This is a genomic window from Rhizobium sp. C1 (assembly GCF_021026335.1).
Taxonomy (GTDB): domain Bacteria; phylum Pseudomonadota; class Alphaproteobacteria; order Rhizobiales; family Rhizobiaceae; genus Ensifer_A.
In genome coordinates this window covers 278559-506916 of record NZ_JAJNCY010000001.1, presented here as the reverse complement: position 1 = coordinate 506916, position 228358 = coordinate 278559, and the positions used below count along the sequence as shown (strand labels likewise).

Below are 228358 nucleotides of genomic sequence, written 5' to 3'. Positions count from 1 at the left end.
GGAGCGACCATGTCTGACGATGAAATCATTCTTTCCGAGCTTTCCGACGAAGAACTCGTGCAGCAGATGCATGACGACCTTTACGACGGTCTGAAGGAGGAAATCGAGGAAGCCACCCGCATCCTGCTGGATCGCGGCTGGGCGCCCTATGACGTTCTGACCCAGGCGCTCGTCGAGGGCATGCGCATCGTCGGCATCGACTTCCGTGACGGCATTCTCTTCGTGCCGGAAGTTCTCCTCTCGGCCAACGCGATGAAGGCCGGCATGAATATCCTGCGCCCGCTGCTTGCGGCCACCGACGCCCCGAAGCAGGGCAAGATGGTCATCGGCACCGTCAAGGGCGACATCCACGACATCGGCAAGAACCTCGTCGGCATGATGATGGAAGGCGCCGGCTTCGACGTCGTCGACCTCGGCATCAACAACGCGGTGGAAGCCTATCTGGAAGCCATTGAAAAGGAACAGCCGGACATTCTCGGCATGTCCGCGCTTCTGACGACGACCATGCCCTACATGAAGGTTGTCATCGATACACTGAAAGAAAAGGGCATTCGCGACGATCTCGTCGTTCTCGTCGGCGGCGCGCCGCTCAACGAGGAATTCGGCAAGGCGATCGGCGCCGACGCCTATTGTCGCGATGCGGCCGTGGCAGTGGAAACCGCCAAGGACTTCATCAAGCGCAAGCACAACAGCCTGAACGCCTGACAAACAAAAACGGTCGCTCTCTTGCGGGAGCGACCGTTTCACATTCGCTAGCGAACTTACTTCTTGGCAGCGCGTTCGACGCTGTGAGCAGCGCTCTGGGTCGCGTTCACCGCACCGGCAGTATCCTTGCCGACGCCCTTGATCGTGTTGGCGCAGGAGGCAAGAGCCAGAAGCGCGGTTGCGGTTGCGATGATGGAAACGGTCGAACGGAATTTCGACATGGTGTCACCCCTGATGTAAAAAATGTTGACCCGGCTGCTCCCGCCGGTGTCATCATAATGCATGACTCGTGCGGAAGTTCCCGAGGATTACGAATGAAATCCGCTGAAAGCAAGGTTCGGGTCATCGCATGCGGAGCTCTCGCGCGCGAAATCCTCGCGATATGCGAGGCGAACAAGCTCGCGCATGTCGATCTGACATGCCTGCCCGCCATATGGCATGTCTACCCCGACAGGATCGCCCCCGCCCTTCGCGAAAAGATTGCCGAAGCCCGCGCCGAAGGGATCGAACGCATCTTCATCGGCTACGCGGAATGCGGTACGCGGGGCGAAATCGACCGCATCTGCGCCGAGGAAGGCATCGAGCGGATCGCCGGTCCCCATTGCTATGCCTTCTACACCGGCGTCGACAAATTCCTCACCGAATGTGGCGATGAAATCACGGCCTTCTATCTGACCGACCTCATCGCGCGGCAGTTCGAAGCCTTCGTCATCGAACCGCTGAAGCTCGACAAGCATCCCGAACTGATCCCGATGGTTTTCGGAAATTACGAGAAGATCGTCTATCTGGCGCAGACCGAAGATAAAGACCTTCAGGCCAAGGCGAAATGGGCGGCCGATTATCTCGGCCTTGCCTACGAATATCGGTTTACCGGCTATGGCGACCTGACGCCCGCGCTCGAAAGCGCTGCGGATCTTGCGACCTGATATGCTGTTTTCGGCTTATCGGGCCGCCAGACGCACACCTTCTGAGCGGCCTGACAGACGCTCGGAATAATAGGCCCGCTTCTCCTCGAACATCATCGCGTCGGCGCGGCGGATGACGGATTCCACCGTCTCGCCCGCTTCGCTCGTTGCAAAGCCGATAGACATCGAGATGGGCGCATCCGAGTAAAATTGATTGTTGATCTTCAAAAGCTCTCGCACCGTGTCTGCCATCGCGGCGGCGGCGCGCGCATCGGAGCCAGGCAACAGAAGAGCAAACTCGTCGCCACCGATGCGTGAGGCCGTCACCGGAGCCGAGGCGACACCGTTCAGCACCTCCCCGAAACGGCGCAGCAGCGCATCGCCGGCCTCGTGACCAAGCTGATCATTGGCCTCCTTGAGTCCGTTGAGGTCGATGATGATCGCCGAGATCGGCCGTAAGGGCTTGCGTTCCAGCCGGTTGAGTTCATCGGTATAGAAGGCGCGATTGTGCAGCCGGGTCAGCACGTCGTGCTTGCCGAGATATTCAAGATAGGCTTCGGCCTTCTTGCGCGCGGTGATGTCGGTCAACGCCACCTGCACCAGCGACCAGTCGCTTTCATGACCCGGCAGAACCGAGAAGTTCATCAGAAGATGACGCTCGTTGCCATCCAGCGCATAATTGACCACCTCGCGATGCTGGTGGAGCTTGCCGTCCCAAAGCTCGATCAATTGCTCCTTGAACGGCTTTTCCATCGCGTCGCGGAAGACATGCGACAAGCGCTTGAACAGCGTTTCGCGGTCCGGCGCCGCAAAAAGTTCGACTGTCGCCTTGTTGACGTCGAGAACCCGGATTTCGGACATGCATTGCTGGATGAATTCGGGATGGACATCGAGAAACACCCGAAAATCCACGATGCCGTTCGAACGAACCCGCTCCAGAAGCTGACGGATGGCACTGAAATCCTCCATCCACAGAGAAACCGGCGAATTCGCAAAAATGCCTTCCGCGTGGCGGCGATGCCGCTCTTCGGCGCGCCGCGCCTCTTCTCGCGCCGTGACATCCTCTGTGGTCATCAGCAGGCAATCGAGCGTGTCTTCATGTCCCGGCAGAACGGAGCCACGAAGCTGGATATCGAGCCGGCGGCCGGAAAGCGAGTAATTCACGGCGCTGCTGGAAAAGGCAGTCCTGCCCTCCCAGAGTTCGACCAGTTCGTTGATATGGCTTTCCAGCATGTCGTCGCGGAAAACCTGATCGAGATTGTCCTTCAGGTGATCGAAATCGCGCGCCTCGAAAAGCTCCAGCGTCTTCGCATTCACCCGCGTGATCCCGATACGGCTGGAGCAAAGCGAAACCCGCGACAGATCCGCCTGAAGAAAGGCACGCAGATCCTCAACGCCCTCGACGCGCCATGCCTGAAACAGGGCGCGCACCGCACTGAAATCCTCGATCCACATCGCAACGGGTGCGAGCTCGAAAATATCCATATCCGGGGCGTTTTCCATGAAGAACCTATCGGTAGAATCGCCCGACGTTACAACCCGGCGGGCGTAAAGTCTCGGCTTTTTGAGCAACCGTTGAAACACTGTGGCTCTGCACGACTGCAACTGCGTTCACGGTAGAGACAAATGGTAAATCGGAAATTTAAGAATTCGTGAAAAATATCGCCCATTCGCGTCATCCGAGAAAATCCCGCTGTCGCTTTTGAGCAATCCCGACGTCGCGGCAAGTGGCGTCCGCCTGTGAACGCAGGTGCATTCTCCTTGCATTTGCAGGCCTTGCAGGCGAGGCTCTTGCGATCTGGGGAGAGGCGGAACAATCAACATGGCAGACCTTATCGTCGTCTATTGGCGTGACATTCCGGCGCAGGTGATCGTGAAGAAGGGCCGCACATCGGCCAAGCGCGAATTGTCGCTGCGCTTCACTGAAGCCATCGACATGTGCGCCATGCGCTCGGGCGCAGCCGAGACCGACGACTATCTCGCCGAATGGCGCAAGGCTGACCCCATTCCCGTATCCGACGATCTTGACACCGAGGCAGACAAGGCCGCCGCCGATCTCGAAGCGGCCTACACCAAGGAACGCCTTGTGGCTCTGGTCCACGCCGGAGGCCGCGACAATGGCTGAGGCCGCCAAGAAGCCCACCGGCACGGCCTACCAGCCCTCCGGCGTTTCACCCTCGCGCCGCGCCGGGCGCAGCTACTCGATCAGGCTCTGGTCGGTGCGCCACTCTCGCTTTCTCGAAGTGATCTACAATCTCTTCGCCGACTTTTTTCTCAAGCTTCACCCCTTCTGGAAAGCCATAGGCTACAGCCGCGCCGAAAAGCCGGTGAAGTTCATCGAGCGCAATGTGAAGGGCCTGCTCTTCGACTGTCGCATGTGCGGCCAGTGCGCGCTGTCCTCCACCGGCATGAGCTGCCCGATGAACTGTCCCAAGCAGCTCCGCAACGGTCCCTGCGGCGGCGTCCGCGCCAACGGCCATTGCGAGGTCGAGCCGGACATGCCCTGCGTCTGGGTTCAGGCCTGGAAGGGCTCGCAGAACATGGCCAAGGGTGACGCGATCCTGAACGTTCAGAAGCCGGTCGATCAGTCACTGCGCGAGACGTCCGCATGGCTGCGCGTTACGGCATTGGCCGCGAAGGCAAAGGAAGCCCCCGCGCAGGATCAGGGAGCGGTGAAATGATGAACGACACCCATCCGCACGATCCCGGCCTGCCGCTGGAGCCCCTGCCCGGCCATTCTTCGCGCGGCCGCCTGGAGCGCATCCTGCGCCGCGGCGAATTCGCCGTCACCGCCGAACTCAATCCGCCGGACAGCGCCAATCCGGAAGACGTCTACGAGCGCGCCGCGATCTTCGAAGGCTGGGTGGACGGCATCAATGCGGTGGACGCCTCGGGCGCCAACTGCCACATGTCCTCCGTCGGCATCTGCGCGCTGTTGACGCGCATGGGCTATGCGCCGATCATGCAGATTTCGGCCCGCGACCGCAACCGCATCGCGATCCAGGGAGACGTTCTCGGCGCCTCCGCCATGGGCGTGCAGAACATTCTCTGCCTCACCGGCGACGGCGTGCAGACGGGCGACCAGCCGGGCGCGAAGCCGGTCTTCGACCTCGACTGCATGTCCATGCTCGAAACCATTCGCACCATGCGCGACGAAGGCAAGTTCCTCTCCGGCCGCAAGCTGACGACGCCGCCGGGTGTCTTTCTCGGCGCCGCGATCAACCCCTTTGCCCCGCCCTACGACTTCCGCCCCTATCGACTCGGCAAGAAGATCGCGGCGGGCGCGCAATTCGTGCAGAGCCAATATGTCTTCGATATTCCCATGTTCAAGGAATACATGAAGAAGGTGGTCGATCTCGGTTACGCCGAAAAATGCTTCATCCTCGCCGGCGTCGGCCCGATGGCCTCGGCCAAGACCGCGAAATGGATCCGGACCAATGTGCCGGGCATCCATATTCCCGACAATATCATCAAGCGGCTCGAAGGCGCGGAAAACCAGAAGCAGGAAGGCAAGCAGATCTGCATCGACATGATCAACGAGGTCAAGGAGATCGAAGGCGTTTCCGGCATCCATGTCATGGCCTACCGGCAGGAAGAATATGTCGCCGAAATCGTCCATGAATCCGGCGTGCTGAAGGGCCGCCAGCCGTGGAAGCGCGAAGTCTCCCGCAGCGAGGCCATTGCCGCCGCCCATGCGACAGAAGTTCAAGAAGGCCAGTTGCAGAACCAGCAGGACATGGTCAAAGCTGCCGCCACGCATCAATCCTGAGGCGGCGACGCCGCTTCATCCACAATGATCAGTTAAACCGTTCTCCGCCTGAAGGACCGAACACAATGACCCGCACCATCGTCGCCTCCGCCACCCGCGAAATCGTCATCGGCTTCGACCAGCCCTTCTGCGTGATCGGCGAACGCATCAACCCAACCGGCCGCAAAAAGCTCGCCGCCGAAATGCAGGTCGGCAATTTCGAAACCGTCATCAAGGACGCGCTGGAACAGGTCGCCGCCGGCGCCACCATGCTCGACGTCAATGCGGGCGTCACCTCCGTCAACCCCAACGAGACCGAGCCGGGCCTGCTCGTCCAGACGCTGGAAATCGTGCAGGGTCTCGTCGACGTTCCGCTCTCCATCGACAGCTCCGTGACGGCCGCCATCGAAGCAGCTCTCAAGGTCGCCAAGGGCCGCCCGCTGGTGAACTCCGTCACCGGCGAGGAAGAAAAGCTGGAAGCCATCCTGCCGCTCTGCAAGAAGTATGACGTGCCGGTCGTGGCCATCTCCAACGATGAGACCGGCATTTCCATGGACCCGGACGTCCGCTTTGCCGTCGCCAAGAAGATCGTCGAGCGCGCCGCCGACTACGGCATCAAGCCGGAGGATATCGTTGTCGACCCACTCGTCATGCCGATCGGCGCGCTGGGCGATGCAGGCCGCCAGGTCTTCCAGCTGCTCTATCGCCTGCGCAACGAGCTGAAGGTCAACACGACCTGCGGCCTCTCCAACATCTCCTTCGGCCTGCCGCATCGCCATGGCATCAATGCCGGCTTCATCCCCATGGTCATCGGCGCCGGCATGACGTCCGCCATCATGAACCCCTGCCGCCCGCAGGAAATGGAAGCCGTCCGCGCCGCCAATGTGCTGAACGGCACCGACCCCAACTGCTCCAACTGGATCATGACCTATCGCGATTACAAGCCGGCCGAAGGCGGCGCAGCTGCCCAAAGCCCCGCCCCGGCCGCCAGCGGCGATCGTCCGGCCCGGCGTGGTGGGCGTGCCGCACGCGTTGGCGGGGGTGGCGCGAGCGAGTGAGTCCATACCGTGACCGATATCAAGCCCGGCCCCCTGAACTTTGATAATGCGAAAAAGTTCTCTGACTTTATTGGCATGATCGTCAGGATGGCGTTTTGTCTCGGAATCTCGGCAACGCTTTGGAACAGGGTTCCAACTCAGTTCATGGAAGCTGTCGGCAAGCTTCCGGTTTACCTCTCATCGGGCACATTCTTCCTATTCAGTATCTATTTAGGTGCATGTATAGGCAGCATCACGGCTGACTATATCTATGCAAAGGCGGAGGAACTGAAGCAGCCGTTCCTTCGCAACCTCGTCGTAGGGATTTCTTGGTTTCTTGCGGCTTGGTTGTGGTTGTCGTCCGTGATAGTTGCGTTAGCCCTCACCGCTAGGAGCTGAAACTTGTCTCTGGTTGAAGAAGGAAAACTACAAAGTGATCCCCTTTGGCAAAACCGTTGAAATGGGGGCGGAGCTTGCCGAAGCCAAGGCCCATTGGCAGGCCGAGCGTTCCGGACGCTCCATTCCCGTCGAGGTTTGCTATGACGACAAAACGGGCCGCATCGTTGTAGACTTTGAAAACGGTGCAACTTTCATGGTCCCCGCCAGAGCCCTCGAAGGCCTTGCCAATGCATCGGAAGACGAACTCGCCGAAGTGGAACTTCTCGGAGAAACTGGTCTCCATTGGGAAACGCTGGATGTCGATTACACGATCACCGGCCTCATGAATGGCATCTTCGGCAGCCGCAGCTTCATGGACGCCCAACGCCCCGGCGGCCTCTCCCGCTCCCCCGCCAAGGTAGAAGCCAGCCGCCGCAATGGCAGCAAGGGCGGCCGTCCGCGCAAGGTCCAGAAGACCACCGCAATCGAATGAAAGCAGACAATGACTGAAGAAACGCATCTCGTCCTTTTCATGCCCTCGGGCAAGCGCGGCCGTTTTGCCTCGGGCACGCCGGTCATAGAGGCCGCGCGCGAGCTTGGCGTCTATGTCGAAAGCGTCTGCGGCGGGCGGGCGACGTGTGGGCGCTGTCAGGTTTCGGTGCAGGAAGGCCAGTTTGCCAAGCATGGCATCACCTCCTCCAACGATCACATTTCCCCCATCGGCCCGAAGGAAGAGCGCTATGACCGCGTGCGCGGGCTGCCCGAAGGCCGCCGCCTCTCCTGCTCGGCGACCATTGAAGGCGATCTCGTCATCGACATTCCGCAGGACACGGTCGTCAACGCTCAGGTCGTGCGCAAGGAGAGCGATGGCCGCGTGATCGAGCGCGATCCGGCGATCCACATGTGCTATGTCGAGGTCGAGGAACCCGACATGGAAAAACCGCTCGGCGATCTCGACCGGCTGCTCGTGGCGCTCGAAAAGGACTGGAAGCTCAAGCGCATCGATGTCGATTTCCATCTCCTGCCGCGCGTCCAGCAAATCCTGCGCAAAGGCGAATGGAAGGTCACGGCGGCCATCCACAAGGATGAGGCCGACGACCGCCCTCGCCTCATCGCGCTCTATCCGGGTCTGAAGAACGAGGCCTATGGCATTGCCTGCGACATCGGATCGACGACGATTGCCATGCATCTCTCCTCGCTGCTGTCGGGCCGGACGCTCGCCTCCTCCGGCACGTCAAACCCGCAGATCCGCTTCGGCGAAGACCTGATGAGCCGCGTCTCCTATGTCATGATGAACCCGGACGGCCGCGAGGCGATGACCAACGCCGTGCGCGAGGCGATCAACGGTCTCGTCGACAAGGTGGCGGAACAGGGCGGCATCGACCGCGCGGACATCCTCGACGCCGTCTTCGTCGGCAATCCGGTCATGCACCACCTCTTCCTCGGCATCGACCCGACCGAACTCGGCGGCGCGCCCTTCGCGCTCGCGGCCTCTGGTGCGCAGCATCTGAAGGCCGAAGAGATCGGCATTCATATCAACAAGGGCGCGCGCGTCTACATGCTCCCCTGCATCGCGGGCCATGTCGGCGCGGATGCAGCCGCCGCCACGCTGACCGAAGGGCCGCACCGGCAGGACGAGCAGATGCTGTTGGTCGATATCGGCACCAATGCCGAAATCGTGCTCGGCAACTCCGCCCGCACGGTCGCTGCCTCCTCGCCCACAGGCCCGGCCTTCGAGGGCGCGGAAATCTCCTCCGGCCAGCGCGCCGCCCCCGGCGCCATCGAGCGCGTCCGCATCGACCGCGACACGCTGGAGCCACGCTTCCGCGTCATCGGCGTCGAACAGTGGTCGGATGAACCGGGCTTTGCCGAAGCGGCGGAAAAGACCGGCATCACCGGCATCTGCGGCTCGGCCATCATCGAAGTCGTCGCAGAAATGTTCCTCGCCGGCATCATCTCGGAAGATGGCGTCGTCGATGGTGCCATGGCCGCCAGAAGCTCCCGCATCCTCGAAAACGGCCGCACCTTCTCCTATCTGCTGCATAACGGCGCACAGAAGATCACCGTGACGCAGAACGACGTCCGCGCCATCCAGCTCGCCAAGGCCGCACTTTATGCCGGCGTGAAGCTGCTGATGGACAAGCTCGGCATCGATCACGTCGACCGCATCGGCCTCGCCGGCGCCTTCGGCACCTTCATCGACCCGAAATACGCCATGGTCCTCGGCCTCATCCCCGATTGCGACCTGGACAAGGTCAAGGCCGTCGGCAACGCCGCCGGCACCGGTGCGCGCATGTGCCTGCTCAACCGTGGCTATCGCCGCGAGATCGAGGAGACGGTGCGCAAGATCGAAAAGATCGAAACCGCGCTGGAACCCAAGTTCCAGGAACATTTCGTCTACGCCATGGCCATGCCCAACAAGGTGGACCACTTCCCGAACCTGGAAAAGGTGATCGCGCTGCCGGAGAAAAAGGTGTTGGCGGATGCGGGTGGAGACGGCGGGAGACGGCGAAGAAGGAGCCGGGAGTGAGTGTCGCGAAGGCCTAGGCTTCGCCAACACAAGCTCGCTTTAGCCCTTGAGTCGCTCCGCCAATCGCGCCATCAAATCCATGCGTTCGTGCAAAATCGCGACGATCAAGGCTGGTGCATTGTCTTGCGGTAGGCAGAAAACATAATGGTGTCCGACATGTGCCACACGCATGTGCGGATACAGCGAACCAACGTCTCGCCAGGAACCTTGTGCCAGCGCCAAGCGAGCAATGCCCAGTTCGAGGTCTTCGACGTATCTCCGAACCTGCGGATCGCTCCATTCGCGGCGCGTGTAACGGATGATGGCGCGGAGGTCGGCTTCCGCGGCTTCGGTCAGGATATAGGATGCTTTCACGCACCCCTTTCCTGCGAAAGCTCCTCATCAAGGATGTCACCAATACTTCTGGTCGAAACCTTGCCGGAAAGCCCCTCCTGAACCCGCTCCTCAAGCAGCGTCTTCAGTTCCTCCAAGGCCTGATCTTCTCCTGCATCGACGGGAAAGAGCCGCTCAAGGGCATATTGCTTGATCGTCTTCCCCTGCAAGGCTGCAAGTGCCTTGAGGCTCTGGTGCTGCTGGTCTGTCATGTCGATGGACAGTCGGCTCATTGCTTTATCCTTTTCGCGCGCCACATTAGCACAAATGTGGGTATCACGCGAGATATGTTCACAGATTTGCCTGACACCCCCGACAAGCCATGCCATATTCCCCAACTTCCCCGCATTTCCCGGTCGCGCTCTCTGTCATCATGCGCTATAGGGGCCTGATCAGCGCCACCCTGAGCCAGACGGACGCCCATGACCATTTCGAACAGCCAGCCGATCACCCCGGAACTCATTGCCGCTCACGGCCTGAAGCCGGATGAGTACCAGCGCATTCTGGACCTGATCGGTCGCGAGCCGACCTTCACCGAGCTCGGCATCTTCTCCGCCATGTGGAACGAGCACTGCTCCTACAAGTCCTCGAAGAAGTGGCTGCGCACGCTGCCCACCAAGGGCCCGCGCGTCATCCAGGGGCCGGGCGAAAATGCCGGCGTGGTCGATATCGATGACGGCGAATGCGTCGTCTTCAAGATGGAGAGCCACAACCACCCTTCCTATATCGAGCCCTATCAGGGCGCTGCGACCGGCGTCGGCGGCATTCTCCGCGATGTCTTCACCATGGGCGCGCGGCCGATTGCGGCAATGAACGCGCTGCGCTTTGGCGAGCCGGATCATCCGAAGACGAAGCATCTCGTTTCCGGCGTCGTCGCCGGCGTCGGCGGCTATGGCAATTCCTTCGGCGTGCCGACCGTCGGCGGCGAAGTCGAGTTCGACGCCCGCTATAACGGCAACATCCTCGTCAACGCCTTTGCCGCCGGCCTTGCCCGCGCGGACGGCATCTTCCTGTCCGAAGCCAAGGGCGTCGGCCTGCCCGTGGTCTATCTCGGCGCCAAGACCGGCCGCGACGGCGTCGGCGGCGCGACGATGGCCTCGGCCGAATTCGACGAAAGCATTGAGGAAAAGCGCCCGACCGTGCAGGTCGGCGACCCCTTCACCGAAAAGTGCCTGCTCGAAGCCTGCCTTGAACTCATGCAGACCGGCGCCGTCATCGCCATCCAGGACATGGGTGCTGCCGGCCTCACCTGCTCGGCGGTCGAAATGGGTGCCAAGGGCGATCTCGGCATCGAGCTGCAGCTCGACAAGGTGCCGGTGCGCGAAGAGCGCATGACGGCTTATGAAATGATGCTCTCGGAAAGCCAGGAGCGCATGCTCATGGTGCTCGAACCCTCCAAGGAAGAGGTCGCCAAGGCGATCTTCGTCAAGTGGGGCCTTGACTTCGCCATCGTCGGCAAGACGACCGACGACTTGCGCTTCCGTGTCATCCATCAGGGCGAGGAAGTCGCAAACCTCCCCATCAAGGATCTCGGCGACCAGGCCCCGGAATATGACCGCCCGTGGAAGGAGCCCGGCAAGTTCCCGGCGCTCCCCGCCAGCGCTGTTGCCGCACCGTCCGACTACAAGGCGACGCTCCTGTCGCTCGTCGGTTCGCCCAACCAGTCCTCGCGCCGTTGGGTCTACGAACAGTATGACACGCTGATCCAGGGCAATTCGCTGCAGCTTCCAGGCGGCGATGCCGGCGTCGTGCGCGTCGACACGCATCCGACCAAGGCGCTCGCCTTCTCCTCCGACGTCACGCCGCGCTATGTCGAGGCCGATCCGTTCGAAGGTGGCAAGCAGGCCGTTGCCGAATGCTGGCGCAACATTACCGCCACGGGCGCCGAACCGCTCGCCGCCACCGACAACCTGAATTTCGGCAACCCGGAAAAGCCGGAAATCATGGGCCAGTTCGTCATGGCGATCAAAGGCATCGGCGAAGCCTGCCGCGCGCTCGATTTCCCGATCGTCTCCGGCAACGTCTCGCTCTACAACGAGACGAACGGCGTCGCGATCCTGCCGACCCCGACCATTGCCGGCGTCGGCCTGTTGCCCGACTGGTCCAAGATGGTCCGCATCGGCTCGATGAAGGACGGCGACGCGATCCTCATGATCGGCACGGATGGCAGCCATCTCGGCCAGTCGATCTACATGCGCGACGTGCTCGGCATCAAGGAAGGCCCGGCTCCGGAAGTCGATCTCGCCGCAGAGCGCCGCAACGGCGACTTCATCCGCAACGCGATCCGCAACGGCGAAGTCACCGCCTGCCACGACATCTCGTCCGGCGGCCTGGTCCTCGCGCTGGCTGAAATGGTGATGGCTTCAGCCAAGGGCATGAAGCTCTCGCTTGCCGAAAGCCACGGCCCGGCGCATGCGCTTCTCTTCGGTGAAGATCAGGCGCGCTATGTGATTGCCGTTCCGGCCGATCTTGCCGATTTCGTCTGCGCCAATGCAGAAGATGCGGGCGTTCCGTTCCGCCGTCTCGGCACGGTCGAGGGCGCAAACCTCGTTGTCGATGAACTTCTCAATGTTTCGGTTGACGAATTGCGCGGCGCCCATGAATCATGGTTCCCTGAATTCATGGACGGCGGCAAGGCGCTTCGCCCGGCCGCCGAGTAAGCGGAGAAGTACCAGACATGGCAATGAAAGCAGGCGACATCGAAGATCTGATCAAGGCGGGCATTCCGGGCGCGAAGGTGAAAATTCGCGACCTCGCCGGCGATGGCGATCATTTTGCCGCCGAAGTCGTCGCGGAAGCCTTCCGCGGCAAGACGCGCGTGCAGCAGCACCAGATGGTCTACGATGCCCTTCAGGGCAATATGGGCGGCGTGCTCCACGCGCTCGCCCTGCAGACCAGCGTTCCGGAATGAAGACAGGCTGAGGCCGTTAAATCCGGCCTCACCTCTTTTATTCCCGCAACGCCATGCTATTTATCGCATAGAATTTTCAAGTCGGATTGGGCCGGGCCTTGAACCCGTGCAGGAAAGGACAGATCCATGAGCGCAGTTCACGAATTCATCGACAACGAAGTCAAGTCGAACGACGTCGTCCTCTTCATGAAGGGCACGCCGCAGTTTCCGCAGTGTGGCTTCTCCGGCCAGGTCGTGCAGATCCTCGACTATCTCGGCGTCGACTACAAGGGCATCAACGTGCTCGCCGATGGCGATATCCGCCAGGGCATCAAGGATTATTCCAACTGGCCGACAATCCCGCAGCTTTACGTCAAGGGTGAGTTCCTCGGCGGCTGCGACATCGTCCGCGAAATGTTCCAGGCCGGCGAGCTGCAGGACCACCTGCAGGCGCAGGGTGTCGCCGTCAAGGGCGCAGCCTGACCCATACCGCTCGCGGCTCGAGGCCGCGGACGACGAAACCGGAATGGCGAAGGCGCTGTCCAACCAGCGCCTTCTTGCTTTTTGGAGTACAGGAAGAATGACCGGAACGAATGCAACGCAGCCCACCCTGCTCGGCAGGATGGGCAGGACGCAGTTCATCGCGCTTTGCGCCGCGCTCATGGCACTCAACGCACTCGCCGTCGATATCATGCTGCCCGGCCTGCAGCAGATCGGCGCTTCGCTGAATGTGGAAGACGAAAATAGCCGCCAATTCATCGTCACGGCCTATCTCATCGGCTTCGGCATAGCCCAGCTCTTCTTCGGTCCGGTCTCCGACCGCTTCGGCCGCCGCAAGCCTCTCTTCTTCGGCTTCGTGATCTATATCCTCTCGGCCTTCGCCATTGTCTTCGCTCCCAGTTTCGGCGTTTTGCTCGCACTGCGCTTCGTGCAGGGCATCGGTTCGGCAGCAACCCGCGTCGTCACCGTTTCGATCATCCGCGACATTTACGGTGGACGTCAGATGGCGGAAGTGATGTCGCTCATCATGATGGTCTTCATGGTCGTGCCGGTCATTGCACCCGGCACAGGACAGATCATCCTGCTCTTCGGCGAATGGCACCTGATCTTCCTGTTCATCGGTATTGTCGGGACCATTGTCGCGTTCTGGACATGGCGCAACCTGCCGGAAACGCTGCATCCGGAAGACGTGCGTCCCTTTACCGTCGCGGGCATCCTCGGCGGCTTCCGCATCGTGCTGACCAACCGCTCGGCGTTGTTCTACACGCTCTCCAGCGCCGTGATCCTGGGAGCCCTGTTCGGCTTCATCAACTCGGCCAACCAGATCTATATCGAGGTCTACAAGCTGGGGAACTGGTTCCCGCTCGCCTTTGCCGGTGTCGCGCTCTTCATGGCGCTCTCGTCCTTCATCAATTCGCGGCTGGTCGGACGCTTTGGCATGCGGCGTCTGTCGCACGGCGCGCTTCTCGCCTTCATTGCTGTCAACGCCATCTGGCTGGCGGCGGAGATCTTCGGACCAGAACCGCTGCCCTTCCCCATCTTCATCGCGCTCTTCGCGATCTCGATGTTTCTCTTCGGCTGGATCAGCTCGAATTTCAATTCGCTCGCCATGGAGCCGCTGGGTCATGTCGCCGGCACGGCATCGTCTGTGCTCGGCTTCACGACCACGATCGGTGGCGCCGCACTTGGCGCCGTGATCGGCCAAGCCTACAATGGCACCGCTCTGCCGCTCGTCATGGGCTATTGCGCGCTGTCGATTGTCGGCCTTGGCTTCGTGCTGATCGCTGAAAAGGGTCAGCTCTTCCGGCCACACAATCCGCCGGTCAAGTAAGGCGATCAATCAAATAGGGCCGCCTGTCAGGCGGCCGGCTTGATCCCGGGGAAAAGCGTGTCGCGCAGCGCATGCCAGCTATCGCGATCGCTTGCGACCAGAAGTCCGCCGTCTGTGTGGCTCGGCAGATAGACCGAACCGTCGAAACGTGCAGCATACCCCCCGGCCTCCTGCGTCAACAGCGCACCGGCCAGGTGATCCCACGGCATAAGCTTGTTGTAGAGCGCGAACTGCATACCGCCCTTGGCGAGCAGACGGTATTCATGCGCGGCACAGCGATAGCTGAAGAAGGAGCGGACCTTGGCAAGGTTGGCCACCAGCGCCACGCGCTCCTCGCCATACATGTAGCCGGTCGACGCCGCGCCAAGCATCTCCTCGACGGGGAGCCCGGCCCCCAGCGTCAAGCGTTTGCGCTCGCCATCCAGCGGAACCGCCCAGGCACCGGCGCCCTTTTCTGCCACATGACAATCACCGGCAAAGGGATCGAGGATCAGCCCGGCGACCGTCTCGCCACCCTTGACCACCGACATCATGACGCCGAAGAGCGGAACGCCGTTGGCGAAGTTGAACGTGCCGTCGACCGGATCGACGACGATAGCGAGATCGGCCGCACCCAGCTTCCCCAGCAGCGCCGGATCGGCCGCCACCGACTCTTCGCCAACGAAGAGCGCGTTCGGCATCAGCGACGCGATTTCGCGCGCGATCAGCCGCTCGGCAGCCTCGTCCGCCTCTGTCACCAGATCGATCGCCTCGCTCTTCTCGCGGATGTCGTCATCGCCGAGCTTGCCGAAGCGCGGCATGATTTCGGCTTCCGCCGCCTGCCAGAGGATATCGATGAGCTTGTCGGTCGGAATGGTGAAGGTCATGGATGCATCTCTTGTAGAAGGAGAGGAAGGAAGGCGGTCACGCCCGGACGATTTCGGCGAGAATGAGGTTCCAGCTTTCCGCATCGGGCGCCGACAGGATGCCACCATTCACCTCGCCCGGACGATAGGGGCTGCCATCGAATTTGGCCGTGACACCGCCCGCCTCCTCGTGGATCAGCACGCCGGCAAGATGGTCCCACGGCATCAGCTTGTAATGGCCGATGAAGTGGACCTTGCCCGTCGCCACCAGCCAATATTCGTAAGCCGAGCAATTATAGGCGAAGGCCATTCTGGTCTTGGCGAGATTGCCGGCAATGCGCACGCGGCTCTCGCGGTCGAGATCGTTGATGGAGATCGTACCCACCATTTCGGACATCGCCGCGGGTGTACGCACCCGGCAGACCTGTTCCTCGCCGCTGGCGCGCACCAGACGCGTACCGCCCCCCTTCACCGCCATCAGCGTATCGCCCATAACCGGATCATGAATCAGACCGGCGACCGTTTCGCCATTCTGCACGACGGCAAGATTGATGCCGAAGACCGGCAGGCCGGCCTGGAAATTGAACGTGCCATCGACCGGATCGATGACGAAGGCGAGTTCGGCACCCTTCAGCGCCGGGATAAGTCCCGGATCGACCTCGCAAGCCTCCTCGCCCACAATCAGCGCGTTCGGAAACCGGGTCTTGAGCGTTTCGGAAATATACTTCTCCGAGAGAAGATCGGCCTCCGTCACGAGGTCGATGGAGGACTTCTTTTCGGCAATACTCCCGGCAGGAAGCCCACGAAAACGCGGCATGATTTCGCTTCTGCCCGCCTCTACCAGAATCTGGCGGAGGAAAGGCATTTGATGGTCGTCAAACTGATTCATTACTGTTCCGATGGAGATGGGATAAGGCTGGAGAAATCGAAGAGCTTTCTATCGAGCATGTGCGACGGATTGATGTTGGTCAGGGCCTTCATCATCACATCCTTTCGGCCAGGCATCTTCGCCTCGATCCCCGCGAGCATGTCCTTCATCGCATTGCGCTGCAAACCATCCTGCGAACCGCAGAGATCGCAGGGAATGATCGGAAACTGCATGGCGGCGGCGAATTTCGCCATATCCTCTTCCGCGCAATAGGCCAGCGGGCGAACCACCATCAGGTCGCCATCGTCATTGAGGAGCTTGGGCGGCATGGTGGCGAGCTTCGCGCCATGGAAGAGATTGAGGAAGAAGGTCTCCAGAATGTCCTCGCGGTGATGGCCGAGCACGAGCGCGTCGCAGCCCTCCTCCTTGGCGATCCGGTAGAGATTGCCGCGCCTCAGCCGCGAACAGAGCGCGCAATAGGTCGCCCCCTCCGGCACCTTCTCCTTCACGATGGAATAGGTGTCGCGATATTCGATCCGGTGCGGAATGCCCAGCGAGGTGAGATAGTCCGGCAGGACATGTTTCGGAAAGTTCGGCTGTCCCTGATCAATATTGCAGGCGACCAGCTCCACCGGCAGCAGGCCGCGCCACTTCAGTTCCATCAGGATCGCCAGCAGACCGTAACTGTCCTTGCCGCCCGACAAGGCCACCAGCCAGCGCTTCTGGCCTTTCAGCATGGCAAAATCGTCAATCGCCTGACGGACGTTTCGCAGCAGTCGCTTGCGAAGCTTGTTGAAATTGGACGATTGCGGCGCAAGGGCATAGAGCGCCGTCATCGCCGGATCGCCGGCAAAGCTCTCCGTGGCCTGCTCGGTGTGCTCGTCAGGCGTCAGCGCGATATTCATGACGCCCTCTGCCGCAGACTGGATTCGATCCGCATCAGCGTCGGGTCGAGATTGCTCAGCACCGAATATTCGACATCGCGCGCCTCAATCAGCCCGTCGCGCTGGCGCAGAACCTTGTCGACGAAGCCGGGATGGCACATGAAGACGCCGTAATTGCCGCGTTCGATGAGACCCCGCAGCATGGGCTCGAATTCCTCCGGGCGCGTCCAGTCATAGAAGCCGAGCAGCGGGCCACGGATGCTGTAGCCGTATTTCCGCATGGCGCTTTCGAAACCTGTTGCCACCACCGCAACCAGCGCCGTCTTCGCCTTGATCTTCACGCCCGACGCAGCCATGACCGAAGGCGCGCCCCGCAACCAGGGCAGCTTGCCGTATTCGGCGAAAAGCGCAGCACGCTTGGCGAGCCAGCCGCGCACAGCAGGCAGGAAGTGCACATGCTGATGACCGTCGATATAGGCAGGCAGTCCGCCCATGGCCTCGACATAGGCCGCAAACTGGGCATCCAGCTCGCCTTCGACCGCAGCCACATTCACCTTGCCCTGAAAACTGGCCTTGATCAGCGCATCCACCTTCGGCATGCGTCGGTTCTGCCCGAAGGCGTTGAGGCCGCTCATCGGATTGAAATCCGTCAGCGTCAGATGCAGGCCTGCTTCCGCGTAACCCTGCTCGCACAGCGCATGCAAACCGGCCGCCTCGACGCGCCAGTCCGCAAACAGCGTCATGCAGCCCGTGCCGTCGATCTTGCCGGCGGAAATCAGTTTGCGAATGGCGCGGTTGACGCCCGGCGCCAGACCGTAGTCATCGGCGATAAGGGTCAGGCTGTCGCGTCTGGAACTGCCGCCCGTCTTCATCATGAGGGATCGCCCGAGCGATGCACCTTGCGCACGATGTAAAGCGGCCTGTCCTTCACCTCGGCGATCGTCACCCAGATATATTCGCCCAGCAGCCCGAGCAGCGCCAGATTGAATCCTCCGAGAACGGAGATGGCTGACATCAGGCTCGGGTAACCGGGAACATCCGTGCCGAAGAACAGCGAACTCAAGATGATGTGGGTGCCGTAGACAATCCCCGCGAGACCGGTCAGCACACCGACCATCGACATGATGCGCAGAGGCAGCGCCGAGAAGGACACGATGCCCTCGACCGACAGGGCGATCAGCCCGAGCCGGGACCACTTGGTGACACCCGAAAGGCGCGGGTCGGGCCGGTAATAGATCCCCTTCTGGCGGAAACCCGCCCAGGCGTAAAGCCCTTTGTTAAAGCGTCGCTTGTCGCGCACACGCAGGAGCGCATCAACCGCCGCCCGGTTCATCACACGGAAGTCGCCGGCGTTTTCCGGGACCTCATAACGCTGGCGGAAGTTGATCATCCAGTAGAAGAAGCGTCCGGCCAGCGCCTTTTTGAGCGACTCCTCATTCCGGTCGTCACGGATCGTATAGACGACGTCGAGCTTGGGATCAGCCAGCAGTTCATCGATCATCTGCAGGCAGACGTCGTAAGGATGCTGCAAATCCGCGTCGATCATCATGACGTAATCGCCGCGCGTTTCGGCAAGACCGGCATAAAGCGCGATTTCCTTGCCAAAGTTACGGCTGAGTTCGAGGATACGCCAGTTTCCCTTCAGATGCTCGCGGTAGCGGTCGATACTGTCATCCGTGCTGCCATCATCGACCAGCACCACCTCCAGATCGAAGCCGTAGCGGCTCACGATCTCCTTAGCGAGCCGGTCCGCAAACGCAGCAAAGCGTTCGGCAGATTCCTGCTCATTCAGAAACGGTGCAACGATTGAAAACAAAGGCATTCCGGAACCAGACAGACAATTATGGGTTGGAAGGGCACATTCCCTTTGGAAGCAGAACAGTTAATGGCGCAAATCGCCCCTGTCCACCGCGCCCGTTCCGCCAATCGAAATTTTCCTGCGCTGCGACGCAAAGACCATGCGCTTCGGCAAATCCGGACGGAACCTCTTCGGTGGAAAGCAGGCCCTGCTTGCGCAGAAGCGCATCCGTGATCCAGGGCGAAAAGCCCTGATTGAAGTGCTCGAACCAGGCCGGACGACCGGGTGTGACATTGGCGACACCCGCCCCGGCCGGTCCCCCGGCAACAATCGTCAGCGGCATGTCGGGCTTGCCCGCCCGTGTGACGGCCTCGCGCCACAGCGCCTGACCGGCCTTCGCCATTGCCTCTGCCGGCATGAGCGGCGCCCACAACACCGGCTTCCCGTTCGCCCGCAGGTAATGCAGCTCCCGCTCGGCGGGATAGGCAAATGCCAGGATGGCAAGCGCAACGACATAGAAGATGGCGGCGCTCTTGCGCCAGCTGACCTCCACACCCGCAGGCACGACCAGCAGCACGATCAGCGCCGGCGCGGCGAGAAGATAGGCAATCAGCCACTGGTCCTTGATCAAACCGCCGCCCAGCGCGCCGATAAAGGCCGAAATTGCGATCGGCCCGATCACGACGAAGCCGAGATAGACCTTCAGGCTCCGATCGACGCGCGTTTCCACACGCTCGCCGACAGCGCTCTTCTCGAGACCGCGCACCGCGATCAGTGTCGTGGGGATCAACACCCCGACAGCTCCGAGAACGACGAGGATCGGACTGATCAGGTGGCCCAGCGTCGTCCCCTCGGCTCGCTCGGCGCTCATCCTTAAATAGTCGACCGTGTTCACCGGCGCCGTGAAGAACCACCAGACATGCGGCAGGAAGACCGCCACGGCGACCAGAAAAGCGAGGAAGATATGCAGCACCTTTACCCGCGAACGCGCGAGCGGGTCAGCGAGCAGCCCGGCTGCGGCAAAAAGGATGATCAGCCCGAAGGAATACTTGCCAAGAAGACCGCCGCCCGCAGCAGCCCCTGCCAGCAGCGTCCACCCCAGAGAACGCGTCATCACACCGCGATAGGCGGCATAGAGAAACAGTCCGACAAAGGGCAGCTGAGCGATATTCGCGTTCCACTGCGGCAGTTGCGGTCCAAAAAAATAGACGAGCGGCGTCGTCAGAACAGCGAGCCCCGCCTGTGAAAGAGGCCGCGAGATGCGCAGCAGCAGATAGATGAAGATGAGGCCGACAGAAAGCGCGACGCCGGACGCAACATAGGGGCTGCCGATCCAGCCGCCCATGGCCCGCCAGAAAATCCCCACCAGCCAGATCATCATCGGTGGATGGCGATAGATACCCAGTAACCATTCACGCGACCAGGCCACCTCCTCGATCGTATCGACGGGAAGCCCGGCATTGGAGAAATAAGGAATGATAGTCCAGCAAACCGTGTAGATTGCCAGGAAGACCAGAATTCCCGGGAAGGATCGGATGAGCCAATCAAGACCCATCTGAAGTTTATTTCTATCGTTCAAATTCGCCTGCCCGCCGCTCGGCTGAAACGCAATAACAGAAATAGAACATGACCTTCTGCGGAGGCAAAATAAAGAAGCCGGCGATAGATATCGCCGGCTTTCCAAGGATATATTCCGGTTTCGGCTGAAATATCAGCGCGAATAGAATTCGACGACCAGGTTCGGTTCCATGATGACCGGGTACGGAACGTCGGACAGCGAAGGAACGCGAACGAAGGTTGCGACCATCTTGTTGTGATCGGCTTCGATATAGTCCGGAACATCGCGTTCAGCGAGCGAAACGGCTTCGAGAACCGTGACGAGCTGCTTGGACTTTTCGCGAACTTCGATCACGTCGCCAGCCTTGCAGACATACGAGCCGATGTTCACGCGAACGCCGTTGACCTTGACGTGGCCATGGTTGACGAACTGACGGGCAGCGAAGACCGTCGGAACGAACTTGGCGCGGTAAACGATGGCGTCGAGGCGCGATTCGAGCAGGCCGATCAGGTTTTCGCCCGTGTCGCCCTTGCGGCGGTCAGCTTCGGCGAAGATCGCGCGGAACTGCTTTTCGCGCAGGTCGCCGTAATAGCCCTTGAGCTTCTGCTTGGCACGCAGCTGCACGCCGAAGTCGGAAAGCTTGCCCTTGCGGCGCTGGCCGTGCTGGCCCGGGCCGTATTCGCGGCGGTTGACCGGGGACTTCGGACGGCCCCAGATATTTTCGCCCATGCGGCGATCGATTTTGTACTTGGCAGCGGTGCGCTTGGTCATCGCATTTCCTTTTTGTTCGTTGTTGTTAGACCGATCTGTTACCAAACCGGTTCAAGGAAACACGCCCTCCTCTGAACGGTTTTTGCCGCTCTGACAGGCTTCTCACGGTTAAGCGTCCGGAGAATCCACGGGACATGTCAATATAAAACACCGGAAACGTGAGCCTCCGGTGCTGGCGCGGTCTCTAGGGGATCGTCATGGAATTGTCAACACGCACAACCCAATCGAAGCGCGCATCCTGGGCCTTTCCGGGTGGAAACTGACCAATTTCCAGAAATTTTGCCCGTTCGACCTTGAAGCCGCCACCTCAGACCCCATTTCGACACCAGCACCGGGCCCCTCTGACGTGTACGCCGCCGGATCGACCGTGATGTCGGTGCTTTGAATTTCAACCTGATCCGGCATGGACGATGTCATGGATTTTTTCCTGGTTGAATTTCAGGGGGCCGCCGTGTGGATGTGGCTCCTCTTTATCGCCATCGTGATCGCGCTTCTGGTGCTGGATCTCGGTGTTCTCCACAAGAAGAGCAGGGAAATCGGCATTCGCGAAAGCCTGCTGATGTCGGGCTTCTATGTCACGCTCGGTCTTCTCTTCGCAGGCTTCGTCTGGAGCCAGTTCGGAGAGCAGGCGAGCCTCCAGTACCTGACCGGCTTCGTCATCGAGAAGAGCCTGGCGATGGACAACATCTTCGTCATTGCCATGATCTTCGGCTACTTCTCCATTCCGCGCGAATATCAGCACCGCGTGCTTCTGTTCGGCATTTTGGGCGTGATCGTGCTGCGCGGAATCATGATTGCAGCGGGTGCTGCCGTCGTCGAAAACTACGGCTGGGTTCTCTACCTCTTCGCCGCCTTCCTGATCATCACGGGCATCAAGATGCTGTTTTCCAGCAGCGAGCCCTATGATGTCGAAAACAATCCGGTCCTGAAGTTCCTGCGCAAGCGCCTGCCCGTCACCGAGCGCCTGCACGGCCAGAAGTTCCTCGTACGCGAGAACGACCCCGCGACCGGCAAGCTGAAGACCTATGTAACGCCGCTCCTGCTGGCGCTCATCATGATCGAATTCGCCGACCTCGTCTTTGCGGTCGACTCGATCCCGGCCATTTTCGCCATCACCACCGACCCGTTCATCGTCTACACGTCGAACATCTTCGCGATCCTGGGTCTGCGTGCGCTCTACTTCGCTCTCGCCGCCCTCATCCACCGCTTCGCCTATCTCAAGTACGCGCTTTCGGTGGTCCTGATCTTCATCGGCTCCAAGATCTTCGTCGCCGACATGCTGGGCCTGGCGAAGATCCCGCCACTGATCTCGCTCGGCGTAACCCTCGCCATCCTCGCCTCCGGCATCATCGGCTCGCTCTGGGCGACCCGCAACGACGACAAGGCCCTGCCGGAAAAACCGGCTGCTTGATCGGCAGAAGAAGACAACACAACACAAAAGGCCGCGCCGTTTCCCCGGCGCGGCTTTTCCCGTTGACGCACGGGATTTGCGTATGGCGTTCATCGGTCTAAGGTTGGTCAAAGCTCAGCCCAGAATCGGATGGCCCTCATGACACTTTCCAACGACACCGTGCTCTCCCGCTTCCTGCGCTATGTCGTGGTCGATACACAGTCAGACCCAGCCTCGTCAGCCCAGCCCTCGACGGAGAAGCAGACGGATCTGGCCCGCATCCTCGTCTCCGAACTCCTCGATATGGGCCTGAGCGATGCGCATATGGACGAGCACGGCAATGTCTATGCGACGCTTCCATCGAATACGGAAAAGGACGTTCCCGTCATCTGCTTCTGCTCGCATGTCGACACCGCCCCGGACTTCACAGGAACGGGCGTCAAGCCGCAGGTGGTGAAAAACTATGACGGCGGCGACATCGCGCTGCCGGGCGACAGGGAGCGCGTCATCCGCCCCTCCGAACATCCCGAACTCCTGAACCTCATCGGCAACGACATCGTGACGTCGGACGGCACCACGCTTCTGGGTGCGGACGACAAGGCGGGCGTTGCGGAAATCATGACGGCCGCCGCCTGGTTCATGGCCCACCCGGAGGTCAAGCACGGCACGGTGAAGCTTCTCTTTACCACCGACGAGGAAATCGGCCGTGGTGCCGACAAGGTGAACCTGGAAAAGCTCGGCGCGCGGTTTGCCTACACGATGGACGGCTCGACCGCCGGCGACATCGAGAACGAGACCTTCTCCGCCGATGGCGTGGAGATCGAAATTGCCGGCGTTGCCATGCATCCGGGTTTTGCCAAGGACCGTATGGAAAACGCCATCAAGATCGCCTCGGAAATCGTCGCCCGCCTGCCCAAGTCTTTATCACCCGAACGCACCGAAGGCCGTCAGGGCTTCATGCATCCGGTCTCGCTGGAAGGATCGATGGAAAAGGCCACGATCGGCCTCATCATTCGGGATTTCGCCGATGAGGGGCTGAAGGAAAAGGAAACGCTGCTGGAGGGGATCGTGGGGACCGTGATGGCCGATTATCCCGGTTCGACGTACACGTTCAAGGTCCGCCAGCAGTACCGCAACATGAAGGTCGTACTCGACCGTACGCCGGAAGTGGTGCACTACGCGGTAGAAGCCGTGCGCCGGGCCGGCATGGCGCCGAAACTCGGCAGCATTCGCGGCGGCACCGATGGTGCGCGCCTGTCCTTCATGGGCCTGCCCTGCCCCAACATCTTCACCGGCGGCCATGCCTATCACTCGCCACTCGAATGGGTGAGCGTTCAGGACATGGAAAAAGCCGTGAAGACGATCCTCGAACTGGTAAAAATCTGGGAAGAGCGCCAGGCCTGATTAATGCCCACTGACCGGAAATCGCGGTCAAGAAACCTTCAGCGGTCGCGGCCGCCCGTTGCGCCCGCTGCAGGTGCGGCAACATTGCTCGACGCTGCCATCGAAACGGCCGTGTTGTCGTTACGCTTCAGCCACTGCTCGAACGACTTGCTCCAGGTGATGCTCGCCGTTCCCGGACGTCCCATGGCAAAGCCGTGGCCGCCCGTCGGCAGGCGGACGAAATCCACCGGCACCTTGGCGCGCTTGCATGCCGCTTCCATAATCTCGCTATGCCCGATATTGGCGATCGGGTCGTCCACGGCATGAACCAGAAATACTGGCGGCATACGTGTGTTGACGCCCGTCTGCACGGACCACTGCGCTTCCGTCGCCAACGTGCCACGCCCGACCATCTGGCGATGCGTCGAGGTCTTGGTGAAAGGCGGCTCCAGCGAAATGACGGGATAGATCAGCGCCACCCAGTCCGGACGGTCGGACAGCGTGTCGACCTTGTCGATCGGCTGATAGAAACTCTCGGCAAAGCGCGTGGCGACGAGGCCCGCAAGATGACCGCCGGCCGAAAAACCGAGAACGCCGACGCGGTTCTTGTCGATCCCATAGGAGGCTGCATCGGCGCGGATGAGCCGCAGCGCGCGCTGCGCATCCTCAATAGCCACCTTGGGGCCATCACCCCATCCCTCGCCGGGCAGACGATAGGTGAGCACGAAGGCCGTATAGCCCCGCTCGTTCAGCCACTTGGCCGAAGAATAGCCCTCGCCCTGCACGGAGATCGACCGATAACCGCCGCCCGGAATGATCAGAACGGCGCCGCCATTGGGCTTCTGCGGCCTGAAAACGCTGAGATCCGGTGTCGAAATCTCGCTCACCGATCCCCATGTGGTCGACTTCATCTGGCCCTGCGGACCGCCCCCGCCGGGTGCTGTCTCGGGCCAAAGCAGGACATGTTCTGGAGCTAATGCTTGCATGACGTCTCGCGCCTCGACTGAGGCTCCAGTCAAAGCCAGAATTGCAGCAGCAATGAGATATCTGCGGAGGATCATCCAGTCTCCGATAACACCAAGGCTTCCGTGCAGCCCGAACCTCATCCGGCTTCGGCTGCGACTACAAACGGTGTTTAGAACGCCCCTGACGCTCTCATTGAGCAAGCTTGCAGACAAATGCAAGCGAATTGTTCGAATCAAATGATTTATGCTTCGTTAATGCGCCAGCATATGGCGTTTCAAGCGCATTTCGGCTAACCCGAGCCGGCATAAACTCCCCCAGCCGAACATCAGGTATCCCATATGTCCTTGCGTCTCTCCCCCGGCCTCGTCCGCGCAGCGCTCAGCGCGTCTCTTTTCTTTTCCGCCCAGGCGGCGCTGGCCGACCGCGCGCATCTGATTCTCGACGCCCAGTCAGGTGCCGTGCTGGAAGCCAAGAACCCCGACGAGTTGAACTTCCCCGCCTCGCTGACGAAGATGATGACGCTCTATCTGACCTTCGAAGCGCTGCAGAAGGGCACGTTGAAGTGGGACGACAAGCTGGTTCTGTCGGCCAATGCCGAGAGCAAGGACCCCTTCAAATACGCGCTCGGCCCCGGCAAGACGATCACGGTGAAGGAAGCCGTGCTCGGCATGATCGTGCTCTCCGCCAATGACGCGGCCGTTGCCGTTGCCGAACATTTCTCGGGCTCGGAGGCGGATTTCGGCAAGGTCATGACGGCCAAAGCCCATGCGCTCGGCATGACGAACACGGTCTTCACCAACCCGGCCGGCCTGCCCGACCCGGCACAGGTCTCCACCGCCAAGGATATGGGCACACTCGGGCTGGCGCTGATGCGCGACTTCCCCGAAGAGTTCAAGCTCTTCTCGACGCGCAAGTTCGTCTTCCGCGGCATGAAACTGCATGGCCATAACCGCATGATGGCCAGCTACAAGGGCGTCGACGGCATCAAGACAGGCTACACGAAAGCCGCCGGCTACAATCTAGTCACTTCGGCCTCGAAAGACGGCAAGCGCGTGATCGGCGTGGTCATCGGCGCCAAATCGGCGACCGAACGCGACCAGCAGATGACCGACCTGCTCAACACCTATCTCGGCGGAGAGACCAAAGCCGCCAAGCGCTGAAGGGCGCGAGCGGGAAGCCGGAAAGCAGACATGAAAACGGGTTTCCATCCGGAAACGCGGGAACAGGAACATCGAGGACGAACGACATGCCATCCGTGACAGTCACTTATGCCGTCCTGGTTGCCGCCATCTTTTTCGAGGTGATCGGCACGACGCTTCTCAAGCAGGCGGAACAATTCACCCGCCTGTGGCCCACCGTGTTTTCGCTCGCCGCCTATGGCGTCGCCTTCTATCTGCTCTCGATCGTGCTGAAGACCATGCCGGTCGGTATCGCCTATGCGATCTGGAGCGGACTGGGCATCGTCTTCGTCTCGATCATCGGCGTCGTCGTCTTCCGCCAGAGCCTCGATTGGCCCGCCATTGCCGGGCTTTTGCTCATCGTGATCGGCATCGTGATCGTCAATCTGTTCTCGTCGTCCGTCGGACATTAGGTGCCCGCTGCCGACATCAAGACAGAAGCGTTCAGGAAAAACGGTTGCGTTTTCAGCCGATTCCTTTATGAAAAGAGCATCGAACTTTGCTAGCGACTTCTGGTCGGCGCTTAACCGGCCTCTGTTTTCCCTTCAAAATCGATCCACCGGTGAGGGCTTTCCCTCGCCAAGTCCACTCAACGATTTGAAAGGAAATCGTCATGGCATCAGGCACTGTAAAGTGGTTCAACAGCACCAAGGGCTTCGGCTTCATCCAGCCGGACGACGGCTCCACGGACGTTTTCGTACACATCTCCGCCGTTGAGCGCGCCGGCATGGGCTCGCTCACCGAAGGCCAGAAGATCCGTTACGAAGTCCTCCAGGACCGCCGTTCGGGCAAGAGCGCCGCAGGCAACCTGCAGGCTGGCTGATAAGCCGCTCTTCTGAACTGAATAACGAAAAGGCCGGGCGATTGTCCGGCCTTTTTTTACGGGCGGGTCGATCGAACCCTGATTGCTTCGCTTGCTGCCAACAATACGCATCGGTGAAACACCCCGCAGTCGTTCGGCTCGACTCTTACTGACGTCGCGACAACTTGGCCATCAACTCCAGCTGCCTTATGCCATATCGGCGCGTCTCGCGCTGCGCGGTAAACCCTAGTTTGGCATAGACCGCCTGCGCTGAAGCATTGACGCTCGCGACATTGAGGCCAGCCACTCTCTCCGAACCTATATCCGCGCTTTTCAACGCATGATACGCAAGCGCCTGTCCGAGCCCTCGACCTTGATCACTGGGACGGATAGCGATCTGCTCGAGCCAGACGAACGTCGTCTCCAGCTCCAGTCTGCAGCAGCCGAGAATGTCGCGATCGGTCCGAACGAGCCAGAGTTCCTGGCCTTCTAGTGCGAGTATGGTTGCAATCTCCGCTTCAGCATAACGGCGAAACGCAACATCCGCGGCAAAGGCGGCATTGAGTAAGTTGGCAACCTCGGCGGCCATGAGAACCGGTGACGGACACCGTTCCACGAAAACGCCCGTAGGCAAAGCAGGCGAAAGCTCGGCAAGCGCCTTGCACCGCATGCCGATCTCGGATTCGATATGTGTGAACCCGCGTGCCTCGAGAAACGCAATTCCGTCAAGCCAGTCGCCAGATGCGAGCGTTTGAAAGTTGAGATTTGGAGCCGGTGCGTCTAGCGCGAGAACCTGCTCCAGAAGCAAGGTTCCGAGCCCCTGCCGCCGCACCGGCGGTTCAACCACAAGCTTGAAGAAGCGAACGAATTGGTCCCCTTGGTCCCGCAGCGACGATTCCGCCAGACCGACAAGTTGCCCGCCGCGAAGGGCGACCCGGAAATCGCAGCCACCCCGATTGTGCGGACGCTGGACGAAGTCGACCCATTGGGCGGTTGTGATGGGCCCGATATTCGGGTCTCTCGCCGATGCTTTGTTGTAGAGGGCGACAATAGCCTCGGTGTCAGCGGTTTCCAGAGGCCGGATATGGAAGTTTTCAATCAAGTCTGGCGTCTCCACGAGGCCAATCAAAGGCCTGATACGCAGCTTCTTTAGAGACTCAATGCGTCAACCAAATAATGTTGGGCTCCGCGCAACATTCAAGACCGCGCCGGTCAGCATTCGCCGTAAAATTACTCGGCCGCCTGCGCCAGATCCGCCGCATCCGGATTGCCCGGCGCAGTCTCGCAATTGAGATCAGGAAACGCCGCGATGCGACCGCCGCCATGAGCGGTGTGCACCACGATCAGCCCCTGCTCCTCGAAATAGCTTAAGAAACGCCGCGCACGCCGCGCGGAATGCGTCCCGTAGACGCGCGCAATCGAGGCATCCGGCGGGCAGGCCTCGCCCCGGATCGCGGCTTTTGCCAGCAGCAGGAATACACCCTGCAGATCGTCGGTGACACGGCGCGCCAGTTCCAGCGCATTCGCCCACTGTTCCGACGCTGCCGTCTCCTCATCCACACCGGAGCGCACAATCGCGAGCCTTCGCCGGAAATCGGCGAGCGGCAGCGGCGGCCCCTGGATGCGGCGGATGCGGGCGCGCACGAGAAAGTCCTGGTAAAGCTCGGCATCCGGACGGAAGGTCGCGCCGGGCTGCGAAAGCACTTCCGACAGCGCCAGATCGAGCTTGTCTTCCCTCTCGGACGGATCGAGATCGAGCGAAGCCTGCCGCGGCTGGGGCTCGGAGGCAGCGGGCTCGGCGCGGGCAAGTTCGGCGAGAATATCGGTCGCGGGCTTCGGCGTTGGCGGCGCGCGGCGCACGACCGGGCGCGTTAGCTCCTCCTCCGTCGGCGTCAGAATCAGATCCTCGACATCCACCTCAGACGACTGCCCCGGCAGCGGCATGAGCTTCGGGCTCGATGAACGCGCAGACGTCTCGACATGCCCGATCGTCACATTGAGCGGCCGCCGTGACAGCGCCGGCCCGAGCGCCACGAAGGAACCGCGCGACAGATCGCGGAACATTTCCGCCTGCCGCCGCTCCATGCCGAGCAGATCGGCCGCGCGCGCCATGTCGATATCGAGAAAGGTGCGGCCCATGAGGAAGTTGGAGGCTTCCGCCGCGACATTCTTGGCAAGTTTGGCAAGACGCTGCGTCGCAATCACGCCCGCCAGCCCGCGCTTGCGGCCGCGGCACATCAGGTTCGTCATCGCGCCGAGCGAGAGCTTGCGCGCCTCGTCCGACACCTCGCCGCCGACAGCCGGCGCAAACATCTGCGCCTCGTCCACCACGACCAGCACTGGATACCAGTAGTCCCGATCTGCATCGAAAAGCCCGTTGAGGAACCAGCCGGCCGCGCGCATCTGGTTCTCGACATCCAGCCCTTCCAGCGACAACACGCAGGAGACGCGATGCTGGCGCACCCGCGTCGCGATCCCCACCAGCTCGCCCTCGGTGCGCTCGCCATCGACGACGACATGGCCATACTTGTCCGCCAGCGTCACGAAGTCACCCTCGGGGTCGATGATGACCTGCTGAACCCATTGCGAGGACTGTTCGAGAAGGCGGCGCAGCAGATGCGACTTGCCGGAGCCGGAATTGCCCTGCACGAGAAGACGTGTCGCCAGCAGTTCCTCGATATCGAGCATGGCTTTCTGCCCGCCCAAAACCGTCCCCATATCGATGCCGACTTTCAAACGCGCGTATCCCGATCTGATTGGAAGCTGCCACCAGACTCAAGCGAGCCTGCCACGACCTCGCCTTTTAGCAAAGACGCGGGCGCTTGGGGACGGAGATTGGCGAAAACCACAGATGATTGCGGCGCATGCCATCCTGCCATAATCTGTCAGGACACCATGCCAGAAAACCCATTCGAGGGAACCCATGTCACGCTCTGCCAGATTGCTCGATCTCATCCAGATCCTGCGCCGCCACCGCCAGCCGGTGAGCGGGGAAAATCTCGCGCGCGAACTCGGCATTTCCATCCGAACGCTCTATCGCGACATCGCGACCTTGCAAGCCCAGGGCGCGGATATCACCGGCGAACCCGGCATCGGCTATATCCTGAAGCCCGGCTTCATGCTGCCACCGCTGATGTTTTCGGAGGATGAACTGGAAGCGCTGGTGCTCGGCTCCCGCTGGGTATCCCGGCGCGCCGGCGGGCCACTCGGCAAGGCGGCGGAAAATGCGCTGGCCAAGATCGCCAGCGTTCTGCCGAAGGACCTGCGCGAGCAACTGGATGCGACCAACCTTCTCGTCGGCCCCGGCGATCAGGTTATCGCCGGCGACACACATCTCTCCGCCATTCGTCTCGCCATCCGCAAGGAACGCAAGCTTGCGATTGCCTATGAGGATGAAAGCGGTCGCTCCAGCGAGCGGACCATCTGGCCCTTCGCGCTCGGCTTTTTCGACCGCGCCCGCGTCGTCATCACATGGTGCGAGCTGCGCAACGATTTCCGCCATTTCCGCGCCGATCGCATCACGCGGCTGCACGAAACCGACATCCGATACCCGCGCCGCAAGGCGGTTCTCCTAAAGGAATGGCGTGAACTGGATCACGGCAAGCCCAAAAACTGATACTGCCATTTTTTGTCAGTATTGGATTCTATAACGCTCCTGTCCTCAACAACGACTGACAGGAGATCACCATGAAGCCTTCCAATTTCGTCCTCTTTTATGTGAAGAGCCCCGCCGCAAGTGCCGCCTTCTACGAAAAGCTCCTTGGCTACAAGCCCGTCGAGCAGTCGCCCGGCTTTGCCATGTTCGTCATGCCCGGCGGCTTCAAGCTCGGCCTCTGGCTCGACAGCGAGATCGATCCACCGGCGAATGGCAGGATTGGCGGCGCGGAAATCATGTTCGATTGCGACGATGACGCAGCGGTCGACGCAACGCATGCAGATTGGGCGGCCAAGGGCGCCGAGATCCTGCAGACGCCGAGGCAGATGGATTTCGGCTACACCTTTACCGCTGCAGACCCGGATGGCCATCGCCTGCGCGTCTATCGCCGCGCCGAAGAACCGGTCTGAGGACATCGTCATGTCGAGACACTGGATCGGCATAGCCTCGGCGGACCATGTCCGTCGAGGTGCGGGCGAAGGATTCATGCAGGTCTGCCACGGCAAGGGCGGCCCGCTGAAGCGCACTGCCCCCGGCGATTTCATCGCCTATTATTCGCCTAGCCGCATCATGGGCGTGAAGGACGGCCTCCAGTCCTTCACCGCCTGCGGGGTCATCTGCGACCGTGCGCCCTACCAATTCGACGTGGGCGGCGGCTTCGTGCCCTTCCGCCGCGATGTCGACTGGATCGCCACCGGTGAAGCCAAGATCGTCCCCATGCTGCAGATGCTGAGCTTCACCGCTGGCAAGTCAAACTGGGGCCAGCCCTTCCGCTACGGCCTGTTTGCGATCCCGGCCTTGGACTATGCACTGATCGAACAGGCGATCCGCCAATCGGCGACGCAGGCAGCAGCTTGAAATCGGCGCATGCGGTGTTACCTTGATAACATTCAAGCGGAACATTGCATGCGTCATCTCGCCCGCCTTTTCCTGATCGTCTTCCTGCTCGCCGGCCTCGCAGCCGCACCCGCAGCGTCCTTTGCCGCGCCGCAGGGACACGAGATGCATCCGGCCGTGATGGCGCAGATGGATGCGTCCATGCATGCCCATCACATGATGATGCAGACCGAAAAGGCCCAGCCCAAAGGGCCGGCCCATCATGGCGATCATGCCGCCGCCTGTGCCGCCTGGTGCGCCGGCGCGTTCCTCACGACCCTCCCATCGACCCCGGCATGGAACAACGCCTCGCCCTCACCGCAGATTGAGCCAGCCCGCGCCGAACCGCTCGCTGGCCTCATTCCCGCGCCCCCGCTCCAGCCGCCAAAACGCCAGCTCTCCTGATGTCACCGCTCCGCGACATGTCGGAGCAAACGACCCACATCACGAAAGCAAACACCATGAACAGAAGAGAGTTTCTGAAAACGGCAGGCCTTGCCGCAGGCGGCCTTGCGGCCAGCCAGTTCGTTCCCCGCTTCGGCCTTGCCACCCCAGGCCCGCGCCAACTCACCATCGACACACGCACGCTGGAGGTCAAAGGCAAGGCGGCGACCGTCTACGGCCTCACCGAAAACGGCAAGCCCGGGCTCACCTTTGCGCCCGGCGAAAGCTTCTCGGTGGCACTCAGCAACCGCTTGAAGGAAGACACGATTATCCACTGGCACGGCCTCACGCCGCCCTGGGAGCAGGATGGCGTCGCGGACAATCCGCTCCCCATGCTCAAGCCCGGCGAAACCCGGCCTTACGATTTCGCGCTGGAAGACGCCGGCACATTCTGGATGCATGCCCATACGCTGCAGGAACAGAACTTGCTGGCCGCGCCCCTGATCGTGCGTTCGAAGGAAGATCTGAGCGCCGACCGGCAGGAGGTCGTCATCCTCCTGCATGACTTTTCCTTCAAGCCGGCGGAAGAGCTTCTATCCAATCTCACCGGCGGCAAGGGCGGGCACATGATGCATGGCGGGCACGCGATGGATCATGGCAGCATGGGCAAGATGCCGATGCTGCATGACATGAAATCGATGGGTGCCGGGCACGACATGTCAGCCATGGGCGGCATGGGTGCGATGGACCTCAACGACATCGAATACGATGCCTATCTCGCCAATGATCGAACGTTGGATGATCCGGAAGTCATCAAGGTCGAAAAAGGCGGCCGGGTGCGTCTGCGCATCATCAACGGTGCGGCCTCCACCGCCTTCCATCTGACGACGGGAAAGCTCTCAGCCAAACTCGTCGCAGTAGACGGACGCGAGGTCGCGCCCATGTCGGGCGACACCTTCCCGATGAGCATGGCCCAGCGCATCGATCTCGACATCGACATCCCGAAGGATGGCGGCGCGTTCCCGATCCTGGCGCTACGGGAAGGCACCGGCGACCGCGCCGGCATCGTGCTGACCACCGCCGGAGCCAGAATCGAGCGCCTTCCGGCCAGGACCGAAACCAAGGCCCCGCCCCTCGATCTGACGCTGGAAGCCGCGCTCCGCTCCACAGCGCCGCTCGTCAACCGCCGCGCAGACAAATCCGTGATGGCGCATCTAACGGGTGACATGGCGAGCTATCAATGGGCGCTGGAAGGCCTTGAAGACCTGAAGCTGAAGAGCGGCGAGCGAGTCGAGATCGCCATGATGAACATGTCGATGATGGCGCATCCGATGCATCTGCACGGCCATGCCTTTCAGGTCATCGACATAGACGGCAGGCGCTTTGCGGGCGCAACGCGCGACACCGTCCTCGTGCCTCCGATGAAAACCGTCACCATCGCCTTCGATGCCGGCAAGCCTGGCCACTGGCCCTTCCATTGCCACCACCTCTACCACATGGTGACCGGCATGATGACGCATATCGAAGTGGCATGATGATGCAGGCGGAAGCGGATTTGCGATCCGCTTCCGCCAAGGTCGTCAAAGCCGGTCATCCCAGCGGCGAAACGGCCAGAAGATATGAGGTTCCACCTCAATTTCCGGCAGACCGATATCCCGGCGAGTCCGGTTGTCGAGAAACGCCAGTTCGCGCATGTTGCGGCGGCGCTGCATCTCGGTCGCCAGAAGCGCCCGGAACGTCGTCCAGAAACCGAATTTCCGATGGATGACATCTAAAGCAAGAGAAAGCTCCCTTGCGTCCTTGAGTTGCAATTCAAACATGATGATCCGCCCCGGCGCTCGATGAGCCGCCAGGTCCTTTCGCGATTGCGACGGACAGATTCCGGGTGCGCATGGAAAACCCCACAGGCGCGGAAAGTCCGTCAGATACCAGTGATAATAAAGGGAGTTAAGCGTCTGCAGATAAAGGGAATTCAGACGCCATCAATGATGATGGCGAAAACCCACCGTGCCTGAAAGCACGCTCATCGGATTGAAAACCCACGACAGACGCGGTTCGGGATATGTCGAATTCATCTCGCGCCTCCAAGGTTCGCATTGCAGATATTGAGACGATACACGAACTTTTCTGCTCGGCAACCCCGCAATTGAAGATTGCATAAATCAGAATGGGACGTTGCAGATTTGCAACAGCTCGACACCCAAGACCTCAGGATGCATCCTCAAAGGCGTCACGTCCTGCCCCAGTGTTGAGGCTCGCTCCCATATCGTCGCCTTGTTCATCGCCCACCCTGAAAGCGAATTCGCGAGCAAAACCCGTCTCCCCTGCCCTGGTGATCAAAAGCGCCCGGCTTCCGGGCATGCGTCTAAGCCAGCCAAGCGCAACGAACCGGTCGAGCAGGCCGCTGCCAAGTCGTCCACCAAGATGAAAACGGCGCTCGCTCCAGTCGAGACAGGCCCGACAGAGGTCCCGGCGGCAGTAGGCCGGGTTTTCAAGATCGACGCCGAAATCGCAGACATAGCGCCGCCCCTCTTTACTGAGGACAGCCGTCCCGTCTGACAGTGAGATGAAGCCGCGAACCTCCATGTTTTCGGCAACGCGCACGGCAAGATGACCGGCCAGATGATCGTAGCATGTTCGTGCCAGACGCATGGCCCGGTCCTTCGGCCCCGTCGGTCGATATCGCAGTGGCCCGGCGGCAATGAGGGCAGAAACCCCTTCGATGAGTTCCGCAACATCGCCTGAACTCAGCCGGAAATAGCGATGCCGGCCCTGTTGATGGACTGTGACAAGTCCCGCCTCGGTGAGCTTCGCCAGATGACCGCTCGCCGTCTGCGGCGTCACACCGCTTTCCGCAGCAAGCTCTCCGGCAGAAAAGGCCCGCCCATCCATCAACGTCATGAGGATCGTGGCGCGTGTGACGTCACCGATCACGGCCCCGATTTCAGCAATACGGTTTGCGGAGACAAAATTGGTCATGGGCCAAGGATAGCCCGCCGCGGGCATCAGGTCATCACCAAATGCTTCGGTCACGACCGAAGCATCGTCACCCGCAGCAAGCCATATTCGCACCATCCAAGGAGATGATGCGATGGCTCTGTTCGACATTTTGAAGCTGCTTCTGGTCGATTGGCCGGACCGCAAGCACGGGCGGGAGGCTCTGGCCGAGATGACGGAGGACAGGCTTCGCGATATCGGCGTGTCAAGAAAGGCCGCGCTGGCCGAGAGCAGCAAGCCCTTCTGGGTCTCGCAGCGAAAGCGCGGTGCGCCGGCTAAACCACCAAACCAAAGCCCTGCAGCAACCGCCGTGTCGCAAAATCCGGCTGCCCGGAGGTAAAATGGGCGATATCGGCTTCGCCATCGGATTTCAGGTGATCCGTCATCGGCACCAGCCGCCGCGCCTGTCTCGCGATCGCTTCCGCCGGATCGAGCCAGTCGACCGGCCAGGGCGCGAGCTTGCGGAAGATGTTGGCGAGGAAGGGGTAATGCGTGCAGGCCAGTACAACGATGTCCGTCTTCTTGCCGTCCTTCTCAACGAAGCAACTGGAAATCTCCGCAAGTACCGCCGCATCCTCGAGTTTCCCGCCACGGATATAGCCTTCCGCCATGCGGGCGAGGTTTTCAGAACCGACAAGCCGGACATGACACTGGCTGGCAAAGGACTGGATGAGTTCGCGCGTGTAGGCGCGCTTGACCGTCCCCGGTGTCGCCAGAACCGACACGAGACCGGAGCGGGTCCGCTCGGCCGCTGGCTTGATCGCGGGCACAGTGCCGACGAAGGTCATGTTCGGATAGGTTTCGCGCAACTCCGAGCCGGCAAGCGTGAAGGCAGTATTGCAAGCAATGACGCAGACGACCGGCTTGTAGCGCGAAATCAGCTCGCCGAAGAGTGCGAGGAGCCGCTCGGTCAGCGCAGCCTCTTCCCAATTTCCATACGGAAATGCCGCATCGTCGGCGACATAGACGAAATTGCGCTCGGGCATCAGCACGCGCGCCTCGCGCAGCACGGTGAGCCCGCCGATACCGCTGTCGAACACGAGAACCGGCTGCATCTCCATCGCCTTAGTCTTCCGTTGTTTCGCTATGCTTCACCCGCTCGGCGCGCGGCTTCACCTTCGGCTTGCGTGCGCGGTTCGCATCGGCAGAACCGCGCGGGTTGTCGCGCGTGAACTTGTCGAGACAGGAAATGACGCCGCGAATGACCTGGATTTCCGATGCCGTGAAGCCGGGCCGGGTGAGAACGGTGCGCAGGTTCTCCACCAATTTCGGCTTTTTGGCGGCTGGCCGGAAATAGCCGCGCCCGTCCAGCGCCTCCTCGACATGATCGAACAGCCCCTGCAGATCGGATTTCGTCGCGGGCGGCATGGGCTTCGCCTGAAACGGCGTGTCTTCCGCAGAAGCCAGCCCCGTCTTCAGCCATTCATAGGACATGAGCAGAACCGCCTGCGCGAGGTTCAGCGACGCAAAGGCCGGGTTGACCGGAAAGGTCACGATCTCGTCCGCCAGCGCCACTTCCTCATTCGTCAGCCCCGTGCGCTCGCGGCCGAACATGATGCCGACCTTCTGGCCCTCACGGAACCGCGTGCGCAGCGTTGCGGCAGCAACTTCCGGCCCGCGCACCGGCTTGAAGCCATCACGGTCCCTTGCCGTGGTCGCATAGACGAAGTTGATGTCTGCCAGCGCCTCTTCCAGCGAGGAGAAAATCTGCGCCCCATCGATAACATGATCGGCCCGCGAGGCCGCCGAGCGCGCGCTTTCGGACGGCCATCCATCGCGCGGATTGACGATGCGAAGCTCGGCCAACCCGAAATTCGCCATGGCGCGGGCCACCATCCCGATATTCTCGCCCAATTGCGGGCTCACCAGAATGATCGCCGGCCCCTCCGCCAGAAGCGGTCTTTCGCTATTCGTGCCTGCCATGCCACCCAATTCCTTAAAAGACCGGGCTTCCATAGTTCAGCGTGGGCCAAAAATCAAAAGCTGCAGGCGATAAAAACTATTACTGCGCAGTGAAATAGCCATTCATCGTGTCGCGGAGCGAAACCGGGTCACCATCGGGAATGATGTTGACGATATCGTCTATCTTCGCGACGCCGTTTTCCATCACGACCTTGAAATGTGTCTCGCTGAAACGGTTGTCGGCATTGTCGAAGCAATAGAAGGCGTGGAACTTCGCCACGATATCAAACACGCCGTCCTTCGGCCCCGCATTCGTGATCGTCAGGTCCTTCGGCGCGCAACCGTCCTGCCCACCGAGAACCGGATCGTAGTCGATGAACGGTTCGTTGTTCGCCTGCGCCTTGGCAAAGCCCTTTTTGGCGATCGTCACGAAAGCGGAGCTGAACAGCTGCGGCATCCACTTGTCGGAGAAGTAATCGTCCTGGTTCGAATCGTCGCCGCTAAGATTGCTCTGGCTGATCTGCATGATCTTCTGCACCGGCGCGGTCGGGTCGGCATCGTCGGCTAGCGCCGGAAAGGCGAATGCGAGAAATGCGAGGAAAGTGGCATGAGCGCGCATCTGCGGTTCTCCGGCGCGAAACTGATTCGCGCAATGGTGTATTGTTGGCATGAACTGGATTCGAACTAAACGGCCATTTCAACCAGAAAATGGCGGAGCGAACCTGTCCGCGCGAAACGAAGCGTCCTCCTAAAATTGACGAACTCGCCTCGCATCTGCCTTTGCGTTCGCCTTTCCCGGTGCTATAGCGCACGGGATATTTTCCGAAAGGCGAGTTCCCCGTTCGCCGCAATCCGAGAAAGAGGCTGATATATGAGCAAGATCAAGGTAGCCAACCCCGTCGTGGATCTCGACGGCGACGAGATGACCCGCATCATCTGGCAGTTCATCAAGGACAAGCTGATCCTGCCCTATCTCGATCTCGACATCGAATATTACGATCTCTCGGTCGAAAACCGCGACGCCACCAACGACCAAGTCACTGTTGATGCCGCCAACGCCATCAAGAAGCACGGCGTCGGCATCAAGTGCGCCACGATCACGCCGGACGAAGCCCGCGTGAAGGAATTCAACCTCAAGGAAATGTGGAAGTCGCCGAACGGTACGATCCGCAACATCCTCGGCGGCGTGATCTTCCGCGAGCCGATCATCTGCAAGAACGTTCCGCGCCTCGTTCCCGGCTGGACGCAGCCGATCGTCGTCGGCCGTCACGCCTTCGGCGACCAATACAAGGCCACCGACTTCAAGTTCCCCGGCAAGGGCACGATCACCATCAAGTTCGTCGGTGAAGACGGTCAGGTGATCGAGAAGGAAGTCTTCAAGGCTCCGGGCGCTGGCGTCACGATGGCCATGTACAACCTCGACGACTCGATCCGCGACTTCGCCCGCGCCTCGATGAACTACGGCCTGATGCGCAAGTGGCCGGTCTACCTCTCCACGAAGAACACGATCCTCAAGGCCTATGACGGCCGCTTCAAGGACATCTTCGAAGAAGTCTACCAGAACGAGTTCAAGGCCGAGTTCGACAAGGCCGGCATCATCTACGAACACCGCCTGATCGACGACATGGTCGCTTCCGCGCTGAAGTGGTCCGGCGGTTATGTGTGGGCCTGCAAGAACTATGACGGCGACGTCCAGTCGGATACGGTTGCTCAGGGCTTCGGCTCGCTCGGCCTGATGACCTCCGTTCTCCTCTCCCCCGATGGCCGCACGGTCGAAGCCGAAGCTGCTCACGGCACGGTGACGCGTCACTACCGCCAGCACCAGAAGGGTCAGGAAACCTCGACCAACTCGATCGCCTCGATCTTCGCCTGGACGCGTGGCCTCGCCCACCGCGCCAAGCTCGACGACAATGCCGAGCTCGCCAAGTTCGCCGACACGCTGGAAAAGGTCTGCGTCGCCACCGTCGAAAGCGGCTACATGACGAAGGACCTCGCCCTTCTCATCGGCCCCGATCAGCCGTGGCTCTCCACCACCGGCTTCCTCGACAAGGTCGACGAAAACCTCAAGAAGGCCATGGCTGCCTGATCGGCGCCGCGCTCTGGATCTCGAAGAACCCGGTCGCAAGGCCGGGTTTTTTGTTGGCCGGGACACATAGAGAAAACCAAAGTTTAACTCTCGGACGTCATTATTCGCACAACCACGGAATGAACGAATGACGCCGCAAACGCCCCGCTACAAACACTATGATCTTGGCAAACAGCCTGCCGGAACGGTGGTGGAGGTCGTGCTGTCGTCGATTAATAATATTCGCTTGATGGACGAGCGGAATTACCGGCTTTATGCATCGTCACAGCCCTACAAGTTTCTGGGCGGCCTGGCCGTGAAGTCGCCGACCAAGCTCACAGTCCCCGGGCTCGGCCAGTGGCATGTGGTCGTCGATCGCGAAGGCCTCGCGAAACTCGCGAACTCCAATGTTCGCACGATCCAGCCGGGTTCCAGACAGGCCCGTGTGCAGGAGCCCGAGGCTATCGATCCGAAGAATGTTGAGGCGAATGGCGCCACATCCGCAGATCCCGCCCCGCACACCGGCGGCGGCAATCGCAGCCCTCAGGTCATGGGCGAAATTCTGAAGGAACTGAACCAGTACAAGAAGATCGCCAACACCGACGCTTTGACCGGGCTTGCCAACCGACGCGCCTTCGATGAAAAGCTGGCATCGGTTTTCGCGGCTGGAAACGAGCGCCCGGCAGCGCTCATCATATCCGACGTCGACCATTTCAAGGCGTTCAATGATACTCACGGCCATCTCGTCGGCGACAAGGTGCTCACGATCGTCGCCGCGATCCTGCGCAAATGTTCATCCGAACAGATTTTCATCGCCCGCACCGGCGGCGAGGAATTTGCCGTGATCGTGGAGGGCAGCCAGGCCACCGAGGTGCAGCAAATCGCCGAGAGCCTGCGCATGATCCTCGAACAGACACCCTGCCGGGATGACGAGGCCGGCGTGGATTACGGCCGCATCACCATGTCGATGGGCATCTGCATGAAAGCTGACGCGACCGATGCGAAAGATATCTACGCCAAGGCCGACAGCGCGCTCTATGCCTCCAAGAAGACCGGCCGCAATCGCTCGACACTGTTTACCGCGAGCCTTCAGGCGGTCGGCTGAGCGCGCTCCGACCTTCCGCAGATTACGCCTTGCGACGTCCGATCTCATTGGCGAACTCTGAAGCGAACAGCTCCAGCGCGGCCCAGTCCGTGAACTCGCGATCGCCCTTCGCCTCACCTGCCGGCGCGTTGCGCGAGAGCCGCCGCACCATCCAGCGCTTGAAGAAATCATATTCCGCAAGCCGGAGAGCCCCGCCCGCGTGATGAATGGCGAGCGGCTGCCAGCCGGTCTCGGCAAGCAATCCGGTTGGATAATCCTCCCCCTCCTGCCGTTCCTCCGCATTGTCGCTGACGATGGACAGCGAAACGGAGACAAAGGCGGACGGAACGGAATTCAGCCATTCGGCCTCCTGCCGAACGAAATGCGTGAAGGTCGTCGGATAGCGGCCCGCGTGAACCGGCGCGAGCAGGATAGCCGCATCCGGACGGTTGAGAATGAATTCCATCATGCCGGCGGTATTCTGCAACGCGACCTGCCAACCGCGGTTCTCGAAGATTTCGGCAAGCTGCGCAGCAATCTTCCGTGTCTGCCCCTCGACGGTGGCATAGGCGATCAGAATGTTCATGGGTCCGCTCCCGTTCAATGTTGAACGGATCATGGGCGGGAACGAGTTTGCGCGCTTTGAGGAAGATCAAGTAGAGAGAAGAGACTTGGCAAAGGACCGAATTCGCGTCCGCAATTGCGTAAAACAAACAAATAGACAATTTCCGCGTTCAGTCGAACGCGGAAATTGTCTCATCCGATCTCACGCAACCGCGAGATCGGCCGCCCTCATTCCCGCCGCTTCATGCGTCGCATTCAGCCGGCGCGCCACGATATCGTGGTTCAGCCACAGGACTGGGCCCGACGGCTTGGAGGTTTCGCCGAAGATCAGCTTGCCCGTTGCCTGCACAACCAGCGCGCTCAGGTGATCGCTGATCAGCGCCTTGCCGTCCCGGTGCATCTGGTTGATTTCGTTGGACGTGCCGATCGTCAGATCCGCCTGTTCCTGGCTATTGGCCTTCGGCCATGCCGAGAAGTCATAGAAGGGCTCCATGACCGGGCTCGCCTGCATGTCGGCGATCTTCCCGAAGACATCCTTCAGGCTGTAGCCATCGGCCAGAAGCGCTTCGCAGGTCTGCCACTGTTCATCGGCCCACTGACCGCCATTTTCCTTTTTCAGCGCCAGCAGCAGCGGGATCAGCGGCAGTTCGATGCCGGCGAAAACGTCGGAGGAATTGGTGCGGATTTCGGGGCAATTGTAGACGGTGGCCTTGACGCCCTTTTCCCATGCCGCCTGCGCGACATTTTCCAACAGCATCTTGGCATAGCCTTGCGTGTAATTGGTGTAGGTCTGCCAACGATAGCTGTCGTCGATCAGGACTGCCGAGCCATGATAGCCATAGGCCGTGTAGCGCACCTCGCCGCCCGCGGCGGTAATGCGTTCACGGATCGCCGCGCTGTAGTCGATGAGATGCTTGAACGTATTGGCTGTGACCTCGTCGAAATTCTGCAGGATCAGCTTGCCCATATCGCTGTCGAGCAGGGCCTGCGACGAGAGGTGACGGTTGCCGCGCCCCTTGTAGATCCGGTTCGCCAGCGCCAGGAAAACCTTGGCCTTCGGGATACCGCCGGCCATCGTATGCGCGAAGAAAACATTGCGCCCGTCAGCGATCATCCCGTCGAGAACGGCCATGACCTCGCTGAGCGTCCGGGTGAAGCGCTCGGTGCCGATCCGGCGGCATTGCGCGATGTGGTCCCAGTCGAGCGTCTCGGTCTGCCAGCCTTCGAGCGTCAGCTTTGCCAGCATGTCCGTCGGCGTCGGGGTGCCTTCCGGCGCATCGAGATCGAAGCCCGCCATCAGCGGCAGATTGATGATCCGCCCGCCAAGACGGCCTTCCGCCTCCGCAAGCTCGTCCGCATTCAACGGACGCAGCCCATTGTTCTCGTCGCGCCGGCCGACCGTGATGCCGACAATCTCCATACCCACACGCCGGGCTTCGTCCAGCAGGCCGGTGGCATAGCCGCGACCGAATAATTCACCGAAGAGGACGAACACGTCACCCTTGCGAAACAGCGTGTTTTCCGCGATGCGATTCAACGAGACCGGATTTTCCATGCTTTGCACTCTTTTGATTTATGTCAGGTCCAGTGACAGTCATAATATGCGTCAGATGTGACATGGCCTGATGGGAGCGGAAAGTGAAGTCATTTTAAATAAACGTTTATTTCACAACGTGAACGACGGCCTGCACGATCCGGGCCGAGACACCGCTGAAGGCACCGGTTTTCACTCTTTCCCCGATCGCTCCGCCCTCAGCTTCGCCCACCAGTCCAGCCGTTTTCGAATATCACGCTCGAAGCCGCGCTCGGGCGGGTCATAAAACGTCTTGCGGCCCATCTTCTCGGGAAAATAATCCTGCCCTGAAAAGGCATCCGGCTCGTCGTGATCGTAGCGATAGCCCTCATTGTACCCCTCTGCCTTCATCAGCTTCGTGGGTGCATTGAGGATATGCTTGGGCGGCAGCAGCGAGCCGTGCTCCTTGGCCGCCCGCATGGACGCCTTGTAGGCGGTGTAGACCGCATTCGATTTCGGCGCGGTGGCGAGATAGACGCAGGCTTGCGCCAGCGCGAGCTCCCCTTCCGGCGAGCCGAGGAAATCATAGGCGTCCTTGGCAGCATTGGCGATCACCAGCGCCTGTGGATCGGCAAGACCGATATCCTCGACCGCCATGCGCACCAGGCGACGTCCAAGAAACAGCGGGTCCTCGCCCGCGTCGAACATGCGCGCCAGATAATAGAGCGCCGCATCGGGGTCCGAGCCACGCACGGATTTATGCAGCGCCGAGATCAGATTGTAATGCCCGTCCTGCCCCTTGTCATAGACGGGAGCACGGCGCTGCACGACGCGCATCAGGCCGGCAATGTCGAAGCGCTCGCCCGCGCGCGCCGCGCGCCACACCTCTTCGGCCAGTGTCAGCGCAGCCCGCCCGTCGCCGTCAGCCATGCGGATCAGGCTCGCACGCGCATCTTCGTCAAGCGGGAGCGCCCTGCCTTCTTCCTCTTCGGCCCGCTTGAGAAGCGCCTCCAGGCTCTCCTCGTCGTGGGGCCGGAAGGTCAGCACCCGCGCCCGCGACAGAAGTGCGGCGTTGAGTTCGAAGGAGGGATTTTCCGTCGTCGCGCCGACAAGCACGATCGTCCCGTCTTCCATGACCGGCAGAAAACTGTCCTGTTGCGCCCTGTTGAAACGATGGATCTCATCGACGAAAAGCAGCGTCTGCCGGCCCGACATCCGCCGCGCCCGCGCCGCCTCGAAGACCTTCTTCAGGTCGGCGACGCCGGAGAAGATCGCCGATATCTGCTCGAAGGCCAGACCCGTCTCGCCCGAAAGAAGCCGCGCCACCGTCGTCTTGCCGGTCCCCGGCGGGCCCCAGAAAATCATCGAACCGAGGGAGCCCGCCTCGATCATGCGCGTCAGCGCGCCATCCGGTCCGGTGAGATGTCCCTGGCCTGAGACTTCCGCCAGCGACTTCGGGCGAAGCCGTTCCGCCAGCGGACGCTTGGCAGAAAATCCGTCCGGTTCGTGCGCAGCGAAAAGGTCGCTCATCGGAAGACTTGCCGGATGCGCTGGCCGCCGCGATTGATCTCGACGCGCCAGATATTCGGATCGCTATTGGCCATCTGGGACAATGTCTTCGTGTCTTCGATCGCGGTGCCGTTGACGGAGAGAATGATATCGCCCCTGGCGAAACCGAGCTGGTCGGCCGGCGAGCCCTGCTCCACCTTGCGGATGGCAACGCCGGTATTTTCGCCGGGCATCTGCAGCTCTTCCGCCATACGCGGCGAGAGGTTCACCGCAACAATACCGGCAAACGGATTGCGGCCATCGATCCGTCGCTCGTCGCGCGGCGGAATTTCCGGCGCACGGTCAAGCTTGATCGAGACTTCTCGTTCCTTGCCGTCACGGTAGACGGTGAGCTTCGCCTCGCCGCCGAGCCCGGCGGTGACCATGCGATAGCTCAGCGCATCCGGATGCTGGATCGGATAGCCGTTCATCGCGATGATCGTGTCGCCCTTCACAAGCCCCGCCTGCTCCGCCGGGCCGCCCTTGGCGACCTTGGTGACAAAGGCACCGCCGGCGCGCTTCAGTCCGATGGCCTCGGCGACATCGGCCGAGACAGTCTCGAACGAAGCCCCGAGATAAGGCCGCTCGAACGCCTTGTCGCCCCGCTCGGCCGCCGCAATGAAAACCTTGACCAGATTGGCCGGAATGGCGAAGCCGATGCCGTTCGAGCCGCCGCCCTTGGAGAAGATGGCCGAGTTGATGCCGATCAGCTGTCCTTTCATGTCGACAAGTGCGCCGCCGGAATTGCCGGGATTGATCGACGCGTCCGTCTGGATGAAGAAGCCGAAGTCGGACACGCCGATATTGCCGCGCGCGAGACCCGACACGATGCCGCTCGTCACCGTCTGGCCGACGCCGAAGGGATCACCGATTGCCAGAACCAGATCACCCACCTCCAGCTTGTCAGAATCGCCGAGCGGCAGTGGCGGCAGCTTTTCCTTCGTATCGATCTTCAGTACCGCGAGATCGATCTTGTCGTCCTTGAGCACAACCTTGCTCTTGAATTCCCGCCCGTCGGAAAGCGCGACCTTGATCTCGTCTGCCCCCTCGATCACATGGTTGTTCGTGATCACCGTGCCGTTTTCGCCAACAATCACACCCGAGCCGAGCGAGCTTTCCGTCTGCCGCCGGCCCTGCCCGCCGCCGAAGAACTGGCGGAAGAAGGGATCGTTGTCAAAGATCGTGCTACGCACCACCGTGCGCTCCGCATAGACGTTGACGACCGACGGCGCGGTCTGCTTGACGAGCGGCGCGTAAGAAAGCTGCACCTCACCCTGGCCCTGCGGCAACCGGCGCACATCCTCGGAAAACGCCGTGAAGGCAACGCCGCCTGCGACAAGCGCGGCGGCTGCGAAAAGTGCAGGCAATTTCAAATTCATGGATCAACCTCGGCACCAGAGTTTGTCAGGGAAAATGGCCTCCGGCTTTCCCGAAAAGACAAACAAGAACAAAGTAACTGACGGCCTGCCTCGTTCAATGAAGCCTAAGCGGACCGACGGTCGCCGGAGGCGGCAACCGACACATCCCGAAACTGGCCCAAAATCCCGGCCATTTCAAACCCTTCCGGAAGGGAACTCACCGGAAAAAGCGCAACATGTCCCGCCTCGCAGCCCAAAATATATGGAGGGCAACCGGTCGGATTGAAAGGTTTCCACCGGGGGCTTTTTGTGAGCCGGTTATGGCCACAGCTGGAAGACAGCAGGCAAGCGCTTCAGGCCGCCATCTCCACCGACTTGCCGATAGACGCAACCGCCGCACGGATATAGTCCGCCAGAGCATCCACCGGTGCCGGTGCGCCGGTTCGCATCGCCATTCCGACATCATAATAGCCGATATCCGGCAGACCGTGCGCCTCACCCAATTCGACCATATCGTCGGCAATCAGGAAGCGGGCCAACGGCGCGATGGCAATATCGGCACGAATGGCCGCGCGCTGGCCCATGTGATGAGCGCTCAGATAGGCGATCCGATAGGGATGGCCGGACTTTTCCAGCGCGTCCAGTGCCTTCGAACGCCAGATGCACCCTGCTTCCCAGACCGAAACGGGGACGGGCGAGCGGGCATAGGCGCTGCCGCACTTCTTGCCGGCCCAGACGAGCTTTTCGCGATAGAGCAATTCGCCCTCGCCGCTGAAATTGCCCGCCGTGCAATTGAAAAGCGCGATGTCGAGCTTGCCTTCGGAAACCTGCCGGCGCAGCGCCTCGCTGCCCTCAATGCGCACATCCACCGCCACCAGCGGGTAGGCTTCAGCAAAGCGGCGCAGAACCTCAGGCAGCACGACATCGCCGATATCGTCCGGCGCACCGAGATTGACAACACCATTCATATGCGGCCGCACGAAACGACCGACGATCTCGTTGTTCATCGCCAGGATGCGGCGCGCCGAGGTCAGAAGCACTTCGCCATGATGCGTCAGGGTCACCGTACGCGCATCGCGCCGAAACAGAGTCGCCCCCAGCATTTCCTCCAGCTTCTTGATCTGCATGGAAACCGCGGATGGCGTTCTGAGCACCGCTTCCGCGGCCGTGGTGAAATTGCCTGTATCGGCGATGGCAACGAAAGTCCGCAGGATATCAAGTTCCAGTAGCGGCAGATTTTCACGGCGCGGCTCGTCCATCGCCCACACACCTTTCAATTTTTCTGAACCTTAAACCAACTGCAATTCGTTTCATTGAACTTCGATCTGGTGCGATAGTCAAGATGCAAGCTTGGCCAAGCAAAACAGTCGTAAGAAAACATAACGAATTCGAATGTCAGAAATTCAATCAATTCGTTGGATTGATGGATTGTCTGGCCATACCATCCCTTGCAAATCAGGTCGCAAACGCGACCGGGAAAGGAGATTCAGTCATGACATCGTATTTTTGGGAAGTACCTCTTGTAGCTCCTCGCCGCAAAGGCGTCCTTGTCGCTGCCGCGACTGCCCTGCCCCGTGTCGCAATCGCGCCAGTGATCGCAATTTGGCGGCTCTGGAGCCGATACCGGACCGAGCGGCTTCTGGAAAGCCTGCCGATGGATATCCGGAAGGATATCGGCTATCGAACACCCCACGATATGGAATTCAAGTAACTGGTTTAAAATATTTTTCTTGAACGGAACACCGCGTTTCCGAAGCCGCTGGCACCCACCCGGGCGCCGGCGGCTTAAGCGTCGGGATAGACAAAAAGCACGACGACTCTCCCTGTCCTCTTCACGACAAAGGTCTTTTATGCGAATGTCGCAATCAGGAAAGCAGACGCCGCCAGCCGGTCTAGGCTGACATATGTCAATTTCATTGATTTTCAGGATCTCGTTCGGGGAATGTCGCAATGAGCACACAACAGACGACCAAGCGCTGTCTCGTCTTCTTCCTCGTGAACGACTTCACGATCCTGCCGTTCACGGCAGCCATCGAAGCCTTGCGAATCGCCAACCGGATGCTGGGCTATCAGGCCTATAAGTGGCGCCTCGCCTCAGCCGATGGTGAGAAGGTATCTTCCTCCAGTGGCATCGAGATTGCCGTGCAGACATCACTTGCCCAGGAGCGCCGCATGCTTTCGGGCGCGGACCGCCCGTCGATGGCGATCATCTGTTCCGGCATTGATGTCGAGACCTTCAGCAACAAGGCCGTGTTTGCCTGGCTCCGCGAAGCCTATAACCGCAACGTCCACATCGGCAGCCTCTGTACGGGCGCCCATATCCTGGCGCAGGCCGGGCTGCTGAATGGCAAGCGCTGCGCCATTCACTGGGAAAACCTGCCCGGTTTCTCTGAAGCCTTCCCCGAGGTCGAGGTCTATGCCGACCTTTATGAAGTGGACGGCAATATCCATACCTGCGCCGGAGGCACCGCATCGCTGGACATGATGCTGAACCTCATCGGCCAGGACTTCGACGACAATCTCGTCAACCGGATCTGCGAGCAGGCGCTGACCGACCGGGTTCGCGAACAGTCCGACCGCCAGCGCCTTCCCTTGCGCGCCCGCCTCGGGGTCCAGAATTCCAAGGTCCTTTCGATCATCGAAGTGATGGAAAAGAACCTCGCCGAACCGCTGTCGCTTCTGGAAATCGCCGACGATGCCGGCCTGTCGCGCCGGCAGATAGAGCGTCTGTTCCGGCAGGAAATGGGCCGCTCACCCGCCCGCTACTATCTGGAAATCCGGTTGGAGCGCGCGCGTCACCTGCTCGTCCAGTCGACGCTTCCCGTGGTCGAGGTGGCCGTCGCCTGCGGCTTCGTCTCCGCCTCGCATTTTTCCAAGTGTTATCGCGAAATCTACAATCGCTCGCCACAGCAAGAGCGCGCCGAACGTCGCCTGCGGCAGGCGGCATGACGGGCGTGTTCAACCGGCTTTTTGCCGCTCGGCGAAAAGCCGGGTGATCGAATAGTCGGAAAAGACGCAGTTGCGGCCGGAGTTCTTGGCCATGTAGAGATATTGATCGGCAGCGTTGAGGTAATTGTCGAAATTTTCCTCGACCGCAACCAGCGCCACACCGATCGAGACGCGCACGGACAATTCCTCGTCCTCGAAAATGACGGTCGTTCTGGCAATTTCCTCGCGCAGAAGATTGCAATACTCCGTCGCCTCGCGAACATCCATATTGCGAAGCAGGATCGCGAATTCCTCGCCGCCGAGCCGCGCGATCAGATGCACCTCGCCATCGATCATCTGCCTCAGTTTGCGCGCCACCGATTTCAGCACGAGATCGCCGGTTTCATGCCCATAGGTGTCGTTGAATTTCTTGAAATGATCGATATCGAGCACCACGGCGCAACAGGGCTCCTGCCGCGCAAGGCAATGCTGAACCAGAACGGGCCCCCGCTCGAAAAAATAGCGGCGATTGTAGGTGTCGGTGAGGAAGTCACGCGAGGCTATGGCCTGGAGCTTCTTGATCTGTGCCAGCGTATCGATACTTTGCGCGACGCGGCACTGAAACTCTTCCTGGATGAACGGACGATACAGAAAATCCGTCGCACCTGCCTTCAGGAAAGCGGCGCAGATCAGCGGATTTTCGCGCGTAGAAAAACCGATGATCCGCAGGTCCTCGGTGGAAAAATCGCGCCGGATCAGTTTTGCCAATTCGATACCGTCCGCGCCCGGCAAGGCGTGATCGATCAGGATCAATTCAATGTCGCGATGCCGGGAAAGCTTCTCCATGGCATCCTGAACGCTCACGGCATGGACCACGAGAAACTGCTGCGCCTGCAACATCTGCACAGCCTCGCTGTTCTCAGCCATCAGCCCATCGGCGACCAGAACCCTGATATTGCGGTTCTGCAGCACACGGCGAACTGCATTCACCAGAGAGTCGATCGCACAGCGGTTGTCCTTGATGACGTAATCAAGGACGTTCTTCCTGAGAATGCTTTCGCGCATGTGGAAATCGAACGTGCCGGTAAAGACGATGGTCGGCAGATCCGCCGCAAGCGAATAGTCCAACACCTCACCCTTGGGCGAGTCCGCCAGGTTCAGATCGACAACCCCAAGCATGAACCGCCCGCGCCCTTCGGCAAGCGCCTGACGCATTTCCCTCAGCGTGTTGCATGTAACAACGGAAACACCGAGCTCCGTTTCGAAACGATGCGCCAACAGCGTCGTGAATGCGCGGCTGTCCTCGACCAGCAGAACAGACGGCCGGCCGCCGGTAAGCGCGTCGCCCCTGGTCCTGATCTGCGCTGTCCTCAGATTGCTGTGCAACACGCATCCCCTCTCCGGACCCACACGCACGCTATGCAATTCAGTGACACAATTCGGGCCACAAACCGGCGCCGATGCCGCTGATAGTCTTGAAACCCAGGCATTCAACCCAGGATTGCTCGAGCAAAGCCCGTAGCATCCAGAAATACGCCTGCTGAGCCGACATGTGGTTCAGCAGGCGAATCCAATCAGACGAATCTTACTTAACCCAGAGTAGATTGAGCAACCATTAATTCAAGTCAAAGATTGTTAGCACGCACAACAATATGAAGCCGGCCTGCGGAAGGATGCCTTCCGCAGCGCCTCGCGTCATGACGCAGAAGTCCGTTTTTTTTCTGACGGCAGCGCCTCAGGCGCGCGCCTTCATCCGCTCCTGCGCAGACTTGATCTGCACCAGCGTATCGAGGTTCTGGTTGACGCGGCAATAGAACTCTTCATCGATGAAGGGCCGCATCATGAAGTCGTTGCCGCCGGCCTTCAGGAAGCGGGCTGACAACAGCCGGTCGTTGGACGATGAGACGCCGATGACGCGCAACTGATGCGAGCCGCGCACGTGACGGATACGCCGCGTCAGCTCGAAGCCGTCGATATCGGGCATGTTGTAATCGGTAATCACGAGACTGATATCCGGATTCTTCTTCAGGATCTCGATGGCCGCGGAACCGCTCTCGGCAGAACTGACGCGGAAATTATAGCGCTTCAGACGGCTCGTCAGCAAAGCACGGGCTGTTGCACTGTCATCGACGATCAGCACGTGATGGCGCTGATTGGTGAGGAAGCGGCAAACCGATTCCGCCAGCATGTCGATGGCAAAGACGCTGTCCTTGATGATGTAGTCGACCACTTCCTTGGCCAGCAATCCTTCGCGGATACTGTCCTGAAAGGTTGCCGTGAAGACAATGGTCGGCACACTGAGATCGACGAGATAATTCAGCGCCTCGCCGTTTTCGGCGCCCGGAAGGTTGATGTTGGAAATCGCGAGCGTGATGGGCTCGGGGTTGAGTTCGTAGGCCTGTTGCAGATCTTCAAAGGTGCGGCAAATTTCCACATCGATGCTGAAAAGTTCTTTCAGCTTCTGCCGGATCATGGATGTGAAGACGTTGGAGTCTTCGCCGACAATGATTCTGTATTTTTCCAGCGTTTCGCCGGAATATTGCATGCCTGAAATACCCAGAAAGTTCATGTCCCGCCCACTTGTACAACCAAATTTACTCAAGTCTTACGCAGGCGTTCTTGAATTTTCGTTAAGCGCATTTCCCGAAGAATCGGGGAAACGGGGCGAGCAAGGGCGAAGCGCGCGACCTCTGTCGCTTCCCCGTCGCGCTGTTCAATGATTATGTCGTAGACAGGATTTGGTCGCGTCGTTTTGCGATCTAAGATGGCGCCAAAATACCAACCGGGGCATATTCCATGGCAGAGTTTCCGACCAAGGCAAAAGTGGTCATCATCGGGCTGGGCGGCATCGTCGGCGCCTCCATCGCCCATCATCTGATCGAACGTGGCTGGGACGACATTGTCGGCATCGACAAGTCGGGCATTCCGACCGATATCGGCTCGACCGCACACGCCTCCGACTTCTGTTACACGACCAGCCACGATTATCTCTCGGTCTGGACGACGCAGTACTCGATCGATTTCTACGAGAAGATGGGCCATTACGCGCGCATCGGCGGTCTCGAAGTCGCCCGCACCGGCGACGACGCCTGGATGGAAGAAATCAAGCGGAAGCTTTCTTCAGCCCGCGCCTTCGGCACCCGCGCCCATTATGTCTCGCCCGCCGAGATCAAGGAAAAGTTCCCGCTGATCGAGGAAGACCAGGTTCAGGGCGGTCTCTTCGACCCCGACGCCGGCCTCGTCATCCCGCGCTCGCAGACTGTCGCCGGCAAGCTGGTCGATGCCGCCGAGAAGTCCGGCAAGCTGCAGATGTTCGGCAACACGCCGGCCAAGTCGCTGATCGTCGAGAACGGCCGCATCAAGGGTGTCGTCACCCATCGCGGCACGATCATGGCGGATCACGTCATCGTCTGCGCAGGCCTCTGGGGCCGCCTGATCGCCGAGATGGTCGGCGAAGACCTGCCCGTCATGCCTGTCGATCACCCGCTGACCTTCTTCGGTCCCTATAACGAATTCGAAGGCACCGGCAAGGAAATCGGCTTCCCGCTGCTGCGCGACCAGGGCAACTCCGCCTACATGCGCGACACCGGCGACCCGAAGACGACCGAGGGCGGCCAGATCGAGTGGGGCTATTACGAGACCACGAACCCGCGCATGTGCCACCCGCGCGAACTCCTCGAAAAGCATGAGGCGCGCCTGTCGCCCTCGCAGCGCGACCTCGACATGGAGCAGATCATCGAGCCGCTCGAAAAGGCGATGGAACTGACGCCGATCCTCGGCGAGCTCGGCTACAATGAAAGTCACTCCTTCAACGGCCTGCTTCAGGTCTCCGCCGCCGGCGGTCCGTCCTGCGGCGAGAGCCAGAAGGTGCGCGGCCTGTGGTATTGCGTCGCCATCTGGGTCAAGGACGGCCCAGGCTACGGCAAGCTGATTGCCGACTGGATGACGGACGGACGGACCGAGATCGACCACAACTCGATCGACTACGCGCGCTTCTATCCGCACCAGCTGACCGAAGAGTTCATCGAAGGCCGCTGCTATGAAGCCGCACAGAAGATTTATTTCCCCGCCGTCCATCCGCGCGAACCCTATGTCAGCGGGCGCGGCGCCAAGCGCTCGCCCTTCTATGAGCGCGAAGTTGAACTCGGCGGCTATTTCATGGAACTCGGCGGCTGGGAACGCGCGCATGGCTACAAGGCCAACGAGCATCTCCTGGAGAAGTATGGCGACAAGGTTCCGGTTCGCGAAAACGAATGGGACAGCCGCCATTTCTGGCGCGTGTCGAATGCCGAACATCTGGCGATGAGCGAGGATTGCGGCATCGTAAACCTGAGCCATTTCCATATGGTCGACATCGAAGGCCCTGACCATGTGGAACTGCTGGAATGGCTCGCAGCGGCCAAGATTGGCGGCGACGGCAATATCGGCAAGGGTATCTATACCCACTTCCTCGATGACGAGGGCATGGTGCGCGCCGACTTCACCATTTTCCGCATGGCCGACCGCATCCGTCTCGTCAACGGCGCCGACGCCGGCCCGCGCGACTTCCATTACATGAAGCGCGTGGCCGCAGATCGTGGCCTCGACGTCACCATCACCGACGTGTCGGAGAAGTTCGTCACCATCGGCATATGGGGCCCGAATGCGCGGACCACGCTGAAGAAGGTCGTGGCCGACCCCGCCGGTCTCGATCCCGAAAACTTCCCCTTCGCGGCCATCAAGCCGATCGAGATCGCCGGCAAGACCGTTACCGCCTTCCGCATTTCCTATGTCGGCGAACAGGGCTGGGAACTGCACATGAAATACGAAGACGGCCTCACTGTGTGGGATGCGCTGCGCTCCACCGGCGTCATGGCCTTCGGCGTCGAGACCTATGCAAACTCGCGCCGCATGGAAAAGAGCCTGCGCCTCCAGAACGCAGACCTGCTCACGCAGTATAACCTCATCGAAGCCGACCTTGCCCGTCCGAAAGTCAAGGAAGCCGACTTCCGCGGCAAGGAAAAGCATCTGGAATACAAGGCGCGCGACAAGCAGCCGGCCATGCTCTGCACGCTGATCATGACCGAAAACACCGATGCGAATGGCGTCAAGCGCTATCCCGTCGGCTCGCTGCCGGTCGTCGATCCGGCCACCGGCGAAGTCCTCGTCGACTCACTCGGCCGCCGCTCCTACACGACCTCCATCGCCTACGGCCCGACGGTCGGCAAGAACATCGCGCTGGCCTACCTGCCCGCCGAATATTGCGAAGTGGGCCGCAAGCTGAACGTCGAGTACTTCACCGAAACCTACCCCGTCGAAGTCTTCGGCGTCGGCTACAAGCCGATCTACGACCCGGAAAACCTGAAGCCGCGCAGCTAAGGTAGCGTAACGGTTACGGATGACGAGGGGCCCGCGCAGCAATGCGCGGGCCTTTTATCTTCGCGGCGTCACTTTGGGCACCGCGCGCGTCCCAACACGCTCCGTCATGCCGGACCTGATCCGGCATCCAGCCAGCGCGCGTCCGCGCGCTGAGAGGACTCTTCTCCACGCGAAAAGAGTCTCTCGCGCGATGGACATCGCGCACTGGATCCCGGATCAAGTCCGGGATGACGGAAGAGAGGGCTGTGCTCTCAATGACCGAAGCAACCAAAGGCATCCGACGGCCACTCCAATTGTCCCCGCGACAAGACAGCAGTTGTCGCAAAAGCCATTTCATGCAAGGCCTACAACACGAGCCCAAACCGCCAAGGCGCACCACAGAAGACAGAGCATACGCATGACCCTCACCCCGGCCCTCACCCGTCACCTGAGCAACCCTGACCTCTTCGGCGATCTGACCTCCATGCGCTCGCTCGCAAAGCCGCTGGGAAAGGAGACCTTCCAGGTCTTCAACCCATCGACCGGCGAACTGCTGGCGGAACTGCCGGACATGGGCGTGGCGGAAACGAAGGAGGCGATCGACAAGGCTTATGTGGCGCAGGCCGAATGGGCGGCGATGACGGCACGCGCCCGCAGCGACGTGCTCTGGCGCTGGCACCAGCTGATCGTCGATCACACCGACGATCTCGGCGCGATCCTGACGGCCGAAATGGGCAAGCCGCTGGCCGAGGCGAAATCGGAGGTCAGCCACGCAGCCGCCTATCTGCAATGGTATGCCGAAGAGGCGAACCGCATCTATGGCGAGACGATTTCCGCCCCCTCGACCGACCGCCGCATGCTCGTCATTAAGCAGCCGATCGGCGTCGTCGGCACGATCACGCCGTGGAACTTCCCGGCCTCCATGGTCGCCCGCAAGATCTCTCCGGCGCTCGCCGCCGGCTGCGCCATTGTGCTGAAGCCCGCCGAGCAGACCCCGCTGGTCGCAGGCGCCATGTTCGCGCTCGCCGAAAAGGCGGGCTTCCCGGACGGCGTGCTGAACCTCATCTACTCTGCCGAAGGCGATGCCGTCGGCCACGAGCTTTGCACCAATGCCAAGGTCCGCAAGATCAGCTTCACCGGCTCGACTGAAGTCGGCCGCCTGCTGATGCGCCAATGCGCAGACCAGATCAAGAAGGTGAGCCTCGAACTCGGCGGCAACGCCCCCTTCATCGTCTTCGACGACGCCGATATCGACGCCGCCGTCGATGGCGCGATCCAGGCGAAGTTCCGCAATGGCGGCCAGACCTGCGTCTCGGCCAACCGGCTCTATGTACAGGCCGGCGTGCACGACGAATTCGCCGAGAGATTCGCCGCCCGTGTCGCCACGCTCAGCGTCGGCGACGGCTTCGCCCCCGATGTCGCCATCGGCCCGCTGATCGACACCCGCGCCCGCGCCAAGATCGAGGCCCATATCGCCGACGCACTCGAAAAAGGCGGTACGATCCGCTGCGGCGGAAAGCGCATCACCAGCGACGGCACCTTCTTCCAGCCCACCGTGCTCACCGACATCTCGTCCGCCATGCGCGTCGCCCAGGAAGAAACCTTCGGGCCCCTTGCCCCCATCATCCGCTTCGAGGATGCCGATCAGGTCGTCCGCGAAGCCAATGACACGATCTATGGCCTGGCCGCCTATTTCTACGCCTCCAACCTCAAACGCGTCTGGCGCGTCGCCGAAGCGCTCGAATACGGCATGGTTGGCATCAACACCGGCCGCATGTCTTCAGAGGCCGCCCCCTTCGGCGGCATGAAACAATCCGGCATTGGCCGCGAAGGTTCACGGCACGGGCTGGAGGACTATCTGGAGATGAAATATTTGTGCATGGGGGGGATTTGAAGGAGTGGCGCAATCCGATGCCTCGGAGCGCACCTTTAGTTGTCCTCGCGGTCGATTTCATCCATTCGAGCTTCGAAGCGTTTCCAGGCATCCTCAAGTGAACTAGCGCGATCGGGACTTGCCTTATGGGCGTCGTAGGCAGGCGCAACGTCCCATCGCAGCCAGCTTTCCAGCGCAGTTTCACCATCTTGAGAATTACGTAAGTTGTCGCGCTCCATGCTCACCCCTCATACCCCCTAATCACCGCCAGAAACGCCTCCCCATACCGCTCCAGCTTCGCCTGCCCCACGCCCGAAATGCTGAGCAGCGCCTCCTCCGTCATCGGCCGTTCCACGGCCATCTGCGTTAGCGTCGTATCCGGAAACACCACATAAGGCGGCACGGAGAGGGATTTGGCGATGGTCATGCGGGTGGCGCGCAGTTGCTCGAAGAGACCCATATCCGCCTCAGGCAGAGCGGCTTTGGCCTTGGCGGCGGAGGCTGACGAGCCTTTCGCGGACTTGCCCTTGCCTGGACGATCCTTGCGGAAGAAGACCTGCCGTTCGCGTTTGAAGACAGCGCGGGCGTCGGGTTCCAGCTTCAGCGCGCCGAAGGCCGCATGATCGATCCGGACAAGGCCGGCGGCGAGCAGCTGGCGGTAGACGGATTGCCAGGTCTTGGCCGGCAGGTCGTTGCCCGCGCCAAAGACCGGCATTTCCGTGTGGCCGAAACGCAGCGTGCGTTCGTTTTCGACCCCCATGAGCACATCGACCAGATGGCCCGCGCCGAAGCGCTCACCGGTGCGGTAGACGGCGGCGAGCGCCTTGATCGCGGCTTCCGTGCCGTCCCAGGTCTCGACCGGCTTGAGGCAGGTGTCGCAATTGCCGCAATGGCCGGGATGCGCCTCGCCGAAATGCGCGAGGATCGCCTGTCTGCGGCAACCCGGCGTCTCGCAGATGGCGAGCAGCGCGTTGAGCTTGGCGCGCTCGACGCGCTTCACCTCGTCCGCCGCCCCACCCTCATCGATCATCCGCCCGCGCTGGATGACATCGGCCATGCCATAGGCCATCCAGACTTCCGACGGCAGACCGTCACGCCCCGCGCGCCCCGTCTCCTGATAATAGGCCTCGACCGAGCCCGGCAGGTCGAGATGCGCGACATAGCGCACGTTCGGCTTGTCGATGCCCATGCCGAAGGCGACGGTGGCGACAAGGCAAAGCCCCTCCTCCTTCAGGAACGCATCCTGATTGGCATCGCGCACCGCCCGGTCCATCCCGGCGTGATAGCCGAGCGCATTGATGCCTTGGGTGTTGAGCCACTCCGCCGTGTCCTCGACCTTCGCCCGCGACAGGCAATAGACGATCCCACTCTCGCCCTCGTGGCGCGACAGAAAGCGCAGCAATTGCTGGCGCGGCTGGTCGCGCTCGACAATTTCATAGGCGATGTTCGGCCGGTCGAAGGACGAGGTGAAGACTTGCGCTTTTCCCAGCGCCAGCCGCTCGATAATGTCTTCCCGCGTATGCGGATCGGCAGTGGCGGTCAGCGCCATGCGCGGCACGCCGGGATAAAGTTCGGCAAGCTTGCCGAGATCGCGATATTCGGGCCGGAAATCATGCCCCCATTGCGACACGCAATGCGCCTCGTCGATGGCAAACAGCGCGATCTGCACGCCGCGCATCATCTCGGCAAAGCCGGGTGTGGCGGCGCGTTCCGGCGTGACATAGAGAAGATCGAGTTCCCCGCGGGAAAGCGCGCGGCGCACGGCTGAATACTCATCACCACTCAGTGACGAATTCAGCGCCGCCGCGGGAACACCCAGCTGCTTCAGCGCCTCCACCTGATCGCGCATCAGCGCAATCAATGGCGAAATGACAATGCCGACACCTTCGCGGCAAATGGCGGGGATCTGGTAGCAGAGCGACTTGCCCGCCCCTGTCGGAAACAGCACGACAGCATCGCCGCCGCCAACGACCGTCGAAACGACCTCGGCCTGGCTTCCGCGAAAGGCCGGATAGCCATAGACCCGCTTCAGGATGGAAAGCGGGTCTTTCGCCTCTGCCGGGGCTCTGTTCGGTTCAAGATGCTCTGGTGTCATGTTCCCTGCTTACCAGCAGAGGCAATGTGCAGACCAGACCCAAACACCGGCGCGCTCAGTTCACGATGACCGCTCCACCGGAAATTTTCACCGTCTCGCCACCGCTGAGGCCGATGCGGTCGCCATTCGGCGCGGTGATGAAGCAACCCGATGAGCAGATGCTTTCCGTCGTGCCGGGCGACAGCGGCAGCTTGGAGCGATTGCCGTTTTCAACGACATCGATGACGACAGCCTTTTTGTCGGCATTGGTGATGTCGGCGGCCATGGCCGGCAGAGCGCCGACGAGAGATGCAATGGCAAGAAATGCGATCGACAGGATCTTCATATGCGCCTCCTCTCAACAACGGACAGACCCAAAGCTGCCGTCTTGAGAACAGACTATCGCCCTCTTCGGCTGAATGCGACCTGAATGGGGCATTCAGCCTCAGTTGTTGTGCGAACCGTCCTCGTGACCGTCCCCGTCCCCGTCGTCCTCGTGCCCGGGATGGCTGCCATCGTCATCTTCCGGCCGGTGCCCCAGCCCCCCCATATTGGTATGGACCTTCTCCGGATTGCCGCGGAAATGACCGCGCTGGGTGACGGCTTCGCGCAGAATCGATGCCACCCCGTCCTCGATTTTCAGATGCAGATCGCGCTGCGGGAACGGGAATTCGATCCCCTCTTCCTTGAAACGTTCGAAAATGGTCAGGCGAATGTCGTTGCGCACCTTCAATCCGTCGAGCACATCGGCGAGATGAACGCGGATTTCGAAATTCAACGATGAATCGCCGAAGCCCTGAAAGGCGACAACCGGCTCCGGATTGCGAAGCACATTCTCCTGCGCCTGTGCGATCTCCAGCAGGATTTCCATGACGCGGCGCGGATCGGAATCATAGCCAACGCCCACGGCAATCTCGACGCGGCCGAGCCTGTTCTTGTGCGTCCAGTTGCCGACGGACGCGTTGATGAGCTCCGAGTTCGGCACGATGATGGAGAGATGCTGGAAGGTCTCGATCTCGGTCGCGCGCACGGAAATGCGCCGCACGAAGCCTTCCGTCGTTCCCGTCACCACCCAGTCGCCGACCTTGAACGGCCGCTCGACCAGCAGGATCAGGCCGGAGACAAAGTTCGATACGATATTCTGCAGACCGAAACCGATACCCAGCGAAAGGGCACCGGCCACGAGCGCGAGGCTGGAAAGGTCTATACCGGCCGCGGAGATACCAAACAGCGCGGCAATCGCGATCCCGACATAACCGAACCCGGTCTTGACGGAATTGCGCACGCCGCTGTCGAGCTTGGAGCGCGCCAGCACATTGCCGTCGAGCCAGCCCTGGAGCCAGCGCGTGACCCAGAGCCCGACAAAGAAGAAGGCGACGCCGGCAAGGAGACCGATGATTGAGAAATGGAACTTGCCGATCGTGATCTCGGTAAAGATCTGCGACAGCCAGGTCCAGATTTCCTGAAGCTGAAATCCCCATTGCATCAGGAGCAGCGGCACACCAATGACAATGGCGATCGTGTAGAAGGCAAAGCCTACGGCGAGACCGATCTGATCCAGCTCCATCTCGCCAAGCTGAAAGCGCTTGCGGCAGTAGCGGCCAAAGACGGTATCGGCAAATGCGCCGGGTTTGATAATTGCGCGACCGGAGAGAAGGCCGAGGAAGGTCGTGACGATCACCGCCCCCGCCATGACGATCTGGGTCGCGGCGAAGCGCGCAAGTCCGACATAGCCGAGCAAGGCGGTTGCCACCAGCGCCGCGCCGGCAAGCGCCAGCGGCCAGCGCACGATGCGCGGCCAGGCCTGCCCAGCGGCGTCATCCGCCGCATCCGCCGGACGGATCGGCTTGATGAAGGACATCGCAAACAGCATGAGACCTGCGATGACGGAGGTAAAATAGCTTTTCACCACGGTCAGGATCACGTCCGCCCCCAGCGCCTTGCTGACCGCGCTGAAGAAGAAGTCGAAACTGATTACCACCGCCAGTGCCATGATGGTCACCGACAGGAGCCGCGCCCCGCGATCGGTCACATGAGCCAGCCGCCAGTTCGGCTCAAGCGGCGCCAGAACAGCCATCGTCAGCCGGTAGACGAAGAAAATGGCGAGCAACAATCCCATGAAGGCGGCGAGAATGGGGGCAACGTCGCTGCGCAGGACATTGAAATTGTCCAGGAGGAACAGGCTGATCGCTTCGAAGGCCAAGAGCGCCAGCGTCGGCAGCACGGTTGACCAGAAGGCAACGGAGAGCCTGCTGAGATAGGCTGGCCGCTCGATCCCGGCATCCCGTCGCACCACAGGAGAAAGCAACCTGTAGGAAAATATGACCAGGACAAGCGCCGCCAGAACAGAGAAGAACAGCGCGCTCATCAGCTGATAGAACTTGAAATTCCAGACGAAACTGAACCAGCTGGAAACCGCCTGCACGAAATCGGTCTTTTCGTCACCAAAGGCGGTGACGGCATCCGACAACGTGTCGAGATTGACATCGGTCTTTCTCAGCAGCGTGTTGGTGAACAGCGTGCGGCGATCCTCGGTGATGGCATTGGAGAGCTTGCGCGAGGCGACGGAAAGGTTTTCAGCATCGCCCGTCACCGAATTGATGGTGGCGCGCTCGGCATTGAGCTTTTCGCGTTCGGCCTTCACGGCCGGGTCCTCTGCCGTACCGGCAGGCGGCGGATCGCCCAGTGCGGCCAGCCGCTCGCGGATCTGTGTCAGACGCGGATTGAACGAAACGGAAATATCGAGAATGGATTTGGTCAGCGCATCGACCTTCAGCTTCAGGTCGGCCAGTTGCTGGTCGTCATCCGCCTGATCCTCGACCTGCGCCGTCAGCGCCTTCAGCGCGTTGGACGCGTCCGCAAGCTGCTTGCGCGCCGCCTCCACCGGGCTCGGCTCGGGTGCCGGTGCCGGTGCCGGTGCCGACGCCGCTGCCGGATTGCTCTGCTGCACTGGCGCGGGCGAACTCGGCTGCGCGTTCTGCGCCAGCGCGGGGGCAAGCGCACCCATGCCGAAAAGCGCGGCTGCGAGAAGAGCGGCGAAGAGTCTGGAACCTGGTCTTGAAGTCATGGAATCCGGATGTTCATTGCGAAGAAATTATCAACACGGTCGCGGTCCTCAGAAGCGGCTGCCCGGCAATTGCAGGAACCTGACCTCTTCTTCCGTCGTTTCCCGCCCGAGAAATTCGTTCCGGTGCGGAAACCGGCCGAAGCGCGCCACGATGTCACGATGGCGTACGGCATAGTCGAGAAGTTGCGCATCGGGAAGGTCAGAAAACAGCCGGACGGAATATTCCTGATCCTCCAGTGCCTCGGAATGCTCGAACGGCAGATAGAAAAACGGCCGCTGCCGCCCATGCACCAGCCTGTCCGCCCCGCCCGCGATCGCCATCCGCGCCTCGCGTCGCGCCAGACCGTCCGTCGCAAAGGCAAGCGGGGTGGCGCGATACATGTTACGCGGCAACTGGTCGAGCACGATCACCGCGGCAAGGCGCGAAGAAGGATCGGCGCGCCAGTGCGGCTCGACCGACCGGGCCAGCGCCAGATGCGTCGCGCGAAACCGGCGCAGGATCTGGGCGTCGAGCGACGGCGTCGAATTATACCAGTCGCGCTCGCTCAACTCCTCAAACCAGAAGGTCAGCACATCATCAGGAGAAACTATCAGATCAACGTCGACCATATCGGCTGCTTCTCCCCTTCTGTCCCTGGACACGATTGTCCCATAACGCATGACACAGGCTTTTGAGCCCAATTCAGGGTATTTTATGTTCCGGCTCCGTGGAACCCTCAACAGTTTCAGCGTCTTGCACATCAAAACGCACAGCAAAACGAAAAAAGATGGAAAGGGCGCTTGCCAACCCGAATGAACCTGTTTATACGCCCCTTCACCGGGACGGCAGCGCCGCTCTCGAGTGTGGGTGATTAGCTCAGTTGGTAGAGCAGCTGACTCTTAATCAGCGGGTCCACGGTTCGAGCCCGTGATCACCCACCAAATTTTCTTCTTGAGATATCAAGCAGATAAAAGCGCCAGCCGGTGACGGCGGCGCTTTTTCTGAATCGTGCCCAGACCTCCAGCGTGTCAGATCTCCAGCATTCCGGAGGCGACCTTCACGGCCTGTCCGCCGATACGTGTGCGCGTGATCTCGCCGGCCGCCCCATCGATGTGAAGATGGATCTTCGAGGCGCGGCCCATCTCCACACCCTGTGCGATCACAAAGGCATGGTGACCGTCCGGCAGCTTGTCATGGGCATGAATGACGCCGGAAAGACCCGCGGCAGCAGCGCCCGTCGCCGGATCCTCGGCAATCCCCATATCGGGCGAAAACATGCGCGCATGGAAATTCGCGCCATTGGCGCCGCGGCAATAGACATAGGCCGAGACGAGATGCCCGCCCGAAAAGGGGGCGACGCGCTCCCATAGCGCCGGGTCGAACTCGACCTCCCCCAGCGTCGCCACATCCTTGACCGGAACGTAGAGAAACGGCACACCGGCCGACCAGACGCCTGGATAGTGGTTCTCGAAACCGACATGCTTGACGCTGATCGACAGCGCATCGGCAATCCCCTGCCGGTCAAGCGCGTTTTCCAGCTTGTAATGCGCTGACTTCGCCGGCAGGTCAAATTCCGCGAAGGGCGCGCCGGGTTCGGCAAGCCGCACCGCGCAGCGCACCGGACCTATCTTTTCCTCCAGCACAGAAACCTGATCCAGCGTCTGCCCCGCCCCTGCCCGCTCGGCCAGCGCAATGGCCGTCCCGACGGTGGGATGTCCTGCGAAAGGAAGCTCGCGCCCGGGCGTGAAAATCCGCAGCCGCGCCGTATGCGCCGGGTTCTCCGAGGCGAAGACGAAGACGGTCTCCGACAGGTTGAATTCGCCGGCAATCGCCTGCATGTCCTCCTCGGAAAGCCCCTCGGCCTCCAGCACAATCGCCAACGGATTGCCCTTCAGCCTCTCGTCTGTGAACACGTCGTAGAGCATGTAAGGCCGCGCCATGTTCTAATCTCCCTGCTTGAATCCATTCATCGGCGAATCGGGGGCAAAAATCCAATCGATTATCGGCGGCATGAAGGCGGGATAGTTTCGCCCCTGCCTCTCTCCATTGCGAATAATCACGGGACCGGCAATCTCCTGCTCATGATCGGTCTCCATATGCCGGCGCACACGGGCCGCCGCCTCTTCGGCGTCGTAGGGCAGCAGAAAGATCCGGAACAGCGTCGTCGCCTTTAGAACGCGCACCCCGAGATATCCGTCCAGCGTTCGTGCCGAAGACAGATCGATCCCCGTCTCCTCGGCCACCTCGCGCCGCATGTTGGCGTCCAGATCGACCTTGCCGTTCACGATGTCATGCGCATCGAGAGAACCCGCCGCGCAATAGATGCGCCCGGCATTGGCCGTCTTCGCCGCCATTTCGATGGCCAGGATAGCGCCGTCGCTGGTGATGGGAACAGCGATGGGAAAAACATGTTCGGCAATCGGCCTGTCCGGCTGCTTGCGCCACCAGAGCATGGTCGCATAGGGCGTCAAATGCCCGGTCGCGACCAGCCTGCCCGCCGCATCGATCCGCACATCGCGATGAATGAGCATCTCGCCGTTGAACAGGGCCGGATTGGCCCCCACCTCGGCCCGCCAGTTCGCCTCGATCTCCGCGCGCCTTTCCTGATAGAGCGGATGGGGCCCGGGCGCGACGGACACATCGTAGCCCGATAGCGAAAACACCACGCCCTCCTCCGGCCAGAGAAAACCTTGGGGAGACATGTTCATGACATCAGGTCCAGTTCGATGACGACGGGGCAATGATCGGAGGATTTCGGTCGGTCCCAGCCGACGCGCGGATAGCGCTCGACCGCCTGCCCCGGCGGAAAGATCGTCCGGTACGGCTGACCGGCGCGAATGATGTCGGGGACGGCATCTCGATTGAGCCCCGCCAGATGCGGTGACAGCCAGATATAGTCGAGTTGGCTCAGATGGCGCTCGGACGGTCCGCGCTGGTGAAAATGCGTCCATCGATCATCGATCGGCCGGCGCGCCACGACATTTTCAGCAAACCCGTCCGCCGCGAGAATGTCGGCGACGCTGCCCGGCTCCAGCACCGGCGTGAAGCTGTAGCCGCTCCGCTTGTCGCCCCCCACCTGCAGCTTCTCGCCATAGTCGTTCATGTCGCGGCAGATCGCATAATTGGCGCTGCTCTCGGGCGAGCCGCCGAAACGGCGCGTGATGATTTCACGCACGGCCCGCGCCTCCGCATGACGAACCGGAACCGAGGCCACCCGCCCGTCCAGCCCGTTGCGCCCGCCATTCATCGACTTGAAATGCACAACATAGAGGCTCAGGGCCACGCCGCCGATCTTCAGGTCGGCCTCGAGACAATCACGCTTGAAGATGCGATCCTGCGGCTTGTAGTCGAGCGCTGCAAGCTCCGGCGTAAAAAGACCGAGATCGGCATAGGTGAGCCGCGCATGGCTACGAATGTCGGTCAATTCGATGGGGGCGCCGGAGCGCGTCGTGTCCCGCATCATCAGCGCCACATCGATGCCGCGCGAATCATTGCCTTCCATGAGATATTTCTGCCGGTAGCCTTCCCCGGTCATGCGGAAGAGATAGCCATATTCGAAGGCCTTCAGCGCCTCGATACTGTCGACTTCCTGCAGGCAGAGAATATCGGCGTCCATGTCGACAATGGCAAGCGCGCTCAACTGCCGCGTATCGTCGGTGGAGGCAATCAGCCGCGCCTCCTCGAGCCGCTGAAACTCGGCTTCACTGCGGATGTCGAAGAGCCTCAGAGAGCGGTCCTGATGCAACTCGTTGCGATAGCCGCTGAAATCGAACCGCGAAAGCAGGTTCTCGATATTGAAGGTTCCAAGCCTGACACTCATCGCGCACCCTTGCCAGTTTGCCGGCAAGGTAGCCAATGGCAGCGCTTTGTCAAAGCGCTGCCGGTGCCGGAACCGGCTTTTCCTCAACGCGCGCCTGCGCCCGCGCCTTTGTCCACTGCCGAACCTTCTTCTCGGCGGGAACTTCGATAAAGCGGTGGGTGAAATGGCTGATCAGCACGACGAGCGCCACGACCGAGAAGGCCAGGATATTCATGTAGAATGGATCCATCACGACCAGCTTGGTGGGCTGGCCGCGGAAGATCTGTGTTTCGACCAGCGGAATGCCCGTCACCTTCTGGATCAGTTCCGCAACATTGACCACGCGCAGCAGAATGAAGGCGTGGATCATGTAAATCGACAGGGAGATGGTGCCGAGATAGACCATCGACTTGTGTCCCAGAAGCCGCGAAACGCCGCCCTTCTGGATGGCAAAGATCAGAATGAACGGCGTGAACGCCAGCGTCATCAGAACCGCATAGGGCGTGGTCCCGATCGTGAACGGCAGGACGAAAATCAGCGACGCGGCGACGACTTCGAGAACGGTCCAGACCGCAAACGGCACCCGCTCCTCCAGCTTCGCACTCTTGATCCGGGCATAGACGTAATAGGTCAGCGCGCCGCCGCAGAAGCCATAAATCGAGCGCAGGATCCCGTAGTGATAGGTCTCATGCATCGGATAGGGCGACACGTTTGCCAGAAGAATAGGCGCAACGAGGAAACCGGCCAGCGCGAAGGGCAGAAAACGCTTGCCCGGCAGCAGAAGAGACAGCGCAAACAGGATATAGGTCGCCCACTCGGTGGAGAGGCTCCAGCTCGGATAGTTCCAGCCAGCGACATCGTGAAGACCGAGGCTGTGCACCAGAAACAGGTTGGACCAGAAAGACGGGATCGTATTGCCACCCGAGAAAGGCGGCCGCTCGACATAGCCTGACTTATGACCGGCATAGACCAGCAACAGTTCAAAGGCGAGGAACATCATCAGCATGACGAAGTGGATTGGATAGATGCGTCCCAGGCGCTCAATCAGGAAGCGCCCGCTCCCGTATCCATTGGCAAGCTTGGTCTCGTAGTTGGAAACGATGACGAAGCCGCTGAACAGGAAGAACACGTCCACGATGGCGGAACCGCCCTCGTAGAAACTGGTATCCATCAGAACGACATGCCCGGGGAAATGGGCTAGCACAATAAACAGTGCGAGAACGCCCCGCCATCCATCCAACGCTGTCAATCGCATGTGGTTTCGCCTTTCGGGTGCGGTTGCCCCTTGAAGGCGCAGGGCCGCTTCTTCTTGGGAGCTGCCATGCGCTGCTCCGCCCAGTGGACGAACTCTAGCGATACACGCATTGATTTTTGGTGAGTGAAACTGGTTAACTCGCCATTTCGCCCTTGATCAGTGTACCAAGACGGGAAATCCCCGTCTCTATAGCATCGTCGGAGGCGCATGAGAAGGACAGTCGGATCGTGTTTTCGCCCGTTCCGTCGGCATGGAAGGCCTTGCCGGGCACGAAGGCGATCCGATGGTCACGGATGGCCTTGGCCAGAAGCGAAGCACCGTCGAAGCCCTTGGGCAGCGTCACCCAGACGAACATGCCGCCTTCCGGCTTCGTCCATTCGACACCGGCCGGCATGTATTTCGACATGGCTTCCAGCATACGGTCGCGACGGTGGCTGTAGGTCTTGCGGATCTTTTCGACCTGAGCGTCGAAGATCTTGTGCGCGACCTTTCCCATGACGACCTGGTTGACCGTCGAGGAATGAAGGTCGGAGGCCTGCTTGACGAGCACGAGCTTGCGGATGACGTCCTGCGCCGCGACGATGTAGCCGAGCCGCAGGCCCGGCGCGAGCGTCTTGGAGAAGGAGCCGCAATAGAGCGTGCGCGTCTTGTCGATGTCGCCGCCATTGCGTTCGATGTCGAGCGCGAGGATCGGCTTGACCGTCTCGCCGCTATAGCGAAGCTGCTGATAGGCCGCATCTTCTATGACGGCGATGTCGAGCGCTTCGGCAAGATTCAGAATGTTCTCCCGGCCAGAGCGCGGGATCGTCTCGCCCGACGGGTTGGAGAATTCCGGAACGCAATAGGCAAACTTCACGCGACCGCCGCCCTGCGCCGCCTTCTCCGCATAGGTCGCCGGCTCGCGATTGGTCATCGGGTCGAGCTTGTCGTAGTTCGGCTCATAGGCATTGAAGGCGCCGAGCGCACCCATATAGGTCGGCCAGGTGACAAGCGCCGTGTCCTTCGGCGAAAGCAGAACCTTGCCGATATAGTCGAGGCCCTGCTGCGAGCCTGAGACGATGAAGATATTGTCCGGCGTACAGTTAATGCCGAGCTTGCCCATCTCTGCAACCAGCCATTCGCGCAAGGGTCTGTAGCCTTCGGAAACGGAATATTGCAGCGCCGGCACCGCTTCCGGACCCGTCAGCACCTCGGCATAGGCCTTGGAAAACTCTTCCGCCGGAAACAGTGTCGCATCAGGAATGCCACCGGCAAAGGAAATGATATCGGGCTGCTCCAGAAGCTTCAGAAGCTCGCGAATCTCGGATGCTTTCATGCGACTCGCGCGCGAAGCGAAGATATTTTCCCATTCCATGGTGGTTCATCCCGTCGATTTGTTATGCGGTCACGTAAACACGCCGACGTTATTATGTCAACAATACTGACCTAATTATTCGTTCGCGCACGCGCCAAGGCGCTGAAGCCTTGTGATGTCCTTATTAAACGCGCGTCTGCCGCCCTGTCCACGTCCTTTCAAGTCTTCGGATTGGAAACGCTACGTTTACAATCAGACGATTGAACCGAACGGTTCGATGCACCAAATGAGGTGGTGTCAGGCGAAGACATCAACACAGACGACTGGTTCTCAACGATGTCGAAACGCCGCATGCCCCGCCATTCAGTCGCGTACTGAGTAGTGCACGATTGAATAGCGGGAAACTGAAAAGCCCGCGGCACCCCCACTCCCGTGGCGCCGCTTTTAAAATGGAGATGAAAATGAACAAGTTTGTTGCTTTTGCCGCCGCTGGCGTCCTGTCTGTTTCGGCTCTCGTTTCGGGCCAGGCCTTTGCCGGCAACAACGAAAATTCGGCTTTCGCCCAGATGGTCCGTGCCAACACCTATGGCCATTCGGCTCAGGCTTCTGACGCCGGCACCGTTGGCTACGGCTACAACCCCGGTTTCCTGTCCAAGGCCTCCCGCGACAGCAGCGTCACCATTCGTTACACGAACGAGCTGCCGCGCGCCGAAAGGGTTTCGGTCATCGACCGCGCCAAGGCCGATCCGGCTACCGTCGAAGCTCTCCGTTCCGACATCCGTCAGAACGAAAGCGTCCTTCGTGGCCTTCAGGCGCGTAACGTGAACGTCGACAGCGTGATCGGAGCAAACCACGCAGCCGATGGTTCGACGATCTATATCATCCGTTAATCCGGATCGCATGACTTCATGACCCCCGAAACGCTCCTGTGGCTCGCTGCCGCGGGGGCGTTTTTTTTGGGGGCACTTCGGCATCGTCACACAGAAAGGCCGGAGAAGTCACCCTCCCCGGCCTTATAAGTCACTGAGCATCAAGCCGCTCTTAGTTGCGAGCCCTGTCGACCAGCTTGTTCTTGCCGATCCCCGATCGCCGATCGCCGAAGGCGTGCGAACCAGGATAACCGGGATCGGCAGGCCGCGACTAGTTGCGAGCCCTGTCGACCAGCTTGTTCTTGCCGATCCCCGCATCGCCGAAGGCGTGCAAACCAGATGACCGGGATCGGCAAGCCGCGATTAGTTGCGGGCCTTGTCGACCAGCTTGTTCTTGCCGATCCAGGGCATCATGGCGCGGAGCTTTTCGCCGACCTGTTCGATCGGATGCTCGTCGTTGAGGCGGCGGGTTGCCTTGAAACGGGCAGCGCCCGAATGCCATTCCTGCATCCACTCGGAGGTGAACTTGCCGGACTGGATGTCCTTGAGGACGCGCTTCATTTCGGCCTTCGTTTCAGCCGTGATGATGCGCGGACCCGTGGCGTATTCGCCCCACTCAGCCGTGTTGGAGATCGAGTAGTTCATGTTGGCGATGCCGCCTTCATAGATCAGGTCGACGATGAGCTTCACTTCGTGCAGGCATTCGAAATAGGCCATTTCCGGAGCGTAACCGGCTTCGGTCAGGGTTTCGAAGCCGGCGCGGATCAGTTCGACGAGACCGCCGCAGAGAACGACCTGTTCGCCGAAGAGGTCGGTTTCGCACTCTTCGCGGAAGTTGGTTTCGATGATGCCCGAACGGCCGCCGCCAACGCCGCAGGCGTAGGACAGAGCGAGTTCAAGAGCATTGCCCGAAGCATTGTGATGAACGGCAACCAGGCACGGCACGCCGCCGCCCTTCTGGTATTCGCCGCGAACCGTATGGCCGGGGCCCTTCGGTGCGATCATGACAACGTCGACGGTCTTCTTCGGCTCGATGAGGCCGAAGTGAACGTTGAGGCCGTGAGCGAAGGCAATCGCTGCACCGTCGCGGATGTTCGGCGCGATGTCGGCCTTGTAGATGCCAGCCTGCAGTTCGTCCGGCGTTGCCATCATGAGAAGGTCGGCCCAGGCGGCAGCTTCGGCAACCGTCAGAACCTTGAAGCCATCGGCTTCAGCCTTGGCAGCGGTCGGCGAACCGGCCTTGAGCGCGATCGCGACGTTCTGTGCGCCGGAATCCTTGAGGTTCAGCGCGTGCGCGCGGCCCTGCGAACCGTAACCGACGATCGCAACTTTCTTGGACTTGATGAGGTTGAGATCGGCATCCCGATCGTAATAAACGCGCATGTCTGGTTCCTTCCCTTGATGAATGCGTCTGTCTGTTGCGGCAAGAATTCACGCATGCCTGATGCGCGGCTCTTCCCATTTGTTCGCGGCTCCAAAAAGGCGCAGGAAGGCATCGACCGCCCGCTCCGCCCTGGAACCGAATTCCTTGCGCGCCGTCTCGGGCGAAACACCCAGCAACATGCGCACGTGTAGATCGCTGACGGCCAGACCGTATAATGTCTGATAGGCCTCGCCGCCATCGGAAAAATCGAGAAGCCCGGAACGCCGCCCGGCATCGAGCAACGCCATGGCGCGCTTGCCGATCGGCCCGCGCCCGCGCTCCAGCATCAGCCGCCCGAGCTTGCCGCCCCCTGCTCCCGCCTGACCGATGGAAAGCCGGTTCAAAGCCAGCGACACGTCGCCCGACAGCACGTCCACCAGATCGCGGACGAAGGTCAGAAGATGCGCGCGCAATTCCTCGCGCGTCAGCTTGCCACCGGCAGGTTCATAGGTGCGGACCTTGGAGGCCTGATAGGCAATCATCGCGGCCAGCAGCCCGTCGCGGTCACCAAACCATTTGTAGAGGCTTTCCTTGGAGCAGTTGGCAGCACGGGCCACGCCCGCCGTCGTCAAAGCCTTCTCACCGCCCTCGACAAGAAGACGCAAGGCCTCCTCCAGAACGGCACTCTGGCGCGGCGAAAACTGATCCTGCTCCGGCTTGCTCATGTGAAACCTCATAAAGTACCGTACGGTACGGTTCTTGTTTAGATGAGCCCGGATAGGATTTCAAGAGGAATTTGAAAATGCGGCGCACACGCTGACCGGCGAGGCCTGTGGCCTCGACCTTCCGGGAAACAAGCCGCACCGCCTTGATTGCCTCTCGACTTTATGCTGGTAAATTGTCCATTCGCGCCGATTTCGCGCCGTATGAGGATTTTCATGAAGACATTTCTGCTTTCCGCCCTGATCGCCGCCGGCAGCATGGTCGCCACCGAGGCTTTTGCCAACGGTCCGCTCACCCGCTGCGGCTGGGTTTCGAACCCGACGCCCGGCAACTGGTATCTCTCCGACAGCGACGGCGACTGGACGCTGGCCACGCAGGGCAGCGACGAAGAAGCCAAAGGCATGGATGTGATCGGCGATATCAGTGCCGGCGACTACAAGGCGACCAACGGCAATTACGGTTACGCCTGCGGCTGCATGAAGGTGCGCGACGATCCGGCCAGCATGCGCATCCTGGAAGTGATGAGCTTCCGCCAGTCGCGCCTTGCCAAGTGCGCGAACGATCCCAAGCTGCCCTCACCGGAGTAAGGTTATAACCGCCAGCCCGCCAGCGAGGGGGCTGAAACGATCTGACAAGGCATTTCGGGAAAGCGCGCGACTGCCCCATATGCCGCCGGCTTGCGCCCGCTGAAGGCCGGTTCGCCGGCGGTTGGGGGGGGGGGCATAGCAGAGCGTTCGAAATCGACACATTCACGCTAATATTACCAAAACTTGGGATAACATTATTTAGAGGTTTGGGAGTAGACATTCGCAACGATCGGCGGTCGGGCCCAGCCCCATCCGCCGACATGTCGGATCGAATGAGGCTTCGTTGACAACAGCAACCTTCCTGCTCGCGGTGATGCTCGCGCTCGGTCTGATTGCCTGTGCAGCCGCATTCCGATCGCCCCGCGCGCCCGGCAAGGTCGCGTTCATTCTGGCCGTGGTCTGCGCCCTGTGGTGGACAGCCATGGTGCTGTTGCGTTTTGCGACACCCGACCTGTCGGAGAAGATTTTATACAGCGAACTGGCGTGGTTCGGCATTATCGGTGCGCCCATGTTCTGGGCCACCGGGATCCTGAGCTATGCAGGATATCGCAAGCTCGGCACGCCAGCGGCCATCGGGGCCATTGCAGTCTATGCGATCGTCTCCGGCATGGCGGCACTGACAAACGATTGGCATCACGGCCTCTATACCGGGATCCTCAATGCGCAGCGGCCGACCTTCTCGCATGGCTGGCTTTTCCATATCCTGATGACCGTCACCTACATCTTCATGATCTGGGCCTGCATCTCGGCCATCAGCCGGCTGAAGATGTCGCAATCGCTACATCGCCGGCAGCTCTTCGGCCTCGTTGCGGCGATGCTGATGCCCTGGCTTGCCAACTTTGCCTTCGTTTTCTTCGAATTCCGCCTCTTCAACGACGATCCGACACCCTTTGCCTTCAGCCTGACATCGCTCGCCATGCTGATGATGCAGGAGCACGGCAAACTTTTCGTCGCCCCGCCGATCGCCCGCGACGTCATCTTCAAAGTTCTGCCGGATCCCGTCATCGTCATCGATGGCGAGGCGCGTGTGCTGGAGGTCAATCCAGCGGCTGGCAAGCTGCCGGGCCTCGGCGACGGCGCCGTCGGCACCATCCTGCCCGATGGTCATCCGCTCCGCGCATGGATTGCCCGCGACACCCAGAACGACAGCAGGCTGCTCACGGTTGATGAAATCGAATCGACCTTCGAAGTCTCCGTCCAGCGTCTGGAAAAGTGGGGCAGCGACGGCTCTGTCATGTTCGTGTTGCGCGACGTGACGGCACGCGAGGCCGTTCAGGAGCAACTGGCCGCAGCCTCCAGCGACCTTGTCATTCGCCTCAACGAAAACCTGGCGCTGCAGAAAAAGCTCGCCGAGGAAGCCTCTCGCGACCATCTGACGGGCCTCTACAACCGCCGCCACGCCAGCAAGATCGTTCTGGATTGCCTGGACGCCACGGGACCGGCCCGGCCGGTCGCCTTCGCGCTGATTGACCTCGACCATTTCAAGCAGGTCAACGACCGGTTCGGTCATGACGCAGGCGACAATGTCCTGATAACCTTTGCCCGGATCCTCCGCGACCAGATGCCGACCGATGGCTGTGCCTTCCGCTTCGGCGGTGAGGAATTCCTGGCCGTCATCCCCGGCATCAACGAGATTCAGATGCTGGCGCTCACACAGCACTGGCGCGACCTGCTAGCCGAGGAGGCGCCGGACCTGACGCCGGGCTTCCAACTGACCTTCTCCTCCGGCATAGCGATCTTCCCGCAAAGCGGCAGCACGCTCGCCGCCTGCACGAAATCTGCCGATATCGCCCTTTACGACGCCAAGCTGCGGGGAAGAAACTGTGACGTGGTTTGGCGCGACAAACCCAATCCGCTGAATATCGCCTCCTGAGCATCACGCCCCGAGTGGCGGTCCGTCAGCCGCTGGCGCGATCGGTCAATCCGCGTAATTGACCGGCAGCGCAAGTCCGCTTTTGAGAATCTCCATCGAGATCGACGCGGAGACGTCGAACAGGGAGATGTGGCGGACGATCTGCTTGTAGACCGTGTCGTAATGCTCGGCGCTTGGCAGCACGATCTTCAAAATATAGTCGACAGACCCCGTGACGCGATGCGCCTCCACGATTTCGGGGATTGCGGAAATCACCCGCCGGAAATCATCGATCCAGCCATCGTTATGTGTCGCCGTCTTGATCAGTGCAAAGACCGTGGTCGGCACCCCCATCTTGCGCCGGTCCAGAACGGCTACGCGCCGCGCCACATAGCCCGCCTCCTCCAGCCGCTGGATGCGGCGGGAACAGGCGGAAACCGAAAGGCTGACCTCGTCGGCAATCGCCGCAACGGCGAGCCCGGCATCCTCCTGCAGCAGACGCAATATCTTCCGGTCGCGATCGTCAAGCACCCTATCCCTCCCCTTTTTTCTGCGCCGCAGCACGCGATGAACTTGCGCCAGATCAAGGCGCTACGAGTTTGCGTGCGATTATAGCTGCGCCGAAAATATTTGCACGGTTCAGCCCGAATCGCCAAATATTTGCAAACTTTATGCCCGGCGCTTCGTCCATATTTGCACCATCGGACGCAAACGCGCAAATCGAGGGATTGAAATGAAGAAAATCGGCGTCATCGGCGGCATGAGCTTCGAAAGCACCGCAATTTACTATCGCATGATCAACGAACAGGTCCGCGCCGAACTCGGCGGCCTCTCCTCGGCCGATATGCTGGTCCACTCCGTCAACTTCGCCGAAATCGTCGCGCTGCAGAAGGCCGGCGACTGGGCCGAAGCCGCAGAGCGTCTGGCCAAATCCGCAGCCAGCCTCGAAAAGGCCGGCGCAGATTGCATCCTCATCGCCACAAACACGATGCACAAGGTGGCCGACGAAGTCGCCCGCCACATCCACATCCCGCTCATCAACATCATCGACGTCACGGCCGATGCGCTGAAGGCGAAGCATGCGAAGAAGCCGCTGCTGCTCGCAACCCGCTACACGATGGAAGACGGCTTCTATGCCGAGCGCATGGCCCGCCACGGTCTCTCCCAGGTGACACCGGACCATCTCGGACGTGTCATCATGCATGACATCATCTTTAACGAGCTTTGCGCTGGCCATGTTTCCGAAGCCTCTCGCAAGCGTGTCATCGAGATCATCGAGAAGGCCAAGGACGCCGGCGCCGACAGCGTCATCCTCGGCTGCACGGAAATCTGCATGCTGATCGAACCCTCGATGAGCCCGCTGCCGACCTTCGATTCCACCGAGATCCACGCCGCAGCAGCCGTTGGTTTCTCGCTGGCCACCTCGCGCGCCGAGATGACCGAAGCCGCCTGAACAGGCGTCTGCGCTTCATCAACAGACACCAAAAGGCCGTCGGCGCTCCCGGCGGCCTTCTCGCGTTGCAGCTTTGACCATCCGGAAAAAACCTATTGCGCCGTCGTCATAATACTGGAGTAATGCAGCCCTGTCCGCAGCTGCGGCCGGTGTTCCGGCCGGATGGCGGAGAGATTGAAACATCATCTGGAGGTGATTGACGATGAAGCGATTTTCCAAACTGACGGGCGCGCTGTTTGGCGCCACGATACTCTGTTCGGCTGCCGTGACGGCGGCACAGGCCGAAACGGTCAAGATCACCTTCCTGGGCGTCGGCGACGTCTACAATTTCGATGGCGGCAAGACACGCGGCGGGCTGGCGCGCATGAACGCCGTCGCCAAGGCCGAAAAGGCTGCCAATCCGAACACGATCTATGTCTTCGACGGCGACATGCTCTCGCCCTCGCTCCTGTCCGGCCTCGACAAGGGCCAGAACATGATTGACCTCACCAATATCGTACCCTTCGATCTGGCCGTTCCCGGCAACCATGAATTCGACTTCGGTACGCAGAACTTCCTCGCCAAGATGAAGGCTTCGAAATATCCCTGGGCAGCCATCAACATCACCGGCGCAGACGGCAAGCCGATCGAAGGCCTCGGCGGCGTCACGATGAAGACCGTTGCCGGCCTGAAGATCGCGCTGATCCCGGTCGCGCAGGACACCTCGCCGGAAGTGGCGACGACGGATGACTGGAAGTTCGAATCCACCGTCGAAACCGCCGTGACCGCCGCCAAGAAGGCGCGCAAGGATGGCGCCGATCTCGTGGTCGGCGTGGTTCAGGCCCCTCATTCCAATGACCAGCTGATGTTCGCCTCCAAGGCATTCGACGTGATCCTGTCCGGCGACGACCATGACATCGTCATGCAGTATAATGGCATCACCGCCTATATCGACACCTCGATCGACGCCAACTACATGATGCCGCTCGATCTCACCGTGAATGTCGAGGAAAAGGACGGCAAGCGGAAGGTGACGTGGGAGCCGATGTTCCGCTTCATCGATACCGCGACCGTGAAGCCGGACCCGGAAACGCAGGCAAAGGTCGATGAGTTCAAGAAGGAACTCTCCAAGGAACTCGACGTCGCCGTCGGCAAGACCGAAGTGCCGCTCGACAGCCGTCGCAACATGGTCCGCACCCAGGAAACCGCCATGGGCGACCTGATCGCCGACGCCATGAAGGATGCGACCGGCGCAGACATCACCATCATCAACGGCGGCGGCATTCGCGGCGACAAGGAATATGCCGCAAACACCGACATCACCCGCAAGGATGTGTTGAGCGAAATGCCATTTGGCAACAAGACCGTACTTGTGGAACTCACTGGCAAGCAGGTTCTGGAAGGCCTTGAAAACGGCTTCTCGCAGCTGGAAGATGGCGCAGGCCGCTTCCCGCAGGTCTCCGGCCTGAAGATCGTCGCCGACCCGAAGGCACCGAAGGGGAAGCGCGTCGTCTCCGTCACGGTCGGCGACAAGCCGCTTGACCCCGCCGCAACCTACAAGGTCGCCACCAATGACTACATGCTGACCGGCGGCGACGGCTACACGTCGTTTACCGGCGGCAAGGTGCTGATCGACGGCAACAACGGCAAGCTGATGGCCAATGACGTGATGGTCTATATCCGCAAGCTCGGAACGATCAAGATCAAGCCGGAAGGCCGCATCACCTTCAAACAGTAAGCGCTGCCACGATCTTTTCGAGGGGCCGGCGATCCGCTCGGCCCCTCTTTCAATTTTAAACAGGTCATCATGTGGTCATGCCCGAGATGAACCACCTGCGGCGCCGCAGCCTCTATTTCAGGCTGTCCTTTTTCAGAAAGACGGATGTGATCAGCCCATCGCGCGCCTTGGGACCAGACCCCATCGCCCGGCCTTCATCGGCCTGGATCAGCCTTGCAAAGACCACCGTGTCCTTGCCGCGCGTTGCCCAGCCGACAAACCAGCCGAACGGTTTCGTCAGCTTGCCATCCGCCCCCCGGGTATAGCCTGACCCCGTCTTGCCGAAGATATGCCAATTGCCCTTCCCCCCCTGATCGAGAATGGCGCTGGTGTTCGACACGGCGCCGTCACTGACCGGGAGCTGGTGGTGAATGAGCTTCGTGAGAAAAGCGACCTGTTCCTTCGGCGAAATCTGCAAGGACGAGCTAAGCCATGCATGGGTCAGCCCGTTGTTCTTCCCCGGGTCACCCGATACATCCTGATTGCCGTAGTCGAGCGCCTTCACATAGCCGGCGAACTTCTCGTCGCCGAGATGCTTTGTCGTCTGCTGCGAATACCAGACGACCGAATCCCGCATCCAGCTTGCCGGCGTCTGCGCGTGCCGCCACTCCGGAATGAAATCCATGTAGCCCTTCTTGAAGGGCAGCACCGGTTTGTCAGACGATTCCAGAATGCCGCTGTCGAAGCCCATGAGGCTGATGGCGATCTTGAAGGTGGAGGCAGGCGAGTAACGCCGGGCGCAATCGCCCTGGTCAATGAGCGCCTGGCCTGTCTCCGCCGAAACGACGAGCGTACAGACGACGCGGGCCGCGGCCTCCGCCTGCGTCGGACCGCAAGCCATCAGCATGCAGGCGGACAATAGCAATGTCTTCATCAGTGTCTGCCACGAAGTCCCCGCGCCTGACAGCGCCGCCTGGCGGAAGATCCTGCTCATGAAGGCGGTTTTGCGACGGATCGTGAAATCCGGTCAGACCGTCTCGCCGCAGGCGCGGCGATAGCGCCGAACGGTCTCCGCCATGCCATAAACCAGCGCATCTGCCGTCAGCCCGTGGCCGATGGAAACTTCCGCCAGCATGGGGACGTGACGGACCAGAAGCGGCAGATTGTCCACCGTCAGGTCATGCCCGGCATTGACACCAAGGCCCAGCTCAGCCGCCACGGCTGCCGTTTGGCCGAGTTCGGTGGCAATCTTCCCGGCTCTGGCCGGGTCTTCGAAGCAGCCGCCATAGGGGCCGGTGTAAAGCTCGATCCGGTCCGCTCCCACCTCGCGGGCGATTTGCAGCGCCTCGCGGTCCGGCACACCATCGGCAAACAGCGAGACACGGAAGCCACCCGCCTTCAGTCGGCGGCAAACCACCGTGAGGCGATCCCGATTGGCGCGGAAGTCCCAGCCGTGGTCGGAGGTCGCCTGGCTCGGATCGTCGGGCACCAGTGTCACCTGCTCCGGCTGATGCTTTTCCACCAGGTCCAGAAAATCGTCCGTCGGGTAGCCCTCGATATTGAATTCGGCCTGGGGAAATTCATCATCGATCAGCGCCCGAAGCTCCGGGACATCGCTGAAACGGATATGCCGCTGGTCGGGGCGCGGATGCACGGTCAGCCCATGCGCGCCGGCCTGAAGTGCGACACGGCCAATGCCAGTGACGCTCGGCCACGGCAGGTCGCGCCGGTTTCGCAGCATGGCAATTGCATTGAGGTTGACCGAGAGCTTTGCAGGCATGGGAATGTGATCCAATCAGGCAGATGAAATTCTGTGCCCAACCATAGCGGACGGCGAATTTTCACGCCAGACGCAATCGATTGATGACCCATCTCGCGAATTTATCACTCAAGCTGCCAAATGGCCTTTTTGCCATTCTTGCAGGAATTCCACGACCGCCCGCTATTACGTGAAATGCAGGTCCGCTTGACGGTGAAGAGGCCTGTGCCGCATTGCACTAGGGGTCGAGACGTATATGCTCAAACTGCGAGATGGCGGGACCTGATGTCGCTTGAGACGGCGATGTGTCGATAATGGAAATATATTGGGAATAAAATATGGCAAAGCCGACCCGAATAATTCCATATTCGAAACATCTGCCGCTCTCTGGCAACGACTGACTGAAAGCGGGAACATTCATGTCGGACGGCAGAAAAGAAACCTTGCGCAGTACAGTCTCCCCGACCAAAGCTGTTACCAAATCTCTTGATCGAATTGGATTTTTGCCCGACATCGAGCTGCCGGCGAACCTGCCGCAGCATGGTATCGGCATTGCCGAAATGGCCAATGCCTTCGGTGTGACCCACCGTACGCTGCACTTTTATGAGGAAAAGAACCTCATAGCCGCCGGCCGCAACGGGCTGATGCGCGTCTATGACCGCAAGCAGGCCGCCCGCATGGCCATCATCAATGCCTGCCGCGAAATCGGCATGCCGGTCGCCGTCATTCAGGAGCTGATGGAGGCGCTGGACCGTGCCCACAGCCAGGAAGACGCCGACAACCTTTTCCTTCAGGCGCTGGAGACCCGCCGCCGCGAATTGATCGCCGAGCAATCGACCGTCTTGCGCCAGATGCATCGCATCAACGACCTGATCGAACAGGCCGCCGGTATCCCCGATAATGCCAATGACAATTTTGAGGCCTCGGATTTCGAGCCGCGCGAGCTGCATTGCCTCGCGCTGATGTCGGAGGGCTATGCCCCTGCCCGGCTCTCCCGCGCGCTCGGCCTCAGCATCCCTGAAATCGCCGCGCTGGAAAATTCGATCATCCGCAAGTTCGGCGCCAATAACCGTTTTCAGGCAGTGGCGAAAGCCGTCCTGCTGGGCATCATCAAGTAACCGGCTCAATTCCAGAAAAAGATTGTGCGGCTTTCCGACAGCCGTTGCGCAGGCGAAAGCTATCTGACGATGGTCAGCCGCTCAGCCGCCCGCGTGATCGCGGTATAGAGCCAGCGCTCGCGCGTATCGCGAAACGCCCAGCTCTCGTCGAACAGCACGACATTGTTCCACTGCGAACCCTGCGATTTGTGCACGGTCAGCGCGTAGCCATAGTCGAACTCGTCATAGCGCTTGCGCGTCTGCCACGGAATTTCCGTCTCGATATCCTCGAACGCGGCCTTCAGCAGCTTGATCTTGGCCGCCCCGCGATCCATGTCGTCATCCTCCGGCTTGACCAGAAGATTGATCCCCGGCTTCACCGTCTCGCGCGACGAACTCATCACCTGCCAGAGCGAGCCGTTGAGCAGGCCCTTGGCGGGGTCGTTGCGGAGACACACGAGCTTGTCGCCGGCCTGCGGATAATCGGCCGTAAAGCCCTTCAATTCCCGAAGCCGCTGGTTATAGCGCCGCCGCGTCTTGTTGGTGCCGACGAGAACCTGATCGGCCTCCAGAACGAGGTCCTGCGTCACCTCGTTGCGCGAGATGACCTGCGCCGTGCCCCAATCACCCTGCATGATCTCCTTGCCCTCGCGCACATGCATCGCAAGTTCGATGATTGGATTGTCGCGCGCCTGGCGGTGGATTTCGGTGAGCAGATAGTCAGGCTCGGCATCGGTGAAATAGCCCCCACCCGTGACCGGTGGCAGCTGGCCGGGATCGCCCAGCACGAGGATCGGCGTGCCGAAACTCATCAGATCCCGCCCCAGCGCCTCATCCACCATCGAGCATTCGTCGACGATGATCAGCGCGGCCTTGGCGACGGGGCTCTGTCGGTTGATTGCAAACATCGGCGCAATCGAGGTCTTGCCCGTCTCCTCGTCCTCCACCGCCTCCTCGCCGCGCGGGCGATAGATCAGCGAATGGATGGTCTTGGCATTCGACGCGCCCTTCGAGCGCAGAACCTGCGCCGCCTTGCCGGTAAAGGCCGCAAAGAGCACATCGCCGTCGACATGTTCGGCAAAATGCCGCGCCAGCGTCGTCTTGCCCGTCCCCGCATAGCCGAACAGCCGGAAAAGCGGCGACCGGCCCTCTTTGAGCCAGCGCGAAACGGCCTTCAGGGCCTCATCCTGTTGCGGTGCAAATTCCATGGCCTCTCGCATGGCAGGATTCGAGGGGAGAAGGCAAGAACAAAACGTGGCCGTCTGAAAGACGCTGACTGAAGACGCGATCATCCGCCACGCTTGGTTTGCAGCCCACAACGACATAGGGTTGTGCCATGAACATCCTGATTCTGGGCGCAACCGGCTTCATTGGTTCGAACATTGCTTCAAAGCTCGCCGCCGAAGGCCACGCCGTGACCGGCCTCGGCCGCGACACGGCGCGCCTCGCCGCCCGCACACCGCAGATCACCTGGGTCCGCGCCGATCTTGCAAACCTTCTGACTGCCGAAAGCTGGAAAGACCTGCTGGCGCGACAGGACGTCGTCGTCAATTGCGCCGGCGCGCTGCAGGATGGCCTGAGCGACAGACTGAAAGACGTCCAGACGCGCGCGCAACTTGCCCTGCAGGACGCGGCGAAGGCCGTCGGGATCAAGCTTGTCATCCAGATCTCCGCCGACACCAGCGGCCCCTCCGGCGAAACCGAATTCCTCGCTACAAAACGCGCCGCCGACGAGGCGCTGGCGCGGAGCGGACTGCCATTTGTCATTCTGCGCCCCGCGCTCGTCATCGGCCGCAACGCCTTCGGCGGCACGGCCCTCCTGCGGGCGCTTGCAGCGCTTCCGTTTGTCCTGCCGCTCGTCCACGCCCACAGTGCCGTCTCGACGGTCACGCTGGACGACGTTGCCAAGGCCGTCTCGCTGGCGCTCACAGGCGAAATCCCCAGCGGCTCGGATCTGATGCTCGCCAAAGAGGGCGGGACGCTCGCAAGCCTCGTGACCGAGCATCGCACCTGGCTCGGCCTGCCGCCCGCCCCGATCGTCAGCCTCCCGGCCTTTGCGGCGGCACCGGTCTCCGCCATCGCCGATGCGCTGGGATGGCTCGGCTGGCGTTCGCCGCTGCGCTCCACAGCCATGCAGGTAATGCGCCATGGCGTCAGAGCAGGTGACGTCCACGCGCTACCGCCCTTCGCGATAGAACCCGCATCCGCCTTCCTCGCCCGCAATGCCGCCGGCATACAGGACGTCTGGTTTGCGCGCCTCTATTTCCTGAAGCCGCTGATCTTCTTCTGCCTTTCGGCCTTCTGGCTGGCCTCTGGCCTGATCCCGCTTCTCGAACCGTCCCGCGCCGCCGGTCATTTTTCGCCTTTCATGGGCCAAACGGCAGCGCTCGGGCTGACCTTCGCCACGTGCCTGATCGACATCGTCCTCGGCCTTGTCGTGCTTTTTCGTCCACGCGCCCGCCTTGCTCTCAGCGGCATGGTCATCGTCACACTCGCCTATCTCGCCGGCTCCATCGTCATGGAACCCGCGCTCTGGCTCGACCCACTCGGCCCGATGATCAAGACCGTGCCCGCCCTTGCGCTGACGCTCGTGGCCCTCGTCATTCTGGATGAACGCTGATGGAAATCGAACTCGATTCAATCCTCCTCTTCCTGCATGTCATCGGCGCGACCGTTCTGCTGGGCACCGGCGCCGGCATCGCCTTCTTCATGGTCGTTGCCAACGGCACGCGCAACGCGCCCGTCATCACCCACGTCGCGTCCACGGTCGTGCTGGCCGACTTCCTCTTCACCGCAACCGCCGTTGTCCTGCAGCCCATCACCGGGGCGGCACTCGCGCTGCGCATCGGCTGGCCGATCGGCGAAGGCTGGATCTTCTATTCGCTCGTTCTCTACGTCGTTGCTGGGATCTTCTGGCTCCCCGTCGTCCGCATCCAGATGCAGATGCGCGATCTCGCCCGGCAGGCCGCAGCGGAGAACGCACCTCTTCCGGCAATGTATCACCGGCTTTACCGCATCTGGTTCGCCTGCGGTTTTCCTGCCTTCGCCGCAGTTCTCGCCATCATCTGGCTGATGCTGACCAAGCCAGATCTCGGCCGGCTTTTCTGATCGAAGATTATTTTTGCGAGCACGGGAATAAACCCCGCCCCGCGATTGTCTCACTCCCGTCCGCAGCCACAACGAGCGGCATGCGAAAACCTGACCCTTGGGAGAACACCATGAAGACGAGACTGATCCTGACGCTTCTCTTTGCCGCCGGCGCCTCCATCGCCTATGCTCAGCCGACCACCACCGTGAAGACGGACAAGGGCAATGTGCTGGCAGGCGAAAACGGCATGACGCTTTACACCTTCAAGAACGACAAGAAGGGCACCTCCAACTGCTACGAGGCCTGCGCACAGAACTGGCCGCCCTATCTTGCGCCGGCTGGCGCCAAGGCAGAAGGCGCCTATTCGATCGTCGACCGCAAGGACGGCGGCAAGCAGTGGGCCAAGGATGGCATGCCGCTCTATTTCTGGGTGAAGGACCAGAAGAAGGGCGATGCGACGGGCGATGGCTTCAAGGGCGTCTGGGATGCGGCAAAGCCCTGATCGGCAGCAAGAGCGTGAGCGGGGCGCGCGGGACACCGCGCCCCCAAGCTTCGAGCGCGGCATGATGGACCTCATGCCCTCGCTGCGCCGCTATGCGCGTTCGTTGAGCCGCTCCGATGCCGACGGCGAGGACCTGCTGCAGGACAGCCTGGAACGGGCTTTGGTGAAGCGGAGCCAGTGGGCCGGCGGCAGCCTCAAGGCCTGGGCGTTTTCCATCATGACGAACCTGTATCGCAACGATACCGCCCGCGCCACGCGCCGCCGCACCGCTCCGCTCGACGAGGCCCATGACGTGCCCGCCACGCTTTCGCCACCCGGCGACCCGCTGGAACAGCGCCGGCTCGCCGCGGCGATCGACAGTCTCGCGCCGGATTTCCGCGCCGTCTTGATGCTGGTCGTCGTCGAAAGCATGACCTATCGCGAGGTGGCGAGCCTTTTGCAGATTCCCGAAGGCACCGTGATGTCGCGCCTGGCCCGCGCCCGCGCGCAGATCGCGCGCTTTCTCGAAGCCGATAATGTCATACCGATGCGGAGAAGCGAATGAGTGACGCTCTCAACCCCGTGACCGAAAACGATCTTAACGCCTATGCCGACGGCCAGATGGCAGCGGACGATGCGGCACGTGTCGAGGCATGGCTTGCCGCCCATCCGGAAGACGCCGCCCGTGTCGCCGCATGGCAGAGCCAGAATGCGGCGATCCGTGACATGTTCGCACCCTATGGCAGGACGCATCCGGACGATACTGCGCGGCTGAAGACACCGTCGCGCCAGCCGCTGATCAACCGCGCCCCCATGCGCGCCGCTGCCGCCGTCGTCCTCTTCGCACTCGGCACGGCAACCGGCCTCGCTCTCCCCTCGCTGCTCGGCAGCCCGGCCACCGCGACACCGATCTTCGAACAGGCAAGCGATGCCTACACCATCTATGCCCGCGAAGTCCGCCATCCGGTGGAAGTCTGGGCGGGCGAAAAGGATCACCTGGTCGCCTGGCTCGGCAAGCGTCTTGGCGAAAAGATCGTCGCGCCCGATCTCGCCTCGGCGGGTTATACGCTGGTCGGGGGACGCCTCGTCCCGGTCGATGGCGTTGCCGGCGCCTTGCTGATGTATGAGGACAAGAGCGGCAAGCGGCTCACCCTGCTTCTTGGCCGGACGGCGAGGAAGACCGAAACGGCCTTTCAGTTCGCCTCGAATGGCGCTGTGGAAACGCTCTACTGGATGGACAATGGGCTCGCATATGCCGTCAGCGGCGAAGTCAGCCGCGAAGCCCTGCGCGCCGTTGCCGATCTCTGTTATCGTCAGTTCCAGCCGGCCTAAAAAGCCGGCCGGGACAAGCGGCGGGCCTTCACTTCAGCATCGGCCAGAGGCTGAGCACGAGCAGCACCGCCATGGTGATGTTGAACACCCGCAGCCGGCGCGGGTCGTCAAGCCAGCCTTTCAGACCCGTGCCGAAACCCGCCCAGGCGGCGGTGCAGAAAATGCCGACCGACAGGAAGGCGAAGACAATGAGGAATGAATCGCGAATGTACGCATCGGGTGCCTGATAGGCCGCAACCGCCCCGCCCGCCATCACCCAGGCCTTCGGATTGACCGCCTGAAACAGCGCGGCTTGTAACAATGTCATCGGCCGCGCATCCGTATCATCCTTAGCCTCGGCAAGACTGCGCGTCGTGGCAATGTGCCAGGCGATCCAGAGCAGATACCCTCCGCCCAGAACCTTCAGCACCAGATAAAGCCGCGGTTCGGCCGAAAACAGTTCTCCAAGACCCAGTCCGACGGCCAGGATGAGCAGCGCAAAACCCACCTCGATCCCAAGAATATGCGGGATCGTCCGCCGGAACCCGAAATTCACCCCGGATGTCAGCAACATCATATTGTTCGGCCCCGGCGTGACCGATGAGGTGAAGGCGAAAACGAGCAAAGCCAGAAATGTTTGATACGACATGTTCTCTCCGAAATTTATGTCAGCAATGCTGACCTAACTCCGGAGGAGGTGCAATGTCTTCATTGTGAGGGTGACAAGATTGGACGGAATACGTTGTGCCTTCTAGTCGTCGTCGCCGAAGCCGATCAATTGCGCGACATATCGACGAACCGCCCACAAGAGTTCTGCGTCTGCAGTTTCGATCACGCGAAGAACCCGCGCGCGCTCATCCACGGATCGAACCTGGTCAGTGAGGATCATGCCCTTTGTTTTCATCGAAGCCGGTAGAGCAATCTTTGTGGGCCAGGGAGCTATGTTCCGCGTGATCGGGCAAACGATGATGCGCTTGGAGCGCCCGTGCATCCAGTCCGAAGAAATGACGATGGCGGGTCGAGTTCCTGCCTGTTCTGTACCGAGCGCAGGATCGAAGGCGACGAGGATGATGTCTCCTGCCTTCAACACCAAACGCTCAGTCATGATCGTAAAACCGCTCGGAGCCGACATCCGGGCCCCAATCGACGGTATCGGGCTCGTTCTCGAAACCCAGCCGTTCCATCTCTTCCACCATTTCCCGAATGGTGGGAATGCGCCGCGTCTCCGGCACGACCGAGATCGCCCCGTCCCGCTTTTCCAATCGAACGACACTGCCGTTCTTCAGGCCAAGATCATCCATCATCGCCTTGGGCAGGCGAATGGCAGAACTGTTACCCCATTTGGATATCACGACCTTCGGCATCGCTGCCCCCTTTAGGATATACATATGGATATCACGAGAGCTGACGAAAAGAAACGCCCGCTCTCTCGCCAAGATGATAGACATCGCCCGCAAATTACGTTTATATCAACCTATAAACACAAAGGAGGAGAGACACCCATGACGACCGTCACCCAACATCTGTGGTTCGAGAAAGGGATGCGCGACGCGCTTGCAACCTATGTGGCCCTGATCCCCGGTTCCGGCATCGACTGGATCACGCCCATCCCCGGCGACACGCCCTCCGGCCCCGCCGGCAGCGTTCAGATCGCCGCTTTTCATCTCGGCGACCAGCGTTACATGGCGATCGAAGCGGGACCGCTCGACAGTTTCAACCATTCCTTCTCCATCCTCGCCTCCTGCGACGATCAGGCCCAGATCGACCATCTCTGGGAGAAACTGGGCGAAGGCGGCTCCTACGAGCCCTGCGGATGGCTGCGCGACCGCTGGGGCCTTTCCTGGCAGATCAGCGCCAGGCGCCTGGGCGAACTCATGATGGGTCCCGACCCAGCCGCTGCCAAGCGGGTGACGGAAGCCATGCTCAAGATGGGCAAGATCGAGATCGCAGCGCTGGAACGCGCCGCGGCCGGCTGAAGATCTTGGTGGACGCGCGGGCGGATTGGCCTCAAGTCCGCCCGGCTCCTACGCCACCACCCTCGGCTTGAAATCGATCAGCAGCGATTTCAATTCGATCTCGCGCACCCGTCGCGCCGCCTCGACCGGACTTACCCAGGCGATGACACGCTGGCCAAGTTCCTTGAAGCGGTCATGCAGGATCTCTGCCTCGATCTGAAAAACATCGACGATGCACGGAACGACCTCGCCGCTGTCAAGTTCCTTCAGGTAAGTGTAGCGGCCGATGGCGCGCTCCAGCACCTTGCCGCGGACGCCCGCCTCCTCGAAGGCCTCGATGGCGGCGGATTCGGCAAGCGTCTTCTTCTTCACGGGCCAGCCCTTGGGGATGATCCAGTTCCGGCTGCCGCGCGAGGTGACGATCAGAACCTCGATCTCCGCGTTCTCTCTCTTGTAGCGAAAACAGAGGGCAGCCGTCTGCTGGCGAAAGGAGCCACTGAAAAGCGTCTCAGGTCGCTTGGCGAGCTGATGCAGAAGGGATTGCGCCGGCCCGGATGGCTTTACCTGCGGCTTTCCAGCCTTTTTCTTTGATTTCATTAGAACCGAGATTGTCAAAATTTGGATTTTGGAGCAATTGCCAGCGAGAATATATGACAGTTTTGTGACAATGATCACAAAGGCACGTTGATATCAAGAAATTCAGCGGAAGTGTCGCGGTCATGATGGGTTGGTTCCGCAAGCTCATCCGCAGCTTCCGCTTCCTGCAGTTCGTATCCGCCGTCCGCTGGGGCCTCGCCGGCAACATCCTCATCGCCTGGTTCGTCACCATGCCCCCCCGCCTGCGTGATCGCGGCGGCGAGCTACTGGGTGGCGGGGCTGGTCGGGTAAGCGCTCAGCGCGGAAAATGCTCCACATGAGTCTCCGCCGTCCGCCCGAAATAGACGACGCGGCGGCCGAGAAACGAGACGAGATAGCCGGCGCAACCGCTCTTCTTCACGCCCTCCGAGAAGCCTTCATAAGTGTAATCGGCCGCACCGGATTGCGCCCAGCGCACCATGCGCTCAACGCCTTGCGGATCGAAGGCCGCCTCCACCTTGCCCGATGACGCGGGCATGGCCAGCGTCACGTGATCGCCATCCGGCAGATAATAGGTCTGGCTGTTGGCGCGATAATCGACCGTATACCCCTCGAAGCCCGCACCGATCAGGCGGCCGACGATTTCGGGAAAGCTTAAGGTTCCGTCATGGGCGGCGTGCAGGCAGGTTTCGGCAATAGCTATGCGTTCCGCATCCATCGCGGCTCTCCTTTTCTCGGTTTATATGGAATTTGAACAGGCTCAGTCCACGGGGGCGGATGAAAGCCCGCGCCGCTCGACCAGCAGTTTCAGCAGCCGGTCAAGTTCCGCATGGTCTTCCGCCGAGAGAACCCCGAAAGCCTCGGCATCATTGGCATCGGCGAGTGCCGCCAGCTGCGGCACCTTCGCCCTGCCCTCCACTGAAAGCGCAAGATGATGCGCGCGGCGATCCGTCTCGTCCTCGGTGCGGCTGACCAGGCCTTTTTCCAGAAGCCGGTCGGCCAGTTTGCTGATCGCGCCCTTGGTCATGCCCATCTTGGTCGCAAGCAGCGAAGGCGAAAGCGACCGCTCATCATAAAGCGCCCGCAGGAACACCCATTCCGCCACCGTCACCCCCTCGCTCGCCAGTCGGCGGGCGAAATCCTGCGACACGGCATTGGAAATCATCCGCATCCAGTAGCCGGTATGAGACGTCAGATCGGAAATGGCGGAAGACATGTCAACCTCATTCATTGACTAGGAAACTAGCCGAATTTAGTTTCCTAGTCAATGAATTTTCGATCTCAGAGAAAACCCATCCCCAGCACGGCAAGAGGCAAGGCGATCACCACCACCCAGGGCGGCAGTTTCCAAATGGTCAGCCCGAGGAAGCCGGCGAGCGCAAGGAAAAAATCAGCGGGCGACAGCACCGCGCTCGTCCAGACCGGATTGTAAAGTGCAGCGCCCAGAATGCCGACGACTGCCGCATTCGCACCGCGCATGGCGGCTTGTGCATACGCGCGTCGGCGCACCCCTTCCCAGAAGGGCAGAATGCCGGTCACCAGCAGGAGACCCGGCAGGAAGATCGCTATGAGCGCAACGGCTGCACTCGCCAGATCGCCCGTCGCCTGCCCGATGGCGGCACCCAGATAGGCGGCGAAGGTGAAGAGCGGACCGGGAACGGCCTGCGCCGCACCATAGCCGGCCAGAAACACATCGTTAGACAGCCAGCCCTTATCGACAATCTCGGCCTTCAGAAGCGGCAGCACCACATGCCCGCCGCCAAAGACCAGCGCGCCGGAGCGATAGAAGGCGTCGAAGAGAATGACGTCCGCCGAGCCGGTCGCCGCAGCCCAGAGCGGCATGACGACCAGCAGCGCGAAAAACAACACAAGACAGCCCGCCCCGAAGCGCCGCGAAATCGGCACCGAAAGATGCCCGATCTGCGCTGCCCCCGCCTGACGGCAGACGATCAGCCCCGCCACCGCCCCCACGGCAATAGCAGCGACCTGCCCCACGGCGCTGGTCACGAAGGTGACGATGAGCACGGCGGCCAGCGCAATCCCTGCCCGCGTCCTGTCCGGCGTCAGGCTCTTCGCCATGCCGTAAACGGCCTGCGCAACAACAGCGACCGCGACAAGCTTCAGCCCATGAAGGATCGCCGCCTCCACCGGCCCACCGGCAGACGCTGCCCCATAGGCGAAGAGCACGAGCAGGATGGCCGAAGGCAGCGTGAAAGCCGTCCAGGCGGCGAGCGCCCCCAGCGGCCCGCCGCGCAACAGCCCCATGCAGAAGCCGACCTGGCTCGACGCCGGTCCGGGCAGAAACTGGCAAAGCGCCACGATCTCCCCATACCGCGCCTCATCGATCCACTTGCGGCGCAGAACCAGTTCGTCGCGGAAATAGCCGAAATGGGCAATGGGACCGCCGAAGGAGGTCAGGCCGAGTTTCAGGAAGGTGGTGAAGACTTCGAGGGCGCGGGATGGGTTGGAGCGGTCGGGGAAATTGGGACGGTTGTTCGTCATTTATTGTCCCCTGTGGATGTTCGCTTTGCCGAGACAGAAGACCCGCTCCATGCGCATTTGCAACGTCTTAGGATTTCGCAGACGCCACCCATCCTCTCCGTCATCCCGGACTTGATCCGGGATCCAGCGCGCGATGTCCATCGCGTAGAAGACTCTCTTCATAAGAGTCCTTTCAGCCCGCGGACGCGGGCTGGCTGGATGCCGGATCAAGTCCGGCATGACGGAGGAACGAGAAGTCCGCTCCTCCGGCTATTCTGCCTCGTCCCCTTACGGACTAAAGCCGAGCCTTTAGCGCCCGATTGTTACGGCAGCATGTCTGCCGCAACTGCGATTGAGAGAGTATCGGGCGGACCCGCGCATGGGTTACATCGAACGTGGAGTAGACAGCACCAGCCACCCTACTCCACCGCCCTGCCCTCGATTACATACCCTGCGGGCCGCGGTTCAACGCCGCGATCCCCGTCCGGCAGACCTCGATCAGGCCCATCGGCTTCATGATGGCGATGAACTGGTCGATCTTGGACGGCTTGCCGGTGATTTCGAAGATGAAATGGCCGACGGTCGCGTCGATCACCTTGGCGCGGAAGGCTTCAGCAAGACGCAGGGACTCGACGCGGGCGTCCCCGGAGCCGGCGACCTTGATCAGCGCCAGTTCGCGCTCGACGGGACGGTCCGCACCGAGTTCGACGGCGCGAACCGTGAGATCCACGACGCGGTGAACCGGCACGATGCGCTCCAGCTGCGCCTTGATCTGTTCGAGAACATGCGGGGTGCCGCGCGTCACGATGGTGATGCGCGACAGATGTGCCTCGTGTTCCGTTTCCGAAACCGTGAGGCTTTCGATGTTGTAGCCACGGCCGGAGAAGAGGCCGATGACGCGGGCGAGAACGCCCGGTTCGTTGGAAACGAGAACCGAAAGCGTGTGGTTTTCGACGGCCTGCGTTTCCTTGTCGATGAAATAGGCGGAGCCGGTCGGTTGGTGCTGTGCGTTCATGATCGTTCTTCCTACCTATCTCTTAGACCAGCTGACGGCCCTTGGCGTCGATGGCATTGGCAACGGCCTCGTCGGTGGCCTCGTCGGGCAGCAGCATTTCATTATGCGCCTTGCCGGAGGGGATCATCGGGAAGCAGTTGGCGAGGTTCGCCACGCGGCAATCGAACAGCACCGGCTTCTTGACATCGATCATTTCCTGGATCGCATCGTCGAGATCGCCCGGCTTCTCGCAGCGGATGCCATGCGCGCCGAAGGCCTGCGCCATCAGCACGAAATCGGGCATCGCTTCCGTATAGGAGTTCGACAGGCGGTTGCCGTGCAGCAGCTGCTGCCACTGGCGCACCATGCCCATATACTGGTTGTTCAGGATGAAGATCTTGATTGGCGCGTTGTACTGAACGGCCGCAGACATTTCCTGCATGGTCATCTGGACGGAGGCGTCGCCCGCGATGTCGATGACGAGGCTTTCCGGATGCGCGATCTGTGCGCCGAGTGCTGCCGGCAGGCCATAGCCCATCGTGCCGAGACCACCCGAGGTCATCCAGCGGTTCGGCTTCTCGAAACCGTAGAACTGCGCCGCCCACATCTGGTGCTGACCGACTTCGGTCGTGATGTAGGTGTCGAGATGCTTGGTCTTCTCATAGAGGCGCTGGATCGCATATTGCGGCATGATGACATCGTCATTCGGCCGGTAGGCGAGCGAATTGCGCGCGCGCCAGCGGGCGATGTTTTCCCACCAGTCCTTCAGATGCGATTTGTCGGCCTTGTTGGCGGTTGCGCGCCACAGGCGAACCATATCTTCCAGAACCCGACCGACATCGCCGAGGATCGGAACATCGACGCGAACCGTCTTGTTGATCGAGGACGGATCGATGTCGATATGGATCTTCTTCGAATTCGGCGAGAAGGCGTTGAGGCGGCCGGTGATGCGGTCGTCGAAACGCGCGCCGATGCAGACCATGACGTCGCAATCATGCATCGCCATGTTCGCTTCGTAGGTGCCGTGCATGCCCAGCATGCCAAGCCAGTTCTTGCCCGAGGCCGGATAGGAACCGAGGCCCATCAGCGTCGAGGTGATCGGGAAGCCGGTGAGCTCGACCAGTTCTCGCAGCAGCTGCGATGCTTCCGGACCCGAGTTCACGACACCGCCGCCGGAATAGATGATCGGACGACGCGCGGAGGCCATCAGCTCGACGGCGGCGCGGATACGGTCCAGATCGCCCTGCATCTTCGGCTTGTAATTGCCCTTCGGCTGCGTGGCGGCCGGGGGCGTATAGGTGCCGGTGGCAAACTGGACGTCCTTCGGGATATCGACGACAACCGGACCCGGACGGCCGGTCGTGGCGATACGGAAGGCTTCATGGATCGTTGCGGCCAGATCGTTGACGTCCTTGACCAGCCAGTTGTGCTTGGTGCAGGGCCGCGTGATGCCGACCGTGTCGCATTCCTGGAACGCGTCGGAGCCGATGAGCGTGGTCGAAACCTGGCCGGACAGGCAGACAAGCGGAATGCTGTCCATCAGCGCGTCCTGCAGCGGCGTGACGGCGTTCGTCGCGCCGGGGCCGGAGGTGACGAGCATGACGCCCGGCTTGCCGGTCGAGCGGGCATAGCCTTCGGCGGCATGGCCGGCGCCCTGCTCGTGGCGAACGAGAATGTGCTGGATATCGTCCTGCTGGAAGATCTCGTCATAGATCGGCAGCACGGCGCCGCCGGGATAGCCGAAGATATGCTCGACGCCATTGTCCTTCAGCGCACGGAGAACGATCTCCGCCCCAGTCATCTTCCCGTCGTTCTGAGTGTCCTTACCCGTCATCGTCCTTGTTCCGTTTTGCTTGGTTTTGCGGGGTGTCTAGCTTGTTTTAGGGCATAAAAAAAGGCCCCTTGGAGGAGCCTGTGTGCAGCGCATGGGTGGCTATCGCCGGATGGTTACACCATCCTGCCCATGCGCCGTCCCACCACGATAAGCGAAATCATCTTGTTCATGGCGCGAAGTGTTAACGGCAAAGGTGGAAGCCGTCAACGCCGCAAGCGGAAAAATCTTGGCGTGATCTCGGCCTGCGGCGGAAACCTCCCATTAAGACTGATCCCATAGTCTGCTTTCGAAAGCGAAAGTGAATATGACGGACCAAGGGCCCGCGGATAAAACCGCAGAACGCAGAGACGTGGACGCTCCCGGAGACCGCCTGCTCGGCCATGTGGTGGCCTGCAGCGGCGCACGCGCGACCGTGGCCGCCATCATCGAAAACGGCGCGACAGATCTCACGGAGCGCTGGTCCGTCGGACGTCTGATTTCCATCAGCGTTGGCCGGAACCGCGTCGTGGCGCTGGTCGATTCCATGCAGACTGACAACAAAGCCTGGATGCCGGGTGCCAACAACGTCTTCCGCGTCGAAGTGGAATTGATGGGTGAAGTGGTCGTCGACGACGATGGCTCGGAAACCTTCTCCACCGGCATCAGCTCCTATCCACATCTCGGCGCCATCGCCCACCGCATCCGCAAGGACGACCTGAAGCGCATCTACAAAACGCGGAACGGGGAAAGCCGCCCCATCGGCAAGCTGTCGCAGGACCAGAGCATCGATGCAGAGGTGCATATCCCCTCGATGCTGTCGAAACACTTCGCCATTGTCGGCTCGACCGGCGTCGGCAAATCCTCCGCGGTGTCGCTTCTCCTGCGCACGGCGGTCGAGGCAGACCCGAAGCTGCGCGTGCTCATCCTCGATCCGCATAACGAATTCGCCGCCGCCTTCAACGATCTGTCTGTCGTCATCGATCCCGAACGGCTCGACCTGCCGTTCTGGCTGATGCGGCTCGAGGAGTTCGCCGAAGTGGTGTTCCGCGGACGCATCGGCGTCCCGGAGGAAATCGACGCGTTACGCGATCTGATCCCGGAAGCGAAGAAGTCGTTTCGTGGGGAATCGAACCTCATGCGCCGGCAGTCCGATCGCTCGTCGATCACAGCCGACACGCCGGTTCCCTATCGCATTTCCGATCTTCTGGCGCTGATCGACGAACGGATCGGCAAGCTCGAAGGCCGTTCCGAAAAGCCCTATCTGCGCTCGCTCAAGCTGAGGATCGTCTCCGCCGTGAACGATCCGCGCTATCGCTTCATGTTCTCTTCGAACACGATCAACGACACGATCCTGGAGACCGTGCAGACCATTTTCCGGATTCCGGGCCACGGCAAACCGATCACGGTCTTCCAGCTGTCGGGCATCCCCTCGGAAGTGGTGAATTCCGTCGCGTCGGTGTTGACCCGCATGGCCTTCGAAATCGGCCTGTGGTCGAATGGCGCGATCCACATGCTCGTCGTCTGCGAGGAAGCGCATCGTTATGTCCCCTCCGATCCCAGTCTCGGCTTCGTCCCGACACGCCAGTCGATTGCCCGTATCGCCAAGGAAGGTCGCAAATACGGCGTTTCGCTCGGCATCGTGACGCAGCGCCCCGGCGATCTCGACCAGACGATCCTCTCGCAGTGCTCCACCGTCTTCACAATGCGCCTGACCAACGAGAACGATCAGGACATCATTCGCTCGGCGATCCCCGAAAGCTCGCTCTCGGCGACAAGCTTCATCTCCTCACTCGGCAATGGCGAGGCGATTGCCTTCGGCGAAGCCGTTTCGGTCCCCATGCGCATGAAATTCAACCGCCTGCCGACGCCGCACGTGCCGAAAACGACCTCTTCGGACGTGCCGGAGATCGAAGATGCGGGAGACAATATCAATCTGCGGAGCATCATCGCGCAGATGCGCCAGGTTTCGGGCCAACCCGACATTTCCGCCTTTCAGGAAAGTTTCGAGGAAAGCACTCGCCGTCAGGTCGAACAGCTTCCCTCGATCGCGGAAGAAAGCCCTCTGGAGCCCTATAGCGCCGACATGCTGCCCGGCAGAGCGCCCTTCACGGCATTGGACCCGACGCGTCTTGCGCCGCAGCCCATACGCCCCGGCTCCTTTACCGAGGCCGATGCGCCTGTCCGGCAACCGGGTGAGGCAACCGGTCCGACATCGCTCCGCCGTGACCCCAACCGGCCCACCACGCTGCGCGACAGCCTGCTGAAAAAGCCCCTCTCAAGTCTCTACAAGGACTGAGCCTGAGCGGCTCAAGTGGCAATCCGCTCCCAGCTCTCGTCCATCTGATTGCGAAACCAGGTCATCTGCCGCTTGGCATATTGCCGCGTGGCAGCAACGGCCTGCTCGATGACCTCGGCGCGGCTCATCTCGCCGCGCAACATGGCGGCAATCTGAGGCACCCCGATCGCCTTCATCGCCGGCACATCCGACGGCGGCGACAGCGCCTGCAGCGCCTCGACCTCCTCGACCGCGCCCTCGTCCATCATCGCCGCGAAGCGCCGGTCGATGCGGCTGCGCAGGACCTCCCTCTGCGGCAGCACGACGATCTTGCGCGCCTTTGCCGGATCGATGATTGCGGGACCCGCAGCGGACTGGAAATACGCGATCGGCTTGCCGCTCGTCATCAGCACTTCCAGCGCCCGGAGAATTCTCTGTCCGTCGCCGGGCTGAAGCACGGCCGCACCTTGCGGGTCGCGCGCAGCCAGAAGCGCATGCAGCGCCTCCGGCCCCTCCTTTGCCAGCCGTCCCCGCAATGAAAGCCGCAGCTCCTCGGACACCTCCGGCATCTCGGAGAGCCCGCCCGTCAGCGCCTTGAAATAAAGTCCGGTTCCGCCAACCAGAACGGGCGTCTTGCCCGCCGCACGGATCGTCTCGATCTCGCCTTGAGCGGCGCGCAGCCACGCGCCCGTCGAATAGGTCGTCTTGGCCGGCACATGCCCGTAAAGCCGGTGCTCCACACCGCCCATGTCGGCCTCGGACGGCCGGGCGGTGACGACGCGCAGCGTGTCATAAACCTGCATGCTGTCAGCATTGACGACGATACCATCCACCCGGCGCGCCAAGTCGAGCGCCAGAGCAGACTTGCCGCTGGCCGTCGGGCCGGTTATCAGGATCGCGTCGTATTCGCTCACAAGGTTTTCTCCATGGCTCTCGTCGCCACGCTCATTGCCAATCCGCAAAATCCTGTACTCGTCCCGGCGCTCGGTGAAAAGGCCGCAAGCACGGTTTCAGCCTCCGGCCTCTACTGGCTGGCCGACGGGATCGCCTGCGACATCGCGCTGAAGGACGGCACGGATGCAGCCGAAGCGATGGCCGCCCTCACCGCCGCCATCGACGGAGCGCCGATCGATATCGTGGTCCAGAACGCCGAAACCCGGCGCAAGAAGCTGCTCATCGCCGACATGGACTCCACCATGATCGGTCAGGAATGCATCGATGAACTCGCTGCTGAAGTCGGCCTGAAGGACCTCGTCGCGGCCATCACCGCCCGCGCCATGAACGGCGAGATCGAGTTCGAGCCCGCCCTTCGCGAACGCGTCGCCCTCCTCAAGGGGCTGCCGGTCACCGTCGTCGACGAGGTGATCGCCAAGCGCATCACGCTCACCCCCGGCGGCAAGGAGCTGATCGACACGATGACGGCGAACGGCGGCTACACGGCGCTGGTCTCCGGCGGCTTTACTGTCTTCACCGGCCGTATCGCCTCCGTCCTCGGCTTCCATGAAAACCGTGCCAATGTGCTCATCGAGGACGACGGCAAGCTTGCCGGCATCGTCGCCGAACCCATCCTCGGCAAGCAGGCCAAGGTCGACGCCCTCCTCGACATCACCGAAACGCTCGGCATCCACACCGACGATGCGATTGCCGTCGGCGACGGCGCCAACGACCTCGGCATGCTCCAGCTTGCCGGCTCCGGCGTGGCGCTGCACGCCAAGCCCTCGGTCGCGGCGCAGGCGAAGATGCGCGTTGACCATGGAGACTTGACCGCCCTGCTCTACATCCAGGGGTATCGGAAAAGCGATTTCAGGTGACCACGCTCGAAACCCCTCGCCTGATTTCGCGCCCATGGACCGAGGTGGATATCGAGCCGTTCTTTGCGCTCTGCAGCGATCCGGAAGTCATGCGCTATTTCGGCGGCCCTCAGTCGCGGGAGAAGGTTGAAGCAACGGTGCGCAGCTGCATTGAGCTGCAGGCGCGCTTCGGCGTCTGGCTTCAACCTCTTGTGCTGAAGGAAACCAGCGCGTTCGTCGGGATGGCCGGAATCGCAGAGGTTCTGTTCGAAGAACATTTCACGCCAGCGGTGGAAATTGGCTGGCGTCTGGCGCGGAAGCATTGGGGACATGGCTATGTCACGGAGATCGGCAAAGCCTTCGTCGATTATGCTTTCAGGGAACGCAATTTCGGCGAGCTCGTATCCTTCGCCGTTCAGGACAATGAGCGCTCCATCGCCGTGATGAAACGGCTTGGCTTTACGCATGATCCAGCGGACGATTTCGACCACAAGCGCGTGCCCGATGATCTGCCACACCTGAAGCGTCACGTGCTTTATCGTTTGAAAAATCCGGTGGAAAAATCGGCTTAAATTTACTCGCCGGGATGCTGCTTTTGCTTGCTCTTGCGGATGTCATACAGCACCCAACCGAAGCCAAGCACGGCTACGATAAGAGGAAATACATACCAAAAGAATATATCCGGGGTCATGGCTTCAGTCTTCCCAGCATTTGCCTCGGTGCCCAATGTAAGCCGGCTGCAGCCAAAATCCAAGTGGCGACGCCGAGAAGGCCAATCCACATCTCCGCACCCGGAGAATAGTTCAACGTCTTCCCCAACACGCCCACAACCACAAACGCCGTCGAAAGCCGATCGAGCGCATTGGCGGCGAGCTTCGTTCTCTCATTGTGAACCAGCATGCAGATCCCTCGCGCCAACCTCGCGCGAAAATTGTGCGGAATCGTCATGAGCGTCAATAACTGAGCATTTCCGCGTCCTGAACAACGCTGAACACGCTCAAAGGTGGCGCTATTCGAGCCTCAGCGCCACGAACCTCAGATCACCCTTCGCATTCGCGATCATCACCTGCGCGTTGCGCCGGTCCGCCTGCTTCAGCGATGCAACCTTGGCCGCAGCATCCGCCGGTGTCGCAATGAACTGCTGCGCGATTTCCACGATAACATCGCCCGCGACAATGCCCTTCTCGGCCGCCGGCGAACCGGGCTCGACCTCGGTCACGACCACACCTTCGACGCTTTTCTCGATGGAGAACTGTTTGCGGCTATCGTCGTCCAGCGCCTTCAGCACCATGCCGAGAACAGGCCCGTCGGCTGCGACAGCCTTGTTGTCATCCTGATGCTTTTCGGGCTTGCCCGGCTTTTCAGGCTTTTGCGGCTTGGCCTCGTCGGAGGAACCACCATCGTCCAATGCTTCCGGAGCGGTTTCTGTATCGTCTTCGGCATCCTTGGCCATCTGCTTGAGCCGCACGGTGACCGTCGTCTCCTTCCCGTCGCGCATAACGACAGCCTTGAGGTCGGTATCGATGGGGCTCTCGGCAACGATCAGCGGCAGGTCGCGCGCCTGCTTCACCGGCCTACCGTCAAAGCTGACGATCACATCGCCAGCCTTGATCGGCCCGCCCTCGACCGGACCGCCGGCAATGACGCTGGAAACCAGCGCACCGCGCGCCTTGTCCAGCCCGAGCGTCTTGACCATGTCATCCGTCACCGGCTGGAGACGAACGCCCAGCCAGCCGCGCCGCGTCTCACCATAGGTCTTGAGCTGCTGGATGACGTTCATGGCGATCTCGGAGGGAATGGAGAACCCGATGCCGATGGAGCCGCCGGTCGGCGAAATGATCGCCGTGTTCACACCGATCACATCGCCTTCCATGTTGAAGAGCGGACCGCCGGAATTGCCCTTGTTGATCGCGGCATCCGTCTGGATAAAGTTGTCATAGGGCCCGGCATTGATGTTGCGTCCTCGCGCCGAGACGATCCCCACGGTCACCGTGCCGCCGAGCCCGAACGGATTGCCGACCGCCATTACCCAGTCGCCGATGCGCATCTTGCGAGAATCGCCAAACTTCACCGCCTTCAGCGGCGCCTTCGGCTCGACCTTCAGCACCGCAAGGTCGGTCTTGGTGTCGGTCCCGATCAGCTTGGCTTCCAGCGTCGTGCCGTCGGCAAAGTTGACGTCGATCTCGTCCGCACCCTCGATCACGTGATTGTTTGTCACGATATATCCGGCCGGATCGATGACGAAGCCGGAGCCCAGCGAATTGACCTTGCGGTTCTTGCCGCCGTCCTTCTTCCGCTTGTTGAAATAGTCGTTGAAATACTGCTCGAAAGGCGCGTCCTTCTGAACCTTCGGCGACGGCGAGCCGCTGTCGGCTTCGCTGCCCTCGGCATCTTGCGAGATCGAGATATTCACCACCGCATCAAGCAGCCCTTCCGCCAGATCGGCGACAGAGGCCGGCCCGCGCTGCTGCACGGCAGCACTTTGCGCCATGGCAGGGCCACCGGGCGTGACCGCTATCGAAATGGCGGCAGCAGCCGAGAGAAGCAGGAACTTCGAAGACGAACGTGACACGCGGCATTTCTCCTGTGGGAGATCGCGCCCGCAAATCGCCGGCGCATGTGATAAAACAGGTCGCTCTTGTTATCGCCACCATCCTTCCGGGTAAAGTGGCGTTTCTGTGAGCGATCGACCGTTTAATGGACGAGCCAGACGAGGCCGACCCCGAGTGCCAATGCGACAACACCAAAAACACGAAGCCGCTCTTCCGACATGGCCGGAATCTGCTGCGCCATGTTCTTGATAAGCCGAGGGGCCAGCGCATAGGCCAGCCCCTCGATGATCAGCAAGAATGCCAGTCCGATCAGACCATCGGTGGCAAGCGCGCTCACTGCTGGGCAGCCGGCGGCTGCGGAGCCTTGGCGGCATCGGCCGGCAGCCGCTCGTCCAGTTTCTTCTTTCCGCCCGCATCATTGAAGAAGCGGAAGAAATCGGAATTGGGCGAGAGCACGAGGCTCGTATCCGAGGTCGTCAGACTGCTCTTGTAGGCATTCATCGAACGGTAGAATTCGAAAAAGGCCGGGTCCTTGCCATAGGCCTGGGCGAAGATGGCGCTGCGCTGGCCTTCGCCTTCACCGCGCAGGATTTCGGATTCGCGCCGTGCGTCTGCGACAATCTCGACGACCTGACGGTCGGCAATGGCTTCGCGGCGCTGTCGTTCCTGCACACCCCGGGCACGGATCAGTTCAGCCTCTGCCAGACGCTCGGCCTTCATGCGGTCGAAGGTCTGCTGCGAGACTTCCCGTGTCAGATCGGTCCGGCGGATGCGAACATCCATGATCGATATGCCGAGCGCGCCTGCATCGTTCTTCAGGTCGGTACGAACCTCCTGCATCATCGCGCTGCGCTCCTGCGAGAGAGCAGACTCGAACCCGCGCAGACCGTAAACCCGGCGCAGTGCGGAATCGAGCCGTGTACGCAGCCGCGACTCGGCGACGCTCACGTCACCCGAAACGGCCTCGCGAAAGAGCTTGGCATCGGTGATCTTGTAGATGATGAAGGCATCGACTTCGTAGAACTTGCCGCCCTTGACCTGAACGCGAATATTGTCGAGGTCGAAACGAAGCGCCTGTTCGCTGACATACTGTACGCGATCGGCATCAAGGAACCCGAACGGCAGCTTGAAATACAGCCCCGGCTCGGTCTTGACCGACTGGATCTTGCCGAAGCGGATCACCAGCGCCTGCTCGCGCGCACCCACGACGAACATCGAGGAATAGGCCAGAAGCGCAATCAGTGCCGCTGCGACAATGCCGATGGAAAGACGATTGCTATTCATTTCGTCTCTCCCTTGGCGCCCTTGTTCATGAGTTCGTTGAGCGAAAGATAGGGTACGGACTGGCCGGACTGGCCGTCCATGATGATCTTCCGGCTCGACTTCATGAGGTTTTCCATCGTCTCCAGATACATGCGCTCGCGCGTGACATCGGGAGCCTTGGCATATTCGGCATAAACGGAGTTGAAGCGGGCCGCCTCACCTTCCGCTTCCTTCACGACGCGATCCTTGTAGGCAGCTGCCTCTTCGCGGATCTGCGAGGCTTCACCGCGGGCGCGGCCGAGCTTCTGGTTGGCGTATTTGTTGGCTTCCTCGACGTAGCGATCCTCGTCCTGCTCGGCGCGCTGCACTTCGTCGAACGCATCAGCCACTTCACGCGGCGGCGCAGCATCTTCGATTGCCACCGTGCGGATCGAAATGCCGGCCTTGTAGGAATCAAGCGTCGCCTGGATGATGTTCTTCACGTCCTCGGCAACAGCCTGACGGTTGTCGCGATAGATGTCCTGAACCGGACGCGAGCCGACCACTTCGCGCATGGCGCTTTCAGACACCTGCTGAAGCGTATCGCGCGGATCTTCGACATTGAAGAGATAGGCGCGCGGATCGGTGACTGCATAAAGCACCGAGAACTGCACATTGACGATGTTCTGGTCGCCCGAAAGCATCAGACCCGCATCGCTGTTGGAGCCGGACTTCGCGCCGATATTGGCCTGCTGTTCGGTGACCTTGACCATTTCCACGCGCTCGAACGGCCAGAAATGGAAATGCAGGCCCGGCATGGCGACGTCCTTGGCCGGCACGCCGAAACGGGATACAACACCGCGCGCATCGGGCTGAACCGTGTAGACGCACTGGAAGAGCCAGAGCGCGGCAACGACCGCGAGACCCAGAAGCACCAGTCCGCCGCCACCCGAGCCACCGGGGATCATGCGTTTCAGTCTGTCCTGGCTGCGCCGGATGATTTCATCGAGTTCCGGAGGGTTGTTTCCGTTTCCGGGCCGGTTCGGTCCGGAGCCCCAGGGCCCCTTGCCGTTTCCGTTACCGCCGCCACCGCCGCCGCCCCAAGGGCCGCCGCCGCCATTCTGATTGCTCCAGGGCATCAAGTCCTCTTGCTGTTACGGGCAAGAGACGTTTTCCCCCACCCTCGTCTTATGGTGACAGGTTATAGGTATCGTCACGGAGGGTTTCAATGCGGACCGACCGGTTTCCCGGCCAAGAAACACAAATTGCCGCAGTGAAGGTTTATTTTCGGCGTGTATAGGTCACGAAACGGGCCGCATAATCATCCCTCTCGCCCGCCTCCATGCGACCGGCCTCCTCGGCCTGCCAGACGGCGGGATCGATCGCCGGAAAACTCGTATCGCCGGCAATGTCCGCCTCGACATGGGTGATGTGCAAAACATCTGCAACCGGCATGCCGAGACGATAGATCTCCCCACCGCCCGCGATGCAGATCTCATCGACACCGGCCTCTGCAGCCAGCGTAGCCGCCTTGGCGAGCGCCTCATCGAAGGAATGCACCACATGCACGCCCTCTCGAGCGTAAGATCGGTCCCGCGTGATGACGACATGCGGCCGACCCGGCAGAAGACGCGGGAAACTCTCGAGGTTCTTTCGCCCGATGACCAGCGGCTTGCCCATCGTCATCGCCTTGAAACGCTTGAGATCCGTCGACATGTGCCACGGCAGATCGTTATCGCGCCCGATCACGCCGTTGCGCGAGACGGCGGCAATCATGGAGATCAGCGGTTTCGTCATACCGCAATCGGCGCCTTGATCGTAGCATCCGCCTCATAGCCGACCAGCTCGAAATCCTCGAACTTGAAGGAGAAGATATCCTTCACGTCGGGATTGATCTTCATGAACGGCAGCGGCTTCGGCTCCCGCTTGAGCTGCGTTTCGGCCTGTTCGAAATGGTTGTGATAGAGATGCGCGTCGCCGAATGTGTGGACGAAATCACCGGGGCGAAGGCCGGTCACCTGTGCCACCATCATCGTCAGCAGCGCATAGGAAGCGATGTTGAACGGGACACCGAGGAAGATGTCGGCCGAGCGCTGGTAGAGCTGGCAGGAGAGCTTGCCCTCCGAGACGTAGAACTGGAACAGGCAGTGGCACGGCGGAAGCGCCATCTCGTCGACTTCCGCCGGGTTCCAGGCCGACACGATATGGCGACGGGAATTGGGATTGGTCTTGATGCCCTCGATCAAAAGCGCGATCTGGTCGATCTTGCGCCCGTCCGGCGCCGGCCAGGAGCGCCATTGCGAGCCGTATACCGGCCCCAGCTCGCCATTTTCATCGGCCCATTCGTCCCAGATTGTCACGCCATGCTCGTGCAGATAGGCAATGTTCGTCTCGCCCTTCAGGAACCAGAGAAGCTCGTGAATGATCGACTTCAGGTGCAGCTTCTTGGTTGTCGTGACCGGAAAGCCCTCCGACAGATCGAAGCGCATCTGATAGCCGAAAACCGAGCGCGTACCGGTGCCCGTGCGGTCACCGCGATCGACGCCGGTTTCCTTCACGTGGCGGAGGAAGTCGAGATATTGCTTCATGGCCCGCTGATTCCCTGTTCTTCAGACGGGCGGGAGTTTAAAGCCAAGCGACGTCGCTTCCAAGGCGGAAACGCCGCAGCCTGTCGTCAATCCAAGGGAAAGAGCCGTTAAAGCTCGCCGAGCTTTCCGAGTTCCTTGGCGACGAGATAGTAGAAGGTGACGCGCGACTTGGAATGATCGGCTTTCATCGCGACAGCAACGGAAGCCACCGGCTTTTCGGCGGCCTCACCCGTCACGCCAAGCTTCTTGCCGCACCAGCTTTGCACGACGCGGTCGAGTTCCGACTTGTCGGAGGCGGACACCAGAGAGGAGTCGCGGTCGCGAAGCGCAATACCCAGATGCTTGACGATCTTGGCAACAACAGCCTCATCGGCATTGGCATCATACTTGCGGACGTCTGCAAGATAATCAGTCATGATGTTTGCTCCCTGCTTTCCCGATGCTTTATAATGCATTCTCATATTGAATTTTTTAGTCGAATTACCCTCAAGTCAAGCAGAGATTGCAGCAACGGCCGAAATCGCGTCCTCAAATTCGCTGGATTTGGCGAACGGCCCTTTTCATCCGCTCCCATAACACTTATATGAACAGTGCCGTCTTTCGAGGCGGCTATGGCAATAAACGGGCGATGGAATAAACCTATTGGACCCGGGGGCGGTACCCGGCGCCTCCACCAGAAACCGCTGAAAGCGTGTCACGCGGCGAGCGGCTTCTGATGGGGGCGAAATAGGATCGACAAGGGTGTAAAGATCGACTTTTTGCCCGGCATGATACCACCGTTATCGGGTCACAAGTGTAGTTGCAAACGACAACAACGCTAAGGGTTATGCTCTCGCTGCTTAATCGCGGTGCGGGAAATCCGACCTAAGTCCTTAGGGTTAGCACCTTAAGGCGGGGTTCGGAGGTACCTGGCAACAGAAACCTCCACCTAAATCTCTCCTTGATCTTGATCTCTCCCACCTGTCGCCTCACCTTCTCCCCATCGGCGGAATCAATTATATTGCCGTTGGCAATAGGCTCGCATATAGCGGGTTTTCGGAATGCCCGGTTCGTGGCATAGATAGCATTGAACACACTTCAGGAAGGCGGTCACAGTATGGGGCAGGATCATATCCGCTACGACATTCTCGCACAGGACGCATTGCGCGGCGTAATCCGCAAGGTGCTGAGCGAGGTCGCTGCGACCAATAGCCTGCCGGGCGACCATCATTTCTTCATCACCTTCTTGACCGGCGCGCCGGGCGTTCGCCTCTCGCAGCACCTGAAGAGCAAATATCCAGAACAGATGACCATCGTCATCCAGCACCAGTTCTGGGATCTCAAGGTTACCGATACCGGCTTCGAGATCGGCCTGTCCTTCTCCGACACGCCGGAAAAGCTGGTCATCCCCTTCAATGCCATCCGCGGCTTCTATGACCCCTCGGTCAATTTCGAACTCGAATTCGACGTCGCCGCCGATGCCGGTATGGAAATCGTCGAGGACGAAGACATCGCCGCCTTCGTGGCACCGGTCGAAGCCACAGACGATGCCGCCGCCAAGCCTGCCGATGGCGAAAAGGCCGGCGCTTCCGTCGTTTCGCTGGATGCCTTCCGCAAGAAGCAGTAACGGGCAAGAACCTTGGGCGACGTCGTCAATCTCCGCCAGTTCCGCAAACGCGCCGACCGCGCGGAAAAGGAAAAGACGGCCGAGCAGAACCGCCTTGCCCATGGCCGCACCAAGGCCGAGAAATCGCTGACCAGGGCGCTCAACGAAAAGGCGGCCAGAACACTCGATCAGGGCAAGCTGGACAAGCCCGCCGGGGCCGAAGGTCACGACGACGGGAAGCGCGACGCGTGATCCGCAAACATTCGGTCACGCTGCGCGGACACCGCACATCCTTTTCACTCGAAGATGAATTCTGGGAAGACGCGCAGGCCATCGCGCGCCGCCGCAACCTGTCCATCGCGGCGCTTCTGACGGAAATTGACGAGAGCCGCGACGCCGCCAGCAATCTCTCCTCCGCCATCCGCCTTCATGTTTTGAGACATTTCAAGCACGCATCTGAAGCCGCTTCCGACGCACGTGAACCGGGCCGCGCAAGCGCCTGAAACGACTCAATTCCCGCCGGGCGGCGCAAGCTTCTCGCCGCGAATGACGTCCGGCTCAAAACCCGGCTGATCAAAACTCGAGCGCGGGGCTTTCAGTTGCGGGATCGAATTGGTTTTCTGGCCCGCCTTATCGCCTGATGCCTTATCGCCGGCCGCCTTCTCCGCCGCAGCCTTGTCGGCAGCAGCCTTCTCAGCCGCAGCTTTGGCGGCCTCCTGCGCCAGCCTTTCGGCCTCTGCCTTTTTCTCCGCCTCGATCCGAGCCTTCTCGCGCGCATCGTCGAGTGCCCGATAATAAAGCGCTTCCCGGCGCAGCCGCTGGCGCTCGGCAAGGCGCGCCTGCAGCAGATCGGCCTTCCGGCGTTCGCGCTCGAAGGCCCTGAGTGACAGGAAATTGGCAAGCTCCGTCGCATCGACCGACGAGGTCGGGCCTGCCAGCGTCCCGCCGAAGCGCAGGGTGACGGCCGGCGTCGCGCCCGCGACGTCGTCATCGCCCGGTTTGAAGGCCGCGCGCAGATCGGCGCGCAGTATGCCCTCCACAAGCCCGACGGAGGCATCGAGGCCAAGGCGCACCTCCGGCGTTTCGGCGCGCACGTTCTGCACCATCAGCCGTCCGCTGGAGATGGAAAAGGGCACCGCCACCCGATAGATGCGCGTCTGTCCCTTGACAATGATCGGCCCAACCAGACCGGCGACCTTCACTGCGTTGATCTCGCCGTCCATCTTGTCGGCTGCGGTCAAAATCGCCGGGAGTGCCCCGCCATTGAAACCGCTGATCGTAAGCGCCGGAACCGTCAGATTGCCCGACCCGCTGAGCTGGCCCGCAATCTGCCCGAGATTGGCGCCCGAGCTTTCGATCCCCACAGCCAGATCGGCCTTGCCGGCCAGAATCGGCTTGTCGTCGCCGGTGCGCCAGGACAGCGTCTCCAGATCGGCCTCCTTGACCTTGAGGTTGCCGCGCAGAAAGCCCTGCCCCTGGCCGATCGTCAGCGACAGCCCGCCGCTGGCAGCGCCGCCGGCGAACTGCCCCGTCCCATCCTCGATGGAAACCACGCCTGCTCCATAGCGCAGCCGCCCGGAGAAATTGCTGACCGGCGTCGAAGAGCCAACCCAGAAATTCGCCGCCGATAGCCGCAGGTCTGCCGTGAACGGCCCCGCGCTCGGCATCGGGAACGGCTGCGACGAAAATGCGCCGTTGGCGTCCTTCAGCGGCCCCGACACGAGTTCAGCCAGCCATCCGGCATCCAGCGATTTGACCGAGAGGTCGCCCGTCAGGACGCGCGCAGCATCGCGGCTCATCGTCAGGTTGCCGGCAACATTTTCCTCCAGCGCCTTTCCGGCGAGCGAAGACACCAAATAGGCGTCAGGCTTGATGTCCAGCGTTGCCGTCACAGAAAGCGGCAGACCGCTGCCCATATTGGGCAGGCTGTAGCCCGTCACCATCAGGAACGGCTCGACATCCTCGCTGTCGAGCAGAACCTTGTATTGCCCCTCGAGAAAATGCGCCGCCGAAAGATCGCCGGCCCCCTTGGCGTTGAAGCCGGTCGTCGCCGTCTGGGCGTTGAGAACGATCTGCGCCGGCGCAGACCCTGTCCGCGTCATTTTCAGGGAGACTGCGCCGTGGTTTCCGTCCAGCATCGGCAGGAGCCTGAAGCCTGCCTGCCCCAGAAGCGTGGCATAATTGTCGTTCTCGGCATTCAGCTGAACATCGAGGTTGGTCCCGGCCGAAAGCCCGAGATCCTGCCCCTGTAGCTTGACGGCGAGCTTGGTTCCATTCGCCGTTCCCTGCACGGTCGCGGTCATGGGAAAGTTGCCCGACCGCCCGGACGCAAGCTCGAAACCGAGATTGGCGTCGGCGAAATAATGCGCATTGCTGGCCAGCGCCGAAATGACGGGATGGCGCGGCAGGTTTCGCTCGGCCAGCAGCAGAACAGCGCGCGGATCGGCCGCCCTGATCCGGCCCTTCAGGTCGAGCACGGGCGCAGTGACGCTGCCAGACGCGGTGCCGGTCACATCAAGCGCAGCTCCGGAGAGATCGCCAACCGTCAGCTTGTCGAGGCTGAGCTTGCCGCCCTTGAGAGTGAAGACGGTCGCCACATCACTCGCGACAACGCCCTGCGAGGCCAGATTGCGGAACTGAAGATCGGCTGAAATCGTCTGGGCCAGAAAGGCTGCGCTCGTATCCTTGCCGGTGGCGAGGCTGGCGACGGCCCGCATGGCGTCGAAATCCAGATCGCCGCCCGAAAGCTGGATTGCCAGAGACGCCGCATCGCCGCTATCCGGCACCTGCCGTTCGATGCGACCCTTCAGGATCGCCCCGCCGGCAGCAAGCTCCAGATTGTCGAAGGACTGGATCTCGTCGTCGATCGTCACATCGGCGGAAAAGCCGAGCGCATTCAGGCTGCGGATCTGCGGCGACACGTCACCGGCGAGCCATGCTGCAAGGCCGGAGGGCTGGCTGGATGCCGCCGTCAGCGTACCCTTGAAGGAGCGCCTGTCTGACAGATCGAGAAGACCGCTCGCCTCGACCTTCGTCCGTCCCGGCAGTTCCACCGAAACCTGATCGAGCTTCCATCCCGTGCCATGCGGCTCGGCGACCACGTTGACATCGCGGAAGGACGTGTCGGCCGACACGATGGCCGGCAGCTTCAGCGTCGCCTTGCCCGGCACTGGCGGCACAGGAATGTCAGCCAGAAGCGACAGGAATGTTTCCAGCCGCTGCTCCGCCGTCGCGACCTGCTCGCTGCGCGAACGTTTCGCCCCCTCGCCGCTGGCGCCAATCGCGTTCATGTCCACCTGCTGGCCATCCGCCGTCAGCAGGAATTGAGGATTGAGCCCGGTATCGAGCGTCGCCTGACCCGTGATCGAATAGGGATCGCTCAGCGGCCCCATGTCGAGCTGATATTGCGGCAGGCGAATGCGGTCGCTGGCAAGCTCGAACGCGCCCTTGATGCGCACGGGTGCCGCCTCGCCCTGCTTCTTGGCGCCATAGCCAGCATTGAACGTCCCGTCGTAGCGCAGCTTCAGATCGACGAGCCTGAGGGTACCCTCCAGATCCGCCGTCACCGGCAGCGCATCGGGAGTGATATGCGAGGCCACGCGAACCTCGCCCTTGCTATCGCGCACACCCGTATTGATCGTGAACTTGCCGGCCACGCCATCGACCAGCCCCTTGCCGTCGAAATGCCAGGGACCGATGAGCGACTTGGCCGAAGCGGTGAAATCCAGCCCCGTCAGCTTGCGCGTCCGCCCTGTTTGATGATCTTCGAACGTCACCTCGCCATCGCTGACGCGGACGTTTTCCAGCACCACGATCTTGGCGGGGATGGACGGGTTGCCGGTCTTCGCCCAATCCAGCGTTCCGTCCTTCTGAAGCGCGATATGGACCTTCGGCCGAATGATGCGCATTTCGAAAATGCGCGCCTCACCGGACATGAAGGGCGCAATTTCCATATCCATGGCGAAGCGGGCGGCGGTGACCAGCGGCTTGCCGTCGTCGTCGCGACCGATCGTGACATCGTCCATGGTGACGGAGGGAAACGGGATCAGCCGCACACTGACGGCGCCATGGACCTCAACCTGCTTGCCGAGGATCAGCGACGCGCGGCGCTCGAAATCCCGCCGAAAACCGGTCCAGTCGATAAAATACGGCGCCACCAGCGCAATGAAAAGCGCCACCACCACCAAACCGGCAATGCCCACCATGATCCGGCCGAACACCGACAATCGCTCAATTCCCCGTGTTAAACCGGCACCCAACCGCCGCTTGACATAGTGTGTGACAGACTACCCCGCCACATGGCGCGCGAACAAGACAAATGCATGACCAAGGGCAGATTTAGCGGGTTAATCCAGCGCAAAAATCTTGCCGGGGTTCATGATGTTGTCGGGGTCGAGCGCCCGCTTGATATGACGCATAACGGGCACCGCGGAGCCAAGTTCCTCGATCAGGAACGGTTGCTTGCCCTGCCCGATCCCATGCTCGCCCGTGCAGGTCCCGTCCATGGCGAGCGCGCGGGCATTGAGCCTTGCGCAGAACGCCTCCACACGGGCGATCTCGGCCGGGTCCCTGTCATCGAAAAGCACGAGAACATGGAAATTGCCGTCGCCCGCATGGCCGACAATGGGCGCCGTGAAGCCGTTTTCCACGATGTCCGCCTCCGTCTCGGCCACGCAATCGGCAAGGCGCGAGATCGGCACGCAGACATCCGTCGACAGCGCCGCCATGCCCGGGATCAGCGCCTTGGCCGACCAATAGGCATCATGCCGCGCCTTCCAGAGCTTCGCCCGCGCGGCTGCGTCGGTGGACCACTCGAAGGCCCCGCCGCCATTCTCCGCGACGATCTCGGCAAACTGCTCCGATTGCAGCCGCACCGTCTCGGCATTGCCGTGAAACTCGACGAACAGCGTCGGCTGGACGGCCAGCGAAAGTCCGGAATAGGCATTGCAGGCCGCCACTTGCGCCGCATTCAGCAGCTCGATGCGGGCGACCGGGATGCCCATCTGGATCGTCAGGCTCACCGCGCTGGCCGCATCCTTCAGCGTCGCAAAGCCGCAAACGCCGCCCGCAATCACCTCTGGAATGCCCTGAAGCCTGAGCGTGATCGAGGTGAGAACCCCGAGCGTCCCCTCCGAACCCACCATCAGCCGCGTGAGGTCGTAGCCGGCGGAAGACTTGCGCGCCCGCCGCGCCGTGCGGATCTCTTCGCCATCTGCCATCACGGCAGTCACGGCCAGTACATTGTCCTTCATCGTCCCGTAGCGAACCGCATTGGTGCCCGAAGCCCGCGTCGCCGTCATCCCGCCGATGGAGGCATTGGCGCCTGGATCGATCGGGAAGAACAGACCGGTATCGCGCAGGTATTCGTTCAGCTGCTCCCGCGTCACGCCCGGCTCCACCGTGCAGTCGAGATCTTCGGCATTCACTTCAAGAACGCGATTCATGCGGCTGAAATCGATGGAAATACCGCCCGCCGCCGCATTCACCTGCCCCTCCAGCGAAGATCCCGTGCCGAAGGGAACAAGCGGCACCTTGTGCTCCGCGCAAACCTGCACAACGGCCCGGACATCCTCGGCATTTTCGACAAACACAACACCATCGGGCAGCTGCGCCGGCAGATAGGTCGTGGTATGCGCATGCTGCTCGCGGATCGCCTGGCCCGTCTGGAACCGCTCGCCGAAGGACTGCTTGAGAATGCCGAGAACCGCGGCAATCCCCGCTTCGTTGCGAATGCCAGCACGCACGCCTTCCAGAGCCATGATGTCCTCCTGATTTTTGAAGGACTTCATGACGGAGGATGATGGCGCTGTCGAGGGGTTAAAGCTGCGATGATGGAGTGATCTGCAAGGCTTCCGGCAACGTGCAATCCATCCCGAGCGGCGCAAAGTGCTTCAGGTTTTGCGTGACGACAGTCAGGCCATACGCCTTCGCCGTTGCCGCAATGATGAGATCGCCCAGACCGGGATGATGGCCTTTTGCAAGCGCCGCATCCTCCAGCTTGCCGAGGTGGCGCGCGACAGTTCCGTCAAGCGGCAAAATACGGTCGGCAAACGTATCAATCACCATGTCCAGCCAGCCGTTCAGCCGCCGCGCCCTTTCGACCCCGCCCCGGCGATGAAGGCCACGCAAACCTTTCTCGATTTCAGCAATCGTGATCGCCGAGAGATAGAGCGTTCCCGCCTCGCCCTGCGCATGCATCCATTGACGTGCGCGCTGCGGAACGGGCACCTTGCGATCCGGCGAGAAGATCGAAATGATGTTCGTATCGAGCAGGAAGCCGTCAGTCAAAATCGACGTCCCGCATCGGCGCGGTATTCCGATCCAGATCGGCAGGCCCGGGATAATCCGCCAGCACATCGCCGAAATTCGGCCTTGGCCGCAGTATGGCGCGTTTTGCCGCCTCCGCCGCCTCGACGCTCACAAGAACTGCAGCCGGCTTGCCATGCCTCGTGATTGTCACGAACTCACCAGCAGCGGCCTCATCGACGAGACCGGCAAACCCCGCTTTTGCATCCGCAACGCTGACCGTTGACACAACACCGCCTCCGAATTTGACCATATATGGTCAATATGCGATAGGCCTTCATTGAAATCAATCAGCCGAGCGCGGAAAATATCCCCACCTTCATCCACGTTTTGTTCTCTTCTCTTTGCTTATCCCCCTCAAAATCACTAGATTGCCGGCATGATGAATCGTTTCGATGACATGCCCTTCTTCGGCGACGAGCCGGAGCCCGCCCCGCAGCGTCCCGTGAGTGGCAACAACAGTGGCGGCGGAATTGCCGCCCGCGCCATGGCGCAGCGTGATGCCGCGCGCGCAGCACCGGATTATCTGTCGGGGCTCAACCCCGAACAACGCGAGGCCGTGGAAACGACCGAAGGCCCTGTTCTGGTTCTCGCCGGCGCTGGCACCGGCAAGACGCGGGTACTGACCACCCGCATCGCCCATATCCTCGCAACGGGCCGCGCCTATCCGAGCCAGATCCTTGCCGTGACCTTCACCAACAAGGCCGCGCGCGAGATGAAGGAGCGCATCGGCATGCTGGTCGGCGGCGCGGTCGAGGGCATGCCGTGGCTCGGCACGTTCCACTCGATCGGCGTCAAGATGCTGCGCCGCCATGCCGAACTCGTGGGGCTCAAATCGGACTTCACCATCCTCGACACCGACGATGTCGTGCGCCTGATCAAGCAGATCCTGCAGGCCGAAAGCGTGGACGACAAGCGCTGGCCGGCCAAGCAATTCGCCGCCATGATCGACGGCTGGAAGAACAAGGGGCTGGACCCCGCCCATATCCCGGAGGGGGACGCCCGCGCCTTTGCCAATGGCAAGGGCCGCGAGCTGTACATCGCCTATCAGAACCGGCTCCTGACGCTGAATGCCTGCGACTTCGGCGATCTTCTCCTCCACCCCATCCGCATGTTCAGGAAGAACCCGGACGTGCTGAAGGAATATCACGAGCGCTTCCGCTACATTCTGGTGGACGAGTATCAGGACACGAATACGGCGCAATATATGTGGCTGCGGCTTCTGGCGCAGCGCTCCGCACCGTCTCGAGGGACCTCCCCGGCTGAAGGCCGCAAGCCCGAAGGGGCGTCCGAGCCGTTGCGAGGCCCCCGCGGAGCGCAGGCGCAAGGCGCCGACAGCGTGAGCGCAAACAAGGTCAACATCTGCTGCGTCGGCGACGACGATCAGTCGATCTACGGTTGGCGCGGCGCGGAAGTCGATAACATCCTGCGCTTCGAGAAGGACTTCCCCGGTGCCAAGGTCATCAAGCTGGAACGCAATTATCGCTCCACCGGCCACATCCTCGGCGCCGCCGGCCACCTGATCGCCCATAACGAAGGCCGCCTCGGCAAGACGCTTTTCACCGAGCGCTTCGATCCCGACCATGACAAGGTGCAGGTTCACGCGGCTTGGGACTCGGAAGAAGAAGCTCGCGCCGTCGGCGAGGAGATCGAGCAGCTCCAGCGCCAGCAACACAAGCTGAACGATATGGCGATCCTGGTGCGCGCCTCCTTCCAGATGCGCGAGTTCGAAGACCGCTTCGTGACCCTCGGGCTCAACTACCGTGTCGTCGGCGGCCCGCGCTTCTATGAGCGCCTCGAAATCCGCGATGCGATGGCCTATTTCCGCCTCGTCTGCCAGCCGGCCGACGACCTCGCCTTCGAACGCATCATCAACACGCCGAAGCGCGGTCTCGGCGATACGTCGGTTCGCGCGCTGCACGACTATGCCCGCGCCCGCAATATCCCGATGCTGGCCGCCGCCTCAGACATGATCGAGACGGAGGAACTGAAGGCAGCCGCCCGCAAGTCCCTCTTCAACGTCGTCACCGACTTCCGCCGTTGGCAGTCACTGCTTGAAAACACACCGCATACCGAGCTTGCCGAGCAGATCCTCGACGAGAGCGGCTATACGGCCATGTGGCAGAACGACAAGTCAGCGGAAGCGCCGGGCCGTCTGGAAAACCTCAAGGAACTGGTGCGCTCCATGGAGCAGTTCGAGAGCCTGCGCGGCTTCCTCGAACATGTTGCGCTTGTCATGGATGCCGAGAAGAACGAGGATCTGGATGCCGTCAACATCATGACGCTGCATTCGGCCAAGGGTCTGGAGTTCGAGACCGTCTTCCTGCCCGGCTGGGAGGAAGGCCTGTTTCCGCATCAGCGCGCACTCGATGAGGGCGGCCGCTCAGGCCTGGAGGAAGAACGCCGCCTCGCCTATGTCGGCCTCACCCGCGCCAAGCGCCGCGCCCATATCTGGTTCGTGTCCAACCGCCGCATTCACGGCCTGTGGCAATCCACCATCCCCTCGCGCTTCTTGGAAGAGCTTCCGCTTGACCATGTCGAAGTCTCGGAAAGCCAGAGCTCGAACTATGGCGGCTATGGCCGCAACCCCTACGGCCAGTCCCGCTTCGACAAGCAGGAGCCCTTCCAGAACACCTATTCGACACCGGGCTGGAAACGCGCGCAAGCCAACCGCACCGACGCCACCCGTGACAACTGGGGCTCACGCTCCGGCCATCAGGTAGAGCGGATCGGCTATGGCGAAAGCGGCCCGCGCGGCAAGACCATACAGGGCGAACTCGTCGCCAAATCCACGGTCGACGTGCCCTCGCAATTCTCGGTCGGCGACCGCGTGTTCCACCTCAAGTTCGGCAACGGCAATGTATCGGCAGTCGAGGGCAACAAGCTGACGGTGGATTTTGATCGCGCCGGACAGAAGCGCGTGCTGGACGGGTTTGTGGAGCGGGCGTAAGATTGGCTGTTTCCGGTTTATGAAAGAGGGGCGCCGACGTCAGCGCAACTGTTGCGACTTAAAACCAAAGTTCAGCCGCCAACCTTCGCCAGCTTACCCTCGGAGGTCGGGACATCCCCGAGGCGCACGAACCGGTAACCCTTCGCCTTCAGCGCCTCGATACCTTTGACCACGCCCTCGCCGGCCTTGTGCGTCGGCTGGTTGATATGGGCGATGATCACGTCCCCGTCCTTCGCGCTCTCGAAGGAACGGATGGTCGCCTCGACGCCCAGCAGCGAGCCGCCGTCGCCATTCACCGAATAGCCGCCGATCTTGTAGCCCATGGACCGGATCTGTTGGATTGCCTCGGGGCTATAGACGGCGGTCGCATCGCGATACCATGTCGGCTTCGGCGCGCCAGTCGCGGCGATTGCGGCCGCCCCTCCCTCGACCTCGGCCTGTACACCTTGAGGCGAACCGGCGGTCTTGATGCCGTAAATATCCATCGGCCTGTCGACGGCCGGAATATGGTTCTCACCATGGTTCTCGATCTGGAAGAGATCGGGATGCGCCCGCAGTTGCGCATAGGACTCGGCATTTTTCCGGAGCCAGCGATGCGTCACGAAAATCGTCGCCGGGATTTTCTGATTGATCAGCGTATCGAGAATACGCGGGTCCGTCGCTCCCATGCAGGCATCGAAGGTCAGCGCCACGGTCGGCACATCATGCTTGCCGGCAAGGCGCAGCTTCGGCTCGACCAGTCCCTGCTTGGTGTAGGTGTCGGCAAGCGCCGGCGTGGCGGCCAAAAGAATGGAGAGTGCGAGAATCGTTTTCATGAAAAGCGGACGAGAGGCAATCGCTGGAGGAACGTTGAATTCCCCCTCGTCCCGAAGCGGGGCGGATTTATGGCTTTCCGCCCCAGGGGATCATGTATTTGGGCAGTCCTCAGTTCCGGACGCGAAACCGGTACCCACTTTCGGCTCGAAATTGCTCAGTCGAACTTGACTTCCTTCAGCTTGTCGATGCCCAGAACCTGCAGCGCGAGCTTTTCGTAGAAGGGCTCGGACTTGCCCTGCCTGACCTTGCGCAGGAAGTATTTCTCGAAGCCGATCTTCGCCAGATGCACCCATTTTCCGGAGGACGACCAGTTGACATTGCGCGGCGGGATCTGCGGCTGCGCCACGAAAGCCACGCCCCCGTCGCCGAAGTCGGCGAGGCACACCGCATTCCAGGTCGCTTGTGCGTCCGGTTCGCGACCGCCCACCAGATTGGCGATGTTATGCGCCGTCGCCGTCACCATCGATTCGATCATGAAGCCCGTCTTCGGCACGCCGACCGGCACCGGCGTCGGCCCCATGGGCGGAATGGCGATGCAAACACCAACCCCGAAGACATTCCGGAAGGTCGGGTTGCGCTGGTGCTTGTCGACGACGATGAAGCCGCGCGGGTTCGTCAACCCCTCGATGCCGCGCACGGCCGCAACGCCGCGAAAGGCAGGCAGCATCATCGTGTAAGCCATCGACACTTCGTGCTTCTTCTTCAGCGAACCGTCGTCATTGATCTCGTCGACGAAGAGCTTGCCCGGCTCGAACTTCTCCACCTTGGCATTGGTGATCCACTTGATGTGATGCGCCCGCATTTCGCTTTCGAGCAGCCCCTTGGTGTCGCCAACGCCATCGAGTCCCAGATGGCCGATATAGGGTTCCGAGGTCACGAAGGTCATCGGCACCTTGTCGCGGATCTTGGCGTCCCGCAGCGCCTTTTCCAGAATGAAGGCGAACTCATAGGCCGGGCCGAAGCAGGATGCCCCCTGCACCGCACCGATGACGACCGGGCCGGGATTCTTCAGAAGCTTCTCGAACTGATCCTTCGCCGCCAGCGCATGATCGATCTGGCAGACCGATTGTGTGTTCGCCGCCGGCCCGAAACCTTCGATCTCGTCAAAGGCGAGCTCCGGCCCAGTGGCGATCACCAGATAATCGTAGGAAATGCTCTCGCCATTCGTCAGCTCCACCCGGTTTTCCGCCGGGTGGATGCGCGCGGCGCCCTCCGGCCGAAGCACAATGTCGCGCCTGCCGAAAACCGGCTTCAGATCCACCTCGATCTCTTCCCGCTCGCGCCAGCCCACCGCCACCCACGGATTGGACGGGACAAAAGAATAGGTATCCCCCCTGTTGATGACCGTGACCTTGTCGTCACGCGACAGCGCGTCGCGCAACTCGTAGGCCATGATCGTACCGCCCAGCCCTGCGCCCAATACAACGACATGCACCATGAACGTCTCCTCCTGTTCCGCATGGCCGAAGGCGAACCACTCCCCGCCCCCAAAAACATTCAATACATAATATATATGTATTTCAATATTTTTTGTCAAACTGAAGAATTGGGGAAGCATGAGAGATGGCGGCCGAACACGGACGGCGACGCGTCTTGCGATCCCCTCTCGCGCGCTCTATCTGTGAAGTCCCACCCTCATCCGATCATCCGGAGAAGATCATTGTCCGCATTCAAGTCCCTGCCCGAAGCCCCGCGCGCCGCCAAGAAGCCCGTTGAAGATACACGCCACGGCATTACACGCATGGATGAATATCAATGGCTTCGGGCCGACAACTGGCAACAGGTCTTCCACGATACATCGGTTCTCGACCCGGAAATCCGCCAGTATCTTGAGGCCGAGAACGCCTACATGAAGGCGGCAATGGCCGATACGGAAGCGCTGCAGAAGCAGCTCTTTGCCGAGATGAAGGGACGCATCAAGGAAGATGACTCATCCGTTCCGATGAAGGACGGCCCGTTTGCCTATGGCTCCTTCTACGTCACCGGCGGCGAGCAGCCGCATTATTTCCGCATCCCGGCCGAAGGAGGCGAGCGGCAGGTCATTCTCGATGGCGACAAGGAAGCGGAAGGCAAGGAATACCTGCGCCTCGCCGGCATGGCGAGCTCGTCTGACCACACGCTGGGCGTCTGGGGCTATGACGACAAGGGTTCGGAATTCTTCACGCTGCGCGTCCGCAACCTGACGACCGGCGAGGACATGTCCGACATCCTCGAAAACACCGGCGGCGGCGGCGCCTGGGATGCGGAAGGCAAGAGCTTCTTCTATACGCTGCAGGACGAGAACCACCGCCCGTCCAAGATCTTCCATCACATTCTCGGTCAGCCGCAATCGGCCGACCGCCTCGTCTACGAGGAAACCGACCCTGGCATGTTCATGGGCGTCGGAGGCTCGCGGCTCGATGATTTCATCTTCATCGACGTTCACGACCACGACACGACCGAATATCGCCTGCTGTCCACCAAGGACCTGCTGGCCGAGCCCAAGCTCGTCGTCGCCCGCGAGCCCGGCATGCAATATGAGCTGGCGGAGGGTGGCGACCGCTTCTTCATTCTGACCAATTGCGATGGTGCCAAGGATTTCAAGATCATGGAAGCGCCCGTTGAATCTCCTTCCAAGGAGAACTGGCGCGAACTCGTGCCACATGAAGCCGGCCGCCTCATCCTCAACCACATGGCCTTTATGCGTCACCTCGTCTGGCTGGAACGCCGCGACGGCCTGCCGCGCATTGTCATCCGCGACCGCAAGAGCGGCGAAGAACACGCGATTGCCTTCGACGAGGAAGCCTATTCGCTCGGTCTGAGCGGTGCGGCGGAATATGATACGGACGTCATCCGCTTCTCCTACTCGTCGATGACCACGCCGAGCCAGGTCTTCGATTACAACATGGCGACGCGCGAGCGCACACTGCTGAAGACACAGGAAGTCCCCTCCGGCCACAATCCGGACGACTACGTCACCCGACGCATCCAGGCCGTCTCGCATGACGGCGAGCTGGTGCCCGTCTCTCTGCTCTATCGCAAGGACACCCCGCTCGACGGCTCCGCTCCCTGCCTGCTCTATGGCTATGGCGCCTACGGCATCTCCATTCCCGCAAGCTTCTCCACCAATGCCCTGTCGCTCGCTGATCGCGGCTTCGTCTATGCCATCGCCCATATCCGCGGCGGCAAGGAAAAGGGCTATCGCTGGTACGAAGACGGCAAGCTCGAAGGCAAGGAAAACACCTTCAAGGACTTCATCGCCGCCGCCGATCACCTCGTGAAGGAAGGCTTCACCGCCTATCACCGCATCATCGCCGAAGGTGGCTCTGCCGGCGGCATGCTGATGGGCGCGGTGGCCAACATGGCGCCGGAGAAATTCGCCGGCATCATCGCCGCCGTCCCCTTTGTCGACGTGCTCACCACCATGCTCGACGACACCCTGCCGCTGACCCCGCCGGAATGGCCCGAATGGGGCAACCCGATCGAGTCCGAGGAAGACTACAAGCGCATCGCCGCCTACAGCCCTTACGACAACGTGGTCGCCAAGCCCTACCCCGCCATCCTGGCACTCGCCGGCCTCACCGACCCGCGCGTGACCTACTGGGAGCCGGCGAAGTGGGTTGCCAAACTGCGCGAACACACGACCGGCTCCGAACCGATCCTCCTGAAGACGAACATGGGCGCCGGCCACGGCGGTGCATCGGGACGCTTCCAGCGGCTCGAGGAAACCGCGCTGGAATATGCGTTTGCGATCAAGGTTGCGGGCAAGATGTGAGGGTTTGCGGGTCTCGAACTGTGAACTGCAGTTGACACATGGACATAATGTGAACTACAGTTCACGCAGATGATCGAGGTCCGCGAGCACCCTGTTTTCACGAAGTGGCTGAAAAAGCTGCGGGATGGCGGCGCGCGCCTGCGCATACTGCGCCGGCTTGCCCGTATCAGCCGCGACGGACATTTCGGCGACGTCAAATATTTCGACGGCATCGGCGAACTGCGCATCGATTATGGCCCTGGCTACCGGGTCTATTTTGTGAAGCACGGTGACACCGTCGTGATCCTGCTTTGCGGTGGCGACAAGGATAGCCAAAGTCGTGACATTCAACTCGCAGTCACAATGGCGAAGGAGCTTTGATATGGCCGTTGAGACCAAGCTTTTCGACGCATCGGAATATATGGAATCCGAGGAAGCGCAGGCCGAATATATATCTATCGTCATGGAGGATGGCGATCTGGAGGAAATCAAGCACGCGCTGGGCATCGTCGCACGCGCCCGCGGCATGACCGCGATTGCCCGCGAGGCCGGCGTTACCCGCGAAGCGCTCTACAAGGCATTGAGCGACAAGGGCGACCCGAAGTTCTCGACCCTTCTGGGCGTTGTGAAAGCTCTGGGGCTGAAGTTCGAGTTGAAGAAGATCGAAGCGGCGGAGTAAATGGCCCGTCCTCTCCCACAAGGCGAGAGGCTGATCCATGCGCTCTCCTCCGTAATCCTCGGGCCTGTCCCGAGGATCTGCTACTGAAGACATTCTGCTGCACCGTCAATTGCTTGGCTTCGTCAGCAGATGGCCGGGACAGGCCCGACCATGACGACCTTGGGGGATTTGCCTCAGGTGCCTAAAGCGGGCGTCGCCCAAAAAATTCCTTCCCTCAATTTCCCCGTTCTCTCCAACCTCCCTTATCCTGAACCCCTCCCGTCACCGGATGGGCCAGCGACGGTTGGTTCAGGCGGGAGGAGAGCTTGATGCGATGTTTCGTAACGTGCGGAACATTGCATCAGGGGGCGCGGGCGGCATCGAGACAAAAACCTCGATGAAACGTTTCCCCCGATGGGCTGCGAATAGCTCGGCGGCCTGGCTACGCCAGAGAACCCGTCTGCCTCCGCAGACGGTTTAGCGAGGCGGCCCGCGCTTGAGGAATGGAGTCGGATGAGGCTCCCCTTGGCAATCTCGACGGGTCGCGCTGGCGCTCCGCCGTATTTTTAAACTACCCATCAGGGCGGCGCGTCAGCGTGGCTCTCCGGAAGCTGATGTCCTCAGACAGGGGCAAGAGCGACAACACCGGAGGATAACTCGGGAGAGGTTTTTCCCCGAGGGTTTTGGCGTGCCGCGCCTCGCCCCGATTGGCAACATCGTCGCGCCGGGTTAGAGCTTGTACCAGCATCGCAACAACAGGCAGTCCATGACACCGATCGACCCGATCCGCCCGGTAACGGCCCGCCATCGTGAAACCGACGCGTTCCGTTTCCAGATGCGTACCGTCTTCGGATCGCTACGGCACACGCGGACACGAACACGCATCACGCTTCTCTCCATCGGTCTCGTGATCCTCATCTGCCTGACATCTTACATCCAGGTTCTGTTGAACAACTGGAACGGCCCCTTCTACGATTCGATCGAGAAGCGAAACCTTCCCGAATTCGGCCACCAGCTGGAAATCTTCGTGCTGATTGCCGGCGCGCTTCTCGTCTGCAACGTGGCGCAGGCCTGGCTCACGCAGACGGCGACGCTGCTGCTCCGCCGCGGCCTTGCGGTCGATCTCCTCAGGCTGTGGAACAGCTGCGGCCGCGCCGTGCCGCCGGATGCAACGCTGGAAGGCGCCAGAAACCCGGACCAGCGCATCCAGGAGGATTCGCTGAATGTCGCCGACTGGACGGTGTCGCTCTCCATCGGCCTCTTCCAGTCGACCATCCTGCTCTTGAGCTTCGTCGGCATCCTGTGGTCGATCTCGGGCGCCTTCGCCATCACGCTCTTCGGCGTTCACATCTCCATTCCCGGTTACATGGTCTGGATCGCGCTCATATATGCCGGCGCCGGCACATTCCTCAGCGCCGTCGTCGGCCGCCAGCTTGTCGACCAGAACAACCGCCGCGCCGCCTTCGAAGCCGAATTCCGCAAGGCGCTGGTGGAGGCGAATACGGCGCGCGGCACCGACACCGTCACCCGCCAATCCGTCTACGCCACCAGCTGGCATCTCTATCGCATCTTCTCCAATGTGCTGGCCTCCACGCGGCTGATCATCATCTCGCAGACGAACCTGACCTGGATTTCCGCCGGCTTCGGCTGGGGCGGTCTCGTCGTGCCGGTGCTGGCCGCAGCCCCCGCCTATTTCTCCGGCCAGCTCACCTTCGGCGGGCTGATGATGGCGGTCGGCGCGTTTAACCAGGTCAACACGGCACTGCGCTGGCAGATCAACAATTTCTCCATGATCGCACAGTGGCGCGCCGCCATGCGCCGCATCGTCCAGTTCAAGCTCCAGCTTGAAGTCTTCCGCCAGGCCACCGGCCGTCAGGTCCAGGTATGACATCGGTCAATTGTGCTTGTACCGATCGGCTTGAGATCCCATCTTGAATCGATCATTGAAAGGACGCCGCGATGCCGCTGATCGGATTCGACAATTCCTACACCCGCCTGCCCGAGCGCTTCTATGCGCCAGCAGCGGCGGCAAGCGCGTCGGAACCCTTCATGTTCGCCTTCAACGAACCTCTGGCCAAAGAGCTTGGTCTCGACGTCGCGCTGCTGAAACGCGAGGGTGCTGCCCTCTTCTCCGGCAATCTGAAGCCGGATGATGCGGCCAATGTGGCGCTCGCCTATGCCGGCCACCAGTTCGGCCATTTCGTGCCGCAGCTCGGCGACGGCCGCGCCATGCTGCTCGGCGAAGTGACGACGCCGGATGGCCGCCATGTCGATATCCAGCTGAAAGGCTCCGGCCCCACCCGCTTCTCCCGAAACGGCGACGGTCGCGCGGCACTCGGCCCGGTGATCCGCGAATACATCGTCTCGGAAGCCATGCATGCGCTCGGCATCCCGACGACCCGGTCGCTGGCCGCCGTCACCACAGGCGATGCCGTCTATCGCGAACAGGCGCAGCCCGGCGGCGTGATCGCCCGTGTGGCCGCCAGCCATATCCGCGTCGGCACCTTCCAGTATTTTGCCGCCCGCGGTGACGAGGAAGGCGTGAAGCTGCTGGCCGATCACGTGATTTCCCGCCACTATCCTGAACTGCGGGGCGAAGAGGATCGCTATATCCGCCTCTTCGAAGCCATCGCCGCCCGACAGGCCGCGCTGATCGCCAAATGGATGGGCGTCGGCTTCATCCATGGTGTGATGAACACGGACAACATGGCCATTTCCGGCGAAACGATTGATTACGGCCCCTGCGCCTTCATGGACGCCTATTCGGCGACGAAGACTTTCTCCTCCATCGATCGCAACCGCCGCTATGCCTATGCCAACCAGCCGGGCATCGGCCAATGGAACCTGGCGCGGCTGGCCGAATGCCTCTTGCCCTTGTTCGGCGACGTGCAGGAGGAGGCAATGGAAAAGGCCAACGCGGCACTCAGGACCTATGGCGAACGCTTCCAGGCCGAATGGCTGAAGGTGATGCGGGCGAAGCTGGGATTGGTGCGCGAACGCGAGGACGATCTGAAGCTGATCCAGTCCTTCCTGTCGCTGATGGAGGAAGGCGAAGCGGACTTCACCCTCGCCTTCCTCCGTCTTACGGCCGCGGCTGGAGGTCCGTCGGCCGATTTTGAACTTGCAGACAGGGAACTGCGAGGAGAATTCAACGCTCCCGATGCGGCACAAATATGGCTTGACGGCTGGCGGCACTATCTGGAAGGCGATTCCATCTCGCCGGAAGACCGCAAGGCGCTGATGCAAAAGGCCAATCCCGTTTACATTCCGCGCAATCACAGAATTGAGGAAACTATCCGCGCCGCTGTGGATGACGGCGACTTCTCGCTGTTCGAGGCGCTGAACCGTGTCCTCGCCCGGCCATATGAGCAACAGGCCGGCTTCGAGCGCTACAAGGCAGCGCCGCTCAATCACGAGATCGTGCCGCGCACCTTCTGTGGCACCTGATCGTCCCCGCCGACCAGGCGCGTGTTAATCTGTGAGCGAAAGCCTTGAACGGCTTTTGAAGCTCTCCTAAATCTCTACAAACTAGAGGTTTTTGGAAGGTTCTTTGACATGATGACCATCGGCAGGCTTTCAGTGACGGCCGGCGTCAAGGTCCCGACGATCCGCTATTACGAGGAGATCGGCCTGATGCCGGAGCCGGAGCGGACGGAGGGCAACCAGCGCCGCTATGTCGGCGCCCATCTGGAGCGACTGAATTTCATCCGCCATGCGCGAGACCTCGGCTTCTCTGTTGAAGCCATCCGCGATCTCCTCTCGCTCCAGGCAACGCCTGACGCCCCCTGCCACGATGCAGACCGCATCGCTGCCGACAATCTGGCCGATGTGCGCGCCAAGATCGCGCGGTTGAAGAAGCTGGAAGCGGAGCTCGAACACATCGTGTCCGAATGCGCCGGCGGACGCGCAGGCGAATGCAATGTTCTGGCGACGCTGGCCGACCACGCGCTTTGCACCACCGATCACGGTCACGTTCACAATTCTCTCCACGAGACCACTTGACATTCAATCGCTTTAGGAGAATGTTGCCCGCCATGATCGCACAGGCACACACCACGGCTGTATATTTTTGGGGCTACCGTTAACCGGCGGCCGCGATCGATCATATCGACAAGAGGCCGCCTTCGGGGCGGCCTTGTTGTTTTCAGCGGCTCTTCCGAAGGCAAAATGAGGAAGAAGGCAATGCTGAACTTGGAACAGACCATCGCAACAGAAGAAACACCCACGGCGCCGGAAGCCGCGCGTGTCAGCGTACGCCGTGCGCAGAAGGCGGATCTCTTCGCACTCGCCGCCATGATCGAGGCGCTCGCCGCCCATCACGGCGACAAGACGACGAACAGCGCCACCAAGCTTGATCGGGATCTCTTCGGCGACCAGCCCTTCGCGACCGCCTTCGTCGCTGAAACGGGCGGGGAACTGATCGGCTATGCCCTCCTCTATCCCGTCTACCGCGCCACCGAAGGGGAACGCGGCATGGAACTGCACCACCTCTTCGTCAAGGACGGCCATCGCAGCGAAGGCATTGGCCGCCATCTGATCGATCGCGCCAAGGCGCATGCCCGCACACTCGGCTGCGACTTTCTTTCGCTGGGTGCCGCGACCGGCAATTTCGCCGCCTACAAGTACTACCAGGGCCTCGACTTCAAGGCCTATCCCGCCACCGGAATGCGCTTCCGCGCAGGTCTTTGAGCAATTCCAGCGAAAGTGGAAACCGGTTTCGCGTGCGGAATTGCGCAGGAACAAATAGATTGAAACGCTTATCAGAAGGCCATGGCACCGGTTCCCTGCCCGATGCTCTGGCCAAAAAAGATTGCCCGCGCAGACCTCCGTGCGGGCAATTTTCTTGATAATCAAATAATCATATAATGGAATTACCTCGCCGGAATGGCCTTCAGATAGGCAGCGATCGCCGCGCGATCCTCCTTCGACAGATGCGCCATGTTCTGCTGCACGGCGACCATCGAGCCGCCGACGCTGTCGAATTCCGGCGTGAAGCCCGTCTCCAGGTAATTGGCGATATCGCCCGCACTCCAGCGACCGATATCCTTGGAGCCCGGCGTGATATCGGGGATCGTCCCCTTGCCTTCCGGGTTCGGCCCGCCGGCGAGCCAGTCGGCCACCTTCAGCCCACCGAGGATGTCGCGGGGCGTATGGCATTCGCCGCAATGTCCCGGGCCTTCAACCAGATACTGACCGCGCTTGACCTCCGGCGACGCATTCGCCAGTTCCACGCGCGGCTTGTCGTTGAGGTAAAGCAGCTTCCAGCCGCCCAGCGTGAAGCGCATGTTGAAGGGAAAGGCGAGATCGTGCGGCGGGGCGACATTGTCGCTCTTCGGCAGTGTCTTCATATAGGCGAAGAGATCGCGCAGGTCCGTGTCGCTCATTCGTGAATAGGACGCATAAGGGAAGGAGGGATAAAGGTGCCGTCCCTCATCATCCACGCCGCGCTTCATGGCTGACGCGAATTGCGTGAGCGTCCAGTGCCCGAGCCCTGCCTTCTCGTCCGGCGAGATGTTCGGCGGGTAGAATGTGCCGAAGGGCGTCGGCAGCGGTGCGCCGCCTGAAAGCACCAGTTTGGCATCCCCCTCCGCACCCTTGGCCGCATGGCAGCTCTCGCAGCCACCAGCCCAGAAGATTGTCTCGCCATTCGTAACGTCGGCCGGGCCGAGGTTGGCAAATTCGCTCTCCGGAAGCGGCTGCGGTCGGGTGATCCAGAAGAATGCCCCCGCTCCGACGATACCGATACCAATCAGCGACAGGACGGATTTGGTCAGTGTCGAAGCCATGGGTTGCTCTCCTTAAGCTCTGCCTTAAACGAAAAAAGGGCGCTCCCCATGACAGGAAGCGCCCGAAACGCGCCGAAGCGACTTACTTCTTCAGACGGAAATCCTGGTGGCAGGCAGAGCAGACCTTGCCGATCTCGCCAAGCGCAGCGCCCACAGCCTTCTGGTCAGCCGGCGGAGCAGCAATCAGCTTCTCCGTTACCATGGCCAGTTCATCGGCATGGCCCTTGAAGCCCGCCATGTTTTCCCAGATCTTCGGGCTCGCATGACCATCTTCGTCCGGCTTGCCGGCCGGGAAGAGCGTCGGGAATTCCTTGATCGTCGTGTTGATGGTGGTGAGCGCGGTCTTCACCACAGCGGCGTCATAGGGCTTGTCGCCCTTGGCAATGCCGGCGAGCTGCGCCGTTGCGCCGCCGATCTTCTTCATGTCCGCTTCGCGCTTGTCGCCAAGCTCGCTGGCGGCAAACACGGCCGAAGCGGCGGTCAGACAGATAAGGCTGGCGGCGATTGTTCTCTTGATCATCAGGACTCTCCATTGTTCCCCCCGGCGGGGCTGACCGGTAACGTTTAAAAGACTATCCCGGCATCATCACGTCAAAATCACAATCCGGTGAAATTCGGGCCTGAAAACCAGAATTTTCCGTTCCAGATCCATTGTATAAAGCTAAAACAAAGACTTACCGCAGAATTCACCAAGATCGCGAAAAAGTGAACACTGTGGTCACGATCGTTTGCAACAAGCGGCACAAAACTGTCGGAAAAACACGAAAAAGCCCGCCGCGCAGCGCGCAGCGGGCTCTGAGGAAGCGGGAAAAGCCTTACTTTGCAGCGGCTTCGTACATTTCCAGGACGTAGTCCCAGTTGATCAGGCTGTCGACGAAGGCTTCGAGATACTTCGGACGCGCGTTGCGGTAATCGATGTAATAGGAGTGTTCCCAGACGTCGACACCGAGAATCGGCGATGCGCCGTGAACGAGCGGGTTCTCGCCGTTCGGGGTCTTGGAAATCTCGAGCTTGCCGTTCTTGACGGAGAGCCAGGCCCAACCGGAACCGAACTGCGTCGTGCCAGCCGCAATGAAGTCGGCGCGGAACTTGTCGTAGCCGCCGAGGTCGCTGTCGATCGCTGCCTGCAGCTTGCCCGGAAGCGACTTGCCGCCGCCATCCTTCTTCATCCACTTCCAGAAGTGGATGTGGTTGTAGTGCTGAGCCGCGTTGTTGAAGAGACCGGCATTGGTGCCGAAGGACTTCTTGACGACTTCTTCGACCGACAGATCCGCCATGCCAGCTTCTTCAGCCAGCTTGTTACCGTTGGTCACATAGGCCTGATGGTGCTTGTCGTGGTGATATTCAAGCGTTTCCTTCGACATGAAGGGCACGAGCGCTTCGTAGTCATACGGAAGGGCGGGAAGTTCGAAAGCCATCTTGGTCTCTCCTTGGTGTCCATTACGGGGATTGAAGCGGATGCAGTGGAACATAGGTGTGTGACAGTTGCGAGGCAACCGCAACAGCCGGAAAATTTGACGCTTTTTCTCTCTTGATCTTCTCCGCGTGCGGCGACAGGCGGGCCAGGATAAAATGCCAAACGGCAGGGAGCGGCGCTAGATCGGCAAGATGCCCGCCTTTTGCGCGATCAGCCCCGGCTTCGCCGTCATCAACAGCAGCCCCTCATAACGCGCCTGCGCCAGAAGAAGCCGCGCGAAGGAATCGACCGGCAGATCCTCGAAATCGCCAACCGCCATCGCATGTTCCGAGCGAAGCGGCACCTCGCGATAGCCCGCGTCGAGCAATCCGCGCCGCAGCATGCGCACATCCACAGGCGGCCCGTCGAAACTCGAGGCACCACGCAGCCCGATCTCCCAGATGCTGGCGGCGCTGAAATAGAGATCATTGCCATCGTCCAGGATCAGACGGCGCGCCGGCTCGTCAAGCTCGACACTGTCGGCCGCCACCCACAAAAGCACGGGCGTATCGAGCAGGATCTTCAAAAGAAGCCCCCAAGAACCCCGTCGAATTCGGTGGGCTTCGACACGTCGAACATATCACCGCCCCTGATGTGGCCCTTGAGAAATCCGATCCGCCCGGCCGAAGGCTCAGCCTCTATGGGCACGATCCGCGCGACCGGTTTGCCGGCCCGCGCCAGAATGACAGTCTCGCCGCCCTCCACTTCCTCGATCAGCCGCGACAGATGCGTCTTGGCTGCGTGCACATTGACCTGGCGCATCAATCCCCCGCGCGAAAAACTAAGTCTGCTTAGGCTAGGCGAGCATCGGAACAGTTTCAAGCCATTCTCCAACGATCCGCCCGGGGATTTCAGCGCAAGGCAAGCCCCCGCTGAGACGCCCGGCGGTAAACATTTGGAAGTCAATCGCATGTTAAATTAAGATATCGCGATATAAAGCCCGGCATGCTTGGACGGCGGCCCAGGTGCTGCCGGACAAGAGTCGCTGAACCGAGGGACTGGAATGCCGCAATCGCTCAGATCTGACTGGAACCGGGACGAGGCGTTCAACCGGATCACAACCCTGATGCGGGACATCTTCGATGTAGACATCGCTGCTGTCTCGCTGATCGAAGGCGGTCGTCAGAAATTCAAGTCGATCCAGGGCCTTGAACTGACAGAAATTCCACTCGAAGACAGCTTCTGCAGGGCCACCTGGCGAGAAGGCAGGCCGGTGATCATCCCCGATGCCGAAAAAAATGACGAATTCGAAGACCATCTCCTGGTCACGAAGGATCCTCATCTGCGGGCTTACGCCGGCGCGCTGTTGCGCACATCCGAGGGCGAGGCAATCGGCACACTCTGCGCCATTCACCGGCAGCCTCGCGAATTTACAGAACGCGATCTGCGCATGCTGGAAAACCTTGCACAAATGGCGGCCAGCGAGTTTGAGCTGCGCGAATTCGCCTATCGCGATACCCTGACCGGAGCCCTTTCGCGCCGGCAGTTTCTCAAGAAATTCGAACAGTTGTGCCGCATTGCCGAGAAGAAGCAGCTGCAGGTGTCGGTGATCATGCTCGATGTCGATCACTTCAAATCGGTCAACGACCGCTTTGGCCACGCCGCCGGGGACGAGGTCCTGCGCGCGATCGTTGCCGCCTGCAAGGCGAATCTGCGCGATTTTGACCTGCTGGGCCGGCTCGGCGGAGAGGAATTCGCCATCGCTCTTGAAGGATCAAGCCAGAAAAGCCTGATGATCGCCGAAAGACTGCGGCGAGTCGTCTCCCGGCTGCACTTCAAGTTCGATGACACACCGGTTCAGGTGACATCAAGCTTCGGCGTCGCGGCTGTCCTGCCGGAAGACGAGAACATTCACGCGGCCATTCTGCGGGCAGACAAGGCTCTTTACCACGCAAAATCCGAAGGACGAGATCGCGTCGTCATCAGTCGGGACCTGGGTGGTGAGCATCGTCTCACCTCTTCGCCCAATCCATGTACAGATCATAGGCTCGCGCCGTGACCGGACCCTTCTGATAGCTGCGCCCGTCAAGCTGGATGACCGGCTGTACCTTGGAATAATTACCCGACATGAAGACCTCGTCCGCCTTCATGAAATCATCGACCGACAGCGTCGTCTCGCGCACCTCTACGCCGGCGGCGCGGAGCAATTTCATGACGCGGGAGCGGGTGATGCCGGCGAGGAACGTGTGGTTCTCGGCCGGTGTGAAGGCCACGCCGTCCTTGACCATGAAGATGTTGGCCGAGCCGGTTTCGGCGACATTGCCCAGCATGTCGCGCACCAGCGCGTTGTCGAAGCCGCGCGAGCGGGCCTCCGAGAGGATGCGGCCATTGTTGGGATAAAGGCAGCCGGCCTTGGCATTCGTCGGCATGCATTCCATCGTCGGGCGGCGGAAGGGCGAGAGCGTGAGCTTCACCCCCGGCTGGTCCTTCGGCGGCATGGCGGCCTCGAAGATGACCAGCGCGAAACGGGTCGATTCCGGATCGACCGCCACGAGCCCGGCGGAGCCGGACTCGCCCCAATACATCGGCTTGATGTAGAGCGGGCTTGTGCCATCGAAGCGGGCAATCCCCTCCCGCGCCAACGCCTCGATCTCCTGCGGCGTCTTGGTGGGCTTCAGCCCGAGCGCGAGCGCCGAACGATTGATCCGCTGGCAATGCAGACCGAGATCCGGCGCCACGCCATCGAACCAGCGCGCGCCATCAAACACCGAGGAGCCGAGCCACATGGCATGGGTCGAGGGACCGGCAACCGGCGGATTGCCCGGCAGCCATTCGCCGTCGATATAGTTCCAGGTGGTGATCTTCGTGTCCGCGCTGCCGTGCATGGCCGCCTCCTTCTTGTTCTTCATGCGGGCAATGAAGGCTCATTTGTCGCTGACGTCAACCCAAGGAAAATCGGTGATATATTGACGCGAACGTCAATCTGCCTCATTTTGCGCCGCACAATGGGGAACCGCCAAGCATTTGCGGCGGCTAATAAAAACCGGACGGGACATGTCATACGCAGCCTATGTTTTCGATGCCTACGGCACGCTTTTCGACGTTCATGCGGCCGTGCGCCGCTACGCCGGCGACGTGGGCCCGGACGGGCAGCTTTTCTCCGATGTGTGGCGCGCCAAACAGCTCGAATATTCCTGGGTGCGCGCGCTGATGGGCGGCTATCAGGATTTCTGGGCGCTGACCGAACAGGCGCTGGACTACGCCTTCTGGCGTGTGCCGAGCGTCAACAAAGCCTTGCGCGACAGGCTGCTGCAGGCCTATTGGAAGCTCGACTGTTATCCGGAAGTGCCCGCCACGCTGAGAATGCTGAAAGCCGGCGGCGCACGCATCGCGATCCTTTCGAATGGCTCGCCGGCCATGCTGGCCGCGGCGGTGAAGAACTCGGCTCTCGACACGATGATCGACGACATCTTCTCCGTCGACGAGATCCGCACCTTCAAGACCGCGCCGCAGGTCTATGACATGGTGACGACCAATTACCGGCTCTATCCGGATGCCGTCTCCTTCCAGTCGTCCAACCGCTGGGACGTGGCGGGCGCAACCAAATTCGGCTTCCGCACCGTCTGGATCAACCGCGCCAACGCGCCGGACGAATACAAGGACTACGGTCCCTCGCTCATTCTGCCCTCACTCAACGGATTGGAGTAACCCCCATGGCCTGGTCGCCGGCGCAGTATCTCAAGTTCGAAGACGAACGCACCCGCCCCGCCCGCGACCTTCTGGCCCAGGTGCCACTCGACGCGCCGACGCTTGCCATCGACATGGGCTGCGGACCGGGCAACTCGACGGAGCTGATCGCGGAGCGCTTCCCGGATACCCGTTTGGAAGGCATGGATAGCGACGTGAACATGCTGGAGGCGGCACGCAAGCGTCTGCCGGGCCTCACGTTCTCCCATGGCGGTCTCGAAACATGGCTGCCTGCGGAGAAGGCTGACCTCCTCTATGCCAATGCTGTGTTTCAGTGGGTGCCTGACCAGCTTGCCGTGCTGAAGCGGCTGGTCACAGAGGGCCTTAAACCCGGCGGCGTACTGGCAATCCAGATGCCGGACAATCTGAGCGAGCCGACCCATCGACTGATGGAAGAGACAGCGCTTTCCGGGCCTTGGGGCCATCGCTTTGTCGGCGGCAAGGGCAAGCGGCCTCTCCTGCCGAAGCCAGAAGAGTACATGAACAAGCTCAACCCGCTCTCAAGTCGCGTCGATCTCTGGCACACGATCTACTATCACCCGCTCGCCAATGCGGAAGCCATCGTTGAATGGGTGAAGGGAACAGGCCTGCGACCCTGGCTCGATCTGCTGGAGGAAAAGGACCGCCCGGCCTATCTGGAAGCCTATACAGAGGCGATCCGGAAGGCCTATCCGCCGCTCGATGACGGGCGCGTACTCTTGCGCTTCCCGCGACTTTTCATTGTCGCGACAAAGGCTTAATGAAATTCGATTATTTGAATCTTAGATTTTGGAGATTTCAGATAATCAAGATAAGTGATTATCTATTGAGTTCCTGAGCCTCTTGTCTCGGCTCCGAAACCTCTTCCCTCCAAATAGCAAGCCGGGGCAAAATTTCGGTTAACGGCCCACAACCGAAAAAGCCCGGCACGAGGCCGGGCTTCAACAATGGTCCTGGAAAAGCGGATCAGACGAACTGGCTGAGACCCGGCACCGAGGCGATCACGTCGTCAACAACCTGATCGCCGGCATATTGACGGGCGACCGACATGGTCTCCTTGGCGAGCGAGGTGATCTCGCCCATGCCGAGACCGGCGCTCATCAGCTGCTGACCAAGCGCCATGATGCCGCCGCCGAGCAGACCGCCGAGGAGACCGCCGCCGCCGTTCTGCGAGGCAGCCAGCTCTTCGGCGCCGGGAATCGCCGCGATCATGGCGGAAACGGCCTGATCGTCACCTTCCTTCTTAAGGAAGGAAAGCATGAGGCCGATCGCCTTTTCGGCGACAGCAGGCTCGAGACCGACAGCATCGGCAACCTTGGAAACCAGTTCGTTCATGAAGTTCTCCCGTAAAGTCAAAATTGACGTGAACGTCAACGTAATAGAAATCGCGGAGGATGACAAGAAGCCATCCGGCTCTTGTTGCCGCCATTGCGCCGTCACCATATAAAATCATGTCTACGATTCAATGAACATAGCCCTGCCCTCCATAGGGCTGGCTGAGGGAGCACCGCATGACGATGCAACAGGACGGCAAGATCTTCATCGGCACCAGCCGCAAACCGGACGACAGCATCAACAAGGGCGAATATCTCGAGCTGAAATACGGCAACCGCCATGGCCTCGTGACGGGCGCAACCGGGACCGGCAAGACGGTGACGCTGCAGATCCTGGCCGAAGGCTTCTCCAATGCCGGCGTGCCGGTCTTCTGCGCCGACGTGAAGGGCGACCTTTCCGGCATCGGTGGCAAGGGCGAGCCGAAGGACTTCCTCGAAAAGCGCGCCAAGGAAATCGGCCTCGACGATTTCGCATACAACAAGTTCCCCGTCATCTTCTGGGATCTCTTCGGCGAACGCGGACACCGCATGCGCGCCACTGTCACCGAAATGGGCCCCCTCCTCCTCGCCCGCATGATGGACGCCTCCGACGCGCAGGAAGGCGTGATCAACATCGCCTTCAAGCTCGCCGACGAACAGGGCCTGCCGCTTCTTGATCTCAAGGACTTCCAGGCGCTGCTCACCTACATGTCGCAGAACGCCAAGGAGATTTCAGCAAAATACGGCCTCGTCTCCCCCACCTCCGTCGGCGCGATCCAACGGCAATTGCTGATCCTCGAGCAGCAGGGCGCGACGAGCTTCTTCGGCGAACCGGCGCTGAAGATCTCCGACCTGATGCGCACGACCTATGACGGGCGCGGCTATATCTCGGTGCTCGCCGCGCAAAAGCTCATGCTCAGCCCGAAGCTCTATGCCACCTTCCTGCTCTGGCTGCTCTCGGAACTTTTCGAGGAACTGCCGGAAGTCGGCGATCCGGTAAAACCGAAGCTCGTCTTCTTCTTCGACGAGGCGCATCTGCTCTTCAAGGACGCACCAAAGGTGCTGCTGGAGCGCATCGAGCAGGTCGTCCGCCTCATCCGCTCCAAGGGCGTCGGCGTCTATTTCGTGACGCAGAATCCCGCCGACGTGCCGGACACCGTGCTTGCCCAGCTCGGCAACCGCATCCAGCATGCGCTGCGCGCCTATTCGCCCAACGAAGTAAAGGCCGTGAAGATCGCTGCCGACACGTTCAGGCCCAACCCGGATTTCAACGCCGCCGAAGTCATCTCCAATCTCGGGACCGGCGAGGCGCTGGTCTCGACGCTGGAGGCCAAGGGCACGCCCTCCGTCGTCCAGCGCACGCTGATCCGCCCGCCATCCTCGCTGCTCGGCCCCTTGAGCGACGATGGGCTCGCCGAGGTCCTGTCGCAGTCGCCGATCGACGAGACCAACGACACCGATCTCGATCGAGTCTCGGCCTATGAAATCCTGGCCGGCAAGGCACAGGCCGCAGAAGACAAGCAGCAACAGGGCCATCCCCCGCATCAGGAAGACATCCAGCCACCGGACGGACAGCCCGGCAGCAACCGCTGGACGCTTCCCGACCTCGGCTCGGTGCTCGGCGGCGGCGGCACGACCAAATCCGGCGGCCGCCAGCGCGAGACGGTGGTCGAAGCGGCGATGAAGTCAGCCGCGCGATCGGTCGCGAGTTCGCTCGGACGGGCACTGGTGCGCGGGATATTGGGCAGCTTGAAGAAGTAGCCGTCAGCCTACCTCCAAGAAAGTCCGGCGAGCCGGCCGACGGTCCTGGCAAGTCCGCGGCCCTCTCCCTCTTCTCCCCTTGGGAGAAGGTGGCGCATCGGCGCCCGCCCCCTTTGCGGCGGCGGGACGCTTCCGAACATGTCGATGATTACCGCTTGCCCGCCGTCAGCGCGAATTTCGCCCCTTGCGGATCGACCCCCTCGACAATCCACGCGTCGCCCGGCACGGGATGCGGCCCGTTGGTGATCTTGCCGCCGTGGGTCTTGACCCTTTCCACTGCCGCATCGATCGCATCCACGGTGATATAGAACTGCCAGAACGGCATCGGAACCTGCGACACCTTCCTCATCATGCCGCCAATGTCCCGCCCCTCGTTGGCGAAGACCTGATAGATGCCCATCTCGCCCATCGGCACCGCCATGGTTTTCGTCCAGCCGAACAGAGCCGAATAGAAGTCGAAAGCCACGTCGAGCTCGCCCGCGTTCAGCTCGTTCCAGCCGAAGGTGCCAGGAGAGCCGGGCTTCGGCATCTCGGGCATCGGCCCGTCGGGCATATTCGGCCTGAAGAGATAGAATGTCGCGCCATGCGGATCGGCGACCACGGAGAAGCGGCCGATGCCCGGGATGTCCGTCGGCCCCATGTGGACCATCCCGCCCCGCGTCGGGACCTCCGCCGTCTTGGCGTCAACGTCGTCGACATAGATATAGCCGATCCAGGCCGGACGTGCGCCGCCGGTCTGCATCTCGGGCGTCAGCGCCATCATGCCGGCCGTGCCCATCTCGAAGCCGGGAAGCTTGAACAGCGTATAGTCCATGCCGCCGGCGGTGGTGTTGTCCGCCTTCTCCGCATTCCAGCCGACCACCGCGCTGTAAAATTGTCCCGCCGCTGCGGTATCTGTGGTCATCAGCTCGTGCCAGATGAAATTTCCCTCGCCCGCCATGTCATCCTCCGCCATAGTGAAAATAAGATATTTGACTATAGGTTGATACCAACATATTATGACAGACATGTCAAACGCTTCTCCGGTCCCCTATCAGACGACCCTGCATGTTCGCGACCACTGCCTGTGCCTTCACACGCAACGGGCAGCCCGGGCACTGGCGCGCCGTTTCGACCGCGCCTTCCGCCATCTGGGGATCAATAACGGGCAATTTTCGCTGCTCATGTCGCTCAACAGGCCTGAGCCGCCAGCCATGTCACCGGTCGCAGACCTGCTGGCCATGGACCGCACCACGCTGACTGCCGTACTCAAACCCCTGACCCGGCGCGGGCTGGTCGAGATTGTCGCAGGTGAAAAGGACCGGCGCGAAAAGCGCCTCAAGCTGACGCCCGAGGGCCTTGCCCTTCTGGCCCAGGCAACCCCCATCTGGATCGCCGAGCACGCAGACGTCGAAACGAAACTGCCGCAGGGCGATGGGGATCGCCTGCGGCAGAATTTGCTGACAATCTCGAAAGAGATCTGAACGCTATAGCGCCTCAGCATTAAACGGAAAAACTTAAGCGCTATAGCCGTTTGTTTTTACGCAATTCCGGACGCGAAACCGGCGTCCACTTTCGCTCGAATTGCTCTAGATCAGACGAGCTTGGCCTCGACTTCCTTCGTCGTGCGCATGGCGTGGCTGTAGGGGCAGACCTGGTGTGCCTTGGCAACGAGGTCTTCAGCCTGTGCGCGGTCAAAGCCGGGGATCGAAACCGAAACGGCCGGATGGATTTCAAAACCGCCTTCACGCGGGCCGATGCCGACGCTGACCGAAACGCTGGTCTCTTCCGGCAGCTTCACCTTGGCCTGACCCGCAACGAAGCGCAGCGCGCCCATGAAGCAGGCGGCGTAACCGGCTGCGAAGAGCTGTTCCGGGTTGCTGCCGCGTGCGCCGTCGCCGCCCAGCCCCTTCGGAACCGTCAGGTTCAGGTCGATAACGCCGTCGTCAGACTTCGTGTGACCGTTACGGCCGCCGCCGGTTGCCGTTGCATTCGCAGTGTAAGCTACAGACATTTCGCTCTCCATACTTCGGGGGTTGCTGTTGATCTTTAGATAGCGCATAATTAGATTGTGCGCAATAGGATTTTGCAGGATTTTTCTCCGCCTGCTATCAATAGGCGGCGAACTTGGGGATCAAGGCGATGAAACCACAGGATAATGTTCTGAAACTCGAGCAGCAGCTCTGCTTTGCGATCTACTCGGCAGCGCATGCGTTCAATCGCGCCTACAAACCGCTTCTCGACGCGCTCGGCCTCACCTATCCGCAATATATCGTCATGATGGTTCTGTGGGAGCGCAACGGTCAGACGGTGAAGGAGATCGGGGCAAAGCTCGATCTCGATTCCGGCACCCTCTCGCCACTGCTCAAGCGCCTGGAAAAGCTCGGCATGATCACCCGCATGCGCGACGAGAACGACGAACGCCAGGTCGTCATCTCCCTGACCGAACACGGAAAGAGCGCTCGACGGCAGGCCCTCGACAAGATCGTTCCCGCCATCGGCCAACTTGTGGGCTGCGGCGTCGACGATCTGGATGAAATGCGCGACAGGGTCATTAAACTGAAAGCGGCGCTCGATGGCGCCGTCAGCCATGAGGGAGCGAGTTGAGCGCGCCAGGCTCAGCCTGACGCCTCCATACCAAGACGACCGGACAACTTGCCGGCCTCGTTCGACGAGGCTTTCATCTTGCGCGCCTTGCCGCCCTTTTGCAGCGCCTGCGGCACAAGAATACCGGACTCGACACAGGCAGACACGAAGGCCTTGCGGGCATCATCAACGGGCACCAGGCGCGCCAGTGCCGCGCTCAGGACGTCGATTGCTTTCTGGTGACGCTTGCCACGGGGAGAAGGCCATTCGTGCTGAAGGCAGTCGAGCGCATCATGAACGCAATCGAACTGGCGCGCCGCGCCATTCGCAAAACTCACCATCACCGGCGTTCTCCAACGCACAGAGACCAACATCATTCTCAACTCCTCGCATTCTCATTCAAGCACTCACTGCCGGACACAGAACGACGGCTTGCGCTGAATGTTCCCCCTCCATGATCGGAGAAGCGAAGATTTTAAGAAAATCGATTCGGCGTCTCCGATCTGGATCAATACGCCGATAGCCAAGCTCTACATCACCACGATGACAGCGCCGTCGCGCACCCTGTTATACAGGTCGACGACATCCTGATTATACATGCGGACACAGCCGGACGAGGCCTGTTTCCCGACAGATTGCCAGTCGGGTGTACCATGGACGCGGTAGAGCGTATCCTTGCCGTCCTTGTAGATGTAAAGCGCCCTCGCCCCGAGCGGATTTTCGGATCCGGCGATCATCCCGCCGCGCACCTTGATGTTGTTGATGTCCGTCGAGGCGTCCGCCATGCCCTCGGTCGGCGTCCAGCGCGGCCACTTCTGCTTGGTGCGGATCACGCCGCGCCCGGACCAGGCATAGCCCTGCCGGCCAAGGCCGACGCCATAGCGCAGCGCCTGCCCGTTCCCCTCGACAAGATAGAGAAAGCGCGAACGCGTATCGACGACCAGCGTACCCGGCTTCTCGCGCGTCGCATAGGCCACCTTCTGGCGCAGCAGGCCGGGATTGACGCGCTCGATCGGAATGGCCGGCAGCAAATGTCCGCCGTCCATCACGGACCCGTAGCGCGTCCATACATCCGGGTCGAGCCTTGCCACGCGCGTCTGCGCCTGCGGCGCGACAAGCGGACGTCCCAGCGAGGATTGCTGGCCCATGGAAGACGGCGCGGACGGGTAATAGCTTTGCCGGCCGCGAACCCGGGACGGATCGAGCTTCGTCGATGTCGGCGGTGCCTGATAACCCGGCTGCGGCGGCTGCGATCCCTGCGGCTGCAGCGCATAGGGCGTCTCCGTCGGCTGCATGAAGACGGGGAACGTCTGATCGCCGAAGCGCTCGGCATTCATCGAGCCGGTATCGGGGAAGAATGGCACTTTCGAGGGATTGCGGGCATCGCCCAGCAGCGGCCTGCCGTCGTCCAGATCAACCGGTCTTCCGTCCGCACCGACACAGGCCGAAAGCGAAAGCGCAACACCTGCGATCACGCCGAGTCTTGGCAGAGCGGCTTTCAGTCGCGCAGTCACAGGCACAGTCATGAGCGGTCTCCGGACATTCATCGTCGTCCGGCTTTATGCACCGCCCGGCTGGCGCGTGGCTTTCTTCTCGTTATGCGCTGCGGGTGAGCGCGAAAACATGCTTGCCGACGATCCAGGCGACCGGCAGCGCGATCACCGCGCCGGCCAACGCCGACAGCGCGATATCCGCCCGCCCGAAATGCCCCAGCGACAGCACTGCAGTGACGAACACCCCGGCAAGAACCGTTGCGACAAGAACATAAAGAATGGCGATCAGTCGAAACATCAAAGCACCCCTTTCCCTCTCAAAAACAAGGAAAAGGCTACGCCGCAGCACATTGTCCGCGTTGATTCATCTCAACTAAAATATGATTTTCTTAATGTATCTTGCCGACTGTCAAATCGAGTGGTTCACGAGGATGACAGCGCCCGTTCGAATCGCCTGTCCGGAATGAACCAGACCGCCGCGATCGTGATGTAGATTGCCACCGAAATGATCGGAGCGACAAAGGCCGCAGGGACTGCGACCACATAGGCAACAGCGGAGAAAATTCCTTTTGCGTCTCCGCCAAGCGCCTTTGCAAACTCGGAGTCCCGCCCGTGGATGGCAATGAGGCAATGCGTCAGAATATAATAGGCGATCGCCGCCATCAGCATGACAACGCCATAGACTGCCACGGGAAAGGTCGAGAAATGGGTCTCCCCCATCCACTCGGTCGTCACCGGAACCAGCGACAGCCAGAACAGCAGATGAAGGTTGGCCCAGAGCGCGCCGCCCGTCACATGCTTCACCGCATGGATCATGTGATGATGATTGTTCCAGTAGATCCCGATATGGACGAAGCTGAGGACATAGGCGAGAAACACCGGCCAGAGCGGCAGCAGATCCTTCCATGTCTCCCCATGCGGCACTTTCAGTTCCAGCACCATGATCGTGATGATGATGGCGATGACGCCATCGGAGAAGGCCTCCAGCCTGCCTTTTGTCATTTCATATCCCCCAAAACCCCGCAAACGACCGTAGCAGCACGGCTTTCGCGTGCAAGCCGGATTGAAAGGCAAGCCGGCGCTTTCTATGTCTGATGCGAAAGCGATGCAACATCGCGGGAAACGAGGAAGGATATTCCATGAAACGCATGGCACAATTTGCGGCAGCGGCCGCAGCAGCCGTTGTTCTGGCCGGCCCCGCCGCCAGGGCCGAGGTCGTCGGTCAGGTCGGCGTCGACTGGATGGGCAACGACATCATGATCGACGCGCTGACCGATCCCAAGGTCAAGGGCGTGACCTGCCATGTCACGTATTTCGACCGCTCCGTCGTGGACCGCCTGAAGAACGGCAAATGGTTCGAGGACCCGTCCAACAACTCCATCGCCTGTCGCCAGACCGGCCCGATCGAGATCGGCGATATCGATCTCGGCAAGGGCGGCGAGGAAGTCTTCAAGTCCGGCCTGTCGCTGATCTGGAAGAAGCTCGTCGTCAACCGCATCTACGACAAGCAGAACGATACACTGATCTATCTCGTCCATTCCCGCCAGATCGTCGACGGTTCGGCCAAGATGTCGATCTCGACCGTGCCGCTCTTTAACCAGAACGTCACCTGGGAGAAGGGCAAGCCCGCGGCAAAGTGAGACAAACAGCCTCCTCTCAACTCGCGAGGCCGCAATAGACGAACCCGCCCCCTGCGCGGCTTAAGGCGCGGGAGGCGGGCGATCAGTTCAACCGATCCTGCAGAGGACGACTTACGCCGCCATCGACAATTCGTCGGCAATGACGGTGTCGAGGTTGAGGAAGCAGACCATGTTCTTTTCGAGCGCGACGATGCCGCGGCAGAAGGCGCGCTGGGCTTCCGGGATGATTTCCGGAGCCGGCTGCAGATCTTCCGACTTGATCGACATCATGTCCGATACCTGCTCGACAAGAAGGCCGACCAGCTTGCCCTTGATGTCCGTGACGATGATGGCGGAGCGCTCAGACGGTTCCGTCATGGGCATGCCGAGACGGCAGGCCATGTCGATAACCGGGATCACGGCGCCGCGCAGGTTGATGAGGCCGAGAACGTAGCGCGGCGTATGCGGCATCGGTGTCACCGGCGCCCAGCCGCGGATTTCGCGGATGGCCATGATGTCGATGCAGAATTCCTGGTCTCCGAGATGGAAGGAGACGATTTCCAGATAGGCTCCGGACTGTTTGATGGCATTGGTCATATCAGAACTCTTCCCATTGATCGGTTGAAGGAGAAGCTTGCGTGCTGGCGCGCTGGCCAGAGGATTGCACGGGCGATTTCAGGCTGGTGGTAGAACCGCTGAAGGCATTTTCCAGACGCCCCATCAACTTCTGCGCGGGCGATGTGCGCGGCCGCTGGCCCGGCTGGGCGGGAGCGATGGCCGGCTTGAACCCGGTGGAAACGATGGGTGCGCGCGGCGGGATCGGTGTGTGGGCGTGAACCGCAGGCCGCTCGCCTTGCGCACGCGCAGACATTCCGAGCTTGGTGCGGAACTGCGAGATGACGTTTTCCAGCCGCGTCGTGTCTTCGTTGAGCGTCTGGCAGGCCGCATTGGTCTGCTCGACCATCGCGGCGTTCTGCTGCGTCACATGATCCATCTGACCGATGGAGGTGTTGATTTCGGCAAGGCCCGCGTTCTGCTCGCGTGCGGCATTGACGATCGAGATCATGTGCTCGTTGATCTTGACTACGTCAGCCCCGATGGCGCGCAGCGCCTGTCCCGTGGCGGTGACAAGCTCGGCGCCGGTCTGAACTTCCGCGCCGGAGCGGGCAACGAGCTGCTTGATGTCCTTGGCGGCACCGGCGGCGCGGTTGGCAAGTTCGCGCACTTCCTGTGCCACTACCGCGAAGCCCTTGCCTGCCTCCCCTGCACGGGCGGCTTCAACGCCGGCATTGAGCGCCAGAAGGTTGGTCTGGAAGGCGATCTCGTCGATGACGTTGATGATCTTGCCGATTTCGGCGGAGGCACTTTCGATGCGCTCCATGGCCTGCATCGCCTCGCGAACCACGGTCGTCGAGCGCTCGGCCTGCGCCTTGGTGCTCTCGACCATCGCGCCGGCCTCTTCGGCCTTGCTGGTGGAAGTCTGCATGGTGATCGTGATCTGCTCGAGCGCCGAGGAGGTCTCCTCGAGGGCGGCGGCCTGCTGTTCGGTGCGCTTGGCCAGGTCGTCGGCGGCGGTGCGGATCTGCACACTGCTGGAGTGGATCGACGAAGACTGATCCGTGATATTGCCGATCACGGCGCTCAGGCGGGCGACTGCAGCATTATAATCCTGGCGCAACCGCTCCAGATCGGCCCGGAAGGGATCGTCGATCTGCTGGGTCAGGTCGCCTTCGGCAAGACGGGCGAGACCGCCGGCCAGAATGGTGACGCAACGGCGGATTTCTTCTTCGTCACGCTGGCGCTCGGTCTCGTTTTCACTGCGCTCGCGGTCGACGCTGAGACGGGCCTCCTGGGCGGCGGCTTCCGCCCTCTCCTTCTCCACCGTCGCCTTGCGCAGGGTCTCCGCCACGCGGGCGATTTCGCCGATCTCGTCGGCACGCTGCGTGCCATCGACCGAGGTGGCGATGTCGCCCTTGGCGATACGGTTCATGCTGCGGCGAACGGCATTCAGTCCCAACATGATGTTGCGAGACTGCCAGGCCATGAGGCCACCGGCCACGAGAACGGCAATGGTGCCGATCAGGAACTGCAGAAGTGCGGATTTCTGCGCCTGCGACACGGCCACATCGACTTCATGCTGCTGGGCGTCGCTGGTCGCCTTTGCCACGATATCGAGAACGGCCTTGATGCGGCCGCCTGTCGTGTCGATCTCATCGTCTATCTTGTCAAATTCAGCTTCGGGCGCGCCACCGAGGACGAGAGCCGGCAACTTTTCGTTGGAAGACTTGACGACCTGGTCAATGTCGGCGCTGAGCGACGCAATATCGATATTCAGCCCGGCCGACTTGGCAAAGCTCTCGATCGTGGGGACACCATTCTTCAGAAACTTGGTATTCTCATCCAGCGTCGCCTTTCGCTCGGCCGAAATCGCCTTGCTGGCGCGATCGATGATCACGTCCATGGATGCCAGGCGGACTTCCTCATTGGCAAACCTGAGATCGTTGACCTTCTTGTCGATAACGTCGATCGTCTGTGAATTGGCCAGAGCAGCGGAAACGGAACTGCTGGAATACCAGCCGACAACAAGAAGAGAACCGATGCCAATGAAAGCCGTGACACCAGACACCCACAATCTCTGGCTTACTGAAAGTTTCATTTAGACACCCTTAATGATGAAGCCGCCCCAGGCTTTGATATAAGCTCGACACTGGCAAACAACTTTTAAAGATTTGCTAACTCAAACCGCGAGGCTTCCGGAACTCCGGCAAGGGTACGGCGCGCCAGAGGCGCTGTGACAACGTGGCTGTTTACCGCGGCGCGACGGCGCACTAAAACGACACATCAAGAAACTGAAAAGACGGGAGAGCCGCGGCATGAAACAGGCCAGCATCATCATCTGGATCGCGATCCTGATTCTCGCAGGCTTTCTGGGCTGGTTCACGCTGGATTACACGCGCGACAGGCAGCAGGTGTCCGATGCCCCCTATGGCGTCCCCTTCCATCTTATCGATCAAAACGGCAAGCCGATCACCGAAGTCGCATTCCGCGACAAGCCGACCGCACTCTTCTTCGGTTATACGCATTGCCCGGACGTGTGCCCAACCACCCTCTTCGAGATGGACGGCTGGCTTCAGAAGGTCGACCCGGACGGCACGAAGATGCATGCCTATTTCATCACAGTCGATCCCGAGCGCGACACGCCGCAGATCATGAACGAATATGTCTCGAATGTTTCGAAGCGGATCATCGGCATTTCCGGCGATCCGGCGAAGGTCGCCGAGGTTGTGAAGGGTTTCCGCATCTACGCCAAGAAAGTCCCCATCGATCCCAACAAGCCCGATGGCGACTACACAATGGATCACACCGCCTCCGTCTTCCTGCTCAACAACGGCGGCCGCTTCAAGGGTACGATCGCCTATGGAGAAGACGGCGATGTCGCGGTGAAAAAGCTGGAAAACCTTATCAAGGGCTAGTAGAGCCTACCCCCGATCACCACCCGCAACATTGGGGGAACGCCTTGAGCGAAGTCCGTCTCTACATCAACGCTGGCGAAAACGACTGCGCCATCATCCTGGACCGCCTCGGCGCGATCTTCGAAGACGGCGAATATGCCGTGACGACAATGGAGATCGACGAGGCGAACGATGTATGGGAAACCGCCGTCTACACGATGATGGGTGACGAAGACGGTGCCAGAACAGCCTTTGAACAGGCGCTGACGCCAGACTACGAGCATCTCGAAATCCAGCGGGAAGTGCTGCCCGACACCGACTGGGTGGCAAAATCGCTGGACGGCCTTCAGCCGGTCCGCGCCGGACGCTTCCTGGTCCATGGCTCGCATGACCGAAACCGCGTCATGCCCGGCGACGTGGCGATCGAAATCGATGCCGGCCAGGCCTTCGGGACCGGCCATCACGGCACGACCGCCGGTTGCCTCGAGATGCTCGACTGGGTGCTGCGCTCCCGCAAGGTCAAGAATGCGCTCGACCTCGGCACCGGCAGCGGTGTGCTGGCGATCGCCGCCCGCAAGATTCAGCCGATCCCCGTTCTGGCAACCGACATCGACCCGATCGCCACACGCGTGGCGCAAGAAAACGCCCGCAAGAACGGCGTCGGCGCAGGGCTGCGCTTCGAGACGGCCCCCGGCTTCCACCACGGCGCGTTTCGCCGCAACGGCCCCTTCGATCTGATCATCGCCAATATTCTGGCAAAGCCCCTGATGAAGATGGCGCCCGACCTCGTCCGTCACCTTGTGCCCGGCGGGACTGTGATTCTCTCCGGCATCCTGGCAAGCCAGCGGCTCAAGGTTCTCGCCGCCTATAACGGCCAGAAGCTCGCCCACCGCCGCACCATCTGGCGCAACGGCTGGGTCACGATCGTGCTCGAGCGCGGCGCGAAATAATAAAGCAATTCAAATGAGTTATGCGCCTTGAACATGCGCGGCGACCTCCGCCTCGGGGCCGTCGCTTCGTAAATTGCTGCGACGCACAAAAAACAGAACAAAAAAAGGGCGATGCCGGGAGGAGGTGGCATCGCCCTTGGATCAGCCAGGCTGATCGTGTCCCGGCATTGGGAGGAGGAGTTGCCGGGAACAAACCAGTTTCGACTTGAGGCAAGAGATCTTGGGAGGAGGAGCGATCTCTAAACCGCCGAAACGGGAACTTTATCTCTTAGAACGGCCCCTTCTTAAGCTCATCGCGGGATTTGCCGAGGGAATTCAGCGTCACGTCGTCCATGTTGGCAAGAACGCGAGACACATAGCGCTGCGCCTCACGCTCACGCGATGCAATAACGCTCTTCATCATCGTTCCCAGGATCGACATCTTCGTTTTCCTTCGTTTCCGCAGCACTTCGGCTCCGTTCGTTGATTTTTTTATAGCCCGAATTATTGCGCCGCAACAGAGTCGATTACTCATGGGAGCCATGCGTTTTTTGCATAATTTTATCCATCCGGTTAAAAACGCTCTCCTTCCGAAAATCCATGGCGTGGCATCCCCCCGCCGGATAGAGTAGACCTCCCGGATATCGCAGACATTCGATCGGCCACACCATGTTCCAGAGCTTCGAAACCACCGCCAGCCCCGCACAGGGGGCTCCCCGCGTCCAGGCCCTGCGGGAGCGCCTTCTGGCGCTTAAGGTCGACGGCTTCCTCGCGCCGCGGGCGGATGAGTATCAGGGCGAATATGTCCCCGCCTCGGCCGAGCGGCTGGCTTGGCTGACGGGCTTCACCGGCTCGGCGGGCGCCGCGCTCATCGCGCAGCAGATCGCGGTGGTTTTCGTCGACGGGCGCTATGTAACGCAGCTTGCGCAACAGACAGATCCCGCCGTTTTCACACCCGGCGATCTGGTCGGCGAACCGCCGGCCGCCTGGATCGCGCAGCACGCCGGTCAGGGCTTTCGCCTTGGCATCGATCCATGGCTGCACACGATTGCCGAGGTGCGCAAGCTGAAGACGGCGCTGGAGGCCAAGGGCGGAGCATTGGTTTTCCTTGAGGAAAATCCGCTCGACGCGCTTTGGGCCGACCGCCCCGCCGAGCCGCTTGGCCGCGTGACCATCCAGAAACACCAGCATTCGGGGACGCTCGCCCGCGACAAGATCGCCGAGATTGCCGAGGGGCTCAAGGCACGCAATGCGGACGCGGTGCTGATCGCCGACCCCTCCTCCGTTGCCTGGGCCTTCAATATCCGCGGCTCCGACGTGCCGCATACACCACACCCGCTGGCGCGCGCGATCATCCATGCGGACGCGCTTGCCGAACTCTTTCTCGACGCCCGCAAGACCGGCATCGAGGAAAAGGCCTACCTCACCCAGATTTGCGAGCTGCGCGACCCCGGTGACCTGGCCCTGGCGCTGGACGCGCTGAGCAAACGCGGCGCCACAATCGAGGTCGACGCCAGTGCGGTTTCCTTCGAACTCGTGAGGCGGATCGAGGCCGCGGGTGGCAAGATCAGGGAAGCGACCGATCCCTGCGCCCTGCCCCGCGCCACCAAGAATGAAGCGGAGCTCGCCGGAACGCGCGCCGCCCATATTCAGGATGGCGTCGCCATGGTCGAATTCCTTGCCTGGCTCGACGAGGCAGAACCGGGTACGCTGACAGAAATCGAGACCGTCGAAAAGCTGGAGGCCTGCCGCCGCCGCGTCGGCGAGCGCATGCAGAACCCGCTGGCCGACATTTCCTTCGACACGATTTCGGGCGCCGGCCCCAATGGCGCGATCATCCACTATCGCGTCACCCGCGAGACCGACCGACAGCTGAAACCCGGCGAACTCTATCTCGTCGACTCCGGCGGCCAGTATCGCAACGGCACGACCGACATCACCCGCACGGTCGCCATCGGCAGCGTCGGCGAGACGGAGAAGCGCTTCTTCACGCTCGTCCTGAAGGGCATGATCGCCATTTCCACGGCTCGCTTCCCTGCAGGTTCCCGCGGCGTCGATCTCGACCCGCTCGCCCGCATCGCGCTCTGGAAGGCTGGCGCCGATTATGGCCACGGCACAGGCCATGGTGTCGGCTCCTATCTGTCGGTGCATGAAGGCCCGCAGCGGATTTCGCGCGCCGCCATGCAGGAACTCCTGCCCGGCATGATCCTGTCGAACGAGCCCGGCTATTATCGCCCCGGCGCCTTCGGCATCCGCATCGAAAACCTGATCGTCGTGGAACCCGCCAGCGAGATTGCCGGGGGCGACAAGCCGATGCTCGGCTTCGAGACCATCACCTGGTGCCCCATCGACCGGCGCCTGATCCTGCCCGCGCTGTTGACGCGGGAGGAACTGGACTGGCTGAACGCCTATCACGCTACGACGCGGGACAATCTGCTTCCGCTGATAGAGGACAAGAAGGTGCGCACATGGCTCGAACAGGCGACGCAACCCGTCGGCTGATCTCTCGATGATCAGATAGTGCCGAGAACGAAATATCTGATATTCTAATCAGAGAATGAAGTGCCGGATCGCCATTGCCACGGCCCAGCCGATGGCGATGAGCGTGAGGCCGGACACGCGCAGGCCGGCCAACAGCGCAACCAGCAGCGCAATCGCCGTCTCCAGCCCGCCGGTGAGCGCCGCCGGCGCGACCAGCGTCGTCAGAACGGCCGCCGGAACGGCATTCAGCCCCGCCTCTACACGCGGCGGAATGGTCTTGAAACGCTTGATCATCACATAGCCGGCAATGCGGGTGAGATAGGTCGCCACCGCCCCGCCGAGGATGATGAGAAGCATGTCGGGTCTGAACAAGCTTTCCACCTCAGCGTTCCTCAATCTCGGAACGCGTATCCGGCTGCACCGGCATGAGCGCGGCGACGAGAATGCCGACGACGGCGCCGATGCTCACATGCCAGGGTGAGCCGACGAATTTGATGGCCGCCATGGAGGCGAGCGAACTGGCAATCACCACCGGCAGCCAGTTGGGCCGCTTGCGGAACCCCATGACGAGGCCAAGGAAATAAACCGGCAGCAGCACATCGAGCCCGATGGACTTCGGATCGCCGATAAAGGCTCCGAGCACGCATCCGGCATAGGTCATCGCCATCCAGGGGATATAAAGGCCGATGCCGAGCCCCATGACCCAGCCGAAGGTGACGGGCTCGCCCGCATGCGCCTGCCGCTCGATTTCCGCATAATGCGGATCGGTGAGGAGGAAGAAATTGACCGCCTTCTGCCACGGCGTCAGCGGGTCGATATGGCGTGCGATGGCCGCCGAATAGAGGATGTGCCGGAAATTCACCGCGAGGATCGACAGAATCACCACCCAGGCAGGCAGATGCTGATCGAACAGATTGATGCCGACAAGCTGGCTCGCGCCCGCATAGATGACGCCGCTCATCAGCACCGCCTCGCCGACGCTCATCCCATGCTGCACCGCGACCGCCCCAAAGAGCACACCGAAGGGCGCAGCCGAGACGATGATGGGCGCAATCCGCCGAAGCCCGGCCTTGAAATCGTCGATAAACATCCCGTTCCCTTGCTGGAAAGGTTTCCCGGCGCGCCGACAACCTGGTCAGCAGCGCTCAGCGCACACCGCTCTTTCACTCCGCACGATCCTATGGAAAACCGCTGCGCAGTTCTTCTGGAATTGCCTTAAGACAACCCATCCCGCCGACACGCAAGTCAATTCCATTGATGCCCGCTCAATTTTGTTGAAAGGTCAGGCGCAACATCGGAATGCTCGCGCACCGTCCCCGCAGCCAGCAGCTGTCATAGCCCCGCGATCAGCGACAGCCAGCCATCCTCATCCATCACCTGTACGCCCAGCTCCTGCGCCTTGGCGAGCTTGGAGCCTGCGCCCGGACCCGCAACCAGGATATCCGTCTTGGACGAGACAGATCCTGCGACCTTGGCCCCGAGACTTTCCGCCTTGGCCTTGGCCTCGTCGCGGGTGAACTTTTCAAGCGACCCGGTAAAGACGACGGTCTTGCCGGCGACCGGCGAACCGGTCGTGTCGGCCACTTCCATCGGCTCCGGCTTCACTTCGGCGAGAAGCCGGTCGATCACCTCGATATTGCGCGGCTCGTGGAAGAACTCGACCACGGCGCGGGCAACCACCTCGCCGATCCCGTCGATATTGTTCAGGTCGTTCCACGCATCCCCGGAGAAGGTGCCTGCACCCTTCATCGCCTCCAGAAACGCCTCAACCGTCCCGTAGGAGCGCGCGAGCAGCTTCGCGGTCGTCTCGCCGACATGCCGAATGCCCAGCGCGAAGATGAAGCGGTTGAGCGTAATCGAACGGCGCGAATTGATCGCGGCATAGAGCTTGGTGACGCTGGTCGCGCCCCAGCCGTCGCGGTTCTCGAGCTTGGCAAGAGAGCCGCGTTGGCGCTCCTCCAGCGTGAAGATGTCCGGCGCGGTCCGGATAGAAAGCGCCGGGTCGTCGGCAGTGAAGAAGAACTCCACCTGTTTCGTGCCCATGCCTTCAATGTCGAAGGCATTGCGCGAGACGAAATGGCGAAGATGCTCAATCGCCTGCGCCGAGCAGACGAAGCCGCCGGTGCAGCGGCGCACGCTGTCCTCCTTGCCGGTCTTTTCGTGGATTTCCCGCACCGCATGGCTGCCGCAGACCGGACAGGTCTTCGGGAACTGATAGGGCCCCACCCCTTCCGGCCGCTTCTCCATCACGATATCGACAATCTGCGGAATGACGTCGCCGGCGCGCTGGACGATGACTGTATCGCCGACGCGGATGTCGCGGCCCTCGCGGATCTTCTCACCGGAATTGCCGATGCCCCTGATGTAATCCTCGTTATGCAGTGTCGCATTGGTAACGACCACGCCGCCGACCGTGATGGGCTTGAGCCGCGCCACGGGCGTCAGCGCGCCGGTGCGGCCGACCTGAATATCGATCTCCAGCAGTTCCGTCGTCGCCTGTTCGGCCGGGAACTTGTGGGCGGTCGCCCAGCGCGGCGAGCGCGAGCGGAAGCCGAGACGTTCCTGCAGCTCAAGCCGGTCGACCTTGTAGACGACGCCGTCGATATCGTAATCGAGGCCGGCGCGGGCAAGCCCGATTTGGCGATAGTGTTCAATGAGTTCGGCTGCCGAATGGAATCGCTTCATGAGCGGATTGACCGGGAAGCCCCAGCGTTGAAACACCTCGACATTGCCCAGCTGCGTTTCGCTCAGCGGCGCGGACAACTCGCCCCAGGCATAGGCGAAGAATTTCAACTTGCGGCTCGCCGTCACCTTCGGATCGAGTTGGCGCAGAGAGCCGGCAGCCGTGTTGCGCGGGTTCACATAGGTCTGCTTGCCCTCGGCCTCCATCTGGGCGTTGAGCGCCAGAAAATCGCTCTTGGCCATATAGACTTCGCCGCGGACTTCCACGACGGCGGGCGCATCGGCCGGCAATTGCTGCGGGATTTCGGAGATGGTGCGGATATTGGCCGTGACGTTTTCGCCGACCGCGCCGTCACCGCGCGTGGCAGCGCTGACCATCTTGCCGTTCTCGTAGCGGATCGACATGGAAAGCCCGTCGATCTTCGGCTCCGAGGTGAAGGCGATAGAGTTATCCGGCAGGCGGCCGAGAAAGCGATAGACGCTGGCGACGAAATCGGACACGTCCTCGTCGGTGAAGAGGTTGTCGAGCGACAGCATCGGCCGCGCATGCAAGATCTGCTGAAAGCCGGCAGCGGGTGCAGCACCCACCCGGCGCGACGGCCCATCGGTACGCACGAGATTGGGAAACGCCTCTTCGATCGCCTCATTGCGGCGCTTCATCGCGTCATATTCGGCGTCCGTGATCTCCGGCTGGTCCTTGCCATGATAGAGCGCGTCATGGCGAGCGAGTTCCTTCGACAGAAACTCCAGCTCCTGAGCCGCCTGTTCCTGCGTCAGTTCCGCAACGGAAATCGCTTCATTCGCCATGCCTGCCTCCAACTGGATTTACGACTTCTCTTAGCCATTTCCTGACGAATGAAAAGTGCCTGACAGCCTCTATCCCTGTCACGTCGCGACAGCATCCAGATCGATCACCGCCGCAAGCGGCAGATGGTCCGAAGCCAGCCGCGCCAGCGGCGTGTCGTGCACCGCGATATCGGCGATCATGCCCTTGCGGTTGCCGATGATCCGGTCGAGTGACAGAACCGGCATTCGCGCCGGGAAGCTTGGCAGCGCCGGCGGCAGCGGCCCGACCACGGCCTCGAAATGCTTCAGCGCCGAGCGCTTGCCGAGCCGCCATTCGTTGAAGTCACCCATCAGCAATGTCGGACTGTCACCGCGCCGAGACATGAGATCCAGCAGGAATTCCGCCTGTTGCTGGCGCGAGCGGCGCAGCAGGCCGAGATGCGCGGCGATGATCCGCAATCCGGCGCCGTTTTCCAGCTCGAGTTCGGCCACCAGCGCGCCCCGCGGCTCCAGCCCCGGCAGCGCAACCTCATGCACATCCCGAAGCGCGCCCTTGCGCACCAGGATCACATTGCCCCGCCAGCCATGCGACTTGGACACCGTCTTCATCGGCACGGCGACCAGTCCCGTCTCCAGCCGCAAGCGGTTAAGGTCGAGAAGTCCGGCGCGCTCGCCGAAACGCATATCGGCCTCCTGAAGCGCGATCACATCCGGGCCGATCTCGCGGATGACGTCCATGATGCGCCCCGGATCGAACTTACCGTCCGTGCCGACGCATTTGTGAACATTGTAGGAGGCGACGACCAGCTTGTCCTCGGCCTCGCCGAAGGCGTGACGCACGGAGGCGTCCGTGCGCTTGCGCCGGATCGTGGAGACCAGCACCTCGGCAAGATTTCGATGTGTCTTCGTCAGGGGATCGCGCATGGGTCTCTACAGATAGGGGGAGGCAAGCCAGAAGATGCGGTCGAGCAGCCGGATCGGAAACGGACGCCGCCGCAGCGTTTCTTGTGTCACTTCACTCGCCCCGTCCATCGCGTGATCGAACCGCGCATGAAGATCGCGCACGAAAGCGCGGTCATGCACCTCCATGTCGATCTCGAAATTCAGCCTCAGCGAACGCGAATCCATGTTGGACGAGCCGATATAGGCCCATTTGTCGTCGACGATCATCAGTTTGGAATGGTTGAAAACGTCGCCTGCCTTGAAGATGCGCACGCCGCTACGGATCGTCTCCGCGAATTGCGCCGTCATGGCGCGCGCCACGATGCCCAGATTGTTCTTCGCCGGCACGACGATTTCCACCGCCACGCCACGCAGCGCGGCGGTCGCAATTGCACCCAGCAAGATTCCGTCCGGCAGAAAATAAGGCGACATGATGCGGATAGAACGCTCGGCGACGGAAATTGCTCCCATGATGACCTTGTGATTGGTCTCGAGATTGGCGTCGGGCCCCGAAACCACGACGCGGGCCATCATGGAGGTGTCGTCCGAGAACTCGTTCTCGACCCGCCAGGCATTGCCTTCCAGCACCTCGCCGGTGTCGAAATGCCAGTCGTCCGCCGCCACGGCCAGGAGATCGCCGACAATGGGCCCGGTGACACGGAAATGTGTGTCCAGCGCAGCTCCCGGCCCGCTGAAGGCGGCGCGGATATTCATGCCACCCATGAAACCGATCTTGCCATCGACCACGGCGATCTTGCGGTGCGTTCGCAGGTTCGCATAGGGCAGCCTCAGGCCGATGATCACCTGCCCGTTGAAGTCGGCGACAGGGATCGACCTGTCGCGCAGATAGGGTACGATGCTCGGCACAGAGTAACGGGCGCCGACGGCGTCGATCAGCACACGAACCTCGACGCCCCGCGCCACCGCTGCCGCGAGCCGCTCGGCCACCCTCATACCCACACGGTCGCGGTCGAAAATATAGGTCTCCAGGATAACGCTGCGCTCGGCCGTATCGATGGCGGCACAGAGCGCGTCATAGGTCTCGTCGCCACTGGCCAGGACGTCGATCCGGTTGCCGCCGCGAAGCGGCCCCGCGACCCGGTCGCCCAATGTCTTCAGCGAGCCGAAATGCGGACCGAAGGCGGTTTCGTAATCCTCCTGGGAAACAGGTTCGGAAACGCGCTCGCCGCGAAGCCGCTCGTTGCGTGACGTGGCGCGCGAAAGCAGCGTCTCCCTGCGCATCCGGTTGATCCCGGCCACCGCATAGATCACCGCACCGAGGATCGGCGACAGGAGAATGATGCCCACCCAGCCGACAGCCGAACGGACGTCCCGCTTGCTCATCGTCGCATGAACAGCCGCCACGCCGCCCATGACGATGGACAGGAGGGCCAGAATATGGGGCCAATAGGTCGTCAGAAGGGCATACACACGCGAACTCCCCGTGGATGGACGATGTTTGCCCTACAGAACCCGCTCGACTGAACCTCTTGTTCGGTCGGCGGTTAGATTTTTGTAAAGTGCATCCGGGTCCAGATCTGCGCCGTTGGGCCAGAGCAGAGCACCAAAAGCGTCAATTTCAACGCGTTCAAAAAACGCCGGATCGCGCAGCGGTTCGAACATCGGGCCGAACAGCCGATCCTTAAGCGCTATAACACCAGAGAGACCATCGTCGAAAACGACTTCCAACTGGTAATCGGGTCTGGCTGTCACCTTCAAGAGTTTTCTCATCAACCTACTCCAGAGGCTCGATCCTGTTCAAAGGCATGTGCTCCACCGCCAATGCCCAATCTGCGAGCAGCTCGCGCCGATGTTCCAATGCCCACTCGATAACCATAACCTTCGCACGTCTGGAAAGCGACCCTTCCATGAGTTCAAGCGTATCTATGGAGAAGATTGCTTGTTCATCGCCGTAGTAGGCGTGGAAATGCGGTGGATTATGATCGTCGTATACATACGGATCATAATTCCAAAGAACTGACAAATGATTGGCATCGCCTACCCGCCCAGCAGGCTCGCAGCCGCCGCCCTCGCCTCGTCTGTGACAGTCGCACCGGCGAGCATACGGGCAATTTCCTCGCGGCGGGCGGCCTCGTCCATGCGGTGAACGCGCGTCGCGATCGTGCCGGCGTCGCCGGTCGGCCCCTTGGAGATGAGCAGATGCGTCGCCGCGCGCGCAGCAACCTGCGGCGCATGGGTGACGGACAAGACCTGCACCTTTTCCGACAGCCGCTTCAGCCGCTGCCCGATGGCGTCGGCAACGGCGCCGCCAACCCCCGTGTCGATTTCGTCGAAGACCAGCGTCGGGGCCGAACCACGATCGGCGAGCGCCACCTTCAGCGCCAGCAGGAACCGCGAGAGTTCGCCGCCCGAAGCAACCTTCATGATCGGGCCGGGCCGCGTTCCGGGGTTGGTCTGCACATGGAATTCGATCAGATCGATGCCCGAGGCGGCGGCATTGTCATCATCGGTCGCCACCTGCGCGAAGAAGCGGGCGCGTTCAAGCTTCAGCGCCGGAAGCTCGGCCATCACGGCCTCCGCCAAAGCCACCGCGCCATTGTGCCGCTTTTCAGACAGGGCACGAGCCAGCGCAAAGTAACGCTGCCCGGCTTCCGCAACGGCGGCTTCCAGTTTGCCTAGCTTTTCCTCGCCCGCATCGAGATCAGCCAGATCGCCGATCATCCGCACGGCAAGCGCCGGCAGATCCGAGACCGGGACATTATACTTGCGCGAGGCGGCACGCAGCGCAAACAGCCGCTCTTCGACACGCTCCAGCTCGCGCGGGTCGAACTCCGTCTTGCGCAGTGCTGCCTCAACCGCCATTTGCGCATCGGAAAGCTGATTCAGCGCACCATCGAGCAACGCCACCGTATCTTCGAGAAGACCCGGAACCTCATGGCTCTTACGCTCAAGCCGCCTGAGCAGCGAGGCGATTTCAGGCACCGGGGAATGGTTGCCGTTGAGGAAGTCGGAAGCCTCGGAAATGTCGCCGGCGATCCGTTCCGATTTCTGCATGGCGGTGCGGCGCTCCGCCAGCACGTCCTCTTCGCCATCCTCGGGCGCCAGCTTTTCCAGCTCCTCGACGGAGGCGCGCAGGAAGTCGGCCTCCCGGGCCGCAGCCTCGACTTTCTGCCGATGCGTCTCAAAAGCCTTCTCGGCCTGTTTCCAGGCGCGCCAGGCCTGCCCTACCCGTTCCGCCTCGGCTGAAATCCCTGCAAAGGCGTCGAGCAGCAGGCGATGGGCATTCGTATCGACAAGCGCCCGGTCATCATGCTGGCCGTGGATTTCCACGAGCATGGCGCCGGCCTCGCGCATCAACTGCACGCTGACCGGCTGATCGTTCACATAGGCCTTGGTGCGGCCGTCGGCAGATTGCTGGCGGCGAAAGATCAGGTCGCCGTCGTCATCGATGCCGTTATCACGGAGAAGCTGCCGCGCACGATGATCCATCGGCACATCGAAAGAGGCCGTCACCTGCCCCTTTTCCATGCCGTGACGAACAAGCGAACCGTCGCCGCGCCCACCGAGCGCCAGCGACAGACTGTCGAGAAGAATGGATTTGCCCGCTCCCGTTTCGCCGGTCAAAACCGACAGGCCGGCAGAGAACTCGAGGTCCAGCCGTTCGATCAGAACGATATCGCGGATCGACAACTGGGAGAGCATGAAATCAGCCTTCGCCGAGCACCAGCTTCTTGGCGGCGCGCGAAATCCAGGAGCCAGTGTTCTCGCGGGGCTCAAGACCGCCCGATTTCAGCAGCTTGTAGGAATCGGCATACCACTGACTGTCGGGATAGTTCGCGCCGAGAACGGCGGCGGCCGTCTGGGCTTCCGAGGTCACGCCCATGGCGTAATAGCATTCCACCAGACGGGCGAGCGCTTCCTGAACCTGATTGGTGCTCTGATAGGCCTCGACCACGTTGCGGTAACGCGAAACGGCAGCGATGTATTCCTTGCGCTCCTGATAGTAGCGCCCCACCTGCATCTCCTTGCCGGCCAGCTGATCCTTCGCCATGCGGATCTTGGAGCGCGCATCGTCGGCATATTCCGAGGACGGATAATTGTCGACAACGGCCTGCATGGCCTTGATCGTCTCGGCAGCATAACGCTGATCCTGGGTGACGTCCGGGATCTTCTTGTAGTTCGCGAGACCCACCAGATACTGAACATAAGCCGCATCCTTCGATTCCGGATAGAGCTTCATGTAGCGGTTGCCGGAGATGATCGCCTCGTCATACTGACCGTTGCGGTAGTTGAGGAAGGTGCTCATGACGAGCGCCTTGCGGGCCTCCTCAGAGAAGGGATCCTCTTTGTCGATGGCCGCGAACTTCGCCTTGGCCTCGCCGACATTACCGGCATTCAGGTTGGCAAGGCCCTGCGCATAGAGCTTGTCCGCCGGATCCGTATTCGCCTTGATCTTGGTGATATCGATATCGGGATCGCTATTGCACGCAGAAAGACCGGCGCCAGCCACAACAAGTGCGACAGACAGCAAGGCAAATCGTACTTTCTTGTTCAGCGTGGCGGTATTCGCAAAATCCATCGGAAAAGTCCCATTTAAAGCGGCTTGCTGGACCTGCCAGAACCGCCGGTGACGCGTTTCTATCTCCAAACGCATGCCGAGAGCAACGCCATGATAGGCCTTTGCTGCAAATTTGTGGCGTTTCTAACAAAGAACAGCACAGGCTGACATGTCTTCAACGAAGAAATTTTTGAGATGAATGTGGAAAATCGCAAAGCTAATCCCCCGCTCCGACAAGTCGGACCGAGGGAATCACTTCAGCCCAGATACGCCTCTCATGCGCTCCACGGCGCAAATTCAGGCGCGTTAACCGCGATCATCTCGAAGGCGCGAACCCGCTGACGGCTGACCGGGGCTTCCACGACTTCATAAGCGGACGGATCCTGCAACAGCGCCTTGAGCGCGAGCGCGTTCATCTTATGACCGCCGCGATAGGAGCGATAGCAGCCGATGAACTGCGCACCAGCGAGCGCCAGGTCGCCCACGGCGTCCAGCGTCTTGTGGCGAACAAACTCGTCACCCTTGTAACGCAGGCCCTCCGGATTGACGACCGTGTCATTGTCGGAAATGACCACCGAGTTTTCAAGCGACGAACCGAGCGCCAGACCGGCGGCCCAGAGACGCTCCACATCGCGCATGAAGCCGAAGGTGCGCGCGCGCGAAAGCTCGCCCTTGAACGAGGCCGCAGTCAGCTCGCCATTCCAGGACTGCTTGCCGATGAGCGGCGTGGAGAAATCGATCTCGACTTCGAATCGGGTCCCGTCATGCGGAACGAACTCGCTCCAGCAATTGCCGGCCTCGATGCGAACAGGCTTGATGACGCGAATATAGCGGCGCTTCACGCCAAGCGTCTGCGTCCCGGCAAGCTCGATGGCCTCGATGAACGGCGCAGAACTGCCATCCATGACCGGAATTTCCGCACCCGTCACCTGAATGACGACATTGTCGATGCCCATGGCATAAAGCGCGGCCATCAGGTGCTCGATCGTTGCGATGGAAGTTGCCGGAGAGAAGCCGAGCATGGTGCAGAGATCGGTATTGCCGACCTGCGACGACACGGCCTTCAGTTCCGTGACATCGCCGTTTTCATGCATGCGGTGGAATACGATTCCCGTGCCGGCCTCAGCCGGAAGAAAGGTGACACTCACCTCGGTTCCAGAATGAACGCCCACGCCCTCCAGCGTAAAAGAGTTTGCAATGGTTGTTTGCAAGCCCAGGAAATCAACGCCCATCAGAACCTTCCGATCATTACACGCAGCTGCAGCCGCTATTACGCATACTGGCCGACATCCCGACTTTCGCCTCATGTCAGCGCAGACTCACCAACGTGAGCCTTTTGTCATGAAACTAGATAGTCTCGTCCCCCAAAAAGGCCAAATCACTGTTTTTATCGCTTTGTAACGTTTTGAAGCGAAACCGAGATGTAAACATTTACAAGGCGTTAAAATGAAAACGCCCGGCTGTGAACAACCGGGCGTCTGTAAGCTTCTGTGAACCGGATCAGTTGGACTGACGGCGCAGGAAAGCCGGGATCTCGAGCTGATCGTCCTCATGGGAAGACGCCGGCTTCGGAGCCGAACGGCCAAGATCGTCGAGCTGGCCGCGACGCGGGGCGTAGAGGCTGGCTTCGGCCGAAAGACCACGGCGCTGCTGCTGAGCGGCCTGCGGCGCTGCCATTTCGGCAGGCGCTGCCGGCATCTCGTCTTCCTTGCGGCCGAGCGAGTTCGTCAGGCGCTTGAGCAGGCCCATCGGACCACGCTCGTCGCCATGCGACGGCACGTCACGCGTACGATGATCCATTTCGGCCTTCACGACCGGCGGGAAGTCCTCGATGCGCGGCATGCGGGCCATGTCCGGCTCGCGGCGTTCGGCAACCGGCTGCATGACGGCCTGCGGAGCGACGACCGGCTCGGGAGCGAGCGCCATCGGCGCCGGTGCTTCCATGCGCGGGGCCATGTCCATCACCGGCTCGGCGCGGCGCGGCTCCTCCATGCGGGGCTGAACGGCAACCGGCTCGATGCGCGGCTGCGGAGCCGGAGCAGCGACGGGAGCGGCCGCCACCGGCTGCGCAACGGGGCGCGGAGCCACCGGTGCGACAGGCGCGACGTCTGCCGGAGGCGCCGTGAAGAGACGGCTCTGCGGACGGAACGTGTCCTGCTGGGCTGCAGGCTGCTGAACGGCTGCGGGAGCAGGCTGCTGGGCGATCTCAAGTTCGCGCTCCATGGCAGCTTCCGCATGGCGGATGGTTTCGGCGACCGGATCTGCGGTCTTGGCGGCCGGCTGCTGATAGGCCGGCGAAATGGCGGCAACCGGAGCAGACGTCACGGCTGCCGCCGGACGAGCGATCGGGCGTACCGGAGCGGCCGGACGGGCGTCCTCCGAGGAAACATTGCGGTCGATGCCGGTGGCGACGACCGATACGCGGATGATGCCTTCCAGCGATTCGTCGAAGGTGGCGCCGAGGATGATGTTGGCATCCTGGTCGACTTCTTCACGAATACGGGTCGCAGCTTCGTCGACTTCAAAGAGCGTCATGTCGCGACCGCCGGTGATGGAGATCAGCAGGCCTTGAGCACCCTTCATCGAGGTTTCGTCGAGCAGCGGGTTGGCGATTGCGGCTTCGGCAGCAGCCATCGCGCGGCCATCGCCCGAGGCTTCGCCGGTCCCCATCATCGCACGGCCCATTTCGCGCATGACGGAACGGACGTCGGCGAAATCGAGGTTGATGAGGCCTTCCTTGACCATGAGGTCGGTGATGCAGGCCACGCCCGAATAGAGCACCTGGTCGGCCATCGCAAAGGCATCTGCGAAGGTCGTCTTGTCATTGGCGATGCGGAACAGGTTCTGGTTCGGGATGACGATCAGCGTGTCGACCGACTTCTGCAGTTCGGCTATGCCCTGATCGGCAAGGCGCATGCGGCGCTGGCCTTCGAAGTGGAACGGCTTGGTCACGACGCCGACGGTCAGGATGCCCTTGTTGCGGGCAGCCTGGGCGACGATCGGCGCTGCGCCCGTGCCGGTGCCGCCGCCCATGCCGGCGGTGACGAAGCACATGTGGGTGCCGTTCAGGTGATCGATGATTTCATCGATGCATTCTTCGGCGGCGGCGCGACCGACTTCCGGCTGCGAACCCGCGCCGAGACCTTCGGTGACCTGCACACCCATCTGGATGATGCGATCGGCCTTGCTCATGGTGAGCGCCTGGGCGTCGGTGTTCGCAACAACGAACTCCACACCCTGCAGACCGGAATTGATCATGTTGTTGACTGCGTTACCGCCGCCACCGCCGACACCGAACACGGTGATGCGTGGCTTCAGCTCAGTGATATCCGGCTTCTGCAACTTGATAGTCATGTACCCGTTCCTTCCTGGTTCTTGCCGTTTCGCCGTAACGGCAGATTTCATGTTGTTCACTCAAAGACCGCTTGCGCGATCAGAAACTTTCCTTCAGCCACTGCCCCATCCGGGCGATGCGGCCTGTGCCGCTGCCGAACCCGCTGAAGAGGCCGCTCTGCGTTGCCAACTGTTCCAGTTCGGCAACCTGCGGATAGATCATCAGGCCGACAGCCGTGGAAAATGCCGGTCCCTTGGCCGCAGCCGGCAGACCAGAAACACCCAGCGGCCGTCCGACGCGGACGTTGCGGGCCAGAATTTTGCGCGCCGTTTCCGGCAGGCCGATCAGCTGGCTTGCGCCGCCCGTCAGCACGACCCGCTTGCCCACCACCGGAGAGAAACCGGATTTGTGGATTCGGTCGCGGATCAGTTCCAGCGTTTCCTCGATACGGGCGCGCACGATGCGCGAAACGAGCGCACGCGGCACATTCACCGGCTGGCTCTCGATATCCCCATCCATCGGCGGCACCGAAATGATCTCTCGGTCATCCATGGTCGAGGCAATCGCCGAACCGTGCACCGTCTTCAGGCGCTCGGCGTCTTCGATGCGGGTCGAAAGGCCGCGCGCCAGATCCGTCGTGACATGGTGACCGCCGAGATTGACGGCATCGGTGTGCACAAGCCGGCCTTCTGCGAAGACCGAAATCGTCGTCGTGCCGCCGCCCATGTCGATGGCGGCGCAGCCCAGCTCCGCCTCGTCATCGACCAGCGCGGCAAGGCCGCTGGCATAGGGCGTCGCGATCATGCCTTCGACAGACAGATGCGCGCGATTTACGGCCAATTCGAGATTCTTCAGCGCCGGACGCTCCGCCGTGACGACATGCATGTCGACGCCGAGAAGCTCGCCATACATCGAGACCGGGTCCTTGATGCCGCGTTCGCCATCGAGCGAAAAGCCGGTCGGCAGCGCATGCAGCATCGCCCGATCCTGCTTCATCGACGACTGGCTGGCCGCCTGCAGCACCCGACGCAGATCCGTCTCCTGAACTTCCTGGCCGCCGAGATCGATGGAAGCCGTGTAGATATCGCTGCCGAGACGGCCGCAGGAGACATTGACAATCAGACTTTCAACCGTAAGCCCGGCCATACGCTCGGCCGCATCCACGGCCAGCCGGACGACACCCTCAGCGGCCTCCAGATCGATGATGACGCCATTTTTCACGCCGCGCGACTTGTGATGGCCGATCCCGAGGATTTCGACGTGATGGGTACGCCCCGGAAGCACTTCGCTTTCCGGACGCGGCGTCAGCTTGCCGATCATGCAGACGATCTTGGTCGAGCCGATGTCGAGCACCGAAACCACATGGGACCGCTTGGACGAAAGCGGGCGCAGACGCGGCAAACCGAAGGAGGAACCAAACAGACTCACGCGCCCTTCTCCATCATCTGCTTCTTGAGCATTTTCGCACGGTCCGCGACAGCCTTGTCGCGCCGTACAGCCGCATCCGCCGTCAGCTGGATCGTGGTGCGATCGGGCAGCCGCAGGTCAACCGTCTGGATGTCGCGCTCCAGAACCTGCTGGTCCTGCTCGAGCGTGGACAGCGCATGCATGGCGCGGGCAATGTTTTCCTCCGGCAGACGAACAACCACGCCGTTATCCATGCGCAGGTCCCACCGGCGACCGCCGACGCAGATATAGGCCGTGATGCGCGACTGAATGTCGGGCCAGTTCGAAAGCTGTTCGGCAAATGCGGCAGCTTCGAGCTGGGCACCATCACCGACGAAAAGCGGGAGGCTCGCAAACTTGTTGTCGCGAAGGGGCGCAATGACCTTGCCGTCCTTCTCGATCAGCGAAAGCTCGTCGCCATGCTGCCAGATGCCGTAGGCGGTCCGCTCGGACAGCTTGATTTCGACCGTATTCGGATAGACCTTGCGCACTTCCGCATTCTCGACCCAGGGCAGATCCATGAGCTTCTGGCGCGCATTGGCTGCGCTCAGGAACACGACCGAGGACGAGCCATCAAGACCAAGCTGCTGAAGGATGTCGATTTCCGAGGTCTGCAGATTGCCCGACACCTTCACGTTGTCGATGGAAAACCCGATGGCCGAGGTCGTCGCCTCGGCGACAGCGCCCGTGTGACCGCCCAGAACCATACCGTAGAGACCGGTCGAGGCGAACAGAACAGCCGCCCCTACGATGCCGGCAAAGCGTGGAATGGCAACACGGCCATTGGCCAGCGACACGGCAAGACGGAAGACGCGACGAACAGGGCGCGGCAAGACACCCGCCGCTTCCGGATCGGGAACGACCGTGCCACCAAGACCGTGATATGCCATGCCCCGACGTTTCAACGCAAACACGACGCGTCCTCCACCATCCACTTGAGGAACTCACCAAAGGAATGGCCGGCATGTGCGGCCATTTCGGGCACGAGGGAGGTCGGGGTCATCCCCGGCTGCGTGTTGATCTCAAGCCAGATAAGCTCTCCGTCTTCAGAAAAACGGTCGTCATACCTGAAGTCCGATCGACTCACGCCACGGCAGCCGACCGCCTGATGCGCCTTCAGGGCCAATGTTTGTATTTTTTGGTAAATTTTCGGTGAAATCTGCGCCGGAAGAATATGTTCGGAGCCACCAACCGCGTATTTCGAATCGTAATCGTAGAAGCTGTTCGCCTTCGAGACGATTTCCGTGACACCGAGCGCCACATCGCCCATGACGGCACAGGTCAGCTCGCGACCATAGACATAGCGCTCCGCCATGACGCGATCACCATAGCGCCATTCCGACGAGGTGATGACCTGCGGCGGATGCGACTGATCTTCCTTGACAATGATGACACCGAAGGACGACCCCTCCGCGACCGGCTTCACAACGTAAGGCGGCTTGATCGGATGCTCGTTCGTGAAATCGAATCGGTTCAGCACCCTGGCCTCGGCAACAGGCACACCCACCGCCTTGACGACCGCCTTGGCGACAGCCTTATCCATGGCAAGCGCAGACGCCATGACGCCGGAATGCGTGTAGGGAATTTCAAGATAATCCAGGATACCCTGAATGCGGCCGTCTTCACCGAAAGGACCATGCAGGGCGTTGAAGACGACATCAGGCTTCAATTCCAGCAAGACCGTCGCGATATCGCGCGCGACATCAACCCGGGTCACCCGATAACCCACGGCCTCAAGCGCGTCAGCGCACGCATTCCCCGACGAGAGGCTCACCGGCCGCTCGGAAGAAAACCCGCCCATCAGAACTGCGACATGCTTGACGCCCACGATACACCCCATCTCTCACCACGATATTGTCCTTCCGGAGGCTTGCACGAGCCTTTTGCGGACCCCGAGCGCAATACCGCGAAAATCGTTAACCAATAGACCTGCGAATGGTTAATGAAGCGTTTACTTTCGTTAACCGCGGGGGCTTGCCGACAAAAATATTTGGGAAATGGCAAGAAAAGCACGAAGGGCTGAACGCCGCTGAAATCAGGGGTTTGCGAGGAAGAGCGAAAGCAGAGGAAGGCCGTTATCCCACCACTGTGGCAGCCCCTCACCCGCCGCTGACGGCCGTCAGAACATACACCGTGGTTCCCGACGCAATGGGGGTCTCGAGCACCGCCCGCTCACCGTCGATCATAATCGAGATATGCTTGCGCACCGCGGGGCGCGAATCTCTCAGACACGCGCCCATGCCCGGCCAGCGCTCATCGAGCGCATCGATCAGACCGCCGACATCGGCGGCCGACACCGTGAGGCGCCGCTTCGCTTGCGGGAAGAGCCTCAAGAGCGCGTCCGGCAGAACCACGTCGCAAGCCGAGTCGGATCTCTCACGCATCGATGACCATCGTCTCCGCCGAATGGATGACCGGCAGATGCTGCCCGATCACGTCCCAATTGTCGCCCTCATCGCGGCTTCCGTAAAGCGTACCCGTATTGGTGCCGAAATAGATGCCGGCCTGATCCAGATTGTCGGTCGCCATCGCCTGCCGGAGCACGCCGAAAAAGGCATTCTCCTGCGGCAACCCGTTGCGAAGCGCCGACCATGTCGCGCCCGCATCGCGGCTCCGCCACACCGCAGCCTTGCCGTCCGGCACGAAGCGACCTTCGATCGCCCCGTTGAGCGGAATGAAATAGACCGTGTCCGCATCATGCGGATGCGCAGCCGCCGGGAAGCCGAACTCGGAAGGCAGCCCCTCCTCGATGCTCACCCACTGCTCGCCGCCATCGTCGCAGCGATACATGCCGGTGTGATTCTGCTGATAGAGCCGGTCGGGCCGCCCCGCCGCCATGACGATGCAATGCACGCATTGCCCCGTTTCGGGATATTGCATACCTTCGGGCATGAAGCCCGCCCGCGTGCCCTTGTTGCGCGCGTCGAACGTCTTGCCGCCATCGGCCGTGTGGAAGACGCCCGCTGTCGAGATCGCGACCCAGAGTTCGTTCGGATCATCGGGATGCGGCACGATGGAATGCAGGATCAGACCGCCCGCGCCCGGAACCCATGTCTCGCGTGAAGGATGCGCGCGAAGTGATTCAACATGTTCGAAATTTTCGCCATCGTCACCGCTGACGAAAAGCCCCGCAGGCTCCACGCCCACGTGCAGCCGGCCATGGGATTTCGCAAGACTCCAGGCCGATTTCACCGGATCTTCGCCCTCGGCATAATTGAACCCGTTGCCAGAGCGCGTCCATGTCTCGCCGAGATCGGCCGACTTCCAGACCGACGGCCCGAACCATTCGTTGCCGCCCGCCGCATAGATCGTGCCGGTCGCGGCGTCACCGATCACATGGTTGATCGGCCAGGCATCGCAGAACGGCCCCTTCAGCGACCACTCTTGCCGCGCCTCGTCGCTCTCCGCGATAAAGGTGCCTTTCTTCGTGCCGATCAACAGGATTACGCGCTTTGCCATGAACTCCCCCCCTTGGATGAAGTTACCATAGCGCAAGTTCTCGATATGTTGAAGTCAACGTTTTATGAAAAAGAAAACGCCGGCATTCGGCCAGCGCTTCTTCATATCAGTCGGTCGTCACGCCGAGGAAAGGCTTAATCTCCAGCCCCGGCATGAAATTGCCGAGCCGCTTGATTTCCCATTCCAGCTTGATGCCGGAATGTTCGAACACGCGGGCCCGGACCATCTCGCCAAGATATTCGAGATCGTGGGCGGTCGCCTGCCCGGTATTGATCATGAAATTGCAATGCAGCGGCGACATCTGCGCGCCGCCATTCAGAAGCCCACGGCAGCCGGCTTCGTCGATCAGCACCCAGGCCGAATGGCCTTCCGGGTTCTTGAATGTAGAGCCGCCGGTCTTCTCGCGCACCGGCTGCACCGTCTCGCGGTGATGGCGCACGGCGTCCATTTCCTGACGGATCTTCGCCTTGTCGTCGGCATAGCCTTCAAACACCCCATGGGTGAAGATCAGGCCTTCCGGAGCCGAGGAATGGCGATAGGCATAGCCCATCTCGTCCTTCGAAAGCACATGGATATTGCCCTTGCGGTCCACCGCATGCGCCTCAATGAGACGCTCGCTCGTGTCTCCGCCATTGGCGCCCGCATTCATGCGCAGAGCGCCGCCGATGGAGCCGGGAATGCCATAGTAGAAGGCGAAGCCGCCGATGCCATTGTCGAGCGCCATGGCGGCAATGTTCTTGTCCGGGCAAATTGCGCCTGCCTTGATGCGGTTTTCGCCGGCAAGCTCGACATCGCCGAAACCCTTGGCCGAGAGGCGCACGACAACGCCCTTGATGCCCCCGTCGCGCACCAGCAGGTTCGAGCCCACACCGACCACCGTCAGCGGCACATCGTCGGGCAGGCCCTTGAGGAATGTCACCAGGTCTTCGACGTCATGCGGCTGGAACATCAGTTCGGCGAGGCCACCTGCATGAAACCAGGTGACCCGGTCCATCGGCGCGTCAGGCGTCATGCGGCCGCGCACGTCCTTCATCGCATCGCCGAAGGAAGCCAAGAGTTTCTGACCGTCAACCTGTTTCATGCGCCTTAACCTGCAATCTTCTTCAATTCTTCCGGCAATGCTGCCGCCCAGTTGGTAATATTACCCGCGCCCAACATGACTACGAAATCACCCGGCTTGGCAAGGCCTGCCACCACCGGTGCAATGTCTGCGGAACCGGAGACGAAGCGCGCGTCGCGATGGCCGGCGGACTTGATGCGCGACACAAGCTCTTCCGCGCTCACGCCCTCGATCGGGTCCTCGCCTGCCGCATAGATCGGCGCGATCATGATCGTGTCGGCGTCGTTGAAGCAGCCGGCGAAGTCCTCGAAGAGGCTGGCGACACGACTGTAGCGATGCGGCTGATGAACCGCGATGATGCGGCCCTGGCACGCCTCGCGCGCCGCACGCAGCACCGCCTTGATCTCGACCGGGTGATGGCCGTAGTCGTCATAGACGGAGACGCCGTTCCAGTCGCCGACAAAGGTGAAGCGTCGCTTGACGCCGCCGAAAGCGGAAATCCCCTTGCGGATCGCATCCGTCGAGATGCCGAGCCGCTGCGCCACGGCCACGGCGGCGGTCGCATTGGACACGTTATGCCGGCCGGGCATGGGCAAACGCAGATCGTCAATCAGAATCGTCTCGCCGGTGCGGCGGCGTCGGATTTCCACGTCGAAGACCGAAACCGGCCCTTCCATGCGGATATTCAGGAAGCGCACGTCGGCCTGCGGGTTCGCACCATAGGTGACGACCTTGCGGTCCTCGATGCGGCTCACCAGCGCCTGCACTTCCGGATGGTCGAGGCACATGACGCCAAAGCCGTAGAACGGCACATTCTCGACGAACTGCTTGAAAGCGGCACGCACGGCGTCAAAATTGCCGTAATGGTCGAGATGCTCGGGATCGATATTGGTGACGATCGCCACATCGGCGGGAAGCTTGAGGAAGGTGCCGTCAGACTCATCCGCCTCGACCACCATCCACTCGCCCTCACCCATGCGGGCATTCGTGCCATAGGCATTGATGATGCCGCCATTAATGACGGTCGGGTCAAGACCTCCGGCTTCCAGCAGCGCCGCGACCATGGACGTCGTCGTCGTCTTGCCATGCGTGCCGCCGATCGCGATCGCATTGCGGAAGCGCATCAGTTCGGCCAGCATTTCGGCGCGGCGCACGACGGGCAGCAGCTTTTCGCGCGCCGCGATCAGTTCCGGATTGTTCTTCTTGATGGCGGTCGAAACAACGACGACTTCGGCATCGCCCAGGTTCTCAGCCTTGTGGCCGACGAACACATCGATGCCCTTGGCGCGAAGACGCTGCACGTTGGCGCTGTCGGACTGATCCGAGCCCTGCACGCGATGGCCGAGATTATGCAGAACTTCGGCAATACCGCTCATGCCGATGCCGCCGATGCCGATGAAATGGACGAGCCCGATGCTCTGGGGCATTTTCATATGCGCTGACCCTTGAATTGTGAAACCGCTTTGCCCGCCGCAATAGCCTCCACGAGATCGGCAAGCAAGTTCGCCGCATCCGGTTTGCCCGCCTGTTTGGCGGCATGCGCGGTTTCGAGCAGCCGCTGCGGCTGCTCCATCGCCACCTTCAGGACGTCGGCCAGCTTTTCCGCAGAGAGCTTCGATTGCTGAATGACCCTCGCGCCACCCTTCTCCACAAGGAGCGCCGCATTCGCCGCCTGATCGTGATCAAGCGCAAACGGATACGGCACGAAGAGCGCCGGACGGCCGATAACCGAGATTTCCGAAACGGTCGACGCGCCGGAACGGCAGATGACGAAATGCGCCGCGCCGATACGCTCCGCCATGTCAGTGAAGAACGGCGAGACATCAGCCTCAAGCCCGAGTTTCTGGTAGCAGGCCTTCACGCCCTCGGCATCCTCGGGACGGGCCTGCTGCGTAATGACGAGCCGCTTCTGCAGCGCTTCCGGAAGCAGCGTCACCGCCGTCGGAACCGCCGTCGAAAAGAACTGCGCACCCTGGCTGCCCCCGAAGACAACGAGCTTGAACGGGCTCGAACCCGCAGACGGAACATAGGGCTGCGCTGCCGCCTTCAGAACAGCAGGCCTTACCGGATTGCCGGTCGTCACGGTCTTGGCCGCATAGGGGCCGTCCGTCTCCGGCAGAAAGCCGCCGGCAATCGCCTTGACCTTGGGCGCCAGCATCTTGTTTGCGCGGCCCATGACGGCGTTCTGCTCATGGATCATCGTCGGCAGACCGAGGCGCGTGGCCGCAAGCAGCGGCGGCACCGTCGGATAACCACCGAAACCCGCGACGGCGACAGGCTTGATCCGCCGCATCAGCGCCTTCGCCTGATTCGTGCCCTGCCAGAGCGTGAACAGCGCCTTGGCGATCGCAACCGGGTTCTTGGAACCGATGGTCGCAGACGGCACCACATGAATTTCGTCGGCCGGGAATTTGCCAGCATAACGCTCGGCACGTGAATCCGTCACCAGATGAACCGAATAGCCGCGCTCTTTGAGACTATGCGCGAGCGCTTCTGCGGGAAAAAGATGGCCACCGGTTCCCCCGGCCGCCAGCATGACGATACCTTTGCTCATGAAACCTCACTCGGCAGGCTGACCCTGGGTGATGCTGAACAGGCTGCGCTCGCGTGAGCGCGTTTCGGGCCTGTGCCGCGTCAACGCCAGGATGAAACCGGCCGTGATGCAGATCGCGATCATCGATGAACCGCCATAGGAGATGAAGGGCAATGTCATGCCCTTTGCCGGCAGCAGCTCGAGATTGACCCCGATGTTGATGAAGGACTGGATGCCGAACTGCAGCACCAGACCGGAAATGGCGAACCGGTTGAACGGATCCTTCTCACGATAGGCGATCGACAGACCGCGCATCACGATGAAGGCAAAAAGCGCAACCAGCGCCATGCAGAAGATAATGCCGAACTCTTCCGCCGCCACGGAGAAGACGAAGTCGGTATGGGCGTCGGGAATGATCTTCTTGATCTGCCCCTCGCCTGGTCCGCGACCGAACCAGCCGCCGCGAAAAATCGCCTGGCGCGCCGTATCGACCTGAAACGTATCGCCCTCGCCTGTCAGAAACTTGTCGATACGCGCCGCCACGTGGGGCAGCAGCATATAGGCCGCACTCAGACCACCGACAGCGAAAATCGCCAGAAGCGTGATCCACAGCCACGGCATGCCGGCCATGAAGAACATGCCCGCCCAGACCGAGGTCGTCAGGATCGTCTGCCCGAGATCGGGCTCCGCCACCAGCAGGGCCACGACAATACCGTAAAGCAGGATGGCAAAGAGATTGCCCGGAATTTCAGGCTGCTTCTGATGCTCGGCGAACAGCCAGGCGCAGACGACAATAAAGGCCGGCTTCATGAATTCGGAGGCCTGGATGCCCAGCGGCCCCAGCGAAATCCAGCGCCGCGACCCCTTCACCTCGACGCCGACGAAGAGCACGAGGACCATGAGGGTGAGCGAAACGATCAGCAGGATGACGGCGGTGCGCCGCACCGTCTTCGGCGTCATGAAGGAAACGCCAATCATGACCGCGAGGGCCGGCAGAAGAAATTCGGCGTGCTTGGCCACGAAGTGAAATTCGGGTGCACCAATGCGTTCGGCCACCGCCGGAGACGCGGCGAAGGAGAGCATGAAGCCGATACCCATCAGGAGAACGAAGACGAAGAGGAAATACCGGTCGATGGTCCAGAACCAGTCTGCAACCCTACCTCTGTCCGCGCGGCTCACCATTCGACCGATCTCCTGCCAGAGCATTCCGACATGAAATGCTCCTGTCTTTTCTCATGTGCATTTCCGGACACAAAACCGCGGCACACTTTTGCTGGAATCGTTTCAAACCAGCATCGTGACGCCATCGAGACCCGAAACGATCGTGACGAACGAATCACCACGAACCTCGAAATTCTTGTACTGGTCGAAGCTTGCGCAAGCCGGGGAAAGCATGACGGCCACGGGGCCGGTCTGATCCGCTGCCGCATCCTTCGCCGCATGGGCCACAGCCAGATCCAGCGTCCCGGAAATCTCGTAAGGCACAGCCTCGCCCAAGGTCGCTGCAAACTGCGGTGCGGCTTCGCCGATCAGGTAGGCCTTGGCGATCTTGGAGAAGAGCGGCTGCAGCGCCGTGATCCCGCCCTCCTTGGGCAGACCACCGGCAATCCAGTAAATCCGGTCATAGCTGGACAATGCAGGCGCTGCGGCCTCCGCGTTCGTTGCCTTCGAGTCATTGACGAAGGTGACGTGATCGCGCTTGCCGACCGGTTGCATGCGATGCTTGAGACCGGGGAACGAGCGAATGCCGGCGCGGACATCGTTGAGGCTCACGCCGACAGCAAGGCAGGCGCCAATCGCCGCCGCCGCATTCTGCGCATTGTGACCGCCGCGCAATGTCTCCACACCCTTCAAGTCGAGAAGCTCGGCAATCTCGCCGCCATCCGCCTTCAGAATGCGGCTGCCATCGGCATAGATTCCGTCCTTCAGCGCCAGCCGGCGCGAGATGCGGGTGACCGCAACGCCGGCGCGCTCGATGCGGTCGGCGATCTGGCTGCAGTAGCTGTCATCGACACCGACAATCGCTTGTCTGCTGCCCGCGACCAGCCGCTCCTTGACGTCCGCGTAGTGCTGCATGGTGCCGTGACGGTCGAGATGGTCGGGCGTGAGGTTCAGCAGGATGCCGGCAGACGGGTTGATCGAAGGCGCGAGATCGATCTGGTAGGACGAGCATTCGACGACATAGAAACGATCGGCCGCCGGCGGATCGAGCGTCAGCACGGCCGTACCGATATTCCCGCCAAGCTGCGTATCGCGACCCGAGGACTTCAGAATATGGGCGATCAGCGCCGTCGTGGTCGACTTGCCGTTCGTGCCGGTAATGGCGATGAAGGGGCAATCGGGAGCGAGCTTGATGCGCTCGCGCGCGAAAAGTTCGACATCGCCGATGATCTCGACGACGGCGGCATGGGCCAGATCGACGGTCCAATGCGGCTTCGGATGCGTCAGCGGCACACCGGGCGACAGCACGAAGCAATCGAAAGTCTTCCAGTCGATACCGTGCAGGTCCGCCGTCGCAATGCCGGCTGCGGCGGCCTTCTCGACGCTGGCCGGATTGTCATCCCAGGCGGTGACATCCGCCCCACCCGCCATCAGCGCCTGCGCAGTGGCAAGGCCGGAACCGCCTAGCCCGAAAAGGGCGACCTTTCGGCCGCCGAGTGACGTCACCGGCATCATGGGCAATTACCTGAGCTTGAGCGTGGCAAGACCCAGCATGGCGAGACCCACTGCGATGATCCAGAAGCGGATCACGACCTGGCTCTCCGTCCAGCCGAGCTTTTCGAAATGGTGGTGGATGGGCGCCATGAGGAAGACGCGTTTTCCCGTCCGCTTGAACCAGAAGACCTGGATGATGACGGAGAGCGTCTCCATGACGAAGAGGCCGCCGATGATCGCCATGACGATCTCGTGCTTTGTGGCGACCGCCACCGTACCGATCATGCCGCCGAGCGCGAGCGACCCCGTGTCGCCCATGAAGATGGCGGCCGGCGGCGCGTTGAACCAGAGGAAGCCGAGCCCTGCTCCGATCACCGCCCCCATGATGACAGCGAGTTCCCCCGTACCGGGCACAAAGTTGATCTGCAGATAGTTCGAAAAGACCGCGTTACCGGCAAGATAGGCAATGACGCCGAAGGAGGCGGAGGCGATCATCACCGGCACGATGGCAAGCCCGTCGAGACCGTCCGTCAGGTTCACGGCATTGCCCGCGCCCACAATCACGAAGCCGCCGAAGAGCACGAAGAACATGCCGAGATTGACGAAGAAGTCCTTGAAGAAGGGAAAGGCGATCGACGTACCGATGATTGAGCCGTTCGGCGCATAGGCGGTTGCCGTGCGCATCATGAAATAGACCGCCGTGCCGGCAATCAGGAATTCGATGCCGAGGCGCGCCTTGCCGGAAAAGCCCTTGTCCGACTGTTTCGTGACCTTGAGATAGTCGTCATAGAAACCGATGGCGCCGAAGCCGAGCGTGACGAGCAGCGTCGAGACGACATAGACATTCGAAAGGTCCGCCCAGAGCAGAGACGAGACGACAATCCCCGCCAGGATCATCAGGCCGCCCATGGTGGGCGTTCCAGCCTTCTTGAAATGCGTCTGCGGCCCATCGGCGCGGATCGGCTGGCCCTTGCCCTGCCGGATGCGCAGCGATGCGATCATGCGCGGGCCGAACATGAAGACGATGAAGGCGGAGGTGAAGAGTGCCGCGCCGGCTCTGAAAGTGATGTAGCGGAACAGATTGAAAAACTGGATATGATGCGACAGTTCCACAAGCCAGATCAGCATAGCGGCTCTTTCTAAATTGAAGCAATTCCAGCGAAAGTGGGTACCGGTTTCGCGTCCGGAATTGCGCAGAAACAAATGATTGGAGTGCGTTCGGTGAAGCTTTGCTCATCGAACGCACTCCAGGTTGTCAGACCCCAGCCGCGTCTGCAGGCTGGAATGCATTGAGAAGGGCCGCCGTGATCTTGCCGAATCCTGTTCCCAGCGACGATTTGACGACCAACACATCGCCGTCGGATACATGAGAAACCGCATAGTCTGCAAGTTCGTCAGCGGTTGGCCGGTATGCAACATCAGCAGACCCCGCCATGGCTTCAGCCAGAAGCCGCATGTCGCGGCCTGCGAGCCACAGATGCTTGATGCCGGCCTGACGCAGCGGCTGGGCCAGATTGCCGTGGATCGAGGGCGAGTTCTCGCCCATTTCCAGCATGTCGCCCAGAACGGCGATCTGCCGCCCCTCACCCGTTGCCGGCGTTCCGGCCAGGAGACCGATTGCGGCGCGCATGGAGGCCGGATTGGCGTTATAGCTCTCGTCGATCAGCGTGAACGTGCCCTTGCCCTCGCCCAGCGACAGGATATGCCTCTGGCCCCTGCCCTTTTCCGGCGTGAAGGAAGCGAGCGCTTCGGCCGCCCGATCAAGATCCGCCCCGGCAAGCCAGGCCGCGCCCAGCACAGCGAGCGCGTTTTCGGCAATATGGCGTCCCGGCGCCCCGATTGTCACCTCGATCGTCCGACCGCCAATCACCGCCCAGACATTGGAGCTCGTCGGATGACCGTTGAACTCGGCCAGCCGGAAGTCAGCTCGCGCATTGTTGCCGAAGGAGTGGATATGCGGAACGCGATTCTCGATGGCGATCTTTTCCAGAATGGAAAACTGCTCGATGTCGCGATTGAGGATGGCATGGCCGTCGATCTCGATTGCCTCGAGAATTTCGGCCTTGGCATAGGCAATTTCATCAATGGAGCGGAAATTGCCGAGATGCGCGCCGGCCACCGTCGTGATGATGGCAATGTCCGGCCGCACCATCGAAACCAGTGCGCGAATCTCGCCCGGATGGTTCATGCCGATTTCGAAGACGCCGTAATCGACATCCTTCGGCATGCGGGCCAGCGTCAACGGCACACCCCAGTGATTGTTGAAGGACGCAACGGAAGCATGGACCGTCCCGGACGACTCAAGCGCCTTGCGCAGCATTTCCTTCGTCGTCGTCTTGCCGACAGAACCGGTGACCGCAATGACCTTGGCGATCGAACGCTGCCGCGCGGCCCGTCCCAGACGTTCAAGGCCTGACAGAACATCGTCTACGACGATCATCGGCGTTGTCACGCGGCCAAGCGCCGGCAGCTTCGCCTCGCTGACGACCAGCAGCGCCGCACCGTTGGCAGCCGCGACGGAGGCATAGTCATGTCCGTCGACGCGATCGCCCTTGATGGCGAAGAAGGCCTCACCCTTGCCGATCGAACGGCTGTCGATGGAAATGCCGGTAACTCCGCCGGGCAACGACCCGAACGGTCTGCCGTTCATCGCGCTGACGAGTTCATCGGATGTCCAGAGAGTGGTCAAGCCTGCAATCCTCCCAATGCCTTGTCGATCTCGGCCTGATCCGAGAACGGGAGCACCTTGTCCCCGACGATCTGGCCTTCTTCATGTCCCTTGCCGGCGACGATCAGCGTATCCCCGGATTTCAGCATGCCGCAGGCGGCACGGATGGCCTCGGCACGGTCGCCGATTTCCAGCGCACCGGGTGCAGCAGCCATGATTTCCGAGCGAATGACGGCGGCCACTTCGGAACGCGGATTGTCGTCGGTGACGATGACAACATCGGCCAGCCGCGACGCGATCTCGCCCATCAGCGGCCGCTTGCCCTTGTCACGATCCCCGCCGCAGCCGAAGACGACGATGACGCGGCCCGTCGTGAACGGGCGAACCGAGGTCAGCACGTTTTCAAGCGCTTCCGGCTTGTGAGCATAATCGACATAGGCGAGCGCACCATCGACCGTATGGCCGACCAGCTCGAGCCGGCCTGAGGCTCCGACCAGCTTGCCGAGCGCCGCCATGACGGCGGCCGGGCTGACACCCGTGGACATCGCAAGCCCGGCAGCGACCAGCGCATTGGCCACCTGAAAATCGCCAGCGAGCGGAATGTCGACTTCATAGATGTCCGAACCGCAATGGATTTCCGCCATCTGCTTGTGGCGGAAATGCTCGACCCGCTTCAGCGTCAGGAAATCGCCCTTGCGGCCCACGGTCAGCACTTCGCAGCCGGCGCGACCCGCCGCTTCGATAGCGTGCAGCGAATAGGGATCGTCGGCAAAGATCACCGCCGGCGCCCCCTTGGGCAACAGGCTGAAAAGCCGCATCTTCGAGGCGAGATAGTGCTCAACCGTCGGATGGTAGTCCATGTGATCACGGCCAAGATTGGTGAAGGCGGCGGCGGCAAGCTTCACGCCGTCAAGTCGATGCTGGTCGAGCCCATGGCTGGAGGCCTCCATGGCCGCATGAGTCACGCCCTCGCGCGACAATTCGGCGAGAAGCTTGTGCAGCGAGACAGGATCCGGCGTCGTCAGCGTGCCATAGTCAGCGCGGCCCGGCGCGATCACGCCCGTGGTTCCGATCATGGCGGCGGCAAAGCCGGCATGCGCCCAGATCTGGCGGGTAAAGGACGCCACGGATGTCTTGCCGGCCGTGCCGGTGACCGCCGTTATGACCTCCGGCTGAGCCCCGAAGAAGCGGGCGGCCGCCATGGAGAGGAAGCGGCGCGGCTCCTCCACTTTCAGAACCGGCACGGAGGCCTCGACGGAGGCATTGGCGGAAATCACGATGGCGCTGGCGCCCTTGGTGACCGCCTCGCCCGCGAAGGTCGAACCATCCGCCTTGGATCCCGGCACCGCCACAAAGACAGCACCATGGGCAACCTGACGGCTGTCGGCCGTGATGGAAGTAATCTGAACATCTCCGGCAGAGCCCGCAAGCAATGCATCGATTTCCGGAAAGTCCTTAGCTGCGAGGTCACGTAGCTTCATCGATGATATTCGCCTTTCACGCCCCTGTCCTGCGGGCGCATCGAATCGGATTTGGCCTATATTAATCGGATTTGTTTCGATCTTAATATGAAACGAGCGTTGCCGCTCCATCTGGGCCAAATTTCGGCTGCACACCGAGAAGCGGAGCCACCCGTGCAATGACACGTCCGACCATGGGGGTCGCGGTGTTGCCCGCTAGGTTGGAATTATGCTCGCCGGTGCGCGGATCGTCGATGAAGACGAGAACCATATATTGCGGGTCGCGCATTGGGAAAGCGGAGAGAAAGGCGTTGAAGTTGTGACCGTTGACGTAACGGCCGCGGACCAGCTTTTCGGCAGTGCCCGTCTTGCCGCCCACGTCAAATCCGGGAACGGCTGCCTGCTTGCCGGAGCCGACCGGATTGACGACGTTGTCACGGAACAGCTTGCGCATGTCGCGCACGGTGGAATCCTTGACCACCTTCACGGCGATCTTGTCCGCCTCCTGCTGCGTGCGCGGCAGGAAGGTCGGCTCGATCAGATAACCGCCATTGACCAGCGCAGCACCCGCGACCGCCGTCTGCAAGGGCGTGGTCGCCACACCGTGACCATAGGCGATCGTCATCGAGTTGATGCGCTTCCAGACGCGAGGCTGCGACGGCGTCGCCACTTCCGGCAGTTCCGTATCCATGCGGCTCAGCAGGCCCATCCGGGTCAGGAACGCCTTGTGGCCTTCAAGCCCGACGGCATCGGCCATGCGGGCAGCACCGATGTTGGACGAATGCACGAAGACTTCGTCGACGGTCAGAACGCGGCGCGTCCCGTGGAAGTCGTGAATGGTAAAGCCGCCGATATAAAGCGGCTTGGTGGCGTCGAAGGTGGTGTTGAGCGTCATCGTGCCATAGTCGAGACCCATGGCGATGGTGAAGGCCTTGAAGGTCGAGCCCATTTCGTAGGTGCCCGCCGACACGCGGTTCAGACGATCGGGATCGAGCGCATGCGTCGGATCGTTCGGATCGAAATCCGGATAGGAGGCCAGTGCCAGAACCTCTCCCGTGTGGACGTTCAGCACGACACCGCCCGCGCCGATGCCCTGATAGCGGTTCATGCCGTCGACCAGAACTTCGCGAAGCGCATTCTGCACACGCAGATCAAGCGAGAGCTTCACAGGCTCCAGCTTGGCGTCGTTCGTCATGCCGACGGCGGCCAGATCGGCAAGCCCCTGGCTGTCGATATATTTCTCCATCCCGGCAATGCCGCGGTTGTCGATATTGACGAGACCCAGAACGTGCGAGGCCGTCGCGCCACCCGGATAGAAGCGGCGCTTTTCCGGCCGGAAGCCGATGCCCGGAATGCCGAGCGCCAGAATCTGGCTCTGCTGGCGCGGCGTCAGCTGACGGCGCAACCACTGGAAATGGCTCTTGGAGGACAGCTTGCGATAGGTCGACTTCGCGTCGAGGTCGGGCAGGACGCTGGAAAGTTCTTCCAAAGCCTCATCCGGATCGATGATCTTGGAAGGCTCCGCATAGAGAGAAACGGTGCGGATATCGGTTGCCAGAACCTGACCATTGCGATCGAGAATATCGGGGCGCGAAGCTAGCAGATTGTCCGAGGGCATGATGCTGGAGACAGTCTCCGGCTTTGCCATCCCGTATTCGACCAGCCGTCCGCCGATTATCACGTAAGCGACGGTGAAGCCGGCGAAGATGATGCCGACGCGGCTCTTGGCCTGGGCGCCGGAACGCTTCAGGGTCCCTTCAAAACGCGCCTTGCCGTTGGGCGCTCTGTATACGCCCCGCGGCGTTGCCGAGAAATGCGCCTTGCTTTTGATGTTCATGATGCGGGACAGGAATGACATCAGCGCTTCACCGATCCGGTCTTGATGGTATCTGTCTTGGTCGAGGCTGCTCTCGCCGTATCGTTCCTGGCAGGCGCGGGCCTGACCTCATCCGTCTTTCGGGCATCAGGCGCCAGCCCTGCCTCGATCGCATCGGAAAGACCGACATTCGCCTTCATCATCGGCATCTCGTTCGGCTGCACGATCTGGGTCGATTCGGTCGGCTGAAGCTTGAGGTCGGCCTTGAACGTATCAGCCAGCCGCGCCAGCCGGTTCGGTTGCGTCGCCAGCGCCCAGTCCGCCTTCAGAAGATCGATCGTGTCGCGCTCTAGCTTGATTTCGGCATCGAGCTTGTGAACATCGTCAAGGACGGTCTCGGCCTTGTGCTTGATCGAATAGGTGATGGTAGCCGCCACCGTCATGACCACGATCAAAAGAATGTCGAATGTGCGGAACATGGACGGTCAGCTCCCCAATTTTGAAAGACTTGCGAGATCAGGCAGATCGAAGATCGCCAGATCGGCAGGACCGGCCGCAGCCGTGGTGCGAATGCCGGCGCGCAGCTTGGCCGAGCGCGCGCGCGGATTGATCTCCGCCTCCGCCTCGCTCGCCTGCAGGGCCGATTTGTGAACGAGATCGAAGAGCGCCGGCTTGTCATGCACCTGCGGCAGATGCCGGGAACCGGCAGCTCTGCCGGACCGATCGGCAAAGAAGCGCTTGACGATCCTATCTTCGAGCGAATGGAAGGTAACGACAACAAGACGGCCGCCCGGCTTCAGACTGGCTTCGGCCGCGAAGAGCGCCTTGGCCAATTCGCCGAGTTCGTCATTGACGAAAACCCGCAAGGCCTGGAAAACGCGCGTTGCCGGATGAATCTTGTCCTTGGCCTTGCGCGGTGTGACGATCTCGATGAGGCCGGCCAGATCGCGGGTCGTTTCGAAAGGATTTTCAGCCCGGCGCTTTTCGATGGCGCGGGCAATTCGCCCCGCCTGCTTTTCCTCGCCGAGAAAGCCGAAGATGCGGATGAGATCACCGACCTTCGCGCGATTGACGACATCGGCGGCACTGACGCCCGAGGCCGACATGCGCATGTCGAGGGGCCCGTTCTTCTGGAACGAAAAGCCACGCCCGGCCTCATCGATCTGCATCGAGGAGACGCCGATATCGAGCACCACGCCATCGAGCCCTTCGGCCGGCGCATGCTGCGCCAGATCGGAAAAGCGGGAATGGATGAGCGTCAACTTACCAGCAGACTTTTCGACCAACGCCTTACCGCCGGCAATCGCGTTCGGGTCGCGGTCGAGCGCGATCACGCGCGCGCCTGCGCTGAGGATCGCGGACGTATAGCCCCCCGCGCCGAACGTGCCATCGAGAACGACCTGACCGGGCCGGATAGCGAGCGCATCGAGAACCTCCGGCAGCATGACCGGGATATGCGGACGATCTTCCGCACTCTGGGCGTCTCCGTGAACGCCGCCAGTCTCAACCGCCGCCATGCCAATTTCCCTCGTATGGGGGCACAGCCTTGTCAGCGCCCCAGCCCCTCGCGGACAGCCTTCTGCGCAGTCTCCCACGCCTCCGGCTGCCACAACTGGAAATGATCCCCTCGCCCGACAAAGGCGACGTGATCGGTAATGCCCGTGAAGCTGCGGATGAAGTCCGTGACCATCAACCGCCCCTCCTGATCGAGCTTCATGAAGACGCCGCCGCCATGAACCAGCAGCGACATCCGATTGGCTTCCGGCGAGAATGGGTCCGCCACCTCGATCCGCCTCTCGAGGCGCGCCAGCAGCTCGGGGCCGCCGACGCTGATCGCCGGAAACACAAAGTCCTGGAAACAATAGAGATCCTGCACATCCGCCGAAGCGAGAATGGAACGAAAGCTCGCAGGCACGGAAACCCGCCCCTTGGCATCGATCCTGTTCACAAAATTCGACAGGAAGCGGATCATGACGCGATACAACCGTTTCCGAAATGGCAGAGCAGATCATCCGCCCCACCTCGCCCGCACCAGACCTCCCGCATGAGGCCGCACAAGCATGTCGCCGCTGCAGCACAGCAAAGGCGCTAAACCCTTCCATCTTCTGCATTTTTCGGACGCTAAGGAGCATCCTTTCGGCTGACTTATGGGATAGCATGGGACCACATGGGCGTCAATGGGAAACGGCATTTCGAGCGGCGCGCGCACTCGAAAAATTATTAAGCCGTTAAACTTAATGAAGTTTTAAGCGGGGGTGGAAACGAGTCGTCAGGACATGGTCAAGAGCTGGAATCCAAAGCCAGACGTTCAACCATGGGCCAAGCCCCACCTATGCGGAGGTTCCGCAGAAAACTTGACGCAAGTGCGGAAATTCCGTACAAATTGTGCATGCACACCGTGATCGAAACGCCGGCATATCTGACCTCTGCCAAGGAGGAAGGACTGACTGACACCGAACGGGAGGCGATCATCTCGCATCTGGCCGCCAACCCCGACGCGGGCGACATCATGGCGGGAACGGGAGGCGCAAGAAAGCTTCGTTTTGCAGGCCGCGGCAAAGGCAAGAGTGGCGGCTATCGGGTGATCACCTTCTATGCCGATGCCGACATCCCGGTGTTTTTGCTCGACGTGTTCAGCAAAGACACCCAGGCTAACCTTTCAAAAGCGGAGCGTAATGCGCTTCGAGACATTCTGACGGCGCTGCCCCAAGCTTGGCGCACCCACGCCCGGACTAGAGCGGGCAAAGGCAGGAGTGAGAAATGACCAGAGCAGGATCCCGAATTCTACAAGGTGCAAGTGAGGCTTTGGCCTTCGCTTCGGGTGAAGCGGACGTGGAAAGCTACAACATCCATATTCCGGCGGAGGTGGATGTGAAAGCCATTCGGCGCAAGCTGGGTCTTTCCCAGCAGGCATTTGCGGCGCGCTTCGGCTTCTCGATCGGGCGTATTCGAGATTGGGAGCAAAACCGCTCCAATATGGACGCCCCATCGCGCATCCTCCTGACGATCATCGACAAGGAACCGGAGGCCGTAGAGCGCGCGTTAAGCGCCGCCTGATCACACGCGGTCCTTCCACAAAAGGAAAATTCGCCAGTTGGCCTGTAAGCCGGGTTCTGTATGGCTCCGGCGAACCGGAACGTGGCAGCCATTCATCTGGGACGGCATTTGCATGCCGCCTCGCGCAACCCACCCGGATGACTGGCCCGGAAACAGGCTGACGGGTTGCCCCGCCGCGTCATCCCTATTCGGTCTTGCTCCCGGTGGGGTTTACCGTGCCGCCCCTGTTGCCAGGCGCGCGGTGGGCTCTTACCCCACCCTTTCACCCTTACCTTCCGAGGAAGGCGGTTTGCTTTCTGTGGCACTTTCCCTGAGGTCGCCCCCGCCGGACGTTATCCGGCACCGTATCTCCGTGGAGCCCGGACTTTCCTCACCCCATCGCCTTTCGGCATTGATGAAGCGCGGCTGCCCGGCCAACTGGCGCGCGGGTGATAGCGTCTTTGCAGCCAAAACACCACAGCAAATCCGACGAATACGCTGAAGCCTTCAAACAGGAACGGCCCGGAAGCCATTTCAGGGAGCTCCGGGCCGTCCATTCATCGATACAATACGCCCCTTCCATCCGAAGGAGCGCTGCAGGTCTCACGCTATCCAGAACGGCTTGCGCACCTCGCGCTCTGCCTCTTTGCGGGTCATGCCGGCATCCTCGAGCATGGCGTCCGTGAACGTCTCCATGTCGCGGGCCATCTGGCGTCTCAAATTCCGCCGCGCCTGCCAAACATTGAACGTGGCGCGCACCGCCTCGAAACCGCTCAGATGGCGCGGAGCTTCAACCAGAAGCCCGGCAATCTGCCGCTGTTCGTAACGTGTGTATTCACCTTCAATCGCGTGCCGCATGGCGCTTCTCCTTTTTCCAACGATCGGAATTTATCTCTTTTCATTCCCGGGAAAAATTGAATAATGCGCTCACACTATGTGAGAAAAATTCCAACAGATGGAATAACCCCATGGACAAGCTGCCGCCACTCACCGCGCTCGCGACGCTTGAGGCCTTCTTCCGCACTGGCACTGTGGGTGCCGCCGCCGACATGCTCGGCCGCACGCATAGTGCGGTCAGCAAGCAGCTTCACCAGTTGCAGGATCACGCAGGAACCGAGCTCTTCGTCAAGCGCGGCCTGCAATTGGAACTGACCGAGGACGGTCGCCAGCTGGCCGAAACCGTCGCCCGCAGCATGGACGAGATGCGCCGCACCTACACGGCCATCACCGGCGGAGGCCGCGCATCGGTCACGGTGGCGGCCAGTTCCACCTTCGCCCGCCAATGGATGATCCCGACGATCGCGCGCTTCAATGTCGATTATCCCGATATCGACGTCCTGATCCGCCTGACCGGCCCTCATGGCAGCCGCAGGCTCGAAGGTCCGGTCGATCTCGTCGTGTCATGGGACCGGCTGTTGAGCCCGCATGTCGAACACCCCGACGCCCGCCCACTGGGCGACGTCCATATCGGTCTCGTGATGGCGCCCGGTTTTCCCTGCGAGCTCACCGAAACGACGATCAAGGTTCCCACCGTCATCCACCGCCGCGAGGGCGAGGTCGCATGGAAGCACTGGTCGCAGCTTACAGGCCTCACCCTCATTCGCGAACGCGAGCTCACCTTCGATCTCTCTTCCCTCGCCTTCGAGGCAGCAGAGCGCGGCATGGGGGCGACGCTCGCCCCGAAATTCCTGATCGAACGGGAGTTGAAGAACGGAAGCCTCGTGGCCCCGGTGGGCTTCCTGAAATTCGAGAACGGTCTGCTGGTCCGCCCCTCCAGCGAAAGGCCGAAGACCACGAAGCCAGCTCAAGTGTTCATGAACTGGCTGGTCGAGAATGCGCAGTTGAGCCCCGATGGCTTTATCGCAGCCACCGAGCGCGACTGGCCCTTCGCGTCGCTCTCACTGGACTGGTGAGAAATCAAAGTCAAACGAGGAAATCCTGTCCTCGAAGACCAGTTCCGCGCCGAGGCGACCGATTTCGTCCGAGCTTTTCGCCGCCGCCCCGCAGCCGCCCGTCAAAAGCGCGATCCGTCCCGGCGTCAGCCAGCCGATCGCCGGGTAGCCGGTCGAGGTGTAGGACGTGACGCAGGAGGCGGATGAGATCGACAGCACGTCGAGCCCCGGCACCAGAGCCTTCATCCGGGCAACTAGATGCTCGCGCGCATGTGGCCGTCCATCACTGCGGAACCAGTCGCCCAGTTCGTGCTCCTGAAGCTCCATCTCGTCCGGATCGCCGCCGATCTTGAGATAATATTTCCCATCCGGATAGCGGATCGGCGGCAGCATGTAGATGTCGTCGCGCTCGTCGACCGCCTTGTGGATCATCGAGGGCATGGCGCCCATGGCTTTTGCATCCGCCTCGGAGACTTCAAAGAAGACGACCGTACGGCCATAAACCTTCAGATCAACGGGACGCGGCAACAGACCGTTTTGAATCGAGAAACCGCCCGCTGCACACAGTACGCGATCCGCCTGAATGACCGTGCCATCCGCCAGCGTGATCGCCACATGATCTCTCGCCTCACGGATGGACGTCACAGCCGCATTGATCCGCGTCGCCCCTGCCCGCTCGGCGAGCTGCGACTGCGCCATCACAAGCCGGCGCGGACTGATGTGGCCGGCCCCAGTCGCCTCGAAAATGCCCTCCGTGCGGTCCGGAAAGGAGAACCACGGAAATTTCGCATGGATGTCAGCTTGCAAAAGCCGCTCTGCCGTCACACCGGCGACCTCGGCCGCGGCTTGCGTCCGCGCGACATAGCCGCGCCCCTCTTCCGTTCCAGCTCCAGTCAGCAGACTGCCGACTTCGCGATAGAAGGAAATGCCGGTCGCCGCCTCGATGTCGCGATAGCGGCCGATGGAGTTGCGGGCGAGCCGCGCCCAGACCGGATCCGGATCGATGGTCCGCGTGATGCGTCCCTCATCGTAGTGGCTGGCGAAAACGCCGCGATGCTCAGTCTTGTCCGCCGGCTCGGACGGTCCGATCAGCGCCACGCCTTGCGTCATGTTGGCCAGATGCCGTGCCGCCGCCGCGCCCATGAGGCCGCAACCAACAACGGCGTAGCGGAAATGTGCAGACATGGCAGTTCTCCTTCGCAAAATCAGACGCTTGCGGCAGGCTCATGAATCAATTTGCAAGCCATCTCAAGGTGTGTCTTAGCAAGGATCTGGACGAGCTTGAAGCAGGGGAATGCGGCCATTCGACCGCCGCCCTGACAACAGACGTGCGGCAGCAACGGCGCAGCCGCGCCGGCGTCTGATCTTCATGTCAGCATTGCAGAGCGGCGCGTTACACGCCGCAGAACCCAACAAAGGCGGCAAGCCCTCTCTTCACGGGGGTATCAGCGTGCGTCCGCATAAGCCAGCCAGGACTTCCAGTTATCCTTGGTGCCGGCAAAGACGTTGATATCCGTCTGGCCGCCCACGCCCGGCACGATGCCGGTGGACGTATATTGCCAGAAGGCCCACTGGCGATCCGCATACTTGTCCTCCGGATGGGAGGCGACGGAGCGCAGCCAGAACTGATAGTCCTTGAAATAACCGACGAAATTGTCGCGGTGGAAATCGACTGACGTGTAGATGATCGGCCGCTTGCCGTAATAGGCCTGCAAGCGGTCCATGAAGCGCTTCATGTCGGCGCGCACAGTGGCGGGATCAGGCCTGATCTTGCATGTCGGCGAGGCCGGATTCCATTCGGCATCCAGCACCGGCGGCAGCTTGACTGCCTCGCGCGGCACATTGGCGATGAACCAGTCGGCCTGCTGGTCGGGCGTCGAACAGAAATAATAGAAATGATAGGGCGCGTAGGCGACGCCCGCAGCACGCGCACCGCGCCAGAATTCCTCGAACTTCGGATCAACCCGATCCTTGCCTTCCGTCGCCTTGATGAAGGCAAAGGCAACGCCGGATTTCTTCGCCGTCTCCCAGTCGACATGCTCGTTATATTTGGAAACATCAATGCCGTGGATCGGGTGCTTGTGCGGGCTGCGTGCACCGAAATCCTGCGGATCGGAATCCTTGAACTTCGACGGAACGGCTGCCGTTTTCATCAGATCATAGTCAGTGCTCGTGCAGCCTGCGACAAGAGCGGCAAACGGCAAGAGAGCCAGGGCGAAACGGCGCATGAAAGTCCCGCAAATCAACGAGTCGAAAGGATGTTATCCTGTCCGGCCACGTTGTAAAGCAGGCCCGTCAAGACATGGTCTTCAGCCAATCATGACAGGGTAAATAAACCGTTACGCCGCGGGCTTCACGATCGTGGCAGACCAGGCATAGCCGCGGTAGAGCGGCCGGAATCGGGAAGAGCAACCGTGCCGCTTCGCCACGGCAGCCACGACGCAATCCAGATCTCTTCGCGGATCGACATGGAAGCGGGCCAGCCACCCCTTGAGCATCCGGCGGAACCAGTGCGGCAGTCTTTCCTGCTGACCGAAATCCACGATGTGAAGCTCGCCGCCCGGATTGAGCGCGTCGATCGCGACGTCGATCGTCGCTTCCCAGGCCGGGATCATCGACAACGCATAGGAGATCATGATCCGGTCGAAACCTGGCCGGCCGAAATCCTCAGCCGAGAAATCCGACGCGTCACCCGCTTTCAGGACGGCATCCGATGGCAGCTTGGCGCGCGCCGAGATCAGCATCTCCTCGGAAATGTCGAGCCCGTAGAGCCGGCAGCCGGGATAGAGACTGCCGGCAACCGCCAGATTGCGTCCCGTGCCGCAGCCGAGTTCCAGGATGCACTGCCCCGGCTTGGTGGCCAGATCCCGGATGGTGCGGTCCCGGCCCAGAAGATAGTATTTCCGTGTCAGGTCATAGATGTGCCGCTGGGTCCGGTACATCCGATCCATACGCGCGGCGTGATCGGAGTCGGCGTGGTTATCAACGGCAATGCCGGTCGTATCGAGGACTGTCACGAGGCTTTCCTGTAAACGTGGAAACCGCCATAGATCGCCGAGCGGTCGCGGGCGAGCAGTTCATTCGACAGGTCTGCCATATAATCCCAGACAGCCAGTGTGCGTGGTTCGAGCTTGGCTTCGAGCGGGCTTGTCACGGCAGCGGTGCGGAAGATGACCCGCGCACCAGGGGCTGCAGCCCGGTTGATCTCGGTCCAGAGGTCGTTGAGCTGCTCTGCCGTCATCCAGTCCTGCGCATCGAGCAGGACGAAACGATCGACCGAGCCGGCGCGCCGCTGCTTCAGGAGTTCGGTGAAGCTCTTGTGATGCACCTCGACGCGGCGGGCATTGGCGCGGATCTTGGAGAAATTGTCAGGATGCAGATAGAGCGGCAAACTGCCTTCGTGGCTTGCCGGATAGCGGCGTGAAAAGGCCTGCCAGGCAAAGTAATTGTCCTTGAGCGGAAAGCCGCAGGCAAGCTTTTCCAGCCGCTCGCGCAGCACGTCGGCAACATGGCCGGAGGCGCTGCTGCCGGCCAGCTCGTCATATTGCTGCGGCGGGATGCCGAGACCGAAGAGCGAGCTCTTCCGGCTGGTAATCCAGCGCACCAGGCCGCTGTCGAAAAGCGGCGCGATCTCGCGGTCGAAAATGTCTCGCTGCTCTTCCATCGTGCGGGCTGCCATCAGCCGGTCGAAGGTCTTGCCGTGCAGACGCGCCGCCAGATGCCCTGCCCCGATGAAGCGACCGAGAAGGCCCGTGCGATAGATGTTGCGGTCGAAGGTCGATATCCGACGGCGGCCGAACTTGTCGCGCCCGTTCCAGTACTGATACGTGCCGCTATCGAGCCCCTGCGCGATATAGCGGTCGAAGGCAACCGAGTTGGCCGCATTGCCGGGCTCCGCGAACATCCGGCGCACATCCCCATAGGAGGGCAGCGTTTCGAAGGCGGCAAGCTTCAGCCGGTTCAGCGCGACATGGTGGTGATTGAGGTCGACCACATCGATGCGGGCCGGCCCCTCGGCGAGATAGGCGAGCATGTTGCAGCCGCCAGACCCGATGGTGACAATGCTGTGATGCGGCTCGATCTGCATCGCTTCGATATCGACGGCAGGGTCTTCCCAAATCTGTGGATAAACCAGCCCCGAGAACATCAGACCGAAAAGCCGTTCGGAGAGGCCTTTTCCGCTTAGCGCACGATGTCTAATGAAGGCAGACTTGAGCCTTGTATTCTTTAAGTATCCGGTAATCGGAGCGATACCCGTCATCGGCGCTGAACCCCACTGAAATCCTTCAAAGCGGGCGCAGTCATAGTCACGATTCGCTACAGTTTGATGACCTTTCGCGCCGGATTGACGCGAGAGGATAAGCTCTCGTTAACGCCTCTGGCTCTAGAATTCGCGCACAGACCAGGAGCGTTTAACATGATGTTAAATTCGTTTCTGCCGAAGATTGAACAACGCTATGTTTTCGTTGGTTCGGCAGTTGGTGCGGTTTTACCTGCATCTTTTTACACGATCGCCAGATATGCCGGATATGACGGCTCGTTCATCACGTGGGCGCTGGACAACCCGTCGCAGTTCACCTTGGCGGCAATGCCCGTCTGGATGGGGCTGGTTGCGCTGCAATTTGCGCGAAACCGGCGCAGGCGCCTGCACGAGGAAACGGCCCGCCGCCAGCAGGAGCGTCGCCTCCTCCATGATGCGCTGCACGATCACCTGACAGGCCTTAGGAACCGCGCCGCCTTTCACGCCGCGGCCCGTCGCATTGCCGCTCAAGGCGAGGATTACGCCCTGCTGCTCCTCGACCTGGACAAGTTCAAGCTCGTCAACGATACGAAGGGCCATCAGGCCGGCGACCAGCTGCTGGTCGAGATCGCCACGCGTCTGAGCACTTTGGAAAGGGACGAGGGCGATATGACGGTCTACCGTCTGGGCGGCGACGAGTTCGCAGTCCTCGTCGGCAATCCTCAGGGTCGCGCAGCCCTCTCCCAGCTGGGAACGCGCATCTCGGACCTCGTTTGCGAACCGGTGGCGTTCGAAGAAAGCACAGTCAGCGTTGGTGTCAGCATAGGCATTGCAGAGGCAAGTCAGCCGGCAGAACCGATCGAAGATGTCATGCAGCGGGCGGATCTCGCGCTTTACAGCGCCAAAGATCGTTCGGGCTCTGCCTTCATGTTCTACGACAAGGTTCTGGCAGAAGCATCGCTGAGCCGGATCGAGATGGAGCGCGATCTCGTCAATGCCATTTCACGCGGCGAATTCGTGCTGGAATTCCAACCTATCCTGTCGTTTGAAGACGGACATGTGGTGGGGATGGAGGCGCTCCTGCGCTGGCTTCACCCGCAAAAGGGTCTGATGGCCGCCGAACGCTTTCTGCCGGCCGCAGAGCGTTGCGGGGTGATGCGCAAGATCGATGCATGGATGCTCAACGCCGCCTGCATGGAAGCTGCCAACTGGCCCGCCCCCGTCGCCGTCGCCGTCGCCATCTCCAAATCGGAATTCGAGAACGACAATTTTCCGGCCCAGATCGTCCGCTGTCTCGACAGATCCGGCCTTCCGCCGCAGCGGCTGACGATCGAACTGTCGGAAAGCGTCGTCGGTCTGGGCATGGAGCGGGTGCGTGCGCGGCTGGCACAGCTTCATGCGCTCGGCGTGCGCGTGACCTTGCACGATTTCGGCCTTTCACTGCATGCGCTTCATCAGGTTATCAAGATGGATGTGGACGGGCTGAAGCTCGAACGCTCGCTGACGCAAAGCGTGCTGACCGGCGCCGAGGGGGCCGGACTGATGGACGCCATGATGCAGTTCGGCGCGGCCATCAAGGGCGCCAACACCACCGGGCCGGAAAGCGACGACAACACGATCGAATTCGTCCGGCATCGCGGCGCATCACAGGTTCAGGGCTATCTCTCCTCAACGCCCATCGCCGCCTCGGATGTCGCCGGCTTCATCACCGCGCGGGCGCCGGGTGATACGGCGCGGCGTGCCTGAAAGATTTGCGCGGGCGATTGTTCAGCAATGGACAAGCATGCACATTTGCTATTCATTCTGGTGCTGCAGCCTGAATGAGCCGCGCGATCTCGCGCCGAAACGCCTCGGCTGCGGGAGGGTTCATGCGCATTATATTCAAGCTTTTGAAGTGGCTCGCGGGCGCCCTTGTCGCCGCGATCATCGTTTTCCTCGTCGCCATTCGCGTCGCGCCACCGGAACTCCTGCAGGTCGGCGACAGCTACGCGGCCAAGATCGCCTGCTCGAATGTCTTCATGGCCGGCCGGGATGCCGAAAAAGTGCTTGCCGACGACGTCCAGGCGCCGGGTAATCCGATTCTCAAGGCCGTCATGCTCGATGTCGACAAGGACAAGGGCAAGGTCACGGCCCGGCTCCTGGGTTACGCCGCGCCACGCAGCTCCATCTACCGGCCGGGTTATGGCTGCACCAACCTCGCCGAACCGGCAATCACGCCCACCGCCCTGCCCGCGCTGCCGCAACCGACCGCTCCTGACGCCAATGCCGAATGGCCGATCGGCAATCATGCGGGTACGAATTTCGACCCGGCTCTGACCGGCATTCTCGCCGACGACACGCTGCGCGGCCCCGGAATGCGGGCCATCGTCGTCGTCCATCACGGCAAGATCGTCGCCGAAACCTATGGTCCGGGATTCGACGAAAAGACGCCGCTGATCGGCTGGTCGATGACCAAGACCGTCAATGCCATCCTGGCCGGCCGCGCCGCTCAGATGGGCTTGCTTTCCTTCGACGACAAGAACCTCTTCCCCGAATGGGCCAAGGACGAGCGCAAGGAGATCAGCCTCAAAAGCATCGCCGGCATGCAGAGCGGCCTTGCCTTCAACGAAGACTACGGCGACGTCTCCGACGTCACGCGCATGCTTTACCTGCAGCCGGACATGGCGAAGTTCACCATCGACCAGCCGCTTGTCGCCAAGCCGGATACGCAATTCAATTACTCGACCGGCGCCTCCGTGGTCATCGCGCGCTACTGGATGAACAAGATGCCGGACAAGGCAACGGCGCTCGCCTTCCCGCGCAAGGAGCTGTTCAATCCGCTCGGCATGCAGAGTGCCGTGCTCGAAGTCGACCAGACCGATACGTTCGCCGCCGGCTCCTATCTCTACGCATCGGCGCGCGACTGGGCGCGCATCGGCCAGTTCCTGCTTCAGGACGGCGTCTGGGATGGCACACGACTGCTCACCGAAGACTTCATGAAGATGATGCGCACCGCCAACACCACGTCCGGCGGAACCTATACCCAGATGCAAAGCTGGCTCGTCGGTCCCGGCGATAAGCCGAACGCATCATTCGGCGCGCCTGCCGATACCTATTGGCTTCAGGGCCATGACGGGCAGACGGTGGCCATCGCCCCGTCGCGCGATCTTGTCGTCGTCCGTATGGGTCTGACGCCATCGCGGCTCGGCTACCGCCCGCAAAAGCTGCTGGCAGCCATCGCCGGCAAGCTCAAGGACTGACTTCAGGGGATCCCCGCGAACAGGAACGAGCCGCCCCAGTGGCTCCTTCGGTCCATAGTAGCCCGCCCGGCAAAACAAAAGGCCCCGGACGATCATCACCGTCCGGGGCCTTTTCAATCATGACATCCGCTGATGTCTTACTGGATATCGTCCAGAAGACCCTTGCGCTTGGCATCGTAATAATAGCCGGTGCGATAAAGCCAGTCGGCTGCCTTTTCGTCCTTGCCGGCAACGATCCAGGCACCGCGCAGATATTTGACTGCATATTTCAGATTGGTCTCGGCATCCAGCAGCCCGGTCGGCGCGCCGGCATAGCCGAGGCTTCTCGCCGTGTTGTAACGGATCTGCATGAGGCCGTAATTGCCGCGATGCTGAGCGCGGGGATTATAGGTGCTTTCACGCTTGGCGACGCGATGAATCAGCGTCTCCGGCACACCGTACATCGATGCATATTTTGCAATCAGCAGATTGATTCGATCATTCGTCGTGCCCGGCGCCATCGCAATCGTCATCGAGGCGGGTGCATCAGCCATGACGATGCCGGAAGACTGCATGGCCTGTGTCTGCGCCGCAAACGCATCGCTGCTGGCCGGGAGCGGCGGCGCGGCATAGGCGAGCGTCGAATTCGGGCTCGTGGCCGGGGTATTGACGGCTTCGGCAAGCTCCACCGTCGGGCCCGCCTTTTCGGCGGCGACACGGACGGGATCGTTGGGCTTCACGTCGCAATTGGCTGCAGTGGCAGGCGCGGCAACGCGGGAGGTCTTTGCGGCCTCTCCGGTCGCACCAGACGGCGGGGCCGCCGATGCACTGGCAGCGCGAGCGGCGCAGAGCGCGGCCTGCTCACGGACTGCAGCCGCAGCAGCTGCTGCCGCGATCCGTTTTTCTTCCATCGCCTTTGCACGAGCATTGGCGACGTCGGTCTCCATCTGCGCCATGGCCTGAATATCGTCGGCCGAGGGGATACCGGCGATCTGCGTTCCGGGCTTGGCCGAGGGAACGACAATCTGCTCCGACATCAACTGGTCAACCGGCGTCTTGGAAACTGAGTTGCACCCGGCAGCGAGAAGCGCTGAGAGTACACCTGTAGCGGCCAGGCCGGTTTTGACGGTCTTCTTCAAAATCACGCGGTCGTTTTCCCCGTTGATCCCATGGCAAGATCACAAATTCGTGACCAAGCCGATAATACTCTCTTAACCACGAATAAGGCAAATTCGTGTTGCGCGTGTGGCGAAATTTCGCCGAAAGCCATCGAGGGCTTCAAGCCGCCCGGCTGTAGATAGCCGTGACGGTGCCTGCCGAGATAAGCATGGCCCCGCCTGTGCGGTTGACCGCCTTCTGCACCGAGGCCTTGCGAATGAGTCCACGTGCGCGGTCAGCGAGAAAGGCATAACCGAGCGCGTTCAACGTGGCAAGGGTTACGAATGTTGCTTCAATCACCAGCATCTGCGGCAGGAAGTCGGCTTTGCGGTCGATAAACTGCGGCACGAAGGACACGAAGAACACGATGCTCTTCGGGTTGAGCGCCGTCACCGTGAAGGCATGGAAGAAGATTCGGTGCGCTCTCCGCTCCGGCACATTGTCGTTGTCGCTGATCGGCCCCGTCTGGATGGGGGCCCGCCAGAGCTTGATTCCGAGATAGACCAGATAGGCGCCGCCAATCCAGCGCAACACCGTAAAAAGCTCTGACGATGTCGCCAGCAAGGCCCCAAGCCCCAACATCGACGCCGTCATCACCACGAAATCGCCGAGCGCCACACCCGAGGCTGTCACAGCGGCCGTCTTGCGGCCATATCCCAGCGCGTAGGAAACGACCAGAAGAATGGTTGGCCCCGGTATCAACAGTATCACCGCAGCCGCCGCAGCGAATGCGAGCCAAGTTTCGACGGACAAGCTAGCCTCCCAAAGGGTCATAAGGCGTCGTCGCAGACACCATCGGTTAGCAAGAAAAGCCACCATTTGCCCATACTGTCAACGCTGCGTGTGTCCGACTTGCGGAAACGCAAAGGCCCCGGCGTCAGCCGAGGCCTCCAAATTCTCAAACTTTAAGGCCGCTTGCGCGTCAGGCAGCTGGCGCGAAAGATCCCATTGCATCGCGTCCAAAGCTCGCGCTCTGGAACTGGAATCGCCCGACGAGATCACGCAGCCTGACGGCTTCCTGAGCGAGCGATGACGACGCGGCCGTCGACTGCTCCACCATGGCAGCGTTTTGCTGCGTCGTCTGATCCATGCTGTTGACGGCCGTGTTCACCTCCGCAAGCCCGACCGACTGCTCTCTGGCCGACGTATTGATCGCATCCATATGCGCATTGATATCGACGATGAAGCCGCCGATCATCCGCAGAGCCTCACCGGCATCGCGGACAAGCGTAACGCCGCCCTCGACTTCCATGGAAGAGTTTTGAATCAGGGCCTTGATTTCCTTTGCGGCGGTCGCGGAACGTTGCGCAAGCTCGCGAACTTCCTGCGCCACGACAGCGAAGCCCTTGCCCGCATCCCCTGCCCGCGCCGCTTCGACGCCGGCGTTCAGCGCCAGAAGGTTTGTCTGGAACGCGATCTCATCGATGACCCCGATGATGTTCGCGATCTGCTTTGAACTCTCCTCGATGCGACGCATGGCCTGAACGGCATTGCCGACAATGTTGGTGGAACGATCGGCAGACTGGTTCGCCTGTGCAGCCAGCTCTCGCGCCTCTTCCGTCCGGCGGCTGGAACTCGAGACGTTGGAGGTAATCTCATCGAGCGCCGCCGCCGTCTGCTCCAGCGAAGCCGCCTGCCGCTCCGTCCGCTGCGAAAGATCATTGGCCGCCGCAGCGATTTCCTGAGCGCCGCTATCGATGACCTGAATGGATCCGACGATCGAGGTCAGCGTTTGCGCCAGCCCAGCGACCGAATCGTTGAAATCGACCATGAGGCCCTTGAAGTCTTCGGTGAAGCGGGCGCCGATGCGCACCGTCAGATCGCCCTGCGCCAGACGGCGCAGCCCCTGCCCGAGCTCCTGAGTGACATCCGCCATCTCCTGGGCACGGCGGCGGTCTTCCTGAAGGCGGGCGTTGCGCTCCTCTTCCTGAACGCGGCGGCTTGTCGCAAGCATGTCTTCGCTGCGCACGCGCTCGACGGCCGTCTCGCGAAAGGAATTGATGGCACGAGACATCTCGCCGATTTCATCCGTGCGATCGGTATCGCCGACCACAAAATTCGTGTCGCCCTGCTCCAGCCGGCGCATCAGCCCGATGCTTCTGCCGAGAGGCCCGGCTATGGACCGGCCGATGAGCCAGATGACACCGCCCAGCAGCACACCCAGCAAGGCCGCAACCGCCCAGGTCACCACCGATGCGGTGGCCTGCGTCTGCTCCTTGTCCCGCGTGACATCGGCAAGAATGTCGCGCACCGAGGTCCTGATCGAGTCCAGAGCGGGTTCCACTGGCTTGTAAGCGTTCGACAGGCGCTTGCGCAGTTCCGCCTCGGCCGTCAGACGATCCGAGAGCTGCTTGAACGCATCAATATAGGTTTTGATGACGACAACCGCCCTGGCGCGCGCGCTCGTGCCACCAAAGTCGGTGTCCGGACGCGCCAGCAGCTTGGCCGCCACCTCGCCCATCTGCGTCCGGCTCTTGTCGTCGAGACGCATGATGAAATCCTTCTCGTGCCGGCGCAGCATCAGAAGGTCGGCAAGAACCGCATCGTGACCGCCGGTATTGACCTGCTTTTCGAGATCATGCGCAGCAGTGCGCATCTTCCCCTGCAGCCCGTCATCCGGCGTCAGGCCGATCTCCGAATTGGCGGCGACCAGCTGGACAAATGTATTCCCATAGGCCTGAAGCGCAGCGGCAACCGCGTCGATCGCGGCAGGGTCTGCCCCTTGCGGAAGGTTTTCCTTTAGAGCCTGGAGATCTTTCGCGGTCTTGATTACATATTCGGCGTGCTTGTCGGAATAAGACGTCTCCTTGCGCAGAAGAAAGTCCTTCTCATGACGGCGAAGCTGAAGAAGATCGATCTCTGCCGCGTCTGCCGCACGGCTCAACTTTACCGCTTGGGTCTCGCGCTGCGTCTGCCTGTCGATGATCCCGTCCCGCACGTGAAAAACCTGCGTGACAGCGATGATACCGCATATTGCCAATGGGGCAACGAGCATCAACTTGGTGACAATCTTGAATTGAATGCGCACGCACGAACCTCCGTATCTTTCACGAAAGTCCATTTTTGATTATTATCATTAATTTATGTATAACTTAACACGTATACTCGCCACATCCGACGGTATCTTATTATATTAATAATATCTAAAATATATAAGCCAGCGGCAAGCAAATCTGCCGCCGGCCCCGTATTCTGATCAGACCGGCTTCCAGCTCTGGCCGACAAAGTCCATGACATCGGCAAACCACTTGGCCGAGGTATCGAAGTGCTTGCCGCCCTTGATGCGCGGGAATTCGATCGTACGCAGCTTGCCGCCCTGGTCTTCATCATGGCCGATCACGCCCGACACCTTGTTGAGTGCGCTTTCGACGGCCGAGTCGACCATGGAGTGAATGAGGTGGCGGTCGCGGGCATTCGCCGGGGCCGAACGGGCATAGTAGCCCGACTTCTGCACCATCGCGCGCTCAGCCCCGATCAAGGCGCCGAACTGCTTGGAGAACCAGTTGCCGACATTGATCGTGTCGATCTTCACGTGGCCGAAGGCGTCGCGCTTGACGCTTTCACCCGCGGCTTCCCGTTCGGCGACGATGGCATCAAGGCAGGCGCCTTCCGACACGAAGATCGTCACGAAACCGGTCTTGTCCATAATGGCCTTGAGGCGCGCAGCTTCCTTGTCGAGATCAAAGGCGATCTCCGGCAGATAGACACCGTCGATATTCTTCAGATCGGTGTTCATCATCAGGCCCTCGATATATTCGTGGCCCTTGGTGCGGTCGATATAGGCCAGCGCGGTCGCCGCCGTCAGCCAACCGCAGTGACGGCCCATGACCTCATGAACGACCAGCGTGCGCGGCGCGGCGCTCTGCTCGTTCGACACATGGTCGAAGAACTGCGCGCCATATTCCGCTGCCGTCCAGGCGCCCAGCGTCTGGCGGATCGGCACGACGTCGTTATCGACCGTCTTCGGCAGGCCGACCACCGTCAGGTTATAGCCATTCGCGCCGAGATAGGCGGCAAGATCGGCTGCCGTCGTATTGGTGTCGTCGCCGCCGATCGTGTGGAGAATGGTCACGCCATCCTTGGCGAGCCGGTCGGCCGCGACGGCCAGAGGGTTCTGCCCTTCCTTCACCAGCCCGCGCTTCACGCAGTCGGCAGCGTTGGTCAGCTTCACGCGACTGTTGCCGATGGGCGAGCCGCCATGGTGATGCAGCAGATAGGCCTTGTCGCGCATCTCCTGCGTGATCGGAACGATGTCGCCCAGCAGAAGACCATGATAGCCGGAGCGATAGGCAATCATTTCGATGTCGGGCGCGACGTCATTATAGCGTTCGATCAGCCCGCCGACAGACGACGAGAGACAGGGCGCAAGCCCCCCGGCGGTGAGCATTGCGACTTTCTGCTTGGCCATGAAATCCTCCGACAACGAAACCCGATCCGGACATCCGCGGCTGCGGCTTTTTGTCCGGCCTTGCGAAACAAACGCGCGTCAGGACGCGTTCCGCCCATGGATTGGCTCCAAACAGCGCGCCTTGTAAAGTGACATTTTGAAGAAAAGTCCTTGATTTGGCGCGATTTTCGGCGGCGCTCACAATAAAATCGATTCAAATCGGCTCCCTCTTCACGCTGTTGCAATCAACACGGTGCGGAGATCACCGAAAGGCATCCGACGGCGGTCGTAAAGCGTAAACCGTGAACAGTCCTTTTGATGAATCGATGAGGAAAACTGACTTGAAAAGGCCCGTATTATTTGATCAAGCTCGCACCCATGATCGTTGATTTTCTTTGTGAACAGGCTTCGTCCTTCCTGGAACGTGTTGCGGCCGCCGTGGCGGATGCCGCAAGTAACGCGTTGCATGGCGTGGTGGAAGCCGTGCGCACACTGTTCGAGGGCGACCCTGAGACACGGCGCAAGGTCGCCTTCTCGATCGCCATGATCGCCCTTTCCGCCAAGATGGCGAAGGCGGACGGCATCGTGACGGAGAAGGAAGTCGACGCGTTCAAGGACATCTTCGAATTTCCGGACTCCGAGGCGAAGAACGTCGCCCGGCTCTATAATCTCGCGCGCCAGGACGTCGCGGGTTATGAAGCCTATGCCGAGCGCATGGCAGCGCTTTGCGGCTGCGGCGCGCCGGACTGCCCGGTTCTCACAGAAATCCTCGACGGCCTCTTCCACATCGCCAAGGCCGATGGCCTCGTCCACGAAAACGAACTCGCCTTCCTGCGCCGCATCGCCGAAATCTTCGATATCACCGATGAGGGTTTCGAACGTGTCATGGCTCGTCATGTGGTCATCGGCGACGATCCATACAAGGTGCTGGGCGTGCCGCCGGAAACCGATTTCGCCGAAATCCGCAAGCGCTACCGCTCGCTCGTCTCCGAGCATCATCCGGACCGGCTGATCGCCCGCGGCGTCCCGCAGGAGTTCCATGGCATCGCCAACGAGCGAATGGCGGCACTCAACCAGGCCTATGCCGCCATCGAGAAAGAACGCCGCGCCGCATGAGCGCCTTTGACCCCGACTACAAGACAGCCATCGTCCGCCCCTCGCCCAATCACACGGAGCGCCGCGGCACCGATCGCCCCGACATGATCATCCTGCATTACACCGGCATGCCGACCGAAGCCGGCGCGCTGGAATGGCTCTGTGCGCCCGAAAGCGAAGTCTCTTGCCATTATGTGGTGAACATGGACGGCACGGTCTACCAGCTTGTCGCCGAAGACCGGCGCGCCTGGCATGCCGGCAAGAGCCTCTGGAAGGGCGAGACCGACATCAACTCGCACTCCATCGGCATCGAGATCGCCAATCCCGGCCACCCGTCGCTCCCCGACTTTACGGCACCGCAGATCGATGCCGTGATCGAACTCTGTCGCGACATCATCGCGCGCTGGAGCATAGCGCCGGAGCGCGTGCTGGCCCATTCCGACGTTGCCCCCATCCGCAAGATCGATCCCGGCGAGCATTTCCCCTGGGGCAAGCTGCACGAGAACGGCATCGGTCACTGGGTGCGGGCAGCGCCGGTTGCCGGTGGACGCTTCTTCCAGTTCGGCGATGCCGGTCCGCCTGTAGAGGCGCTCCAGTCGATGCTGGCGCTTTACGGCTACGGCATCCCGGTCTCCGGCGAGTTCTGCGACAAGACCAAGGGTGTGATCGAGGCTTTCCAGCGTCATTTCCGCCCCGAAAAGGTGGACGGCGTCGCCGACATTTCGACGCTCGACACGCTGCACCGGCTGCTCGCCGGCCTGCCGCGTTTTCGCAACAGCTAAGATTTTCTTCGTCTCGCCACGCATTGACCTCATTGCGACCGTTTTGCCCTGTTCAAAAAGGGCCGTTTCGGTTCGACGATCCAAGCAATTGCTTCCAGAAATTGCCGGACGCCGGCCGTTTATGCCGAAGGTAACATTTGCTCTCGGCCGCACCTGCGGTATAGAGCGTCCATTCTTTCAATTGTCGGGAAGTTCTCATATGTCGTCCGTCCGCCTGCCTGCACTAATTGCCGTCGCAACGCTTCTGTCCAGCACGGCCTCGGCATACGCGGCCGAATGCGGCGCGGATCTGGCGACCTTCCTGCAGGGCGTGAAGACGGAAGCCGTCGCATCCGGAATCGCGCCGGCAGCCGTCGACAAGGCGCTGGCCGGCGCGCAGATCGACCCGAAGGTGCTGAAGATGGACCGCGCCCAGGGCGTCTTCCGCCAGACCTTCCTCGAATTCTCCAAGCGGACCGTCAGCGGCGCGCGCTACCAGATCGGCAAGAAGAAGATGGAGCAATATGCCAGCGTCTTCGCCCGCGCCGAACAGGAAACCGGTGTGCCCGCCGCCGTGATCACCGCCTTCTGGGGCATGGAGACCGATTTCGGTGCCGTTCAGGGCGATTTCAACACACGCAACGCGCTTGTGACCCTTTCCAACGACTGCCGCCGCCCTGAAGTCTTCCGCCCGCAGCTGATCGCGCTGATCAAGCTCGCCTCGCTGAACGACATCGACCCGCAGACGACGACCGGTGCCTGGGCCGGCGAAATCGGCCAGACCCAGATGCTGCCGGCCGACATCATCAAGTATGGCGAAGACGGTGATGGCGACGGCCTCGTCCGCCTGAAGGATTCAGCGCCGGACGTCATCCTGACCACGGCCCGCTTCCTGGCCGGCCTCGGCTTCAAGCGCGGCGAGCCGTGGCTGCAGGAAGTCAAGATCCCGCAAAACCTGCCCTTCGAGAAGTCCGGCCTTGGCGGCACTCTGACGGCAGGCGACTGGTTCAATCTCGGCGTCACCCCGCGCAATGGCGACAAGTCGGCGGCAAACCTCAACGCCTCGCTGGTCCTGCCGCAGGGCCGTTTCGGACCGGCCTTCCTCGCCTATCCGAATTTCAACGTCTATCTCGAATGGAACCAGTCGCTGGTCTATACGCTCTCGGCCGCCTATTTCGCGACCCGGCTTGCCGGTGCCGAGCCCTATGATCCGGGCAACCCGGAACCGGGCCTTTCGGTCGAGGAGATGAAGGTTCTGCAGGAAAAGCTCGAGGCCAAGAGCCATGACGTCGGCAAGATCGACGGTATCCTCGGCTCCGGCACCCGCACCGCCGTCCAGAAGGTCCAGGCCGAACTCGGCCTTCCGGCCGACGGCTGGCCGGATGCCAAGCTTCTCGAAACGATGAAATAGTAAATCAGCCTTCGTCCGCCTGCCGGCGTTTCAGCGCCTTGCGGTGATAGATCGCAAGGCGCGCTGCGCGGTAGCGGACATGGACGCCATGCGTGATGCGCGAAAAAGCGGCAGTCCCCTTGTGAACCTCATCGAGCTCATGCGCATAGGCGGCCGCCAGCGCCTCCCGATAGGTCTCCATGCCCTGACTCGCCACGCTTTCCAGGCGATGCATGACACCGACCCAGACCGGTGAGACGAGAAGCGACACCGCCGTCACCGCGATCGACAACCTGTAGAGATCCCCGCCGAGTACGCCCGACGCATAGCCGGCAGAGGCAAGCACGAAGGAAAACTCCCCGATCTGCGCCATGGAAAGGCCTGCGATCAGGGCCGTTTCCGTCGATGAACCCGTCTTGCGGATGAGGAAAATATTCAGCACCGACTTCGCCGCGATCACGATGATCGATGCGGCCAGCACTTCGAAAAGATGGGCGCGGATGAAGCCAAGATCGATCAGAAGCCCGATCGACAGGAAGAAGACGACCACCAGCACGCTCTGAATAGGCTCGATCACCGGTATGACTCGGCTGCGCAGCGTGGAATTGCCCGTCACGATTCCCGCCAGAAACGCGCCATAAACCGGCGAGAGCCCGGCAAGGCCGGAAATGGCAGCCGCCGCAAAGCAGACGGCCAGCGCGCCGAGCGCCAGCAATTCCGTCTTCTCAGCAATCTCTTCGGCAAAGGGAACGCGCAGCTTCTTGTGCCCGCCGAACCACCAGAGAATGCCGGCTAGCAACCCCACCGCCACCAGCATCTTGACCGCCACGTCGCCGAACTGCCCGCCGCCGCCCGACAGGCTGGAAACGAAGATCAGCATCGGCACCACGGCAATGTCCTGCGCGATGAGGACGCCGACGGCGATCCGCCCGGCCTCCCCGCGCAAGACGCCCATATCCTCCAGCATCTTCATCGCCACCACGGTAGACGACAGCGCGATGATGAAGCCCATGATCACGGCCTCCTCCGGCCCCGCACCGGTGACCAGCACGATCACCCCGCCGGCCACCATGGCCGCAACGAGCTGTCCGCCCGCCACCGTCAGCGCCTGCCGCAGCGTGAGGATGAAGGCCTTGATCGACAGTTCCATGCCTATGAAAAACAGGAGGACGACGACGCCCATTTCGGCGAGCAGCGACACGGACTCGTTGTTCGATATGAGGCCAAGCCCCGTCGGTCCCAGCGCAACGCCCGCCACGATGAAACCGACCAGTGGCGGCTGCCTCAGCCGCATGAAGCAAAGCCCGAGAATGGCCGCAACGGCAATCACCAGCGCAATCGCCGTAAGCGCCGACCCATGGTTGCCCGGCGAGGCTTCGATAGAACGCGTGATGATCTCGTCCAGCCCCGCCTCCATCGTTCCTGCCTGCCTTGCCTGCCTACACTGCCGGCAACTATGCGCCGATTCACGCCGCCGTGCCAACCGCAGCGCAGCAGAAACAGTGCCGTCGCCAGTCAAAACGTAACAGGCAACTCGTCCAGAAACGGAACGGATGTTTCAAGATTTCGGAAAGACCAACACTTTCAAGAATTTGTCACATTGCTTCAAAATGATGCACCGCAACATCACCGTTAACCTGGAATTAATTCGCCCACAAATTTTCTCGACTTAAAAACCGATTATATTCCAATGAGATACGGAATTTAGGCGCACTCTTCAGAACTGTGTCTACGGCACCGCAGCACAAGTTTCGCTTTTCAAACGGCGCGAGTGCTGCCTATGATGATGCTCGTTAACGCGAAGGAGGTCAGCCATGGGACTTACGCAATCGCTCAATGTCCTGATGATCGGTGCAGCGTTTTTGTTTGTGGCGTCGATGCTGTTCATCTGAGATGACAGGACGCCTGTCCGGCTTCGGGTAAAGGCCGGGATCGAGCTTGAGGCTCTAAGAAAAAGATTGAAAACGCGCGGAAGTGGAGAAACTTCCGCGCGTTTTTCTTTTTAATTCCGGAATGTTGATACGCGGTCAGCCGTTCAGGCCGCGGCACCGTTCTGCGCCTTGCGGGCCTCGATCTCGACACGCTGGAAGCCGGAAAGCTCCAGCACACGATCGACCAGGGCCGACCGGTTCATCGTGTAGAAGTGGAATTCGCTCACACCGCGATGGATAAGGTCGCGCACCTGTTCCGCAGCGAGCTGCGAAGCCGCCTTGAACCGCTCCTCCGGCAGATCATCAATCGTGCCGAGCCGGGCAATCACATAGTCGGGAACGCTGGCGCCGCACATGCCGGCAAACTTGCGCACCTGCGCCAGATTGTGGATCGGCAGGATGCCAGGCACGATCGGAATAGTGATACCGGCAGCGCGTACCCGCTCGAGATAGCGCTCATACTGGTCATTCTCGAAAAAGAACTGCGTCAGCGCGCGCGTGGCGCCCGCATCCATCTTGCGCTTCAGCATCTCGATGTCGGCGGCAACATCGGCGCTCTCGGGATGCTTTTCCGGATAGGCCGAAACGCTGATCTCGAAATCGCCCAACGCTTTCAGGCCGGCCGTCAGCTCTGCCGCATTGGCGTAGCCACCCGGATGCGGCTGATAGACCGTGCCGATGCCGCCTTGCGGGTCACCGCGCAGCGCCACGAAATGACGAATGCCGGCGGCGTGAAACTCCTCCACGATCGCATGCGTCTCGTCCTTCGTCGCGCCGACGCAAGTCAGATGCGAGGCGGCCGGCAGATGGGAGCGCTGAAGGATTCCCTTGACGGTCGCCAACGTCGGCGCACGTGTCGAACCGCCTGCGCCATAGGTCACGGAGACGAAATCCGGATCCCAGGCGCAAAGATCGTCAAGCGTCTCCCAAAGCTGGCCTTCCATCTCGGCATTCTTGGGCGGGAAGAATTCGAAGGACAGGCGGACGCCTTTGGCGCCGATCGTGGGGTTGACGGTCATTCACGCTCTCCTTGCTTCATTCAGGCCGCCCTGCGCCGCCATCAGCAGGCGGGGGTCGCGCGCCAGCCACAAGGTGACGGTCAACGCGCCCTTGCCAGCAGCCTCGTCGGTCAGATCGACGGCCTTTTCAACCTCGAGACCCGCCTTGGCGAGCCACGAGGCCATCGTTTCATGCGAGAAGCCAAGACGCCGGTGCGCATGGGCTTCGCGCAGATATTCCAGTTCGTGCGGGGCAAAATCGATGATCGCCAGCCGCCCGCCGGGACGCAGAACCCGCGCCGCCTCGGCAATGGCCGCTTTGGGATCATCGAGGAAGTGCAGGACCTGATGAACGGTGATCAGATCAAAGTCCTGCCCCTCGAGCGGCAGATTGAAGATATCGCCATGGCGAACACTCGCCCGCGATGTGCCGGTCTTGTCGAGATTTGTGCGCGCCACGGAAAGCATGTCCCGGCTCGCATCCACGCCGACAGCCTTGCGATACTTGCCGTCCAGAAGCTGCAGGATGCGGCCCGTGCCGGTTCCGAGATCAAGCAGCGAGTCGATCTGCTTTTCGCCGATCAAGTCGACGAGAGCCGCCTCGACCTTTTCCTCGCTCACATGCAGCCGGCGGATTTCATCCCACTCAGCGGCATTGCGACTGAAATATTCGCTCGCCTGAGCCGCGCGCTCGCGCTTGACGGCGGCCAGACGCTCAGCGTCGCGGGCAATGACGGCATCGCCGAACGACAGGACAGCAAGAAGACCATTGGCAACACCAGCCTCCTCCCCCTCGCGCTTAAGCCGGAAATAGGCCCACGCGCCTTCCTGATAACGCTCGATCAGTCCGGCTTCGAGAAGCAGCTTGAGATGCCGCGAAATGCGCGGCTGCGATTGACCGAGAATGTCCGTCAGGTCTGTCACCGTCAGGTCGCCGGCCGACAGCAACGCGATGAGCCGCATGCGGGTCGTCTCCCCCGCAGCCTTCAACGTTTCCACCAATTGGTCCAGACCCAGCGACATCGGCTCTCCATCAAGATATAAAGATATCTTTATATAGATGCCGATGCTCACGCAAGGAAAAATCGCGGCTGATAAAAATCAAAAGCCAGCGGCACGGATGCCACTGGCCTTATTTGCGGGATTTAGCCTCAGAGCTCAAGCCCCGTCGGGCATGATCAGGCCGCCCGGCTCCGCGCTTGCGAACGCGAGGGCTCTCCGGTGCGGAACTGGCTGAGCAGCGTCGCGAGATTTCCTGCCTCCTGCGCAAGCCCGGCAGAGGCAGCATTCATCTCCTCAACCATGGCGGCGTTCTGCTGCGTCGCCTGGTCCATGTGGTTGACGGCCGTGTTCACTTCGGCAAGACCCGAGGACTGCTCGTGCGCGGCAGTGGCAATCGCATCCATATGACCGCTAATCGACTGCACCACGTCTGCAATCGCCGCAAGACCCGAACCGGTCTCGCTGACCAACTTAACACCCTCATTGACCGCCGTGGCAGAATTGCCGATCAGCGCCTTGATCTCCTTGGCCGCATTGGCAGAGCGCTGCGCCAGTTCACGCACTTCCTGTGCCACCACCGCAAAGCCCTTGCCTGCCTCGCCCGCGCGCGCCGCTTCGACGCCGGCGTTCAGCGCCAGAAGGTTGGTCTGGAAGGCGATCTCGTCGATCACACCGATAATCTGGCTGATCTGGCCGGAGGAATGCTCTATGCGCTGCATGGCCTTGACCGCGTTGTCGACAACCACGCCGGACTGGTCCGCCTTGCCGCGCGCATCCCGCACCAGATCGCGCGCCTCGACGGTCCGCCGCGAGGTCATCTTCACGTTGGCCGTGATCTCTTCAAGCGCGGCGGCAGTTTCCTCGAGCGAGGCAGCCTGCTGCTCGGTGCGCTTGGCGAGATTATCCGAAGCACCGGAGATTTCGTGCGATCCGCCGCTCACGGCCGAAGCAGAATGGCCGACCGACAGCAGCACGTCCCGCAGCTGCGAAACGGACGTGTTGAAGTCGTGACGAAGCGCCTCGAACTGCGGCGCGAACTCGTCATGGATTTCGCAGAGCATGTCGCCAGATGCCAGGCGCTTCAGGCCCGAGGCGAGAGAGCTTGTTGCCCTGTTCAGGCGATCGTTGGCATCTTCCTCCGCACGGCGCTGCAGCTCGACCCGCTCAGCCTCCGAGCGGCGGCGGCTGGCTTCCGCCTCTGCCTCAAGCTCCGCATTGCGAATGGCGGCCTGCCGAAAAACCTCGACTGCACGCGCCATCTCGCCGATTTCGTCATGACGGGCGGCACCCGGCACCACGACATCGCGATTGCCCTCGGCAAGGCTGTTCATGCAGCTGGTCAGGCGGCCAACCGGTCGAACAACGCGGAGGACGACGGTCGCCATGCCACCGGCACCGATCGCGACAACCACGACGAAGAGAACCGAGAAACCTATCAGCTCAAGCTGGGCGCTCGAACGGCTGGCTGCAGCACTTTCGTTGAGGCTGTCCATGGCCAGCGACGCGACATCGGCGATCTGACCAAGAGCCGCCGTGATCTTGGGACGCCATTCGTCGATCGTCACCGGGGAGCCCTCACCCGCGTTCAGCTTCGCAATGATGCCCGAACGCCAGGTGGCGAAGTCGCCCTTGAAATAGCCCTCGTTGGCCTTGAGGTAACGTTCCTTGAGCGCGGCCGGCGTGGCAGGATGATTGACCAGCGTCTCGACAGCGCGCCATGCGAAAGCCGCACCCGCGTCCAGAGACGTCAGGTTCGTCGCCTCGGTCGCATCCGGCTTGCGGTTCTGTACGATCACGCCATTGAGAATGACGGCAGCAGAACCGCCAAGCGAGCGGGCGGACCAGGCATAGGAACGTGTCTGGATGAGCGCAAGCTTCGTTTCATCAAGGCTGCGGATGGCGCCTTCGACGATCGTAGACGTCTTTTCAAGGCTGGCGATCAGATCGTTGCCCTGCGACAGAACCGTCTTGTCGAACCCGACCTCGCGCTTGTCGAGCGGAAGATCGACATTGGCGTCCACCTTTTTGCGAAGCGCATCGAAACCGCCATACACGGCATTCAAATCGCTGACCGCCTTGGTGAGCCCGGCATCGTCGAAGCTCGCAGCCAGCGTCGCAGCCTCGGTCATCGCCGCCTGCACCTTGGCGCGCATGCCCTTGAAGCTCGCGATCGAAGCCGCCGCCTTCTCCGGCGCCAGCGTCAGCGCGGTCGCACTGTCGCCGCGCTCGCTGCGGAAATTCAAAAGCGCCGTGAACAGCGCCTTGTCATAGCGCGCCAGTATTTCCACCCGATCCGAGCTCTGGAACTGGCGATACGCTCTATAGGTCGAGTTCCCGACCATCACCGCCAGCACGAAGCTGACCACAAACAAGGCTGCAACAAGAATGTTTCGGATCGACAAGGCCAAATTCCCCAGTGAAATTCAGGGGAAGCATGCGCAATTTGATTAAAAAACGGGTAAAGGGGCGATTGCAAAAGTTAGCATGAGGTAAATTTCACAAAACCTTCACAAGGCATGCAAAAAACCGGGCGAAACGAGACGCCCGGCTTTAATATTCTTAAACGGAAGACAGGCGGGCCTGTCGACCATTACCGCGTAAGGCGCTTATACGTCGCACGCTTCGGGTTGGCCGCTTCGGCGCCCAGACGGCGGATCTTGTCTTCTTCGTAGTCTTCGAAGTTGCCTTCGAACCATTCCACATGGCTGTCGCCCTCGAAGGCGAGGATGTGGGTGGCGAGACGGTCGAGGAACATGCGGTCGTGCGAGATGATGACGGCGCAGCCGGCGAAATCTTCCAGTGCATCCTCAAGCGCGCCGAGCGTTTCGGTGTCGAGGTCGTTGGTCGGTTCGTCGAGCAGCAGCACGTTGCCGCCGGACTTCAGCATCTTGGCAAGGTGCACGCGGTTGCGCTGGCCGCCCGAGAGGTTGCCGACCTTGTTCTGCTGATCCGTGCCCTTGAAGTTGAACGCGCCGCAATAGGCGCGCGAGTTCATCTCGAACTTGCCCAGCTTGACGATGTCGGTGCCGCCGGAAATTTCTTCCCAGACGTTCTTGGAACCGTCGAGCGAGTCGCGGCTCTGGTCGACATAGCTGAGCTGCACGGTGTCACCGATGCGGATCGAACCCGTGTCCGGCTTTTCCTGGCCGGTGATCAGGCGGAACAGTGTCGACTTACCCGCACCGTTCGGACCGATGACGCCGACAATGCCGCCCGGGGGCAGCTTGAAGGAGAGGTTTTCGAAGAGAACGCGGCCGTCATAGGACTTCGAGATATTGTCGGCCTCGATGACCACCTGACCCAGGCGCTCGGCGATCGGGATGATGATCTGCGCTTCGCCGGGACGGCGGTTTTCGGCCGCGGCCACCAGTTCGTCATAGGCGCGGATACGGGCCTTGGACTTGGCCTGACGGGCCTTGGGGCTGGACGCAATCCAGGCCTGTTCGCGCGAAAGCGCCTTGCGGCGGCTGCCTTCTTCGCGCTCTTCCTGCGCCATGCGCTTGGCCTTGGCTTCCAGATAGGCCGAGTAGTTGCCTTCGTAGGGGATGCCGCGACCACGGTCGAGCTCGAGGATCCAGCCCGTCACGTTGTCGAGGAAGTAGCGGTCGTGGGTGACCATCAGGATGGCGCCCGGATATTCGCGCAGATGCTGTTCGAGCCAGGCAATCGTCTCGGCGTCCAGGTGGTTGGTTGGTTCGTCGAGGAGGAGCAGGTCCGGCTTGCGCAGTAGCAGCTGGCAGAGCGCCACACGGCGGCGCTCACCGCCCGAGAGGCCGTCGATCGGGGAATCGCCCGGAGGGCAGGCCAGCGCGCTCATGGCCATCTCGACCTGCTGTTCCAGATCCCAGAGGTTCTGGCTGTCGATGATGTCCTGAAGCTTCGCGCCTTCATCCGCCGTCTCGTCGGAATAGTTCATCATCAGTTCGTTGTAGCGATTGAGGATCGCCGTCTTGTCGGCAACGCCTTCCATCACGTTCTCGAACACGGTCTTCGTCGGATCGAGCTGCGGCTCCTGCGGCAGGTAGCCGAGCGTTGCGCCTTCGGCGAGCCAGGCCTCACCCGTCCATTCCTTGTCGAGGCCGGCCATGATCTTCAGGATGGTCGACTTACCGGCGCCGTTGGGGCCGAGAATGCCGATCTTGGCGTCAGGATAGAAGGAGAGATGAACGTTTTCGAGGATCTTCTTGTTGCCAAAGGCCTTGTTGAGGCCGGACATGTGATAGATGAACTGTCGCGCCATGGTCGTGCTCGCTTGCAAAAAATGCCGGAAATTTCGAATTGGCGCCTATGTAGGCGAATTCGCGCTCAGGGGCAATGCGCGCGGGCGGGGTTTCCAAGACCCACCGTATTTGTTAGCGCTTAACCTCTCCGTCATGCCGGACTTGATCCGGCATCCAGCCGCGCGATGTCCATCGCGCGAAAAGACTCGCTTAGTTGAAGAGTCCTCTCAGCCCGTAGACGCGGGCTGGCTGGATCCCGGATCAAGTCCGGGATGACGACAATGAGGAGGCTGCGGACGGCCCCGATCCGCGCATTGCTGCGTCAGGGAGGACGCCCGCCATGTTCGAGACGACACAATTCCTCAAAAGCCCGACCGGCGCGACGCTGGCCTACCATTTCACCGAGGCTGTAACCTCACCCCGTGGCATCGTCCTGATCGCCCATGGCATGTCGGAGCACTCGAAACGCTATGCCCGCTTCGCCGCCCATCTCGCCGCACAGGGCTATCACGCCTACGCCTGGGACCATCGCGGCCATGGCGAGACGACCGCCCCCGATGCCGTGCAAGGCCAGTTCGCGCGCCGCGACGGGCTGGACACGGTGATTACCGACACGATGGCAATCCGCGACATGGCCGCTGCCAACCATCCCGGCCTGCCCATCCTGCTCTTTGGCCATTCCATGGGCGCGATGATCTGCCTGAACACGGCGCTCAAGCATCCTGACAGCTTCGCCGGTTTCGCCGTCTGGAATTTCGACTTCGGCACAGCGTCTTCCGTTCCGCTGATGCGCCTTCTGCTCGGCGTTGAGAAATGGCTCAAGGGTTCGGACGTACCGAGCAGCATCCTGCCGCGCATGACATTCGACGCCTGGGGCAAGGCAATCCCCGACCACCGCACCCTCCTCGACTGGCTCTCGAACATCCCGGCGGAGGTGGACGCCTATATCGCCGACCCGCTCTGCGGCTTCCCCTGCACGGTCTCGCTCTGGTTTGATGTGGCCGAGGGCGTCGTCCGCGGTGCGAACAAGGCAAACCTCTCCCGCATCCCGAAGGACAAGCCGATCATGCTCGTCGGAGGAGGCAAGGACCCGGCAACGCGTGGGGCGAAGGGGATGCACTGGATGGAGACCCACATGAACAACCTTGGCTTTGTCCAAATTTCAAAGCTGGTCTATCCGGAAGCGCGGCATGAAACCCTGAACGATATCGTCGCTGACAAGGCAACCGCTGACTTTGTCACTTGGGCCGACAGCATCTGCCCAACGCGATGAGCCATCAAATTTCCTGATATCCGCCGCTCGACGCTTCACGCAAAGCGCGAGGATTGCTATTGATCTCTCGAAACGAATTGAAGCGGAGACCGGGAATGAAGACGGGCGGCCAGTTGATTGTCGAAGCGCTGGAGGCGAATGGCGTCGAGCGCGTGAGCCTCGTGCCGGGCGAAAGCTTCCTCGCCGTGCTCGATGCACTGGCCGATAGCAAGATCGAGCAGATCATCTGCCGCCAGGAAGGCGGCGCCGCGATGATGGCCGACACCTGGGGCCGCCTGACCGGCAAGCCAGGCATCTGCTTTGTCACGCGTGGACCGGGCGCGACCAATGCCTCGGCTGGCCTCCATGTCGCGCGGCAGGACTCTATTCCCATGATCCTCTTCATCGGACAGGTCCAGCGTGACGCCCGCGAGCGCGAGGCCTTCCAGGAAATCGAATATCGCCGCGCCTTCACGGAAGTCGCCAAATGGGTCGCCGAGATCGACGACGCCCGCCGCATCCCGGAATTCGTCACCCGCGCCTTCGCCGTCGCCACCTCCGGCCGCCCCGGCCCGGTCGTTCTGGCATTGCCGGAAGACATGCTGACGGACACGGTCGAGGCGGTTGCCGCCCGCCCCGCAACGCCGGTCCCGGCCTTCCCCGGCGCTGCCCAGATCGAAGACTTCAGCAACCGGCTCGCCAAGGCGGAACGTCCCTTCTTCATCCTCGGCGGCACGCGCTGGGATGAGGCCTCCGTCGAAGCCTTTGCCGGTTTCGCCGAACATTGGGCCGTCCCGGTCGGCTGCTCCTTCCGCCGCCAGATGCTGTTCGACCACATGCATCCTTGCTATGCCGGCGATATCGGCCTCGGCATCAACCCGGCACTCTCCAAGGCCGTAAAAGAAGCCGATCTGATCGTCCTGCTCGGCGGCCGCTTCTCGGAATCCCCCTCCTCCGGCTATACGGTGATGGATATCCCCTATCCGGCGCAGTCGCTGATCCATATCCATCCAGACCCGGCGGAACTCGGCCGCGTCTATCGTCCGGACCTGGCCATCTGCGCCGCGCCGGCGGACTTCGTCGCAGCTATCCGCGATATCGAACCCGTGGCCGCCCCCGCATGGTCCTCGCGCACCGAGGAGATGCATGCCGCCTATCTCACTTGGTCGACCCCGCCGACCTCCGGCCCAGAGGGCGTCCATATGGGCGCGATCATGTCCTATCTCGAAGAAAACACCGCCGCCGACACGATCTTCACCAATGGCGCCGGCAACTACGCCACCTGGGTTCACCGCTTCCACCGCTTCCGCAAGTTCGGTACGCAATCCGCCCCCGCCTCCGGCACGATGGGCTACGGCCTGCCCGCTGCGGTGGCCGCGAAGGCGCTGCATCCGAGCCGCGAAGTCATCTGCTTTGCCGGCGACGGCTGCTTCATGATGCACGGACAGGAATTCGCCACCGCCGTGCGCTACAATCTGCCAATCATCACCGTGCTGGTGAACAACTCCATGTACGGCACGATCCGCATGCATCAGGAGCGCGAATATCCCGGCCGTGTCAGCGGCACGGGCCTGACGAATCCTGATTTCGCGGAGCTGGCCCGCGCCTATGGCGGCCATGGCGAGAAGGTGACGAAGACGCAAGACTTCGCCGCCGCCTTCGAACGCGCTCGCGCCAGCGGCAAGCCATCGATCATCGAGATCATCCAGAATCCGGAAGCGATCACGCCGACCCGGACGCTGAGCGAAATCAGGGGACAGTGATTTCAGGAAGCAGGGACAGACGGATCGCCGCCCTCACTCTCCCGGTAGGCATCGAGATGACGCAGCCACTTGCGCTCGATCGCTGCCTCGATGTCGATTTCATTGGCGCGCAGATAGAGCACGAACTGGCCGAACAGATCGGCCGCTTCGTTCTCCAGCGCCTCGCGCGTACCGCCGGAGCCATCCTTGTTCGGCCGCGCCTGACCATTGAGCATCAGATGCTCGGCGGTCAACTCGCCGAGCTCTTCCGTCAGCTTCAGGAGATACCATTCCGGTGTGCGCGTGATGTTATGCGCGCGGGCATACAGCTCGCCCACCGCGCCGATCCGCTCGCTCAATTCCGCAAATGTCGCGCTCATGCCCCTCTTCCTCTTGAACCGAATCTCTTCGCCAAAGGAAACGATAGCGGCCTTTTGCGTCAGATTTGTTCAGGACGTCGAAAAGAGCAAGGCAGGAAAACGAGAGCTCAGGCTTTCGCCGGCAGCCGGCTGAGTGCTACGAGCGACGCGATCATGCGGAAACGCAGGCCACCCTCTTCAAACTGCAAATCAGCATCGCCATCGATATAGCCTGAAAGCGCGCGGTTGATCATCTTGGTGCCGAAGCCCGAATGTTTGGGCACGGCCACGATAGGACCGTCCTTTTCAATCCAGCTCAATTCCAGCAATTCCCGCCCGCCGTCACACCGGGTCGTCCATGCAACGGCCACATGACCACTTTCGTTCGACAGCGCGCCGTATTTGACCGCATTGGTGACGAGTTCATGGAAGGTGAGCGCGAGAGCGAGACCGCATTTCGGCGAAAGCGCAACCTGCGGCCCCTCGATCGAGAAACGGCTGCCAGCGTGACCGTCGAAGGCGGCCTCGACGATGGCCTGCAAGGTCGCCAGATGATGATCGGTCTTCAGAAGGATTTCATGCGCACGGCCGAGGCTCTGAAGCCGGGCAATCAAAGCCGACTTGGCCGTCATGATATCATCGCCCGGTTTCAGCGTCTGGTTCGCCGCCGCCTGCACGAGCGTCAGGATATTCTTGATGCGATGCGAAAGCTCCTGCCGCAACAGAAGCTGCTGCTCCTCGAATTCCTTGGTCTTCGTGATGTCACGCGACACCGAGAGAATATTCTCGACCGTGCCATCCTCTGCGAAGATCGGCGAGATCTTCACATCCCAGTAGCGCGTCCGGCCCTTGGCAGTATTGGCATAGCCAGTGAAGCGATGGCTGCGACCCGCCCGCGCCTCTTCGAGACCGACTGCTATGTCATGCTGAGACTCTTCGGGCCAGAAGGAAGGCCAGGAGCAACCCTTGATGGCCTGGAAATCATCGACATCCATCACCCGCTGGCCGCCCTCGCTCATGAACAGCAACGCACCGTCAAGACCGACAATCTTGATGCAGTCCTCGGACGCAGCCAGCGCCGCCTTCACGAACCGTTCGTTTTCAATGGACGTCGACATAAGTGAGGCACTCGCGGAACACTTAACGAGATGTGGTGTATTTTCTGACCGAAATCAAGAATATATTTCCACGAATATGCGGGAAAGTCGGCGTCCGAACTATTGCTTAAGTTATTACTGAATTAAAACTGCGTGGCGGCGTTCAAAAGCCGGAGGCGGCAAACTGATAGGCGCCGATTTCGTCGAATTGGACGCCGAAGACCCCGTCGCCGCTTTGCTGGCGGGCGAATTGTGTATTTGCACCCTGATTTGGTCTGGATGATGGGGAGAAGCCGGAATCGTCCGCGTCGCCGTCATTTTCAGCCTCGGACGAACTGTCTTCGCCAGAAAGCAACGAAAGGATCGAGGCCGCACTTCCGGAAGCGCCTCCGCCATTATGACCTTCGCCCTGCATACTGCCGGCAGGCGGACCGGGAGGCGGGCCGCCGACAGGCATACCGGCGGGCAGCATACCATCTGCACCGGTTGGCCCGGAAATGCCTGAACCGCCGTCACTGGATTGAGACGCCTTGTTGACCAGGAAATCGCCCACGCGCGCCGAAACACCCAGCATCTGCGCAGCGGTGACCTCGACCGAGGGAATGACGGCCTTTTTCTGTTTCTCTTCGCGTTCGCGCGGCGAGACGGCGGACGTATCGACGCCCTGCGCGCGCTGTACAGAAACGGAATTCAACACGGAAGTAATAGCCGAAATCACCCGAAGCCCCTAAGCCGGAGAAACCGGCAACGAAGGGCACAGCCGACCGGCGAGGCACGGCGAACCCCACGGGACATCATGCAACGGCTTGATTAAAACTTCATCAACCAAGCCGAAGATGCGGATTTCGAAAGAAAAGCGTCAGCCGCGCAGATGCTGCGTCTGTTGATAGACAGCGGTGGAACGCGCGCCGGACCTGCAATAGCCGAGCATGGGACGCGGAAACTCATCGAGCGCATCAACCATCATGCGTACTGCATCGGCGGTGACCCCGGCAGGGCCGACCGGAATATGGGCGATCATCAGGCCCAGCTCGTCAGCGCGCGCCGCGATATCGGCGAATTCCGGCTGGTCCGGCTGCTCGTGATCGGGGCGATGGCACACGATGGACTGGAAGCCCTGCGCCTTGATGTCATCGAGGTCCTCGACAGAAATCTGACCCGTGACCGAATATTCGTCGTTGATCTGCCTGATATCCATTGCGAACTCTCCTTGCCTACCGATTGGTAAAGCCACCTGAGGGCGATCGAATTGTGACACGCCGAGCCGCAATAGATCTTCTGCGGCTGGCAAAATCATGACCGCTCCGGCGAACCGGAGCGCAGGCCCGCTCAGATCGCAGCCGTGACGATGAACTCGACCTTGTAGTCCGGCGTTGCCAGAGCAGCTTCGCTGGTCGCACGAGCCGGCGGATTGGCCGGATCGATCCAGGCTTCCCAGACGGCGTTCATTTCGCCGAAGGTCGACATGTCGGAGAGGTAGATGATCGTCTGCAGGATCTTCGACTTGTCGGAGCCGGCAGCAGCCAGCAGACGATCGACTTCCGCCAGCGCCGACTTCGACTGTTCGGTGACGGTTGAACCCTCGCCAACCTGACCTGCCAGATAGACAGTGTTGCCGTGAACGACGGCGGCGCTCATGCGCTTGCCGGGCTCGATACGCTTGATGGTCATGGGGATCTCTCCTGAATGCAAAAAAGGAATGCGAGAGGGCCTAGCCTTCCTTCCGTCCGGCGTCAACCGCACCTGACGCCGAACCGTTACGCGAAGACGAAACGCAAGGCGTAATCGCGGAACTCGCCGGGCTGGATCGGCGTCAGCGCGCCCGCGGCCGCAAGTTCGGCGCGTGGCTTCCAGTCGTGCGAAGCGGGCTCTATACCCACCACATAGGCCGGCCGGCTCTCATTGCGCCACATCTGCAGATAGGGCAGCGTCGCCGTGTCGAAATCGACCCTCAGCGTCAGACCGCCCGCCCCGGCGATCGGCCCGAGCCGCACCGATGCATGCCCTTCTTCGCCCCCCGCCGGTACGCAGAAGACATAATTGTCGCCCTCACCGAACTGCCAGGAAAGCGGCACCTTGCCGACCATGGCGCCGGAGAGCTGTGTCTTGGCGTCGAAATTCTTCGCCCCGATATTCATGTGATACATCAGCATCGGCGCAAACGGCTTCGATCCGGCATTGGTCACCCGGTCGTTGAGGGATACCGCGCCCGTCACGCCATCGATGTGCCAGTGCCGCTCGAGGCGGGCCAGACCGCCATCGGCAAGCTTGACCATCACGACGGCGCGCGCGACCGAGGACAGCGCGCCGTTGACGAACTCGGTCACCTGCGCCGGGCTGGAGGAGAAGGAGCCGTGCAGCGGATATTTCCGCCCCTCTCCCTCCTTGCCATCGTCGACGGTGTCGGGATGGCGGATATGGTCGGGACCGCAGGTAAAGAGGAAGCCCTCCAGCGAATGATCGATGCGCGGGTCGCCATCGTCGGGAATGGCGCGTCCGGGCGAAAGATCGGCCCCGCCCACGATCAGGCTGCCAATGTCAAAGACGGAGCTTTCGTCCAGAAAGAGGCGCGGCCCCCGCGCGGCGTAGAGTTCCAACATGGCGATACTCTCCAGAGCGTTCCCCGGAACCGTTTGAGGCGGTTCTCCGTTTACATAGGCGTGAGACAAGGATGAGACATCCTTGATAAGCCAAAGAGCAGGCCAAGCAAACGGGCCAGATTAAAATTCATGGTAAACCTTCCCTTAACATGTTGAAAATACCATATAAAGGCCGAAATCTTCTGGTAGTCCGCCCCAATAATGTCACGATTCACGGTGTTTTCTGTGCGCTTCATCCCCCTCGCCTTCGCAATTTCAGCACTCTCGCTCGCGAGCTTCGGCGCCATCCCGGCGCATGCCCAACAGGCCTATGGGAGGGGTGAAACCGTTCTGGTGACGCCCGACGGCGATATTCTCGATTACATTCCCGAGCGCGGCTCGGTGACATTCCGGCGCGACGCCTATGGACGTCGTGTGCTGGTCGATCGCGACGGAACAGTGATCGCAACCGAGATGCCGGCATCACGTGTGGACGGTGGCAACTACGCCTCCCGGGACCGCGGCTTCGGCATGGATGCGGCTCCGTGGGATCCGAATTACGATGAAAACCGACGCTACAATGGCGGCCCCGGCGACGACAATTACGCCACGGGCACGATTCCGCGCGGGCGCTTCGGCGACGACGCCGACGTCATGCGCCAGCCCCTGCCCGACAACCCGGCAGACACGGCAAACGGCAATCCCAGCCCTGCACCGCGCCAGCCGGCCGGAAACTTCAACAATATTCCGGACGACACCCAGACGGCATCGATCGGCCCCAATGACACGCCGACGAACGATCTGCCGGAAGCGCTGGAAAGCCCGGCGCCGAAACTCAACCTGACGGGCAAGTCGCGCGCCGAGATTGCGGCACTGCAGGTTTATCTTGACCGGTCGGGTATGTCGCCGGGCGCCATTGACGGCAAGAAGGGCTCCAATCTCGACAAGGCCCTGCATACCTATGAGATGGCCACGGGCGACAAGCTTGATCCGCGTAATTCCGAGGAAATCATGAATCGTCTGGCCGCCGGCGGCGGCCTGCCCTTCATGGACTACACGATCACCTCCTCCGACGCGGCAGGCCCCTATGTGGCATCGATCCCGACCGACTACGCGCAGAAGGCAGCCATGCCTTCAATGGGCTATACATCGGTCACGGAAATGCTGGCCGAGCGTTTCCACATGGACGAGAACTACCTGAAGGAACTGAACCCGGGCGTCGACTTCAACATTCCGGGCACCATCGTCAAGGTCGCCAATCCCGGCCCGCCGATCACCGGTCAGGTGACACGCATCATTGCCAACAAGGCGATCAAGCAAGTGCAGGCCTTCGATGCCAAGGGCAATCTCATCGCCGCCTTCCCGGCCTCGATCGGTTCCGCCGACACGCCCTCGCCATCGGGCACGCATGCCGTGGCACGCATCGCGTTCAATCCGAACTACACCTATAATCCGAAGATCAACTTCAAGCAGGGTAACAATGACAAGGTCCTGACCATTCCGCCGGGCCCGAATGGCCCGGTCGGCAATGTCTGGATCGCGCTCGACAAGCCGACCTACGGCATTCACGGTACGCCCGATCCATCGATGATCGGCAAAACCCAGAGCCACGGCTGCGTACGCCTGACCAACTGGGATGCCCAGGAGCTTGCGAAGATGGTCAAGCCCGGCACGATTGTTCAATTCGTCGACTGACGAAGCAAGCATCCGACCGCGCAGACTCAAGCACTGCGCGGGATGGGCGGCGGAAAATGCAAGGTTGCCGCAATGCGGTTCCATGCGTTGATATTGGCAATCGCGACCGTCAGGTGCACGATTTCATCTTCCGAGAAATGCGGATCAAGCGCCGCACGCAGCGGTCCCCTCGCCTCGCCTTCCCCAAGCTTCGTGACCGCGTCAGCCCAGCCGAGCGCCGCAAGCTCTCGTGGCGTATAGACCCCGGCATCGCGCCACGCCGCAATCAGATCCAGCTTTGGAGCCGCAACATCCAGCCGCCGGGCGACGTTCAGGTGGAGCTGGATACAAAACGCGCAACCATTGACCTGCGAGACCCGAAGCTTGACCAGTTCCGTCAGGCTCTTCTCCAGGCCGGACTCGTCCACCGCCTTTCCCATCGCCAGCAGGGCGTTTCGCGCACCTGGCGCGATGCGCTCAAACTCATCATAGGACAATCCACCCGCATGCGGCATCGCCTCTGAATGCATCTTCCAATCCCTTCGTGAACGCGATAATATAAGAACTCGAACAAAATATCAGAGTTCTTACATTGAGCAAGACAGCAACGCCACCACCTCTCCCGGAACCGGGAGAAGGCAAGCGCGGAGAAGACGGACATTTCGGATATCTGCTGCGACAGGCCGCCAATGCGCATCGCACACGCGTCGACCAGGCGCTTGGCGATCTCCAGATCACCCATCCGCAATTCTCGGTCATGACCATGCTCGATGCCTATCCCGGCCATTCCAACGCCGATCTGGCGCGACTGGCATTGCTGACACCGCAGACGATGAGCGTGATCGTCGCCAATCTCCTGAAGTCGGGAATAGTCGAGAGACGCGCCCATGAAGTTCATGGGCGTATTCAGCATCTGGCTCTCACCGACCATGGCGGTCAATTGCTGATCGAAGCCAAGAAACGGGTCTATGCTTTGGAAGATGTCATGCTGGCGGATGTTCCGCCGGAGGCGCGCGCCACGATCAAGTCCTGGCTGACGAAGGTCGCCAAGGGAAGTGACCCGGCTTCAGGCTGAGGCGTACAAGAGACGCGGCAGGAGGATCACCGGCCGCGTCGAGATACGCGGTTCAGGCCGCCCGCGCACGAAGCCGTGCGGCAAGACCCATCGGCTGTTCGCGGCGCTTGGCCGGTAACAGGCGCTTCAGCTCCAGAGCCAGCACGCGGGCATTCTCACGCGCCTTGTCGAGATTGGTGATGCGGGCGGGGTCTGCGTTGTGCAGCATCGTGCCGAGGTCGAAAATGTCGCGGAAGGCCGACCGTTCGAAGATCGGCGTTTCGAGAACGTTGACGCCGCGCGAGACGAGCAGATCCTTGATCGCCGAAAGCGCTCTGGTCGTTGCAATGGAACTGACACGGGTGAGCACGACAGAATGCGGGATGGAAATCTTCGCCTGGGTCTTCATATGCGTCAGAAGCTCGATGACCTGCGCCGCGCCCTTGGCGTCCATCGCACAGCCCTGAACCGGGATGAGAACGTGGTCGGAAAGGCCGAGAGCCGTTGCCAGCAATGGATCGCGCTGGCCGGGAAGATCAATGATGAAGAAATCGATCTGGTCGCGCATTTCACGGATATGCGTCTGAAGCGACGCAACCGTCACTTCCGAGATCACGGTGAGGCTCGGATCCCGGCCACCGGTCTCGTACCAGTTGGTGATCCACTTCTGAGGATCGGCGTCGAGGACGGCGACGCGGTAGCCCTGGCGGACATATTCGGACGCCAGCAGCAGAGCCGCCGTCGTCTTCCCTGCGCCGCCTTTTGTATTTGCAAGTGAAATGACTGGCATTCCAAACCCCCTAATCGGCCCGCCGGAACCCCATCCGGCTTGAAGGACCATGCATGTCGTTCGCTGCTTCGCGACAGGTACACAATGCGTAAATCATGGTTAACGGAGGCTTAAAGCTGATTGCAGCAATTAACGATCCGCCAACGGAACGCCAACAAAACATGCGAATCTGAACTCAGTGGGGAAAGTTTGTGCGGACTGGCTTACGCAAAGCTTGAGCGACATCGCGGATGCGGCACGCAAGTTCAGCCATCCACAACGAAAAACGCCCGCGCGTGAGCACGGGCGTCATGAGGCGCTGGAATGAGCAGCGATCAGATCGATTCGAGGAAGAGCGTCTTCGCAGCCTCGACCGTCAGTTCGACCGGATTGCCGCCCGTCGACGGGTCGGCAACAGCCATGACCGACATTTCGTCGATGCGATCCGTCTTCACGCCGAGCGCTGCGAGCTTGTCGGGAATGCCAAGCGTCTCGCGCAGGCCCAGAACGAAATCGTAGAAGCCGTTGAAGCCACCGGCGATGCCGAGATAGGCCGCAGCCGCGGCAATCCGGTCCTCAATCGCGGGCCGGTTGAAGCGCAGGACCGGCGGCATGACGACGGCATTCGTGGTGCCGTGATGCGTATGGTAGATCGCGCCGACCGGGTGCGAAAGCGAATGGATCGCGCCGAGGCCCTTCTGGAAGGCCACCGCGCCCATGGCGGCCGCCGACATCATGTGGGTGCGAGCTTCGATATCCGTTCCGTCGGCATAGGCGCGCGGCAGGTATTCCTTCACCAGCCGCATGCCTTCGAGCGCAATGCCCTGGCTCATCGGATGGTAGAAGGGCGAGGAATAGGCTTCCAGGCAATGCGCAAACGCATCCATGCCCGTGCCGGCGGTGATGTGCTTCGGCATGCCGACGGTCAGTTCCGGATCGCAGATCGTCACGCCGGGCAGGAACTTCGGATGGAAGATGATCTTCTTCGTTTCCGTCACCGAATTGGTGATGACCGAAGCGCGGCCGACTTCCGAGCCGGTGCCGGCCGTCGTCGGCACGGCCACGATCGGCGCAATGCCCTCAACGGAAGCGCGGGTCCACCAGTCGCCGATATCCTCGAAATCCCAGACCGGGCGGGTCTGGCCGGCCATGAAAGCCACGCACTTGCCGAGGTCGAGGCCCGAGCCACCGCCAAACGCGACGACGCCGTCATGACCGCCATCCTTGAAAGCCTTCACGCCGGCTTCGAGGTTCTTCTCGTTCGGGTTCGGATCAACATCGGCGAAGATCGCTCGGCCAAGGCCGCCGGCTTCCAGAATGTCGAGCGCCTGCTTCGTGATCGGCATGGTCGAGAGACCACGGTCAGTGACCAGAAGCGGCTTCTTCATGCCAAGCGACTTGCAGTGATCGGCGAGTTCCTTGATGCGCCCTGCCCCCATCTTGACGAGGGTCGGGTAGCTCCAGTTTGCAGTAATCGACATCTTAGAGTGCCTTCTTGAGGTGATAGGATTTCGGACGGGTCAGGTTGTGGAAGCCGATGATGGAGAGCGAGCCGCCGCGGCCCGTGTCCTTGCAGCCGGTCCAGCAGAGGCCCGGATCGACATAGTCGGCGCGGTTCATGAACACCGTGCCGGTCTCCAGATCGCGACCGAGACGGGCGGCGCGCTCCGCATCCTTGGTCCACAGCGACACGGTGAGACCGTATTTGCAATCGTTCATCAGTTCGAGCGCTTCGGCGTCGTTCTTGACCTTCATGATGCCGACAGCCGGACCGAAGGTCTCCTCGCGCATGATTTCCATCGAATGATCGACATCGACGAGGATCTGCGGGGCGATATAGGCGCCACCATCGTCCGCCGGGAAGAGCTTGGGATCGACCAATGCCTTCGCCCCCTTCGAAACGGCCTGAGCGATCTGTTCGCGCACGGTCGCGGCAAAGCGCTTGTGCGCCATCGGGCCGAGCGTCGTTTCCTTGTCGAGCGGGTTGCCGAGCTTGTAGTTGGACACCCAGGCGACCGACTTCTCGACGAATTCGTCATAGAGATTTTCGTTCACATAGATGCGCTCGATGCCGCAGCAGCACTGGCCGGAATTGTAGGTCGCGCCATCCATCAGCGTGTCGACGGCCGCATCGAGATCGGCGTCTTCCATGACATAGCCCGGATCCTTGCCGCCGAGCTCAAGACCCGTGCCGGTGAACGTGCCGGCAGCGGCGCGCTCGATATTGCGCCCGCCTTCGACGGAGCCGGTGAAGTTGATGAAGTTGAACGAGCCGGCCGCAATCAGCTTCGTCGTCGTGTCATGGTCGAGGAAGACGTTCATGAACACGTCTTCAGGCACGCCCGCCTGGTTGAAGGCCTGCACGAAGCGCTCGCCGACCAGCAGCGTCTGCGATGCATGCTTGAGCACGACGGTGTTGCCCGCCATCAGCGCCGGCGCAATCGTGTTGAGCGCGGTCATGTAGGGATAGTTCCACGGCGCGATGACGAAGACGACGCCATGCGGCTCGCGCTCGATATAGCGTTCGAACTTGTCCGAGCTTTCGACCTTCAGTGGCGCCAGCGCATCGGCGGCAATCGTCGCGACATAATTGGAGCGCTCGTTGAAGCCCTTGAACTCGCCGCCATAGCGCACCGGACGGCCCATCTGCCAGGCCAGCTCCTCAACCACGACATCGGCCATCTCGTTGAGCCGCGCAACACCTTTCAAAACCAGCTGCACGCGCTCTTCCAGCGGACGCTTCGCCCAGGACTTCTGCGCCTTGCGGGCACGCGCAACCGCTGCAGCCGCATCGTCGTAACTCATCGCCGGACGTTCGGCATAGACCGAACCGTCAACCGGCGAAATGCATCGGATCATCGTCATGATCTTTTTCCTGATCTTGTTTTCCAAAATATCCATCCCGCCGGTGGCGGGATCGGAATTCCTCTCTTGAGACCGATCGCTCCGACGTTCAGTCGACCGGCCTCGAGTGAAGCCGTCCACACCATCGAAGCAAAATTTGAGGCCGGTTTACGCCCTTTCGAACCCGCGCGCCACTTCCCAATCCGTGATCTTGCGGTCGTATTCTTCCTGTTCCCACTCCGCCGCACGGACATAGTGATCGACCACGCCATTGCCGAAAGCGGAACGCAGAAGCTCAGACTTGTTGAGTGCATCCGTCGCGGCACGCAGCGTCTTCGGCACCTCGCGGATTTCGCCGGCCTTGTAAGCATCGCCGGTGAAGGGATCTTCGAGCGGCATCTGCTTTTCGATGCCGTCGATCCCGGCAGCCAGAAGGGCTGCGAGGGCGAGATATGGGTTGAGGTCGGAGCCACCGACACGGCATTCGATGCGGATGGACTTCAAGCCCTCGCCGCAAAGGCGATAGCCGGCGGTGCGGTTGTCCTTCGACCAGATCGCCTTGGTCGGCGCGAACGTGCCGGCGACGAAGCGCTTGTAGGAGTTGATATAGGGCGCGAGGAAATAGGTCACTTCCTCGGCATGTGCGAGCAGGCCCGCCACATAATGCTCCATCATCTTCGACATGCCGTAGCGGCCGTTCGGATCGTAGAACATCGGTTTGCCGTCGAGCGACCAGAGCGACTGGTGGATATGGGACGAACTGCCGGCAGCGGCGTTACTCCACTTGGCCAGGAAGGTGATCGCCTTGCCGCGCGCCCAGGCGATTTCCTTGGCGCCATTCTTGACGATCGAATGCTGGTCGGCGGTGACGACCGCCTCGTCATACTTGACGTTGATCTCTTCCTGCCCGGCGGAGGCCTCGCCCTTGGAATTCTCGACCGTGATGCCGGCGCCGTAGAGCCCGTTGCGGATGGCGCGCATCACGTCTTCTTCCTTGGAGGTCTGGAAGATGTGATAGTCCTCGTTATAGCCCGAGCAGAGACGCAGGTCGCGATAGCCGCTCTCGCGCGCGTCGTCATAGGTCTGGTCGAAGAGGAAGAATTCGAGTTCGGTGGCCATATAGGCCTTGAGACCCATGGCCTCGAGCCGCTTGACCTGTTTCTTCAGGATCGCGCGCGGCGAATGGGGAACCTCTTCATGCGTATGATGATCGAGCACGTCGCAGATGACCATGGCCGTGCCTTCGAGCCAGGGAATGCGCCGAAGCGTCGAAAGGTCCGGCTTCATCGTGTAGTCGCCGTAGCCGGCCTCCCAGCTCGTGGCCTTGTAGCCCGGAACCGTCTCCATCTCGATATCGGTCGCCAGCAGATAGTTGCAGCTATGCGTCTCATGCCAGGCACTGTCGATGAAATATTGCGCGTGGAAGCGCTTACCCATGAGCCGTCCCTGCATGTCGACCTGTACGGCCAGAACCGTATCAATCCGGCCCTCAGCAACGTCCGTCTTCAAGGTCTCGAAATCGTATCTGGCGCTCATCAGAAGCTGTCCCTGTTCCCTATTGGCCGCTTGGACGGCCTCGTTGTCTTTATTGGTTTGAAGGGGCTCCGGCCGTGAGCAGCCGGAGCCAATATAGCTGGCAGAGCGCGCTTAGGCCTCGCCTACGGCATGTTCGGCGGCTGCAATTTCCGCCTGACGCTTCGCGACTTCCTCGCCGATCGGCGGGCCCTTGAAGCGCTTGTTTTCGAACACCAGCCACACGATGCCCGTCAGGATCAGGAAGCCAACCGTGATATAGGCGGCGTACTGGTTTGGCGGCTGAACGCCGATGACGAAGATCACGACCATCGCGATCACGGCAAGAACCGCCACCAGCTTGTAGAGCCCTGCCCCCATGTTCCACGGTCCCATCTGCGGCCACTTGCTTGTGCCGATGGCAAAGATGCCGAGCGCGATCGGGATAGCGAAGGAGAGGAACAGGAAGATGACGGTGCACGAGACGACGATCGTGTAGGCGGTCGAACCGGCAATCTCGATCAGCGAGGCACCCCAGACGAAGAGAACGGACAAGGTGCTGCCTACCCAGATGGCCGTGGACGGCGTACGGAACTTGCGGCTGACGCTGGCCAGCGTCTTCGACAACGGCAGACCGCCGTCACGCGAGAAGGCGAAGATCATGCGCGACACCGAGGTCACCGTCGCAAGACCGCACAGGAACTGCGAGATGAAGATCGCGACGTAGAGAATGTTCTTCACGACCGGATTGGCCACGCTGTCCATCGTCCAGAAGAACACGTTCCAACCCTGCTTGGCAGCATCATCCATGTTCGGGATAGCAAGCAGGAAGGCGATGAGCATGATGTAGCCGAAGAAGGCCGACCACCAGACCGAAGAGATCATGCCGCGCGGCACGGATTCGGCAGCCTTGACGGTCTCTTCCGAGGTATGCGCCGAGGCGTCATAGCCGGTGATCGTGTAGATCGGCAGCAGCAGGCCGAGCGCGAAAATGTACCAGATGCTGTCGCTCTTCGGCCATACGGCAGAAGCGTCGGGCTGGCCGGAATAGTTGGTGAAGGTCCAAAGACGGCTGAAATCCCAATGCGCCGCACCAAAGAAGCACACGAGCGTCAGGGCGATCGCGGTCACGAAGATGAGATAGCCCGACATGTCGGTGAGTTTGGCGGTCAGCTTGATGCCGAAATGGTTGATCAGCGCCTGAAGCGCGGTGATCAGCGCCACGAAGATGATCTGGTTGGCAAAGCCGGCGGAGGTCGTTGCATCAACATTGATGCCGAGCCACGGACCGATCGAACCCGAGAAGAAGCCCCAGGTGCCGGCATTGATGGCGCCGAGAACGGTCACAAGGCCAAGCAGGTTGAACCAGGCCGTCACCCAGCCGGTGAAGCGGTTGCCGAGGATCGAACCCCAGTGATAGAGCCCGCCGGCCGTCGGATAGGCCGAGGAAATCTGCGCCATGGCGAGCGCGAAGACGCCCGAAATCACGCAGCCCAGCGGCCAGCCGATACCGATGGCGGCACCACCCGCGCCGGCCGTCGCCTGCGCGAGCGAATTGATGCCGCCCGAAAGAATGCAGATGATGGAGAAGGAAATGGCGAAGTTCGAAAACGAACTCATCCGCCGTTCCAGTTCCTGGGCATAGCCCATGGAATGCAGGATCGCGAGATCCTGCTTCTTGTCTGTTTCAGAGTAGTCACTCATCGTTGAAGTTCCCCTGTTCACGCCTTGCGGCGCCAATGTCGTCCGTTTGAATTTACTGGCTTCTGACATTCACGAAGGTCTTGTTATTATTCACCTGGCTCCCGATCGCTTGTGCAAGCAGTTCAGACAGGTATCCGGCCATGACCTCTTGGCCGGCTTGATCTGCAACGAGGTCGTTTCTGACCTCGATCATGACATTCGGGATTCCGCGAGAAATCCCGTGGAGGATAAGGCTGTGCGTCACACCGTCGGCGGGACCATAGGGTTCGTTGCGGCGCACGATGTAACGCTTGTCCGCGGAGGCTGCCGAGAGCATGGCATCGGCAAGCCGGCTGTCGGCATCGTGCAGAATGCCGACCTCCACGGCGCGCGGCACTCCGAAATAGACCGGCGTGAAACTGTGAACGGTCAGCACGGATGTCGGCAGACCCGCAGCGGTGCGGCGATCGATCAGTCTGGAAACAGCCGTGTGAAACGGTCGGTAAAGTGCGTCCGTCCGCGCAAGTCGCGCCTCGCCGCCGAGGTTCTCATTGGCCGGCACAGCGTAGACTTCGCTCTTGGCCGGCATGGCCGCAGGCGATTCCGGCGGGCGGTTGCAATCGTAGACGAGTCGGGAAAATCGCTGAAACACCAACGGGCTGTCAAAGCCGGCAGAAAGACGCCGAGCGACAGCAAGCGCCCCCGGATCCCAGGCGATGTGTGAACGCCGGGCCTCTTCACTCAGGCCCATATCGCCCATGGATTGCGGCAGCGTGAATGACGCATGCTCGCAGACGATGACGAAAGGTCCCCGCCCCTCCCCCAGCTCCACGCCAAACGGTTCGCCCTCCTCGGGCGAAAGTACGCCTTCCCACTTGCGCATCGTCTGTTCCCAGCATGTTTATTTCTGAAAAATGTTCTTCAAAAACTCGCGCATGTCAATTCGGTTCTGAAATTATCTTTTCAAAAAATGCGCGTTGACTCGCCCTCGGTTCCTGCGCTTAGAATTGTGACAATGCCGGCATCAGATCGGCGGGCGATGTTTGACGGACAAGACGAACCGGACAAACCCGCGAAACGCAGAAGAACGGTGGGGATCGGACCGCAATCCTTTGCGGCGCGCTTTGCCAGAGGGTGAGCATAGTTTTGACCGGAAACTTGAAAACAGTTTCGGACATTATCGGCGCGAGCTATGACACGCTCACGCGGGCCGAGAGGCAATTGGCGGAAACGCTTCTCGACAACTATCCCGTCTCCGGCCTCGTATCGATTACGGCGCTGGCTGAAAATGCGCACGTGTCGACGCCGACCGTCGTGCGCATGGTGCAGAAGCTTGGCTTTTCCGGCTTTCCCGATTTCCAGTCGCGCCTGCATCAGGAGCTGGAAGAGACGATCTCCAACCCGATTTCAAAACATGACCGCTGGGCGACCAATGCGCCCGGAACCCATATTCTCAACCGCTTCGCCGACGCGGTGGTCGCCAATATGCGCGACAGCCTCTCCAATATCTCGATACCGGATTTCGACCGGGCGGCAGCCGAGCTTTCCAATCGCAAGAAGCCGGTCTATCTCGCCGGCGGACGCATCACCCACGCGCTGGCGGATTATTTCTTCACCCATCTGCAGGTCATTCGCTCCGGCGTGACGCTGATTTCGACCAACCGCAGCACATGGCCGCAATATGTTCTCAACATGCGGCCGGGCAATATTCTCGTGCTGTTCGACATCCGCCGCTACGAGCAGGAGATGGAGACCATGGCGAAGATCGCCGCCGAACGCGGCATTTTCATCATCCTCTTTACCGACACCTGGGGCTCGCCCATCGTCAAGCATGCCAAAGTGGTCTTCCGCCTTAATATCGAAGTGCCGTCAGCCTGGGATTCCTCCGTCATGACGCTGCTTCTGGTGGAGGCGCTGATCGAGGCAGTGCAGAGCGCAAACTGGGACTCCACCCGCGAGCGCATGAGCGATCTGGAGGAACTTTTCGACACCACCAGCCTGTTCAGGAGACCACTCAGACGAGAAAAGCGGGGGAAGCAGCAGACCTGATCGAAGACCAGGCTTTCAGCCTGTCACACAAACGTTACGCATTACCAATATTCGACCGACAACCGTGCGGGCAGACCGCCGGCACCTAGAGGAGAAGAACATGATCGAGACGTCTCTCAAAGTCCTGTCGCTGACGACAGCGATTGCCATTGCAGCTTCCGGCGTCGCACGGGCCGGCGCAATGGAAGATCTCGTTGCCGCAGCCAAGAAGGAAGGCACGCTGACCACGATCGCGCTTCCGCACGACTGGTGCAACTATGGCGGCGCAATCGAAGGCTTCAAGAAGAAGTACGGCATTGCCGTCAACGAACTGAACCCCGATGCCGGCTCAGGCGACGAAATCGAAGCCATCAAGGCCAACAAGGGCAATACCGGCCCGCAGGCTCCCGACGTGATCGACGTCGGTCTCTCCTTCGGCCCGCAGGCCAAGAAGGACGGCCTGATCCAGCCTTACAAGGTCTCCACCTGGGGCGAAATTCCGGATAACGCCAAGGATGCCGAAGGCTACTGGTATGGCGACTATTACGGCGTCATGTCGCTGCTCGTGAACAAGGACCTCGTGAAGAACATTCCGAAGGACTGGGCCGACCTGCAGAAGCCGGAATATGCCAACATGGTAGCGCTGGCCGGTGACCCGCGCCAGGCAAACCAGGCCATCTCCGGCGTCTTCGCCGCTGGCCTCTCCGCCGCCAAGGGTGACGTTACGAAGGCAGGCGAGGCCGGCCTCGAATTCTTCAAGAGCCTCAACGCTGCCGGCAACTTCGTTCCGGTCATCGGCAAGGCCGCTCCGTTCGCGCAGGGCACAACGCCGATCGTCGCTGCATGGGACTATAACGCCATGAGCTGGGGTGAAAGCCTCAAGGGCAATCCGCCCTACCAGGTCGTCGTTCCGGCTTCGGGCGTCGTCGCCGGCGTTTACGTCCAGGCGATCTCTGCTTTCGCGCCGCACCCGAACGCCGCCAAGCTCTGGATGGAATACCTCTATTCCGACGAAGGCCAGATCGAATGGCTGAAGGGCTTCTGCCACCCGATCCGCTTCAACGCCATGGCAAAGGCCGGCAAGATCCCGGCTGATCTGCTCGCAAAGCTGCCGCCGGCAGAAGCCTACAAGGAGGCTGTCTTCCCGACGCTCGAAGAACAGGCCGCCTACAAGAAGACGATCACCGAGGGCTGGGACAAGGTCGTCGGCGCCAACGTCAAGTAAGGCGAACCATTCGCATACGGCTTCCCCGGACACCGGGGGAGCCGACCCGAAGCGGCCCGCAAAGGGCTCAAGAACGAAAAGACCGGGGACCGCATGGCTGCAACGCAACCGCTCCTGAACAGACGCATGATTACCGATTGGCTCGGCATAGCGCCCTTCGCCATTTTCTCGGTCATGTTTCTGATCGCGCCGACCGTCTATTTGATCAGCGGCGCCTTCGTCGATCCGAACGGCAATCTGACGCTGAAGAATCTGGTCGACCTGTTCCAGCCGAGCATCCTCGCCGCCTATATCATCTCCATCAAGGTGTCCGCAGCCTCCGCAATCGGCGGCGCCATCATCGGCTTTGCGCTCGCAGCCGCTATCTCGCTGGGTGGCCTGCCCTCCTGGTTGCGCTCGGCGGTGCTGACCTTTTGCGGCGTCGCCTCGAACTTCGCCGGTGTGCCGCTCGCCTTCGCCTTTCTGGCGACGCTCGGCCGTCTCGGCCTGGTCACCATCCTGCTCCGCGACGTCTTCGGCTTCAATCTCTACGGGGCCGGCTTCAACCTCCTGAGTTTCCTCGGGCTGACGCTGACCTACATGTATTTCCAGATCCCGCTCATGGTGTTGATCATCACGCCGGCGCTGGACGGGCTCAAGCGCGAATGGTCGGAAGCCGCCAGCGTTCTGGGCGCAACGCCCTGGCAGTATTGGCGCATGGTCGTCATCCCCATCCTCTGGCCGAGCGTTTTCGGCACTCTTCTGCTTCTCTTCGCGAATGCCTTCGGAGCCGTCGCAACCGCCGTGGCGCTGACCGGCTCCTCGCTCAACATCGTGCCGATCGTACTCTTCGCGCAGATCCGGGGCGACGTGCTGCACAATCCGAACCTCGGCTACGCAGTCGCCTTCGGCATGGTGGTCATCACCGGCATTTCCAACTTCATCTACATCTGGCTGCGTATGCGCGCCGAAAGGTGGCAGAAATGACGGCCAAAAAATTCTGGTCCTGGCTCGCCGTTGCTGTTGCCGCCGTCTATTTCATCGTGCCGCTGGCGGCGACGATGGAATTCTCCATGCGCATGCGGCGCGGAACCTATTCCTTCGACGCCTATCGCTCGGTCTTTTCCGACCAGCGCTTCGCCGAGACATTCAGCTATTCGGTCGTGATGGCGTTGATCACCATCGTCGTCGGCGCGCTGCTGATCGTGCCAACCGCCTACTGGGTGCGGCTGCGCATGCCTTATCTCCGCCCGGTCGTCGAATTCGTGACGCTGCTGCCGCTCGTCGTGCCCGCCATCGTCATCGTCTTCGGCTATCTGCGGCTCTATAACTCCTCCTCCGTGCTGCCGCTCACCAATTCCGACACAGGCACCAACATCCTTCTCGTCTTCGGTTTCATGACAATGTCGCTGCCCTACATGTACCGGGCCGTCGACACCGCCATGCGCACGATCGATGTGGCCGTCTTGACCGAAGCAGCGGAAAGCCTTGGCGCAAGCTGGACGACCATCCTCTTCCGCTGCATCTTTCCGAACGTGCTGACCGGTGTGCTTTCCGGCGCCTTCATCACGTTTGCGATCGCGGTCGGCGAGTTCACCATGCCGTCGCTCCTCAACCGGCCCGCCTTCGGCCCCTATCTCGCGCTCATCGGCGCGAACAAGGCCTATGAGCCGCCGGCGCTCGCCATGATCGCCTTTGCCATGACCTGGGTTTCGATCATTCTCATTAATATCACCACCCGCCTGCAAAAGGGCGCCGCTGGCGCGCGTTGAGGTCCAAATGTCCTATCTTGAACTCTCCCACGTCCAGAAGTCCTTCGGCCCGGTCAAGGTCGTCCATGATTTCAACATGTCGATCGAGGAAGGCGAATTCGTTTCCTTCCTCGGGCCATCCGGCTGCGGCAAGACAACCGTCCTGCGCATGATCGCCGGCTTCGAGACCCCGACCGGCGGCACGATCACCATCGGCGGCGTCAACCAGAACGGTCTCAAGCCCAACAAGCGCAATATCGGCATGGTTTTCCAGGCCTATGCCCTCTTCCCGAATATGACGGTCGCGCAAAACGTCGCCTTCGGCCTCAAGGTCGCCGGCGCCTCCAAGGCGGAGATTGACGCGCGCGTCAAGGAAATGCTGGACCTCATCCATCTCGGTCATCTGGAAGACCGGTATCCCTACCAGATGTCGGGCGGCCAGCAGCAGCGCGTGGCCCTTGCCCGTGCGCTCGCCAACAAACCGAAGGTGCTCCTCCTCGACGAACCCCTCTCCGCACTTGACGCCAAGATCCGCGTGTCCCTCCGCGAGGAAATCCGCGCCATCCAGCGCAAGCTCGGCATCACCACCATCTTCGTGACCCACGACCAGGAAGAAGCACTCTCCATCTCCGATCGCATCGTCGTCATGAACGCCGGCATCGCCGACCAGATCGGTACGCCCTCGGACATCTACAACCGCCCGGCCACGCGCTTCGTCGCGGGTTTTGTCGGCACGCTCAACATTCTGGAAGCCAAGGTGGAAAACCGCGATGCCGGCACCGTCCGCCTCGGCAGCCGTAGCGTCAGCATTCCGCCTTCGCAGCTCAACGGTTCGGGCGATGGCGCGGCGATTACCGTGGCGCTGCGCCCGGAAGCGCTGTCGCTCTCCAAGTCCCCCTCCTCCGACGTCACTCTCGACGGCCGCGTGACCAGCGTCAACTTCCTCGGTTCGGTCATCCGCACGCGCATGGATGTGGACGGTCAGCAGGTCTCGTTCGACATGTTCAACAATCCGGGCCTCCAGCCGCCGCAGATCGGGGAGATGGCGACCGCGCATTTCAAGGCGTCGGATGTTCTCGTCATTCCGAACTGAGAATTTGAAGCCGTCTGTCCGCGCGCCCGCCGCATGGCGGGCGTTTGCCGTTCAGGCCTCTTGCTGAGCCTCGGCCGGGCCGGCATGATGAACCGCCTCTGCTGCAAGCGGCGCCACCGGAATGGTGATGCCTGCGGCCTCGAAGGTCTTTTTCACCTGTTTCACAACGTCTCTGCTCGTCGCCCAGTAGTCGCCTGCCGTGGTCCAGTAACGCAGCGTGACAACGACTGCCGCATCCGTCAGATCGGCAACGAATGTCTCCGGAGCCGGAGCCTTCAGAACGCGCGCGTCAGAGGAAACGAGCGAAAGGAGCGCAACGCTCACGCTTTCGATGTTTTCTTCGTAGCCAACCTTCATGTTCAACTCGAAACGCCGCGTTGGCAATCGGCTGAAATTGGTGATCGGCACGTTCCACAACAGCGAATTCGGCGTCATGCGATAGAGACCGTCAGCCGTTTCCAGCTCGGTCGTAAAAATCCCGATGAAGCGAACGGTGCCGGAAATCGCGCTCGTCTCGATCGCATCTCCGACCCGGAATGGCCGAAGCACCAGAAGCATGATCCCGGCGGCAATGTTCTGCAACGTGCCCTGCAGCGCCAGACCGATCGCCAGACCGACCGCGCCGAGGGCCGCGACGATGGAGGTCGTCTGCACCCCAAACTGGCCGAGCACCATGACGATGACAATCGCCAGCAGTGCATAGCGCAGGAAGTTGGAAACAAAGCCCGCAACGGTGGCATCGAGCCCGCGCACCCTCGACAAGGCCGACTGGCTCCAGCGCCCCAGAGCATGGGTCAACAGCCAGCCGATGAAGAGAATGATCAAGGCGCCGACGACCGAGAAGGCATATTGCACCACCAGCGCCTCGATCTGCGCATAGCCGATTTTGGTGTAATCGATCACGTCGGTCAGTCCGTCTTTCATACGCTGATGCCTCGCCAAGTGTTCTCGTTATCAAAAGCCTGAAACGGCGCGATGACGCAACGGGTTCCTTTCGGCGGTGAACGCTCTCACCCCTCGCCCGTCAGATCGCGTCGGGCCTTGTCCAGCTCTTCGGCATAGCGGCGCAGCAGATGTTGTTCGGTCAGAAGGCCCATGACCTTCTTGCTTGAGAGACTGTCGACCACGGCAAGTTCTTCGGCATAGGCGATCTGGAAGGTCTGCGCAGCTTCTCGCGCGTTCATGAACGGCATGAGCATCGTGTCGCGGTTGCGCGCGAGATCGGCCACCGTGGTCTTGCCCGACTGGTCGATCTCCGGCGCATAGGCATCCGCCACGATCACCATTCCGGCATAGCCGCCGTTTTCATCGACAGCGATCACGCGCTGGGACGCGCCGAGCGGAAACTGCGCCCGGAACTCGGCAAGCGAAAGACCGACGGGCGCGGTCTTGACGTCAGGACGCATCATCCGCCCCACCGTCAGGTTGCGCATCCACCCGACATCATGCGCGCTGCGGATCGTTTCGCCGCGCAAGTGCAGACGCCAGGTCGAGAACGAATAGCCGAAGGTTTCGCGAACGACGACCGCCGAGACGATGGAGGCGACGAGGACCGCCCCGGTAATCCCGAGATCGCGTGTCGTCTCCAGCACCAGGAAGGACATGGTGAGCGGCCCGCCGACCACGCCCACCGCCAGTGAGGCCATGCCGACCAGCGAGGCGTAGAGCGGCGAAAAACCGTGGACGAGCCCGAGTTCGCCCAGCGCCAGCGCGACCGATTTGCCGAGGATGGCCCCCAGATAAAGCGAGGCGAAGAACAGGCCGCCACGGAAACCGGAGCCGAGCGACACGGCGGAGGCCAGCAGCTTCAGCGCAAAGAGAAGCGCCAGCGCCTGCCAGGTTGTCGAGCCAACCAGATCGAGATGCAGCGCGCCGTGCCCGGACGACAGCACATGCGGAGAAATGAGGCCGAGCAGTCCGACAATGCCTCCGCCGACAATCGGGCGCAACCAGACCGGGCAGCGCGACAGCCGGAAGAGATTTTCGGTCGAGGTCACCAACTGCATGACGGTGACCGCCGCCAGCGCCCCGAGAATGCCGAGAAACAGATAAGGCGCAAGCGCTGCTGCGCTCATCGTCTGCGTGAGGCCGATCTCGATCGGGTTCTGTTCTGCACCCAGCCAGCTTGCCGTGAGGCTGGCGGCCAGCGATGCTGTCATGACCGGCGCGACGGCGGCCACGGTATAGGTGCCGATGATCAGCTCGAACCCGTAGAAGGCCCCCGTCAGCGGCGCGCCAAAGGCGGCGGAGATAGCGCCGGCAGAGGCGCAGCCGACCAGGGTGCGGATTTCCGCCCGGCGCAGCCCGAGACGGCCCGCAACATGCGAGACCAGACCGGAACTCGCCTGCGTATAACCGGCCTCAAGACCGACCGATGCGCCATAACTGCTCGACACCATGGTCTGGATCGACACCATGAGACTTTCGCGCACCGACATGCGTCCGCCATGCAGCGCATTGGCTTCGATGGGGTCCACGGGCGGGCGGGTGAACAGCCGCCGTGACAGAGCCGCCAGCACCGCCATGAGCACGCCGCCAACAACGGGAACCAGCGCCAGCCACGGGGAAGCAAGGCTGACCTGCCCGCTCAGCCGCTCATTCAAGGGAATCTGGAAAAGAATGCTGTGCGCATGGTTCGTCACCCAGCTCATGGCCGTGACGACAGCGCCCGCAAACACGCCGGCAAGAGCTGCGAGCCCCAGAAGCCAGACTTCGCGGAACCGGACGAGCTTTTCCCGGAGGTTCAATACATATCCGGATGCTGTCTGAGAGGGCACTGACACCGGAGGCTCCTCGGCATGCGTCTTCCTGCGCGCCCCCTATATCCGCCCCGCCCCCGCGAGGCAACGCCTGAAAGAATATTTCCCTTCACAGGGAAAGTCACACAGGCTTCGTTCCAACAATCACACACTTCTCAGAACAAGCGCGTCGCCATCGGATGCGCAAAGGAATGAGTTTTGCGTTTGCATAATTCGAAATTGACTATGTCTATTTCTTTTATAGACTTTAACCATCAACCCAATGGAGGTCTGCATGGTTCTCAAATCTTTCAAAGCCGGACTTGTTGTCCTTTCGCTTGCGCTTGCCGCGGGCCCGGCATTGCCGGCTTTTGCTGGACAGGAAATCCTGAACGTCTCCTACGACCCTACCCGCGAGTTCTACAAGCAGTATAACGCACTCTTCGCCAAGCACTGGAAAGCCACGGCCGGCGAGGACATCAAGATCAATCAGTCGCATGGCGGCTCGGGCAAGCAGGCCCGTTCGGTCATCGACGGTCTGGAAGCCGACGTCGTGACGCTGGCAATCGAAGCCGACATCGACGCGATCGCCGAAAAGACGAAGAAGATCCCGGCTGACTGGAAGACGCTGCTGCCGGCCAACAGCTCGCCCTATACGTCCACCATCGTCTTCCTCGTGCGCAAGGGCAATCCGAAGGGCATCAAGGACTGGAACGACCTGATCAAGGACGGCGTCCAGGTCATCACGCCGAACCCGAAGACCTCCGGCGGCGCACGCTGGAACT

Annotated in this window: 222 protein-coding genes, 1 tRNA gene, 2 other RNA genes and 1 pseudogene (1 of these 226 running past the window's edge); 86 read left to right on the top strand and 140 right to left on the bottom strand. The window is 61.2% G+C overall.

The features are described from left to right. Positions 1–9 precede the first annotated feature (9 nt). The gene (locus tag LQK83_RS02550) at positions 10–705 is read left to right on the top strand and encodes a corrinoid protein (RefSeq protein WP_109857370.1); all 696 of its coding nucleotides are present in this window, start codon (positions 10–12) and stop codon (positions 703–705) included. Between the two features lie 56 nt (positions 706–761). On the opposite strand, the gene LQK83_RS02545 is transcribed toward LQK83_RS02550, so the two are convergent. Continuing rightward, positions 762–926: an entericidin gene (locus LQK83_RS02545; RefSeq protein WP_230835710.1), complete on the bottom strand. Its 165-nt coding sequence runs from the start codon at positions 924–926 to the stop codon at positions 762–764. Positions 927–1019: 93 nt separating this feature from the next. Here LQK83_RS02545 and LQK83_RS02540 point away from each other — a divergent pair, with 93 nt between their 5' ends. Further along, positions 1020–1631: a DUF1638 domain-containing protein gene (locus LQK83_RS02540; RefSeq protein WP_230835709.1), complete on the top strand. Its 612-nt coding sequence runs from the start codon at positions 1020–1022 to the stop codon at positions 1629–1631. 15 nt (positions 1632–1646) lie between these two features. On the opposite strand, the gene LQK83_RS02535 is transcribed toward LQK83_RS02540, so the two are convergent. Continuing rightward, positions 1647–3113 (bottom strand): sensor domain-containing diguanylate cyclase, encoded by a 1467-nt coding sequence (locus LQK83_RS02535; RefSeq protein ID WP_230835708.1) that lies wholly within the window; start codon positions 3111–3113, stop codon positions 1647–1649. Positions 3114–3432: 319 nt separating this feature from the next. Here LQK83_RS02535 and LQK83_RS02530 point away from each other — a divergent pair, with 319 nt between their 5' ends. The 7 genes from LQK83_RS02530 to LQK83_RS02500 all read left to right on the top strand — a co-directional run bounded on the left by LQK83_RS02530 (position 3433) and on the right by LQK83_RS02500 (position 9303). Then, positions 3433–3735 (top strand): virulence factor, encoded by a 303-nt coding sequence (locus LQK83_RS02530; protein WP_230835707.1) that lies wholly within the window; start codon positions 3433–3435, stop codon positions 3733–3735. Further along, positions 3728–4291, top strand: a complete 564-nt coding sequence (locus LQK83_RS02525) for a methylenetetrahydrofolate reductase C-terminal domain-containing protein (protein WP_230835706.1) — start codon at positions 3728–3730, stop codon at positions 4289–4291. The genes LQK83_RS02530 and LQK83_RS02525 overlap by 8 nt, the downstream gene beginning before the upstream one ends. Next, on the top strand, positions 4288–5379 hold the full coding sequence (locus tag LQK83_RS02520; RefSeq protein ID WP_230835705.1) for a methylenetetrahydrofolate reductase: 1092 nt from the start codon (positions 4288–4290) through the stop codon (positions 5377–5379). Before LQK83_RS02525 ends, LQK83_RS02520 begins: the two co-directional genes overlap by 4 nt. A 65-nt stretch (positions 5380–5444) precedes the next feature. Beyond that, positions 5445–6416: a methyltetrahydrofolate cobalamin methyltransferase gene (locus tag LQK83_RS02515; RefSeq protein ID WP_230835704.1), complete on the top strand. Its 972-nt coding sequence runs from the start codon at positions 5445–5447 to the stop codon at positions 6414–6416. Between the two features lie 9 nt (positions 6417–6425). Beyond that, entirely contained in the window at positions 6426–6794 is a 369-nt protein-coding gene (locus tag LQK83_RS02510; protein ID WP_230835703.1) for a hypothetical protein, read from the top strand. 61 nt (positions 6795–6855) lie between these two features. Beyond that, positions 6856–7266: a DUF2442 domain-containing protein gene (locus tag LQK83_RS02505; RefSeq protein ID WP_230836266.1), complete on the top strand. Its 411-nt coding sequence runs from the start codon at positions 6856–6858 to the stop codon at positions 7264–7266. A gap of 9 nt (positions 7267–7275) precedes the next feature. Next, a complete protein-coding gene (locus LQK83_RS02500) occupies positions 7276–9303 on the top strand; it encodes an ASKHA domain-containing protein (protein WP_230835702.1) in 2028 nt (675 codons plus the stop codon). A 39-nt stretch (positions 9304–9342) separates the two neighbouring features. Here LQK83_RS02500 and LQK83_RS02495 read toward each other — a convergent pair whose 3' ends face one another. Then, a complete protein-coding gene (locus tag LQK83_RS02495; RefSeq protein ID WP_230835701.1) occupies positions 9343–9657 on the bottom strand; it encodes a type II toxin-antitoxin system RelE/ParE family toxin in 315 nt (104 codons plus the stop codon). Further along, positions 9654–10004, bottom strand: coding sequence for an antitoxin (locus LQK83_RS02490; protein WP_230835700.1), 351 nt, complete (start codon positions 10002–10004; stop codon positions 9654–9656). The genes LQK83_RS02495 and LQK83_RS02490 overlap by 4 nt, the downstream gene beginning before the upstream one ends. A gap of 93 nt (positions 10005–10097) precedes the next feature. Between LQK83_RS02490 and purL the strand changes: the two genes are divergently transcribed. From purL to LQK83_RS02470, 4 genes are all read left to right on the top strand, one after another. Continuing rightward, on the top strand, positions 10098–12335 hold the full coding sequence (purL, locus tag LQK83_RS02485; protein WP_230835699.1) for a phosphoribosylformylglycinamidine synthase subunit PurL: 2238 nt from the start codon (positions 10098–10100) through the stop codon (positions 12333–12335). A 17-nt stretch (positions 12336–12352) separates the two neighbouring features. Beyond that, the gene (locus LQK83_RS02480) at positions 12353–12586 is read left to right on the top strand and encodes a BolA/IbaG family iron-sulfur metabolism protein (RefSeq protein ID WP_109857357.1); all 234 of its coding nucleotides are present in this window, start codon (positions 12353–12355) and stop codon (positions 12584–12586) included. A 126-nt stretch (positions 12587–12712) separates the two neighbouring features. Then, positions 12713–13048 (top strand): Grx4 family monothiol glutaredoxin, encoded by a 336-nt coding sequence (gene grxD / locus LQK83_RS02475; RefSeq protein WP_230828527.1) that lies wholly within the window; start codon positions 12713–12715, stop codon positions 13046–13048. Positions 13049–13187: 139 nt separating this feature from the next. Next, entirely contained in the window at positions 13188–14396 is a 1209-nt protein-coding gene (locus LQK83_RS02470; RefSeq protein ID WP_230836264.1) for a multidrug effflux MFS transporter, read from the top strand. Between the two features lie 26 nt (positions 14397–14422). Here the strand turns inward: LQK83_RS02470 and LQK83_RS02465 are convergent, their stop codons facing one another. From LQK83_RS02465 to LQK83_RS02430, 8 genes are all read right to left on the bottom strand, one after another. Further along, on the bottom strand, positions 14423–15262 hold the full coding sequence (locus LQK83_RS02465; RefSeq protein WP_230835698.1) for an inositol monophosphatase family protein: 840 nt from the start codon (positions 15260–15262) through the stop codon (positions 14423–14425). Between the two features lie 37 nt (positions 15263–15299). Continuing rightward, the gene (locus LQK83_RS02460; protein ID WP_442966689.1) at positions 15300–16130 is read right to left on the bottom strand and encodes an inositol monophosphatase family protein; all 831 of its coding nucleotides are present in this window, start codon (positions 16128–16130) and stop codon (positions 15300–15302) included. Then, a complete protein-coding gene (gene ttcA / locus LQK83_RS02455) occupies positions 16130–17014 on the bottom strand; it encodes a tRNA 2-thiocytidine(32) synthetase TtcA (RefSeq protein ID WP_442966688.1) in 885 nt (294 codons plus the stop codon). The genes LQK83_RS02460 and ttcA overlap by 1 nt, the downstream gene beginning before the upstream one ends. After that, positions 17011–17868 (bottom strand): ChbG/HpnK family deacetylase, encoded by an 858-nt coding sequence (locus LQK83_RS02450; protein ID WP_230835696.1) that lies wholly within the window; start codon positions 17866–17868, stop codon positions 17011–17013. The genes ttcA and LQK83_RS02450 overlap by 4 nt, the downstream gene beginning before the upstream one ends. Next, positions 17865–18815, bottom strand: a complete 951-nt coding sequence (locus LQK83_RS02445; RefSeq protein WP_230835695.1) for a glycosyltransferase family 2 protein — start codon at positions 18813–18815, stop codon at positions 17865–17867. Before LQK83_RS02445 ends, LQK83_RS02450 begins: the two co-directional genes overlap by 4 nt. A gap of 19 nt (positions 18816–18834) precedes the next feature. Continuing rightward, complete coding sequence (locus tag LQK83_RS02440) at positions 18835–20346, bottom strand: glycosyltransferase family 39 protein (RefSeq protein ID WP_230835694.1); 1512 nt, start codon at positions 20344–20346, stop codon at positions 18835–18837. A 156-nt stretch (positions 20347–20502) separates the two neighbouring features. Continuing rightward, complete coding sequence (rpsD, locus tag LQK83_RS02435; protein WP_230835693.1) at positions 20503–21120, bottom strand: 30S ribosomal protein S4; 618 nt, start codon at positions 21118–21120, stop codon at positions 20503–20505. Positions 21121–21315: 195 nt separating this feature from the next. Further along, entirely contained in the window at positions 21316–21537 is a 222-nt protein-coding gene (locus LQK83_RS02430) for a hypothetical protein (RefSeq protein ID WP_230835692.1), read from the bottom strand. Between LQK83_RS02430 and LQK83_RS02425 the strand changes: the two genes are divergently transcribed. Beyond that, positions 21536–22531: a TerC family protein gene (locus tag LQK83_RS02425; RefSeq protein ID WP_230835691.1), complete on the top strand. Its 996-nt coding sequence runs from the start codon at positions 21536–21538 to the stop codon at positions 22529–22531. The genes LQK83_RS02430 and LQK83_RS02425 overlap by 2 nt on opposite strands. 138 nt (positions 22532–22669) lie before the next feature. After that, a complete protein-coding gene (gene pepT, locus LQK83_RS02420) occupies positions 22670–23914 on the top strand; it encodes a peptidase T (RefSeq protein ID WP_230835690.1) in 1245 nt (414 codons plus the stop codon). Between the two features lie 38 nt (positions 23915–23952). Here pepT and LQK83_RS02415 read toward each other — a convergent pair whose 3' ends face one another. After that, entirely contained in the window at positions 23953–24804 is an 852-nt protein-coding gene (locus LQK83_RS02415) for an alpha/beta hydrolase (RefSeq protein WP_230835689.1), read from the bottom strand. Positions 24805–25197: 393 nt separating this feature from the next. On the opposite strand from LQK83_RS02415, the gene LQK83_RS02410 reads away from it, so the two are divergent. The 3 genes from LQK83_RS02410 (at position 25198) to LQK83_RS02400 (ending at position 26860) form a co-directional block, all read left to right on the top strand. Further along, positions 25198–26019 carry a D-alanyl-D-alanine carboxypeptidase family protein gene (locus LQK83_RS02410; RefSeq protein ID WP_230835688.1) on the top strand — a complete coding sequence of 274 codons (822 nt, stop codon included), beginning with the start codon at positions 25198–25200 and terminating at the stop codon, positions 26017–26019. A gap of 86 nt (positions 26020–26105) precedes the next feature. Next, a complete protein-coding gene (locus LQK83_RS02405) occupies positions 26106–26450 on the top strand; it encodes a DMT family transporter (RefSeq protein WP_230835687.1) in 345 nt (114 codons plus the stop codon). A 200-nt stretch (positions 26451–26650) separates the two neighbouring features. Then, positions 26651–26860, top strand: a complete 210-nt coding sequence (locus tag LQK83_RS02400) for a cold-shock protein (protein WP_109857346.1) — start codon at positions 26651–26653, stop codon at positions 26858–26860. Between the two features lie 145 nt (positions 26861–27005). On the opposite strand, the gene LQK83_RS02395 is transcribed toward LQK83_RS02400, so the two are convergent. Then, positions 27006–27941: a GNAT family N-acetyltransferase gene (locus LQK83_RS02395; RefSeq protein ID WP_230835686.1), complete on the bottom strand. Its 936-nt coding sequence runs from the start codon at positions 27939–27941 to the stop codon at positions 27006–27008. 128 nt (positions 27942–28069) lie between these two features. Continuing rightward, positions 28070–29575, bottom strand: coding sequence for an ATP-binding protein (locus LQK83_RS02390; protein WP_230835685.1), 1506 nt, complete (start codon positions 29573–29575; stop codon positions 28070–28072). A 187-nt stretch (positions 29576–29762) separates the two neighbouring features. Between LQK83_RS02390 and LQK83_RS02385 the strand changes: the two genes are divergently transcribed. The 5 genes from LQK83_RS02385 to LQK83_RS02365 all read left to right on the top strand — a co-directional run bounded on the left by LQK83_RS02385 (position 29763) and on the right by LQK83_RS02365 (position 33289). Further along, positions 29763–30455 (top strand): helix-turn-helix transcriptional regulator, encoded by a 693-nt coding sequence (locus LQK83_RS02385; RefSeq protein ID WP_230835684.1) that lies wholly within the window; start codon positions 29763–29765, stop codon positions 30453–30455. Between the two features lie 71 nt (positions 30456–30526). Next, entirely contained in the window at positions 30527–30904 is a 378-nt protein-coding gene (locus tag LQK83_RS02380) for a VOC family protein (RefSeq protein WP_230835683.1), read from the top strand. Between the two features lie 10 nt (positions 30905–30914). Then, positions 30915–31352 (top strand): EVE domain-containing protein, encoded by a 438-nt coding sequence (locus LQK83_RS02375; protein WP_230835682.1) that lies wholly within the window; start codon positions 30915–30917, stop codon positions 31350–31352. Between the two features lie 48 nt (positions 31353–31400). After that, a complete protein-coding gene (locus LQK83_RS02370) occupies positions 31401–31775 on the top strand; it encodes a hypothetical protein (protein WP_230835681.1) in 375 nt (124 codons plus the stop codon). Positions 31776–31831: 56 nt separating this feature from the next. After that, entirely contained in the window at positions 31832–33289 is a 1458-nt protein-coding gene (locus LQK83_RS02365; protein WP_230835680.1) for a multicopper oxidase family protein, read from the top strand. A gap of 45 nt (positions 33290–33334) precedes the next feature. On the opposite strand, the gene LQK83_RS02360 is transcribed toward LQK83_RS02365, so the two are convergent. The 5 genes from LQK83_RS02360 to LQK83_RS02340 all read right to left on the bottom strand — a co-directional run bounded on the left by LQK83_RS02360 (position 33335) and on the right by LQK83_RS02340 (position 37272). Beyond that, positions 33335–33574, bottom strand: a complete 240-nt coding sequence (locus tag LQK83_RS02360) for a DUF1127 domain-containing protein (protein WP_230835679.1) — start codon at positions 33572–33574, stop codon at positions 33335–33337. Between the two features lie 388 nt (positions 33575–33962). Continuing rightward, on the bottom strand, positions 33963–34862 hold the full coding sequence (locus LQK83_RS02355) for an ArsR/SmtB family transcription factor (RefSeq protein WP_330166256.1): 900 nt from the start codon (positions 34860–34862) through the stop codon (positions 33963–33965). Between the two features lie 164 nt (positions 34863–35026). Next, a complete protein-coding gene (murI, locus tag LQK83_RS02350; RefSeq protein ID WP_230835678.1) occupies positions 35027–35812 on the bottom strand; it encodes a glutamate racemase in 786 nt (261 codons plus the stop codon). A 4-nt stretch (positions 35813–35816) separates the two neighbouring features. Beyond that, positions 35817–36674: an RNA methyltransferase gene (locus LQK83_RS02345; RefSeq protein ID WP_230835677.1), complete on the bottom strand. Its 858-nt coding sequence runs from the start codon at positions 36672–36674 to the stop codon at positions 35817–35819. A 79-nt stretch (positions 36675–36753) separates the two neighbouring features. Further along, complete coding sequence (locus LQK83_RS02340; RefSeq protein ID WP_230835676.1) at positions 36754–37272, bottom strand: hypothetical protein; 519 nt, start codon at positions 37270–37272, stop codon at positions 36754–36756. Positions 37273–37524: 252 nt separating this feature from the next. Here LQK83_RS02340 and LQK83_RS02335 point away from each other — a divergent pair, with 252 nt between their 5' ends. Both LQK83_RS02335 and LQK83_RS02330 read left to right on the top strand, forming a co-directional pair. Beyond that, on the top strand, positions 37525–38739 hold the full coding sequence (locus LQK83_RS02335; protein WP_230835675.1) for an NADP-dependent isocitrate dehydrogenase: 1215 nt from the start codon (positions 37525–37527) through the stop codon (positions 38737–38739). Between the two features lie 127 nt (positions 38740–38866). Next, positions 38867–39823: a DUF1883 domain-containing protein gene (locus tag LQK83_RS02330; protein WP_230835674.1), complete on the top strand. Its 957-nt coding sequence runs from the start codon at positions 38867–38869 to the stop codon at positions 39821–39823. Between the two features lie 22 nt (positions 39824–39845). Here LQK83_RS02330 and LQK83_RS02325 read toward each other — a convergent pair whose 3' ends face one another. The 5 genes from LQK83_RS02325 to LQK83_RS02305 all read right to left on the bottom strand — a co-directional run bounded on the left by LQK83_RS02325 (position 39846) and on the right by LQK83_RS02305 (position 46044). Continuing rightward, positions 39846–40388, bottom strand: coding sequence for a flavodoxin domain-containing protein (locus tag LQK83_RS02325; protein ID WP_230835673.1), 543 nt, complete (start codon positions 40386–40388; stop codon positions 39846–39848). Positions 40389–40568: 180 nt separating this feature from the next. Further along, a complete protein-coding gene (locus tag LQK83_RS02320) occupies positions 40569–41921 on the bottom strand; it encodes an enoyl ACP reductase FabMG family protein (protein ID WP_330166255.1) in 1353 nt (450 codons plus the stop codon). A 171-nt stretch (positions 41922–42092) separates the two neighbouring features. After that, on the bottom strand, positions 42093–43409 hold the full coding sequence (locus tag LQK83_RS02315; RefSeq protein ID WP_230835672.1) for a replication-associated recombination protein A: 1317 nt from the start codon (positions 43407–43409) through the stop codon (positions 42093–42095). Beyond that, positions 43406–44806 carry a DegQ family serine endoprotease gene (locus LQK83_RS02310; RefSeq protein WP_230835671.1) on the bottom strand — a complete coding sequence of 467 codons (1401 nt, stop codon included), beginning with the start codon at positions 44804–44806 and terminating at the stop codon, positions 43406–43408. The genes LQK83_RS02315 and LQK83_RS02310 overlap by 4 nt, the downstream gene beginning before the upstream one ends. 332 nt (positions 44807–45138) lie before the next feature. Continuing rightward, positions 45139–46044 (bottom strand): LysR family transcriptional regulator, encoded by a 906-nt coding sequence (locus LQK83_RS02305; RefSeq protein ID WP_230835670.1) that lies wholly within the window; start codon positions 46042–46044, stop codon positions 45139–45141. Between the two features lie 233 nt (positions 46045–46277). Between LQK83_RS02305 and LQK83_RS02300 the strand changes: the two genes are divergently transcribed. Next, positions 46278–46496, top strand: coding sequence for a hypothetical protein (locus LQK83_RS02300; protein WP_230835669.1), 219 nt, complete (start codon positions 46278–46280; stop codon positions 46494–46496). Positions 46497–46735: 239 nt separating this feature from the next. Further along, the gene (locus LQK83_RS02295; protein ID WP_230835668.1) at positions 46736–47734 is read left to right on the top strand and encodes a GlxA family transcriptional regulator; all 999 of its coding nucleotides are present in this window, start codon (positions 46736–46738) and stop codon (positions 47732–47734) included. A 9-nt stretch (positions 47735–47743) separates the two neighbouring features. Here the strand turns inward: LQK83_RS02295 and LQK83_RS02290 are convergent, their stop codons facing one another. Continuing rightward, complete coding sequence (locus LQK83_RS02290; protein WP_442966687.1) at positions 47744–49102, bottom strand: diguanylate cyclase; 1359 nt, start codon at positions 49100–49102, stop codon at positions 47744–47746. A gap of 346 nt (positions 49103–49448) precedes the next feature. Further along, complete coding sequence (locus LQK83_RS02285) at positions 49449–50282, bottom strand: response regulator (protein ID WP_230835667.1); 834 nt, start codon at positions 50280–50282, stop codon at positions 49449–49451. Between the two features lie 227 nt (positions 50283–50509). Here LQK83_RS02285 and LQK83_RS02280 point away from each other — a divergent pair, with 227 nt between their 5' ends. Together LQK83_RS02280 and LQK83_RS02275 are read left to right on the top strand one after the other, a co-directional pair. Further along, a complete protein-coding gene (locus tag LQK83_RS02280) occupies positions 50510–53071 on the top strand; it encodes a GcvT family protein (protein ID WP_230835666.1) in 2562 nt (853 codons plus the stop codon). Between the two features lie 397 nt (positions 53072–53468). Next, positions 53469–54944, top strand: coding sequence for an NAD-dependent succinate-semialdehyde dehydrogenase (locus tag LQK83_RS02275; protein WP_230835665.1), 1476 nt, complete (start codon positions 53469–53471; stop codon positions 54942–54944). A 35-nt stretch (positions 54945–54979) separates the two neighbouring features. Here LQK83_RS02275 and LQK83_RS02270 read toward each other — a convergent pair whose 3' ends face one another. The 5 genes from LQK83_RS02270 to LQK83_RS02250 form a co-directional block, all read right to left on the bottom strand. Next, positions 54980–55162, bottom strand: a complete 183-nt coding sequence (locus tag LQK83_RS02270; protein WP_230835664.1) for a hypothetical protein — start codon at positions 55160–55162, stop codon at positions 54980–54982. Positions 55163–55164: 2 nt separating this feature from the next. After that, entirely contained in the window at positions 55165–57018 is a 1854-nt protein-coding gene (gene recQ, locus LQK83_RS02265) for a DNA helicase RecQ (protein WP_230835663.1), read from the bottom strand. Positions 57019–57073: 55 nt separating this feature from the next. Then, a complete protein-coding gene (locus LQK83_RS02260; protein WP_230835662.1) occupies positions 57074–57343 on the bottom strand; it encodes a hypothetical protein in 270 nt (89 codons plus the stop codon). 99 nt (positions 57344–57442) lie between these two features. Then, positions 57443–60064: a mechanosensitive ion channel family protein gene (locus LQK83_RS02255; protein WP_230835661.1), complete on the bottom strand. Its 2622-nt coding sequence runs from the start codon at positions 60062–60064 to the stop codon at positions 57443–57445. Between the two features lie 48 nt (positions 60065–60112). Further along, positions 60113–60673, bottom strand: coding sequence for a DUF924 family protein (locus tag LQK83_RS02250; protein WP_230835660.1), 561 nt, complete (start codon positions 60671–60673; stop codon positions 60113–60115). Positions 60674–60909: 236 nt separating this feature from the next. Between LQK83_RS02250 and LQK83_RS02245 the strand changes: the two genes are divergently transcribed. Further along, a tRNA-Lys gene (locus LQK83_RS02245) sits at positions 60910–60985 on the top strand. Between the two features lie 87 nt (positions 60986–61072). Here LQK83_RS02245 and LQK83_RS02240 read toward each other — a convergent pair. The 5 genes from LQK83_RS02240 to LQK83_RS02220 form a co-directional block, all read right to left on the bottom strand. Beyond that, positions 61073–61984: a PhzF family phenazine biosynthesis protein gene (locus LQK83_RS02240; RefSeq protein ID WP_230835659.1), complete on the bottom strand. Its 912-nt coding sequence runs from the start codon at positions 61982–61984 to the stop codon at positions 61073–61075. Positions 61985–61987: 3 nt separating this feature from the next. Then, on the bottom strand, positions 61988–62752 hold the full coding sequence (locus LQK83_RS02235) for an NUDIX hydrolase (RefSeq protein ID WP_230835658.1): 765 nt from the start codon (positions 62750–62752) through the stop codon (positions 61988–61990). Continuing rightward, complete coding sequence (locus LQK83_RS02230; protein WP_230835657.1) at positions 62749–63864, bottom strand: endonuclease/exonuclease/phosphatase family protein; 1116 nt, start codon at positions 63862–63864, stop codon at positions 62749–62751. The genes LQK83_RS02235 and LQK83_RS02230 overlap by 4 nt, the downstream gene beginning before the upstream one ends. Positions 63865–63913: 49 nt before the next feature. After that, a complete protein-coding gene (locus LQK83_RS02225; RefSeq protein ID WP_230835656.1) occupies positions 63914–65098 on the bottom strand; it encodes an acyltransferase family protein in 1185 nt (394 codons plus the stop codon). Between the two features lie 133 nt (positions 65099–65231). Further along, positions 65232–66452 (bottom strand): aminotransferase-like domain-containing protein, encoded by a 1221-nt coding sequence (locus LQK83_RS02220; protein ID WP_230835655.1) that lies wholly within the window; start codon positions 66450–66452, stop codon positions 65232–65234. 401 nt (positions 66453–66853) lie between these two features. Between LQK83_RS02220 and LQK83_RS02215 the strand changes: the two genes are divergently transcribed. Then, positions 66854–67282: a hypothetical protein gene (locus LQK83_RS02215; RefSeq protein WP_230835654.1), complete on the top strand. Its 429-nt coding sequence runs from the start codon at positions 66854–66856 to the stop codon at positions 67280–67282. 342 nt (positions 67283–67624) lie between these two features. Here LQK83_RS02215 and ilvC read toward each other — a convergent pair whose 3' ends face one another. Beyond that, on the bottom strand, positions 67625–68644 hold the full coding sequence (gene ilvC / locus LQK83_RS02210; RefSeq protein ID WP_112693396.1) for a ketol-acid reductoisomerase: 1020 nt from the start codon (positions 68642–68644) through the stop codon (positions 67625–67627). Between the two features lie 48 nt (positions 68645–68692). Then, entirely contained in the window at positions 68693–69361 is a 669-nt protein-coding gene (locus tag LQK83_RS02205; protein ID WP_442966686.1) for a TetR/AcrR family transcriptional regulator, read from the bottom strand. Between the two features lie 201 nt (positions 69362–69562). Here LQK83_RS02205 and LQK83_RS02200 point away from each other — a divergent pair, with 201 nt between their 5' ends. Together LQK83_RS02200 and LQK83_RS02195 are read left to right on the top strand one after the other, a co-directional pair. After that, the gene (locus LQK83_RS02200; RefSeq protein WP_230835652.1) at positions 69563–69934 is read left to right on the top strand and encodes a DUF4087 domain-containing protein; all 372 of its coding nucleotides are present in this window, start codon (positions 69563–69565) and stop codon (positions 69932–69934) included. A gap of 283 nt (positions 69935–70217) precedes the next feature. Then, entirely contained in the window at positions 70218–71807 is a 1590-nt protein-coding gene (locus tag LQK83_RS02195) for a GGDEF domain-containing protein (protein ID WP_230835651.1), read from the top strand. Positions 71808–71852: 45 nt separating this feature from the next. Here LQK83_RS02195 and LQK83_RS02190 read toward each other — a convergent pair whose 3' ends face one another. Next, on the bottom strand, positions 71853–72317 hold the full coding sequence (locus tag LQK83_RS02190; RefSeq protein ID WP_230835650.1) for an Lrp/AsnC family transcriptional regulator: 465 nt from the start codon (positions 72315–72317) through the stop codon (positions 71853–71855). A gap of 202 nt (positions 72318–72519) precedes the next feature. Here LQK83_RS02190 and LQK83_RS02185 point away from each other — a divergent pair, with 202 nt between their 5' ends. Further along, the gene (locus LQK83_RS02185; RefSeq protein ID WP_230835649.1) at positions 72520–73239 is read left to right on the top strand and encodes an aspartate/glutamate racemase family protein; all 720 of its coding nucleotides are present in this window, start codon (positions 72520–72522) and stop codon (positions 73237–73239) included. 202 nt (positions 73240–73441) lie between these two features. After that, positions 73442–74956 (top strand): bifunctional metallophosphatase/5'-nucleotidase, encoded by a 1515-nt coding sequence (locus LQK83_RS02180; RefSeq protein WP_230835648.1) that lies wholly within the window; start codon positions 73442–73444, stop codon positions 74954–74956. Positions 74957–75068: 112 nt separating this feature from the next. On the opposite strand, the gene blaOXA is transcribed toward LQK83_RS02180, so the two are convergent. Then, positions 75069–75929, bottom strand: a complete 861-nt coding sequence (blaOXA, locus tag LQK83_RS02175) for a class D beta-lactamase (protein WP_230835647.1) — start codon at positions 75927–75929, stop codon at positions 75069–75071. Positions 75930–75962: 33 nt separating this feature from the next. After that, positions 75963–76715, bottom strand: coding sequence for a pyridoxine 5'-phosphate synthase (locus LQK83_RS02170; protein ID WP_230835646.1), 753 nt, complete (start codon positions 76713–76715; stop codon positions 75963–75965). A gap of 398 nt (positions 76716–77113) precedes the next feature. On the opposite strand from LQK83_RS02170, the gene LQK83_RS02165 reads away from it, so the two are divergent. After that, positions 77114–77812 carry a MerR family transcriptional regulator gene (locus LQK83_RS02165; protein WP_442966685.1) on the top strand — a complete coding sequence of 233 codons (699 nt, stop codon included), beginning with the start codon at positions 77114–77116 and terminating at the stop codon, positions 77810–77812. A gap of 59 nt (positions 77813–77871) precedes the next feature. On the opposite strand, the gene LQK83_RS02160 is transcribed toward LQK83_RS02165, so the two are convergent. After that, positions 77872–78999, bottom strand: coding sequence for an ATP-dependent DNA helicase (locus LQK83_RS02160; RefSeq protein WP_112629612.1), 1128 nt, complete (start codon positions 78997–78999; stop codon positions 77872–77874). A gap of 128 nt (positions 79000–79127) precedes the next feature. Here LQK83_RS02160 and LQK83_RS02155 point away from each other — a divergent pair, with 128 nt between their 5' ends. From LQK83_RS02155 to LQK83_RS02135, 5 genes are all read left to right on the top strand, one after another. Further along, positions 79128–80411: an SDR family oxidoreductase gene (locus LQK83_RS02155; RefSeq protein ID WP_230835644.1), complete on the top strand. Its 1284-nt coding sequence runs from the start codon at positions 79128–79130 to the stop codon at positions 80409–80411. Next, positions 80411–80899, top strand: a complete 489-nt coding sequence (locus LQK83_RS02150; protein ID WP_230835643.1) for a DUF2269 family protein — start codon at positions 80411–80413, stop codon at positions 80897–80899. Before LQK83_RS02155 ends, LQK83_RS02150 begins: the two co-directional genes overlap by 1 nt. A 110-nt stretch (positions 80900–81009) precedes the next feature. Then, positions 81010–81381: a COG4315 family predicted lipoprotein gene (locus LQK83_RS02145; RefSeq protein WP_230835642.1), complete on the top strand. Its 372-nt coding sequence runs from the start codon at positions 81010–81012 to the stop codon at positions 81379–81381. Next, on the top strand, positions 81365–81925 hold the full coding sequence (locus tag LQK83_RS02140) for an RNA polymerase sigma factor (RefSeq protein ID WP_230835641.1): 561 nt from the start codon (positions 81365–81367) through the stop codon (positions 81923–81925). Before LQK83_RS02145 ends, LQK83_RS02140 begins: the two co-directional genes overlap by 17 nt. Then, positions 81922–82692, top strand: coding sequence for an anti-sigma factor family protein (locus LQK83_RS02135; protein ID WP_230835640.1), 771 nt, complete (start codon positions 81922–81924; stop codon positions 82690–82692). Before LQK83_RS02140 ends, LQK83_RS02135 begins: the two co-directional genes overlap by 4 nt. Positions 82693–82720: 28 nt before the next feature. Here the strand turns inward: LQK83_RS02135 and LQK83_RS02130 are convergent, their stop codons facing one another. From LQK83_RS02130 to LQK83_RS02120, 3 genes are all read right to left on the bottom strand, one after another. Further along, the gene (locus LQK83_RS02130; RefSeq protein ID WP_230835639.1) at positions 82721–83320 is read right to left on the bottom strand and encodes a LysE family translocator; all 600 of its coding nucleotides are present in this window, start codon (positions 83318–83320) and stop codon (positions 82721–82723) included. A 102-nt stretch (positions 83321–83422) separates the two neighbouring features. Continuing rightward, positions 83423–83803: a type II toxin-antitoxin system PemK/MazF family toxin gene (locus LQK83_RS02125; protein WP_230835638.1), complete on the bottom strand. Its 381-nt coding sequence runs from the start codon at positions 83801–83803 to the stop codon at positions 83423–83425. Continuing rightward, on the bottom strand, positions 83769–84035 hold the full coding sequence (locus LQK83_RS02120; RefSeq protein ID WP_230835637.1) for an AbrB/MazE/SpoVT family DNA-binding domain-containing protein: 267 nt from the start codon (positions 84033–84035) through the stop codon (positions 83769–83771). The genes LQK83_RS02125 and LQK83_RS02120 overlap by 35 nt, the downstream gene beginning before the upstream one ends. Positions 84036–84173: 138 nt before the next feature. Between LQK83_RS02120 and LQK83_RS02115 the strand changes: the two genes are divergently transcribed. Continuing rightward, complete coding sequence (locus LQK83_RS02115; RefSeq protein WP_230835636.1) at positions 84174–84647, top strand: VOC family protein; 474 nt, start codon at positions 84174–84176, stop codon at positions 84645–84647. Positions 84648–84695: 48 nt separating this feature from the next. Here LQK83_RS02115 and LQK83_RS02110 read toward each other — a convergent pair whose 3' ends face one another. After that, a complete protein-coding gene (locus LQK83_RS02110) occupies positions 84696–85223 on the bottom strand; it encodes an NUDIX hydrolase (RefSeq protein WP_230835635.1) in 528 nt (175 codons plus the stop codon). A 173-nt stretch (positions 85224–85396) separates the two neighbouring features. Between LQK83_RS02110 and LQK83_RS02105 the strand changes: the two are divergent. Further along, positions 85397–85514: pseudogene (locus LQK83_RS02105) on the top strand (inorganic phosphate transporter); the annotation flags it as partial. Positions 85515–85518: 4 nt separating this feature from the next. Here LQK83_RS02105 and LQK83_RS02100 read toward each other — a convergent pair. The 5 genes from LQK83_RS02100 to LQK83_RS02080 all read right to left on the bottom strand — a co-directional run bounded on the left by LQK83_RS02100 (position 85519) and on the right by LQK83_RS02080 (position 90478). Beyond that, positions 85519–85920: a DUF1398 domain-containing protein gene (locus tag LQK83_RS02100; RefSeq protein ID WP_230835634.1), complete on the bottom strand. Its 402-nt coding sequence runs from the start codon at positions 85918–85920 to the stop codon at positions 85519–85521. Positions 85921–85962: 42 nt separating this feature from the next. Continuing rightward, a complete protein-coding gene (locus LQK83_RS02095) occupies positions 85963–86418 on the bottom strand; it encodes a MarR family winged helix-turn-helix transcriptional regulator (protein WP_230835633.1) in 456 nt (151 codons plus the stop codon). Between the two features lie 65 nt (positions 86419–86483). After that, complete coding sequence (gene chrA, locus LQK83_RS02090) at positions 86484–87704, bottom strand: chromate efflux transporter (RefSeq protein WP_230835632.1); 1221 nt, start codon at positions 87702–87704, stop codon at positions 86484–86486. 421 nt (positions 87705–88125) lie between these two features. Next, on the bottom strand, positions 88126–88698 hold the full coding sequence (gene ilvN, locus LQK83_RS02085) for an acetolactate synthase small subunit (protein WP_230835631.1): 573 nt from the start codon (positions 88696–88698) through the stop codon (positions 88126–88128). A 22-nt stretch (positions 88699–88720) separates the two neighbouring features. After that, positions 88721–90478 carry an acetolactate synthase 3 large subunit gene (locus LQK83_RS02080; RefSeq protein WP_230836259.1) on the bottom strand — a complete coding sequence of 586 codons (1758 nt, stop codon included), beginning with the start codon at positions 90476–90478 and terminating at the stop codon, positions 88721–88723. A 337-nt stretch (positions 90479–90815) separates the two neighbouring features. On the opposite strand from LQK83_RS02080, the gene LQK83_RS02075 reads away from it, so the two are divergent. Then, a complete protein-coding gene (locus LQK83_RS02075; protein ID WP_230835630.1) occupies positions 90816–92786 on the top strand; it encodes an ATP-binding protein in 1971 nt (656 codons plus the stop codon). Between the two features lie 11 nt (positions 92787–92797). Here the strand turns inward: LQK83_RS02075 and miaA are convergent, their stop codons facing one another. Then, positions 92798–93679: a tRNA (adenosine(37)-N6)-dimethylallyltransferase MiaA gene (gene miaA / locus LQK83_RS02070; RefSeq protein WP_230835629.1), complete on the bottom strand. Its 882-nt coding sequence runs from the start codon at positions 93677–93679 to the stop codon at positions 92798–92800. Positions 93680–93691: 12 nt separating this feature from the next. On the opposite strand from miaA, the gene serB reads away from it, so the two are divergent. Together serB and LQK83_RS02060 are read left to right on the top strand one after the other, a co-directional pair. After that, positions 93692–94576, top strand: coding sequence for a phosphoserine phosphatase SerB (serB, locus tag LQK83_RS02065; RefSeq protein ID WP_230835628.1), 885 nt, complete (start codon positions 93692–93694; stop codon positions 94574–94576). Beyond that, a complete protein-coding gene (locus LQK83_RS02060) occupies positions 94573–95127 on the top strand; it encodes a GNAT family N-acetyltransferase (RefSeq protein WP_330166254.1) in 555 nt (184 codons plus the stop codon). The genes serB and LQK83_RS02060 overlap by 4 nt, the downstream gene beginning before the upstream one ends. A gap of 437 nt (positions 95128–95564) precedes the next feature. Here the strand turns inward: LQK83_RS02060 and LQK83_RS02055 are convergent, their stop codons facing one another. From LQK83_RS02055 to LQK83_RS02025, 7 genes are all read right to left on the bottom strand, one after another. Next, complete coding sequence (locus tag LQK83_RS02055; RefSeq protein ID WP_442966682.1) at positions 95565–97127, bottom strand: Do family serine endopeptidase; 1563 nt, start codon at positions 97125–97127, stop codon at positions 95565–95567. Positions 97128–97249: 122 nt separating this feature from the next. Continuing rightward, entirely contained in the window at positions 97250–97444 is a 195-nt protein-coding gene (locus LQK83_RS02050; RefSeq protein WP_230835627.1) for a DUF2065 domain-containing protein, read from the bottom strand. Then, entirely contained in the window at positions 97441–98391 is a 951-nt protein-coding gene (gene hflC, locus LQK83_RS02045) for a protease modulator HflC (protein ID WP_230835626.1), read from the bottom strand. Before hflC ends, LQK83_RS02050 begins: the two co-directional genes overlap by 4 nt. Then, positions 98388–99488: an FtsH protease activity modulator HflK gene (gene hflK / locus LQK83_RS02040; protein WP_230835625.1), complete on the bottom strand. Its 1101-nt coding sequence runs from the start codon at positions 99486–99488 to the stop codon at positions 98388–98390. Before hflK ends, hflC begins: the two co-directional genes overlap by 4 nt. A 142-nt stretch (positions 99489–99630) precedes the next feature. Next, the gene (locus tag LQK83_RS02035; protein WP_230835624.1) at positions 99631–100146 is read right to left on the bottom strand and encodes a dihydrofolate reductase; all 516 of its coding nucleotides are present in this window, start codon (positions 100144–100146) and stop codon (positions 99631–99633) included. Further along, a complete protein-coding gene (locus tag LQK83_RS02030) occupies positions 100143–100937 on the bottom strand; it encodes a thymidylate synthase (protein ID WP_230835623.1) in 795 nt (264 codons plus the stop codon). Before LQK83_RS02030 ends, LQK83_RS02035 begins: the two co-directional genes overlap by 4 nt. A gap of 107 nt (positions 100938–101044) precedes the next feature. Beyond that, positions 101045–101353: a DUF2853 family protein gene (locus LQK83_RS02025; protein ID WP_230835622.1), complete on the bottom strand. Its 309-nt coding sequence runs from the start codon at positions 101351–101353 to the stop codon at positions 101045–101047. A 137-nt stretch (positions 101354–101490) separates the two neighbouring features. Here LQK83_RS02025 and ssrA point away from each other — a divergent pair. The 4 genes from ssrA to LQK83_RS02005 all read left to right on the top strand — a co-directional run bounded on the left by ssrA (position 101491) and on the right by LQK83_RS02005 (position 103025). Further along, positions 101491–101866, top strand: a transfer-messenger RNA (tmRNA) gene (gene ssrA / locus LQK83_RS02020). Positions 101867–102033: 167 nt separating this feature from the next. Further along, positions 102034–102543, top strand: a complete 510-nt coding sequence (locus tag LQK83_RS02015) for an SspB family protein (RefSeq protein WP_230835621.1) — start codon at positions 102034–102036, stop codon at positions 102541–102543. Between the two features lie 12 nt (positions 102544–102555). Then, entirely contained in the window at positions 102556–102774 is a 219-nt protein-coding gene (locus tag LQK83_RS02010) for a DUF4169 family protein (RefSeq protein ID WP_230835620.1), read from the top strand. Continuing rightward, entirely contained in the window at positions 102771–103025 is a 255-nt protein-coding gene (locus LQK83_RS02005; RefSeq protein WP_230835619.1) for a ribbon-helix-helix domain-containing protein, read from the top strand. The genes LQK83_RS02010 and LQK83_RS02005 overlap by 4 nt, the downstream gene beginning before the upstream one ends. A gap of 6 nt (positions 103026–103031) precedes the next feature. Here the strand turns inward: LQK83_RS02005 and LQK83_RS02000 are convergent, their stop codons facing one another. From LQK83_RS02000 to LQK83_RS01985, 4 genes are all read right to left on the bottom strand, one after another. Further along, positions 103032–106748 carry an AsmA-like C-terminal region-containing protein gene (locus LQK83_RS02000; protein WP_269065145.1) on the bottom strand — a complete coding sequence of 1239 codons (3717 nt, stop codon included), beginning with the start codon at positions 106746–106748 and terminating at the stop codon, positions 103032–103034. Positions 106749–106868: 120 nt separating this feature from the next. Beyond that, entirely contained in the window at positions 106869–108281 is a 1413-nt protein-coding gene (locus LQK83_RS01995; RefSeq protein ID WP_230835618.1) for an FAD-binding oxidoreductase, read from the bottom strand. Positions 108282–108339: 58 nt separating this feature from the next. After that, positions 108340–108810 (bottom strand): type II toxin-antitoxin system VapC family toxin, encoded by a 471-nt coding sequence (locus LQK83_RS01990; RefSeq protein WP_230835617.1) that lies wholly within the window; start codon positions 108808–108810, stop codon positions 108340–108342. After that, positions 108803–109057 (bottom strand): type II toxin-antitoxin system Phd/YefM family antitoxin, encoded by a 255-nt coding sequence (locus LQK83_RS01985; protein ID WP_230835616.1) that lies wholly within the window; start codon positions 109055–109057, stop codon positions 108803–108805. Before LQK83_RS01985 ends, LQK83_RS01990 begins: the two co-directional genes overlap by 8 nt. A gap of 150 nt (positions 109058–109207) precedes the next feature. On the opposite strand from LQK83_RS01985, the gene LQK83_RS01980 reads away from it, so the two are divergent. Next, positions 109208–111778 (top strand): ATP-dependent helicase, encoded by a 2571-nt coding sequence (locus tag LQK83_RS01980; protein ID WP_230835615.1) that lies wholly within the window; start codon positions 109208–109210, stop codon positions 111776–111778. Positions 111779–111849: 71 nt separating this feature from the next. Here LQK83_RS01980 and LQK83_RS01975 read toward each other — a convergent pair whose 3' ends face one another. Then, positions 111850–112593 carry a polysaccharide deacetylase family protein gene (locus tag LQK83_RS01975; protein WP_230835614.1) on the bottom strand — a complete coding sequence of 248 codons (744 nt, stop codon included), beginning with the start codon at positions 112591–112593 and terminating at the stop codon, positions 111850–111852. A gap of 155 nt (positions 112594–112748) precedes the next feature. Beyond that, positions 112749–114032 (bottom strand): NAD(P)/FAD-dependent oxidoreductase, encoded by a 1284-nt coding sequence (locus LQK83_RS01970; protein ID WP_230835613.1) that lies wholly within the window; start codon positions 114030–114032, stop codon positions 112749–112751. Between the two features lie 222 nt (positions 114033–114254). Here LQK83_RS01970 and LQK83_RS01965 point away from each other — a divergent pair, with 222 nt between their 5' ends. From LQK83_RS01965 to LQK83_RS01935, 7 genes are all read left to right on the top strand, one after another. Continuing rightward, the gene (locus tag LQK83_RS01965; protein ID WP_230835612.1) at positions 114255–116348 is read left to right on the top strand and encodes a S9 family peptidase; all 2094 of its coding nucleotides are present in this window, start codon (positions 114255–114257) and stop codon (positions 116346–116348) included. 69 nt (positions 116349–116417) lie between these two features. Then, positions 116418–116708, top strand: a complete 291-nt coding sequence (locus LQK83_RS01960) for a type II toxin-antitoxin system RelE/ParE family toxin (protein WP_230835611.1) — start codon at positions 116418–116420, stop codon at positions 116706–116708. 1 nt (position 116709) lies between these two features. Next, positions 116710–117006 carry an addiction module antidote protein gene (locus LQK83_RS01955; RefSeq protein WP_230835610.1) on the top strand — a complete coding sequence of 99 codons (297 nt, stop codon included), beginning with the start codon at positions 116710–116712 and terminating at the stop codon, positions 117004–117006. Between the two features lie 745 nt (positions 117007–117751). Continuing rightward, positions 117752–118873: an SbmA/BacA-like family transporter gene (locus LQK83_RS01950; protein WP_230835609.1), complete on the top strand. Its 1122-nt coding sequence runs from the start codon at positions 117752–117754 to the stop codon at positions 118871–118873. 71 nt (positions 118874–118944) lie between these two features. Next, on the top strand, positions 118945–120432 hold the full coding sequence (locus LQK83_RS01945; RefSeq protein WP_230835608.1) for a protein adenylyltransferase SelO: 1488 nt from the start codon (positions 118945–118947) through the stop codon (positions 120430–120432). Positions 120433–120540: 108 nt separating this feature from the next. After that, the gene (locus LQK83_RS01940; protein WP_230835607.1) at positions 120541–120987 is read left to right on the top strand and encodes a MerR family transcriptional regulator; all 447 of its coding nucleotides are present in this window, start codon (positions 120541–120543) and stop codon (positions 120985–120987) included. Positions 120988–121167: 180 nt separating this feature from the next. Then, a complete protein-coding gene (locus tag LQK83_RS01935; protein WP_330166253.1) occupies positions 121168–121674 on the top strand; it encodes a GNAT family N-acetyltransferase in 507 nt (168 codons plus the stop codon). 182 nt (positions 121675–121856) lie between these two features. On the opposite strand, the gene LQK83_RS01930 is transcribed toward LQK83_RS01935, so the two are convergent. The 5 genes from LQK83_RS01930 to LQK83_RS01910 all read right to left on the bottom strand — a co-directional run bounded on the left by LQK83_RS01930 (position 121857) and on the right by LQK83_RS01910 (position 124989). Further along, positions 121857–122771 carry a c-type cytochrome gene (locus tag LQK83_RS01930; protein WP_230835606.1) on the bottom strand — a complete coding sequence of 305 codons (915 nt, stop codon included), beginning with the start codon at positions 122769–122771 and terminating at the stop codon, positions 121857–121859. Positions 122772–122853: 82 nt separating this feature from the next. Then, positions 122854–123291 (bottom strand): c-type cytochrome, encoded by a 438-nt coding sequence (locus tag LQK83_RS01925; protein WP_230835605.1) that lies wholly within the window; start codon positions 123289–123291, stop codon positions 122854–122856. Between the two features lie 295 nt (positions 123292–123586). After that, positions 123587–124189, bottom strand: a complete 603-nt coding sequence (locus tag LQK83_RS01920) for a superoxide dismutase (RefSeq protein ID WP_230835604.1) — start codon at positions 124187–124189, stop codon at positions 123587–123589. Between the two features lie 177 nt (positions 124190–124366). Next, positions 124367–124753 carry a type II toxin-antitoxin system VapC family toxin gene (locus LQK83_RS01915; protein ID WP_230835603.1) on the bottom strand — a complete coding sequence of 129 codons (387 nt, stop codon included), beginning with the start codon at positions 124751–124753 and terminating at the stop codon, positions 124367–124369. After that, on the bottom strand, positions 124750–124989 hold the full coding sequence (locus LQK83_RS01910; RefSeq protein WP_230835602.1) for a type II toxin-antitoxin system Phd/YefM family antitoxin: 240 nt from the start codon (positions 124987–124989) through the stop codon (positions 124750–124752). The genes LQK83_RS01915 and LQK83_RS01910 overlap by 4 nt, the downstream gene beginning before the upstream one ends. Positions 124990–125230: 241 nt before the next feature. On the opposite strand from LQK83_RS01910, the gene LQK83_RS01905 reads away from it, so the two are divergent. Next, the gene (locus tag LQK83_RS01905) at positions 125231–126226 is read left to right on the top strand and encodes a sensor domain-containing diguanylate cyclase (RefSeq protein ID WP_230835601.1); all 996 of its coding nucleotides are present in this window, start codon (positions 125231–125233) and stop codon (positions 126224–126226) included. On the opposite strand, the gene LQK83_RS01900 is transcribed toward LQK83_RS01905, so the two are convergent. Next, positions 126180–127052: a branched-chain amino acid aminotransferase gene (locus tag LQK83_RS01900; protein WP_230835600.1), complete on the bottom strand. Its 873-nt coding sequence runs from the start codon at positions 127050–127052 to the stop codon at positions 126180–126182. The two genes, LQK83_RS01905 and LQK83_RS01900, sit on opposite strands and share 47 nt — an antisense overlap. A 169-nt stretch (positions 127053–127221) precedes the next feature. On the opposite strand from LQK83_RS01900, the gene LQK83_RS01895 reads away from it, so the two are divergent. Beyond that, on the top strand, positions 127222–127875 hold the full coding sequence (locus tag LQK83_RS01895) for a haloacid dehalogenase type II (RefSeq protein ID WP_230835599.1): 654 nt from the start codon (positions 127222–127224) through the stop codon (positions 127873–127875). Between the two features lie 5 nt (positions 127876–127880). After that, positions 127881–128654 carry a trans-aconitate 2-methyltransferase gene (gene tam, locus LQK83_RS01890; RefSeq protein ID WP_230835598.1) on the top strand — a complete coding sequence of 258 codons (774 nt, stop codon included), beginning with the start codon at positions 127881–127883 and terminating at the stop codon, positions 128652–128654. Positions 128655–128859: 205 nt separating this feature from the next. Here tam and LQK83_RS01885 read toward each other — a convergent pair whose 3' ends face one another. Then, complete coding sequence (locus tag LQK83_RS01885) at positions 128860–129228, bottom strand: hypothetical protein (RefSeq protein ID WP_230835597.1); 369 nt, start codon at positions 129226–129228, stop codon at positions 128860–128862. Positions 129229–129410: 182 nt separating this feature from the next. On the opposite strand from LQK83_RS01885, the gene LQK83_RS01880 reads away from it, so the two are divergent. Continuing rightward, the gene (locus tag LQK83_RS01880) at positions 129411–130967 is read left to right on the top strand and encodes a helicase HerA-like C-terminal domain-containing protein (RefSeq protein ID WP_230836252.1); all 1557 of its coding nucleotides are present in this window, start codon (positions 129411–129413) and stop codon (positions 130965–130967) included. Positions 130968–131115: 148 nt separating this feature from the next. On the opposite strand, the gene LQK83_RS01875 is transcribed toward LQK83_RS01880, so the two are convergent. Beyond that, the gene (locus LQK83_RS01875) at positions 131116–131907 is read right to left on the bottom strand and encodes a VOC family protein (RefSeq protein WP_230835596.1); all 792 of its coding nucleotides are present in this window, start codon (positions 131905–131907) and stop codon (positions 131116–131118) included. A gap of 67 nt (positions 131908–131974) precedes the next feature. On the opposite strand from LQK83_RS01875, the gene LQK83_RS01870 reads away from it, so the two are divergent. Beyond that, positions 131975–132430 carry a MarR family winged helix-turn-helix transcriptional regulator gene (locus tag LQK83_RS01870; protein ID WP_230835595.1) on the top strand — a complete coding sequence of 152 codons (456 nt, stop codon included), beginning with the start codon at positions 131975–131977 and terminating at the stop codon, positions 132428–132430. A 110-nt stretch (positions 132431–132540) separates the two neighbouring features. Here the strand turns inward: LQK83_RS01870 and LQK83_RS01865 are convergent, their stop codons facing one another. Next, the gene (locus tag LQK83_RS01865; protein WP_230835594.1) at positions 132541–132960 is read right to left on the bottom strand and encodes an organic hydroperoxide resistance protein; all 420 of its coding nucleotides are present in this window, start codon (positions 132958–132960) and stop codon (positions 132541–132543) included. Between the two features lie 128 nt (positions 132961–133088). On the opposite strand from LQK83_RS01865, the gene LQK83_RS01860 reads away from it, so the two are divergent. Further along, entirely contained in the window at positions 133089–133553 is a 465-nt protein-coding gene (locus LQK83_RS01860) for a MarR family winged helix-turn-helix transcriptional regulator (protein WP_230835593.1), read from the top strand. An 11-nt stretch (positions 133554–133564) separates the two neighbouring features. Here LQK83_RS01860 and LQK83_RS01855 read toward each other — a convergent pair whose 3' ends face one another. The 4 genes from LQK83_RS01855 to LQK83_RS01840 all read right to left on the bottom strand — a co-directional run bounded on the left by LQK83_RS01855 (position 133565) and on the right by LQK83_RS01840 (position 136027). Next, the gene (locus tag LQK83_RS01855; protein WP_230835592.1) at positions 133565–133873 is read right to left on the bottom strand and encodes a DUF982 domain-containing protein; all 309 of its coding nucleotides are present in this window, start codon (positions 133871–133873) and stop codon (positions 133565–133567) included. A 189-nt stretch (positions 133874–134062) separates the two neighbouring features. Then, positions 134063–135058 (bottom strand): L,D-transpeptidase, encoded by a 996-nt coding sequence (locus tag LQK83_RS01850; RefSeq protein ID WP_230835591.1) that lies wholly within the window; start codon positions 135056–135058, stop codon positions 134063–134065. Positions 135059–135128: 70 nt separating this feature from the next. After that, positions 135129–135323 carry a hypothetical protein gene (locus tag LQK83_RS01845; RefSeq protein ID WP_230835590.1) on the bottom strand — a complete coding sequence of 65 codons (195 nt, stop codon included), beginning with the start codon at positions 135321–135323 and terminating at the stop codon, positions 135129–135131. Positions 135324–135448: 125 nt separating this feature from the next. Further along, a complete protein-coding gene (locus LQK83_RS01840) occupies positions 135449–136027 on the bottom strand; it encodes a TMEM175 family protein (RefSeq protein WP_230835589.1) in 579 nt (192 codons plus the stop codon). Positions 136028–136164: 137 nt separating this feature from the next. Here LQK83_RS01840 and LQK83_RS01835 point away from each other — a divergent pair, with 137 nt between their 5' ends. Then, on the top strand, positions 136165–136665 hold the full coding sequence (locus tag LQK83_RS01835) for a CreA family protein (RefSeq protein WP_442966680.1): 501 nt from the start codon (positions 136165–136167) through the stop codon (positions 136663–136665). Between the two features lie 111 nt (positions 136666–136776). Here LQK83_RS01835 and LQK83_RS01830 read toward each other — a convergent pair whose 3' ends face one another. Continuing rightward, the gene (locus LQK83_RS01830) at positions 136777–137241 is read right to left on the bottom strand and encodes a chemotaxis protein CheW (protein WP_230835588.1); all 465 of its coding nucleotides are present in this window, start codon (positions 137239–137241) and stop codon (positions 136777–136779) included. A 1-nt stretch (position 137242) separates the two neighbouring features. Next, complete coding sequence (locus LQK83_RS01825; RefSeq protein WP_230835587.1) at positions 137243–139300, bottom strand: methyl-accepting chemotaxis protein; 2058 nt, start codon at positions 139298–139300, stop codon at positions 137243–137245. 217 nt (positions 139301–139517) lie between these two features. On the opposite strand from LQK83_RS01825, the gene LQK83_RS01820 reads away from it, so the two are divergent. Together LQK83_RS01820 and LQK83_RS01815 are read left to right on the top strand one after the other, a co-directional pair. After that, positions 139518–140117: an SCO family protein gene (locus LQK83_RS01820; RefSeq protein ID WP_230835586.1), complete on the top strand. Its 600-nt coding sequence runs from the start codon at positions 139518–139520 to the stop codon at positions 140115–140117. 44 nt (positions 140118–140161) lie between these two features. Further along, entirely contained in the window at positions 140162–141046 is an 885-nt protein-coding gene (locus LQK83_RS01815) for a 50S ribosomal protein L11 methyltransferase (protein ID WP_230835585.1), read from the top strand. Between the two features lie 268 nt (positions 141047–141314). Here LQK83_RS01815 and LQK83_RS01810 read toward each other — a convergent pair whose 3' ends face one another. Further along, complete coding sequence (locus LQK83_RS01810; RefSeq protein ID WP_230835584.1) at positions 141315–141467, bottom strand: hypothetical protein; 153 nt, start codon at positions 141465–141467, stop codon at positions 141315–141317. Positions 141468–141694: 227 nt separating this feature from the next. On the opposite strand from LQK83_RS01810, the gene LQK83_RS01805 reads away from it, so the two are divergent. Continuing rightward, entirely contained in the window at positions 141695–143527 is a 1833-nt protein-coding gene (locus tag LQK83_RS01805) for an aminopeptidase P family protein (protein WP_230835583.1), read from the top strand. A 48-nt stretch (positions 143528–143575) separates the two neighbouring features. Here the strand turns inward: LQK83_RS01805 and LQK83_RS01800 are convergent, their stop codons facing one another. From LQK83_RS01800 to mraZ, 28 genes are all read right to left on the bottom strand, one after another. Beyond that, complete coding sequence (locus LQK83_RS01800; RefSeq protein WP_442966679.1) at positions 143576–143887, bottom strand: AzlD family protein; 312 nt, start codon at positions 143885–143887, stop codon at positions 143576–143578. A gap of 1 nt (position 143888) precedes the next feature. Then, positions 143889–144596 carry an AzlC family ABC transporter permease gene (locus tag LQK83_RS01795; RefSeq protein WP_230835582.1) on the bottom strand — a complete coding sequence of 236 codons (708 nt, stop codon included), beginning with the start codon at positions 144594–144596 and terminating at the stop codon, positions 143889–143891. Positions 144597–144838: 242 nt separating this feature from the next. Continuing rightward, complete coding sequence (ligA, locus tag LQK83_RS01790; RefSeq protein ID WP_230835581.1) at positions 144839–146995, bottom strand: NAD-dependent DNA ligase LigA; 2157 nt, start codon at positions 146993–146995, stop codon at positions 144839–144841. 78 nt (positions 146996–147073) lie between these two features. Next, positions 147074–147898, bottom strand: coding sequence for an endonuclease/exonuclease/phosphatase family protein (locus LQK83_RS01785; RefSeq protein WP_230835580.1), 825 nt, complete (start codon positions 147896–147898; stop codon positions 147074–147076). 6 nt (positions 147899–147904) lie between these two features. After that, positions 147905–149347 carry a cardiolipin synthase gene (gene cls / locus LQK83_RS01780; protein ID WP_230835579.1) on the bottom strand — a complete coding sequence of 481 codons (1443 nt, stop codon included), beginning with the start codon at positions 149345–149347 and terminating at the stop codon, positions 147905–147907. A 33-nt stretch (positions 149348–149380) separates the two neighbouring features. Next, on the bottom strand, positions 149381–149647 hold the full coding sequence (locus tag LQK83_RS01775; RefSeq protein ID WP_230835578.1) for a DUF2442 domain-containing protein: 267 nt from the start codon (positions 149645–149647) through the stop codon (positions 149381–149383). 4 nt (positions 149648–149651) lie between these two features. Beyond that, positions 149652–149900, bottom strand: a complete 249-nt coding sequence (locus LQK83_RS21810; protein WP_442966678.1) for a DUF4160 domain-containing protein — start codon at positions 149898–149900, stop codon at positions 149652–149654. 14 nt (positions 149901–149914) lie between these two features. After that, a complete protein-coding gene (recN, locus tag LQK83_RS01770) occupies positions 149915–151579 on the bottom strand; it encodes a DNA repair protein RecN (protein WP_230835577.1) in 1665 nt (554 codons plus the stop codon). 4 nt (positions 151580–151583) lie between these two features. Continuing rightward, positions 151584–152456 carry an outer membrane protein assembly factor BamD gene (locus tag LQK83_RS01765; RefSeq protein WP_230835576.1) on the bottom strand — a complete coding sequence of 291 codons (873 nt, stop codon included), beginning with the start codon at positions 152454–152456 and terminating at the stop codon, positions 151584–151586. Between the two features lie 254 nt (positions 152457–152710). Next, positions 152711–153667 (bottom strand): UDP-3-O-acyl-N-acetylglucosamine deacetylase, encoded by a 957-nt coding sequence (gene lpxC, locus LQK83_RS01760; protein WP_230835575.1) that lies wholly within the window; start codon positions 153665–153667, stop codon positions 152711–152713. A 268-nt stretch (positions 153668–153935) separates the two neighbouring features. After that, complete coding sequence (gene ftsZ / locus LQK83_RS01755) at positions 153936–155789, bottom strand: cell division protein FtsZ (protein ID WP_230835574.1); 1854 nt, start codon at positions 155787–155789, stop codon at positions 153936–153938. A gap of 79 nt (positions 155790–155868) precedes the next feature. Then, entirely contained in the window at positions 155869–157197 is a 1329-nt protein-coding gene (ftsA, locus tag LQK83_RS01750) for a cell division protein FtsA (RefSeq protein ID WP_230835573.1), read from the bottom strand. Then, on the bottom strand, positions 157194–158105 hold the full coding sequence (locus LQK83_RS01745) for a cell division protein FtsQ/DivIB (RefSeq protein ID WP_230835572.1): 912 nt from the start codon (positions 158103–158105) through the stop codon (positions 157194–157196). Before LQK83_RS01745 ends, ftsA begins: the two co-directional genes overlap by 4 nt. An 11-nt stretch (positions 158106–158116) precedes the next feature. Then, positions 158117–159043 carry a D-alanine--D-alanine ligase gene (locus LQK83_RS01740; RefSeq protein WP_230835571.1) on the bottom strand — a complete coding sequence of 309 codons (927 nt, stop codon included), beginning with the start codon at positions 159041–159043 and terminating at the stop codon, positions 158117–158119. A 271-nt stretch (positions 159044–159314) separates the two neighbouring features. Continuing rightward, positions 159315–159599 (bottom strand): MoaD/ThiS family protein, encoded by a 285-nt coding sequence (locus tag LQK83_RS01735; protein ID WP_230835570.1) that lies wholly within the window; start codon positions 159597–159599, stop codon positions 159315–159317. Then, the gene (locus LQK83_RS01730; protein ID WP_230835569.1) at positions 159592–160674 is read right to left on the bottom strand and encodes a WD40/YVTN/BNR-like repeat-containing protein; all 1083 of its coding nucleotides are present in this window, start codon (positions 160672–160674) and stop codon (positions 159592–159594) included. Before LQK83_RS01730 ends, LQK83_RS01735 begins: the two co-directional genes overlap by 8 nt. A gap of 106 nt (positions 160675–160780) precedes the next feature. Further along, positions 160781–161755, bottom strand: coding sequence for a UDP-N-acetylmuramate dehydrogenase (murB, locus tag LQK83_RS01725; RefSeq protein ID WP_230835568.1), 975 nt, complete (start codon positions 161753–161755; stop codon positions 160781–160783). A 5-nt stretch (positions 161756–161760) separates the two neighbouring features. Next, entirely contained in the window at positions 161761–163167 is a 1407-nt protein-coding gene (gene murC, locus LQK83_RS01720; protein WP_230835567.1) for a UDP-N-acetylmuramate--L-alanine ligase, read from the bottom strand. Next, positions 163164–164288 carry an undecaprenyldiphospho-muramoylpentapeptide beta-N-acetylglucosaminyltransferase gene (gene murG, locus LQK83_RS01715; protein ID WP_230835566.1) on the bottom strand — a complete coding sequence of 375 codons (1125 nt, stop codon included), beginning with the start codon at positions 164286–164288 and terminating at the stop codon, positions 163164–163166. The genes murC and murG overlap by 4 nt, the downstream gene beginning before the upstream one ends. A 6-nt stretch (positions 164289–164294) precedes the next feature. Beyond that, positions 164295–165449 carry a putative lipid II flippase FtsW gene (gene ftsW / locus LQK83_RS01710; protein ID WP_230835565.1) on the bottom strand — a complete coding sequence of 385 codons (1155 nt, stop codon included), beginning with the start codon at positions 165447–165449 and terminating at the stop codon, positions 164295–164297. 102 nt (positions 165450–165551) lie between these two features. Continuing rightward, on the bottom strand, positions 165552–166943 hold the full coding sequence (gene murD / locus LQK83_RS01705) for a UDP-N-acetylmuramoyl-L-alanine--D-glutamate ligase (RefSeq protein ID WP_230835564.1): 1392 nt from the start codon (positions 166941–166943) through the stop codon (positions 165552–165554). Between the two features lie 6 nt (positions 166944–166949). Continuing rightward, on the bottom strand, positions 166950–168050 hold the full coding sequence (mraY, locus tag LQK83_RS01700; protein WP_230835563.1) for a phospho-N-acetylmuramoyl-pentapeptide-transferase: 1101 nt from the start codon (positions 168048–168050) through the stop codon (positions 166950–166952). A gap of 127 nt (positions 168051–168177) precedes the next feature. Next, the gene (locus LQK83_RS01695) at positions 168178–169611 is read right to left on the bottom strand and encodes a UDP-N-acetylmuramoylalanyl-D-glutamyl-2,6-diaminopimelate--D-alanyl-D-alanine ligase (protein WP_230835562.1); all 1434 of its coding nucleotides are present in this window, start codon (positions 169609–169611) and stop codon (positions 168178–168180) included. Beyond that, positions 169608–171071: a UDP-N-acetylmuramoyl-L-alanyl-D-glutamate--2,6-diaminopimelate ligase gene (locus tag LQK83_RS01690; RefSeq protein ID WP_230835561.1), complete on the bottom strand. Its 1464-nt coding sequence runs from the start codon at positions 171069–171071 to the stop codon at positions 169608–169610. Before LQK83_RS01690 ends, LQK83_RS01695 begins: the two co-directional genes overlap by 4 nt. Positions 171072–171153: 82 nt before the next feature. After that, entirely contained in the window at positions 171154–172908 is a 1755-nt protein-coding gene (locus LQK83_RS01685; RefSeq protein WP_230835560.1) for a peptidoglycan D,D-transpeptidase FtsI family protein, read from the bottom strand. Continuing rightward, a complete protein-coding gene (gene ftsL / locus LQK83_RS01680; RefSeq protein WP_230835559.1) occupies positions 172908–173345 on the bottom strand; it encodes a cell division protein FtsL in 438 nt (145 codons plus the stop codon). Before ftsL ends, LQK83_RS01685 begins: the two co-directional genes overlap by 1 nt. Before the next feature lie 6 nt (positions 173346–173351). Then, on the bottom strand, positions 173352–174383 hold the full coding sequence (rsmH, locus tag LQK83_RS01675) for a 16S rRNA (cytosine(1402)-N(4))-methyltransferase RsmH (protein WP_230835558.1): 1032 nt from the start codon (positions 174381–174383) through the stop codon (positions 173352–173354). A 32-nt stretch (positions 174384–174415) separates the two neighbouring features. After that, complete coding sequence (gene mraZ / locus LQK83_RS01670) at positions 174416–174838, bottom strand: division/cell wall cluster transcriptional repressor MraZ (RefSeq protein ID WP_230836247.1); 423 nt, start codon at positions 174836–174838, stop codon at positions 174416–174418. Between the two features lie 417 nt (positions 174839–175255). Between mraZ and LQK83_RS01665 the strand changes: the two genes are divergently transcribed. Further along, positions 175256–175630, top strand: coding sequence for a type II toxin-antitoxin system RelE/ParE family toxin (locus LQK83_RS01665; protein ID WP_230835557.1), 375 nt, complete (start codon positions 175256–175258; stop codon positions 175628–175630). After that, a complete protein-coding gene (locus tag LQK83_RS01660) occupies positions 175627–175923 on the top strand; it encodes a helix-turn-helix domain-containing protein (protein WP_230835556.1) in 297 nt (98 codons plus the stop codon). Before LQK83_RS01665 ends, LQK83_RS01660 begins: the two co-directional genes overlap by 4 nt. A 29-nt stretch (positions 175924–175952) precedes the next feature. On the opposite strand, the gene rnpB is transcribed toward LQK83_RS01660, so the two are convergent. Both rnpB and LQK83_RS01650 read right to left on the bottom strand, forming a co-directional pair. Next, an RNA gene (gene rnpB, locus LQK83_RS01655) (RNase P RNA component class A) lies at positions 175953–176344 on the bottom strand. Positions 176345–176505: 161 nt separating this feature from the next. Continuing rightward, positions 176506–176760: a DUF1127 domain-containing protein gene (locus LQK83_RS01650; RefSeq protein WP_230835555.1), complete on the bottom strand. Its 255-nt coding sequence runs from the start codon at positions 176758–176760 to the stop codon at positions 176506–176508. Between the two features lie 110 nt (positions 176761–176870). Here LQK83_RS01650 and LQK83_RS01645 point away from each other — a divergent pair, with 110 nt between their 5' ends. Further along, entirely contained in the window at positions 176871–177815 is a 945-nt protein-coding gene (locus tag LQK83_RS01645) for a LysR family transcriptional regulator (protein WP_230835554.1), read from the top strand. Here the strand turns inward: LQK83_RS01645 and LQK83_RS01640 are convergent. The 4 genes from LQK83_RS01640 to LQK83_RS01625 form a co-directional block, all read right to left on the bottom strand. After that, positions 177801–178979, bottom strand: a complete 1179-nt coding sequence (locus LQK83_RS01640) for an NAD(P)/FAD-dependent oxidoreductase (protein ID WP_230835553.1) — start codon at positions 178977–178979, stop codon at positions 177801–177803. The genes LQK83_RS01645 and LQK83_RS01640 overlap by 15 nt on opposite strands. Before the next feature lie 260 nt (positions 178980–179239). Further along, entirely contained in the window at positions 179240–180022 is a 783-nt protein-coding gene (locus tag LQK83_RS01635; RefSeq protein ID WP_230835552.1) for a glycoside hydrolase family 25 protein, read from the bottom strand. A gap of 111 nt (positions 180023–180133) precedes the next feature. After that, positions 180134–180745: a class I SAM-dependent methyltransferase gene (locus LQK83_RS01630; protein ID WP_230836245.1), complete on the bottom strand. Its 612-nt coding sequence runs from the start codon at positions 180743–180745 to the stop codon at positions 180134–180136. Positions 180746–180807: 62 nt separating this feature from the next. Continuing rightward, entirely contained in the window at positions 180808–182055 is a 1248-nt protein-coding gene (locus LQK83_RS01625; protein WP_230835551.1) for a DUF3419 family protein, read from the bottom strand. 156 nt (positions 182056–182211) lie between these two features. Here LQK83_RS01625 and LQK83_RS01620 point away from each other — a divergent pair, with 156 nt between their 5' ends. After that, on the top strand, positions 182212–183780 hold the full coding sequence (locus LQK83_RS01620) for a putative bifunctional diguanylate cyclase/phosphodiesterase (RefSeq protein WP_230835550.1): 1569 nt from the start codon (positions 182212–182214) through the stop codon (positions 183778–183780). Between the two features lie 122 nt (positions 183781–183902). Next, positions 183903–185273: a serine hydrolase domain-containing protein gene (locus LQK83_RS01615; RefSeq protein WP_230835549.1), complete on the top strand. Its 1371-nt coding sequence runs from the start codon at positions 183903–183905 to the stop codon at positions 185271–185273. 137 nt (positions 185274–185410) lie between these two features. Here LQK83_RS01615 and LQK83_RS01610 read toward each other — a convergent pair whose 3' ends face one another. The 4 genes from LQK83_RS01610 to LQK83_RS01595 all read right to left on the bottom strand — a co-directional run bounded on the left by LQK83_RS01610 (position 185411) and on the right by LQK83_RS01595 (position 190818). Beyond that, the gene (locus LQK83_RS01610) at positions 185411–186397 is read right to left on the bottom strand and encodes a lytic transglycosylase domain-containing protein (protein WP_230835548.1); all 987 of its coding nucleotides are present in this window, start codon (positions 186395–186397) and stop codon (positions 185411–185413) included. A gap of 133 nt (positions 186398–186530) precedes the next feature. Then, on the bottom strand, positions 186531–187163 hold the full coding sequence (locus tag LQK83_RS01605; protein WP_230835547.1) for a LysE family translocator: 633 nt from the start codon (positions 187161–187163) through the stop codon (positions 186531–186533). Between the two features lie 169 nt (positions 187164–187332). After that, positions 187333–189438 (bottom strand): methyl-accepting chemotaxis protein, encoded by a 2106-nt coding sequence (locus LQK83_RS01600; protein WP_230835546.1) that lies wholly within the window; start codon positions 189436–189438, stop codon positions 187333–187335. Between the two features lie 168 nt (positions 189439–189606). Next, positions 189607–190818: a pyrophosphate--fructose-6-phosphate 1-phosphotransferase gene (locus LQK83_RS01595; protein WP_230835545.1), complete on the bottom strand. Its 1212-nt coding sequence runs from the start codon at positions 190816–190818 to the stop codon at positions 189607–189609. 357 nt (positions 190819–191175) lie between these two features. On the opposite strand from LQK83_RS01595, the gene LQK83_RS01590 reads away from it, so the two are divergent. The 3 genes from LQK83_RS01590 (at position 191176) to LQK83_RS01580 (ending at position 194064) form a co-directional block, all read left to right on the top strand. After that, the gene (locus tag LQK83_RS01590; RefSeq protein ID WP_230835544.1) at positions 191176–191913 is read left to right on the top strand and encodes a J domain-containing protein; all 738 of its coding nucleotides are present in this window, start codon (positions 191176–191178) and stop codon (positions 191911–191913) included. After that, positions 191910–192674 (top strand): N-acetylmuramoyl-L-alanine amidase, encoded by a 765-nt coding sequence (locus LQK83_RS01585; protein WP_230835543.1) that lies wholly within the window; start codon positions 191910–191912, stop codon positions 192672–192674. The genes LQK83_RS01590 and LQK83_RS01585 overlap by 4 nt, the downstream gene beginning before the upstream one ends. A gap of 199 nt (positions 192675–192873) precedes the next feature. Continuing rightward, positions 192874–194064: a lytic murein transglycosylase gene (locus LQK83_RS01580; RefSeq protein WP_230835542.1), complete on the top strand. Its 1191-nt coding sequence runs from the start codon at positions 192874–192876 to the stop codon at positions 194062–194064. A gap of 4 nt (positions 194065–194068) precedes the next feature. Here the strand turns inward: LQK83_RS01580 and LQK83_RS01575 are convergent, their stop codons facing one another. The 5 genes from LQK83_RS01575 to ettA all read right to left on the bottom strand — a co-directional run bounded on the left by LQK83_RS01575 (position 194069) and on the right by ettA (position 202214). Next, the gene (locus tag LQK83_RS01575) at positions 194069–195460 is read right to left on the bottom strand and encodes a cation:proton antiporter (protein ID WP_230835541.1); all 1392 of its coding nucleotides are present in this window, start codon (positions 195458–195460) and stop codon (positions 194069–194071) included. A gap of 618 nt (positions 195461–196078) precedes the next feature. Continuing rightward, positions 196079–196993, bottom strand: a complete 915-nt coding sequence (metF, locus tag LQK83_RS01570) for a methylenetetrahydrofolate reductase [NAD(P)H] (RefSeq protein WP_230835540.1) — start codon at positions 196991–196993, stop codon at positions 196079–196081. Next, the gene (locus LQK83_RS01565; protein WP_230835539.1) at positions 196994–197995 is read right to left on the bottom strand and encodes an ArsR/SmtB family transcription factor; all 1002 of its coding nucleotides are present in this window, start codon (positions 197993–197995) and stop codon (positions 196994–196996) included. A gap of 155 nt (positions 197996–198150) precedes the next feature. Beyond that, positions 198151–200382 (bottom strand): methyl-accepting chemotaxis protein, encoded by a 2232-nt coding sequence (locus tag LQK83_RS01560; RefSeq protein WP_230835538.1) that lies wholly within the window; start codon positions 200380–200382, stop codon positions 198151–198153. 182 nt (positions 200383–200564) lie between these two features. Next, positions 200565–202214, bottom strand: coding sequence for an energy-dependent translational throttle protein EttA (gene ettA / locus LQK83_RS01555; protein ID WP_230835537.1), 1650 nt, complete (start codon positions 202212–202214; stop codon positions 200565–200567). Positions 202215–202534: 320 nt separating this feature from the next. Here ettA and LQK83_RS01550 point away from each other — a divergent pair, with 320 nt between their 5' ends. Next, entirely contained in the window at positions 202535–203467 is a 933-nt protein-coding gene (locus tag LQK83_RS01550; RefSeq protein WP_230835536.1) for an alpha/beta fold hydrolase, read from the top strand. A 95-nt stretch (positions 203468–203562) separates the two neighbouring features. Further along, entirely contained in the window at positions 203563–205209 is a 1647-nt protein-coding gene (locus LQK83_RS01545; protein WP_230835535.1) for a thiamine pyrophosphate-binding protein, read from the top strand. Between the two features lie 2 nt (positions 205210–205211). On the opposite strand, the gene LQK83_RS01540 is transcribed toward LQK83_RS01545, so the two are convergent. The 6 genes from LQK83_RS01540 to LQK83_RS01515 form a co-directional block, all read right to left on the bottom strand. Then, positions 205212–205568: a hypothetical protein gene (locus tag LQK83_RS01540; protein WP_230835534.1), complete on the bottom strand. Its 357-nt coding sequence runs from the start codon at positions 205566–205568 to the stop codon at positions 205212–205214. A 107-nt stretch (positions 205569–205675) separates the two neighbouring features. Next, the gene (locus LQK83_RS01535; protein WP_230835533.1) at positions 205676–206665 is read right to left on the bottom strand and encodes a sensor histidine kinase; all 990 of its coding nucleotides are present in this window, start codon (positions 206663–206665) and stop codon (positions 205676–205678) included. Positions 206666–206807: 142 nt separating this feature from the next. Further along, a complete protein-coding gene (locus tag LQK83_RS01530) occupies positions 206808–207341 on the bottom strand; it encodes a hypothetical protein (protein WP_230835532.1) in 534 nt (177 codons plus the stop codon). Between the two features lie 162 nt (positions 207342–207503). Next, on the bottom strand, positions 207504–207842 hold the full coding sequence (locus LQK83_RS01525; protein WP_230835531.1) for a TIGR01244 family sulfur transferase: 339 nt from the start codon (positions 207840–207842) through the stop codon (positions 207504–207506). A 131-nt stretch (positions 207843–207973) separates the two neighbouring features. Next, positions 207974–208315, bottom strand: a complete 342-nt coding sequence (locus LQK83_RS01520; RefSeq protein ID WP_230835530.1) for a RidA family protein — start codon at positions 208313–208315, stop codon at positions 207974–207976. 86 nt (positions 208316–208401) lie between these two features. After that, entirely contained in the window at positions 208402–209244 is an 843-nt protein-coding gene (locus tag LQK83_RS01515; RefSeq protein WP_230835529.1) for a DUF4432 family protein, read from the bottom strand. A 201-nt stretch (positions 209245–209445) separates the two neighbouring features. On the opposite strand from LQK83_RS01515, the gene LQK83_RS01510 reads away from it, so the two are divergent. Further along, entirely contained in the window at positions 209446–210918 is a 1473-nt protein-coding gene (locus LQK83_RS01510; protein ID WP_269065139.1) for a L,D-transpeptidase, read from the top strand. Between the two features lie 26 nt (positions 210919–210944). Here the strand turns inward: LQK83_RS01510 and LQK83_RS01505 are convergent, their stop codons facing one another. Beyond that, complete coding sequence (locus tag LQK83_RS01505) at positions 210945–211427, bottom strand: carboxymuconolactone decarboxylase family protein (RefSeq protein ID WP_230835527.1); 483 nt, start codon at positions 211425–211427, stop codon at positions 210945–210947. A 62-nt stretch (positions 211428–211489) separates the two neighbouring features. Between LQK83_RS01505 and LQK83_RS01500 the strand changes: the two genes are divergently transcribed. Next, on the top strand, positions 211490–211972 hold the full coding sequence (locus tag LQK83_RS01500) for a MarR family winged helix-turn-helix transcriptional regulator (protein ID WP_230835526.1): 483 nt from the start codon (positions 211490–211492) through the stop codon (positions 211970–211972). Between the two features lie 52 nt (positions 211973–212024). Here the strand turns inward: LQK83_RS01500 and LQK83_RS01495 are convergent, their stop codons facing one another. The 6 genes from LQK83_RS01495 to LQK83_RS01470 form a co-directional block, all read right to left on the bottom strand. Next, positions 212025–212741, bottom strand: coding sequence for an AAA family ATPase (locus LQK83_RS01495; protein ID WP_230835525.1), 717 nt, complete (start codon positions 212739–212741; stop codon positions 212025–212027). Positions 212742–213055: 314 nt separating this feature from the next. Then, positions 213056–214201 (bottom strand): iron-containing alcohol dehydrogenase, encoded by a 1146-nt coding sequence (locus tag LQK83_RS01490; protein WP_230835524.1) that lies wholly within the window; start codon positions 214199–214201, stop codon positions 213056–213058. 1 nt (position 214202) lies between these two features. Continuing rightward, positions 214203–215585 carry an aldehyde dehydrogenase family protein gene (locus LQK83_RS01485; RefSeq protein WP_230835523.1) on the bottom strand — a complete coding sequence of 461 codons (1383 nt, stop codon included), beginning with the start codon at positions 215583–215585 and terminating at the stop codon, positions 214203–214205. Between the two features lie 147 nt (positions 215586–215732). Then, entirely contained in the window at positions 215733–217100 is a 1368-nt protein-coding gene (locus LQK83_RS01480) for a glutamine synthetase family protein (RefSeq protein ID WP_230835522.1), read from the bottom strand. Positions 217101–217211: 111 nt separating this feature from the next. Continuing rightward, a complete protein-coding gene (locus LQK83_RS01475; protein WP_230835521.1) occupies positions 217212–218780 on the bottom strand; it encodes an amino acid permease in 1569 nt (522 codons plus the stop codon). Positions 218781–218832: 52 nt separating this feature from the next. Next, complete coding sequence (locus LQK83_RS01470; RefSeq protein ID WP_230835520.1) at positions 218833–219642, bottom strand: N-formylglutamate amidohydrolase; 810 nt, start codon at positions 219640–219642, stop codon at positions 218833–218835. A gap of 263 nt (positions 219643–219905) precedes the next feature. Here LQK83_RS01470 and LQK83_RS01465 point away from each other — a divergent pair, with 263 nt between their 5' ends. The 5 genes from LQK83_RS01465 (at position 219906) to LQK83_RS01445 (ending at position 224835) form a co-directional block, all read left to right on the top strand. Continuing rightward, positions 219906–220808 (top strand): MurR/RpiR family transcriptional regulator, encoded by a 903-nt coding sequence (locus tag LQK83_RS01465; RefSeq protein ID WP_230835519.1) that lies wholly within the window; start codon positions 219906–219908, stop codon positions 220806–220808. 100 nt (positions 220809–220908) lie between these two features. Further along, the gene (locus LQK83_RS01460; RefSeq protein WP_230835518.1) at positions 220909–222012 is read left to right on the top strand and encodes an ABC transporter substrate-binding protein; all 1104 of its coding nucleotides are present in this window, start codon (positions 220909–220911) and stop codon (positions 222010–222012) included. A gap of 93 nt (positions 222013–222105) precedes the next feature. Beyond that, positions 222106–222978 (top strand): ABC transporter permease, encoded by an 873-nt coding sequence (locus tag LQK83_RS01455; protein ID WP_230835517.1) that lies wholly within the window; start codon positions 222106–222108, stop codon positions 222976–222978. After that, the gene (locus tag LQK83_RS01450; protein WP_230835516.1) at positions 222975–223763 is read left to right on the top strand and encodes an ABC transporter permease; all 789 of its coding nucleotides are present in this window, start codon (positions 222975–222977) and stop codon (positions 223761–223763) included. The genes LQK83_RS01455 and LQK83_RS01450 overlap by 4 nt, the downstream gene beginning before the upstream one ends. A gap of 7 nt (positions 223764–223770) precedes the next feature. Next, positions 223771–224835, top strand: a complete 1065-nt coding sequence (locus tag LQK83_RS01445; RefSeq protein WP_230835515.1) for an ABC transporter ATP-binding protein — start codon at positions 223771–223773, stop codon at positions 224833–224835. Between the two features lie 51 nt (positions 224836–224886). Here LQK83_RS01445 and LQK83_RS01440 read toward each other — a convergent pair whose 3' ends face one another. After that, positions 224887–225759, bottom strand: coding sequence for a mechanosensitive ion channel family protein (locus LQK83_RS01440; protein WP_230835514.1), 873 nt, complete (start codon positions 225757–225759; stop codon positions 224887–224889). A gap of 86 nt (positions 225760–225845) precedes the next feature. Further along, a complete protein-coding gene (locus tag LQK83_RS01435; protein WP_230835513.1) occupies positions 225846–227582 on the bottom strand; it encodes a chloride channel protein in 1737 nt (578 codons plus the stop codon). 286 nt (positions 227583–227868) lie between these two features. Here LQK83_RS01435 and LQK83_RS01430 point away from each other — a divergent pair, with 286 nt between their 5' ends. Then, positions 227869–228358 carry the start of a sulfate ABC transporter substrate-binding protein gene (locus tag LQK83_RS01430; RefSeq protein ID WP_230835512.1) on the top strand. It continues 530 nt past the right edge of the window, so only the first 490 of its 1020 coding nucleotides appear in the window; its start codon is at positions 227869–227871; its stop codon lies beyond the right edge, outside the window.

Coding starts and splice junctions, on each gene's coding strand:
- LQK83_RS01485 (WP_230835523.1), bottom strand. CDS start 215,585: ATGACGATGATCCGATGCATTTCGCCGGTTGACGGTTCGGTCTATGCC.
- LQK83_RS01845 (WP_230835590.1), bottom strand. CDS start 135,323: ATGTTTCGACTGATCGCCATTCTTTATGTTCTTGTCGCAACGGTTCTT.
- LQK83_RS02270 (WP_230835664.1), bottom strand. CDS start 55,162: ATGGAGCGCGACAACTTACGTAATTCTCAAGATGGTGAAACTGCGCTG.
- LQK83_RS01585 (WP_230835543.1), top strand. CDS start 191,910: ATGAGCGCCTTTGACCCCGACTACAAGACAGCCATCGTCCGCCCCTCG.
- LQK83_RS01495 (WP_230835525.1), bottom strand. CDS start 212,741: ATGCCAGTCATTTCACTTGCAAATACAAAAGGCGGCGCAGGGAAGACG.
- LQK83_RS01850 (WP_230835591.1), bottom strand. CDS start 135,058: ATGACTGTGCCTGTGACTGCGCGACTGAAAGCCGCTCTGCCAAGACTC.
- LQK83_RS01685 (WP_230835560.1), bottom strand. CDS start 172,908: ATGTCATTCCTGTCCCGCATCATGAACATCAAAAGCAAGGCGCATTTC.
- LQK83_RS02520 (WP_230835705.1), top strand. CDS start 4,288: ATGATGAACGACACCCATCCGCACGATCCCGGCCTGCCGCTGGAGCCC.
- LQK83_RS01775 (WP_230835578.1), bottom strand. CDS start 149,647: ATGAGAAAACTCTTGAAGGTGACAGCCAGACCCGATTACCAGTTGGAA.
- LQK83_RS01620 (WP_230835550.1), top strand. CDS start 182,212: ATGATGTTAAATTCGTTTCTGCCGAAGATTGAACAACGCTATGTTTTC.
- blaOXA (WP_230835647.1), bottom strand. CDS start 75,929: ATGAGCAGGATCTTCCGCCAGGCGGCGCTGTCAGGCGCGGGGACTTCG.
- recQ (WP_230835663.1), bottom strand. CDS start 57,018: ATGACACCAGAGCATCTTGAACCGAACAGAGCCCCGGCAGAGGCGAAA.
- hflC (WP_230835626.1), bottom strand. CDS start 98,391: ATGAATAGCAATCGTCTTTCCATCGGCATTGTCGCAGCGGCACTGATT.
- ilvC (WP_112693396.1), bottom strand. CDS start 68,644: ATGCGCGTTTATTACGATCGGGATGCCGATCTCAACCTCATCAAGTCC.
- purL (WP_230835699.1), top strand. CDS start 10,098: ATGACCATTTCGAACAGCCAGCCGATCACCCCGGAACTCATTGCCGCT.
- LQK83_RS01970 (WP_230835613.1), bottom strand. CDS start 114,032: ATGGTGCATGTCGTTGTATTGGGCGCAGGGCTGGGCGGTACGATCATG.
- LQK83_RS01470 (WP_230835520.1), bottom strand. CDS start 219,642: ATGCGCAAGTGGGAAGGCGTACTTTCGCCCGAGGAGGGCGAACCGTTT.
- LQK83_RS02235 (WP_230835658.1), bottom strand. CDS start 62,752: ATGAACATGTCTCCCCAAGGTTTTCTCTGGCCGGAGGAGGGCGTGGTG.
- LQK83_RS01785 (WP_230835580.1), bottom strand. CDS start 147,898: ATGCGCGATCCCCTGACGAAGACACATCGAAATCTTGCCGAGGTGCTG.
- tam (WP_230835598.1), top strand. CDS start 127,881: ATGGCCTGGTCGCCGGCGCAGTATCTCAAGTTCGAAGACGAACGCACC.
- LQK83_RS01925 (WP_230835605.1), bottom strand. CDS start 123,291: ATGATCAAGAGAACAATCGCCGCCAGCCTTATCTGTCTGACCGCCGCT.
- LQK83_RS01650 (WP_230835555.1), bottom strand. CDS start 176,760: ATGCGGCACGCGATTGAAGGTGAATACACACGTTACGAACAGCGGCAG.
- LQK83_RS01900 (WP_230835600.1), bottom strand. CDS start 127,052: ATGCACGGCAGCGCGGACACGAAGATCACCACCTGGAACTATATCGAC.
- LQK83_RS01995 (WP_230835618.1), bottom strand. CDS start 108,281: ATGGCTCTGGAAGGCGTGCGTGCTGGCATTCGCAACGAAGCGGGGATT.
- LQK83_RS02375 (WP_230835682.1), top strand. CDS start 30,915: ATGTCGAGACACTGGATCGGCATAGCCTCGGCGGACCATGTCCGTCGA.
- LQK83_RS02015 (WP_230835621.1), top strand. CDS start 102,034: ATGGGGCAGGATCATATCCGCTACGACATTCTCGCACAGGACGCATTG.
- murG (WP_230835566.1), bottom strand. CDS start 164,288: ATGAGCAAAGGTATCGTCATGCTGGCGGCCGGGGGAACCGGTGGCCAT.
- LQK83_RS01580 (WP_230835542.1), top strand. CDS start 192,874: ATGTCGTCCGTCCGCCTGCCTGCACTAATTGCCGTCGCAACGCTTCTG.
- LQK83_RS02250 (WP_230835660.1), bottom strand. CDS start 60,673: ATGGTCGACGTTGATCTGATAGTTTCTCCTGATGATGTGCTGACCTTC.
- LQK83_RS02345 (WP_230835677.1), bottom strand. CDS start 36,674: ATGGCAGGCACGAATAGCGAAAGACCGCTTCTGGCGGAGGGGCCGGCG.
- LQK83_RS01820 (WP_230835586.1), top strand. CDS start 139,518: ATGAAACAGGCCAGCATCATCATCTGGATCGCGATCCTGATTCTCGCA.
- LQK83_RS01940 (WP_230835607.1), top strand. CDS start 120,541: ATGATGACCATCGGCAGGCTTTCAGTGACGGCCGGCGTCAAGGTCCCG.
- LQK83_RS02360 (WP_230835679.1), bottom strand. CDS start 33,574: ATGTTTGAATTGCAACTCAAGGACGCAAGGGAGCTTTCTCTTGCTTTA.
- LQK83_RS01905 (WP_230835601.1), top strand. CDS start 125,231: ATGCCGCAATCGCTCAGATCTGACTGGAACCGGGACGAGGCGTTCAAC.
- LQK83_RS01895 (WP_230835599.1), top strand. CDS start 127,222: ATGTCATACGCAGCCTATGTTTTCGATGCCTACGGCACGCTTTTCGAC.
- LQK83_RS02200 (WP_230835652.1), top strand. CDS start 69,563: ATGAAGACATTTCTGCTTTCCGCCCTGATCGCCGCCGGCAGCATGGTC.
- LQK83_RS02275 (WP_230835665.1), top strand. CDS start 53,469: ATGACCCTCACCCCGGCCCTCACCCGTCACCTGAGCAACCCTGACCTC.
- LQK83_RS02355 (WP_330166256.1), bottom strand. CDS start 34,862: ATGTCGAACAGAGCCATCGCATCATCTCCTTGGATGGTGCGAATATGG.
- LQK83_RS01825 (WP_230835587.1), bottom strand. CDS start 139,300: ATGAAACTTTCAGTAAGCCAGAGATTGTGGGTGTCTGGTGTCACGGCT.
- LQK83_RS01665 (WP_230835557.1), top strand. CDS start 175,256: ATGCACACCGTGATCGAAACGCCGGCATATCTGACCTCTGCCAAGGAG.
- LQK83_RS02400 (WP_109857346.1), top strand. CDS start 26,651: ATGGCATCAGGCACTGTAAAGTGGTTCAACAGCACCAAGGGCTTCGGC.
- LQK83_RS02340 (WP_230835676.1), bottom strand. CDS start 37,272: ATGCGCGCTCATGCCACTTTCCTCGCATTTCTCGCATTCGCCTTTCCG.
- LQK83_RS02035 (WP_230835624.1), bottom strand. CDS start 100,146: ATGACGAAACCGCTGATCTCCATGATTGCCGCCGTCTCGCGCAACGGC.
- LQK83_RS01510 (WP_269065139.1), top strand. CDS start 209,446: ATGTCACGATTCACGGTGTTTTCTGTGCGCTTCATCCCCCTCGCCTTC.
- rsmH (WP_230835558.1), bottom strand. CDS start 174,383: ATGGCGGCGGTTGAGACTGGCGGCGTTCACGGAGACGCCCAGAGTGCG.
- LQK83_RS02030 (WP_230835623.1), bottom strand. CDS start 100,937: ATGAAGCAATATCTCGACTTCCTCCGCCACGTGAAGGAAACCGGCGTC.
- LQK83_RS01640 (WP_230835553.1), bottom strand. CDS start 178,979: ATGTCTGCACATTTCCGCTACGCCGTTGTTGGTTGCGGCCTCATGGGC.
- LQK83_RS01520 (WP_230835530.1), bottom strand. CDS start 208,315: ATGACCATCAAGCGTATCGAGCCCGGCAAGCGCATGAGCGCCGCCGTC.
- LQK83_RS02080 (WP_230836259.1), bottom strand. CDS start 90,478: ATGACTGGGGCGGAGATCGTTCTCCGTGCGCTGAAGGACAATGGCGTC.
- LQK83_RS01885 (WP_230835597.1), bottom strand. CDS start 129,228: ATGAACGAACTGGTTTCCAAGGTTGCCGATGCTGTCGGTCTCGAGCCT.
- LQK83_RS01550 (WP_230835536.1), top strand. CDS start 202,535: ATGTTCGAGACGACACAATTCCTCAAAAGCCCGACCGGCGCGACGCTG.
- hflK (WP_230835625.1), bottom strand. CDS start 99,488: ATGCCCTGGAGCAATCAGAATGGCGGCGGCGGCCCTTGGGGCGGCGGC.
- LQK83_RS02545 (WP_230835710.1), bottom strand. CDS start 926: ATGTCGAAATTCCGTTCGACCGTTTCCATCATCGCAACCGCAACCGCG.
- LQK83_RS02470 (WP_230836264.1), top strand. CDS start 13,188: ATGGGCAGGACGCAGTTCATCGCGCTTTGCGCCGCGCTCATGGCACTC.
- LQK83_RS01960 (WP_230835611.1), top strand. CDS start 116,418: ATGATCGAGGTCCGCGAGCACCCTGTTTTCACGAAGTGGCTGAAAAAG.
- LQK83_RS02075 (WP_230835630.1), top strand. CDS start 90,816: ATGACGGACCAAGGGCCCGCGGATAAAACCGCAGAACGCAGAGACGTG.
- LQK83_RS02100 (WP_230835634.1), bottom strand. CDS start 85,920: ATGGATGCGGAACGCATAGCTATTGCCGAAACCTGCCTGCACGCCGCC.
- LQK83_RS02125 (WP_230835638.1), bottom strand. CDS start 83,803: ATGTCGGCTCCGAGCGGTTTTACGATCATGACTGAGCGTTTGGTGTTG.
- LQK83_RS01735 (WP_230835570.1), bottom strand. CDS start 159,599: ATGCGTGAGAGATCCGACTCGGCTTGCGACGTGGTTCTGCCGGACGCG.
- LQK83_RS01635 (WP_230835552.1), bottom strand. CDS start 180,022: ATGCGCCGTTTCGCCCTGGCTCTCTTGCCGTTTGCCGCTCTTGTCGCA.
- LQK83_RS02540 (WP_230835709.1), top strand. CDS start 1,020: ATGAAATCCGCTGAAAGCAAGGTTCGGGTCATCGCATGCGGAGCTCTC.
- LQK83_RS02165 (WP_442966685.1), top strand. CDS start 77,114: ATGTCGGACGGCAGAAAAGAAACCTTGCGCAGTACAGTCTCCCCGACC.
- LQK83_RS02315 (WP_230835672.1), bottom strand. CDS start 43,409: ATGAGCGACCTTTTCGCTGCGCACGAACCGGACGGATTTTCTGCCAAG.
- LQK83_RS02410 (WP_230835688.1), top strand. CDS start 25,198: ATGTCCTTGCGTCTCTCCCCCGGCCTCGTCCGCGCAGCGCTCAGCGCG.
- LQK83_RS01595 (WP_230835545.1), bottom strand. CDS start 190,818: ATGGCCAAGCAGAAAGTCGCAATGCTCACCGCCGGGGGGCTTGCGCCC.
- LQK83_RS01590 (WP_230835544.1), top strand. CDS start 191,176: ATGATCGTTGATTTTCTTTGTGAACAGGCTTCGTCCTTCCTGGAACGT.
- LQK83_RS02120 (WP_230835637.1), bottom strand. CDS start 84,035: ATGCCGAAGGTCGTGATATCCAAATGGGGTAACAGTTCTGCCATTCGC.
- LQK83_RS02135 (WP_230835640.1), top strand. CDS start 81,922: ATGAGTGACGCTCTCAACCCCGTGACCGAAAACGATCTTAACGCCTAT.
- LQK83_RS01950 (WP_230835609.1), top strand. CDS start 117,752: ATGACACCGATCGACCCGATCCGCCCGGTAACGGCCCGCCATCGTGAA.
- LQK83_RS01870 (WP_230835595.1), top strand. CDS start 131,975: ATGTCAAACGCTTCTCCGGTCCCCTATCAGACGACCCTGCATGTTCGC.
- LQK83_RS02170 (WP_230835646.1), bottom strand. CDS start 76,715: ATGCCTGCAAAGCTCTCGGTCAACCTCAATGCAATTGCCATGCTGCGA.
- LQK83_RS02320 (WP_330166255.1), bottom strand. CDS start 41,921: ATGGAAAATCCGGTCTCGTTGAATCGCATCGCGGAAAACACGCTGTTT.
- LQK83_RS02160 (WP_112629612.1), bottom strand. CDS start 78,999: ATGGAATTTGCACCGCAACAGGATGAGGCCCTGAAGGCCGTTTCGCGC.
- LQK83_RS01810 (WP_230835584.1), bottom strand. CDS start 141,467: ATGTCGATCCTGGGAACGATGATGAAGAGCGTTATTGCATCGCGTGAG.
- LQK83_RS01515 (WP_230835529.1), bottom strand. CDS start 209,244: ATGTTGGAACTCTACGCCGCGCGGGGGCCGCGCCTCTTTCTGGACGAA.
- LQK83_RS01545 (WP_230835535.1), top strand. CDS start 203,563: ATGAAGACGGGCGGCCAGTTGATTGTCGAAGCGCTGGAGGCGAATGGC.
- LQK83_RS02480 (WP_109857357.1), top strand. CDS start 12,353: ATGGCAATGAAAGCAGGCGACATCGAAGATCTGATCAAGGCGGGCATT.
- LQK83_RS02220 (WP_230835655.1), bottom strand. CDS start 66,452: ATGGAATGGGAAAATATCTTCGCTTCGCGCGCGAGTCGCATGAAAGCA.
- LQK83_RS02325 (WP_230835673.1), bottom strand. CDS start 40,388: ATGAACATTCTGATCGCCTATGCCACCGTCGAGGGGCAGACACGGAAG.
- LQK83_RS02025 (WP_230835622.1), bottom strand. CDS start 101,353: ATGACTGATTATCTTGCAGACGTCCGCAAGTATGATGCCAATGCCGAT.
- LQK83_RS02095 (WP_230835633.1), bottom strand. CDS start 86,418: ATGTCTTCCGCCATTTCCGATCTGACGTCTCATACCGGCTACTGGATG.
- LQK83_RS02300 (WP_230835669.1), top strand. CDS start 46,278: ATGACATCGTATTTTTGGGAAGTACCTCTTGTAGCTCCTCGCCGCAAA.
- ilvN (WP_230835631.1), bottom strand. CDS start 88,698: ATGAACGCACAGCACCAACCGACCGGCTCCGCCTATTTCATCGACAAG.
- LQK83_RS01445 (WP_230835515.1), top strand. CDS start 223,771: ATGTCCTATCTTGAACTCTCCCACGTCCAGAAGTCCTTCGGCCCGGTC.
- LQK83_RS02415 (WP_230835689.1), bottom strand. CDS start 24,804: ATGAAGTCGACCACATGGGGATCGGTGAGCGAGATTTCGACACCGGAT.
- LQK83_RS02505 (WP_230836266.1), top strand. CDS start 6,856: ATGGGGGCGGAGCTTGCCGAAGCCAAGGCCCATTGGCAGGCCGAGCGT.
- LQK83_RS02155 (WP_230835644.1), top strand. CDS start 79,128: ATGAACATCCTGATTCTGGGCGCAACCGGCTTCATTGGTTCGAACATT.
- LQK83_RS02145 (WP_230835642.1), top strand. CDS start 81,010: ATGAAGACGAGACTGATCCTGACGCTTCTCTTTGCCGCCGGCGCCTCC.
- LQK83_RS02445 (WP_230835695.1), bottom strand. CDS start 18,815: ATGCCTTTGTTTTCAATCGTTGCACCGTTTCTGAATGAGCAGGAATCT.
- LQK83_RS02225 (WP_230835656.1), bottom strand. CDS start 65,098: ATGCGATTGACAGCGTTGGATGGATGGCGGGGCGTTCTCGCACTGTTT.
- LQK83_RS02230 (WP_230835657.1), bottom strand. CDS start 63,864: ATGAGTGTCAGGCTTGGAACCTTCAATATCGAGAACCTGCTTTCGCGG.
- grxD (WP_230828527.1), top strand. CDS start 12,713: ATGAGCGCAGTTCACGAATTCATCGACAACGAAGTCAAGTCGAACGAC.
- LQK83_RS01930 (WP_230835606.1), bottom strand. CDS start 122,771: ATGGCTTCGACACTGACCAAATCCGTCCTGTCGCTGATTGGTATCGGT.
- recN (WP_230835577.1), bottom strand. CDS start 151,579: ATGCTCTCCCAGTTGTCGATCCGCGATATCGTTCTGATCGAACGGCTG.
- LQK83_RS01935 (WP_330166253.1), top strand. CDS start 121,168: ATGCTGAACTTGGAACAGACCATCGCAACAGAAGAAACACCCACGGCG.
- LQK83_RS02490 (WP_230835700.1), bottom strand. CDS start 10,004: ATGGCATGGCTTGTCGGGGGTGTCAGGCAAATCTGTGAACATATCTCG.
- LQK83_RS02385 (WP_230835684.1), top strand. CDS start 29,763: ATGTCACGCTCTGCCAGATTGCTCGATCTCATCCAGATCCTGCGCCGC.
- rpsD (WP_230835693.1), bottom strand. CDS start 21,120: ATGACCAAGCGCACCGCTGCCAAGTACAAAATCGATCGCCGCATGGGC.
- LQK83_RS01460 (WP_230835518.1), top strand. CDS start 220,909: ATGATCGAGACGTCTCTCAAAGTCCTGTCGCTGACGACAGCGATTGCC.
- LQK83_RS01450 (WP_230835516.1), top strand. CDS start 222,975: ATGACGGCCAAAAAATTCTGGTCCTGGCTCGCCGTTGCTGTTGCCGCC.
- LQK83_RS02515 (WP_230835704.1), top strand. CDS start 5,445: ATGACCCGCACCATCGTCGCCTCCGCCACCCGCGAAATCGTCATCGGC.
- mraZ (WP_230836247.1), bottom strand. CDS start 174,838: ATGATCCGCTTCCTGTCGAATTTTGTGAACAGGATCGATGCCAAGGGG.
- LQK83_RS01730 (WP_230835569.1), bottom strand. CDS start 160,674: ATGGCAAAGCGCGTAATCCTGTTGATCGGCACGAAGAAAGGCACCTTT.
- LQK83_RS01630 (WP_230836245.1), bottom strand. CDS start 180,745: ATGGATCGGATGTACCGGACCCAGCGGCACATCTATGACCTGACACGG.
- LQK83_RS02305 (WP_230835670.1), bottom strand. CDS start 46,044: ATGGACGAGCCGCGCCGTGAAAATCTGCCGCTACTGGAACTTGATATC.
- serB (WP_230835628.1), top strand. CDS start 93,692: ATGGCTCTCGTCGCCACGCTCATTGCCAATCCGCAAAATCCTGTACTC.
- LQK83_RS01525 (WP_230835531.1), bottom strand. CDS start 207,842: ATGGATATCAGGCAGATCAACGACGAATATTCGGTCACGGGTCAGATT.
- LQK83_RS01910 (WP_230835602.1), bottom strand. CDS start 124,989: ATGCGCCAGGTCAATGTGCACGCAGCCAAGACGCATCTGTCGCGGCTG.
- LQK83_RS01645 (WP_230835554.1), top strand. CDS start 176,871: ATGGACAAGCTGCCGCCACTCACCGCGCTCGCGACGCTTGAGGCCTTC.
- LQK83_RS02115 (WP_230835636.1), top strand. CDS start 84,174: ATGACGACCGTCACCCAACATCTGTGGTTCGAGAAAGGGATGCGCGAC.
- LQK83_RS02335 (WP_230835675.1), top strand. CDS start 37,525: ATGAGCAAGATCAAGGTAGCCAACCCCGTCGTGGATCTCGACGGCGAC.
- LQK83_RS02405 (WP_230835687.1), top strand. CDS start 26,106: ATGCCATCCGTGACAGTCACTTATGCCGTCCTGGTTGCCGCCATCTTT.
- LQK83_RS02460 (WP_442966689.1), bottom strand. CDS start 16,130: ATGAATCAGTTTGACGACCATCAAATGCCTTTCCTCCGCCAGATTCTG.
- LQK83_RS02185 (WP_230835649.1), top strand. CDS start 72,520: ATGAAGAAAATCGGCGTCATCGGCGGCATGAGCTTCGAAAGCACCGCA.
- LQK83_RS01440 (WP_230835514.1), bottom strand. CDS start 225,759: ATGAAAGACGGACTGACCGACGTGATCGATTACACCAAAATCGGCTAT.
- ttcA (WP_442966688.1), bottom strand. CDS start 17,014: ATGAATATCGCGCTGACGCCTGACGAGCACACCGAGCAGGCCACGGAG.
- LQK83_RS01830 (WP_230835588.1), bottom strand. CDS start 137,241: ATGACCAATGCCATCAAACAGTCCGGAGCCTATCTGGAAATCGTCTCC.
- ftsL (WP_230835559.1), bottom strand. CDS start 173,345: ATGTTCCGCACATTCGACATTCTTTTGATCGTGGTCATGACGGTGGCG.
- chrA (WP_230835632.1), bottom strand. CDS start 87,704: ATGACGAACAACCGTCCCAATTTCCCCGACCGCTCCAACCCATCCCGC.
- murB (WP_230835568.1), bottom strand. CDS start 161,755: ATGAAACAGGTTGACGGTCAGAAACTCTTGGCTTCCTTCGGCGATGCG.
- ftsW (WP_230835565.1), bottom strand. CDS start 165,449: ATGGTGAGCCGCGCGGACAGAGGTAGGGTTGCAGACTGGTTCTGGACC.
- LQK83_RS01945 (WP_230835608.1), top strand. CDS start 118,945: ATGCCGCTGATCGGATTCGACAATTCCTACACCCGCCTGCCCGAGCGC.
- LQK83_RS01860 (WP_230835593.1), top strand. CDS start 133,089: ATGAAACCACAGGATAATGTTCTGAAACTCGAGCAGCAGCTCTGCTTT.
- lpxC (WP_230835575.1), bottom strand. CDS start 153,667: ATGGGCGTTGATTTCCTGGGCTTGCAAACAACCATTGCAAACTCTTTT.
- LQK83_RS02205 (WP_442966686.1), bottom strand. CDS start 69,361: ATGAGGTTTCACATGAGCAAGCCGGAGCAGGATCAGTTTTCGCCGCGC.
- ettA (WP_230835537.1), bottom strand. CDS start 202,214: ATGGCGCGACAGTTCATCTATCACATGTCCGGCCTCAACAAGGCCTTT.
- LQK83_RS02130 (WP_230835639.1), bottom strand. CDS start 83,320: ATGTCGTATCAAACATTTCTGGCTTTGCTCGTTTTCGCCTTCACCTCA.
- LQK83_RS01765 (WP_230835576.1), bottom strand. CDS start 152,456: ATGGATTTTGCGAATACCGCCACGCTGAACAAGAAAGTACGATTTGCC.
- LQK83_RS01615 (WP_230835549.1), top strand. CDS start 183,903: ATGCGCATTATATTCAAGCTTTTGAAGTGGCTCGCGGGCGCCCTTGTC.
- LQK83_RS01660 (WP_230835556.1), top strand. CDS start 175,627: ATGACCAGAGCAGGATCCCGAATTCTACAAGGTGCAAGTGAGGCTTTG.
- LQK83_RS01795 (WP_230835582.1), bottom strand. CDS start 144,596: ATGTTTATCGACGATTTCAAGGCCGGGCTTCGGCGGATTGCGCCCATC.
- LQK83_RS01920 (WP_230835604.1), bottom strand. CDS start 124,189: ATGGCTTTCGAACTTCCCGCCCTTCCGTATGACTACGAAGCGCTCGTG.
- LQK83_RS02280 (WP_230835666.1), top strand. CDS start 50,510: ATGGCAGAGTTTCCGACCAAGGCAAAAGTGGTCATCATCGGGCTGGGC.
- murC (WP_230835567.1), bottom strand. CDS start 163,167: ATGAAAATGCCCCAGAGCATCGGGCTCGTCCATTTCATCGGCATCGGC.
- LQK83_RS01980 (WP_230835615.1), top strand. CDS start 109,208: ATGATGAATCGTTTCGATGACATGCCCTTCTTCGGCGACGAGCCGGAG.
- LQK83_RS01540 (WP_230835534.1), bottom strand. CDS start 205,568: ATGAGCGCGACATTTGCGGAATTGAGCGAGCGGATCGGCGCGGTGGGC.
- pepT (WP_230835690.1), top strand. CDS start 22,670: ATGACACTTTCCAACGACACCGTGCTCTCCCGCTTCCTGCGCTATGTC.
- LQK83_RS02370 (WP_230835681.1), top strand. CDS start 31,401: ATGCGTCATCTCGCCCGCCTTTTCCTGATCGTCTTCCTGCTCGCCGGC.
- LQK83_RS02450 (WP_230835696.1), bottom strand. CDS start 17,868: ATGATGAAGACGGGCGGCAGTTCCAGACGCGACAGCCTGACCCTTATC.
- LQK83_RS02215 (WP_230835654.1), top strand. CDS start 66,854: ATGAACAAGTTTGTTGCTTTTGCCGCCGCTGGCGTCCTGTCTGTTTCG.
- LQK83_RS02425 (WP_230835691.1), top strand. CDS start 21,536: ATGGATTTTTTCCTGGTTGAATTTCAGGGGGCCGCCGTGTGGATGTGG.
- LQK83_RS01535 (WP_230835533.1), bottom strand. CDS start 206,665: ATGTCGACGTCCATTGAAAACGAACGGTTCGTGAAGGCGGCGCTGGCT.
- LQK83_RS02330 (WP_230835674.1), top strand. CDS start 38,867: ATGACGCCGCAAACGCCCCGCTACAAACACTATGATCTTGGCAAACAG.
- LQK83_RS02240 (WP_230835659.1), bottom strand. CDS start 61,984: ATGGCGCGGCCTTACATGCTCTACGACGTGTTCACAGACGAGAGGCTG.
- LQK83_RS01625 (WP_230835551.1), bottom strand. CDS start 182,055: ATGACGGGTATCGCTCCGATTACCGGATACTTAAAGAATACAAGGCTC.
- LQK83_RS02550 (WP_109857370.1), top strand. CDS start 10: ATGTCTGACGATGAAATCATTCTTTCCGAGCTTTCCGACGAAGAACTC.
- LQK83_RS01840 (WP_230835589.1), bottom strand. CDS start 136,027: ATGACAAAAGGCAGGCTGGAGGCCTTCTCCGATGGCGTCATCGCCATC.
- LQK83_RS01475 (WP_230835521.1), bottom strand. CDS start 218,780: ATGAGTGACTACTCTGAAACAGACAAGAAGCAGGATCTCGCGATCCTG.
- LQK83_RS02535 (WP_230835708.1), bottom strand. CDS start 3,113: ATGGAAAACGCCCCGGATATGGATATTTTCGAGCTCGCACCCGTTGCG.
- LQK83_RS02530 (WP_230835707.1), top strand. CDS start 3,433: ATGGCAGACCTTATCGTCGTCTATTGGCGTGACATTCCGGCGCAGGTG.
- LQK83_RS01745 (WP_230835572.1), bottom strand. CDS start 158,105: ATGGCATATCACGGTCTTGGTGGCACGGTCGTTCCCGATCCGGAAGCG.
- LQK83_RS02440 (WP_230835694.1), bottom strand. CDS start 20,346: ATGGGTCTTGATTGGCTCATCCGATCCTTCCCGGGAATTCTGGTCTTC.
- murI (WP_230835678.1), bottom strand. CDS start 35,812: ATGGAGATGCAGCCGGTTCTCGTGTTCGACAGCGGTATCGGCGGGCTC.
- LQK83_RS01805 (WP_230835583.1), top strand. CDS start 141,695: ATGTTCCAGAGCTTCGAAACCACCGCCAGCCCCGCACAGGGGGCTCCC.
- mraY (WP_230835563.1), bottom strand. CDS start 168,050: ATGCTGATCTGGCTTGTGGAACTGTCGCATCATATCCAGTTTTTCAAT.
- LQK83_RS01975 (WP_230835614.1), bottom strand. CDS start 112,593: ATGAAAACGATTCTCGCACTCTCCATTCTTTTGGCCGCCACGCCGGCG.
- LQK83_RS02150 (WP_230835643.1), top strand. CDS start 80,411: ATGGAAATCGAACTCGATTCAATCCTCCTCTTCCTGCATGTCATCGGC.
- ftsZ (WP_230835574.1), bottom strand. CDS start 155,789: ATGACTATCAAGTTGCAGAAGCCGGATATCACTGAGCTGAAGCCACGC.
- LQK83_RS02110 (WP_230835635.1), bottom strand. CDS start 85,223: ATGAAATCAAAGAAAAAGGCTGGAAAGCCGCAGGTAAAGCCATCCGGG.
- metF (WP_230835540.1), bottom strand. CDS start 196,993: ATGACCGTCAACCCCACGATCGGCGCCAAAGGCGTCCGCCTGTCCTTC.
- LQK83_RS01865 (WP_230835594.1), bottom strand. CDS start 132,960: ATGTCTGTAGCTTACACTGCGAATGCAACGGCAACCGGCGGCGGCCGT.
- LQK83_RS01875 (WP_230835596.1), bottom strand. CDS start 131,907: ATGGCGGGCGAGGGAAATTTCATCTGGCACGAGCTGATGACCACAGAT.
- LQK83_RS02430 (WP_230835692.1), bottom strand. CDS start 21,537: ATGACATCGTCCATGCCGGATCAGGTTGAAATTCAAAGCACCGACATC.
- LQK83_RS02525 (WP_230835706.1), top strand. CDS start 3,728: ATGGCTGAGGCCGCCAAGAAGCCCACCGGCACGGCCTACCAGCCCTCC.
- LQK83_RS01855 (WP_230835592.1), bottom strand. CDS start 133,873: ATGGTGAGTTTTGCGAATGGCGCGGCGCGCCAGTTCGATTGCGTTCAT.
- LQK83_RS02180 (WP_230835648.1), top strand. CDS start 73,442: ATGAAGCGATTTTCCAAACTGACGGGCGCGCTGTTTGGCGCCACGATA.
- LQK83_RS01955 (WP_230835610.1), top strand. CDS start 116,710: ATGGCCGTTGAGACCAAGCTTTTCGACGCATCGGAATATATGGAATCC.
- LQK83_RS02285 (WP_230835667.1), bottom strand. CDS start 50,282: ATGAACTTTCTGGGTATTTCAGGCATGCAATATTCCGGCGAAACGCTG.
- LQK83_RS02310 (WP_230835671.1), bottom strand. CDS start 44,806: ATGAATTTGAAATTGCCTGCACTTTTCGCAGCCGCCGCGCTTGTCGCA.
- LQK83_RS02260 (WP_230835662.1), bottom strand. CDS start 57,343: ATGAAGATCCTGTCGATCGCATTTCTTGCCATTGCATCTCTCGTCGGC.
- LQK83_RS01880 (WP_230836252.1), top strand. CDS start 129,411: ATGCAACAGGACGGCAAGATCTTCATCGGCACCAGCCGCAAACCGGAC.
- LQK83_RS02500 (WP_230835702.1), top strand. CDS start 7,276: ATGACTGAAGAAACGCATCTCGTCCTTTTCATGCCCTCGGGCAAGCGC.
- LQK83_RS01505 (WP_230835527.1), bottom strand. CDS start 211,427: ATGCATTCAGAGGCGATGCCGCATGCGGGTGGATTGTCCTATGATGAG.
- LQK83_RS01690 (WP_230835561.1), bottom strand. CDS start 171,071: ATGAAGCTACGTGACCTCGCAGCTAAGGACTTTCCGGAAATCGATGCA.
- LQK83_RS02380 (WP_230835683.1), top strand. CDS start 30,527: ATGAAGCCTTCCAATTTCGTCCTCTTTTATGTGAAGAGCCCCGCCGCA.
- LQK83_RS02255 (WP_230835661.1), bottom strand. CDS start 60,064: ATGACTTCAAGACCAGGTTCCAGACTCTTCGCCGCTCTTCTCGCAGCC.
- LQK83_RS01835 (WP_442966680.1), top strand. CDS start 136,165: ATGAAACGCATGGCACAATTTGCGGCAGCGGCCGCAGCAGCCGTTGTT.
- LQK83_RS01575 (WP_230835541.1), bottom strand. CDS start 195,460: ATGGAGGCGGGGCTGGACGAGATCATCACGCGTTCTATCGAAGCCTCG.
- LQK83_RS01455 (WP_230835517.1), top strand. CDS start 222,106: ATGGCTGCAACGCAACCGCTCCTGAACAGACGCATGATTACCGATTGG.
- LQK83_RS01490 (WP_230835524.1), bottom strand. CDS start 214,201: ATGTCGATTACTGCAAACTGGAGCTACCCGACCCTCGTCAAGATGGGG.
- LQK83_RS02295 (WP_230835668.1), top strand. CDS start 46,736: ATGAGCACACAACAGACGACCAAGCGCTGTCTCGTCTTCTTCCTCGTG.
- ligA (WP_230835581.1), bottom strand. CDS start 146,995: ATGGCGAATGAAGCGATTTCCGTTGCGGAACTGACGCAGGAACAGGCG.
- LQK83_RS02140 (WP_230835641.1), top strand. CDS start 81,365: ATGCGGCAAAGCCCTGATCGGCAGCAAGAGCGTGAGCGGGGCGCGCGG.
- LQK83_RS02465 (WP_230835698.1), bottom strand. CDS start 15,262: ATGACCTTCACCATTCCGACCGACAAGCTCATCGATATCCTCTGGCAG.
- LQK83_RS02365 (WP_230835680.1), top strand. CDS start 31,832: ATGAACAGAAGAGAGTTTCTGAAAACGGCAGGCCTTGCCGCAGGCGGC.
- LQK83_RS01480 (WP_230835522.1), bottom strand. CDS start 217,100: ATGAGCGCCAGATACGATTTCGAGACCTTGAAGACGGACGTTGCTGAG.
- murD (WP_230835564.1), bottom strand. CDS start 166,943: ATGATGCCGGTGACGTCACTCGGCGGCCGAAAGGTCGCCCTTTTCGGG.
- LQK83_RS01565 (WP_230835539.1), bottom strand. CDS start 197,995: ATGTCGCTGGGTCTGGACCAATTGGTGGAAACGTTGAAGGCTGCGGGG.